Annotated in this window: 195 protein-coding genes, 2 tRNA genes, 1 other RNA gene, 2 pseudogenes and 1 riboswitch (2 of these 201 cut by a window edge); of the genes and pseudogenes, 84 read left to right on the forward strand and 116 right to left on the reverse strand. The window is 38.5% G+C overall.

Translation table 11 applies throughout. The features are described 5' to 3' along the window. The 4 genes in view from LVD16_RS24825 to LVD16_RS24840 are tightly spaced (at most 57 nt apart) and all read right to left on the reverse strand, a layout consistent with a single transcriptional unit that may run on beyond the window. Positions 1–101 carry the 5' end (the start) of an adenylosuccinate synthase gene (locus LVD16_RS24825; protein WP_233770999.1) on the reverse strand. It extends 1186 nt beyond the left edge of the window, so the window shows 101 of its 1287 coding nt (coding positions 1–101); the start codon lies at positions 99–101; its stop codon lies off the left edge, out of view. A 13-nt stretch (positions 102–114) separates the two neighbouring features. Beyond that, positions 115–459 (reverse strand): STAS domain-containing protein, encoded by a 345-nt coding sequence (locus tag LVD16_RS24830; RefSeq protein WP_233771000.1) that lies wholly within the window; start codon positions 457–459, stop codon positions 115–117. 22 nt (positions 460–481) lie between these two features. After that, a complete protein-coding gene (locus LVD16_RS24835; RefSeq protein ID WP_233771001.1) occupies positions 482–955 on the reverse strand; it encodes a Fur family transcriptional regulator in 474 nt (157 codons plus the stop codon). A 57-nt stretch (positions 956–1012) separates the two neighbouring features. After that, complete coding sequence (locus LVD16_RS24840) at positions 1013–3226, reverse strand: RelA/SpoT family protein (protein WP_233771002.1); 2214 nt, start codon at positions 3224–3226, stop codon at positions 1013–1015. A 95-nt stretch (positions 3227–3321) separates the two neighbouring features. Here LVD16_RS24840 and LVD16_RS24845 point away from each other — a divergent pair. From LVD16_RS24845 to clpX, 4 genes are all read left to right on the forward strand, one after another. Continuing rightward, positions 3322–3403 (forward strand) — tRNA-Leu (locus tag LVD16_RS24845). Positions 3404–3500: 97 nt separating this feature from the next. Then, on the forward strand, positions 3501–4832 hold the full coding sequence (locus tag LVD16_RS24850; RefSeq protein WP_233771003.1) for a trigger factor: 1332 nt from the start codon (positions 3501–3503) through the stop codon (positions 4830–4832). 133 nt (positions 4833–4965) lie between these two features. Beyond that, complete coding sequence (locus tag LVD16_RS24855; protein WP_305038992.1) at positions 4966–5637, forward strand: ClpP family protease; 672 nt, start codon at positions 4966–4968, stop codon at positions 5635–5637. 7 nt (positions 5638–5644) lie between these two features. Then, positions 5645–6880 carry an ATP-dependent Clp protease ATP-binding subunit ClpX gene (gene clpX, locus LVD16_RS24860; protein ID WP_233771004.1) on the forward strand — a complete coding sequence of 412 codons (1236 nt, stop codon included), beginning with the start codon at positions 5645–5647 and terminating at the stop codon, positions 6878–6880. Positions 6881–6948: 68 nt separating this feature from the next. Here clpX and bioB read toward each other — a convergent pair whose 3' ends face one another. Together bioB and sppA are read right to left on the reverse strand one after the other, a co-directional pair. After that, a complete protein-coding gene (gene bioB, locus LVD16_RS24865) occupies positions 6949–7944 on the reverse strand; it encodes a biotin synthase BioB (RefSeq protein WP_233771005.1) in 996 nt (331 codons plus the stop codon). A gap of 83 nt (positions 7945–8027) precedes the next feature. Beyond that, positions 8028–9779: a signal peptide peptidase SppA gene (gene sppA / locus LVD16_RS24870; RefSeq protein ID WP_233771006.1), complete on the reverse strand. Its 1752-nt coding sequence runs from the start codon at positions 9777–9779 to the stop codon at positions 8028–8030. A 159-nt stretch (positions 9780–9938) separates the two neighbouring features. Here sppA and folK point away from each other — a divergent pair, with 159 nt between their 5' ends. Next, a complete protein-coding gene (gene folK / locus LVD16_RS24875) occupies positions 9939–10430 on the forward strand; it encodes a 2-amino-4-hydroxy-6-hydroxymethyldihydropteridine diphosphokinase (protein WP_233771007.1) in 492 nt (163 codons plus the stop codon). A gap of 2 nt (positions 10431–10432) precedes the next feature. On the opposite strand, the gene fabD is transcribed toward folK, so the two are convergent. From fabD to LVD16_RS24890, 3 genes are all read right to left on the reverse strand, one after another. Next, complete coding sequence (gene fabD / locus LVD16_RS24880; RefSeq protein WP_233771008.1) at positions 10433–11311, reverse strand: ACP S-malonyltransferase; 879 nt, start codon at positions 11309–11311, stop codon at positions 10433–10435. Positions 11312–11387: 76 nt separating this feature from the next. Next, positions 11388–11825 carry a thiol-disulfide oxidoreductase DCC family protein gene (locus LVD16_RS24885; RefSeq protein WP_233771009.1) on the reverse strand — a complete coding sequence of 146 codons (438 nt, stop codon included), beginning with the start codon at positions 11823–11825 and terminating at the stop codon, positions 11388–11390. Then, positions 11804–14707, reverse strand: coding sequence for a T9SS type B sorting domain-containing protein (locus tag LVD16_RS24890; RefSeq protein WP_233771010.1), 2904 nt, complete (start codon positions 14705–14707; stop codon positions 11804–11806). The genes LVD16_RS24885 and LVD16_RS24890 overlap by 22 nt, the downstream gene beginning before the upstream one ends. A gap of 109 nt (positions 14708–14816) precedes the next feature. Here LVD16_RS24890 and LVD16_RS24895 point away from each other — a divergent pair, with 109 nt between their 5' ends. Genes LVD16_RS24895 through LVD16_RS24910 form a run of 4 tightly spaced genes read left to right on the forward strand, consistent with a single transcriptional unit; the run spans position 14817 to position 18509 of the window. After that, a complete protein-coding gene (locus tag LVD16_RS24895; protein WP_233771011.1) occupies positions 14817–15059 on the forward strand; it encodes a hypothetical protein in 243 nt (80 codons plus the stop codon). 2 nt (positions 15060–15061) lie between these two features. Then, positions 15062–15742: a hypothetical protein gene (locus tag LVD16_RS24900; RefSeq protein WP_233771012.1), complete on the forward strand. Its 681-nt coding sequence runs from the start codon at positions 15062–15064 to the stop codon at positions 15740–15742. Between the two features lie 48 nt (positions 15743–15790). Beyond that, a complete protein-coding gene (locus tag LVD16_RS24905; protein WP_233771013.1) occupies positions 15791–17476 on the forward strand; it encodes a 1-acyl-sn-glycerol-3-phosphate acyltransferase in 1686 nt (561 codons plus the stop codon). Continuing rightward, positions 17454–18509: an NAD(P)H-dependent glycerol-3-phosphate dehydrogenase gene (locus tag LVD16_RS24910; protein ID WP_233771014.1), complete on the forward strand. Its 1056-nt coding sequence runs from the start codon at positions 17454–17456 to the stop codon at positions 18507–18509. Before LVD16_RS24905 ends, LVD16_RS24910 begins: the two co-directional genes overlap by 23 nt. Here LVD16_RS24910 and LVD16_RS24915 read toward each other — a convergent pair. From LVD16_RS24915 to rsmA, 6 genes are all read right to left on the reverse strand, one after another. Then, on the reverse strand, positions 18506–18904 hold the full coding sequence (locus tag LVD16_RS24915; RefSeq protein WP_233771015.1) for an HIT family protein: 399 nt from the start codon (positions 18902–18904) through the stop codon (positions 18506–18508). The two genes, LVD16_RS24910 and LVD16_RS24915, sit on opposite strands and share 4 nt — an antisense overlap. Beyond that, complete coding sequence (gene greA / locus LVD16_RS24920; protein ID WP_233771016.1) at positions 18904–19377, reverse strand: transcription elongation factor GreA; 474 nt, start codon at positions 19375–19377, stop codon at positions 18904–18906. The genes LVD16_RS24915 and greA overlap by 1 nt, the downstream gene beginning before the upstream one ends. A gap of 138 nt (positions 19378–19515) precedes the next feature. Next, complete coding sequence (locus LVD16_RS24925) at positions 19516–20358, reverse strand: pentapeptide repeat-containing protein (RefSeq protein WP_233771017.1); 843 nt, start codon at positions 20356–20358, stop codon at positions 19516–19518. A gap of 120 nt (positions 20359–20478) precedes the next feature. After that, positions 20479–21417, reverse strand: a complete 939-nt coding sequence (locus tag LVD16_RS24930) for an NAD(P)-dependent oxidoreductase (protein WP_233771018.1) — start codon at positions 21415–21417, stop codon at positions 20479–20481. A 62-nt stretch (positions 21418–21479) separates the two neighbouring features. Further along, positions 21480–22826, reverse strand: coding sequence for a magnesium transporter (gene mgtE / locus LVD16_RS24935; protein ID WP_233774621.1), 1347 nt, complete (start codon positions 22824–22826; stop codon positions 21480–21482). Beyond that, positions 22816–23598 carry a 16S rRNA (adenine(1518)-N(6)/adenine(1519)-N(6))-dimethyltransferase RsmA gene (gene rsmA / locus LVD16_RS24940; RefSeq protein WP_233771019.1) on the reverse strand — a complete coding sequence of 261 codons (783 nt, stop codon included), beginning with the start codon at positions 23596–23598 and terminating at the stop codon, positions 22816–22818. The genes mgtE and rsmA overlap by 11 nt, the downstream gene beginning before the upstream one ends. A 98-nt stretch (positions 23599–23696) precedes the next feature. Between rsmA and pdxA the strand changes: the two genes are divergently transcribed. From pdxA to LVD16_RS24990, 10 genes are all read left to right on the forward strand, one after another. Then, a complete protein-coding gene (gene pdxA, locus LVD16_RS24945) occupies positions 23697–24743 on the forward strand; it encodes a 4-hydroxythreonine-4-phosphate dehydrogenase PdxA (RefSeq protein ID WP_233771020.1) in 1047 nt (348 codons plus the stop codon). Positions 24744–24864: 121 nt separating this feature from the next. Then, complete coding sequence (locus tag LVD16_RS24950; RefSeq protein ID WP_233771021.1) at positions 24865–25251, forward strand: tellurite resistance TerB family protein; 387 nt, start codon at positions 24865–24867, stop codon at positions 25249–25251. Positions 25252–25350: 99 nt separating this feature from the next. Continuing rightward, positions 25351–25887, forward strand: a complete 537-nt coding sequence (locus tag LVD16_RS24955; protein WP_233771022.1) for a YceD family protein — start codon at positions 25351–25353, stop codon at positions 25885–25887. 26 nt (positions 25888–25913) lie between these two features. After that, positions 25914–26105 (forward strand): 50S ribosomal protein L32, encoded by a 192-nt coding sequence (rpmF, locus tag LVD16_RS24960; RefSeq protein WP_202244210.1) that lies wholly within the window; start codon positions 25914–25916, stop codon positions 26103–26105. A gap of 11 nt (positions 26106–26116) precedes the next feature. Beyond that, positions 26117–27058, forward strand: a complete 942-nt coding sequence (gene plsX / locus LVD16_RS24965; protein WP_233771023.1) for a phosphate acyltransferase PlsX — start codon at positions 26117–26119, stop codon at positions 27056–27058. 11 nt (positions 27059–27069) lie between these two features. Then, positions 27070–28068 (forward strand): beta-ketoacyl-ACP synthase III, encoded by a 999-nt coding sequence (locus LVD16_RS24970; RefSeq protein WP_233771024.1) that lies wholly within the window; start codon positions 27070–27072, stop codon positions 28066–28068. 45 nt (positions 28069–28113) lie between these two features. Then, entirely contained in the window at positions 28114–28680 is a 567-nt protein-coding gene (efp, locus tag LVD16_RS24975) for an elongation factor P (protein WP_233771025.1), read from the forward strand. Positions 28681–28705: 25 nt separating this feature from the next. Beyond that, a complete protein-coding gene (gene accB, locus LVD16_RS24980) occupies positions 28706–29197 on the forward strand; it encodes an acetyl-CoA carboxylase biotin carboxyl carrier protein (RefSeq protein WP_233771026.1) in 492 nt (163 codons plus the stop codon). A gap of 69 nt (positions 29198–29266) precedes the next feature. Continuing rightward, on the forward strand, positions 29267–30610 hold the full coding sequence (accC, locus tag LVD16_RS24985; protein ID WP_233771027.1) for an acetyl-CoA carboxylase biotin carboxylase subunit: 1344 nt from the start codon (positions 29267–29269) through the stop codon (positions 30608–30610). Between the two features lie 108 nt (positions 30611–30718). Next, positions 30719–31366: a hypothetical protein gene (locus tag LVD16_RS24990; protein WP_233771028.1), complete on the forward strand. Its 648-nt coding sequence runs from the start codon at positions 30719–30721 to the stop codon at positions 31364–31366. Here LVD16_RS24990 and LVD16_RS24995 read toward each other — a convergent pair. Continuing rightward, complete coding sequence (locus LVD16_RS24995) at positions 31363–31929, reverse strand: DUF3109 family protein (RefSeq protein WP_233771029.1); 567 nt, start codon at positions 31927–31929, stop codon at positions 31363–31365. The two genes, LVD16_RS24990 and LVD16_RS24995, sit on opposite strands and share 4 nt — an antisense overlap. A gap of 222 nt (positions 31930–32151) precedes the next feature. Here LVD16_RS24995 and LVD16_RS25000 point away from each other — a divergent pair. From LVD16_RS25000 to LVD16_RS25015, 4 genes and pseudogenes are all read left to right on the forward strand, one after another. Beyond that, positions 32152–34403: pseudogene (locus LVD16_RS25000) on the forward strand (ATP-dependent helicase). Positions 34404–34421: 18 nt separating this feature from the next. After that, positions 34422–35072, forward strand: coding sequence for a DUF4290 domain-containing protein (locus LVD16_RS25005; RefSeq protein ID WP_233771030.1), 651 nt, complete (start codon positions 34422–34424; stop codon positions 35070–35072). After that, the gene (murA, locus tag LVD16_RS25010; RefSeq protein WP_233771031.1) at positions 35072–36382 is read left to right on the forward strand and encodes a UDP-N-acetylglucosamine 1-carboxyvinyltransferase; all 1311 of its coding nucleotides are present in this window, start codon (positions 35072–35074) and stop codon (positions 36380–36382) included. Before LVD16_RS25005 ends, murA begins: the two co-directional genes overlap by 1 nt. A gap of 56 nt (positions 36383–36438) precedes the next feature. After that, positions 36439–37257 (forward strand): mechanosensitive ion channel family protein, encoded by an 819-nt coding sequence (locus LVD16_RS25015; RefSeq protein WP_233771032.1) that lies wholly within the window; start codon positions 36439–36441, stop codon positions 37255–37257. Between the two features lie 77 nt (positions 37258–37334). On the opposite strand, the gene LVD16_RS25020 is transcribed toward LVD16_RS25015, so the two are convergent. Then, a complete protein-coding gene (locus LVD16_RS25020) occupies positions 37335–42905 on the reverse strand; it encodes an alpha-2-macroglobulin family protein (protein ID WP_233771033.1) in 5571 nt (1856 codons plus the stop codon). Positions 42906–43078: 173 nt separating this feature from the next. On the opposite strand from LVD16_RS25020, the gene LVD16_RS25025 reads away from it, so the two are divergent. Next, entirely contained in the window at positions 43079–43507 is a 429-nt protein-coding gene (locus LVD16_RS25025; RefSeq protein ID WP_233771034.1) for a hypothetical protein, read from the forward strand. A gap of 58 nt (positions 43508–43565) precedes the next feature. Here LVD16_RS25025 and LVD16_RS25030 read toward each other — a convergent pair whose 3' ends face one another. The 10 genes from LVD16_RS25030 to LVD16_RS25075 all read right to left on the reverse strand — a co-directional run bounded on the left by LVD16_RS25030 (position 43566) and on the right by LVD16_RS25075 (position 52238). Next, entirely contained in the window at positions 43566–45536 is a 1971-nt protein-coding gene (locus LVD16_RS25030; RefSeq protein ID WP_233771035.1) for a hypothetical protein, read from the reverse strand. Beyond that, positions 45533–46558, reverse strand: a complete 1026-nt coding sequence (locus LVD16_RS25035) for a S8 family peptidase (RefSeq protein ID WP_233771036.1) — start codon at positions 46556–46558, stop codon at positions 45533–45535. The genes LVD16_RS25030 and LVD16_RS25035 overlap by 4 nt, the downstream gene beginning before the upstream one ends. A gap of 4 nt (positions 46559–46562) precedes the next feature. Beyond that, positions 46563–47309 carry a hypothetical protein gene (locus tag LVD16_RS25040; RefSeq protein WP_233771037.1) on the reverse strand — a complete coding sequence of 249 codons (747 nt, stop codon included), beginning with the start codon at positions 47307–47309 and terminating at the stop codon, positions 46563–46565. Positions 47310–47349: 40 nt separating this feature from the next. Continuing rightward, on the reverse strand, positions 47350–47544 hold the full coding sequence (locus LVD16_RS25045; RefSeq protein WP_233771038.1) for a hypothetical protein: 195 nt from the start codon (positions 47542–47544) through the stop codon (positions 47350–47352). A gap of 267 nt (positions 47545–47811) precedes the next feature. Beyond that, positions 47812–48558: a DUF4097 family beta strand repeat-containing protein gene (locus LVD16_RS25050; RefSeq protein WP_233771039.1), complete on the reverse strand. Its 747-nt coding sequence runs from the start codon at positions 48556–48558 to the stop codon at positions 47812–47814. A gap of 19 nt (positions 48559–48577) precedes the next feature. Then, a complete protein-coding gene (locus LVD16_RS25055) occupies positions 48578–49348 on the reverse strand; it encodes a DUF4097 family beta strand repeat-containing protein (RefSeq protein ID WP_233771040.1) in 771 nt (256 codons plus the stop codon). A gap of 42 nt (positions 49349–49390) precedes the next feature. Then, positions 49391–50155, reverse strand: coding sequence for a HEAT repeat domain-containing protein (locus LVD16_RS25060; RefSeq protein WP_233771041.1), 765 nt, complete (start codon positions 50153–50155; stop codon positions 49391–49393). A 3-nt stretch (positions 50156–50158) separates the two neighbouring features. After that, on the reverse strand, positions 50159–50680 hold the full coding sequence (locus LVD16_RS25065) for an RNA polymerase sigma factor (protein ID WP_233771042.1): 522 nt from the start codon (positions 50678–50680) through the stop codon (positions 50159–50161). 140 nt (positions 50681–50820) lie between these two features. Then, positions 50821–51018, reverse strand: coding sequence for a DUF3820 family protein (locus LVD16_RS25070; RefSeq protein ID WP_255697742.1), 198 nt, complete (start codon positions 51016–51018; stop codon positions 50821–50823). Positions 51019–51095: 77 nt separating this feature from the next. Then, positions 51096–52238, reverse strand: coding sequence for a T9SS type A sorting domain-containing protein (locus tag LVD16_RS25075; protein WP_233771043.1), 1143 nt, complete (start codon positions 52236–52238; stop codon positions 51096–51098). 304 nt (positions 52239–52542) lie between these two features. Between LVD16_RS25075 and LVD16_RS25080 the strand changes: the two genes are divergently transcribed. Then, on the forward strand, positions 52543–53589 hold the full coding sequence (locus tag LVD16_RS25080; RefSeq protein WP_233771044.1) for a hypothetical protein: 1047 nt from the start codon (positions 52543–52545) through the stop codon (positions 53587–53589). A gap of 68 nt (positions 53590–53657) precedes the next feature. Here LVD16_RS25080 and LVD16_RS25085 read toward each other — a convergent pair whose 3' ends face one another. Continuing rightward, on the reverse strand, positions 53658–54131 hold the full coding sequence (locus LVD16_RS25085) for a DUF6232 family protein (protein WP_233771045.1): 474 nt from the start codon (positions 54129–54131) through the stop codon (positions 53658–53660). 183 nt (positions 54132–54314) lie between these two features. Between LVD16_RS25085 and LVD16_RS25090 the strand changes: the two genes are divergently transcribed. Next, on the forward strand, positions 54315–54758 hold the full coding sequence (locus LVD16_RS25090) for a hypothetical protein (RefSeq protein WP_233771046.1): 444 nt from the start codon (positions 54315–54317) through the stop codon (positions 54756–54758). Positions 54759–54762: 4 nt separating this feature from the next. On the opposite strand, the gene LVD16_RS25095 is transcribed toward LVD16_RS25090, so the two are convergent. Together LVD16_RS25095 and LVD16_RS25100 are read right to left on the reverse strand one after the other, a co-directional pair. Further along, the gene (locus tag LVD16_RS25095) at positions 54763–55401 is read right to left on the reverse strand and encodes a carboxypeptidase-like regulatory domain-containing protein (RefSeq protein WP_233771047.1); all 639 of its coding nucleotides are present in this window, start codon (positions 55399–55401) and stop codon (positions 54763–54765) included. A 7-nt stretch (positions 55402–55408) separates the two neighbouring features. Further along, a complete protein-coding gene (locus tag LVD16_RS25100) occupies positions 55409–56458 on the reverse strand; it encodes a M42 family metallopeptidase (RefSeq protein WP_233771048.1) in 1050 nt (349 codons plus the stop codon). Positions 56459–56676: 218 nt separating this feature from the next. Beyond that, a riboswitch (SAM riboswitch) is annotated at positions 56677–56799 on the forward strand. A 252-nt stretch (positions 56800–57051) separates the two neighbouring features. Here LVD16_RS25100 and LVD16_RS25105 point away from each other — a divergent pair. The 16 genes from LVD16_RS25105 (at position 57052) to LVD16_RS25180 (ending at position 76066) form a co-directional block, all read left to right on the forward strand. After that, complete coding sequence (locus tag LVD16_RS25105) at positions 57052–57399, forward strand: 4Fe-4S binding protein (RefSeq protein WP_233771049.1); 348 nt, start codon at positions 57052–57054, stop codon at positions 57397–57399. Positions 57400–57413: 14 nt separating this feature from the next. Next, a complete protein-coding gene (locus LVD16_RS25110) occupies positions 57414–58592 on the forward strand; it encodes a trans-sulfuration enzyme family protein (RefSeq protein ID WP_233771050.1) in 1179 nt (392 codons plus the stop codon). 55 nt (positions 58593–58647) lie between these two features. Next, positions 58648–60783, forward strand: coding sequence for a ferredoxin-like domain-containing protein (locus LVD16_RS25115; protein ID WP_233771051.1), 2136 nt, complete (start codon positions 58648–58650; stop codon positions 60781–60783). Continuing rightward, positions 60780–61529 (forward strand): uroporphyrinogen-III C-methyltransferase, encoded by a 750-nt coding sequence (gene cobA / locus LVD16_RS25120; protein WP_233771052.1) that lies wholly within the window; start codon positions 60780–60782, stop codon positions 61527–61529. The genes LVD16_RS25115 and cobA overlap by 4 nt, the downstream gene beginning before the upstream one ends. A gap of 1 nt (position 61530) precedes the next feature. Beyond that, positions 61531–62127: a precorrin-2 dehydrogenase/sirohydrochlorin ferrochelatase family protein gene (locus tag LVD16_RS25125; RefSeq protein ID WP_233771053.1), complete on the forward strand. Its 597-nt coding sequence runs from the start codon at positions 61531–61533 to the stop codon at positions 62125–62127. Further along, positions 62081–62776, forward strand: coding sequence for a phosphoadenylyl-sulfate reductase (locus LVD16_RS25130; RefSeq protein ID WP_233771054.1), 696 nt, complete (start codon positions 62081–62083; stop codon positions 62774–62776). The genes LVD16_RS25125 and LVD16_RS25130 overlap by 47 nt, the downstream gene beginning before the upstream one ends. A gap of 209 nt (positions 62777–62985) precedes the next feature. Then, the gene (locus tag LVD16_RS25135) at positions 62986–65571 is read left to right on the forward strand and encodes an ATP-binding protein (RefSeq protein WP_233771055.1); all 2586 of its coding nucleotides are present in this window, start codon (positions 62986–62988) and stop codon (positions 65569–65571) included. A 6-nt stretch (positions 65572–65577) separates the two neighbouring features. Continuing rightward, positions 65578–66051: a response regulator gene (locus LVD16_RS25140; protein ID WP_233771056.1), complete on the forward strand. Its 474-nt coding sequence runs from the start codon at positions 65578–65580 to the stop codon at positions 66049–66051. A gap of 58 nt (positions 66052–66109) precedes the next feature. Further along, a complete protein-coding gene (locus tag LVD16_RS25145; RefSeq protein WP_233771057.1) occupies positions 66110–67471 on the forward strand; it encodes a sigma-54-dependent transcriptional regulator in 1362 nt (453 codons plus the stop codon). A gap of 189 nt (positions 67472–67660) precedes the next feature. After that, positions 67661–68101, forward strand: a complete 441-nt coding sequence (locus tag LVD16_RS25150) for a response regulator (RefSeq protein ID WP_233771058.1) — start codon at positions 67661–67663, stop codon at positions 68099–68101. Between the two features lie 68 nt (positions 68102–68169). After that, positions 68170–69072: a Cbp1 family collagen-binding glycoprotein adhesin gene (locus LVD16_RS25155; protein ID WP_233771059.1), complete on the forward strand. Its 903-nt coding sequence runs from the start codon at positions 68170–68172 to the stop codon at positions 69070–69072. Positions 69073–69267: 195 nt separating this feature from the next. Beyond that, complete coding sequence (locus LVD16_RS25160; protein ID WP_233771060.1) at positions 69268–69819, forward strand: nucleoid-structuring protein H-NS; 552 nt, start codon at positions 69268–69270, stop codon at positions 69817–69819. Positions 69820–69848: 29 nt separating this feature from the next. Continuing rightward, a complete protein-coding gene (locus LVD16_RS25165) occupies positions 69849–70424 on the forward strand; it encodes a hypothetical protein (RefSeq protein WP_233771061.1) in 576 nt (191 codons plus the stop codon). Further along, positions 70421–71260 (forward strand): hypothetical protein, encoded by an 840-nt coding sequence (locus LVD16_RS25170; protein WP_233771062.1) that lies wholly within the window; start codon positions 70421–70423, stop codon positions 71258–71260. Before LVD16_RS25165 ends, LVD16_RS25170 begins: the two co-directional genes overlap by 4 nt. Then, positions 71247–73688 carry a leucine-rich repeat domain-containing protein gene (locus tag LVD16_RS25175; RefSeq protein WP_233771063.1) on the forward strand — a complete coding sequence of 814 codons (2442 nt, stop codon included), beginning with the start codon at positions 71247–71249 and terminating at the stop codon, positions 73686–73688. Before LVD16_RS25170 ends, LVD16_RS25175 begins: the two co-directional genes overlap by 14 nt. Positions 73689–73690: 2 nt before the next feature. After that, positions 73691–76066, forward strand: coding sequence for a penicillin-binding protein 1A (locus tag LVD16_RS25180; RefSeq protein WP_233771064.1), 2376 nt, complete (start codon positions 73691–73693; stop codon positions 76064–76066). A 6-nt stretch (positions 76067–76072) separates the two neighbouring features. On the opposite strand, the gene LVD16_RS25185 is transcribed toward LVD16_RS25180, so the two are convergent. From LVD16_RS25185 to egtB, 10 genes are all read right to left on the reverse strand, one after another. Beyond that, on the reverse strand, positions 76073–76942 hold the full coding sequence (locus LVD16_RS25185; protein ID WP_233771065.1) for a hypothetical protein: 870 nt from the start codon (positions 76940–76942) through the stop codon (positions 76073–76075). 1 nt (position 76943) lies between these two features. Beyond that, on the reverse strand, positions 76944–77459 hold the full coding sequence (locus LVD16_RS25190; protein WP_233771066.1) for a YfiR family protein: 516 nt from the start codon (positions 77457–77459) through the stop codon (positions 76944–76946). A gap of 54 nt (positions 77460–77513) precedes the next feature. After that, positions 77514–80420 (reverse strand): SpaA isopeptide-forming pilin-related protein, encoded by a 2907-nt coding sequence (locus LVD16_RS25195; protein WP_233771067.1) that lies wholly within the window; start codon positions 80418–80420, stop codon positions 77514–77516. Further along, on the reverse strand, positions 80420–81454 hold the full coding sequence (locus tag LVD16_RS25200; RefSeq protein ID WP_233771068.1) for a PorP/SprF family type IX secretion system membrane protein: 1035 nt from the start codon (positions 81452–81454) through the stop codon (positions 80420–80422). Before LVD16_RS25200 ends, LVD16_RS25195 begins: the two co-directional genes overlap by 1 nt. Further along, on the reverse strand, positions 81451–84483 hold the full coding sequence (locus LVD16_RS25205; protein ID WP_233771069.1) for a T9SS type B sorting domain-containing protein: 3033 nt from the start codon (positions 84481–84483) through the stop codon (positions 81451–81453). Before LVD16_RS25205 ends, LVD16_RS25200 begins: the two co-directional genes overlap by 4 nt. A gap of 243 nt (positions 84484–84726) precedes the next feature. Further along, positions 84727–90540, reverse strand: a complete 5814-nt coding sequence (locus LVD16_RS25210; protein ID WP_233771070.1) for a T9SS type B sorting domain-containing protein — start codon at positions 90538–90540, stop codon at positions 84727–84729. A gap of 195 nt (positions 90541–90735) precedes the next feature. Next, entirely contained in the window at positions 90736–91743 is a 1008-nt protein-coding gene (locus tag LVD16_RS25215; protein ID WP_233771071.1) for a LacI family DNA-binding transcriptional regulator, read from the reverse strand. A gap of 223 nt (positions 91744–91966) precedes the next feature. Continuing rightward, positions 91967–92051: transfer RNA gene (locus LVD16_RS25220), tRNA-Leu, on the reverse strand. 74 nt (positions 92052–92125) lie between these two features. Then, positions 92126–93061: an L-histidine N(alpha)-methyltransferase gene (egtD, locus tag LVD16_RS25225; protein WP_233771072.1), complete on the reverse strand. Its 936-nt coding sequence runs from the start codon at positions 93059–93061 to the stop codon at positions 92126–92128. Positions 93062–93071: 10 nt separating this feature from the next. Beyond that, complete coding sequence (egtB, locus tag LVD16_RS25230; protein ID WP_233771073.1) at positions 93072–94325, reverse strand: ergothioneine biosynthesis protein EgtB; 1254 nt, start codon at positions 94323–94325, stop codon at positions 93072–93074. Between the two features lie 289 nt (positions 94326–94614). On the opposite strand from egtB, the gene LVD16_RS25235 reads away from it, so the two are divergent. The 3 genes from LVD16_RS25235 (at position 94615) to LVD16_RS25245 (ending at position 97302) form a co-directional block, all read left to right on the forward strand. Beyond that, positions 94615–96264, forward strand: coding sequence for a S8 family peptidase (locus tag LVD16_RS25235; protein ID WP_233771074.1), 1650 nt, complete (start codon positions 94615–94617; stop codon positions 96262–96264). A gap of 64 nt (positions 96265–96328) precedes the next feature. Further along, positions 96329–96766 carry a cytochrome B gene (locus tag LVD16_RS25240; RefSeq protein ID WP_233771075.1) on the forward strand — a complete coding sequence of 146 codons (438 nt, stop codon included), beginning with the start codon at positions 96329–96331 and terminating at the stop codon, positions 96764–96766. Positions 96767–96873: 107 nt separating this feature from the next. Continuing rightward, entirely contained in the window at positions 96874–97302 is a 429-nt protein-coding gene (locus LVD16_RS25245) for a hypothetical protein (RefSeq protein ID WP_233771076.1), read from the forward strand. Here the strand turns inward: LVD16_RS25245 and LVD16_RS25250 are convergent. Continuing rightward, a complete protein-coding gene (locus LVD16_RS25250; protein ID WP_233771077.1) occupies positions 97297–98151 on the reverse strand; it encodes a TraB/GumN family protein in 855 nt (284 codons plus the stop codon). The two genes, LVD16_RS25245 and LVD16_RS25250, sit on opposite strands and share 6 nt — an antisense overlap. A 239-nt stretch (positions 98152–98390) precedes the next feature. Here LVD16_RS25250 and LVD16_RS25255 point away from each other — a divergent pair, with 239 nt between their 5' ends. The 3 genes from LVD16_RS25255 to LVD16_RS25265 all read left to right on the forward strand — a co-directional run bounded on the left by LVD16_RS25255 (position 98391) and on the right by LVD16_RS25265 (position 103703). Beyond that, on the forward strand, positions 98391–99350 hold the full coding sequence (locus LVD16_RS25255; protein ID WP_233771078.1) for an FKBP-type peptidyl-prolyl cis-trans isomerase: 960 nt from the start codon (positions 98391–98393) through the stop codon (positions 99348–99350). Between the two features lie 150 nt (positions 99351–99500). Further along, positions 99501–100424: a sulfotransferase family protein gene (locus tag LVD16_RS25260; protein ID WP_233771079.1), complete on the forward strand. Its 924-nt coding sequence runs from the start codon at positions 99501–99503 to the stop codon at positions 100422–100424. A gap of 369 nt (positions 100425–100793) precedes the next feature. After that, a complete protein-coding gene (locus LVD16_RS25265) occupies positions 100794–103703 on the forward strand; it encodes a T9SS type A sorting domain-containing protein (protein WP_233771080.1) in 2910 nt (969 codons plus the stop codon). A 122-nt stretch (positions 103704–103825) separates the two neighbouring features. Here LVD16_RS25265 and LVD16_RS25270 read toward each other — a convergent pair whose 3' ends face one another. Further along, positions 103826–104320, reverse strand: coding sequence for a YciE/YciF ferroxidase family protein (locus LVD16_RS25270; protein WP_233771081.1), 495 nt, complete (start codon positions 104318–104320; stop codon positions 103826–103828). Positions 104321–104690: 370 nt separating this feature from the next. Between LVD16_RS25270 and LVD16_RS25275 the strand changes: the two genes are divergently transcribed. After that, the gene (locus LVD16_RS25275; protein WP_233771082.1) at positions 104691–105089 is read left to right on the forward strand and encodes a hypothetical protein; all 399 of its coding nucleotides are present in this window, start codon (positions 104691–104693) and stop codon (positions 105087–105089) included. Between the two features lie 587 nt (positions 105090–105676). On the opposite strand, the gene LVD16_RS25280 is transcribed toward LVD16_RS25275, so the two are convergent. Together LVD16_RS25280 and LVD16_RS25285 are read right to left on the reverse strand one after the other, a co-directional pair. Further along, positions 105677–107104, reverse strand: a complete 1428-nt coding sequence (locus LVD16_RS25280; protein WP_233771083.1) for a hypothetical protein — start codon at positions 107102–107104, stop codon at positions 105677–105679. A gap of 875 nt (positions 107105–107979) precedes the next feature. Next, complete coding sequence (locus LVD16_RS25285) at positions 107980–109290, reverse strand: CDK-activating kinase assembly factor MAT1 (RefSeq protein WP_233771084.1); 1311 nt, start codon at positions 109288–109290, stop codon at positions 107980–107982. Positions 109291–109758: 468 nt separating this feature from the next. Between LVD16_RS25285 and LVD16_RS25290 the strand changes: the two genes are divergently transcribed. Next, entirely contained in the window at positions 109759–109914 is a 156-nt protein-coding gene (locus LVD16_RS25290) for an IS3 family transposase (protein WP_255697947.1), read from the forward strand. Positions 109915–109979: 65 nt separating this feature from the next. Here the strand turns inward: LVD16_RS25290 and LVD16_RS25295 are convergent, their stop codons facing one another. The 8 genes from LVD16_RS25295 to LVD16_RS25330 all read right to left on the reverse strand — a co-directional run bounded on the left by LVD16_RS25295 (position 109980) and on the right by LVD16_RS25330 (position 123301). Further along, positions 109980–110354: a hypothetical protein gene (locus tag LVD16_RS25295; protein ID WP_233771085.1), complete on the reverse strand. Its 375-nt coding sequence runs from the start codon at positions 110352–110354 to the stop codon at positions 109980–109982. Between the two features lies 1 nt (position 110355). Further along, complete coding sequence (locus tag LVD16_RS25300; protein ID WP_233771086.1) at positions 110356–110868, reverse strand: hypothetical protein; 513 nt, start codon at positions 110866–110868, stop codon at positions 110356–110358. Positions 110869–111025: 157 nt separating this feature from the next. Beyond that, on the reverse strand, positions 111026–111445 hold the full coding sequence (locus LVD16_RS25305; protein ID WP_233771087.1) for a hypothetical protein: 420 nt from the start codon (positions 111443–111445) through the stop codon (positions 111026–111028). A 7-nt stretch (positions 111446–111452) separates the two neighbouring features. Next, entirely contained in the window at positions 111453–115289 is a 3837-nt protein-coding gene (locus LVD16_RS25310; RefSeq protein ID WP_233771088.1) for an RHS repeat-associated core domain-containing protein, read from the reverse strand. Further along, positions 115282–117969, reverse strand: coding sequence for a DUF6443 domain-containing protein (locus tag LVD16_RS25315; protein WP_233771089.1), 2688 nt, complete (start codon positions 117967–117969; stop codon positions 115282–115284). Before LVD16_RS25315 ends, LVD16_RS25310 begins: the two co-directional genes overlap by 8 nt. 48 nt (positions 117970–118017) lie before the next feature. Beyond that, a complete protein-coding gene (locus LVD16_RS25320) occupies positions 118018–121674 on the reverse strand; it encodes a hypothetical protein (RefSeq protein ID WP_233771090.1) in 3657 nt (1218 codons plus the stop codon). Between the two features lie 415 nt (positions 121675–122089). Next, entirely contained in the window at positions 122090–122923 is an 834-nt protein-coding gene (locus tag LVD16_RS25325; protein ID WP_233771091.1) for a HEPN domain-containing protein, read from the reverse strand. A 15-nt stretch (positions 122924–122938) separates the two neighbouring features. Then, complete coding sequence (locus LVD16_RS25330) at positions 122939–123301, reverse strand: hypothetical protein (RefSeq protein ID WP_233771092.1); 363 nt, start codon at positions 123299–123301, stop codon at positions 122939–122941. 164 nt (positions 123302–123465) lie between these two features. Between LVD16_RS25330 and LVD16_RS25335 the strand changes: the two genes are divergently transcribed. The 8 genes from LVD16_RS25335 to LVD16_RS25370 all read left to right on the forward strand — a co-directional run bounded on the left by LVD16_RS25335 (position 123466) and on the right by LVD16_RS25370 (position 130994). Further along, positions 123466–123864 carry a helix-turn-helix domain-containing protein gene (locus tag LVD16_RS25335; RefSeq protein ID WP_233771093.1) on the forward strand — a complete coding sequence of 133 codons (399 nt, stop codon included), beginning with the start codon at positions 123466–123468 and terminating at the stop codon, positions 123862–123864. Between the two features lie 682 nt (positions 123865–124546). After that, positions 124547–124831 (forward strand): helix-turn-helix domain-containing protein, encoded by a 285-nt coding sequence (locus LVD16_RS25340; protein WP_233771094.1) that lies wholly within the window; start codon positions 124547–124549, stop codon positions 124829–124831. A 177-nt stretch (positions 124832–125008) separates the two neighbouring features. Beyond that, positions 125009–125569, forward strand: coding sequence for a helix-turn-helix domain-containing protein (locus tag LVD16_RS25345; RefSeq protein ID WP_233771095.1), 561 nt, complete (start codon positions 125009–125011; stop codon positions 125567–125569). Between the two features lie 93 nt (positions 125570–125662). Then, on the forward strand, positions 125663–126307 hold the full coding sequence (locus LVD16_RS25350; RefSeq protein ID WP_233771096.1) for a porin family protein: 645 nt from the start codon (positions 125663–125665) through the stop codon (positions 126305–126307). A 34-nt stretch (positions 126308–126341) separates the two neighbouring features. Beyond that, a complete protein-coding gene (locus LVD16_RS25355; protein ID WP_233771097.1) occupies positions 126342–127118 on the forward strand; it encodes a sensor histidine kinase in 777 nt (258 codons plus the stop codon). Between the two features lie 375 nt (positions 127119–127493). After that, positions 127494–127676: a hypothetical protein gene (locus LVD16_RS25360; RefSeq protein WP_233771098.1), complete on the forward strand. Its 183-nt coding sequence runs from the start codon at positions 127494–127496 to the stop codon at positions 127674–127676. A gap of 76 nt (positions 127677–127752) precedes the next feature. Beyond that, positions 127753–129987 carry a glycosyltransferase family 4 protein gene (locus tag LVD16_RS25365; protein WP_233771099.1) on the forward strand — a complete coding sequence of 745 codons (2235 nt, stop codon included), beginning with the start codon at positions 127753–127755 and terminating at the stop codon, positions 129985–129987. Further along, positions 129984–130994, forward strand: coding sequence for a glycosyltransferase family 4 protein (locus tag LVD16_RS25370; protein ID WP_233771100.1), 1011 nt, complete (start codon positions 129984–129986; stop codon positions 130992–130994). Before LVD16_RS25365 ends, LVD16_RS25370 begins: the two co-directional genes overlap by 4 nt. 13 nt (positions 130995–131007) lie before the next feature. Here LVD16_RS25370 and LVD16_RS25375 read toward each other — a convergent pair whose 3' ends face one another. The 4 genes from LVD16_RS25375 to LVD16_RS25390 form a co-directional block, all read right to left on the reverse strand. Continuing rightward, entirely contained in the window at positions 131008–132468 is a 1461-nt protein-coding gene (locus LVD16_RS25375; RefSeq protein ID WP_233771101.1) for a glycoside hydrolase family 130 protein, read from the reverse strand. A gap of 401 nt (positions 132469–132869) precedes the next feature. Continuing rightward, positions 132870–133664 (reverse strand): sensor histidine kinase, encoded by a 795-nt coding sequence (locus LVD16_RS25380; protein WP_233771102.1) that lies wholly within the window; start codon positions 133662–133664, stop codon positions 132870–132872. Between the two features lie 162 nt (positions 133665–133826). Next, entirely contained in the window at positions 133827–134180 is a 354-nt protein-coding gene (locus LVD16_RS25385) for a cupin domain-containing protein (protein WP_233771103.1), read from the reverse strand. 61 nt (positions 134181–134241) lie between these two features. Beyond that, complete coding sequence (locus tag LVD16_RS25390; protein ID WP_233771104.1) at positions 134242–134682, reverse strand: hypothetical protein; 441 nt, start codon at positions 134680–134682, stop codon at positions 134242–134244. A 185-nt stretch (positions 134683–134867) separates the two neighbouring features. Here LVD16_RS25390 and LVD16_RS25395 point away from each other — a divergent pair, with 185 nt between their 5' ends. Together LVD16_RS25395 and LVD16_RS25400 are read left to right on the forward strand one after the other, a co-directional pair. After that, a complete protein-coding gene (locus tag LVD16_RS25395; protein ID WP_233771105.1) occupies positions 134868–135095 on the forward strand; it encodes a hypothetical protein in 228 nt (75 codons plus the stop codon). Positions 135096–135311: 216 nt separating this feature from the next. Beyond that, complete coding sequence (locus tag LVD16_RS25400; protein WP_233771106.1) at positions 135312–136826, forward strand: OmpA family protein; 1515 nt, start codon at positions 135312–135314, stop codon at positions 136824–136826. Positions 136827–137466: 640 nt separating this feature from the next. Here LVD16_RS25400 and LVD16_RS25405 read toward each other — a convergent pair. After that, positions 137467–138372, reverse strand: a complete 906-nt coding sequence (locus tag LVD16_RS25405; protein WP_233771107.1) for a class I SAM-dependent methyltransferase — start codon at positions 138370–138372, stop codon at positions 137467–137469. 476 nt (positions 138373–138848) lie between these two features. On the opposite strand from LVD16_RS25405, the gene LVD16_RS25410 reads away from it, so the two are divergent. The 4 genes from LVD16_RS25410 to LVD16_RS25425 all read left to right on the forward strand — a co-directional run bounded on the left by LVD16_RS25410 (position 138849) and on the right by LVD16_RS25425 (position 142123). After that, the gene (locus LVD16_RS25410) at positions 138849–139805 is read left to right on the forward strand and encodes a fatty acid desaturase family protein (protein ID WP_233771108.1); all 957 of its coding nucleotides are present in this window, start codon (positions 138849–138851) and stop codon (positions 139803–139805) included. Between the two features lie 145 nt (positions 139806–139950). After that, positions 139951–140850, forward strand: a complete 900-nt coding sequence (locus tag LVD16_RS25415; protein WP_233771109.1) for a bestrophin family protein — start codon at positions 139951–139953, stop codon at positions 140848–140850. A 153-nt stretch (positions 140851–141003) separates the two neighbouring features. After that, positions 141004–141192 carry a hypothetical protein gene (locus LVD16_RS25420; protein WP_233771110.1) on the forward strand — a complete coding sequence of 63 codons (189 nt, stop codon included), beginning with the start codon at positions 141004–141006 and terminating at the stop codon, positions 141190–141192. Position 141193: 1 nt separating this feature from the next. Beyond that, entirely contained in the window at positions 141194–142123 is a 930-nt protein-coding gene (locus LVD16_RS25425) for an isoaspartyl peptidase/L-asparaginase family protein (RefSeq protein ID WP_233771111.1), read from the forward strand. Here the strand turns inward: LVD16_RS25425 and LVD16_RS25430 are convergent. Continuing rightward, a complete protein-coding gene (locus LVD16_RS25430; protein WP_233771112.1) occupies positions 142116–142958 on the reverse strand; it encodes a cyanophycinase in 843 nt (280 codons plus the stop codon). The genes LVD16_RS25425 and LVD16_RS25430 overlap by 8 nt on opposite strands. 120 nt (positions 142959–143078) lie before the next feature. Between LVD16_RS25430 and cphA the strand changes: the two genes are divergently transcribed. The 3 genes from cphA (at position 143079) to LVD16_RS27790 (ending at position 146973) form a co-directional block, all read left to right on the forward strand. Next, positions 143079–145709 carry a cyanophycin synthetase gene (cphA, locus tag LVD16_RS25435; RefSeq protein WP_233771113.1) on the forward strand — a complete coding sequence of 877 codons (2631 nt, stop codon included), beginning with the start codon at positions 143079–143081 and terminating at the stop codon, positions 145707–145709. Between the two features lie 366 nt (positions 145710–146075). Beyond that, positions 146076–146771: a porin family protein gene (locus LVD16_RS25440; RefSeq protein ID WP_233771114.1), complete on the forward strand. Its 696-nt coding sequence runs from the start codon at positions 146076–146078 to the stop codon at positions 146769–146771. 73 nt (positions 146772–146844) lie between these two features. Further along, entirely contained in the window at positions 146845–146973 is a 129-nt protein-coding gene (locus LVD16_RS27790) for a hypothetical protein (RefSeq protein WP_255697744.1), read from the forward strand. A 192-nt stretch (positions 146974–147165) separates the two neighbouring features. Here the strand turns inward: LVD16_RS27790 and LVD16_RS25445 are convergent, their stop codons facing one another. The 3 genes from LVD16_RS25445 to LVD16_RS25455 form a co-directional block, all read right to left on the reverse strand. Then, positions 147166–147816, reverse strand: a complete 651-nt coding sequence (locus LVD16_RS25445) for a hypothetical protein (protein WP_233771115.1) — start codon at positions 147814–147816, stop codon at positions 147166–147168. Between the two features lie 136 nt (positions 147817–147952). Further along, positions 147953–149719, reverse strand: a complete 1767-nt coding sequence (locus LVD16_RS25450) for an AIPR family protein (protein ID WP_233771116.1) — start codon at positions 149717–149719, stop codon at positions 147953–147955. A gap of 670 nt (positions 149720–150389) precedes the next feature. Then, on the reverse strand, positions 150390–150779 hold the full coding sequence (locus tag LVD16_RS25455) for a winged helix-turn-helix transcriptional regulator (protein ID WP_233771117.1): 390 nt from the start codon (positions 150777–150779) through the stop codon (positions 150390–150392). A gap of 85 nt (positions 150780–150864) precedes the next feature. Between LVD16_RS25455 and LVD16_RS25460 the strand changes: the two genes are divergently transcribed. Next, entirely contained in the window at positions 150865–151614 is a 750-nt protein-coding gene (locus LVD16_RS25460; protein ID WP_233771118.1) for an SDR family oxidoreductase, read from the forward strand. 213 nt (positions 151615–151827) lie between these two features. Next, on the forward strand, positions 151828–152490 hold the full coding sequence (locus LVD16_RS25465; protein ID WP_233771119.1) for a peroxiredoxin-like family protein: 663 nt from the start codon (positions 151828–151830) through the stop codon (positions 152488–152490). A gap of 223 nt (positions 152491–152713) precedes the next feature. Here LVD16_RS25465 and LVD16_RS25470 read toward each other — a convergent pair whose 3' ends face one another. Then, a complete protein-coding gene (locus tag LVD16_RS25470) occupies positions 152714–153217 on the reverse strand; it encodes an SDR family NAD(P)-dependent oxidoreductase (RefSeq protein WP_233771120.1) in 504 nt (167 codons plus the stop codon). Between the two features lie 125 nt (positions 153218–153342). Between LVD16_RS25470 and LVD16_RS25475 the strand changes: the two genes are divergently transcribed. Then, a complete protein-coding gene (locus tag LVD16_RS25475) occupies positions 153343–153570 on the forward strand; it encodes a nitroreductase family protein (RefSeq protein ID WP_233774623.1) in 228 nt (75 codons plus the stop codon). 615 nt (positions 153571–154185) lie between these two features. Here LVD16_RS25475 and LVD16_RS25480 read toward each other — a convergent pair. The 6 genes from LVD16_RS25480 to LVD16_RS25500 form a co-directional block, all read right to left on the reverse strand. Next, the gene (locus tag LVD16_RS25480) at positions 154186–154380 is read right to left on the reverse strand and encodes a hypothetical protein (RefSeq protein WP_233771121.1); all 195 of its coding nucleotides are present in this window, start codon (positions 154378–154380) and stop codon (positions 154186–154188) included. Between the two features lie 637 nt (positions 154381–155017). Further along, on the reverse strand, positions 155018–155299 hold the full coding sequence (locus LVD16_RS25485) for a hypothetical protein (protein WP_233771122.1): 282 nt from the start codon (positions 155297–155299) through the stop codon (positions 155018–155020). 239 nt (positions 155300–155538) lie between these two features. Then, positions 155539–156075, reverse strand: coding sequence for a hypothetical protein (locus tag LVD16_RS25490; protein WP_233771123.1), 537 nt, complete (start codon positions 156073–156075; stop codon positions 155539–155541). Continuing rightward, entirely contained in the window at positions 156056–156397 is a 342-nt protein-coding gene (locus LVD16_RS27910) for an FRG domain-containing protein (RefSeq protein ID WP_370687652.1), read from the reverse strand. Before LVD16_RS27910 ends, LVD16_RS25490 begins: the two co-directional genes overlap by 20 nt. A gap of 273 nt (positions 156398–156670) precedes the next feature. Continuing rightward, on the reverse strand, positions 156671–157687 hold the full coding sequence (locus LVD16_RS25495; protein WP_233771124.1) for an AbiH family protein: 1017 nt from the start codon (positions 157685–157687) through the stop codon (positions 156671–156673). 87 nt (positions 157688–157774) lie between these two features. Further along, the gene (locus LVD16_RS25500; RefSeq protein WP_233771125.1) at positions 157775–158362 is read right to left on the reverse strand and encodes a recombinase family protein; all 588 of its coding nucleotides are present in this window, start codon (positions 158360–158362) and stop codon (positions 157775–157777) included. Between the two features lie 212 nt (positions 158363–158574). Between LVD16_RS25500 and LVD16_RS25505 the strand changes: the two genes are divergently transcribed. Further along, positions 158575–159003 carry a hypothetical protein gene (locus tag LVD16_RS25505; protein WP_233771126.1) on the forward strand — a complete coding sequence of 143 codons (429 nt, stop codon included), beginning with the start codon at positions 158575–158577 and terminating at the stop codon, positions 159001–159003. Here LVD16_RS25505 and LVD16_RS27915 read toward each other — a convergent pair whose 3' ends face one another. The 5 genes and pseudogenes from LVD16_RS27915 to ssrA all read right to left on the reverse strand — a co-directional run bounded on the left by LVD16_RS27915 (position 159004) and on the right by ssrA (position 162237). Further along, positions 159004–159201, reverse strand: coding sequence for a T9SS type A sorting domain-containing protein (locus LVD16_RS27915; RefSeq protein WP_370687629.1), 198 nt, complete (start codon positions 159199–159201; stop codon positions 159004–159006). Between the two features lie 65 nt (positions 159202–159266). Then, positions 159267–159707 (reverse strand): hypothetical protein, encoded by a 441-nt coding sequence (locus LVD16_RS25510; RefSeq protein ID WP_233771127.1) that lies wholly within the window; start codon positions 159705–159707, stop codon positions 159267–159269. A 145-nt stretch (positions 159708–159852) separates the two neighbouring features. Then, positions 159853–160311 (reverse strand): annotated as a pseudogene (locus LVD16_RS25515) (beta-galactosidase small subunit-related protein); the annotation flags it as partial. 43 nt (positions 160312–160354) lie between these two features. Continuing rightward, entirely contained in the window at positions 160355–161563 is a 1209-nt protein-coding gene (locus tag LVD16_RS25520; protein WP_233771128.1) for a site-specific integrase, read from the reverse strand. A gap of 261 nt (positions 161564–161824) precedes the next feature. Next, positions 161825–162237, reverse strand: a transfer-messenger RNA (tmRNA) gene (ssrA, locus tag LVD16_RS25525). 136 nt (positions 162238–162373) lie between these two features. Between ssrA and LVD16_RS25530 the strand changes: the two genes are divergently transcribed. Then, on the forward strand, positions 162374–163168 hold the full coding sequence (locus LVD16_RS25530) for a DUF481 domain-containing protein (protein ID WP_233771129.1): 795 nt from the start codon (positions 162374–162376) through the stop codon (positions 163166–163168). On the opposite strand, the gene LVD16_RS25535 is transcribed toward LVD16_RS25530, so the two are convergent. Further along, positions 163152–166031, reverse strand: a complete 2880-nt coding sequence (locus tag LVD16_RS25535) for a CHAT domain-containing protein (RefSeq protein ID WP_233771130.1) — start codon at positions 166029–166031, stop codon at positions 163152–163154. The genes LVD16_RS25530 and LVD16_RS25535 overlap by 17 nt on opposite strands. A 65-nt stretch (positions 166032–166096) precedes the next feature. Continuing rightward, a complete protein-coding gene (locus LVD16_RS25540; RefSeq protein WP_233771131.1) occupies positions 166097–166705 on the reverse strand; it encodes a hypothetical protein in 609 nt (202 codons plus the stop codon). Positions 166706–166928: 223 nt separating this feature from the next. Between LVD16_RS25540 and dnaX the strand changes: the two genes are divergently transcribed. Then, positions 166929–168026 carry a DNA polymerase III subunit gamma/tau gene (gene dnaX, locus LVD16_RS25545; RefSeq protein ID WP_233771132.1) on the forward strand — a complete coding sequence of 366 codons (1098 nt, stop codon included), beginning with the start codon at positions 166929–166931 and terminating at the stop codon, positions 168024–168026. A 260-nt stretch (positions 168027–168286) separates the two neighbouring features. Next, positions 168287–168640 (forward strand): DUF8439 domain-containing protein, encoded by a 354-nt coding sequence (locus LVD16_RS25550; RefSeq protein WP_502795808.1) that lies wholly within the window; start codon positions 168287–168289, stop codon positions 168638–168640. A 3-nt stretch (positions 168641–168643) separates the two neighbouring features. Here the strand turns inward: LVD16_RS25550 and LVD16_RS25555 are convergent, their stop codons facing one another. The 5 genes from LVD16_RS25555 to LVD16_RS25575 all read right to left on the reverse strand — a co-directional run bounded on the left by LVD16_RS25555 (position 168644) and on the right by LVD16_RS25575 (position 174104). Continuing rightward, positions 168644–169567 (reverse strand): DUF3078 domain-containing protein, encoded by a 924-nt coding sequence (locus LVD16_RS25555; RefSeq protein ID WP_233771134.1) that lies wholly within the window; start codon positions 169565–169567, stop codon positions 168644–168646. Positions 169568–169613: 46 nt separating this feature from the next. Beyond that, positions 169614–169994 carry a response regulator gene (locus LVD16_RS25560; RefSeq protein WP_233774624.1) on the reverse strand — a complete coding sequence of 127 codons (381 nt, stop codon included), beginning with the start codon at positions 169992–169994 and terminating at the stop codon, positions 169614–169616. Between the two features lie 251 nt (positions 169995–170245). Further along, positions 170246–172174 carry a LysM peptidoglycan-binding domain-containing protein gene (locus LVD16_RS25565; protein ID WP_233771135.1) on the reverse strand — a complete coding sequence of 643 codons (1929 nt, stop codon included), beginning with the start codon at positions 172172–172174 and terminating at the stop codon, positions 170246–170248. Between the two features lie 3 nt (positions 172175–172177). Next, positions 172178–172813: an O-methyltransferase gene (locus tag LVD16_RS25570; RefSeq protein WP_233771136.1), complete on the reverse strand. Its 636-nt coding sequence runs from the start codon at positions 172811–172813 to the stop codon at positions 172178–172180. A 52-nt stretch (positions 172814–172865) separates the two neighbouring features. After that, positions 172866–174104, reverse strand: coding sequence for a M16 family metallopeptidase (locus LVD16_RS25575; protein WP_233771137.1), 1239 nt, complete (start codon positions 174102–174104; stop codon positions 172866–172868). A gap of 176 nt (positions 174105–174280) precedes the next feature. Between LVD16_RS25575 and LVD16_RS25580 the strand changes: the two genes are divergently transcribed. Further along, entirely contained in the window at positions 174281–174529 is a 249-nt protein-coding gene (locus LVD16_RS25580) for a hypothetical protein (RefSeq protein WP_233771138.1), read from the forward strand. A gap of 1 nt (position 174530) precedes the next feature. Here LVD16_RS25580 and LVD16_RS25585 read toward each other — a convergent pair whose 3' ends face one another. The 17 genes from LVD16_RS25585 to xerD all read right to left on the reverse strand — a co-directional run bounded on the left by LVD16_RS25585 (position 174531) and on the right by xerD (position 200278). Further along, positions 174531–175388, reverse strand: coding sequence for a nucleoside phosphorylase (locus LVD16_RS25585; protein WP_233771139.1), 858 nt, complete (start codon positions 175386–175388; stop codon positions 174531–174533). A gap of 94 nt (positions 175389–175482) precedes the next feature. Continuing rightward, on the reverse strand, positions 175483–176121 hold the full coding sequence (locus LVD16_RS25590; RefSeq protein WP_233771140.1) for an acetyltransferase: 639 nt from the start codon (positions 176119–176121) through the stop codon (positions 175483–175485). A 47-nt stretch (positions 176122–176168) separates the two neighbouring features. Then, positions 176169–177419 carry a hypothetical protein gene (locus tag LVD16_RS25595; RefSeq protein WP_233771141.1) on the reverse strand — a complete coding sequence of 417 codons (1251 nt, stop codon included), beginning with the start codon at positions 177417–177419 and terminating at the stop codon, positions 176169–176171. Continuing rightward, positions 177416–178693, reverse strand: coding sequence for a DUF2851 family protein (locus LVD16_RS25600; RefSeq protein ID WP_233771142.1), 1278 nt, complete (start codon positions 178691–178693; stop codon positions 177416–177418). The genes LVD16_RS25595 and LVD16_RS25600 overlap by 4 nt, the downstream gene beginning before the upstream one ends. Then, the gene (gene pyrF / locus LVD16_RS25605; RefSeq protein ID WP_233771143.1) at positions 178693–179517 is read right to left on the reverse strand and encodes an orotidine-5'-phosphate decarboxylase; all 825 of its coding nucleotides are present in this window, start codon (positions 179515–179517) and stop codon (positions 178693–178695) included. The genes LVD16_RS25600 and pyrF overlap by 1 nt, the downstream gene beginning before the upstream one ends. A 166-nt stretch (positions 179518–179683) precedes the next feature. Then, positions 179684–182497, reverse strand: coding sequence for an alpha-amylase family glycosyl hydrolase (locus tag LVD16_RS25610; protein WP_233771144.1), 2814 nt, complete (start codon positions 182495–182497; stop codon positions 179684–179686). 117 nt (positions 182498–182614) lie between these two features. Further along, positions 182615–183976 carry an alpha-amylase family glycosyl hydrolase gene (locus tag LVD16_RS25615; RefSeq protein WP_233771145.1) on the reverse strand — a complete coding sequence of 454 codons (1362 nt, stop codon included), beginning with the start codon at positions 183974–183976 and terminating at the stop codon, positions 182615–182617. Between the two features lie 85 nt (positions 183977–184061). Next, positions 184062–185162: a SusE domain-containing protein gene (locus tag LVD16_RS25620; RefSeq protein ID WP_233771146.1), complete on the reverse strand. Its 1101-nt coding sequence runs from the start codon at positions 185160–185162 to the stop codon at positions 184062–184064. Continuing rightward, positions 185149–186732: a RagB/SusD family nutrient uptake outer membrane protein gene (locus tag LVD16_RS25625; RefSeq protein ID WP_233771147.1), complete on the reverse strand. Its 1584-nt coding sequence runs from the start codon at positions 186730–186732 to the stop codon at positions 185149–185151. Before LVD16_RS25625 ends, LVD16_RS25620 begins: the two co-directional genes overlap by 14 nt. Before the next feature lie 11 nt (positions 186733–186743). Continuing rightward, entirely contained in the window at positions 186744–189713 is a 2970-nt protein-coding gene (locus LVD16_RS25630) for a SusC/RagA family TonB-linked outer membrane protein (protein ID WP_233771148.1), read from the reverse strand. A 17-nt stretch (positions 189714–189730) separates the two neighbouring features. Then, positions 189731–191746 (reverse strand): glycoside hydrolase family 97 protein, encoded by a 2016-nt coding sequence (locus LVD16_RS25635; RefSeq protein WP_233771149.1) that lies wholly within the window; start codon positions 191744–191746, stop codon positions 189731–189733. A gap of 219 nt (positions 191747–191965) precedes the next feature. After that, a complete protein-coding gene (gene susR / locus LVD16_RS25640; RefSeq protein WP_233771150.1) occupies positions 191966–193573 on the reverse strand; it encodes a SusR family glycan utilization regulator in 1608 nt (535 codons plus the stop codon). Positions 193574–193671: 98 nt separating this feature from the next. After that, entirely contained in the window at positions 193672–194313 is a 642-nt protein-coding gene (gene lolA1 / locus LVD16_RS25645; protein WP_233771151.1) for an outer membrane lipoprotein periplasmic chaperone LolA1, read from the reverse strand. 119 nt (positions 194314–194432) lie between these two features. Next, positions 194433–196919, reverse strand: a complete 2487-nt coding sequence (locus tag LVD16_RS25650; RefSeq protein WP_233771152.1) for an FtsK/SpoIIIE family DNA translocase — start codon at positions 196917–196919, stop codon at positions 194433–194435. 155 nt (positions 196920–197074) lie between these two features. Further along, the gene (locus LVD16_RS25655) at positions 197075–198109 is read right to left on the reverse strand and encodes a quinone-dependent dihydroorotate dehydrogenase (RefSeq protein ID WP_233771153.1); all 1035 of its coding nucleotides are present in this window, start codon (positions 198107–198109) and stop codon (positions 197075–197077) included. 84 nt (positions 198110–198193) lie between these two features. Next, on the reverse strand, positions 198194–199246 hold the full coding sequence (locus tag LVD16_RS25660; protein WP_233771154.1) for a DUF4407 domain-containing protein: 1053 nt from the start codon (positions 199244–199246) through the stop codon (positions 198194–198196). A 132-nt stretch (positions 199247–199378) separates the two neighbouring features. Further along, complete coding sequence (gene xerD / locus LVD16_RS25665; RefSeq protein WP_233771155.1) at positions 199379–200278, reverse strand: site-specific tyrosine recombinase XerD; 900 nt, start codon at positions 200276–200278, stop codon at positions 199379–199381. An 88-nt stretch (positions 200279–200366) separates the two neighbouring features. Here xerD and aroQ point away from each other — a divergent pair, with 88 nt between their 5' ends. Together aroQ and LVD16_RS25675 are read left to right on the forward strand one after the other, a co-directional pair. Then, entirely contained in the window at positions 200367–200798 is a 432-nt protein-coding gene (gene aroQ, locus LVD16_RS25670; RefSeq protein ID WP_233771156.1) for a type II 3-dehydroquinate dehydratase, read from the forward strand. Then, on the forward strand, positions 200795–201856 hold the full coding sequence (locus LVD16_RS25675; protein ID WP_233771157.1) for an aminotransferase class V-fold PLP-dependent enzyme: 1062 nt from the start codon (positions 200795–200797) through the stop codon (positions 201854–201856). The genes aroQ and LVD16_RS25675 overlap by 4 nt, the downstream gene beginning before the upstream one ends. Before the next feature lie 2 nt (positions 201857–201858). Here the strand turns inward: LVD16_RS25675 and LVD16_RS25680 are convergent, their stop codons facing one another. Continuing rightward, positions 201859–203100 (reverse strand): sialidase family protein, encoded by a 1242-nt coding sequence (locus LVD16_RS25680; RefSeq protein ID WP_233771158.1) that lies wholly within the window; start codon positions 203098–203100, stop codon positions 201859–201861. Positions 203101–203232: 132 nt separating this feature from the next. Between LVD16_RS25680 and LVD16_RS25685 the strand changes: the two genes are divergently transcribed. After that, positions 203233–204126 (forward strand): cation diffusion facilitator family transporter, encoded by an 894-nt coding sequence (locus tag LVD16_RS25685; protein ID WP_233771159.1) that lies wholly within the window; start codon positions 203233–203235, stop codon positions 204124–204126. Positions 204127–204180: 54 nt separating this feature from the next. Here LVD16_RS25685 and hslU read toward each other — a convergent pair whose 3' ends face one another. Genes hslU through lon form a run of 3 tightly spaced genes read right to left on the reverse strand, consistent with a single transcriptional unit; the run spans position 204181 to position 209094 of the window. Further along, positions 204181–205590 (reverse strand): ATP-dependent protease ATPase subunit HslU, encoded by a 1410-nt coding sequence (hslU, locus tag LVD16_RS25690; RefSeq protein ID WP_233771160.1) that lies wholly within the window; start codon positions 205588–205590, stop codon positions 204181–204183. A 2-nt stretch (positions 205591–205592) separates the two neighbouring features. Further along, positions 205593–206603: a type IX secretion system protein PorQ gene (gene porQ / locus LVD16_RS25695; protein WP_233771161.1), complete on the reverse strand. Its 1011-nt coding sequence runs from the start codon at positions 206601–206603 to the stop codon at positions 205593–205595. Between the two features lie 28 nt (positions 206604–206631). Then, complete coding sequence (gene lon, locus LVD16_RS25700; RefSeq protein WP_233771162.1) at positions 206632–209094, reverse strand: endopeptidase La; 2463 nt, start codon at positions 209092–209094, stop codon at positions 206632–206634. A gap of 210 nt (positions 209095–209304) precedes the next feature. On the opposite strand from lon, the gene LVD16_RS25705 reads away from it, so the two are divergent. Further along, positions 209305–211242 (forward strand): OmpA family protein, encoded by a 1938-nt coding sequence (locus tag LVD16_RS25705; RefSeq protein WP_233771163.1) that lies wholly within the window; start codon positions 209305–209307, stop codon positions 211240–211242. Between the two features lie 62 nt (positions 211243–211304). On the opposite strand, the gene tsf is transcribed toward LVD16_RS25705, so the two are convergent. The 10 genes from tsf to LVD16_RS25755 form a co-directional block, all read right to left on the reverse strand. Further along, positions 211305–212135 carry a translation elongation factor Ts gene (tsf, locus tag LVD16_RS25710; RefSeq protein WP_233771164.1) on the reverse strand — a complete coding sequence of 277 codons (831 nt, stop codon included), beginning with the start codon at positions 212133–212135 and terminating at the stop codon, positions 211305–211307. 109 nt (positions 212136–212244) lie between these two features. Next, positions 212245–213015 carry a 30S ribosomal protein S2 gene (gene rpsB / locus LVD16_RS25715; protein WP_233771165.1) on the reverse strand — a complete coding sequence of 257 codons (771 nt, stop codon included), beginning with the start codon at positions 213013–213015 and terminating at the stop codon, positions 212245–212247. Positions 213016–213063: 48 nt separating this feature from the next. Beyond that, positions 213064–213450, reverse strand: coding sequence for a 30S ribosomal protein S9 (rpsI, locus tag LVD16_RS25720; RefSeq protein ID WP_233771166.1), 387 nt, complete (start codon positions 213448–213450; stop codon positions 213064–213066). Positions 213451–213453: 3 nt separating this feature from the next. Beyond that, positions 213454–213897 (reverse strand): 50S ribosomal protein L13, encoded by a 444-nt coding sequence (gene rplM / locus LVD16_RS25725; protein ID WP_233771167.1) that lies wholly within the window; start codon positions 213895–213897, stop codon positions 213454–213456. Positions 213898–214018: 121 nt separating this feature from the next. Next, a complete protein-coding gene (locus LVD16_RS25730; RefSeq protein ID WP_233771168.1) occupies positions 214019–214732 on the reverse strand; it encodes an RluA family pseudouridine synthase in 714 nt (237 codons plus the stop codon). A gap of 48 nt (positions 214733–214780) precedes the next feature. Next, on the reverse strand, positions 214781–215833 hold the full coding sequence (locus tag LVD16_RS25735; RefSeq protein WP_233771169.1) for a sensor histidine kinase: 1053 nt from the start codon (positions 215831–215833) through the stop codon (positions 214781–214783). Between the two features lie 4 nt (positions 215834–215837). Next, a complete protein-coding gene (locus tag LVD16_RS25740) occupies positions 215838–216527 on the reverse strand; it encodes a response regulator transcription factor (RefSeq protein WP_233771170.1) in 690 nt (229 codons plus the stop codon). Positions 216528–216640: 113 nt separating this feature from the next. Beyond that, on the reverse strand, positions 216641–217435 hold the full coding sequence (locus LVD16_RS25745) for a DUF3108 domain-containing protein (protein ID WP_233771171.1): 795 nt from the start codon (positions 217433–217435) through the stop codon (positions 216641–216643). Between the two features lie 21 nt (positions 217436–217456). Continuing rightward, complete coding sequence (locus tag LVD16_RS25750; protein ID WP_233771172.1) at positions 217457–218479, reverse strand: aminopeptidase; 1023 nt, start codon at positions 218477–218479, stop codon at positions 217457–217459. 8 nt (positions 218480–218487) lie between these two features. Further along, on the reverse strand, positions 218488–219615 hold the full coding sequence (locus LVD16_RS25755) for a lipid A deacylase (protein WP_233771173.1): 1128 nt from the start codon (positions 219613–219615) through the stop codon (positions 218488–218490). A gap of 144 nt (positions 219616–219759) precedes the next feature. Here LVD16_RS25755 and recA point away from each other — a divergent pair, with 144 nt between their 5' ends. After that, the gene (gene recA / locus LVD16_RS25760) at positions 219760–220788 is read left to right on the forward strand and encodes a recombinase RecA (protein ID WP_233771174.1); all 1029 of its coding nucleotides are present in this window, start codon (positions 219760–219762) and stop codon (positions 220786–220788) included. 77 nt (positions 220789–220865) lie between these two features. Here recA and LVD16_RS25765 read toward each other — a convergent pair whose 3' ends face one another. Further along, complete coding sequence (locus LVD16_RS25765) at positions 220866–222131, reverse strand: ABC transporter permease (RefSeq protein ID WP_233771175.1); 1266 nt, start codon at positions 222129–222131, stop codon at positions 220866–220868. A gap of 120 nt (positions 222132–222251) precedes the next feature. On the opposite strand from LVD16_RS25765, the gene queA reads away from it, so the two are divergent. Both queA and LVD16_RS25775 read left to right on the forward strand, forming a co-directional pair. After that, complete coding sequence (gene queA / locus LVD16_RS25770; RefSeq protein ID WP_233771176.1) at positions 222252–223298, forward strand: tRNA preQ1(34) S-adenosylmethionine ribosyltransferase-isomerase QueA; 1047 nt, start codon at positions 222252–222254, stop codon at positions 223296–223298. Positions 223299–223398: 100 nt separating this feature from the next. Further along, positions 223399–224085 carry a 2-C-methyl-D-erythritol 4-phosphate cytidylyltransferase gene (locus LVD16_RS25775; protein WP_233771177.1) on the forward strand — a complete coding sequence of 229 codons (687 nt, stop codon included), beginning with the start codon at positions 223399–223401 and terminating at the stop codon, positions 224083–224085. A 52-nt stretch (positions 224086–224137) separates the two neighbouring features. Here LVD16_RS25775 and LVD16_RS25780 read toward each other — a convergent pair whose 3' ends face one another. Continuing rightward, positions 224138–224359 carry a DUF2795 domain-containing protein gene (locus LVD16_RS25780; protein ID WP_009578808.1) on the reverse strand — a complete coding sequence of 74 codons (222 nt, stop codon included), beginning with the start codon at positions 224357–224359 and terminating at the stop codon, positions 224138–224140. Positions 224360–224610: 251 nt separating this feature from the next. Between LVD16_RS25780 and ettA the strand changes: the two genes are divergently transcribed. Both ettA and LVD16_RS25790 read left to right on the forward strand, forming a co-directional pair. After that, positions 224611–226293, forward strand: a complete 1683-nt coding sequence (ettA, locus tag LVD16_RS25785; protein WP_233771178.1) for an energy-dependent translational throttle protein EttA — start codon at positions 224611–224613, stop codon at positions 226291–226293. Positions 226294–226436: 143 nt separating this feature from the next. Next, complete coding sequence (locus LVD16_RS25790) at positions 226437–226940, forward strand: SixA phosphatase family protein (RefSeq protein WP_233771179.1); 504 nt, start codon at positions 226437–226439, stop codon at positions 226938–226940. Here the strand turns inward: LVD16_RS25790 and LVD16_RS25795 are convergent. The 3 genes from LVD16_RS25795 to LVD16_RS25805 form a co-directional block, all read right to left on the reverse strand. Continuing rightward, entirely contained in the window at positions 226937–227863 is a 927-nt protein-coding gene (locus tag LVD16_RS25795; RefSeq protein WP_233771180.1) for a glutaminase, read from the reverse strand. The genes LVD16_RS25790 and LVD16_RS25795 overlap by 4 nt on opposite strands. A 210-nt stretch (positions 227864–228073) precedes the next feature. Further along, complete coding sequence (locus LVD16_RS25800; RefSeq protein WP_233771181.1) at positions 228074–229990, reverse strand: CocE/NonD family hydrolase; 1917 nt, start codon at positions 229988–229990, stop codon at positions 228074–228076. A gap of 101 nt (positions 229991–230091) precedes the next feature. Continuing rightward, positions 230092–230686, reverse strand: the 3' portion of a protein-coding gene (locus tag LVD16_RS25805; RefSeq protein WP_233771182.1) for a biotin--[acetyl-CoA-carboxylase] ligase. 128 nt of this gene lie beyond the right edge of the window; 595 of the gene's 723 nt are visible here — the last part of the coding sequence; its start codon lies off the right edge, out of view; its stop codon occupies positions 230092–230094.

The raw sequence follows: 230686 nt of genomic DNA on the forward strand, positions 1-230686 counted from the left end.
TGAAAACGGGCTACTAGATTATACTTGGTTGCTAAAAAATCAACGATTTTCCCTTTGCCTTCGTCCCCCCACTGGAGTCCTAATAACACATCCATTTTCATTATTATAAGTAAATTATGCGCTTTTTAAATTTTCAAATGCTTCTTCTTCCGTATCCACTACACTAAATATAGCGTTAAGCTTGGTGATGATTAACAACTTCTGAACGCTCTCAGAAGGTTTTAGCAAGCATACCTCACCACCCTTATTTCTAAATTTAGTAAGTATTGTAATTAACACACCGATACCGCTACTATTGATATATCTAAGTTCTGAGATATCTACCACACAAAGTCTAACCCCTTCTTGAACATAACCACTGATCTTATCCATTAAATCAGCGCCACTATCTTCTCCAATAAGATCCCCTTCTAAACTTAGGACAAGTACATCCTCTTTTAAATCAAAATTATAGTTCATATCGAATATTGGAATGTTTCTTTTAAGCAGATTGCTCTTGGTTCAACTTGGCGCGACAGTCACCACAAATTCCATAAAGGTTTAGTGAGTGATGCAGAATATCAAAATTCAGAAGTTCCCCAACCATTGTTTGGATATTATGTATCCTTGGATCACAGAACTCCACCACTTTGTGACACTCGGTACAGATAAGGTGGTCATGTTGCTTATAGCCATATGACTTTTCATACTGAGCCAAATTACGCCCGAATTGATGTTTACTTACGAGATCACATTCAACCAAAAGATCAAGTGTGTTATATACCGTAGCTCTACTCACCCTATAATTCTTATTCTTCATACTAATATAGAGTGACTCTACGTCGAAATGTCCATCGCGAGAGTAGATTTCTTCCAGAATTGCGTATCTCTCCGGGGTTTTTCTCAATCCCTTATTTTCAAGATAAGCCGTGAATATCTTCTTTACCTCTTCGTATACTTTCTCGTTAAGTGCCATTATGATTTGCTATCAAGATTACAAATATATGATTTCTTTTAGGAATGAAAGAAATCGCTAGTCATTATAATCAAAGCGTGAAACTTTTACTACTCCTTCCACTTTCTCCAACCTCTGGATAAGCAAATCTAAATGTACCGTATCATTTACGTAAAGCTTTATTTCCCCTTCGAAAATACCGGAGTCTGTATCTATAGACATAGACCTCATATTTACTTTTAGCTCTTCGGAAATAATAGATGACACATCATTGATAAGTCCCACCCTATCAGTGCCAATAATTTTGAGACCGGCGAGGAATGATGAGGCATATTGAGATGTCCACTTGGCTTTCACCACTCTATGCCCATGATTAGCAAGAAGCTCTGGAGCATTAGGACATGTGGTTCTGTGAATTTTAATACCTTCATTAACCGTGACAAACCCAAACACATTATCACCAGGAATAGGATTACAGCATTTGGATAGTTTATAATCCACCACATCCATATCCTCTCCTATTAGTAGGACATCGCTTTCCTTAACTTTTACAATTTCCTTTTCAAAGGTTTTAGCATCAGATATTTTATTATTAGAATGTCCTTTGATTGGATTTGCCGGCCTAAACTCTTTGAACTTTTTAAATTGTTTTAGATCAATTTCTCCTGATCCCACTTTTAAGAAGAGATCAAATTGGGTAGTAACATTAAAATAAGCCCTCAGTCTATCAAAAGTTTCTCGTGAGGCATCCACTTTGAGCTGCTTGAGTTTTCGAAGTGTTATTTCTTTCCCTTCATCGGCAATAAACTTTTTATCCTCTTTAAGCTCGTCTTTTATCTTAGCCTTCGCCTTGGATGATACCACAAATCGCAACCAGCCTTCATTCGGCTTTTGCTTGCTTGAAGTTAGTATCTCTACCTGATCCCCATTTTTCAATTCATAGTTAATAGGTACAAGCTTTTGGTTTACTTTGGCGCCGATACACCTGGCACCTATTTCTGTATGAATGTCGAAAGCAAAATCTAACGCGGTAGCACCATGCGGAAGCGTTTTCAAATCACCCTTTGGAGTGAAGATAAACACCTCTTCATTAAATAGGTTGCCTCTAAAGTTATCTACAAACTCTAGTGCACTGGAATCATTTTGTTCCAGCATGTCTCTTACCTTATTGATCCATTGGTCCAGACCTGAAGGCTGTCCGTGAGAATTATCTTTATACTTCCAATGCGCTGCGTAACCTTTCTCGGCAATCTCATCCATTCGTTTGGTTCGAATCTGAACCTCAACCCACTGGCCGTTCCTTGCCATTACCGTGGTGTGCAACGACTCGTAGCCGTTTGCTTTGGGCGTACTGATCCAATCTCTTAATCTATCAGGATTTGGCTTGTAAAAATCAGTAACAATAGAATATACTAACCAACAGGCGGCCTTCTCATTCTCAGGCGTGGTATCTATTATTATTCTTATGGCAAAGAGATCATACACCTGATCAAAAGGAATATTCTGTTTCTTCATCTTATTCCATATTGAATAAACAGATTTTGGTCTTCCTTTAATAATGTAGTTTAGGCTATGCTCATTCAGTTCTTTCTGGAGAGGCCTGATAAAGCTTTTGATAAACCTGTTCCTTACCTCTTTTGTAGAGGCAATCTTCTTTATGATCTTGGTGTAGGTCTCATTTTCAGTATAACGCAAATACAAATCTTCCATCTCAGATTTGATAGCATACAAACCCAACCTATGCGCCAGTGGTGCATAAAGAAATATGGTTTCAGAAGCTATTTTGTACTGCTTATTTACTGGCATACTACCGAGAGTACGCATATTATGTAGTCTATCAGCAAGCTTTACTAGAATTACCCTTACATCTTCAGACAACGTAAGGAGCATTTTCCTAAAGTTTTCGGCCTGCTGAGAACTACCATGTTCGAATACCCCTGAGATCTTTGTGAGGCCATCTATGATACGAGCTATCTTTTTACCAAAGTCTCGCTCTATATCATTAGTAGTCCAGTCTGTGTCTTCAACCACATCATGCAGCAACGCAGCTACTATAGAGGTAGTACCCAGGCCTATCTCGTCTACACAGATTCTGGCCACTGCTAATGGATGAAATATATAAGGCTCTCCGGATTTTCTTCTCATGCCTTCATGGGCATCCATAGAAGTTTTAAAAGCCTTTCTTATTATTTTGGAATCCCCGTCTTTTAGTATAGGTTTAGCCCTTCTGAGGAGCTGTCTATATTTGCGTATTATTTCCTTATTTTCTTCCTCAACGTCGATCGCAATCATATGGAAATTAATTTCTTAATTTTTTTTTCAAATTTATATTAAAAACATTGCAGTATAAAAAAAGTTTTTTACATTTGCACTCCCATTTATTACAAGCGGATGTGGCGAAATTGGTAGACGCACTAGACTTAGGATCTAGCGCCTCCGGGCATGGGGGTTCGAGTCCCTCCATCCGCACGATTAATCACCCTCAGTCGTGAACTCTTAAGAAAATTATGAGATCGAGATTGAGGGTTTTTATTTACTACATTTATCACTGTAAAAGAATACTGCTTTGGACATCACGTTAGACAAAAAAAGCCCCACAGAAGCGTCAATTAAAGTTACATTAAAGGAAAGTGATTACCAACCTAATGTAGAAGAAAAAGTAAAGGAATACGCGAAGAAAGCCAGCATTAAGGGTTTTAGACCTGGAAAAGTTCCAACAGGTTTAATTAAGAAAATGTACGGAAAGTCAATAGTTGTGGAAGAAATTAATAACGTTCTTTCTAAATCTCTATCTGACTATATTAAAGAGCAAAATATTCAACTTATCGGTGAGCCACTTCCAAACGAAGAGCAAGCTGCTAAGATCGACTGGGATAATCAGAAAGAATTTGAATTCGATTACCAGATTGGAATGGTAGATGATTTCAAAGTTGACATTTCTGACAAACAAAAAGTAAACTCTTACACTATTGAGCTAGACAAGAAAACTCTTGATGAAACTCTAGACAATGTAAAGAAGCAATTTGGTAACAGTGTAAACCCTGAAACCAGCGAAGAAGGTGATTCAATCTACGGCCTTTTCGAGCAGGTTGATGGCGACATTTCTAATGAAGGTTTATTAGAGTGGAGCAACATTGCTAAAAAAGAGCAAAAGAAATTCATCGGCCTAAAGCAAGATGACACTGTAGAGTTTGCAATAGAAAAGGTAATTGAAGATGCTCACGCTGTTATGCACCTATTGAATGTAGAGCATGATGCAGCTCATGACCTCAAAGGTAAGTTCAAGCTAACTGTTAAGAACATAAACAGAATGGAAGCGGCAGAACTTAACCAAGAGCTTTTCGATAAAGTATTCGGTAAGGATGCTGTAAAATCAGAAGAAGAATTTGTAAATAAAGTAAAGGAAACAGTAGAAGGTAACTACAAAAGAGAGACTGAGCTTTTCCTTGATCAAACTATAAAAGAGCACTTTGTAAGTAAAACAAAGATTGACATACCTGAAGAATTCTTAAAAGAATGGTTATTAAAGACCAATGACAAGATCACTCAAGAAGATCTTGATAGAGAATTTGGACAGTACGTTGAGTCTTTAAAGTGGGATCTTATCAAAAATAAGATTGCTGAAGACAAAGAGATTAAAGTGGAGAATGCAGAGGTAGTGGATAAAGCTAAATCTATGATCTTACAGCAATTAGGTGGTGCAGGTGCTGCTGAGCAACTAAAAGATCACATGGATGCTTTTGCTGACAACTACTTAAAAGCTGAGAACGGTCAGAACTACATGAAGGTATTTACTGAAGTAAGAGATGATAAAATCTTAGCTTATGTTAAAGAAAACATCAGCATTACTGATAAAAAAGTTGATGTAGAAGGATTTAAAAAAGCAGTAGAAAAGTAAACATTCTCTGTAAATAATACTTAATTAAAAAAGCCCTCTTTAGGGCTTTTTTTCGTAAGAGTAGATATGTTTAATAAAATCTTGTTATAATTGAGTATAACGGATTTTACAATAATTAAGGCTTATAAAAACGATGATAAACAGAGAAGAATTTAGAAAATATGCAGTGAAGCATCAGGGTATAAGTGGACAAACTTTTGATGACTACGCGAACACTGTTCAAAATATGACTCAATATGTTATTGAGGAAAGACCTGGTAACTTTAGAGCGATAGATGTATTTACCAGACTTATTTCTGACAGAATTATATTCTTAGGAATGGGTGTGGATGATCAGATAGCTAATATTATTACTGCTCAACTCTTGTTTTTAGAGTCTAGTGACCCTAAAAAGGATATTATTATGTATATTAATAGTCCTGGAGGATCAGTATATGCAGGTTTAGGCATGTATGATACTATGCAGTATGTAAGCCCAGATGTGGCTACTATTTGTACAGGTATGGCTGCTTCCATGGCTGCAGTACTTATGTCTGCTGGTCAGAAAGGGAAAAGAGCTGCTCTGCCACATTCCAGAATCATGATTCATCAACCTAGCGGCGGCATGCAAGGACAATCTAGAGATATGGAGATTACCTTGAAGCAAATGCAAGAATTAAGAAAGGATCTTTATGAAATATTATCTCATCATACAGGTCAGAAATATGATAAGATTGAGGCTGATTCAGACAGAGATTACTGGATGAGAGCTCAGGAGGCTAAAGAGTACGGCCTTATTGATGAAGTACTTGTAAGAAAGAAATAATATAATTATGGCAGAAGTAACTTGCTCATTTTGTGGGAGGAATAAGAAGGATGTTGATTTAATGATATCTGGAATACACGCGCACATATGTGATAAGTGTATCACCCAGGCCAATCAGATTCTTTCAGAAGAGAAGAAGTCCAACAATGGAAATGAAGGAGAACCGAACTTCAATCTGGTAAAACCTAAAGAAATGAAGGCTTATCTGGATGAGTTCGTGATAGGGCAAGATGAAGCTAAAAAAGTGATATCAGTAGCTGTATACAATCATTACAAGAGATTGATGCAGAAGAAGTCCGAAGACGATGTGACTATTGAAAAATCTAACATCGTAATGGTAGGAGAAACCGGTACTGGAAAGACCTATTTAGCACGAACCCTTGCGAGAATTCTTCAGGTACCATTTTGTATAGCAGATGCTACAGTATTAACTGAAGCTGGATATGTAGGTGAGGATGTAGAAAGCATCTTGACTCGTTTATTGCAAGCTGCGGATTACGATACTGAGGCTGCTGAGAGAGGGATTGTATACATAGATGAATTAGATAAGATTGCTAGAAAGTCTGACAACCCATCTATCACCCGAGATGTAAGTGGTGAAGGTGTACAGCAGGCTCTTCTTAAGCTTTTAGAAGGCACCACAGTGAACGTTCCACCTCAGGGAGGACGCAAGCATCCAGATCAGAAGATGATCTCTGTAAACACAGAAAACATTCTTTTCATCTGTGGAGGAGCTTTCGACGGAATTTCTAGAAATATTGCTAAGCGTATCAACACTCGTCCTATGGGATTTGCGTCTTCAGAAGATGCTCTGAAACCATTAGATGTGGAGAATGATAACTTATTACAATATATCACAGCTCAGGATCTGAAAAGCTTTGGGCTCATCCCAGAGCTTATAGGTAGAATGCCTGTGCTTACATTCTTAAATCCTCTAGATGCTGATGCTTTAAGACAAATCTTAACAGCTCCTAAGAATGCTCTTATCAAACAATACAAGAAATTGTTTGAGATGGAAGACATTGAGGTAGAGTTTAAGGATGGAGCTCTAGATTTTATAGTAGAGAAAGCTGTGGAGTACAAACTTGGAGCTCGTGGTCTAAGATCTATTTGTGAGGCCATTATCAACGATGCCATGTTTGAGATGCCATCTGATGATAAAGCTAAGAAATTGACTATCAACAGATCTTATGCTGAAGAGCAGTTCAGCAAGTCTAAATACAGTAAATTAAAAGTGGCGTAAGCCATTTTCATATAGACATAAAAAAAGCCCATTTTAAACGGGCTTTTTTTATGTTCTAATTTTATTTATTAGCTAGGTATCTGTTCAAATTTCACAGATGCTTCCCCCTTGTATGCCTTTCTAGACTTAAGATTCAACACCTGGAACATTTCATCATCGCTCACCACATCATTATTAGGTGTGGTTAAAAGCTTATCTCCAGCAAATATTGAGTTAGCACCTGCCATGAAGCAAAGGGCTTGTTCTTCCATATTCATTTTCACTCTACCTGCAGATAGTCTAACCATTGCCTGTGGCATGATAATTCTTGCTGTAGCTATCATTCGGATCATTTCCCAAACAGAAACTCTCGGTTGTTCTGCTAATGGAGTACCTTCTACAGGAACTAGCGCGTTTACAGGAACTGACTCAGGGTGTTCTTCTAAGGTAGACAGTGTTAAAAGCATTCCTATCCTGTCATTATCAGACTCTCCCATTCCTATGATACCACCAGAACAAACTGAAATCTTAGCTTTTCTCACATTATCAATGGTATCTAACCTATCATCATAAGTACGTGTAGAGATAATTTCATCATAGTGCTCTTCACTAGTATCCAGATTATGGTTATATGCATATAAGCCCGCATCTTTCAGTTTTACAGCCTGCTCCTCAGTAAGCATTCCCAAAGTACAGCAAACCTCCATATCCATGGCGTTCACTCCCTTCACCATGTCTAATACACGATCAAAGTCTTTGTTATCTCTTACTTCTCTCCAGGCTGCTCCCATACAAAAACGAGTACTACCTGAGTCTTTAGCCTCTTTAGCTTTCTGTAATACTTCCTCCGTAGGAAGAAGCTTATGCACCTTCACATCGGTATGATATCTTGCTGCTTGCGGACAATACGCACAATCCTCTGGGCAACCACCTGTTTTCACTGATAACAATGTACAAACCTGCACCTCTCCCGTTTCATGAAACTCTCTATGAACGGTAGCCGCTCTATATATCAGATCCATTAATGGTGAGTTATAAATATCGGTTATTTCTTCTCTAGTCCAATCGTTGCGTATCTCTGTCATGTTATTTCGTATTTATTCACTCAAAGTAAGCACATCTTCGTTAAAAGCGCTTTAGCCTTGTGCTATTATTTTACTTTCGAGCCCTAATTTAGATTCAATTCATATGGTAATCTTGCCTGAACTCCACTAAGATTCTTAGTCTTATTAAGTAGTTCGTAGAAAGGATATAACTCTCCCAGCTCAGCCTGAATAGCCTTCGCTTTAGTATCACCCTCAAGGCCTTTGAAGAACTCTTCTAATATAGACTTTTGCTTAGGGTAGTATCTCACCTTGTAATCATCATCCAAATTGGCCATTTCAGCTGCAACTTCAATGGCATCATCAAAATCGCCAAGAATATCTACTAAGCCGTTAGCCTTACCTTGCTCTCCAGTCCAAACTCTACCCGAAGCTATTTCTTTTACGGCCTCCACGCTCATTCCTCTACCTTGAGCTACTTTAGAAACAAACGTTTCGTATCCTTGATTAATATCTTCTTGAATGATAGCCGCCTCCTGCTCAGTTAATGGTCTTGTTACGGTCATCATGCCCGAATATTCACCGGTATTTACTTCTTCATTGGTAATACCTAGTTTATTTTTCATGAAATCCTGAAAATTAAACATCACACCAAAAATTCCTATTGAACCTGTAATGGTATTTGGCTGTGCTATGATTGTATCGCAAGCCACACTCATGTAATATCCACCAGATGCAGCCAGATCTGACATAGAGGCTACAACAGGTTTCACCTCACTAGTTAATTTGATCTCACGCCACATTACATCAGATGCCACGAAGCTTCCTCCTGGCGAATTGATTCTTAATACCACAGCCTTAATCTCTTCATCCTCTCTGGCCTTTCTTATCTCCTTCACAAATGACTCTGAGCCGATGGTATTCATATCTCCTTTTCCAGACACGATCTCACCTGAGGCAATGATCACTGCCACCTCGTTCTTCGAACTTTTATAGGTACTGAAGCTCTTCTTATATTTATCATAGTCTATAAAGTCGATCTCATCATCTTTTTCTATTCCCACTGTACTCTTTAGGTAAGAAATAACACCGTCATAATATGTAAGGCTATCTACTAGCCCATATTTTACGGCATCAGATGGCTGACGTACTAGCATTTGATCAGACATTTTTTTAGTTTCTTCTGGAGATAACTTTCTACCAGAAGCCACATTATTTATCAAATGGCCATTGATACTATTTAGCATAGAAGTCATTTGTGCACGATTTTCTTCACTCATATCTTCTCTGATTAAAGGCTCGATAGCACTTTTATACTTACCTACTCTAAAAATCTGAGGTTTGATATCTAACTTATCAAAAAGGCCTTTGAAAAATGTAAGATTAGCACTGAGCCCATTAAATTCCAGTGAACCCTCAGGGTGCATATATATCTTATCTGAAACTGATGCTAAGTGATAAGCCGCTTCAGAATAATACTCCGCATAGGAAACTATGAATTTTCCCGATGACTTGAAGTCCTCTAACGCCAATCTAATCTCCTCCAACGTAGCTGAACCTGCAGAAATAAAGGAAGCATCTAAATAGATACCTTCAATTTTATCATCTTCTTTTGCATTCTTGATGCATTCTTTTAACTGCACAAGACCTATGGTATTAGGAGAAGTAGCTATAACTCCAATTTCAGCAAAAGGATTTTCAAACTCCACTTCTGATATTGGGCGATTTAATTTCAAGTGTAAAATACTTTTGTCACTCACACTCACTTTTTCTTCAGCAGAAAAAGCAGATACCACCACCAAAAACAGCACGAAACCAATACCTGTAAATACGATCAACGCTAGAAAGGCGGCCAGAAAGTTTCTTAAAAATTTCATTCGTTCAAATTATTATTTTTATAAATCACGATGCTATAAACACCATTATTAACTAGTCTAAAACTTGTAAAGCTTTATAAACAGAGACTTCACAAGCAAACAAATTTAATAACTAAAAAACACATAAATAGGGGCACTTTCCTAATTTTGAAGAGATTTATGATAGAAGGAATATATTTACTCTTAGGCTCAAATTTGGGTGATAAAAGACTGCTACTTCAGGAGGCTTGTCAGAAAATTGAAGAACAGATTGGAAAAGTGAAACAGCTTACTGCCATTTACGAAACTGCGGCTTGGGGAAAGGAGGATCAGCCTTCTTTTTACAATCAAGTACTGGAGATAGAAACCGAATACGCACCTGAACTACTGCTGCAAAAGACTCAAGCAATAGAAAATGAGATGGGTCGGGTAAGAATGGAGAAGTGGGGTAGCCGCATTATTGACATCGATATTTTATACTATAACTCAGAAGTTTTAACTAAAGATGAGCTGGTAGTACCTCATCCAGGCATTCCTGACAGGCGATTTACATTGACTCCATTAACAGAAATAGCTCCTGATTTTGTGCATCCTATTCTAGGATTAACAAACCAGAAGCTACTTCAGCAATGTACTGACATGCTGCCAGTGCAGAAAATTTCCTTAGATTAAGTTTAGATAGTTACCCCAGAAACCTCAACCTCTGCGGCAATCTTCTTTACTAATCCTTGTAATACTTTTCCAGGTCCACACTCTACAAATTCAGTGGCGCCATCGCTCACCATTTGCTGTACGGACTGAGTCCACTTTACAGGCGCTGTAAGCTGGGCAATCAAGTTTTCTTTTATTACTTCAATATCTGATGCCGCCTGTCCATTAACATTCTGATATACGGGGCAAATTGGAGTAGAGAAAGTAGTATTTTTAATAGCTGCCTCTAGTTCTACTCTAGCTGGCTCCATTAAAGGCGAATGAAATGCTCCACCTACTGCTAATGGCAATGCTCTTCTCGCTCCTGCTTCCTTCAGTTTCTCACAAGCCTCTGTAATAGCTTCATTAGATCCTGAAATCACCAACTGACCAGGGCAATTATAGTTTGCAGCTACCACCGTACCTTCAATAGCAGCGCAAATCTCTTCCACTTTGGAATCTTCAAGGCCTAAAACTGCAGCCATGGTAGAAGGATTTACCTCACAAGCTTTTTGCATAGCATCTGCACGTTGAGAAACAAGCTTAAGGCCATCCTCAAAAGTAAGGCATTGGTTGGCTACTAGAGCTGAGAATTCACCTAATGAATGCCCCGCTACCATGTCAGGCTTAAAGTCACTTACCTGAGTAGCTAATATTACAGAATGCAAAAATATAGCCGGTTGTGTTACTTTGGTCTGCTTTAAATCATCTGCAGATCCTTCGAACATAATATCAGTAATTCTGAAACCAAGGATATCATTGGCCGCCTCGAACATGCTCTTAGCTTTTTCATTACCATCATAAAGATCTTTACCCATCCCAGAAAACTGAGCTCCCTGTCCGGGAAATACATATGCCTTCATATTAAATAATATTATTTTTTAAAATAAAGTATTGACTAACTGCGATCAATAACGTGGCCGCAAAATTAGAACATTTTTAGTAAGCATCTAAAAATCGTTGTTTCAACTCTGGAGTAGGGATCCGGCATTGGTCTTTTTTACCGAACCATCGATATCTGTTTCGAGCTATAATATTGTAGAAAAAATCTCGAATAAAGGCTGGCACTAATCTTAAAACTGAGAGTATAGGCCATAAACCTCCCAAATTTGAGAATATTCTTAAAGCTGCTGAACTTCGAAAAGAAATCTTGCCATTAGGCTGCAGTAAAACAACAGAACTCAGATAGGCTGGATTGAAATCATATTTACTCAAAATAGTTTGAGCCTCTGGCGATTGAAGGGAGCTAAACAGGTATTTCTTTTCCTTATCTCTATCAATAATGAAGTTCACAAAACCATTGCAAAGATTACAAACTCCATCAAAAAAGATAATAGCCTTCTCTTCTTCAAGGATTACCTCACTATCTGAACCCATCCTTTGATCTTCTTCTTAGCCTTGGAAGGATCTACCACATCGAAAGTAACTTCAGCCAGATAATAATATACTCCTGATGATAAGGCTTTCCCTGTATCATCACGACCATCCCAATCAATGTAGATTCCATTCTCTGTACCAGCTACTCCTTGATATTCGTATACTTTACCTCCCCATCGGTTAAACACCGTAAAATCAACAGCTTCAACAAAGCGAGCACATTTAGACTCATCTATTTCACCACATTTGTTCTTCAAATTTCTATTCTCATCATAGATATTGCCTCTTTTACCAAATGCACTGAATAAGTCATTACAATCATCACTATTAGGTGTCAATAGATTTGGAAGCTCGTAGTATGGGCAGTTATCCAGGCAGGATTCATCACTAAACTCACTTACGTTACCCGATCTATCTACGGCTCTTACTTTGTAACATCCCTTAAATGAATTCAAATTACGGTGAGTAAATGATTCTGTCTGACTTGTTCCAACCAATTCAAATTCTGATTCCGTGGTACTAGCGAAGAATATTTCATAATACAGTAAATCTTCTACCTTGCAATCTCCAACAAAGTCTACCTCCCAGGTAATTTCATTAGAGAAGTCACTAAGATCGCATCCTATATCTTCACAATCTCTTTCCTGAATAGTAAGAATAGGCTTACAAGGAGCCACTGTATCAGTAGGTTGCGCACAAATGATTTGAGAATAATTTTCTAATGGTGTATAGATAAGTGGATTTCCATAAGTTCCTTTAGTCATCACTCTGTAGCAATAAAGTCTATCATCTCGAAGAGGCGTATTATTAAATTGACCTGAATCTATATATACAAATCCATTTTCAATTACATCAACTTCATCTATTAGGACCAGCTCATCTTCAGTATCTCCTTCTTCACCTCTAAATATAAGATGTCTACTGTCTTCTGGCGGTGAGGCTACAGAATTTGACCACGGTACTATAGCGGCCCACTCCAATCTAATCCTATTTAACTCCGGCGTTGGTGTTAGTCTTACTGATGAAGCAGGGAAAGATTCAATTTCATCACCTCCATCTTCCAGCACCACTTTATAGTTGTACGCAAGATCCTTTGTATTTAGACCCGTATCTGTAAAAGTGGTTAGCTCAGGATCAGTAGCTTCTACTAAAATATCCGTGGTTGTAATAAGTGTATTTGGAGTATTGCTCTGACCTTCCGCACGATAGATCTTGTATTGTAGAGGATAAGTCAAGTCTCCTTTATCAAATGGAGCCATCCACTCTAACTGTATCTGCCCATTGGCCTCATCTGTAACGGCAACTGAAACTTTTGTGATAACGGGCTCAGTTGCCAAATTTGGTTCAGCACATACCTCATCCGACACAATACTTTCTCCTCCAAAAGGATCTGGGAAAACAGCCACTAATCGATAACAATACTTAGCTCCAGGAGCCAAATCGCTATCTCTATAGGTGACAGCATCAGGATTTACTTCGGTAAGTAATGAATAGCCTGAGTTTTCTCGGATTCCTGTTTCACATTCTTCAGGAACATAAGGATTGCTGTCTACTCTTCTCCAAATCTGAATGCTACTTGCATTGGCACAGGAATAACTGGTCCAATCTAAAACTATGCTTTGATTCTCTTGAGTCGCTGCCACTAACTCTGGTGCAGGACCTACTATTGTAATGTTCCAAGTAGCGAAACTTACTAATCTTGGCCCTTCTGGAGGATTATCTGTTACTTTAAAAATAACTTGATATGGTTCTTCTCTAATATCTGCACATTCTGTAGCCCATTGAAAATCAACATTCAATGGTGAACTTCTGAAAACTGAATCAGGATCAAGACTAACATCAGGATCTGAAAATATAGGAGAAGCTGCCTCCACTTTCACAGGATCTCCATCAGGGTCTGTAGCAATTATAGTCTCCTGAATAAGTTCACCCGCTTCCACGCAAATGTCTTCTGGAATTTCTAACTCAGGCCTCTCATTTTCACAGTCTTCAACTATAATCTGCATATCTCTGGTAACATAGCCTATCTGTCTCCATTGGCCTGCCACCAGTCTAAATTCTTTAACAATAAAGGCCACATTATATTCTCCTATTCTCTCGAATGAAGGGGCATCCCATTTTAATTCACCTGAAGCCGCATCTATGGAGATAGAAGGAGGACCATCTAAAGTTTCATTACCCTGACCGTAAGTAGAAGGGTAGAAAATATTATCATCAGGATCTTCGTAACCTACTACATTGATGCCTTGATCCATTTTCGGGATAACCATTTCGAAGGATAAACTATCTCCATCAGGATCGTATGCTCCTGGGTTGTGGAAGAATGCTACTCCCGGACAAGCTCTGTCTATTGGCGGAATCTGAAGAACAGGAGAATTGTTACAGCCAATAATAGCTCCTACAATTATCTCTGTCTCTACGTAGAAGGTGGTATTCACAGAGTTATCAATATTCAAGATGCCTTCATTCCTGTTAGGCTCCTGATAACCTATTTTATATCTTCCTGCAGAAGGAAAGTTATGTGTAATGGTAAAACTAGCAGTACCTACCTCATCTCCTAAATCAGATCGTGTAGTGTTTTCTATCTGGGGTAGTTGCACAGGGTCTGAGCCATCGCCAAACGTCAAGAAACCTTCGCCGAATTTAACGTCTGAACCGGTATCTGTATAAACTACTATTGTTATTTCAAATTCCAGGCTGGAACAATCCAAACGCCTGACGATAATTTCTCCAGCTCTCAAGTGAGTAGCCATAGCTTGATTGAATACTGCCAAAACAGCAATAAGAAGTGAGGAGAATAAGAGTTTGATGATATTAGTAGCGAAGTTATTCACAGAGTCTCTCAGATGATCATTGAAATATTGAACATTAAATTTAAGCAATAAGTTACATAATTTACTAATTAAATAACCATATGCCTATACCCATGCTTTTTACTTTACGTTCAAAACGTAATATTAGTTTATAATTGCATAGAAATCAGAGAATAAAATGAGAGTAGTAGGCGAAATACCCCATAAAGATTGTAAGATCACCATCTTTCAATGGAATGAAAAATACATTGTTAAAATAGAGCAGGGTAATCTAGAGCAGTCATTTAAAATTAATCAACTTGACCTCACTAGTGAAGATGAGGTTTACGAGGTGGTGAATGAGGCGTTCATCCAAAATGTGATGAATAATTTCAATGCCATGCATCAAATTTTCTCAAAAGCCCTAAGCGAGGTTCTATAATTATGCACGTAGCAGGTGAAGCTATACTGGCCTTATGCTATTTCAAAAAAGAAGGGGATCAAAAAAATGCCCTCTATCTTTCTAAAGATCACCTCTTTGTAAGAGAAAAAGGGGTGCTCAGCAATTTTGAAATTGATGCCATCCAGAATATAACCTTCGGACATAGAGTTATTTTACTCCCGATAGTGATAGGTGGAATACTAGCTCCTCTAAGCTTGCATGCTTTGCTTAATCATTATTATAACATTTGGCTATTATTTTCTTTGGTATTGATTGGAGTCATGCTTATTTATTATGGCATTCAGGGCACTGATGTATTGACTTTGCATACCGCAGTTAAGAATTATGACTATTTCATCAGCACCAAATCCCTGAACCTGCAGAGTTATGTATCCTATGTGAAAGCTTATAAAAATGACCCTTCTATTACTGAGAAGTTTTACATCAAAGTGGCGGAAGAAGATTGGCTCAGGGCACGTCAGCAGGGGGTGCTTTCTATCAATGAATCTGCACGGCTTTTTTATCTTCATGAATATCACCAGATAGCCCAATCAGAAGGATATGTGATAGTAAGTATATCTGCAGGCAAAACCAATGTTCGATTTGAGGAAAGCCCTGAACATACCTACCTCATTCCTGTTATTGATCAGGACATTCCGATAGAATATCTGACACTAGTTTAGTCTCATTATAGAGTTTCCAGTATATTTGGGACTCACAAAATCTTTCTAATGAAGCCAAAGGGCAAGTCTAAGACCAAATCTTATAAACCCATATTACCCGGCACCAAGGATTGGCCGGTTGTTTTGCTCAGCAAAAACAGAAAAGAATTCATTGAAAGGGTGGTTGAAGAGTCGCTTAACAGGATTAAGGAAGCTAACCCTGGTACCCAGGAATTAAGAGAAGAGCTAGAAACGACGTTGCACCGTGAAAAGCTTAGAATAAAGCAGAATCCATGGCGTGTAGACCCTCCTGATGAATACAAGTTTTGGAACGAGGTAAAAAACGACCTTCTTGATCTTGCCGGACTGAGCGAATCTCGAAAAAAGGAAGAAGAAATATTACGCAGGATCATAAGCAGGTATGCTCATGAGATAGCGGGTAATTTCAAGAAAAGCCGATATAAACTGACCCGTGAAATAGTAAAGTTTGGTTTCGCCAGACTTTTGAATGCTACCCGGGTAAAACGTTTCGGAGCCTTTTTCAGAAACCAATATACCCTTAGAGATAAAATCCAGATAACAGGTAAAATAAAGCAGCTAAGAAAATTAGCTAAGCAGGGCACTGTGGTTATGGTGCCAACCCATTTTAGCAACCTGGATTCAGTACTTATAGGATGGATTATTCATGTATTAGGTTTACCAGCATTTATTTATGGTGCAGGGCTTAATCTTTTCAACATAAAGATATTCGCCTACTTTATGAACAGTCTTGGTGCGTATAAAGTGGATAGAAGAAAGAAAAACTTCATTTACATAGAGACGCTTAAGGTATACTCAAACCTGGCTCTGCAAGAAGGTACACACAGCCTATTTTTCCCGGGTGGTACGCGTTCTCGTTCCGGTGAAATAGAAAGTCATCTAAAGCTAGGGCTTTTAAGTACCGCCATGGAAGCTCAAAGGAGCATTTTCATGAACCATCCTAACAATGATGGTAAAAAGATATTTGTGGTACCCGTAACTATCAATTACAACTTTGTATTGGAGGCTCCTGCACTTATCCATGAGCACCTGGAAAAGTTAGGTGGTGAAAAGTATTATGTAGAGAATGATGAATATTCATCATCTTACAAAATGCTGAAGTTCCTATTCAAGTTCTTCACAAAGGGATCTGACATATCAGTAAGTATTGGTCGTGGCATGGACCTTTTAGGTAATTACGTGGATAATTCCGGGCGAAGCATTGATAAACAAGGCCGCTTTATAGATACCCGAGACTATTTCACCTCCAATGGCCAGGTTACCGTAGACAAGCAAAGAGAAGACGAATACACAAGACGTTTAGGACAAATCGTTGTAAAGGAATTTCATCGAATAAACAGGGTTTTCTCAAGCCATCTGGTAGCGTACGTTGCTTTTGAAATGCTGAGAAGGCAATATCCAAAATTAGACTTATACGACTTCCTTAGGTTGCCTGAAGAAGATCTCTTCATTAAATATGAAGACTTTAAAGATTGCTTTGGAAAGGTCAGAAGGCAAATTTTCAAGTTGAAAAAGAATAAGTTGGTCAACACTGCCCCTCACCTCAAAGGCAATATTGATGACGTTATAAAACTAGGAGTTGAAAATGTGGGCATGTATCACAGTAAACGCCCACTTCTATACAATAAGGCCGGAGATATTGTAACTAAGGACTTAAACATATTATACTACTATCACAACCGCATGAATGGCTATGACCTCGACAACCAATTCTAAAAAACCTATAGGAGTAATAGGAGCCGGTAGTTTTGGCTCAGCCATAGCTAACATTCTCGCAGAAAAGAATGAGGTTTTGCTATACGCTCGTGATAGTGCTACAGTAAAAAAAATAGCCGAAGAAAAAGAAAACAGAGGCCATAAATTACACACAAACATTACTGCCACTGGGGATCTAAGTTACTTGGCCAGTAGCTGTGATATCATCTTTCCTATAGTACCTTCTTCTGCATTTAGAAGCATGATGCAGCAGTTATCACCATATCTACATCCTTATCATATTCTTATACATGGCACCAAGGGCTTGGACATTTCAATACCCGAAGGTGAAAGCCTTGACAGCATTACATCCTTGAACCGAGAGAATATCAAAACCATGAGTGAGGTAATCATGGATGAAAGTGTGGTATTGAGAGTAGGCTGCCTGGCAGGACCTAACCTGGCCAAAGAAATGGCAGCACAACAGCCTGCAGCCACCGTGGTGGCAAGCCATTACCGCGAGGTGATTAAAGAAGGCGAAAGACTCTTGAGAAACGACCGTTTTCAAGTGTATGGAAATAATGATCTAATAGGCATAGAACTAGCCGGTGTATTGAAAAATATTATCGCTATTGCTTCAGGGGCACTTAGTGGGTTAGGGCTGGGTGAAAATGCTAAAGGCCTATTAATTAGCCGTGGAATGGTGGAAATGATTCACCTTGGTAAAATCATGGGTGGCGATGTTCATGCATTTTTGGGTGTTGCAGGTATTGGAGACTTAGTAGCCACTTGTAACAGTACCCTGAGTAGAAACTATACAGTAGGATACAGATTAGCCAAGGGAGAAACTCTTCAGGATATCATCGAAACTATGGAAGAGGTGGCCGAAGGGGTTAACACTGTGAGAATTGCCAAGAAACTGGTAGAGGCAGAAAAAACAAGAGCCCCAATCACTGAGGCTCTGTATGAGGTTTTATTCGAGAACCTTACCGTTGATAAGGCACTACAGATGTTAATGAGATATCCATACAATGTGGATATTGATTTTATTTAAGCTTCAATAGCGCTTTTTATCTTCTCTGCTACTTCAGTTAGCTCTTCTTGTGAAGGGCTAAGCTTAGGTTTAGCAAAATTAATGTCTCCCACAGCATTTAGAGGTACCAAATGGATATGAGTATGAGGTACTTCTACTCCAATTACGGCTACACCTATGCGCAGGCAAGGAATCACCTTTTCAATACCTTTAGCTACCTTTTTAGCGAAAATATTTAGTCCGGCCAATGTATCATCATCCAGATTAAAGATATAGTCAACCTCCTTTTTAGGCACTACCAGGCAATGTCCTTTTACTAAAGGGCTGATATCTAAAAAAGCGATATACTGGTCATCTTCAGCCACTATATGACCTGGAATCTCTCTGTTTATGATTTTAGTGAAGATAGATGCCATTATACTCCGATTTCTACGATTTCAAATTCAATTTCTCCACCCGGAGTTTGGATCTTCGCGCTATCTCCTTCTTTCTTTCCTAATAATCCTTTACCAATAGGTGATTGTACTGAAATTTTACTGGCTTTAAGATCAGCCTCTTCTTCAGAAACCAAAGAGTAAGTAAAGACAGCACCATTTTTCTTATTCTTAATTTTAACCTTAGAAAGAATAGAAACTTTGGAAGTATCAATGCTACTTTCATCAATAACTCTAGCGTTACCCACAACCTCTTCCAACTGAGCAATTTTAGCTTCTAAATGACCTTGAGCATCCTTTGCTGCATCATACTCAGCATTTTCACTAAGATCACCTTTATCTCTTGCTTCGGCTATTTGCTTGGCTATATCAGACCTTCCTTTTGTCTTTAAACCATTAAGCTCGGCTTTCAACTTATCTAAGCCTTCCTTAGTATAATAAGCTACCTGTCCCATATTTTATTTAATATTTATAATCGCTATAAAAAACAAATAACGGCCTCTGATTAGAAACCGTTTAAAATTATTTCTGTGTAGTATAGTAAGAATACAAAGGTAGTTTTTTCTTACAGATGTTCAAAATGTAAGGAATAACTACTTTCCTACCAGCTCTGGCATGTTGGACTTGATTTGATTTAAAATCTCATCATCAAATTTTGCCAGGTAGAGCGTTTTGGCTTGTGTAAGCTGCTCTATAGTTAGGCCTTTAGCACCTCGCAAGTCTGCCTTATACAAACTAGCATTTTCAAAATCTGCTCCGGTAAGGTAGCAGTTAGCAAGATTAGCCTCCATGAGAAACGCATTCTTAAAATTACTCTTAATTAAGAATGCTCCCTCTAGCTGTGCTTTTATAAGATAAGCATCCTTGAAGTTAGCTCCACTGGCATAAGCTCCTTTTAATGAAGCCTGATTCAGGTTAGAGTTTTCAAGGTTAGTTTGGTTCAGACGGGTATTTTCTAAGTTGGTTTCAATAAGAAAAGCATTAGAAATATCCGCTGAGTTCAGGTTAGAACTCGCTAAGTTAACATAGTTGAGATTGGTTCTTGCCAGGTGGCAGTTTACCAGATTGATCTCATGAATGTTATGCCTGTTCAGCCTTTTAATATTACCTACCGTTCTAAAAGCGGCCTCTTCAGATTCCCACAAACGGAAATCATCTATTTCATCTCTATAAGTTCTAATTCTCTGGCGTATCTCTCCGTTCTTATTTAACCAGAATATAAGCATACCGATCACCGCGATATCGAATAGCATACCGTGAGCCTCTGCCAGTACCTGTCCAAAAAACGAATGAAAATCGGACAGATAATATTGTAAACTTAAGCCAATTACTATGATAGACAACACCACCAATACGATAGCTGACGTAAGTAGTGGTTTCTCAATAATTGAGTTTACATATTCTACAAATTTCTTATTCTGATTTTTCAGCAACATTGTGCGCTTTTACCCCAAAAAATTAAAGTTTCGTCCCCTATTCCAATCTATATTAGCAAAAACCAAACAAAAAATAAATGTCAGTTCGTTATTAATTTAATATGCAATATGTAATAAATTTCACTGAATTTCGTTCAAAAAGTCTTTTATTTTACTCACAAGGACCTTATTTATACGCTCATACGATTCAAACGACCAGCCGGCTATATGTGGCGTAAGTATGGTTTTATCTGATTTTGATAAATATTCGAATGATTTTCTTTGCAACTCCGTTAAAGTCTTAAGTTTTTCATTCTCAAGCACATCCAGTGCAGCGGCTTTAATCTTTCCTTCTTGCATGTGTTGGCACACACCATCCAAAGGCACCACCTCTCCTCTTGAAGAATTGATAAAGTATATTTTTTTAGCGAATTGATTGATATAATCATAATCTACCATGCTCCTCGTTTCTTCAGTAAGTGGGATATGCAAACTAAGCACATCAGCCTCAGAATATACTTCTTCCATGGTGGCTTGCTTCACCTGTTCATCACCATAATCAGACTTATATTTATCGTAAGCTAATATATTAACTCCCAATCCTTTAAGTTTTTTAGCGAAAGACTGTCCCATAAACCCATAGCCGATGATGGCCACCGTTTTACCTTCAAGCTCCTCTCCTCGATTTCCTTCTCTATCCCATTCGAAAGCACGCACCTCTTTGTCTGCCTTCACCACATTATTCATAAGCGATAATAGCATGCCCAAACATTGCTCGCCTACAGCATTTCGGTTTCCCTCGGGGGCATTGAAAATGGCTATATTCTTTTCTGCCAGCACTTTTTCATCCAAATTATCTATACCAGCTCCGGCCCTACCAATAAACAACAATTTATCCGCACCTGCCACCAGTTCTTCATCTACCTTCACTTTACTCCTTACAATTAAACCCTCATATTCAGAGATGACACTTAGAATCTCCTCTCGGGTAATAGTAGGTTGGTAATCTGGCTGCACTCCAATCTCTCGCAAATCTTGCTCAATACTTTCATGCATATAATCAACTATGAGACATTTCATTTCTTATTTTCTATTTGTAGTTGGTGGGTATATTGAAATTAGCAATTTTCTTTATGACAATGCTATAACAACATATGAACCGTGTAAAAATATATGGCCAAGCCCATTACATCATTAGTAGTTGTTATGAACGGACCGGATGCTAAGGCAGGATTAAAGCCAAATTTATCTAAAATTAATGGTGTGATTGTACCTATAAAAGAAGCAATCAATACCACACTAAAAAGAGCGATTGAAACTACTAATGACAGACTAGTTGTACCTCCGGTTAATACATTTCCTCCATAAACCAGACTAGCCAATACGGCGCCGTTCAAGGCCGCTACCATAAACACCTTAAATAATCTCTTTCTTAAGCTATCGCTAAAAGCAGAAGGGTTAGCTAAGCTTTGGAGTACTATGGAAGATGACTGAATACCAACGTTACCACCAGTAGCCTGAATAAGTGGAATAAAGAAAGCAATAGCCGTAATTCTGGTGAGTTCTTCTTCAAATACTCCAATCAGGCGAGCACTAATAAAACCACCTATTACACCTACAATTAGCCAGGGTAATCTTGCTCTGGTGAGCATCCATACACTATCCGCTTCTTCGACGTCTTCGGATATACCAGACATCATCTGTCTTTCCTCATCCGCTAGTTCGGTAATTACATCTACCACGTCATCAATAGTGATTCGCCCAAGCAGCTTGCCTTGCACGTTTATTACTGGCACAGCTTCCAAATCATATTTTCGCATTACCTGAGCCACCTCTTCCTCAGACATATATGTTTCCACAGCAGTTACTCCAGGATCATAGATGTCAGCTATGTGCATGTTATCCTCAGAAAGGATAATTTTCTTTAACGAAACTCTACCCAGAAGCTTATCATGATCATCCACCACGTAAACTGAATACAGCTTTTGCACATTTTCAGCCTGCCTGCGAATCTCCTCTATACACTGTACCACTGTCCAGTTTACATTCGCTTTTATAAGCTCCTTGGCCATGAGACCACCCGCCACATCTTCATCGTACCTTAACAGGTCCAGAATGTTGGCTTCCTTCTCTTCATTATCAATGCTGGCAATAACCTCTTCCCTATCCTTTATCGGTAGTTCGTTCAGGATATCTACTGCATCATCAGAATCAAGATGGTTTACTATTTGAGAAATCTCATTAGGCTCAAATACTTTTAGAAATTTACTTCTAATATCCTCATCCAGGTCATTGATAATGTCTGCTCGTATTTCAGAAGGCAGAAGATCTATAACGTATTTAGATTCTTCAGTATTAAATTCATGAAGTAAGGTAGAGATATCGGCAGGATTCACCCCTTCCAGTGTAGCAATGATAAAAGCCTCATCGCTATCTGTAACCGCTTGTTCAAACCGCTCCCTATACTCTTTAGTGAGCTCAAACTTCATTAATTCTTCCACTATCTATTTGGTTTGTCAGTTCTTGAAAATCTTCAACAGCTAGCTCTTCAGCACGTTTATCTAAAATGGGGAGTAGTTTTAATTCATCACTCAAATTTAGAGGTTTTAAAGCGTTACGCAATGTTTTCCTCCGGTTTTGGAAGCCCTGCTTTACCACTGTTTTAAACAATGCCTCATCACAGTCTAAACTCTTCCTACTATTTCTTACTAACCTTATCACACCAGACTGAACTTTAGGTGGAGGGTCAAAAACATCTCTACCTACAGTGAAAAGATATTCTACATCATAGAAAGCCTGAAGAAAGACACTGAGTATGCCGTATGTTTTATTTCCAGGAGGTGACGTTAATCTTTCAGCCACTTCTTTCTGCAGCATACCCACCACTTCGATAACGCTGTCTCTGTCATCTAGAATCTTAAAGAAAATTTGAGACGAAATGTTATATGGAAAGTTACCTATCACTATATATTTATCTCCTACATACTCACGTAAATCCATCTTAAGAAAATCACCATAAATAATTTTCTCAAGTTGCGAATAATGTTTTTTCAGGTAATCAATCGATTCTTTATCAAGATCAATTAGCACCAGATCATCTTTATAATCTTCGGCTAAAAATTGCGTAAGCACGCCCGTTCCGGGGCCTATTTCCAATATTTTTATACCTTGCTGATGACACCTTACCCCCTTCACAATATCTAGTGCTATACTCTGATCAGTAAGAAAATGCTGCCCCAGGTGTTTCTTTGGTTTTACCATGTTTTTTTCAATGAATAGAAAATGCTTTAAATTGCGTACACCTTTAAGTAAAGATTTAACCAACGCTAAAGCTGGCGGCTAAAGTTATTAAAAAAATAATGAGCAATCATTCAAAACATCCGGATAAAGCAAGAATAGGAATCACTCTAGGAGACATTAATGGCATAGGCCCGGAGGTCACCATTAAAGCCCTTAGAGATAATAGACTTTTAAATTATATCACCCCAGTTATATATGGCTCTACTAAAGTGCTTTCATATTATAGAAAGGCACTAAAAATAGAGGACTTTAATTACACTCAGGTGAAGGATGACGGCAAATTTCAAAGCAGAAAAGTAAACGTTATCAACTGCTGGAATGAGATGATAGAGATTAAAACTGGTGAAGTAACACCCGAAGGAGGAAAAGCATCTTTCAACGCTCTGGAAAAAGCCACGGCTCATCTCAAGGAAGGATATATTGATGCTCTAGTAACGGCACCTATTAATAAGGACAACATTCAAAACGACAACTTTAAGTTCGCTGGCCACACTGAATATCTTACCAGTAAATTTGGAGCCGAGGATAGTCTAATGTTCATGACTACAGAAAACCTGAAAATCGGTGTAGTTACAGGCCACTTGCCATTAAAAGATGTTAGCAAAAAGCTAAACAAAGATCTGCTTCTGAAGAAATACTCCATCATGGAGCAGTCACTGATTAATGACTTTGGCATTATGAAACCTAAAATAGCCATACTGGGCCTTAACCCTCATGCTGGTGAAAATGGTTTATTAGGTAAAGAAGAAAATGAGCTGATCATTCCGGTTATCAATAAGCTTAAGAATGAAGGCAAGCTGGTATATGGCCCTTTCCCGGCTGATGGCTTCTTTGGTAAAAATGATTATTCAAAATTCGATGCCGTGTTAGCCATGTATCATGACCAAGGCTTAATTCCTTTCAAAACATTAGCTTTTGAAAATGGAGTTAATTTCACTGCAGGGCTACCTATTATAAGGACTTCTCCAGACCATGGCACTGCTTATGATATTGCAGGTAAAAACATTGCAAGCGCCTCTTCTATGCTACACGCTATATATATGGCCAAAGATATTTGCACCATACATGAAGACAGGAAGGAGATGGCTGGGGAAAGCAAGTCTTAAATTGCTATATATTTTTCATTGAAGTATACCTGCATTTATAACTATTTATGAAGGACTTATGTTTATTTATAGAAAAAAACTAAATTTAACCCCAACCTAACACTGAACCCCTCATATACGGATGGATATCGTTACCAGGAAACAACTGAATATACTCATACAACTGGCGGAAGCAGACAAGCACTTTGACGACCAGGAAAAGGAATTAATCCTTAAAATCGCCAAATTGAGGAACTTTCCTGAAGATAGCGTTAAAGAATTAATAAAGAAGCCAGAACCTATTGGAACGTTCGGTGCCCTATCTGATAATCAAAAGTTCGAATATCTCTACAGTTGCATAGAACTTATGATGATAGATGAGAAAATATTTGATAGTGAAATTATTTTCTGCATAGACATCGCAATTAAATTAGGATTCAAGAAAGATGTGGTTCACTTCCTCAGAGATGAGATAAAAAGCAAAAGTAAGGAGGAGCTTAGACCCATAATTTTCCAGCGGTTTACCTGATCTTATCCACTATCCATTTCACTTACAGGCTAGAAAAAGTTTTTAGTTCTTTTTCTAATCAAATTTATCTACTAAATTTGCATCCTTAATTTGGTGGGAATGGCTAAACGCGAGCTCGAACAGTTCAATATTGACATTTTTAAGCTGAAAAGCGGCAACTATGATTACCAATTTGAAATTGGTGATGCATTTTTTGATGCTTTTGAGGAAAGCTTAGTTGAAAAAGGGTCAGGTATTGTAAAAGTTAGTTTAGAAAAAACAGAAACTTTTATAAAACTGAATTTTAATATTGACATAAGTGTAGAGTTAGAATGTGATCGTAGTTTAGATTTGTTCGACTACGCTATAAGCACCATAAAAGAATTGATTCTCAAGTTTGGAGATGAGGATGAGGAGATCAGTGAAGAGATTATGATCATTTCTCGTGACAAACAAAGAATCAACCTGGCGCAGTTTATATATGAATTCATTATGGTTTCAATACCGATGAAGAAGTTGCACCCCAGGTTTAATGAAGAAGATGATTCTGACGCGCTGATTTACAGCTCTGAAGATGAATCTGAAGACACACCTGATTCGTCGTCTGATGAAGATGACATTGATCCAAGGTGGCAGAAGTTAAAAAATTTGAAATAAGAACATAGTAATTAAATAAATTAGAAATGGCTCATCCTAAAAGAAAGACGTCAAAAACGAGAAGAGACAAGAGAAGGACTCATTACAAGGCCGAAGCTAAGCATCTGGCAGTATGCCCTACTACAGGTGAATTCCATTTACCTCACCGTGCCTTCTGGCACGAAGGCAAACTTTACTACAAAGGTAAAGTTGTGATGGAGAAAGAAGTATTGGCTTAATCGCATTGCTTGTGAAGATTGCATTAGATGCAATGGGTGGTGACTTTGCTCCTGACTGCACTGTAGTAGGAGCAAAGTTAGCCTCACAAGAAATCTCGGACGACACCAAGATTGTTTTAGTAGGTAAAGAGGATTTATTAAGATCCAAACTGAAAGAACACGATGTCACCAGTCCTAACATTGAAATTTTCAATGCAGACGAGGTGATTGATATGGGTGAGCATCCCACAAAGGCACTCTCTCAAAAACCTAACGCCAGCATCCCCGTAGGCTATGGGTTATTAAAATCAGGAGCGGTAAACGCATTTTGTAGCGCAGGTAATACTGGTGCCATGCATGTTGGTGCTATGTTTACTATTAAGGCCATCGAAGGAATTATCAGACCAGGAATCGCTGGTTTCGTTCCTAAAGAAGCAGGTGGTTTCGGCGTTATTATGGACGTAGGCGCCAATGCAGACTGCAAACCTGATGTACTGTACCAATTCGGTGAGATAGGGTCTCTCTATGCAAAACATGTATTAGAGATTGATAATCCTAAAGTAGGATTAATGAACCTCGGTGAAGAAGAACAAAAAGGTACTCTTCTTACCCAGGCCGCATATCAGCTTCTTAAAATTGGTAACAAGATCAACTTTATTGGAAACATTGAGGGACGAGACCTATTCAACGATAAGGCCGACGTCATTGTCTGTGATGGTTTCACAGGTAATGTGATCCTTAAAATGGCAGAAACCTTTTATGATCTCTTAGAGAAGAGAGAAATGAAGGATGAATTCTTTGATAGGTTCAACTACGAATCTATTGGCGGTAGCCCTATTTTAGGTATCAATGGCAACGTAGTAATAGGACACGGTGTATCCAGCGCAGAAGCAATTAAGAATATGACGCTATTAGCTGTAAAGATGGCTGAAAGCAATATTCATTTAAAAATTAAACAGCACTTAGGAGACTAAATCTATAAATTATGGCTAACATCAGAGCCGCCATTACGGGCGTTCATGGTTATGTACCGGATTACATTCTTACTAACCAGGAACTTGAAACAATGGTTGAGACTAGTGATGATTGGATCACTACCCGTACTGGTATCAAAGAAAGAAGAATACTTAAAGGTGAAGGCCAGGGTACTTCCGTAATGGGAGCTGCAGCCGTAAAAGGTTTGTTAGAGAAAACTGGTACTGATCCAAAAGATATAGAACTTATCATTTGTGCTACGGTAACGCCTGATATGGTATTCCCATCTACTGCAAACGTTATCTCTGCTGAGGTAGGTGCAGTAAATGCATTTAGCTATGATATATCTGCAGCTTGTTCTGGCTTTATTTACGCCCTTACTACCGCTGCTCAGTTTATAGAAACCGGACGTTATAAAAAAGTTATAGTTATTGGTGGTGATAAGATGTCATCTATCATAGACTATAAAGATCGTACTACATGTATCATCTTCGGAGACGGCGCAGGAGCAGTAATGCTTGAGCCTAGCCAGGATGATAACGGCATCATAGACTCTATCCATAAAAGTGATGGTACTGGTGCTGAATTCCTTAACCAGAAAGCTGGTGGTAGCCGTTATCCTGCTACCCACGAAACAGTAGATGCTAAGGAACACTACGCCAGACAAGATGGTGCTACTGTATTTAAATTTGCCGTTACTAACATGGCAGATTATGCAGCTAAAATTATGCAGAGAAACAACCTTACTGCTGATGATGTTGATTGGTTGGTGGCACACCAGGCAAACAAGAGAATCATAGACGCTACGGCTAACAGAATGGGCGTAACGGAAGATAAGGTAATGATGAATATTGAAAAGTACGGTAACACAACAGCCGGTACTATTCCTTTGTTATTATGGGATTATGAGTCTAAGTTAAAGAAAGGTGACAACCTGGTAATGGCTGCTTTTGGTGGTGGATTTACCTGGGGAGCCATTTATTTAAAGTGGGCTTACGACGCTAAATAACAATATTGAATTTTATTTATTAATTTGTTTTAAACAATCCTGATTATGGCAACAACGGCCGATTTTAAAAACGGTTTATGTTTGGAATACAACAATGATCTTTACACCATAGTTGAGTTTCAGCATGTAAAGCCTGGTAAAGGTCCTGCTTTTGTACGTACAAAACTTAAAAGTCTTACAACCGGAAAAGTGGTAGAAAACACTTTCTCTGCAGGACATAAAGTTACTACTGCCAGAATAGAAAGAAGACCGCACCAATTCCTTTACAAGGATGATTTAGGATACCATTTCATGGACGCCAGCACTTTTGAACAAGCAGTGGTGGAAGAACATTTGATGGACAACCCTGGTTTAATTAAAGATGGCCAGGAGATCGACGTCTTGTTTCATGCAGAAGAGGAGAAAATTATAGGCTCTGAACTTCCTGCTTTTGTGGAGCTTACTATAACTTACACAGAACCAGGAATAAAAGGAGATACAGCTACAAACGCTTCCAAACCTGCTACGCTGGAAACAGGTGCTGAAATTCAAGTTCCTTTATTTATTAATGAAGGAGACAAGATTAAAATTGACACTCGCACAAACTCATACTCTGAGCGAGTAAAAGAATAAGTTTTAAAATTAAATTATTTCTTAAATGAAAACCAAAGAGATAAGGGATCTGATAGATTTCATTTCAAAGTCAGGTCTTAACGAAGTGAATATTGAGACCGAGGAGCTAAAGTTATCCGTTATACGTGACCCTGAAGTACAAACTAAGATTGTAGAAAGCGCACCTAGTGCTGCACCAGCTCCGGCTGCTGCACCAGTAGCTGCTCCGGCTGCGGCCCCTGCAAGTGCTCCTGCTGCCGCAGAAGCATCAGCTCCGGCTAAAGACGATACATCTAATTACATAGAAGTGAAATCACCTATGATTGGTACATTCTACCGATCTCCAAACCCTGACTCTCCGTCTTTTGTAGCCGTAGGTGATAAAATAGAGGCTGGTCAGCCAGTATGTATTATCGAAGCCATGAAGCTTTTCAACGAAATAGAGTCTGAAGTATCAGGTACTATTGTGAAAGTAATGGTGGAGAATGCATCGCCAGTGGAATATGACCAAGTGTTATTCCTGGTAGACCCTTCATAAAGAGTTTAAAATCCCGATCTGATTCGGGATTCGTTTTTTATTAGATGTTTTGCACTAAAACTAACGATCGTGTTTAAGAAAATATTAATTGCTAACAGAGGAGAGATAGCGCTAAGAATTATCAGAACCTGCCGTGAGATGAACATTAAGACGGTAGCTGTTTATTCTTTGGCTGACAAGGATAGCTTGCATGTTCGCTTTGCAGATGAAGCTGTTTGCATTGGTAAAGCTCCTAGTAGTGAATCATACCTCAACATACCAAACCTTATAGCTGCGGCTGAAATAACTAATGCAGATGCTATTCACCCAGGATATGGGTTCTTAGCTGAGAATGCAGAGTTTAGCTCGGTATGTCAAGAATATAACATCAAATTCATAGGCGCATCACCTGATATGATCAATAAGATGGGTGATAAGGCTACGGCCAAAGACACTATGAAAAAAGCAGGTGTACCTACTATACCTGGTTCTGATGGCCTTCTTAAGAATATGGAAGAAGGGTTAAAAATCGCAGAAAAAATTAAATACCCTGTAATCCTTAAAGCTACTGCCGGTGGTGGTGGTAGAGGTATGCGTATTGTAAATGACCCTAGTGGCTTTAAAAAGGCATGGGATGATGCCAGACAAGAAGCTGGTGCTGCCTTTGGTAACGACGGTCTTTACCTGGAAAAATTCGTAGAGGAGCCTCGTCACATTGAGATTCAGGTAGTAGGTGATAAGCGTGGTAAAGTATGCCACCTTTCTGAAAGAGATTGCTCTATTCAGAGAAGACACCAAAAATTAGTAGAAGAAACTCCATCTCCTATCGTAAGCCAAAAGCTACGTGAGAAAATGGGTAAAGCAGCCATCAAAGGTGCTGAAGCCATTAAATATGAAGGAGCTGGTACCGTGGAATTTCTGGTAGACAAGCATGGAGATTTCTATTTCATGGAAATGAATACCAGAATCCAGGTAGAGCACCCTATTACTGAAGAAGTTACTGACTTTGACCTTATCAAAGAGCAAATCAAAGTAGCAGCAGGAGTAGAGATCTCTGGTAAAAACTACTTCCCTAACTTATATTCTATGGAATGTAGAATTAATGCGGAAGACCCAAGAAATGGTTTCAGACCATCTCCTGGTAAAATTACTAACTTACACATGCCTGGTGGTCATGGTGTGCGTGTAGATAGCCACGTATATGCTGGTTATACTATTCCACCAAACTATGACTCAATGATCGCTAAACTTATTGTTAGTGGCCAGTCAAGAGAAGAGGTAATTACCAGAATGAAGAGAGCGCTAAGTGAGTTTGTGATTGAAGGAGTAAAAACTACTATTCCTTTCCATCTTAAACTTATGGATGACGCGGAGTTCCAAGGTGGTAATTTCACTACCAAGTTCTTGGAAACCTTCGACTTCACTGATCTGTAAATAGTTTAAATTGTTATAATAAAAAGCCTCGGTAAGTAATTATCGAGGCTTTTGTTTTTCTATAAGGATATTCAATTATAACTTTATTGGATAAACTACTCCATTCATATGAAAGGTCTGTTTTTAGCCATTACTCTTTTACTATCACTCTGCTTCCATTATAGCTCTGAGGCTCAAAACCTGTGGGCTCATACCGGCATCTCCATGGCAGCCTACAAGGGTGACCTTAGCAGCTATGATCAATATCGTGGACTTTTTCAGGTAGGTGTACAGCTGAACAAAAAGAAGCGATTGAATGGCAATTTCAACCTTGGAATTGGCAGTGTAAGCGGAGAGAATAGAGATTTCAGGAGATTTGAAACCGGAGACATTGAACCGAACAGATACTTCAGAACAAATTTCTTTTTCCTAAACTATGACCTGCATTATAACATTGTGAAAACTGATTTCTTAATCGTTTATGTAAGTCAGGGTATTGGCTTTTTCAGGTTCACCCCAAAAGATGATGAAGGAAACAGCCTGATAGACCAGGGAAATACTAGAAATCCGGATGAATCTTACCGAAATTCAACTTTTATGCTTCCTACCTCTGCCGGAGCTACTTATTTTCTTCCTAATAAATATGGTATAGGTCTACAAGCAGGTTTTCTTAACCCTCTCACTGATTACTTAGATAATATTTCTGAGCTAGGGGAAACAGGAGGCGATAATATCCTAGAATTCCGATTTAGCTTATATGTACCAATAAAGAATTAACCTTCTTCGGCGATTAGTTTCTCTAGTTTTGCGTACCACTCTTCACCATATTTTCTGGTAAGGGCGTCTTTTAGAAACTTGTAAATAGGCACTTGAAGCTCTTTTCCAAAATCACAGGCCGGATCACAAATATCCCAACGGTCATAATTTAAAGCATCAAATTCATCATACTTAGTAACTCTAATAGGGTACATATGGCAGCTGATAGGCTTCTTGTAATCTATTTTCCCGTCCAGATAAGCCTGCTCTATTCCGCATTTAAGAATGCCTCTCTCATCATAGATAGCATAGGCACACTCCTTCCCTCCTATAGTTGGTGTAGAATAGTCGTCATCATCATCCAGGATGTACCTGCCCTGCTCAGATATTGCTTTCTTACCCTCTTCAGATAAATACGGCTCTACGTGCTTGTAAATTTCATCCAGCACCTTCAGTTCCTCCTCTTCCAGTGGTGCTCCTAAATCACCCTCTACACAGCAGGCTCCCTTACATTTATCAAGATTACAAACGAAAAACTTTTCCTTTATATCATCTGATAAGATTACATTATCTAGCTCTATCATAGCATTCTATTTGGCACCAATACTTCTCAACAGCCTTTCATTATAAAAAGATCATTTAGAAGAAGTTAATTTCATTTTCAAAGGGCAAAAATCCGACAATTCGGGAACTTAAAAAAAGCTATTAATAAAATCTCTTTAATTTATAATCGTTCTGAAATTCTCGTTATATTCAGTTAATTTTGATGTTGGAAAATCTAAATAGTAGAGGATTAAAGTTCGAGAATGGATTATTTAAAGAGCCTTAACGAGCCCCAATATGAAGGAGTGGTGAACACTGATGGACCTACAATGATCATTGCAGGTGCGGGTTCAGGCAAAACAAGAGTACTAACCTACCGTATAGCATACCTACTAGAGAAAAAGGAGTAGATCCATTTAATATATTATCCCTCACCTTTACCAATAAGGCGGCCAAAGAAATGCGAGACCGTATTGAAAAGGTAGTGGGCACAGAAGCCAGAAACCTATGGATGGGAACCTTCCACTCTGTTTTCGCTAGAATTCTGAGAAGTGAAGCTGACCGATTAGGATACCCTAGCAATTTCACTATTTATGATGCTGATGACTCTAAGCAGCTGATCAAATCTATAGTGAAAGAGATGGCGCTGGATGATAAAATCTACAAGCCTAATGTGGTGCTCAACCGTATATCAGGAGCCAAAAACCGCCTGATTTCATGGAGAGAATATATTAAAAACCCTATCTATAGGGCTGATGATGAGAGCAATATGAAACCTGAGCTCGGACGGATATACAAAACCTATGCGGAACGCTGCTTTAAAGCTGGCGCCATGGATTTTGATGACCTCCTTTTTAACACCAATGTGTTATTTAAAGAGCATACCGATATTCTAAACAAATATCAGCAAAGGTTTCACTATGTAATGGTGGATGAGTTTCAGGATACTAACATTTCGCAGTACCTGATCACTAAAAAGCTTTCGGCCGTAAGGCAAAATATCTGCGTGGTGGGTGATGATGCTCAAAGTATCTACGCCTTCCGTGGTGCTGATATTCAGAATATATTAAACTTCGAAAAGGATTATCCAGACCTACGCGTAATAAAGCTGGAGCAGAACTATCGTTCTTCTAAAAACATAGTAAATGCGGCTAATTCAATTATAAGTAAAAACCGCGCTCAGCTAAAGAAAAACGTATGGACTGCCAATGAAGATGGTACGCTGATAGATCTTTTACGAGCCACTTCTGACAATGAAGAAGGTAAGCTGGTGGCGTCCTCTATTTTTGAAGAGAAAATGCAAAATCATCTTCAAAACAGTGATTTTGCCATTTTATATAGAACCAATAGTCAGTCCAGGGCCATGGAAGAGGCCCTGAGGCGGATGAACATAAAATACAAGATTGTAGGTGGTCTTTCGTTCTACCAAAGAAAGGAGATCAAAGATTTGATGGCTTACTTACGCTTTTCCATCAACACCAATGATGAGCAGTCTTTAAGAAGGGTAATTAATTACCCGAAAAGAGGTATTGGTGATACCAGCGTAGACAAGATCATTGTAGCAGCCAATGAGCATGACATGAGTCTTTGGGAAGTATTGAACAACATTAGTTCTTTCCTGCCTGGCCGAGTGGCTAATGCTGTTATGGACTTTGTAAATATGATTAAACGCTTCCAAATAGACATTAATTCTAAAGATGCGTATGAAGCTGCCAATCTTATTGCTAAAGGATCTGGAATACTGAAGGAGCTTTATGAAGACAAAACTGTAGAAGGTCTTAGCCGATATGAAAACGTTCAGGAATTATTAAATGCGGTAAAGGAGTATGTAGATGACGAAGAGAAGCAAGATAAATCTCTTGGTGCTTTCTTACAGGAAATAGCTCTTATCACCGGCGTAGATAACGATAAGGACGATGACAATGATAAAGTGACTATGATGACCATTCACATGGCCAAAGGGCTTGAGTTTAAGAATGTGTACGTTGTAGGTATGGAAGAGGATCTTTTCCCATCACAAATGATGCTTGGCAGCCGTGCTGATCTGGAGGAAGAAAGAAGACTTTTCTATGTAGCCATAACAAGAGCAGAGAAAAAGCTGTTTCTTTCTTATGCACTTTCTCGTTATAGATTTGGAAGGCTCAAAAACTGTGAACCAAGCCGATTTATTGACGAAATAGACCCTAACTTTATCCGTGTGAGCAAACGTGCCGGAAGAGTAGAGTCTAAGCCATCTGATGATTATGCTAAGAACTTTGTTAGTGGCATCAGAAAGACTACCTCATCACAACCTATGGTGAGAAAGTCTAATTACAAACCACCGGTAGATTTTAAGCCGAGCGATACTTCTACATTGAAGGCTGGCATGAAGGTGGAGCACCCTAAGTTTGGGTATGGAAAAGTGATGGAAATGGATGAAAGCGGTGCAAATAGAAAGGCCAAAGTAAATTTTGACGACTTTGGAGAAAAAACATTATTACTTAGTTTTGCTAAATTACGAATTCACTCAAATTAGAGTATTAATCCCCAAATAATGGAATATAACACAAGCCAACCTGACCTTATACTCAAAGAGTACGGCAGAAATGTACAAAAGCTGGTAAAGTATATACAAACTATTGAAGATAAGGAAGAAAGGTCTCAAAAGGCTGCTACTTTAATAGAGCTGATGAGACAAGTAACACCTTCAGTAAAAGAGACTATTGAAACCAACCAAAAACTTTGGGATGATTTATACATAATGTCTGGTTTTAACCTTGATATAGATGGTCCATTTCCTCCTCCGGAAACAGATGTGATCAACAAAAAACCAAAGAGGCTAGAGTATATTTACAATGATGTAAAATACAAGCACTATGGTAAAAACATCGAGCTTTTGATCAACCAGGCAATAGAGAAAGAAGATCCTCAGGAACGTGAAGATGCCATTATTTATATTGGCAAGCTCATGAAGAGTTTCTACAGCAGCTGGAACAAAGAAGTGATAGATGATGCGATCATTCTTGAAAACATCAAAACCATTTCTAAAGGCAAGCTTGATATCGATCTTGAAAAGGTAAAAGAAGATAACCTATTCGAAAGGTTATACAAAGCCAAGAAAAAGACTAATACAAGGCCATCAGGTAAGTCTGACAACAGAAAATCAAACAATAATAACAACAACAGGAGGAGAAGAAGAAATTAATGGGTTCATTCAAAATTCAGGGTGGACACACCCTAAAAGGTGAAATTATACCTCAAGGAGCTAAGAATGAGGCTCTTCAGATTGTAGCTGCAACCTTACTCACCGCAGAGCCGGTAACTTTACATAAAATACCGAACATCAGAGACGTAAATAAGCTTATAGAGCTTGTTGGCGATCTGGGTGCTACTGTAGAAAAGTTAGATGCAGAATCTTATAGAATTACTGCCAAAGATATAGATGTAGACTTCTTAGAGTCTGACCAATATAAAACTAAAGCCGCTTCATTACGTGGTTCCATCATGATTTTAGGTCCGCTTTTAGCCCGTTATGGCAAGGCGAAAATACCTAAGCCAGGTGGTGACAAAATCGGTAGAAGAAGGCTAGATACTCACTTCATCGGCTTTGAAAAGCTTGGTGCTAAGTTTAACTACTCTTCTAAAGAGAGCTTTTACAGCATTGATGCCTCTAACCTTCAAGGAACTTATATGCACCTTGATGAGGCTTCAGTAACTGGAACAGCCAACATAGTAATGGCAGCCGTTTTGGCTAAGGGAAAAACCACTATTTATAATGCTGCTTGCGAGCCATACCTACAGCAACTTTGCAAAATGCTTAACCGCATGGGAGCAAAAATTGAAGGTATTGGGTCTAACCTATTAGTGATAGAAGGTGTAGAAAAGCTTGGAGGCACAGAGCATACTTTATTACCAGATATGATTGAGATTGGTAGTTTCATAGGTCTTGCGGCCATGACTCAGTCTGAGATCACGATCAAAAATGCTGGTGTAGAGAATCTTGGGCTTATCCCTGAAGTATTCAGAAGACTAGGTGTGCATATGATCTTCAGAGATGATGACATTATCATACCTGCACAAAAGCACTATGAAATAGATACATTCATTGATGGATCTATCATGACCGTGGCAGATGCGCCATGGCCTGGTTTTACGCCTGATCTTTTAAGCATTGTATTAGTTACAGCCATTCAGGCAAAAGGTACAGTATTGGTGCATCAGAAAATGTTTGAAAGCCGTCTATTCTTTGTAGATAAACTGATAGACATGGGTGCTCAAATCATTCTTTGTGATCCACATAGAGCTACTGTTATTGGTATGGACAGAAAACAACCTTTAAGAGGTATAAAAATGTCCTCACCAGATATCAGAGCTGGTGTATCTCTGCTTATTGCAGCATTATCTGCAGAAGGAGAAAGTATTATTTCCAATGTAGAGCAAATTGATCGTGGTTATCAAAATATTGACGAACGACTAAAAAGGTTAGGTGCTCAGATAGAAAGGATAGAACAATAGGTAGCTGGTAGCGTTTAACCTTTGATACTTATTTCTAAACAAAAAATCAGAATTACATGGAATACTTAGAGCAGGCCAAGACCTTCCTGGCCACCAGAGGTGTGGAAGTGGGTCTAATGATCATTAAAGCTGCTTTAATCCTTTTTATAGGGCTACAGGTGGTGAAGTTCCTTTCCAGGACCTTCGCTAAATTTATGGATAATAGAAATGTGGATGCTTCCTTGAAGCCATTTCTAAAAAATCTGTTTCACAACTTATTATTAGTTCTTTTAATTCTTAGCGTACTAGCCACCTTAGGCATTGAAATGACCTCTTTTGTGGCCATTATAGGTGCCGCAGGTCTTGCTATCGGCTTAGCATTACAAGGAACACTACAAAACTTTGCCGGTGGAGTAATCATCCTTACTTTGAAACCTTTTAGAGTAGGAGATTATATTGACGGCGGTGGTGTTGCTGGTACAGTGAAGGAGATTCAGATCTTCCAAACTATTTTAGCTACACCAGATAACGTAAGAATAGTTGTACCTAACGGACAGCTTTCAAACGACTCAATAAAGAACTACTCAGCCAATGATACACGTAGAGTGGATCTGGTTTTCGGTATTGGATATGATGATGACATCAAAAAGGCTAAGGAAATACTTGAAAACATGGTTAAGAATGACGCCAGAGTATTAGAAGACCCTGCGCCTTCTGTAACTGTAGCTAGTTTAGGAGATAGTTCTGTTAACTTCAATGTAAGACCTTGGGTAAACAGAGCAGACTACTGGGCTGTTTATTGGGACTTCCAGGAGAATGTGAAGCTGGAGTTTGATGCTAACGGCATTTCTATTCCATTTCCACAAAGAGACGTGCATATTTACAACGAAAAATAATTCGTTTGTACATTATAAAACAAAAGCGCCTGACTTGAATAAGTCAGGCGCTTTTGTTTTATAGACTTCGTGAACTATCAGCTACCTCCTCCGGCTTTGAGGACTCTCACCTCTTTACCTTCGGTGTTCGCACTGATATCATTGTCATACATGGCTTCGCAGCTCACTGCTGGCAGATAATATGTACCCTGATAACTCGCATTAAGCAATACTCTGAAGGTTTTGCTTTCATTTCGATTCAAATCAAAATAGGTATACACTCTATCATCTCGAATATCTTGATAATCAGGCACATCCTTACTATTAAATTGCTCCATATCATTTAACCTGGTATTATGGATCTCCCACCCTGACGGGAATATCTGAGAAAGCGCAAGGTTCTGATAGCGTCCTTTTAATCCTGGATTGGTCACTGTAACCTCAGCTACAAAATCCTGACCTTGCTCTAAAGTTGCAGGGTCGATAAATTCACCCTTTGTATTTACATATGACACTTTCACTTTTAGGTTATTAGCCGTAGCCTTCTCATTACCTCTCACTGGCGTTCCCTCTAAAATGATTCTGGCGTAGAGAACAGCGTCACTAGTATTCTGAATCTTAAAACTATTGGAATTAAGCTCGTTGGCATCTAGTTCAGACTGAGCCACTGGCATATCTGTAGACACCTTCATGGTCTTCCCATTAAGCGTATAAGTATATTTTAACTCCTTGTTCGCAATTCCATCGATACCTACATACTGGCCAATGGCTATTAGACAATATGCTGTAGTTTGGGTGCTCATATAATAGCTAGCAGCACTCATGCGCTTAGAAATACTTTGAAGTACAGAAAAGGCCTTCTTCTTCTCACCTAACAAGGTTAAAGTTTCCAGGATCATAGCCTCATCTCTCAGCCCCGAGCCATAAGTATATCCTAACTCCCGATAGTCCTTCACATCAGTAGTTAAACCTTCCACCAGCTTCTGCGCTGCTTCTTTCTGCCCAGCTCTAACATATGCTGCAGCAAGCCTCCATGAACTGTTGATATCCAGATTTCCTTCCTCTCTTAGCCTATTCATTGCTCCAGATTCAGGAACTCCGGCGATAGCTAAAGTATATAGCCTGTAGGCCTGCATCAGTGTGCTATTGTAGTAACCATTGGTAGTTCTTCTCCATTCTGCGGCTTTTCTTCTTTGGTATCTCTTCCACTGCCTGATCATATTTGTTGGCACGTTGTACCCTTTCTTTTCAGCCTCTATTAAGAAATGTCCGGCATAAGAGCTTCCCCAGCTGTTAGAATCATCCGCTCCTGGCCAATAGGAAAAACCACCATCACTTCTCTGGAATCTTTTTAGTCGTTCTATACCTGCTCTCACATTCCTTTCAACCTCTAACTTCTGTTTATCGTCAAGTTCTACCAGGTCAGATAGGTATAGCTGCGGAAATACTGACGAGGTGGTTTGCTCAACGCAACCATATGGATACCTTAATAGATAAGATAATCTCTTTTTCAGGTTCAATGGTGGTAAATTCGACACTTCTAATGTAGCCATATTGGTTCCTGGCATACCTACTACCTCAAAGTTTGTATTCCAACTCTGCCCATCTTGCACTAGTTCATCCAGAACGGCGGTGAGTGGTGGGTTAGGATTTCTAACATCCAGCTCTATGTTATCATGAGCCTTTTCACCTCCGGAAGTAGCATTTACCTCCACTTTACCGATACCTAATTTTGACTTCACTTTTATATCGAAATACACCACCTGATCCCCAATATCGGAGAAGGTTACATTTTTTGATGATGGACCTACGATTTCCAACATGTCATTGGCCTTAACCTGTACTTTTACATTTTTCACCGATTTCTCCATGGCAAACACTGTAACTGGAAGCTTTACCACCTCTTCAGGCCCTAAAACCCGAGGTAAAGTGGCAAGCACCATTAATGGCTGCCTTACTGGAGTAGCTTTCTCCGCACTACCATAAGCCCCTTGATTACCTGCTACCACCATTGTTTTCACAGATCCTACATACTGTGGCATGGTGAATTTATGAGTTTTGGAATCTCCTTTATCGATAGTAAAAGGCCCCAGATATTTCACTACAGGCTTAAACCTGTTGGCCTTAGCGGTGGCATTTTTGGTTCCTTCTTCATCACCACCAATTGCCAAAAGTCTTTCTACTTTACCTCCGTAAGCACCCATGACATCATCAAAAAGATCCCAGGTTTTAACCCCTAGAGCTTCACGTGCATAGAAAGTATTCCATGGATTCGGTGTCTTAAAATGGGTAAGATCCAAAAGGCCTTCATCCACTACAGCCACCGTGTAAGTCATCTTTTTCTGAGATTTCTCTGATATGGTAATAGATACCTCCTCACCTGGTGCAAGCACATCGGCCATTTTTATTTCAGGTTTCAGAATAGTATTCGGATCCTCCACTCCTAGGGAGACCACGCCATATAGCCTTATTGGTAAATCATTAACTGTTTGTTTATGCTCCTGCAGCAAGGTGACGAATACATAGACATTAGGAGCCATATCCTTTGTTGCCTCAAAGCTGAAAGTAGTCTCTCCATTTTGAGTCTGGATCCAATAGCTCTCCAAAACTCTGCTTCCATTTTCTATACTTATTAAAGCTCTTCCTTTATTACTGCTTGGTATTTTTATGGTTACTTCCTCGCCTACCTGGTATTTCTCCTTATCTGCCGTGAAGCTCAGCATGGTGGCACCTCCTGGCATATCATCTCTACTTCCTCCCCAGCTGGTGTAATGCACTTCACCTGTACAATGGCCACTTACAGGATCGCAAACTCTGATATAATATCTACCCCAGTTATTAAGATCGAAGCTATAGGTACCTTTGCCATTTACAGTGCTTAACTTGCCCCTCACTATCGGTGTCATACTAGATCGGCTGATATAATTTGCCAGCGACTCATCTTCTTGGTTCCACCACCAGCGCCATTCCAGCCTGTATACCTCTACCTCCAGGTCATTACGAGATACCGGTTTACCATTGGCATCCACAGTAACCACATCTAGCTGATTAGTTTTATCATAAAATAGCCTGCTCCATCTTTTGCTTTCAGGCAGTTTCATTCCTATAAAAGATTCATAAGGATAATATGGCAATGAGAAATTATCGATACTGAAGTTGCCTCCTTCTTCAAACACCTTACCCGTAAAATATGCTTTAAGAGCTCCAGGAGCCTGATTTTCAGTACTTAAATTGGCATTGACCGTAGCTTTTCCTTCATCATCTACATATCCTTCAAATATTTTCTTGCTCTCACTACTAAAATCTCTGGCAGGATCATCAAAAGTATAGGCGGGATATTTCTCAAATTTGGTGGTAGTTGGTGCCAGAAGCATTTCAAACTCAGCCTTTAAGTTTCTAGCCGGTGCTCCGTGCAGCCAGCTCACTTCCAAATCTCCAGTGAACTGATTATCACCCGCGGTAATTTTCTCTGTACCAAAATCAAGTTTAATCTTTAATCTGTTTGGCTTTACGGTTTCAATTTTCACTCTCTGCGAGAACTCAGCTCCTCCTACTTTAACCTTGGCGGTCCAGTTGCCGGTAGGTGCTTCAGGATCCGTGATCATTTTAAAGTCATAAAAGCCATTTTCACCTTGCGCTTTCACCACCTTATTTACTAACTGCCATGAAGGATCGTAAAGCTCCATGATAATTGGATGCGTTTCTGGAATTTTCTTTTGCTCATCTTCCAAAACGAAAGTTAGGTGCAAGGTATCTCCAGGCCTCCACACGCCCCTTTCTCCATAAATAAAGCCTTTTAAGCCTTCCTGAATTTTAGATCCGCTTACATTGAAATTACTTAATGATAAGGATGAGCCGTCATCTAACTTTAAATATCCTTTCTGCTTATTATCAGTGGCTACGACCACAAAAGGAGACTCTTTTAGGTCGTTGATGTACACTTTACCGTCAGCATCGGTAATGGCCGAGCTGATAACCTGTTGCTGAAAATTATAGGCATCGATCCTTACTCCTGCTTTTGGCTCCGTGGTTCTAAGATCTGTAACTGCCACTTGCAGCTCACCGCTGTTTCCCCTCTTGGCTATCATGCCCAGATCAGATGCCAGAATATTTTTAGTTACCGGACTTTGAGCCAGGTAATATGAAACATGACATGGGTTTTCTCTTTCCTCCCACCTATAATCAGAATTATACCTATAGCTTCTGTAAGAATCCCAGGCATCGAACTTGTCCTCATCTTCTGTCCAATCCTGCTCTTCCAGTGGCTTCATATCCTCTTCAGCTGCAGATTCTCCACAGAAATAGACTGACTGATACTTTCTAAAGCTGATGCGTATCTGATAAATGGCACCCGGCTCTGTTTTTATTAACTCAGAAATGTCTAGTGTGAATCTGTTCCATTTCCCCAAGTCTACCACTCCGCTGGTGTTTAAGGCCACTGTTTTTCTCAAAACTGGCTTACCCACTCTTCTGAGGTATTGATTTCCTCCAAGATCATTGGTCTGTAAGAATTGAATGATATTGCTCTCAAATATTTGAATCACTTCTACATCCACAGCCTTTAGGCTAACTGCCTCGAATGGAAAAACCAGGCCGTCTGAACTTGGCAAAATACTACCTTTGCCCTTTACCCTGACGGCAGGACTTAGCTGAGCAAATGTAACCTGGTGGGTCTCGCTTTTGCTCATGCGGTAATCCAATATATTTCTAATGCCTGACGAAACGATTACTTTCTTAGTACCTGCTTGCCTAGCTGGCGGATATACATAAACCTGATTTTCTTTGATATCAAAATCCAAAGAACTTAAACCTTCAATAGTAATTAATCCGTCCAGATTTTGCTTAGGTTTCAGCGGGTCAGAAAACTGCACCACTACATACTGAGTAGGGCTCTGCACTACTTTTATGTCTAGCACCGAAAAATCTCCCAGAGCTGGAATATCTACCATCTCCTCGTCATCTTTATCTACGCCTATGGCATCTCCATGCATAGAAATTTTCACCTGGCTTTCTACATCCTTTCTCGTGACCTCAGAGATTACAAAATGATGCTCGTTTTCTGTATGCTGCCATTTCACAGGCAGTTGAGCTCCATCCTGAACTGCCTCGATAAGCTTTTCAACCTTCTCATCATCAGCATAATCGGCAGTATATACCACCCCGATGATATTCTGCTTAGTGAGCTTAGTACCTTCAACCGTTTCAATGTTTTCAACTGTCAGGTCATAGTTCTGCTGTACTACCTGAAACTGGTACGTAAAAGTCTTAAGATCATCAGCTACCTCCATCAGTTTAGAGAGATAGAAGTTAACTGTATAGGTGATACCTGATGTCATTCTTTCAGCGGGTATAAATTCCACTGTATTGGCGTCTATCCAGGTGGCCTCACCTTTGATACTAGGCTCAAAATCAAACAAATCGGCATCCACCGGCTTGCCTACCTGACTCGAATCTGCAACACTGGCCACCAGTCTGATCCTGATTGGAGAATTAGACGTGACCACACCAGCAGTGTACGATGAAATATAAGCGCTAAAAGCAGGGTTAATTTGTTCTTCCTGAGTAACTTCCGCTTTACTATTATTGGTGAAATAAACAATGCCTGCTATGATTAATGCAAGCGTAAAAACCCCTCCTAAAATGATCCGGGTGGTATTCTTTTGAGCCATGACAAGTAAAAATTGATATTAAAAAATAAGGATCAACAATATCGGAAAATAATCCTAAAATTCAGTCATTATTACGCTCCCTTGTATGAAATTTTTGTTATCTATACCTTTGTTTACAAACAATGACAGATATCGTGAAAAAAATTCAAATACTCCTCTTAATATTTTTGGCCATGACTGCCTGTGACAGCAAAAAGTCTACTGATACTGAAAATATAGAGATTGAAAACAAAGAAGTGCCACCAGAGGAAAGAGCCGAAAAAGAGCTTTATGATGAAGTAATGGACATCCATGATGCTATTATGCCAGAAATGGATAACATTATGAAGCTAAAAGGTGAGCTACAAGAGAAATATGATATTGGCAAAGACCAGAATTCATTATCAGAAGACGAGCTTAAAACGTACGAATCAGCCATACAAGAGTTAGAAAAAGCTGATGATGTTATGATGGACTGGATGCACAAGTTTGAACCACAAGATGATAATCCGGATCATGATGCCGTAATGGATTACTACAAGAATGAGAAGGAAAAAATTTCTGATGTAAAAGAGCAAATGCAAAATGCCATGACCAATGCAAAGACTGTATTAGGTCAGTAAAATATAAAGGTTGTTTCGAAAGAGCTGACTTAAAGTATTTGGGAACAACCTTCTTTTCCTACTTTGATTTGGTATGGAAATTTATCATTGGAATATCTACTCCAATAAAAGCTGAGAACCTACCATATGTATCGCTCACCACCGAAGCGGCATCCGCATTAATATCATGCAGGCGAGGACCAATCTGGTAGCCCATTCCTAACGAAACCGGACATTTTCCAAAGCCAAAGACTCCAAAGACTCCCGGAGAAATGATATCCTTTAGCTGCACTTGCGGTACACTTTCAGTATTATCATCGTTAAACCTGAAGGAAGCCATACTACCAATGTCTATCATAGAAAGGAATAGGGATATAGACTTACCTCCTCTACCTTCTTTCTTACCACCTATTCCCCAGCTCAAAGCCACACCCACAGGAGCCGATAGCCCAGCGGCCAATTCATAATTTTCGCTATCGTTTACCTCAATATTTTCAGCTCCACCATACAGCCCTACATAAGCGTTGAGTGCTACATTAAAGGAGCTTTCTCTTTTAATCCTGGAGCTACCTACCGGAAGAGCCACAGCATCTATCGCGTCCTTCACCTGATCACTATTCTCCGCCTTAGCCACCAGCGCTGCGAAGGTGCCGTACTTCACCGTTTGAGACAGAAACTTCTGATGCTTTTCCTTGAGCGTGTCATTAGCCAAACTATTGATCACCATTTCCTGATAAAGGCTGGCAAAATCTGTGACTGCTGAAGAATACCTTTTCTCACGTATATCAGCGTAGAGATCTCCCAATTTCTTAAATGCGTCAATATACTTTTGAATTTTGCTAGCATCTTCCTCACCTGACACTGACCTGTAGATCAAGGCACTGGTTTCCACTATTTGCACTGATGCATTGATTAATTCATAATACTCCTGTGCATCAGCATCCTTGCCAGCACTGGTAGCATTTTCTAACGTAGTATACTTCTGATCAACAATGGCGCCTTCATTAATAATTGGGGAAATCAGATCCTTCACTTTCTCTCGGAACTTCATAAGCTTCTCGGCTCCTTTAGAGGCCTCCTCTAATAAAGTAAGCACAGGTCTACCTCCAATAATTAAATGATGCTGACTTTGCTGAAACAGCGCTATTTCCTGATAAAGCAGACCGAGATAAATTTTCAGAACTACGTCATTATCAAGGGCTTTCATTTGAGCAAATGATATATAATAAGTGTCTGCACCAGCCTTATTTCTAATGGACTGTGAGAGAAAATTAAGCGTTACTAATGAAGGGTATAGATTCTCATTAATAGTTTCCAATCGGGCAGAATCGGCTTCACCGGATATGATGTAGTTATTCAGAGCATCACCAATATGCTGCCCTGCTTTTAACTGCTGAGTAAGAAAAATAGCATCTGATAAAATAATCCTTATCTGAGGATGACTTTTAAATACCTCATCCATCTCCTTATCATTCACCAGAGTTTTAATATTTTCCAGCATGTCAGCTATATCTCTTTGAAAGCCTTCTCGAAGCGTTTCTAAATATCCTGAGAACATGTAAATATCCTCTCCAAGCAGCCTAAGATTGATATAAGTGATAGGGAAAAGCAATTGTAGTTTCTTTTGCTTCTCCAGCTCCTCTTCAAACTTTTGAAAGAAAGAGATAGAAAGTTCCTCTTTTGTTCGCTCTACCAGAAACTTAGCCAAGCCATCAGCAAAATTAGTTACATCTAACGATCCTGCAGCACTTAAAGCATTGGAAACCATTCCTTTGATCTTTCCTTCCTGATCAGTGTGCTGCTCACCCGTAATGGCTATCAGAGGATTTACTGTGATCACATTAAACTGATCCTCAACGCTTTGCCCTGATTGTATATACTTAGAAAATATCTCTATTTTCTTTAGAGAATCTAGTTTGGTAAGATCTATGCTAACTCGATTGCCAGAGTTGGTTGCGTACTGACTCAGAAAAACTGCGTCCCAATACGGATTTTGAGCTACTGCCAAATGACAAATGCATAGTAAGCCAACACAAATCAGATTTTTCATAGCTTGTATAGTTTTAAAGATCCGGCCTCATAGTCAGATAAGCCAAAAGCTCGTTGTTTCAAGAAATTTAAGGCATCTGCACTGCCGGCTGCCACTTCTCTAGCCAATAGACCACTTACCACCGCGGTGTAAATACTATCACCCGGCGCATTATTATAATAGGTCGGCGGCTTGAAGGCCGACCATTGTTTTGCGTTATCAAAAACAAAATCAAGAACTGGATATGCACTGGTTGACACTGACAGGTAGCTGCCTTGAGCCGCCCCTACTGATACTACACCTGGCAAATTAGACAGTATGGATTTTTTCTTAAACTGAAAAATATTCTCTTCACCAGCCGCTACCACTACTAATATTCCCTTAGCCACCACTTGGGCTATCAAGTCTGCTATAGTATCTGTGCTGGCTACAGAAAAGCTCATATTAATCACATCTGGCTGTGGTCCATTTCCACTTAAAATGTATGTTAGAGCTGCTTTTACGGCATCGATATTGGTACTGCCCGTATCATTTAAAACCTTATAATCTAAGATATTACAGTTAGGCACCAGACCTTTAATCCCTTTAGTAGCGGTGGTTCTTGCACCAATAATTCCAGCCATAGAAGTACCATGACCTGTGTTATTATCATTACCCTGGCCAGCTACAAATGACTTAGCCTCCACCACTGCACCATTTAGATCCGGATGGCTGTAAATACCAGTATCCAGAACTGCCACTACCACCTTTTTACTAGCCAGAACTGGTAGCTGACCATTAATTTTCACCAAAACCGAATAATCGATCAGGCTTTTAAAATCAATAAGGCTGGGCTCTACTATTTTGGTGAAGCCTCCGCTCCAATAATAATCACCATTCTTATCCTGATACCAAACACTATTTCCTTGAAGGGCCTCCCCTTTCACCTCCTGCACAACATCTACTTCCTGGCCTTCATAGAGCACACCTTTCTTATTCCAATTTCTCAGAAATGGCTCCTTTGATCTTATAAATACATCTTTATTTGATCTTACCTTCATCATGAGCTTAGCCTACAGGTTGCTTTTTAGTAGATGGCTGTTTATCAGGATTATCTCCTGATCCTCTGAGACTTATGAGTTTATTCAATAGATCAAACCAGAAAGGCGATCCTAATGAGATGGCTAATGCGGTGATAAACCAACCGGCAAGCTTTAAGAAAATACATGCTAAACCCGATACTGATGCTCCACAGCCTCTCAGTGTTTCATCATTCCAGCCAAGCCCAAGCATGTTTGTGCTGGGCTGTATCTGTTTATTTAAAAACTTACCCAACTCTTCGCTCACCTGTACCACTGTTTTAGTAGTATCGGTAGGGGCATCTATTGTGTCTTTCTTATGATTATTCACATAAGCCGTGGCAGACTGTAGCACAGCCTCACGAACCTCAGCATTTCTGTTGAGCACCTGATATACCTGAATGGTGTCGATATTAAAAGCTATAGCGATGGTTAAGCCTACCACGAAAGTTATTTTTTTCAACTTTCGATTATACCATCCCTTGGCTCTCTCCATGGTTTGGTTAAACCAATCTTCCAGCTTGGATTCAAACACTGCCCAGTCTCCATTGGCCTCACGAGCATATGATTTTAGGAGTTCTATACTATCCCCGGCAATGCCCATTTGTTCAATTCTATCAACAAAATCAACTACAGTATCTTTAGCTACATCTCCAATTTTATCAACCTCTCTGGCCGTGACAATAATTTCTGTTAGCACCTTAGAGAACGTTCTTGGCTGAATGTAGGAGGGCATGCTCCTATCGGTCCGACTTAAGTATTTGATCAAAGGGTGGTTATAAAAAATCCTCTGATAGTTTAGACGCATCCTGATTGCCATCCAACATACGGCGGATAGCATTTTTTAAGTTTTTAGCCCTTAGTCTAAAGGAGGCAGCAATCAGCTCATTTACTATGGTAGACAGTAAGCTGAACAAGAGGTAGATAAAAACAATACCTATAACAACTTCCAGAATGGGAGAACCAAGCATAGCGAGTTTAGGGTTTAATTTAGGTTTATTTATGAAAGTAGTTCAAACTTAGCGATGAATCAATAATTACTCTTTAAATTATTGAATACTTCTCTTGTTTTACCTTACTAAAATTACAAGAATACAATTCCTAAAGCGAGGGGAATTTCACCCTTGTTTATCAATAAACACCCTTTGATAATTATGCTGATGGTGGGAAATCTGGTCTATGATGATAAAAAAAGCCTCATAACCAACCAGAGAGTTATGAGGCTTAGTATTTAAATGTCAATCTATTTTCCTGAGATAGACATCACCAAATTTAGATTCAAGGATTACCCGGTAGCGTCCCTTACTGTGAGATACTATTTCGGTCCATTTCCCCGGACCATCACCTTCCTGACCTACCTTTTCAAAGTTATTATCCAGGTTAGAATAAATCTGACCAAATTGGGTTTTGGCCGTTAAATCAGAGGTTGTTGCGCCATCTACAGCCAGGTCTACTCCTCCAAACTTCGAAGTGACCTCTACCGGAGCGTGTATACCTTTTATTTCTACTGTCCCGAATTTAGACACCACATTTAACGACTTACCTTTCGGCACCATCACCTCTAGCTGAATTTTGGTGTTAACACCATGAGTAGCATAGCTGTGCTGACCATCTTTCATGATCTTTTGTACCTCGGGATCATTCATATTATCAGTATTAAAGTAATGAGTAACTCCATCTTTTTTAACAGTTATAGTCTTAGGCAGCTTATCATAGCCTACTATTTCTGAATGAATAAAAAGCTCACCGTTATCCATTTTACCGGTCAATTGAAAGGCATCATTATTTTGATTACCATTAATAGTTACCGTTCCTTTTATTAACACCTCATTCTTATCCCATGAAGATACTTTTATAAGCTCCGGGTAGGTGAACTTTAGATGAATAGCCGAAGCAGAACCCGCATTAAATGACTTTTCTATTTTTGATTGGGGCAATACTCTCCCAGCACTGCTTATAAGCAGCAATAATATAATCACTCGCATGTTTAGTAGGGATTTTGAGTTACTTGCTTCTTAGGTATACATTTCCGTGAGTGGAAGAAAGGGCTATTTTACTACCTCCATTGCCCAGCTTACCACTTATTTTCTTGGCACCATATACTTTCATACCATCAGGCTGATCTACTTTTAAATCAAGGTCAGAATATACTTCACCCCAGGTGGTGGCTATTTCGAAAGCGGCATTGCTACCAGCTGGCACAGCCAGATCTACATCTCCATGTACAGAGGTAATGGCGCTTGGCATACTCTGATTCATCTTATCTGCCATTACTACTTCAATATCACCATGAACAGAACTCAAAGTTACCGGCCCAGAAATGTTCTTCAGCTTAATACTGCCTCCATGAGTTGATACCTCTAATTCACCTTGAATATTCATTCCTGTAAAGTCATCTCCATGAATAGAAGAGTTAACATATTTTATTCGCACGCCGTTAGGCACCTTTACAATATAACCTACATCGGAATTTCTGGCCACCTGTGAAACTACTTTGTGCTCTTTGCCATCATCTTTTACAGAAAGGCCTACGCCAGTATTATCTGTAAGACCAAGGCCATTGATTGGTTTTAATCCTTTTGCTCGTTCTGGAATATCATACTTCCCTTTGGTGGAGATGATCACTTCATTACCAGAATATCCTTCTACCTGCACATCGTACAATTCACTTAGCTCCAGCAATCCTGAACTCATGGGTATTTTATACTGCGCCATAACCGGGCTCAGAGCAAAACAAATCATTACGAGCATTACATATTTCATCTTACTTTTCATCTGTTTTAACTTTTGTCGTTGTTGTTATTTATTTGAGTTGTGTTATATCAATTTGTATACGGCCATGTGCGCTTCGTCTTTCACGGCCTGTTGTGTACTATCACTTTGAATGATCTCTTGCAGCTTACCTACTGCGCCCTTTTCTTTTAATGAAACCATTAGGTTAATCAGGTTAATTTGCACTATTGGATCGGTTTGCTTTTCCATAGAAGAAAGTAGTGCTGCCATTACCCCTGGCTGATCGCTAAACCGTGCCAGTGCCTCCATAGCTGCCAGGCGAACATTCGTATTTTCATCATTATTTAGCGTACGAACCAATGCTTTCAAAATAGCATCATCTGCTTTATCCACTGAATAGGCTACATTTACCCCTTGCAGACGCGCACTGGCAGACTGCTGATTATCAAGTGATTGCAAAACCATTTCTCTGGTAGCACGCACTTCACTAGCCAGCGCATCAATCTGGTCGTTTTTCTGACCTTTCATCCACCAGGCACCGATGAACACACCAGATAATACCAATGCTACAGAGGCCGCCATTTTCCACATGGGAAAATAAACCTGTTTTCCTTTTGGTTTCTCAGCCGCGATTTCTTCTTCCAGGGCTTTTTCAAAATCCAGCTTTAGGCTACTATCAGGCTGGAGATCAATATCAGATTCTAGAAGCTGGTAGGTCTTTTGTATATCTTCATAATACTTCCTACACTCCTCGTTTTCCTGAATATTCTTAGCCACATACTTTTCCAGCTCACCACTTAGGTTGCCATCTATATATTCCAGTATTAGATCTTTCAATTTTTCCTCCATGTCTTAATGTTTTTCTAATAGCATGAATGTTTCTTTCAAATCCTTTAAGGCTCTATGCACCTTCACTTTTACATTAGCTACAGTACAGTCCAGAATAGTGCCCACCTCTTCATATTTAAGCTGCTGAAACTTGGTGAGGATCAGTATTTCTCTGTGTTCTGGCTTCAATTTGAACAGTGATATATACAGAAGTTTCTCCTGCTCACCGGCCATGATACTCTCATCAATGGCATTCATCTTATCACTGATATTTTCAGCCTCCATATAGTCAGAGTAGAGCATTTTGTTTTTTCTATAATGATCAGCATAGATGTTTCTGGCCATTTGATATATCCAGCTTTTAAAGCTCTTACCTTCCTGATATGACTGCCTGTACTTAAGCATTCTGAGAAAAACATTTTGAGTAAGGTCATGCCCCAGATCACGATCAAAAGTGATCTTTACAAAAAAGTTGTAAAGCTGTCGGTTGTATCTATCGAAAAGTACTGAGGCCTTTTTCAGGTCTCCGTCCTTCACAGCTGACATAAGCATTTCATCCGTCATCAGAATGTCTCTCTTCGTTTTTATTGTTTTCAGGGTTGGATACCAGGCATAGTAATAATGGTTACAATAAATATCAAAATTTATTCATAACCAGTAAAGAGAGGAAGAGGAAAGGTGGTTAATTAGCCATTTTTCATTTCTAAAGCTATCTGTAAATAGCGCCCCAGCTTTCCGGGAGGAAAACCTTTTTGACGGAACCATACGAGATAGTCTTCAGGAAGACTCATCAATTTCATGCCCTTATATTTCCCAAAAGGCATTTTATAGTTAAGTAACTCCGCCATTTCTTGTCTGGCTTTATTGATGTCGAATTCTTCCATAGGACAAATATAACAAAGAAGGCCCGCCGAGAAAATCCCCGACAGGCCTTGGAACATAAACTGCACTTTTAATATTTTTATTTCACTAGCACTCTTGTAGTCAAGTTATAGATAGAAGTTTTAAGTGTTACAATGTATAATCCTGATGGTAAGTTAGATACATTTATTTGAGCTACATTTTCGAAAGAGCTATCAAATGTATTTGTGTATACTGCCATTCCTCTGTCATCAGTTAACTCTACAGTAACTTCATCTGATCCGAAACCATCTATTCTTACATTTAACTGATCAGTAGCAGGGTTAGGGAAAGCAGTTACTTCTAAAGCTCTTACAGCCTCGTTGAAAACATTTACTACTTTAGAATACTCATACTGACCGTCAAAGTCTGTTTGCTTCACTCTGTAATAGTTAGCTCCGTTAGCAGCTGAGAAATCTTCCACTGAATACTCAATTACATCTGAGCTATTACCGGCTCCATCCACTGTAGCAATCTCCTGGAAGTTGATGCCATCTGTAGATCTTTCTAATGTGAAGAAATCATTGTTTAACTCTGAACCAGTAGCCCATGTTATCATTGCCACACCATTAGTGATTTTTGCATCTACATATAAAAACTCTACAGGTAAAGTTCCTGTCATCACGTAGTTATAAAGAGCAGGATCATCGTTATAAAGATCAGATTCAGTAAGGAAGTATCCATCTTCTGCATTTCTGCTACCGTTAAACTCAGCACCACCATTTCTTGAAACACCTCCGAAAACGTAGAAAGCATTTGAGCCAGAACCAGAGTTCTCTACACTAGAACCACCCACTGATCTTAAATTAGATTTAGCGATGATTCTACCATCATTGACTGTTACAGTACCACCTTCTGTTCTTAAATCACCTTCTATAATAAGTAAACCATTATCATCTACTGTAAGTGATGAACCTCCACCCACTATTAAATCTCCGTTTACCCAAAGGGTATCATATATCGTCACCGCTGAGCTTCCTCCTAAAGTTAAATTTCCTTCTCTTGTAATAATGCCATATACATCTACATAAGCGGCTGCTCCACCTACATTAGGACCTGGGTTGTTTCCCATCCAAGTTTGGCTTTTATTCCAGCTTGCATCATTTAACCATGTGCCCTGGTAGTTATTATTTGAGTAGTATCCGTCCTGTCCGTAAGCGAAGATTGAGATAATCATTAAGAAAAGTACTGTGTAAGTTTTCATCGTCTTTTTGCAGTTTTTGTTCGTGTTCGTATTCCTACATTTCAAATGAAATACCACTTGTGCCAAAAACCGCTAAAACGCTTTAAATTAATCGTTTAGGCTATTTATATATTTCACTATACTCATCTTTTTTTCCCAAATCACATTATCTATTCCAAAATATGGAAAATATCCCACCATAATTTGATGTTCATTTTATCCAATAAACGACCTGATTTTTAACAAAAAAGAAATAAATACTATTTTATCACACATGAGTAATATCCACTCCACTAGATTTGAATTATATGTCATAACTTAGAGTATGGCTATCATCAGTAAGAAGAAAAACACTTATAAAGTCTCTGATCCGTTTAGGGAGTATTTGAAAGAGAATGACAGAGAAATAGCGTTTCCAATTACCTACTCTGATCTATTGAGGTATGATAATTCTATCGCGCTGATTGATAAAAATGATAAGGACACGCTTTGGGAAACCATATTATATCCACAAGATGATATGCGGCATATCCACAATAGCCTAAAGAAGATATATGCCATTATAAAGGCCGATGGGGACATGTCAGTGATGGAGCACCTGTTTGTAGATAGAATTGATCTTTGTGTATACGGCAATACGCAACCTTTCAGAGCTAGAATTGTCAATCGAATCAATGATAACTTCGACTATTTCTACATTAAAAATGCTGATGCCTCAAGAATTTATGGCCTGGAGATAGAGCATCTTCTCTCACCCAACAGAATTGCTTATGCGGTAGATAGAGATACTCTCATTGAAGAGCACATTGTAGGCATTCCCGGCGATCAATTCATGAAATCTCACATGAATAATGATAATGTAAATAAGATCAGGCTGGCTAAAGAGTTTGTAAAGTTCAATGAACGCTGCTTTGTAAGGCTTCTTGGAGATATGCATTCCAGTAACTTTGTGATAGATATAACGCCCGATTTTGAAGATGTAGATTATCGCATAAGAGCTATCGACTTTGACCAGCAGTCGTACGAGGGCAGGAAATCCATTTACCTACCGCAATATTTTAAGCAGAATAATCCATTGATTCAAATGGGAATTGCCTGCATGACTCCGGAAACCGTAAAGCAATATCAAAAAGAAGAAAGGTTTTTAATTGCCACCAGATATAAAGCCAGTAAGGACAAGATCAATAAACTGATTGATGTAATGTCTAAAGATCAGATATCTACAGAAGAGAATACCCAAACCTTAAAGGAGGATTTGGCGACTCATTATAATAAAGATGCGTTTTTAAAATGTAATACCATGGGCGACATATTAAAAACTAGCCTTGAAACTGTTTTTGACCAAAAGTCTCCTTATCAGTTTCCCATATAAAAAAGAAAGCCCCGGCTTTTAGGCCAGGGCTTGTGCAATATATTCAAGGATTTATTTTAGCAATTGTATTAACTGATTATCACAGTCTCCACTTTTTCTTTCTTCACATATCTATAATAAGCTTTTTTCAAGGCACCGGTGATATGAGCTACATACTCTCTGCTTTTGCTTATGATTGGTCTCTTATCACCTTCAGCAGTTCTGATCTCTACTGCATATTTATCTTTAGCGGCAATCATCCAAATAATTCCTCCGAAGATAAGTACTACACCCATTCCTATGGATAGCATATTCGTGTCAAATACATAAAGGGCTCCATCAGTATTCATTGTCCAATCCGCAAAAAGCTCTAATGAACCTAGCAGAATGCCCAGAAAACCCAGCACAAATAGTATGATTCCAGGAGCTTTACTAGCTGGTAATCTCTGCAAGTTGATATTAGTAATACCTTCAAGGTTATACTCTTTTTTTTCTGTGTAGAACTTGTCTCTTGTAATTTTTACACCGTGACCGTCTGTATATATAATTTCTTCTCTTTTCATCTTTTTCAATGTTTAGTTGAATATGGCTGATAATACTTTTAGTTATACAAAAGGAATGCCTGAGGGAGAATTAGGCCAGATTCGGCGTATTTTAGGATGAAACATTGATTGTTCGAGTAAATTCTTCCCCAACTCAGTGTCTTTTTTTCACCTTTTTGTTTCTTTGCACCAAAACAAGAGACATTGATAGTAGCTAAACCCAAAAGAAATACTTTATTCTCTCTAGGCTTGTTCATAGCATTGGCTGTGGGTATTGCTGTTTATATCACTACCCTGATACTTAAGAGTGATCACCCTGCCTGGTACCAGTATGTGCTTACCTCATTATTATACCCGATAGGAATTGGACTGGCCATTAAAGTAATTGTGGGTTATAAATCTGTAACTATCGGAAAGAACAAGATTGAAATCAGTTATCCCGTTCAGTTCAGAAAGTTACAATACGACCTGAAAGATATTACCAGCTGGAAAGAAACTAGTGTAAAAACAGCCACCGGAACCTATAAAGAAGTGGCCATTGAATTTAATAATAAGAAAAACCTCAACCTTTCTTACCAGGAACACACTGATTACAGCAAAGTGATTCAGTATTTAAAAAAGAAGTGTTCCCGAGCTCAGGTAAAATGAGGTTCTAATCCTCATCATCTACATCACTCTTGCTGTTACTGATCTTACCAGATTTGAGGTCTCTGACAAAATTAGACCAACGCATAGGATTCAGAAAATTATTGGGAGGCATCTGACCAGTGAGTTCATATAAACGGCTATATCTCATTTGATCATATTGATACTCTGATTTTGTATTTTCTTCTACCGTCTGAGCAATATCTCTTTTCACCTCTCTTACCAGATCTGGCATTCCTCTTTTAGGCTCAGTATCTAGAAAGGCCTTTTCAAAATTTTGCTTAGAAGGCCATGGAAATACAACCAGTTCATTCAACAATACTGTTTCTTTTCTCATCAGCTGCATAAGCGTATATTGATCTGAGCTCAATTCAAATGGCATCACGAAGGATGACCTATTATATCCGATGGAAGAAAAGGTAAGTGTATCACCAGGATGTACAAAAACGGAAAAATAACCACTATTATCAGAAGAGGTTCCGTACATACTTCCCTCCACCTGAATAGTGATGTAAGGCAGCGCCTCCTTGGTGTCTGCATCTACCACCACGCCGGAAACTCGGACAGTGGGTGGTGCGCTTCTTTGCGCAAATAAGCTAACACTGATTAATAATAATCCTACAAGTAGTACTGCCTTACTTTTCATCTCTCTATTATTTGTGTGACCAATCGTATTTATCTAATGATTGCAGGCAGGCCGTAAGTAGGTCTACACTGCTATCTATATCTTTTTTATGTGTCATTTCTATTACCTGATGCAGGTGGCGCGTAGGAACTGACACTGCCCCTGAAATAGCACCTCTTTTACCCATTCGCTGAAGACCAGCTGTATCTGTTCCTCCTGCGGTAAGCACCTCAGTTTGCCACTGAATACCATTTTCATCAGCGGTCTTTTTCATATAGTCTACCATTCTATAATCACAGATGGTCATAGCATCTAAGATTTTAATGGCAGTACCTTTACCTAATGATGTGATTTTCTCATGGCTGGATGCACCTGGCAAATCATAGGCTATGGTAGTATCAAGCCCAAATCCGAAATCAGGATCAATGGTATGAGCCGCTACGTTAGCACCTCTTAAGCCTACTTCCTCTTGCACAGTGAATACACCATAAACATCATAAGGACAATCTTTCAACTTCTTTAATGTTTCTATAAGGATGTAAACAGACACTCGGTTATCTAGTGACTTACAGTTTACACAGTTGCCCATTTCAATAAGACCACGCTCACGAGTAATAGGATTACCTACAGAAACCACTTTTTGAACCTCCTCTTTTCCCATACCCAGATCTATATAAAAATCTTTGATCTTCGGCATTTTGGTTCTTTCCTCAGGCTCCATTACGTGTATAGGCTTGGTACCCATTACACCTATTACATCTTCTTTACCATGGATGATCACTCTTTGCGCGGTAAGTGTTTTCGGGTCGAACCCACCTAGAGTGGTAAACCTTACAAAGCCTTCATCATCGATGTGAGTCACAATAAAGCCAATCTCATCCATGTGAGCCGCTACCATGGCCTTCTTATCAGAAGAGGTACCTTTCTTCAGAGCAATCACATTACCCAGGTTGTCTACCTCTACTGAATCTACCAAAGGTGTTACCTGCTCTATTACCAGGTTTCTAATTCTGCTCTCATAGCCAGGAGCTCCGGGAGCTTCGCATATTTTTTTAAGTAGTTCTACATCTACAGACATTGTGTTATATTTTTAATGATCATAAAATCGTTTTCCTGGTCAATATTAACCATTTAAGAATACATTCTGTTTACGCCAATTTGATATTTAGTACATGAGCGACAAAATCATTTACGGAATGCAAAATCTCTAATTTCCAAAAAATTCATTCAGAAAAGTTGCAGTTCTGTGAAGAAGCTGTTTATCTTTACGGTATCAATTACTTCAAGATAGTAGTTGATTTATAAAGAAGAGGTGAGAGACAGGCTCAAAGACCCTCTGGCAACCATCAATCAAAAAATGATACAGGTGCCAAATCCTGATCCTAAGTTTTGCAAATGCAAAAAGGGAGAATATAAATTGACTGATCAATGAAAAGTACCAAGAACACATTCGAACTCAAAAGTATAGCCAAAGATCTGGCTTCTAACTTCATTACTATTGCCCACAGTTTCTTTAACATCAACTGCTGTTGTTGTTGCTGTTGCGGCTAAGAAGTTAATATCACTTTTATTTTCTTAGCATTACCCTCTAAGGCAACTAGCCTTCCTGAGCCTGTACGCTCTATCGGGTAAAATTCAACCTAATTTTTCTAACACTAAAAAGATTTTAACATGGCCATATATATAACAGACGAATGCATCAACTGCGGAGCTTGCGAGCCCGAATGCCCTAACACTGCTATCTATGAAGGTGGCGCTACCTGGGCGTGGTCTGATGGTACTGAACTCACTTCTGTAGAACTAGAAGATGGAACCGAAGTACCTGGCGACGAGCCGCAAGAACCCTTTTCAGAAGAGTTTTTCTACATTGTTTCAGGTAAATGCACAGAATGCGTTGGCTTTCACGAGGAGCCGCAGTGTGCTGCCGTCTGCCCGGTTGACTGCTGCGTACCTGACCCTGACTATGTAGAGGAGCAAGATGAGCTGGCACAGAAACAAGAATGGTTACACGCATCCTAATTTTTTAAACTGATATGTCTAAGTACAAACATTTCGAAACACAAGCAATAAGAAATCAGAGTGAGCAATCGCCTCATAATGAGCACTCTACTCCGATTTACATGACCTCAAGCTTCACTTTTAACAGTGCGGAGCACGCCAAAGCCCTGTTTGATGAAGAAGTAGAAGGTAATATCTATACTCGCTATTCTAACCCTAACAATAATGAGTTCATAGATAAACTCTGCATTCTGGAAGGCACTGAAGATGGTATTTCTACTGCTTCAGGTATGGCTGCTATGTTTTGCAGCATGGCTGCCCTGCTAGAAAGCGGAGATCATGTACTGGCTTCAAGATCAGTGTTTGGATCTACACATCAGATTTTCACTCAGATATTCCCTAAATGGGGTATCACGCACTCTTATGCTGACATCAATAACCCGGATGAATGGGAAGCTAAAATCAACAAAAACACTAAAATGATTTTTGCTGAAACACCTTCCAATCCGGCCTTAGATATAATAGACCTGGAGTGGTTAGGACAGCTGGCTAATAAGCATAACCTTATTTTAAATATTGATAACTGCTTTGCCACACCATACTTACAGCAACCTGCAAAGTTCGGTGCACACATTGTTACCCACTCTGCCACCAAGTTTATGGATGGACAGGGAAGAACAATAGGTGGCGCCATTTTAGGAGATGCTGAGATCATTGAGAAAATCAGATTCTTCGCTCGTCACAGCGGACCTTCTCTTTCACCATTTAACGGATGGATATTATCTAAAAGCCTGGAAACATTGGCAGTAAGAATGGACCGACATTGTGAAAATGCTCAGAAAATAGCTGAGTATTTGGAAGGACACAAAGAATTGGAATTAGTAAAATATCCTTTCTTGAAGTCTCACCCTAAATATGAATTAGCCAAAAAGCAAATGAAGCTTGGCGGTGGCATAGTCACTTTCGAAGTAAAAGGCGGAATAGACAGAGGTAGAAAGTTCTTAAACGGCCTGCAAATGCTATCGTTATCTGCAAATCTGGGAGATTCAAGAACCATTGCTACTCACCCGGCGTCTACCACACACTCTAAACTTACAGATGAGGAAAGAGCCAATGTGGGCATTACACCTGGCCTGGTACGTATAGCTGCTGGTCTTGAAAATGTGAATGACATTATTGAAGATATTGAAAATGCATTAACCGCTTCTAAATAGAAGAAAACCTAAAGAACCTAACCTAAGAAATTCAAAACACAAAAAGTAAAGTAACATGAGCGTAACATTAAACGAAAATATATCTCAACTGGCTCAAAAAGACATTCGTGAACTAGAAACTAAGATCGAAGCCTTTAAGACCGGCCAGATTGACGAGGAAAGATTCAAGGCTTTTAGATTAGCCCGAGGAGTATATGGCCAGAGACAGCTTGGAGTGCAGATGTTTCGTATCAAGCTACCTTACGGAAAACTTACTGGTGAGCAGCTAGTACGTATTGCTGATCTTTCTGAGCAGTACACTAACGGTAACCTTCACGCTACCACCAGACAAAACATACAGCTACACTATGTGCACCTGGACGATACCCCTGAGATGTGGGCTAAACTGGAAGAAACTGGCGTTACTACCAAAGAAGCTTGTGGTAACACAGTAAGAACTGTAACTGCTTCTGATATAGCAGGTATAGATCCTAATGAGCCATTTGATGTGTCTCCATATGCTGAAGCTGTTACCCAATACTTCCTTAGAAATCCTATTAATCAGGAAATGGGAAGAAAAATTAAAATGGCCTTTTCTTCTAGCGAGAAAGATTCAGCCTTCACATATATCCATGATTTTGGTTTTATTCCTAAAATAGAAAATGGGCAGAGAGGATTTAAAGTAGTGATTGGTGGTGGCTTAGGAGCACAGCCTTTCATAGCTGAAACTGCCTATGAATTCTTACCAGAAGATAAAATTATTCCTTTCATCGAAGCTGGCTTAAGAGTTTTCGATCGCTATGGCGAAAGAGAAAAGCGATTCAAAGCCAGAATGAAGTTCTTAATTGAAGAAAAGAGAGGATTAGGAGTAGCTAAGTTCATGGAATTGGTAAATGATGTACAAAAATCATTGGCCAATCATTCAGTGCCGGTAGAACTTGCAGAAGAATTACAAGCAGCACCTGCACCAAAAGATTTACCTGAATTTGCAGCGGCTGATGAAAGACTTTATCAAGAATGGTTAGACACTAACGTATTCGAGCAGAAGCAAAAAGGATTCTATGCCATAAAAATCAAGTTACCTTTAGGAAACATCTCTTCTGAAAAAGCCAGAAAACTGGTAGCACTTACAGAAGGTTATGTGGCTGACGATTACAGAATTTCTATCAGCCAAGGCATCATTCTTAAGTTTGCCAGACCAGAATCATTACCATATATCTACCACGTATTAAGCACTTTAGATCTTGCTCAGCCAGGTAGCGATACCATTATTGATATCACAGCCTGCCCTGGTACTGATACCTGTAACCTTGGTGTGACCAACAGTACAGCTATTTCAGAAATATTAGAAGACATGATCTATAAGGAGTTTAACCACCTGGTAAAAGACTCTGACATCCATATTAAAATAAGTGGTTGTATGAACTCATGCGGGCAACATATGATTGCCAACATTGGCTTCCATGGCAGCTCTATTAAAAATGGTAATCTGGTTATTCCTGCTTTACAGACTGTAATCGGTGGTGGTGTAGATGCATCTGGAAAAGGTTTTGTAGCTGATAAAGTAATCAAGCTACCTACTAAAAGAATTCCTGATGCCATGAGAACCCTACTTACCGACTATGAAGATAATGGTAAGGATACAGAGTACTACAACGACTATTACATCAGACAAGGAAAGAAATATTTCTATGATCTGTTAAAGCCTTTTGCCAACCTTGAGACCATCACTGAAGATGATTATAAGGATTGGGGTGAAACGGAAACTTTCGTTCCTGAAATAGGTACAGGAGAATGTGCCGGAGTAACTTATGACATGGTGGGCACAATCATCAATGATGCAAAAGAAAAGCTTGCCTTAGGCAAAGAGGCTTTTGAAGCAGGCTATTTTGCTGATTCAATTTACCACAGCTACAGCACACAGGTAATCGGTGCTAAAGCTCTTCTTTTAAGCAAAGACGTTAAGTGTAATACGCACATTGGCATTATAAAAGATTTTGATACTTACTTCTATGAAAATGGTGAGGTAAAGCTCAACAGCACTTTTGAAGCTCAGGTTTTAAAAATAAACAATAATGAGCCTACCAAAGAATTTGCTAAGTCATACTTAGCGGAGGCTGATGAGTTCTTTCAGCAGGTTCTGGATATCAGAAAGCAGCAAATAGAAGCCGGTAATTTAGATAAAGAAGTACTTAACCCATACAGAGCATGAGAAACCAGGGAAAACTAACATTGGTAGGTGCCGGACCGGGAGATCCTGATCTTATCACCATAAAAGGCGCTAAAGCTATAGCTTCTGCAGATGTTATTCTTTATGATGCTTTGGTAAATAAAGAATTGCTACAGTATGCGGTAAAAAGTTGTGAGAAAATTCATGTGGGCAAAAGAGCTGGTAAGCACAGCTCTACTCAGGATGAAATCAATCAATTGATCGTAGAACATGCCCTTCAAGGAAAGCATGTGGTTCGCCTTAAAGGTGGTGATCCATTTATATTCGCCAGAGGTAAAGAAGAACTGGACTTTGCAGAAAGTTTTGGTATAAAAACCGATGTAGTGATAGGTATTTCCAGCATTAACCTACCTGGTTATTATGGTATACCGCTGACTACCAGAGGCGTAAATGAGAGCTTCTGGGTAGTTACAGCTACCACCCGAAATGGGGAGCTTTCTAAAGATGCTCACCTGGCGGCACAATCTAGCGCCACAGTGGTATTCTTTATGGGATTAAGAAAACTTAAAGAAATAGTGGCTTTATATAGTGCTTTTGGCAAAGAGCACTTACCAGTAGCCATTATCTCACAGGGCTCATTACCTGAGGGCCATGTAGTGGAAGGCACCATAGAAACAATAGTGAGTAAAAGTGAGAATATCCCTGCTCCTGCGCTAATAGTAGTAGGCGAATCTGTAGGTGAATATCTCAATACTTATCAGCCGGTTCACATTCAAAACAGAGCGTAATATGAGCACCAATACACTATTCCCCATATTTCTAAAAATAGACCAAATACATACGCTTTTAGTAGGTGGTGGTGCTGTTGGCCTGGAAAAGTTAGGTGCACTATTAAAGAATAACCCAGACGCGTGGGTAAAGCTGGTAGCTACAGAGATTAATGAAGAAATAAAAGAGATAGCTAAGTCTAAACCGAATATTGAACTCATTGAAAGGCCATTTCAGCCTGAAGATTTAGATGGCGATATTCAGCTTTTAATATTAGCTACAGATATAAGAGAGATAAATGCAGAAATCTACAAAATGGCTAAGATCAAAGGCATTTTAACTAATGTGGCTGATACGCCTGATCTATGCGATTTCTATTTAGGTTCTACAGTAACCAAAGGTGATTTAAAAGTGGGCATTTCTACAAATGGAAAGTCTCCCACGTTCGCCAAAAGATTCAGAGAAGTACTTGAAGATATACTTCCTGATGAAACCAATAGTTTGATTCAAAACCTGCACGAAATCAGAAATAAGCTGAGTGTTGGGTTTTCAGAAAAAGTAAAAATATTAAATGAGCGCACAAAAGAACTGGTATCCTCAAAAGGATCTGACAAATAGTTTGACTGATTCTGATCTTACTTACGCTAAACTTTCTCCACTGGAAAGAATGGAGAAGTTCTTTAAAGACTACGATCCCGAGGAAATACTTATCACCTCATCGTTCGGTAGCTCTTCGGCTATTCTGCTTCACCTTATTCATAAGGTGAGACCAGAGCAGCCTATACATTTTATAGACACGTCCTATCATTTTAAGGAAACGGTAGACTATAAAAACCAATTGCAGGAGTTATTAAACCTCAACATCATTGAAGTATCCGCTCAGGAAAACAAAAACCAGTTCACAAAAGAGAATCAAACTTATCTTCAAAATCAAGACCTGTGCTGCTTCATTAATAAAGTAGAACCTCTTAACAGAATAAAAGCGCAACATTCTTTCTGGGTTTCTGGTCTTATGGCTCACCAAAATGCTAACCGGCAATCTTTAAATATCTTCGAGCAAAAGCAGGACATCATTAAGTTTTATCCTATGCTTGATATGACGGCAGAAGATGTAGATCTTTACAAGCTTATTTACGAACTACCTTCTCACCCTTTAGTAGAGAAAGGTTATGATTCTGTCGGCTGCAGCCACTGTACTAAAAAAGGCAAAGGCAGAGATGGCAGATGGGCTAATCTCAACAAAACAGAGTGCGGCCTGCACGTCTAAACTAAAGCAATTCCTTTCTGTTAAAAAAGTAGGTGAGTTCCACTGGCTGAAACACTATGCCCCGGACACAAATTATTCACCGACGGTAAAGATGTGCTATGAATTGGTAGAAGATTTGCTTTTATTTTTCACTGCACAACATCTACTTTTGAACTAAAACGCATCAGTACAGCTTCTTGTGCAAGAGCTACTGAAATAATACTACATTCATGAAAGGGAAGATTATCCTGGTTTTTGTTTTTGCCTTGATAGCATTAACACTGGTAGGCTTTGTGGGAAGGAACACCCTTACACAGTTAATCATTTCTATTAAAAAAGAATCGAGCCCCAATGTTAAGCTCGCCTATCTGGAAGATATTCTTTCTGACCTATCAAATGCAGAAAGTAGTGTAAGGACCTACACCATTACTCAAAACTCAGAAAACCTGATTCCTTTCTACGAATCAGCGGCCTCTTTTGATAATAATATGAAGAATCTTTACTCTGCCATTAAGAGTAAAGAACAAATGAAACTGGCCGATTCAATAGAGTCGCTTATCGGAGAAAAGTACCTGATAATGAAGCAGTTGATTGACATCAAAAAAGATCAGGATACTGATAAGGTTTTACAGCGGGTGTTGGCAAATATTGAATTACTTCGTGACAGAGATTCTGTACCGGAGATGATAAGCATAGACGATTATGACCTTAGCGATGTAGGCTACGATAGGATAAAAAAAGTAGATATACCTGAAACTCCTGAACCAGCTGAGAACAGATCATGGTTTCAAAGGCTATTTGGCAAAAACAGCCCAAATGATGAGAAAGAAGATGAAGACATTGAAACAACAATAGCGGCAAAGCCTAAAAATTCGCCTGATACAGTTTATAAAAAAGTAGAGGCACCCATAACTAAAAATACCGGAAAAGATATCAGTTCTAAAGACATCGGTAATCTGATTAGCCAGATTGGAAGAGAAGAAAATCAGAACCTGCAGGCCATCAAGGCTCAGGAACTAAAGCTCACCATTCAGGACGAACAGGTGATGCGCAAAGTACGAAAGCTGGCCGCTCAGTTTGAAGAGCGAGAAAAGAAAGCGTCTATTAATAGAGCTCAAACTGCAGAAAAAGCCACCGACCGAGCCACTAATTTCATCACAATCACCTGGTTTATCACTCTGGGAATATTTGCGTTTCTACTTTTTATCATCTTCAATGACATTGCCAGAAATCAAAAAAATAAGGATCGTCTGCGAAAGGCTAAGGATAATGCTGAAAAGCTGGCCAGAGTAAAAGAAGAGTTTTTATCTAATATGAGTCATGAGATAAGAACGCCTCTCAACTCTATTATAGGTTTTACTGAGCAGCTGGCCAGCACACCACTACAAAAGGACCAACATCAATACCTAAACAGCATTCAAAGATCTGGCAGCCACCTGCTAAGATTGATTAATGACATTTTAGATTACGCCAAGCTAGAGTCTGGCAAGCTTTCCATGGAGAGCATAGGCTTTAGAATGAGAGAAAGCATTGCGAATATCATTGCCTCATTCGAAGTACAGCTAGCCAAAAAACAGCTCCAGATCAACAGTGTGATCGATCCTGAAATACCTGAAATACTCGTGGGTGACCCTGTTCGCTTTGAGCAAATACTTATTAATCTGGTAAGTAACGCCATCAAATTTACAGAAGATGGGCAGATAGATATTGAGATAAAACATTTGAGCACCGAGGAGAATGTTTGCTTTATTGAGTTAATGGTTAAGGACTCCGGTATTGGCATTCCAGAACATAAGCTGGGCTCGATTTTCAAAGATTTCTCTCAGGTAGACAGCAGCGTTACCCGAAAGTATGGTGGCACAGGACTTGGTCTTTCTATCGTTAAGAAAATCATTAAACAAATAGGTGGAGATATAAGCGTAAGAAGCAAAGTAGGCGAAGGCACTTCTTTTATCATCCATCTTAATTATAAGGTAGGCACCAGTCAGGATCTAAGCCATACCAAGAAATCTAACTTGGATACTTCAGCAGTACGAGGCTGCAAAATCATGGTGGTAGATGATCAGGAATACAACCTGGAACTGATCAGTGTAATTTTTGACAAATGGCAAATACAAGGAACATTACTGAATTCAGGAAAAGATGCCATAGAAGCTTTCAAGCAAGATAAGTTCGACCTCATTTTCATGGATATGCAAATGCCAGAAATGAGTGGCGTAGAAGCAGTGCGTAAAATCCGGTCCATCGAAACTGGAGAACGTACTACTATCATTGCCCTTACCGCGGCCACCTCTCAGGAAGAAGCAAATGAATGTCTGCAAGCAGGTATGGATGATTGCCTTCTGAAACCATTTACCCAAAAAGAACTTTACAATACCATAGTTGCGGTTCTTGGAACAGGTGATAAAGCCACCGCAGACGATAATGAGAATTCTGCAGAAACAAAGGGCACCAATTCACTAGACCTCACAGACTTGTATGAGTTGGCCGATGGAGATCCGAACTTTGTAGTGAATATGCTGGAGATATACATCAAAAACTTTTCTGCAGACCTTGAACAGATGGAATCTGCCGTTGCTCAGCAAGACATTAAGAAAGCCGGAAGCAAAGCCCATAAGATGATTCCTCCTACCCGACATCTGGGTTTTCAGGAGCTAGTAACTATCTTAAAAAAGATAGAAACTAAATCTGAAAATGAGGAGAACTTTAATGAGATTCAAAGGTTATTAGAAGAAGTAAAGAGCCTTTATCAGGTAATCTTACCGCACATTAAGAGTGAGATCGCCAAGCAGAAGGAATCTGAACCGTTAGCCTAAAATACCATGGATAGCATTAAGAAAGAAACCAACTCAAAAACAGAAGAATCAGTTCTAACGCAAATTGACACACAAAAAGTAATTAAATTTTTTGTAGTGGATGATGATGAATATTTCAACAAACTGGTGATAAGCTACCTCAGAAAGATAGCTAAAGAGAATGGGTTTCACCCTGAAATCAGCGGCTTTACTGATGGCGCCACCTGTGTTTCTCATATGAGAGAAAATCCGGATTTTGTTATTCTGGATTTCTATTTGGATGAGAACAATGATATTATCCTTACCGGCTATGATGTACTTGAGAAAATCCAGCATCATAATGATAAGATAAACACCATAGTCATGTCTCAGAAGCATGAATGGGAAAACTTCGAAGATGAATTTGTGAAATTTGGAGCCAGCGGTTTCCTTAAAAAAGATGATAATTTCTACAAAAATTTGAAGAGTATGGTCTTGAGAGGGAATATTGGTATCGCATAATTTTTCCAGATTAATAATTCGCTTATTTTTAAAGCTGTAAAATGCCTAAAGAATAAGAATGTCTAAATTTTTGGTGTATATAGTGGAAGATGATGAGTGGTACAGAGAACTTCTCGCTCATAACCTTGCCCTCAATCCGGATTACGAAATAAAAAAGTTCGACAGCGCCAAGTCCTTATTAAAGGAGCTAGACAAAAATCCTCATGTAGTCACTTTAGACTATCGCCTGCCTGATATGGAAGGCGAAGCTGTTTTACAGAAAATCAAAGAATTCAATCCTTCCATTGAGGTAATTATAGTTTCTGAGCAGGAAAAGATAGAAACCGCTGTAAACCTGCTTAATCTAGGTGCTTATGACTATATCGTAAAGTCAAAAAACATCAGAGATAAGCTTCTGAATACTGTTAACAATATCAGGAAACAGGCCTCATTACAAGCCCGAGTTGAAAATCTTCAAGAGGAAGTTCAGAAAAAATACAGCTTTGAAAATTCAATTATCGGCAGTAGTGACAGTATCAAGAAAGTCTTCGGCCTTATTGAAAAAGCTGTAAGTAATAATATCAGCGTTACTATCACAGGTGAAACGGGAACCGGAAAAGAATTAGTAGCCAAGGCTATTCATTATAATTCAGCCAGAAAGAAAAATCCGTTTGTGCCTGTCAACGTAGCAGCTATCCCTAAGGAGCTGATTGAAAGTGAACTTTTTGGGCATGAAAAAGGCTCATTTACGGGAGCCAATTATCAAAGGATAGGAAAGTTTGAAGAAGCTGACAAGGGCACTTTATTTTTGGATGAGATCGGTGAGATGGACCTTACCCTTCAAGCCAAGCTACTAAGGGTGCTACAGGAAAAAGAAGTGACCAGAGTAGGTAGCAACAAAACCCTTAAGATCGACTGCCGTATTATTGTAGCTACACATAGAAACCTGCTTCAGGAAGTTAAAAACGGAAAATTCAGAGAAGACCTTTACTTTAGACTCTTCGGGCTTACCATCGATATACCCCCTCTGAGGCAACGAGATAAAGACATTATCATCTTAGCGAAGTATTTCATCGAGAACTTTTGCAGTGAAAATGATAAGGAGGCACCAATATTAAGCAACAAGGCTCAGAAAAAACTCTTGAACTACACCTATCCTGGAAATGTTCGCGAGCTAAAATCTGTAGTGGAGCTCGCTGTGGTTATGTCAAACAGTGGAGAAATTACTGAAGACGATATCAATTTCAGTAATAACGAAGAACTGTACGACCCACCTACGGATGGCCTAACCTTAAAAGAACATACTAATAGAATTATTAAGCTTTATCTCAAAAAGCATAAGGATAATATTAAAGATGCAGCCAAAGAGTTAGACATTGGCTATTCTACTATTTACCGGGTTTTAAAGAATGAAAAACCCGATGATGATGATGATGAATAATTCATTATTCCACCGCACATACCAGGCTTAAAACATTTTCATTTTAACAAAACTTGTCAAAGTGAAAACGTTTTTGGCTTACATCAAAAAATTAAATGCCTGAAAATCAAATAGTTAACTTTATTTTTCATTTTGGCATTTCGTTGGCATTATACATTGCATAATTGACAACGCATGATGTTAAAATGAATGGATGTAGTAAAAAAAGAAATAAAGGTAGCGATAGTTGAGGATGATATTTTCTACGCCGAAGCACTTAAAAAACATGTTGAAAACGAGTTTTCTAAAGGAGCCAACAGTTTAGATCTTAAGATTAACCATTATCTGTCAGCCCAGGAATGTCTTGAACTTACAGATAAGGACGTCGATATCATTTTACTCGACTATTACTTAGAAGATGACGCAGGTGATATTCCGTTTCCAGGCATGACTTTATTGAACGCAATAAAAGATAACTGGAGAAACACTAAAGTGATAATAGTTTCAGGACAAAACAACCAAGACGTTACTATTAAGCTTTTTCAAAGCGGAATATATGAGTACATAACCAAAGACGAAACGACATTTTTCAGACTTTCCGCTACTATGCGGAGGGCAGTAAGGGAAAAAATTTTAGACTCTTACATATAAATCAAAGGGCAATAATGCTCCCAACTGAAAGCATTAATTCAATCAACTAAAACAATTAATTATTTAATATGAAAACGATTAAAAGATATATAGCAGTACTATTAATAGCCCCAGCATTTGTGGCTTGTAATCAAAAGAAGGTAGATGAGTTAACTTCTGCCAATCAATCACTTTCTACAGAAAAGCAAGAGCTTAGTGTAGAGCTTGAAAACTACATGAAAACTTTCAACGAGATTGAAGCTAACTTAAAGGAAATCAAATCTAGAGAGGATAAGATTAACCTAAGTGCAACAGACAATGTAGAATATCAAGAAGGTGATGCTAAGCAAGCTGTAGTAAATGACATCAAAGCAATCAACACATTGATGGCTGAAAACAGAACCAAAATGGATGAATTGCAAAATAAGTTAAATACTAGCAGTGCTGAGTTTAAAAAGATGGTAGCAAATCTTAACTATAGAATTAAGCAAAAAGATGGTGAGATCTCTACTATGAAAGAAGATTTAGAGAAGCTTAATATCGAAAAAGAGCAGTTGACAGAGAATGTAACTAACTTAACTTATACTGTAGATACATTGTCAACTACAAACACCAAGCAGTCTGATTTAATAGCGAACCAAACTAAAACTATCGAGAATCAAACTGAGTCTTTAAACACTGCATACGTGGCAATAGGTACTAAAAAGGACCTTGAAGACGAAGATGTAATTACTAAAGAAGGTGGTGTATTAGGTATAGGATCTACTGAAAAGTTAAAAGCTAATGCGAACAACAAAGCATTTAGTAAAATAGACATCACTAAAACTAACAGTATACCTGTATTTGCTAAAAAATTAGAATTAGTAACTGCACACCCTAAGGATTCTTACGAATTAGCTTGGAATGAAAACGATCAGATTGAAAAACTTGTAATCTTAGACCCAGCTAAATTCTGGAATTCATCTAAATATCTTGTAGTAAAGGTTAACTAAGTCAGTACAAACCTGTTAAATACCATAGAAGGGCTCTTTTCTAAGAGCCCTTCTATTATAGTATGTGTATAATAAATTCCACAATATGCGGTTATTAACACTTAACATGCTTTAATTTTGCTATTAAGGCATTTGCTAAAACTGGCACACTTTTTACAAGTAAAACTAATAATCAAAAATCTTAAAAACTTAACTATGATACACTCTAGATCTGAGAGTAACTCTTCTCACCATTATTCACGCTACATGTTAATGGCTTTAGTAGCATTTCTTATGATGTTTGGTGCCGGCTGTAAGAGTAAAAAGCAAGCAGGAGATATCTCTGATGCTGAAGCAGAAAAGGCAAAAATGGAGCAAGAGGCCAAAGAGAGACAACTTGAAGCAGAAAGAAGAAGAGCCGAAGAAGAAAGACTAGCCAGAGAAAAAGCAAGAGCTGAAGCTGAGGCTGCTGCAGCTGCTAACGCACCTGAAAACCGTCTTAGAAACTACTTCGATGCTATAGCCAATGCTTCTTCTACATCATCAGCAAATAGTAGCATTAACGAAGCTTTATCCTTATTCGCATCTCCGGATGTACCTGTTCTGATAGTTATCAGTCAGTCTGGTTCTCAAAAAGATTATGATAAACCTACTACCATTAAGGAATATCTAAACTACCTGAAAGACCAGAAGAAAAATATGAATAAGATAAGCGATCTTCAGTATGACGCTTCTGGAAAGATTAAAGAAGTTGAATTAGTGAAATAATTGAAGATCAGAACGTTAATTAAAATACTATGAACAAATATAAAATAATCACCGCTGTACTTTTCTTTTTTGCCATAGGCAATATCTATGCTCAGAACGATGACATAAGCCCTGAAAGAAAGCAAGCCATAGACTCTTTAGCTTTAGAGAAAGTAAGAGACCTTAGTAAATATATCAGCATCATTGGTAATAAAGAAACTCCGTTTTCTGAAGCTAACCGAGTGATGGACAGAGCAGAAGAACTATTCACTGCAGACAGTGAGATCGGCGTTTCTTCATTAAGCTCAGATGATATCAATTATTTCAAAATCAGAAAGTACTTTGAAAGATTGATGGCATTGAACTATGACCGTGTAAAAATTAAGTGGTATGACATTCACTACATCAGTGACCTTGAGCGTCAGCCTGACGGAAGATATGTGGGTGTAGTTACTGTGTATCAAAGATTTGAAGGTACTTCAGATGATGGTATGGAATACAAAGACACCACTAAAAAGGATATCACTATCTACGTAGAAAGAAAGCAAACTCAAATTTCTGGTAGAACTATCGAATTCTGGGATGTACTACTAGGTGACATCAGAGTGACTGAAACTACAGCATGAGATCATTCTTAAAGAGTATCATATATTGTGCATTAATATTTTCATCTATACACTCACAAGCTCAGCTTGTGAGTGATATGGATGATGAAAGTAAGCTTTACGCTGAAACCAAACAGGTAAATCAATTCTTTAGAAGATTTAACGGTGAGGAAGATGAGAAAGGAGATAGGTATTATCCTAAAGATCGTCAATATCGTGATCCTAAACTGAGACAAAAATATATCAGTATCCTTTTCGACTCTCAAAACCGAGGTATCAAGTCTGAGCTAAAGCAGGAATTTATCAGCAGCGTAACTGAAAAAACTACAGCACAAACATTAGACTTCCATGGCGGAAACTGGTTTTCAGAGGTTCATACTACCTTTTCTTATGAAGGTAAGGATGTACCTGTGGTTTTGTTTATGAAACTAGAAAGCGAGAGCCAGGGCTACAAATGGGGCATATTTAAGGTGTATGCAGAAGTATTTAGAGATTATATCAAAAAGGATACTTCAAGACACGATAAATTTCTTCATCCACTAAGTCATGAGCTGGATTTTATGAATCTGCGCAAAGCTCTTGGTGAGAATAAATCCAATGTAAGCCAATTCACCGCTAACGACTACAAACCAGATTACCTCACTTTATTTTTGTATGAAATAAAAAAAGGCAATCTTAAGTTTAAAACAATACAAAACGTAAAATTTCACTTCTTCCAGTTAAATGGTTGGTATTTTGAGCTTTCAGAATTCAATCGTCCTGGCTATAACACAGGCTGGCTCATGTCTAACCTGGTTAAAGTAGCAAACAAGGATAAAGACCTATTGGAAAAGTATATCTATTATGAAGATAAGTAAATTGACATCCATAATCCTGGTAATACTATTATCAGGATTTACCCATATAAGTTTTTCTCAGCAAAAGGTAGAAGAAGAACAGGTAGAGCAGTATGAGGAAAAAGTAACTGAAATAGTAAACTTCCTCGAATACGTACTCAACACCCTGGGGGATCAATCTACATCCGCTCGTGATAAAGATGTAATCATTAATCAGAGCTACACCAAAATATTCAGAGATGCCAAAGTACAGGTAGAAGATGACCTGGATGAGGAAAGAGATGTAATCACTAACAAAGATGTACAGGCCTACCTGAAAGACATCGACTTCTTTTTTAAGAATGTAAAGTTTGATTTCAACATTGAAGACATCAGCCATTATATCAATGATAATGGAGAGCTATTCTTCAAAGTTACTATGACTCGTAATCTGAAAGGATCATCCCTGGAAGGAGACTCTGTAAACAATGTAAAAAAACGTTTTATCGAAGTTAATCTTGACCCTGAGGCTCAGGATCTTAAAATAGTTAGCTTATACACCAACCCATTGAACCAGAAAGAAGCACTGGCTAAATGGTGGAATGCACTAAGCTATGAATGGAAGGCTATCTTCAAGAGAAAGGCTGGAATAGTACAAACAGCCACAGATAGCGACATTAAAAATATTACCCAAATTGACGAACTGGATATATCAGGCAATAAGTATATTACCAATATAGAGCCATTATCCGCTCTGAATAATCTGAAAAGACTGGACATATCTAAAACCAATATTTCTGATCTTAAACCAATCAGAAACCTTACTAAGCTTGAAGAACTTAACGTTTCGAATACTCAAATTACTACCTTGGAAGCTTTAAAATATGCCAGCACTTTAAAATATTTACAAGCTCATCACACTCCGCTTACCGATATTAGTGTGGTAGCCAGATTACCCAAGCTTCAAAATTTCATTATTAATCACACATCAGTAACTGATTTCAGTCCATTAGCTGGTGCCAAGCAGTTACAAGTTCTTGATGTTGCCAAAACATCTATGATGGAGATGAGCAGCCTGTCAGGTCTACAAGCCCTTGCTGAATTAAATGTTACGGCCACCAATATTGATAATTTCGGCCCTATAGGTTCATTACCCAAGCTTGAAATTTTAAAGGCTGATAGCACTCCGGTGTATAACTTAACACCTCTACAAACTTTACCTCAGCTCAAGGTGCTATCTATCAATTACACTACTATTGATAACCTTTCACCTTTAAGCGCTATAAAAACTCTTGAGAGAGTATATTGCGACAGCACCAACATATCAAAAGAAGATGCTAACGAATTTATGTCTGCTAACAGCAGCATACTGGTAATATTTGAATCAGATAATCTTAAAAACTGGTGGGCTAACTTAAGCGTAGCCTGGCAGGATATCATTAAGCAGTTTGTGCCAATAGCCGAGAGAACGCCTTCTAAAGAGGAACTAGCCAAGATCACAGCCATAGACTCTATTAATTTTGATAACAATATCTACATAGATAATATTGAGCCTCTCAGTAAGCTTAGAAAACTAAAGCAGCTCATAGCTTCAAACACTGCTGTTAAGAGTTTGGCTCCGGTCTCTGGTTTAAGAAATCTGAAATACCTGGATATCTCTAACACTAAAATTGAAGACTTCTCCAGTATCAATAAATTTCAGCAATTAGAAATATTAAAAGCCAACAGAACCACTTTAGCCAGCTTAGATACCCTTAAAAATCTTAATCGCCTTCGTTTATTGGAAGTTGATTTCAGCCAAGTAAATGAAGAGCAGGTAAAGGCATTTTTACAGATTCACCCTGATCTATTGGTAATTTACAAGTCTGACTATCTCACTTCATGGTGGACTGACTTATCTGAGGACTGGAAAAACATTTTCTCTGCTCAGACATCATTGGGTAGCAATCCGGATAAATATCAATTGCATAAGCTTATAGCTTTAACCAAAATCAGCTTTAATGACATTGCTGTGAGTGACCTGAAACCACTGACCAATTTTGTAAGAATAAAAGAAATTAAGTTTAGCGGTACAGGCATTTCAGACCTGAGCGTTTTGGGTACATTTAAAGACCTTGAAATCATACAGGCTACCAAGAGTCCTATTTCTGATCTGAAGCCAATCCATAACTTGAAACAGCTAAAATATTTAGATATTTCTAACACTCCCGTTGAAGATCTGAGACCTTTGAGCGAGCTTTACAATCTGAAAGAATTGAACTGCGCAGGAACTCAGATTAAACGACTTAGAGACTTAGACAACCTTGCCACTTTGCAAGTGCTAGATTGCTCTAACACTAATATAAAGCACCTGGATGAAATAGCTCATCTGGACCTTAAAGTGCTAAAATGTTACAATACCCGAACATCAAGTGGCCGCGTAGAGGATTTCAAACAAGCAAATCCTGATTGCAACGTGATTTATTATTAACTATGGCAAAAGCGAAGAGAAGAACGCAAAAGAAGAAAAAGCAAAGCAAATTTAACTTACGATATTTCCTAAAATGGGGCCTCATAGCCGTTCTGGCTGTAGGCCTTTTCTTATTAGCTTTTTTCTATTCTGTAAAGCTAGGCTTGTTTGGTCAGATACCAGAAAAAGAAACGCTGGCCAAAATAGAAAACAATGTAGCTACGGAAATTTACAGTGCAGATTCTGTGCTTTTAGGTCGTTTCTATTTACAAGAGCGTACAGCTACTGATTTTGATAATATTTCTAAAAATGCTATTGATGCACTTATAGCCACAGAAGATGCGCGCTTCTATGAGCATGATGGAGTTGACTATCGAAGCCTTCTTAGAGTATTGTTCAAAACATTATTACTGTTTGACAGGAGCTCCGGCGGTGGAAGCACCATTACTCAGCAGCTAGCTAAAAACCTGTTTCCAAGAAAAGATCATGGCTTTCTTTCCATTCCTGTGAGTAAGGCAAAAGAGGCCATCATAGCCCAGCGACTAGAGGAGATTTATAATAAAAAACAGATCCTCACATTATATTTAAACACAGTTCCCTTCGGAGATAATGTTTTTGGTATTGAAATGGCCAGTAAGAGGTTTTTCAACAAAAAATCAAAGTACCTTAAGATTGAAGAAGCTGCCGTTCTGATTGGGATGTTAAAGGCCAATTATACATATAACCCGCGCCTTTATCCTGAAAATGCCTTGAGACGTAGAAATACTGTACTCAGCCAAATGAACAAATATGATTATATCAGTGCTGAGGATTTAGAAAACTACAAAAAGAGACCGCTTAAATTAGATTACAGAAAAATAACACACAATACCGGCATCGCCACTTACTTCCGTGAGCATGTAAGGCTTGAAATGGAAGAATGGTGTGAGAATAACACTAAGCCGGACGGCACAAGCTATAACCTATATACTGACGGATTAAAAATCTACACTACTATCAATGCGTCCATGCAAAAATATGCTGAAGCCGCTACCACCTCGCATATGAAGGAGTTGCAAAAGACTTTCACTAATCACTGGAACACTGGTAATCCATGGAACAAGCATAAAGATCTACTACAGACTGCCATTAAAAGTAGTTCAAGGTATAAGCAACTCTCCAGCAAAGGGCTTAAGGAGAAGCAAATTATGGATAGCCTTTCATTACCAGTGCCAATGAAACTCTTCAGTTGGGAAGGTGAAAAAGAAGTGAAGATGTCTCCAATAGACTCTATCAAATACAACCTCACAGTTTTACAAAGCGGCACCCTGGCAATGAATCCTAAAAACGGTGACATTCAAGCCTGGGTAGGTGGTATAAATTATGAATTCTATCAGTATGACCATGTGAAAATTGATACGAAAAGGCAAGTAGGGTCTACTTTCAAACCTTTTGTGTATGCGGCCGCTTTGGAATCAGGTACTGATCCATGTGAATATATATCGGGAGAGCGAACTACCTATACCAACCTTTCTGATTGGTCACCAGGAAATGCAAGTGCCGATGAATATGATAAAAAATATACTTTCAAAGGTGCGCTGGCACATTCAGTAAACACGGTATCTGTAAAAGTATTGGAGCAGGCAGGCATCGAAAACACCATAGACCTAGCCCATCATGCGGGAATCAGCAGTGAGCTTCCGGAGGTGCCTTCTATCGCCTTAGGAACTGCAGATGTATCATTACTGGAGATGGTGACAGCCTATTGTACTTTTGCTAATGGCGGGTATGCAGTAAAACCAAGGTTCATCACTAAGATTACTGATAGAAAAGGGAAAGTACTTCAAGAGGTAAAGAATGAGCGCAACCCAAGAAGGGTAATGACCAAAGAAACCTCCATGATGATGAATTCCTTACTACAGGCCGTAGTTAATGAGGGCACGGCTGGTCGTTATCGATGGAAATACAAGATGACGAATGAGCTTGCTGGTAAAACAGGTACTACCCAATCTAACGCTGATGGCTGGTTCATTGGCTATAATCCTGAAATTGTGATCGGTACATGGGTGGGCGCGGATAACCCTGGAGTTCATTTCAATAGCACTGCCCTGGGATCAGGTGCCAGCATGGCTCTTCCCATTGTGGCCAAGACCTTAGATAAAATTCAGGATGATAAGGCATTAAGGTCTATAGGTTATGCGAAATTCGCTCCTCTTCCTGGTAGACTAGAAAGATACTTACAATGTGATCCTGAAAAGGAAGACAAGCAATTTATGGAATGGTTGTTTGGTAAAAAGAAGGAAGATGAAGAAGAAAAGAAAACAACTTTCGGAGAGGAACCAGCTGTAGAACAGAAAGAAGAAAAGAAAAACATCTTCGATAAGATTGGAAACATATTCAAAAAGAAGAAAAAGAACTAAAGGTTCTTATTCTTCTTTTTCCAATGCTCTTAATTCAGCGATATATCGATCATATCGATCAAAGTCCCTTAAACTATTGTAAATACCGGCAAGTCCTTCTACCACATTTACGTCCTTAGGATTAAGATTATAGGCAGTTTGCATGTAAGGCAGAGCATCTTTAAATAGAGATATAGTGCGGTCCTCAAACTGATCAAATGAAGTTAATTCTTCATCGAAGCTTAATCCGTCAATTCTATTAACTGCCTCATTGTAATATAGAACACCTAAGCTATAATTGGCTAGCATGTTCAATGAATCTCTTGCTAGCACCTTCTTAAATGCCGCCTCGGCTTTCCTAAAGCTACTAGTGTCACTCTGTAGCACTTCATCATCGGCATAACCCAGACCTAATGCCAGATAAAACTGATCGCTGCTAGGTGATAGTGTAAAGCTTGGGTCTTTGAGCAGCTCAACGAGCTTAGCAAATTCATTAAAGTTAGCCTCCGCATCAGAGAAGCCTTTTAACCTGATTTCACGCATAGCATCATTGTAATACGTGGTGGCCAGGTATTTTAGGTTTTGTTGCGTCTCCTGAGTGTACTTACCATCCATATCCAGTTCAGTCACTCTCACAAAAGCAGCTATTGACTCAGATCTTAATGACACATTCGTCCCTTCAGAAGCTTTATATAAATCTTTATAGATAAATCCTTTTAAATAATAAGCTACTACCTGCTCTTGATAAGCATCTTGCATAAGCACCGAATCAATCACAGCTTTAGCCTCTTCCAGGCTTGCACCCTGATATAGCTTCAGTGCACGACTAAGCGGGTTAGTCTGTGCGAAAGAACTCACAGATAAAAAGAAAAACAATATGTAAATTACATATCTCATATTAGTTCACCACCTTAGCTAATATTGTTAATTGATCACTTACTTTCAGACCATGTCCTGATAAGTTTGTTGGACTTATTTCAAACTTTTGCTTATTATTTTCATAGAAAAAGTTAATTCCCGCACCCTTATTAATCGCTCCCCTATTATCTGATACCACCAATGTGTTTGCTTCATTTACTTCCTTGATAATATGGGGCAATTCATCACTTCTTGAATCCGTCACATAAAGCATATGACAAGCCTTCAAATCATTTAAACTATTATAAACTACGATTTCAAATTTTTGAGCACCTCTGGTCTTTTGCCTGGCCATTTGCTGAAGCTCAGCTACCAAAGCAGGGTAGTCACCATACACAGCGACTTTAAAATTACCAGAAGCCATATTAGACGGCCATTCTATATACTTGGAGAAATTATAAAGGAAGATAGCCTTTACCTTAGCATTGATATCAGGAGCTTCCGTCTTACTAAAGGCAGTAGACACCAGCAGCACCATAAGCAGTGCGACCCTCAAAAAACGGGTCTTGGATCCTAATATGTTATTACTAAAGTTCAAAAAATAGATTACTTAACTCTGCCTTCGTTTGTATAAATAAATGCCTCCACCAAGGAAGAGTACAGCGACAAAGGTAAACAACAACCAGTTATTATTATTGTTGTCATTTTCTAAATTTTTATTTTCATCTAACTCCGCCACCGATACCGAATCTGTTTCCACTACCTGAGCAACCTCATTTTGCTCTACACTAGAAACCGGTTCAAAATCATAATTTTTAAATACTATGCTTTTAGGCTGAGACTTAGAATCGAATTGGTATACAGTAGCCTGACTTTTATCAACCACCTCCACGGCTAATTCATACTGCCCCATACAATCATTGATCACCAATAACTGCTCAGGGTTGAAATTAACACCTTTGAACCTGAACTCACCGAATGTGTCAACAAGTACGGTATCTATCGCTTTACCAAAGTTGCTTACTAGTATTACCATGTATTCTCCTCCTGGAATACTATCTTTAACATTAAACGTGCCACAAATAAAAGCATCGCTCACCATCACCTCCTGATTCTCTTCTTCCATGTCTCGATAACTGAATAAGGACTTACGGCTATCGCTAGAGATATGTTTGGTCATCTGCCCCTCAAGATCTAAAACAAGAATATCCACTTTTAAATCTTCATCGCTACTGGCCAACACAAAACTGAAATTTCCCTGAGGCAATGATCTGAAAACAAAATCACCGTTTTTATCTGTAGTAGTGGTGGCTACCACGATACCGCTTTCATCAACCAAAAGCACTTCATGACCACCTTCTTTTAATTTCCCTTTGTCAGTGAATAACGATCCTTGCATACTGGCGTCCTTTTGAGCCAATCTAAATGATGAACCTGAGTATTCTGCTAAGCGTCGGTATTTAAAGGCCTCTTTCTCAGCAGTGTTTTGAATTTGATCTACCTGATTTCCATTCTCATCTATAATAGCAAAAGACACATTCATGCCTGCATCACTTTCATCTAACATGATGGAATATTTACCTCCATTGGGCAACTTTTTAAATGTAAACTTACCGTCGGCGTCAGTCGTAGCTACATCTATGATTTCCCCATCTTCGTCTACCAGCATTACCTGATGATTAGCCACAGGACTATTTCCATCCATAAGGCCACCTGAAATGGAAGCATCATCCTCTTCCAGCACGAAATAGTCAGAGTCATAATCATCCAGCTTTCTGTAGTTAAATACATTCTTTTTATCTGTAGTAGCATACTTACCTACCACTTTACCTCTGGCATCTTCTATGGTAATATTCAAATTGATAGAAGCATCTTCCTCTGCCAGAATCACGGCATAGCTACCATCTTTAGGTAGTTTTCTGAAGTCAAAATTACCATTACGATCAGTGACCGCTACATCTATCACCTCGCCGTTTTCATCAACAAGTAAAACCTTATGATTAGCCAAATCATTACCAGCCCCCAGAATACTTCCAGATATCTTACTATCCTCCTCATAAAGCAACGAAATTTCACTGCCCTTCATATCAAGCTTTGAGTAGTTAAAGGCATTATCCATCAATTTAAGATGGGTATCTGCCACTTTAAATTGATCTACCTCAGTAACATAGGTAGGAAGTCTGCTGTATTCAAATGGTATGGTAAAGTTGGTAGTATAAATATCGTCAGCACAACCAGAGCGGTTTGATGTGAGATAACCATGATCGTTTTCCTGAAGTGAGAAGTAAAAATCATCTAACCCTGAATTGATTGGTTTACCCAGATTGTAAACTGTACCAAAACCCTGACTCCACTTTATCTTCGCCATATAAACATCCAGACCACCAAGCCCTGCATGCCCCTTACTACTAAAAAATAGATATCCTGATTTGGCATCAAAGAAAGGTGTTACCTCGTCCTTGCTGGTATTTAAACCTCCTAAGTTTTTTGGCGCTTCAAAGGCTCCGTTTCCATCAGATTCTGACATCCATAAATCAAAATCCCCTTTTCCTCCCGGTCTGTTGGAACTAAAGAACATAATACTCTTATCACCCGGCATTTGAACCAAGGTGGCATTCTTTGACGAATACCCCGGGTAATTAACATTACTATTCAGCTTAATAGGACTTCCCCAGGCATCACCCTGCCTCGCGCTCATGTAAATAGCGCACTGATCTTCTCCATTAACACTCTGACAAACAGTATAATATAATCGGTTACAATCTTCAGAAAGCGCAGGACTTCCGATATTAGATTTAAGGTCAATGTTTAAGGGGATTATCTTTCTTTTACCATTTACCGAACTAAAAAGTCTACTTACTCGAATGCTGTCTATTTCAACAATCACATCCTGTGCAACTGTTTGCTTTTCTGACACTTTAATAGCATGAATGGAGGCAAAGATAGTTTCACCATTACAAGACACCGCTGACTCTCCGTGAGATGAACCGTTAAATTCCATTTTTCTCACCTGAGCACCTGAAGATTGACTAATGATTGTATTTACTTTCTTACACTGATTGATAACAAACCTTGCCTCCGCGGCCAACTTAGGATTAGCAGCAGCTCCGTTGCCGGCTAAAAATGTTTCCAAGGAAGAAATGGCTTTTCTATAGTCTTCCTCACCCTGATAGATAAGTCCCACATGATAATAAAACAGATCGTTTTTAGGTGCTGCCGTGCTTTCGATATTTTCGTAAACGTCTAACGCACTGGAATAACATTGAATATTAAAGTAAGCATCTGCCAAGTATATTTTGTATTTGGCCGCCTCTGCGCCTCCGCCATTCACTACCTCTTGCAATGGACCAATAGCAGAATAGTAATCATCGTTAGTGATGTAATAATCAGCTATCTCCATCATTTTCTGTTCATCTGGAGACGTATCCAATTCTCTGAAGGGCTTAATATTCTGAGCAATAAGAGGTGCTCCCCCTACCGCAAGCAGGAAAAAAATTTGTAATAGTCTAAATACCATTATAACCTGGGACTTGGGTTCGAAATTAATTTTGTTCTGGTTCTGAACTTCTTATTAAAATTATAAGACATGCTCACTTCAAAACCACCGTTTCTAGAGACTTTACTCAATGAGGAAAGAATAAGGTCATAGCTAAGGCCTGCATTAAATTCACCATATTCTAAGCTAAGCCCGAAAATACAAGCATCAGTATTTCTAACCCATGCTCCCATGGAAACTGACGTATCTTTCTGCTTAGTAAATCTTCTGGCTTTCACTACCTGATATTCCAGAGAAACACCTGGATTAAAAACGCTTATGTTATCCTGATAGAAAAATACCATGGTAGGCACAAAGTTCAATTTATCTGTCATTGGAAACTTACCTCCTCCATGAACCAAATATTTTCTTGATAGCGGCCCCTCCTCTCCTAACAAACTCCTGTTTGGTGCTGATAGGTGAAACGCTGACACGCCGAAAAACAAGACACTATTATTTCTAAGGAAAGTGTACCATAAAAGACCTGCCTGAAAATCCAGAGCAGTATGAGCATCTCGCTGAAAATCTTCACCATTACCCAACTGCTCATCATATCCCTGAAAAGGCACCCACTGATTCTGAGTTGAAAGACGAGAATAATCAAGACTAATACGATCTATGCCAGCTTGCATACCCATGGCGATGTAATTCTTGCCTCTTCTACCAATGGCATTATGGTATGCATAAGAAGCCATGATTTTAGTATCTGTAAGTACGCCTCCGGCATCATCCTGCACTACAACTATTCCTATGCCTGCAAAATCCGGGTTACGGTCAGCCTCTAGTAAAGACATATCAGCTGCAAAACTGTATGTCTGCATCTGATCGAAATCATTTAAGTAGCTTTTATAATTAAAGGTAGTACGTACCTTACCAAAAGAAATACCGGTTAAGGCTGGGTTTAAAACCAAAGGAGCATTATAAAACTGAGAGAAAAAGGGATCCTGTGCTGAAGATTCTAGCTGAAAAATCAACAGTAACATTAATACAAGTCCATATCTTTTTAACTTTCTCATCTTACTAACCTCACTACTCCTTTCTTAGATATTCTATTACCTGCCTGGGTTTCTCCCTGCACATAATAAATATATACATCACTGATCAACTCTTTTCCTTTGTAGGTTCCATCCCAACCTACTGTCGCATCGCTGGTGCTAAAAATCTCTTTCCCTCTTCTGTTATAAACTTTAAACTCTAAGCTTTCAAGCCCTAAGGCATTCACCAGGAGTTCATCATTCATATGATCACCATTTGGCGTAAATAGCTCAGGAACAAATACTTCAATCTGTTCATTTACAGTTATCGTAATTTGTTCTTCAGCTTCACAACCAAATTCATTAATCCCTCGCACTACATACACCGTGCTTTCCTGTGGTGATGCTACCGGATTGGGTACGTCTGATGCGTTCAGGCTTGTGCCAGGAGACCAAATAAATTGATCCGCCCCGGAAACAAATAGTTGTAAAGAGCCACCAGCCGTAATGGTAGTATCACCCGAAACAATTAATTCAGGTCTGGGCAGTACTGTAACCTCTAAAGGCAAAATACTTTCACCACAAATTCCATTTTCTACCGTTACCTGATAAGTCATGCTTTCTGAGGGCGAAATAACAGGCGCAGCTAAATTTGAGCCTTCTAAATTTTCATTGGGAGACCATGTGTAACTTTCCCCTCCCACTACAGAGACCTGAGCACTTTCCCCTTCACAAATGGTAACGCTACTATTCTCAAGATGAGGTGCTTCACGCACTGTTATGGCCAATTGTTTAGAAGACTGACACTCCCCGTTTGTAACTGTCCAGGTAATATTATTTTTACCAAGGCTGAGACCTTTAATATCTGTGGTGGAGGCACTTGCATTATCAACCGTACCCGAGCCTGATATTACTGACCAGCTACCATCTCCAAAAGCAGGATCAACTGCAACCAATTCTGTACTTCTTTCCCCATCACAGAAAAGCATTTCCTCATCTGAAATGAGTGTAGCCTCTGGCATCTTAAATCTCGAAATCTGAAGATCATCTTCACTAGAAGGGCAAATTTCTTTCTCAATCACCCACGTGGCCGTGGTTGTACCATAAGGTAAATTATTTAACATCGATTGCCCATCGGCGGCATCTTCTAAATCTGCTGTACCACTGATTTCCCATCTTCCTCCATTGCCTGATGCTGTTAACTGCACAGAACTCTGCTCACAGAGACTTATATCATCTCCCGCCACAGCCTGATCTGCAGGTTCTTCATTTCTTATCAGTAAATCATCAGTACTGGTTCCACATTCGTTAGAAACCGTCCACTCTAGGGATACATTCTGACCAGGAACCAGGTTTTCTATTTTTGAAGAATGCCTAGTTTCTTCTAGCACGCTTGCAGTGCCTGTAATAATGGTCCACTGCCCACCCCCTACTGCTGGATCTTGGGCGTTGAGATCAGTTTCCGTTAAGTTACATAACTCCAAGTCTAAACCTGCAACCGCTGGTGAAGGACTCTGATAAGCTTTTACAGTTAGTGTGGCTTCATTTGGAGTACAAACTCCATTAGAAACAGTCCATTTAAGTACAGTTTCATTATTAAAGGTCAGATTGTTAACGTTAGTGGAATATTCAGATGCATCTTCAATGCTTCCTGAACCAGAAACGATACTCCATAGTCCTGTACCTACAGTAGGCTCTTGTGCTTCTATTGAGATGAATACATCATCACACACAAATTTATCATCCTCCACTACAGCTAAAGAAGGCTTAGGTTGTATTTCAATATTTTTAACATCACTCACATCACTGGAACAACCAGAGGCATTCACTACTACTACCGTATAATCACCACTTTCCGCAGGTTGATCTTTTGAGATCATCTCACTATTGCCGGAAATATTGACACCATTTCTTCTCCATATATAATCACCTCCAGCTAAAGGAGGCGTAGATAGCTGTATTGCGTTATCCTGACAACTAACCGCCGCTGTGATATTTACCACTGGCTGGGTAGGTTTATCAAAAATATTGACAGTTATAGCCGAACTTCTATCACTAACGCAACCATTGACTCCATCAACCAGTTCTACCTGATAATCGCCACGTTCAAAAACATCTACCAATATGATCTCTTTATCTACGACATCAGCTTTTAAAAGCCCGTCTTTATACCATAAATATTCCCCACCATTAGGTGCATCTGGTGAAGTAAGTGTAACCACGGTACCTACACAAACAGAAGTAAGTGGTGAAGTGATAACTGGCAGATCAGGCTTCTCAAGTGTTCTTATTGTAACATCATCCGTTTCACCGCCCACGTTCCAGGTAAAGACATAATCATTGCCTTCCACCAGATTAGAAACTGTAGAGTTTGGGTTGGTAATATCATTAATAATAGCTGAACTAAGAGTGCTCCAGACTCCAGGGCCATCCAGACTGCTGGCATTGAGCCTAGTAGTTAATTCACCACAAAGATCCTGATCTTCACCAGCATAAGCAGACTTTATTGGCGTGATAGAACCATACCTTGTTGAACAAAAATCTTCTCCGCAGGTACTGTTATTGTTACAATTATTTCCAGAAGGGAAGGAAGGGCATGAATTTCCGCATGTCATGCAGCCTTGATCGTTTAGATTTCCCACTACCTGAACTACTCCAGTTCCACTCCACACAACTCCCGACACATTATTGATGAAGTTATTATCAATATTTAAAGCGCCTAAAACAACGAATTTCAGATCACAACTATTAGGGGATGCACAATCACCAGAGGATTGCATATTAACGTTAGTAATAATATGAACAGTAACTCCGGGTGAAATGATAATCACTCCATTACCAGCGCTATTTATATTTAAAACATTGATATTAATTACTGATGGCGCATCAAAGATTAGGGTATCACCATCATCTAGGGGCACGGTATTTCCAAGGTTTACAGTGCCACTACTTGCTCCACAAAATGAAGAGTATAGGAACGTGCCATTACCACCAAAATCAACATTACAACTTTGGGAGAACGATGACAGAGAAGAAAAAAATAAAAATGTTATTGCTAATAACCACCTCATCCAGGTAAAAAAATTAGGAGTTTGGGGTTATAGTGAATACATATTAAAACCTGTTCCATTAATTTTTAATTGAATCAATACAAGCTTAATTAAAATAAAGCCACCAAAACAAGTATAATATTAACCGACATCATAGTAGACACACCTTACATGGACGTAATTTAATTATAATTAATTAGAAATAACAACTCTTAAGGGAAGTAAAACTAAACTCTTAATTATAACTTATTGAAGATAAAACAATTAATAAACCAACCTCACAGCACCTTTCTTGGTGATTACATCTCCGTTTAAAGTAACTGCCGATAAAAAATACACATAAGTGTCAGCAGCCTGATTCTTTCCTAGGTATGTACCATCCCAACCATTTTCAACATTATTGGAACGAAAAACTTCTTTGCCAGTTTTATCATACACTCTAAATTCTATTTCAGTGATACCAATAACATTCACATAAAGTATATCATTATTAGTATCATTATTAGGGCTGAACATTTCAGGTATAAATACCTCAAAACTTTCATCCACAATTATATTAACCTGAGCCTCCGAAGAGCAGCCCAGTGTATTTGTACCTATCACTTTATATATAGTTGAGGCTGATGGACTTGCTATTGGCGAAGCCGAGGTTGGATTATCCAAACTTTCAGCAGGAGACCAGATGTAACTATCAGCTCCGTTTACCCACAACTGAGCTTCATTTCCATATAGAATGGTTGTATCGTCTGAAACCTGAAGCTCAGGTTTTGCTTTTAAATCAATACTAATTGTGAATTCTTCCACCGGACAATACTCACCAGTAACCTTAACCAAATAATTCACATCACTTTCAGGAGTAACTTTTAAACTCTCTTGTCCTGAGCCCAATAGTGTTCCGCTCTTGAACCACTGATAATCCTTTCCTCCAAAGGCCGTCATGGTCACTTCATCGCCCTCACACACGGAAAACAACCGTTCTTCCACCCCTACTTCAGAATCTACCTGAATAACTACCTCATCACTACTGTTAGAACATCCGTTAGAAACCTCCCAAGATAAAACGGTCTGACCTGTCGGTAAGGATGAAATGCTCGATTTGGCATCTAGATTATTAGCCACATTACCTGCACCTGAAACCACAGTCCATTTTCCCTGGCCGACTGAAGGAATTACAGCATTTAGATTAATACTATTAGTGCCTCCGCATAAAAGGATATCATCACCAGCATCAGCTTGAGACACTGGATTCACCATTTTCACCTGAACTTGATCCGAACTTTGTGAACAGCCATTATCAATCTTCCACTCTAAAATGTATTCTACCCCCAGATTTCCATTGAACACTGTAGTTGGACTAGAGGCATTAGAAAAACTACCACCGGATCCACTAATTATCGCCCATGATCCAAGCCCCTCACTCGGCGTATTGGCACTGAGATTAAGACTGTTTGTACAGATAGTCTGATCCTGTCCAGCTAAGGCTTGAGTAGGGTTATCTTTTATTTGAATGGAAACATCATCAGTACTTACTGAACAACTGCCATTTTCAATAGACCAACGTAGCACATATGAAGCACCTGCCTCACCTGTAAACATTGCATTCGGATTAAAAATATCTGAAATATTACCTCCAGAACCACTGATTATGCTCCAAGTACCTGTTCCTACCGCAGGAGTATTAGCTGATAAATTCACTGATGATGGACAGATATCTTCATCCGAACCAGCGTTGGCTGGGGTTGGTGCAGCCATTAGATTAATATTAACGTCATCATTTACATCTGAACAGCCATTAGATATAGTCCAGCGCAACAAGTAGCTATTTCCGGGAGTACCTGTAAAAGTAGCATTAGGATTAGACGCATTTGAAAAGTTACCCCCACTACCACTGATTACACTCCAGGTCCCTGAGCCCACACTTGGTGCATTTGCAGATAAAGAAACTGTATTAGAACATAATGATTGATCAGTACCTGCAGATGCTGTCCCTAATTCGGGCTTGACATCTATTACAACGTCATCAGTACTCACGGAACAAATGCCATTTTCAATAGACCATCTTAAGGTATAAGTATTTCCTGCAGTGCCGGTAAAGTTTGTGTTTGGATCAGTTGCATTAGCAAAACTTCCGCCAGAGCCACTAATGATACTCCAACTTCCTGTGCCAACTGTTGGCGTATTCGCTGACAAGCTTACTGAGGATGGACAAATTTCTTGATCGCCTCCTGCGTTTGATACGGTTGGTGGAGCTACGAATTCTATGGTAACATCATCAGTAGTGTTAGTACAGCCGTTGGTAATGGTCCAGCGTAGATTGTAGGTAGTACCAGCAGTACCTGTAAAGCTAGATGTAGATGATCCTGAATTAGCAAAGCTACCACCTGCTCCGCTCAGAATACTCCAACTTCCTGTGCCAGCAGTTGCTACATTTCCAGAAAGATTAGCTGAGGTAGCACACAGAACCTGATCGCCTCCGGCTGAAGCAATGGTTGGTTGTGGTTTAATAGAGATAACGACATCATCAGTACTTACGGCACAAATACCATTTTCAATAGACCATCTTAAAGTATAAGTATTTCCTGCTGTGCCGGTAAAGTTTGTATTTGGATCAGAGGCATTGGCAAAACTACCACCTGAACCACTAATGATGCTCCAACTTCCTGTGCCAACTGTTGGCGTATTCGCTGATAAGCTCACTGAAGATGGACAAATTTCTTGATCGCCTCCTGCGTTTGATACGGTTGGTGGAGCTACGAATTCTATGGTAACGTCATCAAAGGTATTTGTACAACCGTTAGTGATAGTCCAGCGGAGGTTGTAGGTAGTGCCTGGCGTTCCCGTAAATGTAGATGTGGAAAGTGTGTTATTGCTAAAGCTACCACCTGTACCGCTCAGAATACTCCAACTACCAGTACCTGCAGTTGCTACATTTCCAGAAAGATTAGCTGAGGTAGCACAGAGAACTTGATCACCTCCGGCTGAAGCGATGGTTGGCTCTGATTTAATCGCGATCACAACATCATCGGTACTTACAGTACAAATGCCGTTTTCAATAGACCATCTTAAAGTATACGTATTTCCTGCTGTGCCGGTAAAGTTTGTATTTGGATCAGAGGCATTGGCAAAACTACCACCTGAGCCACTAATGATACTCCAACTTCCTGTGCCTACCGTCGGTGTATTCGCTGATAAGCTTACTGAGGATGGACAAATCTCTTGATCTCCGCCTGCGTTGGCTATCGTTGGTGGAGCTACGAATTCTATGGTAACATCATCAGTAGTGTTTGTACAGCCGTTGGAGATAGTCCAGCGAAGGTTGTATGTAGTACCTGGCGTTCCCGTAAATGCAGAAGTGGAAAATGTGTTATTGCTAAAACTACCACCAGCTCCACTTAGAATACTCCAACTACCAGTGCCTGCAGTAGCTACATTTCCAGAAAGATTAGCTGAGGTAGCACATAGAACTTGATCGCCCCCAGCTGAAGCGATAGTTGGCTCTGGTTTAATTGAGATCACAACATCATCAGTACTTACAGCACAAATGCCATTTTCAATAGACCATCTTAAGGTATAAGTATTTCCTGCTGTGCCAGTAAAGTTTGTATTTGGATCAGAGGCATTGGCAAAACTACCACCAGATCCACTAATAATGCTCCAACTTCCTGTGCCAACTGTTGGTGTATTCGCTGATAAGCTCACTGAAGAAGGACAAATTTCTTGATCTCCCCCTGCGTTGGATACGGTTGGTGGAGCTACAAATTCTATGGTAACGTCATCAGTAGTGCTAGTACAGCCATTGGTAATGGTCCAGCGTAGATTGTAGGTAGTGCCTGCAGTTCCTGTAAATGCAGAGGTGGAAAGTGTGTTATTGCTAAAGCTACCACCTGTGCCGCTAAGTATACTCCAACTACCAGTACCTGAAGTTGCTACATTTCCAGAAAGATTAGCTGAGGTAGCGCATAGAACCTGATCGCCTCCGGCCGAAGCGATGGTTGGCTCTGATTTAATCGAGATCACAACATCATCGGTACTCACAGTACAAATGCCATTTTCAATAGACCACCTTAAAGTATACGTATTTCCTGCTGTGCCGGTAAAGTTTGTATTTGGATCAGTGGCATTAGCAAAACCACCACCTGAACCGCTGATGATGCTCCAACTTCCTGTGCCAACTGTTGGCGCATTCGCTGATAAGCTTACTGAAGATGGGCAAATTTCTTGGTCACCCCCTGCGTTTGCTATTGTTGGTGGAGCTACAAACTCTATGGTCATATCATCAGTATTGTTGCTACAGCCATTGGTTATGGTCCAACGTAATGTATAGGTGGTGCCCGGTGTTCCTGTAAAACCGGAGCCTGGATTAGACGCATTTAAAATATTGCCTCCTGCTCCATTGATTATACTCCAACTTCCTGTGCCAGAGGTTGGTGCATTGGCAGCTAGTGTAGTTGCGTTAGAACAAAGCGACTGATCGCCACCAGCATTGGCCGCTGACGGAGGTGGGATAAAGTAAATATTTACATTGTCAGTTTCAACATCACAAGAGCCATTGCTTATAGTCCATCTCAATTGATAATTGACATCATAATTTCCATTGAAAGTAGCGGTGGGGTCTGCAGGATCTGAAAATGATCCTCCAGTGCCACTAATTATACTCCAACTTCCTGTTCCAACTGAAGGAGTGTTAGCATTAAGAACTATCGAATTACTACAGACTGATTGATCGGTGCCCGCATTAGCATTGCTTGGTTCGGCATATCGGTAAATGGTTATAAGGTCAGAATCAGTACAGCCACCTTCCGTCACAGTCCATCTTAATACAGTAGGAACAGAGCTACTTAAACTAGTTACAAATAGACCAACAATATTACCGGGGCCGCTTACCTTAGACCATGAGCCTCCAAGTATTGGATATAAAAATGTATAACTAGATTCACATACATATCTATCGCCACCGCCATCTGCCATGGGAGCATCTCTAACATCAATGAACACATCATCACTCACTTCCGGGCAAAAGCCATCAGCGGGTGCAGTCATAGTTAGGGTTACATTACCACTTGAAATATCTGCCAGTCCATAAGTGTAATTGGCATTAGGGTCATTGACATTACTGAAAACTCCATCTCCGCTAGAAGACCATACTATAGTGGAAACTCCTCCTCCAAAACTACCAGATAAGTTTACCTGTGTATTCTCACAAACAGATTGATCAGAACCTGCATCTACGATAAATTGATTCCCTTGAATTTGTAGCTGATCAGACTTTGGAACGCAGCTATCACTATAAGCCGTAAGTGTGATATTAACCAGTCCGCTTGAAATATCGGCGGCACTAGGAGTGTAAATGGCATTTAAGCTAGTATCATCATTAAATGATCCTGAGCCGCTGCTTGTCCACTGAACAGAAGTGTAATCACCTGTCACGGAGCCGCTTAAAGCAAATGGAGAAGTGCTGCATGTATTAATATCAGAACCAGCATTTACAGTTGGGCAACCGATAGGTGAATCATTTCCATACTGGCCATCGCAGAATCCTCCACAGTTACCATTATCATTACAGCGGTCTCCTGCAGGGAAGGCGGGGCATGAATCACCACAAGTCATACAGCGGTCATTCACCATATTGTCATCTACCTCTACAGTACCATGCCCGGACCATATCAGGAGATTAAGTTTATTATTTAAATTATTATCAACCCGGAGCGTACCTTCTACTACAAAGTTAAAATCACAGGGATCACCATTATCACATTGCCCAAAGGCAGGATCGAGATTAAAATTATCATCTACAATAACAGTTACCCCTTCAGGGATAATAATTACGGCATCACCGTAAGCATCTAAATTAAGATTATTACCTATATATATTACAGAGGGAGAGTCAAAGATGAGGGTGTCACCGCTACCCATGGGAACAGGCTGCCCGAGGTTTAAATTATCTACATTGTTTCCACAATAGGAGCTATAGTTGAACACACCATTTCCAGTAAAGCTTATGGAACAATTCTGACCATTAGCCTTATATACACTGAAAATCAGTAAGAACAAAAGAACAGACCTGAGTCTTAAAGCCATAGAGCCTACTTAAGTTGAATTTGTTAATATATCTATAACCAAACAAATATGTTAATGGTTTTAAGATAGATATTACTATTCTAATACCGTCCTGTAAGGTATATGTAACCAAAGAATCAAAAATAAGTTTAAAACTTACATCTAATTCCTAGCTAAGTAATAAATAGGTTAGGCTTAAAATGAGAGAATTAATCCTTATCTCTGAGAAGATTCTCTTATAACTAGCTGAGAAGGAATGATATGCCTGAAGTTTTTACCCTTCTGAGAAGAGTTAATTTGATCAAACAGACACTCGGCCGCTTCATAGCCAATTCTATAAGGGTTATGCATCACAGAGCTTAGGTGTGGCATCACAATTTCACATATAGGGAAATCACCAAATCCTACCACTGCTACCTGCTCTGGCACTTTGATATTCATAGCTTGTAGTGCTAAAATAGCCTCTACACCTATTTCATCATTTACAGAGAAGATACCGTCAAGATCAATAGGACCTGATATTAGAGATCTAACTGCCTCACGTCCTTTTTCAGGATCAAAATCGCAAGGGAAGATCAATTTCTCATCTACGGGAATTTTATGATCAATCAAGGCTTGCTTGTAACCCAATAGCCTGTTATGACTGGCTCCTAAATTATCAGGGCCCGCCAAGTGAGCTATTTTCTTACAACCGATTTCTATTAGGTGACTTACCGCACGGTACGCACCTTTAAAATCTTCAGCCTCAATTTTAGGTACTTTGAATTGATCACTTGTTCTATCGAACATTACTAAAGGCATGTTACTATCTATCACATGCTTAATGTGCTTCAAGTTCTTACTACCTTTTGCTAAAGAAACCAAGATACCATCTACACTACCTGCCAGTAATGAAGATGTATATTTAATCTCCTGTTTAGTAGACTCATTAGTTTGGCAGATGTATACCTGATAGTCATTACTACCTGCAACCTTTTGAATACCACTAAGTACCGATGAGAAGAAGTGACTGGCTATTTTTGGAACAATAACCCCAATGGCGTAAGTCTTTCTGGTTCTTAAACCACTGGCCATTTTATTGACCTGATAGTTCATTTTTTTCGCCAGTTGCTTTACTGACTTACGTGTCTGCTCATTAATATCCGGATGATCATTCAATGCCCGTGATACTGTGGAGGGTGACAAGCCCAATGTAAAAGCAATATCTTTAAGTGTTACGCCCATGTAAGTTATAATTAAAAAATCAATCCAATTTATAAGTTTAGACTTTAAAGTAAAAATCAGTGCTTAGAAAATTAGATTTAAAGTAAAAAAATCATCACTGGTAGTTTAATGATAGGAATCTTTAAATACCTTCAATTATTCCATATATAAACTACAACTATCATTTATTATTATTAATAGTAGCGTTGATTTTTGTCTCACTTTATCATAGTTATGATAAAAGTGCGCACGAGAGGAATCGAACCTCCACGGCCGCAATGGCCACCAGGCCCTCAACCTGGCGCGTCTACCAATTCCGCCACGTGCGCATTCGACTTAGGTAGCTTTCAAAAGGGCCACAAAAGTAATAAGGTTTATTTTAATATCAATAATTTCCTTATTACTATTTTTTCCAAACAGAATTCACAAAGTATTTTTTACTATCGTAAAAATTGCTCTGAATGGTAAACCCAGCTTCGTAAGCCAGCCTCTCTATATCATTTAAATCATATTTCTGAGAAACCTCCATATGAATAGCCTCCCACTGATCAAACTCTACTGCCTGATCCATAATCTCTACTCGCTGATGTGTAGTACTCACCAGGTAACTACTGGTAGTGCCTGTAAGCGGGTCATAAGTAGGGCAATGTCTGAAATTACCCACTTGAAAATTACCTCCCAGCTCTTCATTTATTCTATGTAAGAGATTAAGGTTAAAATCACGAGTTACCCCCTCTTTATCATTATAGGCGCTCAATATTGCATCAGGGTCTTTTTTCAAATCAAAGCCTATCATTACTAAATCGTTCTTTTTTAGACACTTATATAGTCCTTCAAGAAATACTGAGGCCTGATCATGACTGAAGTTACCTATATTAGACCCAAGAAACAACACCACATTCCTGGCCTCACTTTTTTTCAATTTCTTAAGTACTTCAAAGTACTCTCCCTCCATAGGCTTCACACTAAGATTGGGAAGCTCTTCTTTCAGTGAATCTGAAAGTTCGTCTAATACATGTCTGGAAATATCTATTGGCACATAATTAAATTTGGCCTTTTTGTCCAAAAAGTGATTAAGCAACACTTTTGTCTTGTAACCATCGCCAGCCCCAAACTCTATCAGATTGAAAGGACCTTCACTACCACTAAAGAGCTTTAGCATCCTTTCCTTATTGCTATCAATAATTTCGTATTCGCTTCTGGTGAGATAGTACTCATCCAGATTCATTATCTTTTGAAATAACTTATCTCCTTTTTCATCGTAGAAATATTGTGAAGATAGTTTCTTAGGCATTGAATTCAGGCCTTCCAGAACATCATGCGCAAATTGTTTATTCATGTTTTTTTTCTTATAAAAAATTGGCTAATCTGAAACCGGAAAACATCCACCTAAGGTTAGGATGAAAAAAGTTTCTGTATGTAGACCTGATATGACTCACAGATGTAGCACAGGATCCACCCCTGAGCACCATTTGGTTGATCATAAATTTTCCATTGTATTCTCCCACTGCACCTTCTGGCGCCTGATAATAAGGATATGGTAAGTAAGCACTGCCCGTCCATTCCCATACATCTCCATAAAATTGAGTGTTAGTTGCGGTCTTCGCTATAGGATTATAATGATCATTCTCCATGAAATTACATTTCTCAAGATCATGATCTTGCTGCCTACATGCCACCTCCCATTCAAACTCAGTAGGCAGTCTCATTCCCTTCCATTTAGCAAAAGCATCTGCTTCGAAAAAGCTAACATGGGTTACGGGTTGCGACAGATCTAATTCCTGAAGGCCGCCTTTTAGTGAATAGTAATACCACTTACCATCTTTGTTGTGCCAGTGAAACGGCGCTTTTATTTTCTCATTATTCACCCAATCCCATCCTTCGGAAAGCCAGAACCTAAAGTTCTGATAGCCACCATCCTGAATAAACTCCAGATAATCGCCATTGGTCACCAGCCTATCCATAATACTGTAGTCATGAAGAAACACTTTATGAACGCCAGACTCATTATCAAAGCTAAAACCCTTGTCCTGATGGCCGATCTGATATATTCCTTCCTCCACATTGATCATCCCAAAGTCAGGACTACCACTATTTCTTACAGATTTAGAACCTGGCAGATATTCAGGAAATAAAGGATTGGTACCGAGAATGTATTTAATATCATAAAATAGCAACTCTTGATGCTGCTGTTCATGCTGCAAGCCTAATTCCAACAAGCTCTCTACTTCTGGCGACACACCAGCTTCCAGGAAGCTATCCATATGCTCATCTACATATTGCCTGTAAGTAAGCACTTCTTTCACTCCTGGGCGGGTAAGATTACCCCGGTTAGTTCTGATTAGCCTCTCCCCCACGCTTTCATAATAGCTGTTAAAGATGTAATTAAACTTATCATCAAAAGGAACATATCCTTTTTTGTGAGGAATGAGAATGAAGGTTTCAAAAAACCATGTGGTATGCCCCAGATGCCACTTCGGTGGGCTTACATCTACCACGGGCTGCACTACAAAGTCTTCGGCAGTGAGAGGTGAACAAATTTGTTCGGTGGTCTGCCTTACTCTCCAAAATTTCTCTTTAGGTTGCACTTCTTCCAGTACCATAGCGGGGAAAGTTTAGTTTGCGAATGGTTAATGTTATGTTAGAGCATGTATGCCTACATAGAAACTAGAACACGTCCAGAGTTAAAAGGTTATACGCACGTTCCGGCTTTCTGTTCAATATATTCACCCACCACATTTACTTCTGTCATGTGGGGCGTATCTATGAGATAAGCAGCAACATTAACCGACCATAAAGCACATTCGCCAATATTATAAAAAGAGAAGAAATATGTAGCTTTTACCGTATATTGGTGGACTTTTTATTAAAATTTAGAACTATCGCGGTATTATGACAAATTGTATCAGAAGAATTGGCGTGGGGTTGATAATTGTATTAAGCGCACTAAGTCTGGAGGTTTCTGCCCAGACATCTGTTGAAGAAAATAACGAGGAGCCGGCAAAAGATTGGTTCATTCTTGATCCTACCACGGATAACGTACAGGGAACAAGTGTAGAAAAGGCTTACTCAACAGTATTAAAAGATAAAAAATCAAAGACCGTTACTGTAGCTGTAATAGACTCAGGTGTAGACATTGACCATGAAGACCTACAAGGTAAAATCTGGATCAATGAGGATGAAATTGAAGGCAATGGCATTGACGATGATAAAAATGGCTATGTAGATGATAGATATGGCTGGAACTTCATAGGTGGCAAAGACGGCAACGTAAAAGAAGACACCCATGAGCTAACCAGAGTTTATGTAGATCTGAAAGCTAAATATGGCGATAAGGAAGAGAATAAGGTTAAGAAAAAAGACAAGAAGGAATATCAGTATTGGTTAAAAGTGAAGAAAAGCTTTGAGACTGATTACAACAAAGCTCTTGAACAATATGAGTTCTATGCCAAGCTTCACAAAAATATAAAGCGCTATAACAAGCTTCTAAAACTTTATTTGAATGTAGATAGCTTAACATTAGATGATCTTCGTAGCATCAACACCAATGACTCTACTATTTTAGAAGCTAGAAATTGGATCGGTATTATTTTTCAAAACGTAGGAGAAAATCCTGACTTTGATCAGTTAGACGAAGAATTAGGAGAAGCTGAAGAGCATTTTGGCAATCAGGTGAACTTTGCCTACAACACAGATTTTAATCCAAGAACTATTGTGGGTGATGATTATTCCGATCCTTATGAAAAAGGTTATGGAAACAATGACGTAAAGGGCCATGATCCTAGTCACGGTACACACGTAGCAGGAATCATCGCTGCTAATAGAGGTAATGACCTGGGTATTAAAGGTATAGCAGACAATGTTAAAATCATGGTTATCAGAGCTGTACCTGATGGTGATGAGCGAGATAAGGATGTGGCAAATGCGATCATTTATGCAGTGGACAATGGTGCGCAAATTGTGAACATGAGCTTTGGTAAATCATACTCGCCTCAAAAAGGAGCAGTTGATAAAGCTGTAAAATATGCTGAGAGCAAAGGAGTATTATTAATTCATGCTGCAGGGAATAGCTCAAAAGATCTTGATAAGTCAAACAACTTCCCTAATAGAAGCTATGAAGACTCTAAAGAAGAAGCTACTAACTGGCTGGAAATAGGTGCCTCTGCCTGGGGTGAAAATGCAGATCTTGTAGGTTCCTTCAGCAATTATGGAAAGCACACAGTAGACGTGTTTGCTCCGGGAGTTGATATCTATTCTACAACGCCTGACAATACTTATGAATCTTTCAATGGTACTAGTATGGCCGCTCCTAATACATCAGGAGTAGCTGCATTACTTATGTCTTACTACCCTGGCTTAACTGCTTATCAGGTTAAAGACATTATCACTAAGTCAGCCAGACATTTTGATAACTTAAAAGTGACTAAGCCTGGAAAAGATGATTTAGTAGATTTTAAAAGCTTATCTATTTATGGAGGCCTTATCAATGCCTATGAAGCTGTGAAGATGGCAGAATCCATGAGCATCGATAAAGGAAACTAAAAAATAATTGTCTTACAGATAAAACCGGACTAACTTTAGCCCGGTTTTTTTATTTATATATCTTATGGAAATACTCAGACACGCGCACTCAGGACTAAGATGGTTAGTATTAATATTTGTACTTGCGGCCATCATCAATTCTTTAGGTAAAACTAAAGGCAGCACCCCATTTACTGGCAAGGATAAATCCTTAGCACTCATAGGGTTAATCGTTACTCACCTTCAGTTAGTGATTGGCCTGATCTTATATTTCATAAGTCCGAAAGTAATGTTCAGTGGCACAGCCATGAAAGATCCCGCATTGCGCTTTTTTCTGGTAGAACATAGTGTTATGATGTTAATCGCCATCACTTTAATCACAATAGGATACAGCAGAGCTAAAAGACTGGCTGATGATGGCAAAAAATTCAAAACCATTTTAACCTTCTACGCCTTGGGCCTTTTACTAATACTTATAGCTATTCCCTGGCCGTTTAGAAACCTTGGCGGAAGCTGGTTTTAATGGCACTGAGAGTTAGTTAGCTCAAATAACGGGGCCTGAAAGATTGGCCCCAATTTAAAAGCAAGTTGACTGATGAGCGGTACTTTGCTCCATTCAAACGACTAAACATGATATTTCTACAGTTGGCACTGAACTTTAAAAAAGAAACTATGAAATACCTGTTTATAATTTTATCCCTCACTCTATCTACTTTTTCTTATGCTCAGGTAAAGCATAACTTTGAAAAGGAACCGGAGAACACTAATTGCCACACACTACCCACAACTTTTGAGTCAACACAGGAAGCTCTAAAGAACATACAGGCTACCACCTTTCGGCTTACAGAAACACTTAAAATCTCAAAACACCTCACACCTCAGGCCATGAAATATCTTTCCTGCGATGGTGAAACAGGATATTTAGTAGTAAAAGAAACAGATGACAACATAGTAGTATACGAAAAGATTCCCTATGAAGTATGGAAGGGCCTTATGGAAACAAAGGACCCTATTTCAGATTATAAAACTAAAATTAAAGCCAACTACAGCACCTTATAGTTTTACGGGCTCTACCGTATAACCTTCTTTTTTCAATAAGGCCAGCACACCCTTATCAGAAGCAAGATGTCCCGCTCCCACAGCAAAGAAAGTAGGCACCGCTTTTATCTTCTCAATAATCAACGGCACCCACGCGGCATTTCTATCATATAATAAAGACTCCATATGGCTTTCGTATTGCGGATTTTCAATGATAAGCTTGAAAAGTCCTTCCAGATCATGCTCCTGATAACGGGCCACCATCTTATCAAAATCCTCCACGCTTTTCTCTCGGTTCATCAACATATCATCAATCCATTCTATCTGATCTTCAGCCGGTATGGCATCAAAGAGTGACATCTGAAATTCAATAGACTCAAGTCCTTCCACAGCCATTTCCTTCTCTTTAGCCATTTTTAGAAACTCCTGCTCATATGAGGCCACCTGAGGGCAATCTAGTAACGATGGCATAAGCATAGACATAATAACGAAGGGTTTCATTACACCAAACTGAGCCATAGTAGCACCGTAAGATCTTTTGAGCACAGCATTTAAGCTATCTAGCTGAACTTGGGAAAACTGATCAGAAATATTCTTCATACCAGGATTAACAGAGAACTTCTGCATTTCAGGCATCATGGCGGGATCATCCATATCCAGCTCCATCACTAATGTTTTGGTATTCGAAAAAGCCTCTTTTACAGGCTCACTCATATCAAACTGATCTGGACACATCATGTGAATAGTACCATAGATGTATGATGGTTTATCCACCTCAGGTCCAGTAATTTTATAAAGTAAAGACGACTCTTGAGCCTTCATTATGAAAGGCACGAAGAAAATAATAATAAAACTTAATTTTGTTTTCATATAAATCGGGTTTATATCACAATCTAATTATTTTAAATAAAATTTCTCCTTACATATAATAATTTAATGCTCTTTACTGTTATCTACTTGAAACTTATCTCTATGAAAAACCTCATTGGCCGGAAGAGTTTCAGCATCTTTTTCGGCCTTTTGAGGAACCTCTCCAAAGAATCTTCAGACCAGCTTGCAACCTATATTCTGCTCAGGGTGTCATATATTTACAATTAATTAGGATAAATATGTACTCAAATGATGTTTATAGGTATGGAAGAAGAGCAGCAGGAATATTCATTATTATCTGCATAGGCCTCCTTCTCCATTCATGTAGTGACGATTCTGACTTAGCAGTTCAGATGGATGCTGATAACTCCAGAATTTCAAACTATTTAGCAGAAAATAACATTTCAGCAGTAAGAGATGGTAGCGGTGTTTATTATGAAGTATTAGAAACTAACCCACAAGGTGAGGCAGTAAACAATGACGATGTATTGTCTATAGCCTACTCGATCAAAACCCTGGATGGTGAATTATTAGAGGAGTCTTATGACTCGGCAAGCACACTTATTTTCCACAACTTTCAAAGTGTAGTACCCATAGGCCTGGACTACGGCTTAGGTCTTATGCGAGTGGGAGAAAAGTTTAGATTCTACATTCCTTCTACTTTGGCTTACAATTCTTATTCAAACAGCCTTTTTGAAACCAGCACTAATTTCATTGCTGAGGTAACTTTATTGAGCATTCAAAGCAAAACTGATATCTACAATCATGAGCTGGACTTGATAAGAAACTACCTCTTTCAAGAGCAAATTATTGATGATGGTGAGGCCTATCAGCAAGATCTCTTCTATAGAGAGATGGAGAAAGGAACTGGAAAAACACCGAACAGCAACAGTATGGTAAGCATCAACTTCACCAGAAAGTATTTAGATGGCACCATTATAGAGCGAACAGACTCCTCACCCGTAACTTTTCAGCTAAATACAGGACAAGCTGTAAAGGGACTTGAAATGGGAATATTGAAGATGCAAGAAGGTGGCAAAGCCATGATCGTGATGCCTTCTAAATTAGGCTTTGGCGAAAGCCTTCAGGTGCTTCCTAAAAAAATCAGGGCAGATTTATTAAAAGAAAATCTGATCTATTCCACGGTAGCGCCATTTTCTCCACTCATTTATGAGGTGGAGTTAGTGAAAGTTCAGTAAAAGCGCCTTTATAAAACCAAAAACGGAGGACAGTAAGTGATTATTAGCTATTGTCCTCCGTTTTTCGTTTAAGATAAAATCAGAATTTAAAAAAATAACAAGTATGTTAAAAATATGGTTTATATCTTTAAGTTGGCTTAAATAAACATAATGGATAAGAACCTTTTACCCGATTTTTTAATTATTGGTGCCGGAAAATGCGGTACTACCTCAGTAGATAATTATCTAAAACAGCATCCTTCAATATTTGTAACCGCTTTTAAGGAACCTAATTTCTTTGGTTTTGAGATGGTTAAACCTGAAGATTTTGATGATCCTAATGAGCTAAAATATTATCAGGATCATTCTATCACTGATTTGAAATCATACCAGGATCTATATAAAGAAGCTGAGCCCGGGCAAATAAAAGGAGAAACGTCTAACACTTATCTTTATCATGAAACGGCGCCAGAAAGGATAAAGCATTATGTACCTGATGTGAAAATGATAGCGATTTTCAGGCAACCGGCAGAGAGATTATATTCCCGCTACCTACACCTGGCCAGAGTAGACCAGCTACCCACACCTACTTTCGAAGGAGTGTTAGATAAAAGCACTATATGGTGGGAGAGAAATGACCTGGTAAAGGAAGGGTTTTATTATAAAAACCTGAGCAAATTCTACGATCACTTTGACAAAGACCAAATTAAAGTAGTCTTGTTTGAAGATCTTAAGAAAGACCCACAAGGTATTATCCAAAGTATTGCAGAATTTGTGGGGGCTGATGGGAGTTTTGAATTTGACCTTTCTGTAGAATATAATAAATCAGGCTTCATAAAAAATAAGTTTTATGACAAGATGATTGGCCAAAACAGCATTATTAAAAAAGGAATAAAAAGCATGGTGCCAACCAGTGCCTTTGAAAAGCTAAAGAGCAATCCATGGCTGAGAAAGAAATTCACAGATATTACTGACAAAAATCTGGTACGTCCCAAATTAGAACCAGAGCTTAAGCAGAAAGTAACTGATATTTATAGAGCAGATATTCAGCAACTTGCTAAGCTAATAAACAGAGACCTTAGTCACTGGCTATAAATAAGACGAACTCCAATATTCCATAAGCCTTCAGCCCAATACTGAAGGCTTTTTTATTGACCATCCTACATTGTAATCAATAAAATTTGAGGTAACGACTTCAATTCCTACCCTAAGATTTATAGAAATTATTACCGCAGTACTAGCCCTAATAAAAAGATGAGAAATTTCAGCAAAATTATATGTAATAAAATTTAAAAAATGACCCATTATAATTTTTCAAAATCGAGTTTCGCATCGTAAAAATTTTCAAAAGCTTCTTTTTACATACAATTAATCGTTTTAGCACCTATAATTTTATATTCATCCTAAACGGTTACACATGTATGTTTACGCTTATTAATTACTAGAAATTGGAAAAATAGGAAAATGAGAAAGTTGGTTTTAATGCTTTTAATTACTGTAACGTCAGTAGTTAAAGGGCAGGTTATTTGGGAGGAAAATTTTGATGATTTGGGAGATAACCAGCAGTCAGATGCTGGAGCCACCGCATGGACAACTACACAGCCAGTTGGGAACTCTCCATATAAAGTGTTTCAGACACAAACTTATCCAGGTGTAGGTCGTGTTTTCATTGCCAATGACACTGGCAATGAAGGAATTTGGACATCTGAAGTGATCGATATTAGCAGCTATTCAGAAGTAGCGTTAGAAGCTTTTCTAGGTGTATATTGGGCTAATACTACCGATTATGTTAGAGCATATTATCAATTAGATGGCGGTCCTGAGGTTATGTTTGGAGAAATGATGGGACTACCCAACTTCCAAACTCAATCTGCAGCCAGCGCCATTGTTTCTGGCAGCACCTTAAGAATTATTGTTAGAGCTTTAGACACTAACACAGGAAGCTATTATGGTTACCCTAGAATGCTTGGGTTCGATAACATTAAGGTCTCTAAAATCACTTATATATACTCTCGCCAATCTGGCAACTGGAACGACACTAACTCATGGTCTACTATAGGTTACGGTGGCACTTCTTGTGGTTGTACTCCAAATAGTGACACTCACGCGTTTGTAGGTAACGGCAATACCATAAATATGAACGTTGGCGGCCAAAGTGCTGGAGTAACCGTAGAAGGCAGCGGCCATATCCAATACACTGGAAATAATTCACTGAACATTATCAGAGGTGGTGTTTTAGAGGTAAATAGCGCAGGCGATATTTTAAAGAATGGCAATAATGGTGCGTCAGTAACCTTCGCTACTTATAGCTATAATGTAAGAGTAGACGGCACACTTAACGTGGGAAGCATCACCGTAGACGGAGCCCACTTTGCTTTATCTGGCTCTGGAAATGTTAATTTATCAGGAAGCCTCACTTTCAATAACCTTAATGGCCATTCAATATCCAATGGCATTACAGGCGGCTTAACTATTGGAAGTGAACTTCTGTTCAATTCCAATTCCGCGAATTTTTCCATGGTTAACTCTGGAAAGATGACCGTAACCAATCGCATTCGTTTTGAAAATACGCAGGTAGCCATAATTAACAGCGGTACGCTAACCACTGGATCTAATGGGATTTTGGTAAGCAACAGCGATGATGACGGTAACTCCATCACTAACAGCGGAACGCTAACGTTCGGCACTATGAATTTAAATAATGCTGATTTCACCATTAATAATTCAGGGACATTAAACCAGACCGGAAGCTTCACCAATGTAGACGCCAGCAATACTGTTTTTAATAACTTGACCAACGGTACATGGAACTATAGTGGCTCTGCTACCACAACTAAAATGAACCTGGCAGCTGCTAACAATAACTTCTATTTCAGTAGAAGTGGAAATCAAACTATTTTCACACCTTCAAACGGAAGCTATTATAACCTCTTTGTTTCAGGCACAGGTACAAAAACCGCTACATCTACTATAACCGTACGAGACAACCTGTCTATCTCAGGCGCAAACTTAGATATGACTAATAATGGCTACGGACTTAATATAGGCGGTGACTGGACGGTGAGCACTTCCAGCGACCTTTTCATACAAAGAAACGGAACGGTAACCTTTAACGGAACTGGTACTCAAACCATTAGAACGGCTAATGGCACCGAAACTTTCAACAACCTAACTATTGATAAAAGTAGTGGTGCTTTAGTATTAGATGCTCCATCTACGAACATAGCTGTAGCTGGTACATTGGCTTTAAATAACGGTCAGTTGAATCTGAATGGAAGATCTATCAGCATTACCAATGGAAGCCCAAGTGCCATTACCAGAACTAACGGATACATCAGAAGTGAAAGCACCATATATCCTTATAGCCCAATATCATGGTCTGTAGGAAATGCCACTGGTGACTTTACCTTCCCATTCGGTAAATCAGATTCAGAATATATTCCATTCAACTTCAGCATAACAGGTGCTGGCGGAGGAGCCACTACCGTTTCTGTAGCTACATATGGAACAGGAGCAGATAATAATCCATATCCAAATGGAGTAAGCTCACTGGAAGGCGAAGAAGGTGTAAACTTAAGCTCAGAAGTAGTAGATCGTTTCTGGCAAATAGATGTAACAGGTTCACCTACAGCTACTGTAACATTTACTGCTACCTCATCAGAAGTAGGAAGTTTAACCAACATGAAGGCCCAAAGATATAATGGAGCCGATGGTCATTGGGACTCTCCACTACCTGGACAGGCTAGCTCTAGCAATTCTGTAACTGTGCCTAATGTTAGTACATTTTCACCCTGGACATTGGTAGACGGCAATAGCACTTTACCTGTAGAACTGACAGCTTTTAATGCCTCTCTGGAAAACCAGGATGTAATCATTAACTGGACTACAGCATCAGAGCTGAATAATGACTATTTCACTCTTGAAAAAACGCAGGATTTTAAAACATTCTATGAGGTAAAAGTGGTGAAAGGACATGGCACTACTCAGAATGAAAACAACTATAAAGTAATTGACAACTCGCCACTTGCTGGGGTGTCTTACTATAGATTAACTCAAACTGATTTTGATGGAGCATCTGAAACTTTCAAAGCAGTAAGAATAGAAAATAACAGTGTCTTTGACTCATTCAACGTGTATCCTAATCCTAACAATGGACAGGGAATAAATCTTGAGATCACGGGTATGAGCAAAGGAGAAAGCATCCCTGTAAGCATAATCAATATGACAGGGGTGGTGGTTTATTCCACCGAAATTACCTTTAATGAAGGCGTTCAATCTACTAAAACTATTGACTTTACGGAAGCGTTGGCTCCCGGTGTTTACCTTATAAAAGCCGGAAACGACCAGCTTCAGAAGTTAGTGGTAAGAAATTAAGGGTTTCCAATTTCCAATTTCTAAAGGTCACTATTAATTTAGTGGCCTTTTTTTTATGCAAACCAGCTCAAGCTTAATACGGTCTTTTTAATTAACCTTGAGCTGATCTGATAAAAGATGCATTAGGCCATTGCTTTATCATTGATCTTCTCAATGGCTAAATCATTAAGCTTTTCGTCAGCATCCTTTTCCTGCTCTAGTGTTTCAGCTAAAAGATCGGCGACTTCCTGGGCTCCTACCTTCTTAGCATAATGTAAGGCAGTACCATATCCTGCTATTTCATAATGCTCCACTCGCTGTCCTTGAGCAATTAGTCCGGCGTCCATTACTTCAGGTTCTGCATTTTCCTTCATAAAATCTGCGGCCTCACTAATAATTCCTGCTATTGCTTTACATTTTTCTCCATCAGGATCTATATCCAGCACCTTACAAGCTTGCTCTAATCTTTGCTTCTGCCCTTTAGTCTCTTCCATGTGAGATTCAAAGGCCTTTTTCAAACTTGAATTAGAGGCCTTATCAATCATTTTAGGTAAAGCATCTAATATTTGTGTTTCGGCACTATACAGGTCTTTTAACTGGTGCTCCAGTAGATCCTGCAACGTTTTCATCTTACTCATAATTTTAGTTGGTTAGTTTATGCTGGTAACTATGATATAATAATGCCAACCTTAAAAACTGCATTATATCCTCATTAGAGCCTCGCATATTCGCGAGGTGATGAATTATCACAACAGCAGTTGGGTATAAGATTACTAATAAAAGGAATGGAATAAGATTTGAAATAGGCTCAAGAATAAGGCCTGACTATCTCTGCAAAAATACGCATTAAAATGTTCTAGCCGATCCGGCGAAATTTCTTTATATTTTATAACAAAAAGTAGTTAACTGGTGGGTTACAAAAACATTTCATATGTAATAAAATGTATAGAATAATAGAAAACCCTAAACTTCTTATTGAATAGAAACTACTATAACAAATTGAACAATATGAAGCTAGTATATGAAAACAGTAGAGGTCAGGCGCAGTACAAAACCTCAAGCAAAACATTGTATACTCAATATGTGGGCTTAGCACATGCCGACATCATTATTGATTTATTAGAAAAAGTATTGCCTTTTTCCGAGGAGCATTCTATTAACCACATGATAGCCAACCTGGCTAATATGCAAGGTACCTTTACAGGCGCAATGGAGTTTTTTGAAAAACGATTTTATCCTACCATGATAAAGAATGGCCTGAGAACCTACGCCATGGTAGTTCCCCCAGATGTATTCACCAAGTTCGCAGCCGATTCACTACAAAAGACCGTTGGCGGAAAATTAGACTGGCGCATGTTCCCCAGCTTTGAAGAAGCTCAAGAGTGGACGGATAGTCAGGTGAAGTAATATTTCTATAGATTTATTGCAAGTGCGCTTATAATAAGCGCGCTTTTCTTTTCAGTAGCTATGCGTTAGCATTGGAATGAGAGACTACCTGAATACTGTTTGACTGGATTATTTCAAAGGCTTTTGTCGTGAAGAATGGATATTGATCAGTTCGATTTGCCTTTTCCGTGGTTTAATTCGATAGGTCAAAATAGTGTACTTATTGATCGGCCCTCGTCGAACGTACTTTTGTTTTTTACTACTTTCAAACATCTCTGGATACTGACTGAGCAACTCAAAAAAATCGATAAGATTCACGAACAAACTTGCGGATTTCCTTTTCTGTAAAGTGAGTTTCAAGGTATTCAATGATCTCAGCGTAACCTGTTTCAGCTCGCTTAGTCCAGAATGCCCGGTTAGTATCCCAACTTAAAAAATAATATGCTAACTATACCTCCTCTAGCCAGCTGACCAGCCTGGGCTTTTTTAAAATAACAAAATTTCTACTTACTCCAGCCCAGCCAGAGCATGGCACGCGTTAAAAACAGCGTGACATCAACTAAGGACATACGCGCGACAATGAGTTTCAAAATCTTCCAATCAGCGTTTTACAATCCAAAATAATACAATGTCATTAAAAGATCTTTCTCACTAATCTTAACCAATGTCTCACCCTCATCAGAATGATAATATGTGAAAGATGTTTTCTCATCAGAATCTTTCGTAAGATTTACTGAAGGATAGTTGAATTCGGAATTCATCCACATCCCCCTCCTGTTTAATTGAGTACGTTCTACAACTTCTACCTTCTTGAATGTACCTTTATTATTAAGCTCAAAATCATATCTATTTGGGAAAGTGTATATGGACAAATTAACAGTGTCATCATGTAATACCCTAAAGCCTAGCTCTCTCTCATGCGGACGTAGGTGATTTCTAAATTTCGCCACCTCATTTATCTCTGAATGCTCTGTCTGTATACTTTTCCATTTTAAATTCCCTTCTAAATCAAATTTATGCACATAATAACCATTGTAGACCGGTCCTATTTCCCTGAATGGTTTTTGACCTAGCAGACCATAACTATAAATTTCTCCATTAATATCATCAAAATACCAACTTCCAAAAGCTCCATTTAACCACGGGTAGGCCATAGTTGAAGATGGTGAATAGTTCATACTATTGGCATTCATCGGCTTCTCAAAAACATTAAAATCATAATCCATGAAATTGAGCCATTTCGTCCCGATATGATTCAACTCCATAGATGGTCTCGGGTAATAATCATCAAGGCCTCCTCCTAACTTCAGTTGCGATTTTATTTCCCCGGCATCTCCTAACTTCACTAAGTTGGCTTCTACCATATGTTCCTTGGTATCTATATGCTGTGATATCAGGTATTTATCATCATCTATTTGACCTAAAAACCACCAAAATGTACTATTCTCTGGATCATCTATTACTGGTAATCTCAAAGGATAACTTTTTACAGTTCCTTTAGCACCTGAGGCTACGTTTAGAATAGCCACATCAGCAGACTTCTTCTTTTTATTGGTTTCCCACCCTTTTTCGCTGCTTAAAATGTATAGGCCTTCATCATCACAGAAAATTGAAAGAATGTTAGACCCCCAATCTTTACCTGGCTTTAAGGTATAGTTGGTACTTTCTCCGCTAATAAGGAATCTCGTAACGAAAATATCTCTCTTCAGCTGCAATTCCCTAAAATCAATATAATAGATCGTTTTACCAGACGGAGACACAACCATTCGACCATTATTTTTGGTAGTTACGCTATATTCGGCTGTAACCGACTTTTCCCAGAGCAAATTTGTTTTTAGGTCGTAACAAAGGAACCGACTATTACTTCCTCGTCCTGCTTTTTGATCAGCAAATCGAAAAACAAAGCCCTGATCACCCAATGAGAGAGTTTCTATAGGGTAATCCTTAAAGCTCATCCTTATTTCCGCCTTCTTGTCCTGCGCCTTCACATAAATAACAAGAGCCATCAACAACACAATAAATATCGACCTTTTCATAATTTCAATTAATAACTGATTCCTTACTAGATATATTTAATCTACAAATTGTAACATTTAATCTGTTGAAATTTTAAATATTAATTGAATTTAAATAATAATAGAGTCAGAATTTAAAAATTGATGAAACGGAAGGTGAACAATCATCCTCAAATCAGCTAGAGGATGGCAAGCGTTGAAAACAGCGCACCTACAGCTATTGGCATAAGCGGAACAACTGGTGGGGTAATGAGCCTGTAAGCTGATCGTTAGCACGCACTGTGTCAGCAAATACTTTATTTATCCTGGTCAAAATAAACAGAATTATGCTCCCAAAAAACCTCAGAGTTCTCTACGAGTAACTCTGAGGAGGGCTAAAACATCTACCCCAGAACTCAACGCTTTCGTTTTCTCCATAAATATATAATAACAATGAATTGAGCCGCTATAACTCCTATTAGAATGATGTAAAGCCAATCAATACCTACGAATTCGTATTTTGCCTCCATTTTTTTATTATTAACCTAAAAGATGTAATCTAGGAAAGATTTGTCTTGTCTATTACTTTTTGATGTAGTAATTACTAGCTCCATCATGAAGCGGCCAGTAACTCAACCCTAAAACCCATTGCATAAAAAAAGAGAACCACTTCTCAGTAGTTCTCTCATTTCGTGGAGCCGGAGGGATTCGAACCTACATCATATTATGTTATTAATCAACAATTTAAACATCCAATTTCAAACAACTCACCGAATCACTCACCTAAGAGGAGTAGATAAACACAGAATATATGCTTATGGGGTAAAGGAACTTATCCAAAATTAACAGTACTGTAACAAAAATAGTCATGAAAATAACATTCAAGTGTTAAACAACTTAACCTGCAAACAATAGGATCAATTAAGAATTCTAATTCCCGTTTTAAAAACTAACGGCGATTTATATGGGCTGTTTAAAGTGTCATGGATCACATTAAACATCACCAATGTCTGCATCTCCAGCCATTTGCTCACTTTGAATTTTCTACCAACACCTACTAAAAGTGTTTGCTTCCAGCTTCTATCCGGTTGCTCTGGGGTGCCGGTGGTAGTCCGGATCATTTCACCTTCCAGCTGTACGAAAAAGTTTCTGAACACCATGTGGTTGCCAAATAAGCTATAACCATAGGTTTCATCATCCTCCTGTCTTATTCCCGATTTACTGGCGCCAAATGTGGCCCTGTAAGTACCTGTAACGCCTATTTCCGATTGTTTATTGATCTTATACGCCACCACGGGAGCCAGATCCACCACTACAGGGTTGGTCTGGCTAATGTTGAAGTTGCCTCCAATAGAAAGACGCTCCCAGAAAGATTTATCTTCCAAAGAATTTCTTTTCTTGGCTGTGCTGAGATCATTACTATTTGGCACATAGCTGTACTTCTGCTTTAGCGTACTCATCTTTGATTGTGCCTGCTGAATTTTATCTGAATGTTGGGTGATAAATTCTCTCGCTTGAGAAGTCATCTTTTGCTTAAGCTCCTGCCGGGCTTCCATCTGTTGCAGCTTCTCCTGAGTTTGCTCCCATTCATCTTTATATTCCGTGAGATTTCCTAGCTCTGAGTCTTCCATGCCTCCCAATTCCTCAAACTCTTTTCTGTTCTTGAGTTCATTTTCAGCTCTTTTTTCCAGCTCCTTTTGTGCGCTTTCCATGGTCAATGAATCCACTGGCATATCAGGAATTTCCGTGCCAAGTTCGTCATCGAGCCGTTTCTTCCCTTCTGATTTCACAGTAGACTTTACACTGGCAGAATCCAGGCCATTTAAACTTACGCCCGTTTCCTCCTGCAGCTCATTGCGCCCCATTTCCTTAGCCTGGTTTACTATGGTAGAATCAGTAACTACGGGTATATCTACATAATTATTGAGGGAATCTTCAGCCGCACTTTTTACCTTATTTTCAGTCTGCTCTACCAAGGTGCTGTCCAGCGGTGACATGGTGGTGCCTAAACTATCTTCAAGCGCTTGCTTACTCTCATTTTTTAGCTTGCGCTTATATTCCTTTTCCTTCTGCTTTACCTCTTTACGAAGAAACTTTTTCTGTAACTTGCTTCTCTTGGCCGGATCTTTAATCTGCTCCAACTGCTGCTTTTGAGCCTCCGTGCGCTCCTGTGCAAAAACCACGGCACATGTCAATACCATAAAAAGAAAAACAAGTAAATAGCGCATGGATGCAAATATGATTAATCTACAAATTAATAAAATCTTGAGGGGAAACAAAAGGTAATTGAGGAGGAATGTTTGGGTAGTGATGGGGTGTTTTTTGATATAGATATAAATAATTAAAATGTGGACTTAAATGGTGAAGATTTGATCTTCAATACCATTTCAATGGCGATGGCTATCATGGTAAAATTCATGGTCATAGACTACAATCAACTTAGAAGATTAGCGGTTTTAATTTAAAACCGTCATGCCGGAATTCTGAAGCGCAGCGAAAGAATATCCGGCATCTTACCGTCGGGAAGCAATGGTCATCAGCAAGATTCCGACTCTCCGCTGCGCTACGGCTGGAGTGACGGAAAGGGGTAAAGACTGCGAAAAATCTTGTTGGAACATTCTCCTATTTTCAGGACAAGACAACAAGTAGTAGCACGCGTTACGCTATCGCTAAACGCGCGCTAGCGGAAGTCAGAACTGGTCAAGCATACCAATTTCTATAGTATTCTTCAAGCCAAGAATGACCTGTTCGAATTCATAGAAATATGGTATAATAGAAAAAGAAAACATTCACACTTAGGATATAAAACGCCTGAACAATTTAATAATCATAACTATTCAAAATGTGCTTAACTTATTGTCCAGTTTTTTGTTGCAAATCCACTACCGTGGACACCAACTACAAGCTGACATCAACACTAGTCATTGGTATCATCTTCAGACTGCTTACAAACATTCTCATCAAACCAGGTAATCCAAGCTTCAATATCCTTTAGCATTTTATCTTTACTAGAATACACAGGTATTTCATAACTATTTATATTACCTTTTATTTCAGTCAAGTTTTCTAAATACTTAACCGACTTTGTCACTTTATAAAATGAAATATCATACCCATCTTGAAATAATTGAATCATTATGATGGCATCTTGAAATTTTTCACATTGCTCAACATCACATTGCTCATCCATAGGATCACAATACACAAGTTTTAATCTATCAGGTTTACAGCCTAGCATTAAGTTTAAGGAGAAGAACAAAATCAAAAAGCTTGCCTTAGTATATTTTCTCATATTACTTATCTTTTGATTTTCCTGTTGGTCTTCTTTGACCAACAACTGATATTACGCCACTTGTATATTTATATATTACAGTAGTAGTAGTCCCATCCTTTTCTCGAAAAACTTGTCGTGCATGACCAGGCCCATGTTTTTTACTAGTGAAAGTATCCTGCCAACTGCCATCTGCCCACTTTTTACCTAATCGCTTATTACCATTTACAGCCCCTTCAGCCTCAGAAGCAGGTTTATGAGCAGAATCTAAATCTCTGCCTTTGGCTTTTTGATGTTGTTCCACCAGCTCATGGATTAGCTTACCCTGTTTAGTTGCTCCCGTAGGTTTACTATAATCAATATCACTGCCCCCTTCGTTAAACTGATCAATATCAGCAATGTCTATTTGACTCGTAACAAAATTTCCAACTATCACCTCAGATTTACCAAACACAACTTCTGTTTCTGTGTTATTCTCCTTATCATTTATACCATCACTTAAATGATTGAAGAAGGCTTTTCCTTCATCATTCAATTTACTTATATCACCGCCTCCTTTTTGTAGCTACTAATGATAAGCTTAAGGTTCCCTTTGCTGCGCCTTTAACGTTACTAAACTTGGCTTTAAATTGTCCTTGAAGCCCTTGATCTATTATTTTACGAAGTAAATTCAATTCTTTTTGCGAGAAATCTTATTTAGTAGAATTAACCATTATTTCAAAGAAATCCTCGGGCCAGGAAGATTTTTCTTCTTCAGTAAGAATTTTACTTTGACCAATCATTGTAGTTATTTCTTCACAACTTAACTTTGAGCCCTTATTAACAAACCAACTACTCCAAACTTGCAGATCTTTATAATATGCTGTGTTATTTGGATAACCAAAAAAATCACCTCTATAAACGTTGTCTTTATATTCAGTTAAAGTTTGTAAAAACCTTAAAGACAAATCAAAATATTCACTTGAAATTTTTTCATTACCAGTTCTATATTCATTAACTATAGTAATTAAATTGAAGTATCTAGAATGGAATTCTGAATTACAGCAACTACTATTTTTACTTTCACAGGATGTCAAAAACAAAACCACACAAATAATTAATTTTAGTTTCATATGAATATTACTTAATCCCATTTTTTCCTTTATAAGGTACTACAATAATAACTGGTCGAAGTATAATTTCATACTTAACTACAGAACCATTTTTTAGTCTATATTGTTGTACTACTCCTTTATCACTCCAGTCCATGAGTCTGTCATTGTTATTAACTTTATCTTCCCAATATAATGCTGATCCGGTATATGCTTTACCCAATCCATGAGATTTATTATAATACACGTTACTCCCTTCTGGATCTTTATACTTAGTCATCTTATATTGTTCCCATATCTCATGAATCATTTTTCCTGCGTCTGTAGGCCCATTTTGAGATGAAACCGAATGATTTAAAGCTGGCCATTGTTCAATATCAGCCATATCAATTCTCTTTTGAGCATAATGTCCGGTATGAACATTTGGATCTCCATAACCTACACCTATTTTAACTGACTCATCGGAATCAATTACTTTTGTTAATCCTTGATAAAATTGAGACCCTCCGGAACTTAGCTTACTTGGATCTCCACCTTCCAGTTGAACATTCATATAATCGTGTCCATTTTTATCTACTTCACCTGTAGAAGATAATTTTAACTTAAAATTTCCTCCATCTAATGATTCCAAGGTTCGTCGAGCGAAAGACAAAACAGCGGAAATATTATCAAAGGCCAAGATCAAACTATCTCCATTATGATCTTTAAACAAAATTGGATTGTTACCCACATAATTATAAGGAGAGATTGGAGCATACTTTTCACTAAATCTATCTTGTACAAAGAACCTTCCTAATTCAGACTGGTACATTCTAGCCCCGTAGTCATCCCAATTAAGACCTAAATCTGATACGCGTTCTTTCCCATTATAAAGGAACTTATTCTTCTTAGCCGTCACCCTCTGATAAGAGTTAAAAGCCAGACCGAAAGGATAGTAATTATCCGTCTGGATAATTGGCATTTCTTCTAAGGTCAGTTGCATATCATCGAAGTAAGCGTCTAGCTGGGTGTTGCTTTCGTTGCTGACATACACCATGATGGTTCCGGCTGATGGGGCTGTGAACTCGGGCAAGGTAAGTAGCTCCCATTTATTATTGGCATCTGTTACCTGCTTGTATTTTAGTTCGCTCTCGGTGATGGTGGCTACTCCGTCTTCTGGGATAAACAACATGTTTAGGAATACCATAGGTACAGTATCGTTTATTGAAAAGCTGTCTGTGCCTAGTAAACCACCGCTGTATCCATAGCCATTATTGATGCTATTGGATGCTTCGTAGCCTCCGAGTACCGTGTGAGCCGTTAGTAAGTTGTTTAATATTACTCCTATAGCTTCGGGGGTGTTTACCTGGTTACTGGTAATGTTGAGCAGTTTAACATTTACGGATACATTCACCTTGTCGCCAGCCCCTACGGTTAGTGGTACCAGTGAACCTGCCCTTGAACTTTCGTTTCCATTAAGCACATAGGTATTCTGGTAAGTAGTACCGGCATCGGTATGGTCGTAGGCATTGTCGGTATAAATATTATCCGCATCCTCCTCTGACAGCATGTCGGTATCATCCACCTTATCTTCGCCGCCTACCGTTACCATGGCACCAGTAGTATTCTCATAGAACAGGTTAAACTCATGGGTCTTGGGCTTAGAAGTAAAGGTCAGTCTGGTATTACCCAAATGGTCTTTTAAATGGTACTGGTACTCCCAACCTCCGTTGGTAGCGTCGGGCACTATTCTGCCTTCTTCGTGTTGGATCAGTTGTAGTTCTGATGATCCAGCACCTTGTGTCTCATATATGAACTCACCCATATAGTCGGTGCGCTTGATCAATGCATTATCAGCAGCGTGTACTTCCTGGGCTAGTTTCATACCGGCAGCATCGTAGATGTAAAGTATATACTGGCCATCTTCCTTTGTTACTTTCTTAGGTAAGTTCAGGTGGTTATAAGTGATCTCTATGATGTCCTTATTCAGGTCTTTGGTCATGTTACCATTTTGATCATATTCATAGTCATCACCGCTCTTGTTGCCGTCTTTAAAGCCGCCTGAACCAGCTTCATCATCTACTTTGCTGAGCTGATTTCCTTTTTGGTAGGTGTAAGTCAGCTGATCGATCACCTTCATTTCTTGCTCAATAGCCTGGCGGTTCAGGTGCTGGATGTTACCATTCAGATCATAGTCCACCTTCGGCACGCTAAAACCTCCCTGGCCAGATAGTGTAGTCCAGGTATTAGCTACTGAGGTGCCTTGCGCGTAGTTGGCTTCAGTAATCCTGTTCATAGCATCATACTGGTAGGTGTATAGCTGCTCAGTTTCATCGCCATGGGTTTTCCATTTTATGGCTGAGATGTTGCCGTTGTATTGAGGATTTTGAGATAGCTCTGTAGTTGGCTCTATATATGGCTCTGGTTCCTGGGGTGTCTCTACCAGCGTAATGACATTTATATAACCAAAACTAGAGCCTGAGGCGGGCGCAAAACTAAGAGATATTTCTCCATTAGTATCGGACTGTAAATCATTAAACTGAATGGTACTAGTACTATTATTTTGCGCATCAAGGGTCAGCGTTAATCCGTTTATGGAATAGCTACCTACTCTATCAGCAGCAACCACTCCCCGGGACCCAAAAATTTCTATAGAGTATTTATTAGATGCATTTAAACCCGTAAATTTATACTCACCCCCAGTACTGTACGCAAAATAACTATCTGAACAAGCTGAGATTGGATATCCCAAAGTTGCACCATTGTAACCATACACATTGACTCCAGTACCATCTCCATACTCGTGATCAGCGGCACTATTTATTACAAAATTAATTCCACTACTCACACCTTGGTCACTAATGAGCCCAGCGATAGCTATACCAGCTTCCTGTTCCCCACTTACGTTATTCCAGTTTCCAGCGGTGAGAGTATTTGGACTGCCAAGGTCTATTAGGTAAACAGCCTCAACTTCTCCTGGGGCTTGATTAGGATCCGCTTCTGTCTGTATAGAAACAAGTGAAGTGGTAGTGGATTCGTTATCATTATTATAAGCTTTGATTCTGTATTCATAACTTGTACTATAACTAAGACCGGCATCAGTATAACTGGTAGCCCCAGCCCCAATATCTATGACTGTAAATGAACCTGAGCCCATAACTCTTCGCTCTACAGTAAATCCGGTTTCATTATTTGAATTATCATCCCAACTCAGGATAACGGTATTAACTCCTGATAATGAGGCCAATAGATTAGTGGGCGCATTGATTGATACTGATGATTCTATAATTTCTATTACATTGATATAACCAAACGTGGAACCAGACTGAGGCGCAAAATCCATCACCAGCTCTCCATTAGAATCTGCTGCCAGATTTTCAAAAATTATTGTATTGGTAGTATTATTCTGTGCATCTAAGGTGAGGGTCTCGCCTCCCATAATATATTTACCTACTCTACCGCCGGAGCTGGCTGCCCGGGAAGCAAAAATCTTTATGGAGTATTGTTTATTCAGGGCTAAGCCGGTGAGTTTATAGCTACCGCCACTACTAAATGAAAAGTAACTATCTCTACAGGCTGATGCTGGATACCCAAGAGCTACACCATTATAACCTTCTGTGTTTACACCGGTTTGGTCTCCATAGGCATGGTCTGCTGCGGATGCCACCACAAAGTTAATTGTACTACTTTGACCGTCATCGGTAATCAGGTTACTAATGGTAATATCGTCATCCTGATCTCCTGGAACGTTATTCCAATTACCTACCGTAGGCGTGGAGGTGCTGCCAAGATCGATTAAGTAAGTATTCTCCGTCTGAGCACTGCTCAAGAAAGGAAGAAATACTAATATTGTTAAAGTCAGGTAGGTTGATGAAAATCTAGTCATTGATCTGAACGCCGTTTAGAGGATTGTTATAGATAAGGTCCATACCAAAGTAGTCTGGAGTATCATCCGTATCTGATGTTGATAAAGTACTTAAATTACTATTATTGATACTCTCCATCCAGCCCCTAATATTATATCTATAGTCAATAGATTGGCTAGCGGCGCCGTTTTCTACGTGTAAGTTCTTCTCTATCAGCTCACCTAGTTCATTATATCTATTCTCCGCCAGCAGCACTTCCTGTTGTAATGAACCGTTATCATTCAGCTGGTGGAACCCGCGCTTCAGGCGGCCAACATGGTCATATTCATATCTTCGCATAAGACCTATGGTGCCCGTGGCATCAGTGTGGCTGGTGTAGGTTTTTAACAGCCAGCCTGGGAAGTTATAAATACTACTCACCTTATCTATGTAGGTATAATTACCTCCAGGGTTGTTCATCACCGTTTGGATAACACGGTATTTATCATCATAGTAATTAACAGCTTTAAGCCAGTGGCTATCCGTATCATCAAGCACTTTAGTCATGGTGCCGGTGACCTGGCCTTTTACATGTAAAAATTCCGCATCTTCAAATGAATAATTCCCTAGAATACATCGGGCTGTATCTAGTTGGGTCGCATCGAAATAATAATTGCTACCAAACTCCTGCAGAGTTGTGAATCCATAATCATCATAATAAGTAATTGTAAGATAATCTACGTGGGATACACTTTGTGGAAATGCTTTATCTGTGTAGCCGAAAGTCTCATTACCATCCACCTCGTACCAATCATACACAGAGCCTACTTCTGTCTTTAATGCAGATTGTATAGCACCGTGACTTAGTGTATCTGTGTAAAACCCTGTGGCTATAGGCCGATTAAAAGCATCATATTTTGTAAACAACCACTGATTATGAAGTCTTTGTTTTCCATCTTGGGTGAGTACCAATCTATCGCGCTGGTCATACACCATAAATACTGAGTCTGAGCCAGGTATGTGTTTCATAACCATTCTATTACGTTCATCATAATCATAATAAAATGTCCAGTCTTGAAGAAAATTTTCATTAATAATAGCACCCTCCTTTATTCTTTCGTTAGCCACAGGCGGTAACACATAACGCAGGTTGCCCAAGTCGTCATAAATGTAGTAAGTGTCAGCCCATTTCGATGCCACTTCATCTGCTTGCACACGCTTTAAAATTGTCTGGTCTTGTTTATTGGTGAAAGCCACGACTTGATGACCTCTTTCGTCTGTAGTCACATTCTTAAGCAACTGACCTGTCAAATAGTGTCCCTCATCATCTATGAAACCCTCAACCTCTGTATTCTTATCTGGTAGACCTGAAATCAGTAACCTCCAGGCAATTACTTTGTCATCATTATTATTCAGTAAATATTCATAACCAACGTAGGAATCGTTTTCTTTCCAACTTTGACCTGCTCCATATACTTTTTTGGTTCGATTCAATGGACTGGTCTCATATATCGTTTCTGAGAATGGTCGGGGATCATTTTTCAGAGTATTGTAAAACAAAAATTGAGTGCTATTAGTATAATTAGCATCATCCTTATTTATAAACGTTTTATAACTTCCTGTACCTTCTTCTGATACAAAAGGTAAATAATCGATATTGATTCTATTGTAATTATCATATTCAATAGGACTAACCAGATCCTTATAATCTGGTGATCCTGCTTGCGCCACATTTTGAATTACACGACCGAGACCATCAAAATATGTTATCTTATTAATAACTTGATCACACAGAGTAATATTTGCGTTGTTAATTTCCAATATGTAATCTCTACTAATAATATAATTGTGATCATATGATGGAGTTAAAACGACACATTGTGATTCCAACTCAATCTCTTTTATTGATGGAGAAGGACTGGAACAACCACTATTTCGACCATTTACATTTATCTGTCCACCACTAAAATTATTTGATACTATCACTTCAATAGTATTCGTACCCTGTCCCGATAGAAAACTCATACCTTGTGGTAAATTCCATTGATAACTGGTAGCATAAGATACAGGTTCAATAGTATAAATTAAGTTTTCGTCTCCTCTCTTTACCAATGGACTGCCTTGAATGGGCCCAGTAGGCAGTGGCTCATAATTACCTCCAATTATATTTTTACGCACGGAAGATAGTACGCCACAAGGGCCGGAATTAATAAGAGCTGACACTTCGCCATTCTCATAATTATTTGGGAAAAATAACGTAACATAAGTCCTGCCACTAGACAATATTGTCGCATTAGGAGCATTCCAAATTACTTCAACAATATTACCAGTAAAATTAGGAATGCTATAAGTGGCGGTGGTTCCCTTGCAAACATTTGATGGTCCACTTATTGCGCCAACTTCTGAAGGTAACAAATAAACATTTACAGTTAAATGATAATTTACTCCATTTACTGAAGCATCTATGTACTGTCCCATACCACTATAATCAAAGTTAACAATAATAGATGTGGAACCTTGACCTGATAATATTGTACCTGATGTATTCCATATTATCGTACCTGATGTATATCCTGACAAAGTGTAGGTATAGGTACTTCCCTTACAAGTTGAGGTTGGACCTTGGACCTCAAGAGCCTCTGAGGGCGTATCTACTTTCATATTACCTAAAACATCTATAGAAATAGACAGAAGCATAAACATTGCAAGGTTTATTTTCATATCAGAAATTCTCAATAAATTCATCATTATATTTTACACGATACTTTTTTATGGGTTCACATAGTTGTAATCAAAAGATTTCAATATGTTACCATCTTTATCTAATATCAATTTCAATCTTTTAAATGAGTCAAATTTGTAGGTAGTTAAACCACCATCAGGGGTACTCTTTGATGTAATTCCAACTAGCGGCACATGAGTAAATGTGGTCATTCTAGAGCTTTTTGGAAATAATTTAATTTCATCCAAATGAACTGCTGACAGTTCTAAATTGACTGAAGTCACAAATGATGAAGTGCTTATTTCAAAATATTTCCAAATGCCAGGTGGTATATTAATATGTTTATTACCTAGCGTAATAATACCACTATCACCTGTTGATGCTTTGGCCCAAAAGGTAATAATATATCTATCAAGAGTTAAATTATTCTTATAAATACTATTTCCAATAAACGATTGATTGCCAGTCATTGCATATGAACTGGATATTTCAGATGTTTCATACTCCCATCCCCCCTTTGTGTCCATTCTTTCAAAGCTACTATATGCAATATCAGAGGGCTTCGCATTTTCAGCTATTGCTATTGGTAGTGAATTAGCATACCCCCATAAATAAGATATGGTGTCATTAAAGTTTAATTGCTCCCATTGAAGATTACCATCTTCACCAAATAAAGATATTTTCCGTGGTTTAAAAGAAGAGTGTAAGCTCAAGGATGGACTACTTGAATTAATATTAATGGGCACGTTTGTTTCCAAAGCATATATTTCATAAGGAAATGTAATTCCATTAAGTGTCTTGTATTCGATAAAGTTGCCATTAATTGCTTTTCCATTTTTGCGGTGAATAGTCTCTATAGGCATATTCACCATATTTCTCTCCTGCATATCTTGAATCCAGTCTTGAGAATTATAATCATTGGGGTACTTTAAATCTGTAGTTAAGTTTGTTCCATCACTTGTAGTTACTGCAGTATGAGTCAAATAGCCTAACGTATTGTAGCTATAGACAGACCTCTTCTCTAAGATTTCTTCATTCATAAAAAAACGTTCTTTCTGCTCACTCATTCTTTCATGAGCCAGTTTTATTGGGTAATAATAGTAATGCAATTGTTCACAACTAGCACACGAAAAATTGGTTAAATTCTCTTGGCACCTTATTAATGGAATTCTAGCTTCGGTCTTAAAACCCCAGAGTAAATATTTATTATAGCTATCATACTTACACTCCAACTCCTTTACTCTGATATAGTCTCCATTTTCTCTTTTGTAATCTATTTTTCTAAGCATTTGACCATTCCCTAAATAATTAATTTCTGGCAGCCCTGGATACATAAAATTTATAGTCGGTGCAGTTACTTGAAATCCATATTCACTCATCCCAGTTGAATCACCAAGCATCTCCACTTTCACATTCCTGTAGCCGACAGGAGAACCATCACTGCTGTAAGTATATCTCACCTGGCTATCGGAATATAGCACATCAATCTGATTGCCACCGATAGATGTACAGGTAATATCAGGACAGCAACCGTCGAATATGCCGCCACAAGCGGTATTAGCGTAAGAAAAACTTCTGGATGAAGTATGAACTGGCAAGCTAAGCATGGTTCCGCCGGTGTAAGTAAATACTTGAGTAAATGAATTATTTCTAACAGGATCAAAATGCTTTATTTTGTCGATTTTCACTCCACCACCCAGTACGGCATTCAGTTGCGTATCCGTACTGAGGTATGTAATTCGAATTTGAGCATAATCTTCGTTTGTTCCGTAAATGAAATCACCATATTCATTATCAGGGTAATGTGCATTAACTCGATAAGTACCTGATTGTAATTCTAATTCAACTTCTTGGGTAATTAAAATATCCGGTCCTGAATGATAGAATTTATGAACCTGCGACCAAGAATCCCCATTTTTCCTTTCTATCGCGACCCACATGCAATTATCATTATTTTCACCATTGAAACAATTGGGGTAATTAAAGGTATGCGTTGCAGCTAATTTGTAATAAACTTGAACTTCTTGTGTGGAAATTGTAAATGTATCAGATATTGGTACATTAAAGGTTTGAAGATATTGATATCGTAGACTATCTTGATTAGGATCAGGATTAAAACACAAAGCAGAACTAGTTTTGTGCGTTGGTAGATTTGAAGATTGATAGAATTCATTGGCACTATACTCAAATTCCACGCTACCCCCTGTAGGATAAGTTATTTCGTTAAGAATCCCTGCTTTGATACTAGATTCATTAGGTCGCCTATTAGCTCCAACAAAATAGTTAAAAGCATCAGGTACAATATAATAAGCACCCAAATCTGTACCACTAGGTAATAAGGTATTATTATTCATTTGACCATTAAAAAAACCCCAAAAATCAGAAGCAAACGAAGTCTTGTAAGGCAATGGAGTCTCATCATAACGAAAACTGTAAGATATCTTTTCTCCACTTAAATTCACTTCATCAAGAGATATCAGTTTCAATCTCAAGCGCCTGTAATCTTCAATAAAACCATTATTTTTTAATGTTATTCCTGAGTGCTGCCCTGCCTGATCTCCAAATCTAGGATCGGCTTCAAAATAGGAGTAGTTGAATTTAAACTGTTTAATCAACTCATCTGTATTGTTAAACACCTTAATTTCATCAAGCTTTTGACCATTCCAAAGATCTGAACGAGAACTTTTTAAGAATACCACGTAGCCCAGACTAAATTTGATTGTATCAATCAAACTATAGTAAGATTCATTAAAAGATTGCTCCCATAAAGAAGGTGGTGGACTGGGCTGATATTGATGTAATTCCTTCCTAAAAGAAAAATTAGTTGTAATAACACCTTCTCCTGGACTTATCAGGGTACCCTCAGCAGGGCCCGGTGGATAAATAAATTCTACAATTTTTCCCTTTGGACTATTAATTTCAGTAAGACTGTAGGCTGTTTTAGGCTGATATGTAAATTGCGCCATATTGCCACCATCTGGAATGAATCGCCTGGCGGAAGATTCTGGTTCTTGAAAATTATAAATTAAGCCATCATCTGTAATCGCTTGAATACCGCCGTCTTGCATAGAGAGTCGTATGTTATCCTGAGATAGACTATAGCCACTATTAAAGCCTGTGAATACAAATTTCCCACTATGCCTACCGAAATTATAAATAAAAAGATCAGGTTCTCCATCCATAGAAATAGCACTAGCTAAATCATATGTATAATTGGAGCCATTTATTTTACAACCCTCATCGGTAGGACTACCTTGAACATAGTAATTATGTGCGTTGTTGAAGGATAACACATTTCCGTATGGTAAAAATTCGAAAGGCAGAGGAACATCAGTGCGAGGATAACCGCCGGAGCTCAAGTCATTTTTGTTGTTAACAATATGATTAATCTTGCCTCCTACTGTAAGATCCCAACCCAGACCGACCCAACTTGCCTCCTCCGCAACCTTTATACCTCCACTGTGATATCTTAAAATTAAAGGCACACTTATATCACCTTCCTGAACCTGATATATTGGTATATTTATATCTGGAATACCATTGTAGTAGTTAACAGGAACCTCAACAAATTTCGACATGACCGCTGCCTCTGGAGACGAATTATATACTGACTGATAGGTAGTAAATAAATTATTTTCCTGAGACAAAGCCACGCTTGCTGAAAGAAAGAAAAGAAAGAAAGGTAACAATTTTAATGAACTCATTATTTGAGAATATATTTATATCACATTGATGTATGAATGCTTAACAATTTGAGTAGTCATTTTAAATTAATCTATTCTATTCAAGAACTAACTCCTTTGAGCTACAGGTTTCTACCCCCCAACTAGCCTAAAATGTGACTAATGATTTTATGATTCGATTATTAAAGCTCACTTAGGCTGAATTATTCAAATAGAAAACCTTTAATTGACGGATAGTGGCTAACAATATTTAAGAATCAAAAAGTAAGCATATTTAAATTACAATTTACAAATCATCAGGAAGAAAGCAATAAAAACCATATATTATATATTAAAAATATAATATATAGCCTTAATCATAATCATAAATAATAGAATATTGAAAAAATTATACAATTAATACGTGAGCTGAGCCTAAGATTCGAAGACCATAAACTCAAATGTTTTTTATCTTTAATAACTCATTACACATTGTTAAGAGATCAGATACCTGGAGTCTAATAATCTTCAATTCCTCTTCTCTTACGCCATACCCCCTCTTATACCTCGCATCACTATAAGCACTCTGCAAAAGCTTCAACAACCTCTTATCCTCATCTATGTGTTGAGGAAATATAGATTTAACCTTGCTAGTAACCATACCTGACAACTTGATTAGTCTACTAAGATTATGCGTACGTCTGTGGTACCCAGTTCCGGCTTTGATTATGGCAGTAAGTGCTTGCTCGGCTGACTGATGCAGCATGAACATAGCAAGAGCATTTTGATCACATAGCCTACATAGCTCTGCTGTCTTTAAAAATTCTTTAGCTTTATTAATGCCGGTGTTGTAGAATTCTTTGATCTCTTTTTGATCGGAACTTTCTCCAACGGCGATATCATCAAATGGTGACCTCGGAGTGCTATAGATAATATTAGCGGATTGGAAGACTTTTACAGCAAAACTATGACCTGCCATTAACCACTTTTCAAAGTTGCTAGTCTGTAATACAATGCAAATTATGGGAATGATAGATTTACAGCGACATTCAATAATTTCCTCCCACTCATATGTGTTCTTGTCATTCAGTTCAGAGATTAAAATTAGAAGGTAATGCTCAGAAGTATAATTCACCGTTGTGGGGTTAGAAATAAAAATACTTTCACTTTTTATTTCCTGCTGTGAACTACCTAATAGATAAATCATGTCAGGCTTCACCACCTCCCTAATAACAGCAATCAGTTGTTGATAAGAGCATTGGCCTAAGCTTTTGATTTCCGAAGTTTTCATTTGCTCTATTGATAATCAGGAGAGTTTAACAGGCTGTTTAGAATCCGAGCTTAGTTTCCTTGCCTTTAGGGCTTGGAAAATAGCTATTGACGCTTCGCTGGTAGAGTACTCATCCTTGGCTTCTTCCATTTTCTTGATTTGATCACTAAGCATATCAAAGAACCAATTATAGGTATCATCATCCGGGCGGATACCAACTAAAGCAAATATGGGAGATTCCAAGCTGATGGCCCAGCCGGAGGGATCAAAGCCAACACTCTCCAAATCACAAAGTAGCCAATGGATATTGAGCTGTTTTTGAATTAGACAGAGAATAAGATCTTCTTCCACCTGCATGCGAAAGAATGGAAATCTGGGACGCTCTAGATATAGTTTCATAATGACATGCTTTTAATTGTGTAGATAATTAATCCTTCAATCTAGATATCACAGTTTTGCTATTCCATATACCCATATAGTATTTTAGTAATGCAAGCAGGTATTTTACCCACGTAAATTATTCTTTGTTTTATTATATTTGTATAACAAACAGTTGAAATCACATGGAGAAGAAAATACACCACGGAAGAAATGTAAAGCGCTTTAGAGAAATGCTGGGCATCAAACAAGAAGGTTTAGCTCTTGAGCTTGGTGACGATTGGAACCAACGTAAAATATCTCTTCTCGAGCAAAAAGAAGAGATTGAAGCTGATTTACTAAAGCAAGTGGCCGATGTGTTAAAAGTGCCTGTGGAAGCCATAGAGAATTTTGACGAAGAGGCTGCTATTAATATAATTGCTAACACAGTAAACAATCATGATAATGCAACTGGAAATTCCGTTTTCATGTACTACCCATCATTCAACCCAGTTGAAAAAGTAATGGAATTATTTGAAAGGTTACTTGCCAGTGAAAGAGAAAAGACTCAGCTGTTAAAAGATATACTGGATAAGATGAAATAAAAGCTAAAGCACTTATAACTTTAATAGTATATCTCCTATAGATAACACCTCCTAACAATACTTCCACAAAGATTATTTAATATCTGTATTCTCAAGCGCCGAGTTCCGAGGCAAGGGCATCTTGCCCAGACAGGGCCAAGATCCAAATGTATACATTTGTACATCTTGCTAAGATGTAAAAAGCTTACCAATATATAATCTTGAGGCTCCCTCAACTATCTAAAAAAAGCATATCAAATTTCAGTGCACTTACCTCTTAAAGGCCTTAACTATTTGAGGAAAGATTCTGTCAAGGGCAGCTCGGGCAGGTGGTGCCATGATGCTGTTTATATACCCTTGACAGGTTCTTTCAGAAAATAAACTTTGCCTGGAAATGGAGGTGATCGGTCATTACATTTAATAATTGATTTAATAATGGCTTCGGTCGCTAGCTATACGGTTACTAGGGTTAGGCAGAAGGTAAGGGTAGAACTATGTCTGAAAAGAAGGGTGTGTTGGCTTCATAGTTCTTCTCTTACCGCGGGTTCCGAAAGCTGCTGAATGGAGGTACGGAAAAAAGCGGCTGGAGGATGAAGGCCTTATTCGATTTTACTATTTTAAAATCCTTACCATCTTTCCCCCTACTTGTGAAAAAAGTATAGCATATCTCAACATTTTAGTATTACAACTAAACGTAAAGATTATGGCAACAGAAATTATCACCACAGAAGATCTAAGAGAGTTTAAACTTGAACTAATTGATGAGTTTAAAAAGATTTTAAAAGAACATGCTGGAACACCTGTAAAAAAATGGCTCAGATCTCCAGAGGTAAGGACCATGTTACACATTTCGCCAGGCACATTGCAAAATCTAAGAGTAAACGGCACTCTACCATTCACTAAAATAGGCGGAGTTCTTTATTATGATTATCAGGATATTCATAAAATGCTAACAGAAAATAGAGTTCAAAATAGAGGGGCATTTTAATTCTATCCGAGAACAGTAAATCAAAGAAATGTAATAAAATTTGGAAATGAAGTAATGAACTAAACTAGCCTCCCACTGTTACATTGCTGGTTGTTAGTTATTATTTACACACTTTTTGTCCCCGCTTAGCCCTGTGTCTACTGAAAATTTAGCAACAAATTACTAAGCTCTTTAATCATGAGAATTTACATCAAATATATGGTGAGTCTACGCTGCAAAATGCTGGTGAAAGAGGAGTTGAAAAATCTCGGGCTGCATGCTGTAATAGTAGAATTGGGTATGGTAGAGATTTTGGAAAATATACCTTCAGACCAGCTACATAAACTAACTCAGGCTTTAAGAAAATCTGGGCTGGAAGTAATGGATGATAAAAAAAGTATCATTATCGAAAGGATCAAGAATGTAATAACTGAAATGATCCACTATTCGGATACTCTGCCTAAGGTCAATTATTCTGATTATATAGCTGAAAAATTAAATTATGATTATACTTATCTATCCAATATATTTTCAGAGGTAAAGGGCATTACTATTCAGCAATATATCATCATGCATAAGATTGAAAAAGTAAAAGAACTTTTGCTGTATGATGAACTTAATCTTACTGAAATTTCATATCGACTTCACTATAGCAGTGTGGCACATTTATCTAATCAATTTAAGAAAATTACGGGCCTTACCCCTACATTTTATAAAAGTTTGAAATTAAAGCGAAAAGGCAACCTGGAAGATCTGTGATATATGCAACTCCATTATAAAACATTGTAATTATTTAATATTAATTGCTGGTATCTTCATTTACTTGTTTGAATCATTTTTAAAATTTAAGTAATGAAGGAAATTATTTTATTGCCCATGTCTATCCTTTTATTAGGAGCCGCTGGCAATGCCCAGGGAAATACAGACTATTCATGGGGAAAATTTAAAGTAGGTTTTAAGGTAGGTGCAAACTATTCAAATGCATATAATGCTCAGGGTGAATCATTTACCTCAAGGCCCAATAGCGCATTGGCACTGGGTATCTTTATAGAGGCACCTTTAAGTGAAACGATTGGCTTACAGCCGGAAATATTATACTCTAGAAAGGGCTATGAAGCTGAAGGTATTTTAATGAATGCTGTCTATCACCTTTCCAGAAATACCAGCTACATTGATTTCCCCATATTTCTTTCTATAAAAGTTACTGATGCCTTAACTCTACTTATAGGTCCTCAAATTTCATATCTTTTAAAACAACAAAATAACTTCAATGATGCCGAAATAACCGATTTACAAGTCCAGGCTTTTAATAATGAGAAAGTCTCGACAAGTAATCTAGGTTTTTCCACTGGTATTGATTTTAGTTTAAAGCACATTCTTTTGGCACCCAGAGCATCCATTGATGTTTCTAATAATAATGGAAATCATACCGAAACACCCACCTACAAGAATTTTTGTTTTCAATTGACTGTCGGCTATTTCCTTTCAGTTAATTAAAGTCAAAGATGCCTAACTATAAATTTAAATAGATATGAGTATATCTGCAGTAAAAAACACAGAGCAAAAACATCTTCTAAGTAGTATTGAAAGAAAACATCAGGATGAACTCCGTGAAATAATAAATGGGAACTCAAATTTTATTTCCATTTTAGCACATGATTTGAGGGGGCCCTTTAGTACCGCCATCAGTATATTGTCCATGTTAAAAGAGAATATAGATGATTATGATACAGAAGAAATTAAAAAATTCATAACCAAAGCATCCTCTTCGGCTGATGGCGCATTAACTCTTCTAGACAATTTGTTAGTTTGGATTGTTTCCCAACAAGGCGGAAAGCTATTTAATCCTATTGACATTAATTTGCAGCAGTTAATATCAGTAGAAATTGTCAACCTTGGTTTTCTGATAGGACAAAAAAAAATAACTGTCAACCAGTCTATCCCAAAAGATATTACCCTTTTTGCAGACCTGAATATGCTCAAAGCCATAATAAGAAATTTGACTGGCAATGCTATTAAGTTTACTCCTACAGGTGGGGCTATAACTATCAATGCTTTAATATCTGGTCCATTTGTGCAGGTAGCAATAAGAGACAACGGAGTTGGCATATCATTAAAAGGACAGCAGAAACTGTTTAAAAAAGGAAGTTATTATTCCACCGATGGCACTAATAATGAGAAAGGGACTGGTTTAGGCCTTTTAATCTGTAAAGAATATGTGAAATTACACCATGGCGATATCTGGGTTAAAAGCCGCATTGGAAAGGGAACAGAATTTATATTCACCTTGAAGTTACATCAGGAATGAGCTTTTTTAATAATCTGTGAATTATGTAAAACCAAAACCTATTCATGTAACACATAAAATGATGATTATAGGCATTTTTGTTACAGAAGGCAAGGTGCTAATTCACATAAATATGAGAACTTCATGGAAAAGATTAACAATGAATTTACCGGCAATTGGATTAACCAAAGTAAACTTTTGAAAGAAAAGCATCCACAGCTAAAAATAAAGAATAGGAAGCTGAACCAGATAAAGAGGAAGTCATCCTTTTAATAATAGAAATCTAAATATGACTAACTAATTAACCTACCGTAATGAAGCAAGAGACAGAAAATCCGTCTTTTGCTTCATTTTCTAACGGACAATATTACCCATTTCTGATCCCAAAAATAGTCTATGAAAATTGAAAATAAGTTCGATGTAGGAGCAGTGGTTTATCAAAAAATTAATCCTTCTGTAAAATTGATAATCAGGCGTTATGTAGACCGGATTTACTATTGCAAATTTCAAAATGATCCAGAAAGGAAAGAACTGGCGCTTTTTGAAAGAGAATTGACCGATAATCCTACTTCCAGGTGATCAATGCTTTATGTCCAGAACCTAATCCTAAAACATTACCTCTCCTCAATTTCAATATGTACTTAAGTCAAAACACATGAAAATCGCCTATATAAGCACTTATTTACCACGCGAATGTGGCATAGGCACCTTCACCCACGATCTCATGCGTTCCATGCTACAACATGCTCATAAAACAAATCAGAATGAAGGTTTTATTGTGGCATTAAATGATCATAATCAGGAGTACACCTACCCATCTGAAGTGAAACTGGTAATTCATCAGGAACAGCAGGCAGATTATCTTGAAGCGGCCAACTTCATTAACCTCAGCGGAGCTGACATATGCATATTGGAGCATGAATTTGGAATTTTTGGAGGACAAAGTGGCGTGCATATATTGCCTCTGATCCACCGTTTAAAAATTCCGCTCATTGTTACCTTGCATACCATCCTTGAAGCACCTTCCTATAATGAAAAGGCAGTATTGAAGGAAGTCTGTAAAATGGCCAACCATATCGTAGTAATGAGTCATAAAGCCATTGATTTTCTTACTAAAATATATCAGGTACCAAAAGAGAAAATATCATTAATTGAACATGGTGTACCTGATATTCATTACGACAAGGTTCAGACCAGAAAAGAATTTAAGCTGGTAGACAAAAAGATTTTATTGACCTTTGGCTTCATCGGTCGCAATAAAGGCATTGAAACCGTTATAAGAGCTTTACCAAAAATAATAGAACACTACCCCAACACTCAATATATTATTCTGGGTAAAACCCATCCCAATATTATCAGACAATCGGGTGAAGAATATCGGAATTTTCTGCAGCTGTTAGTAAAAAATCTAAATCTTACTAATCACGTAATCTTTTTAAACGAATTTATAGATCAGAAAGAGCTCTTTAAATACCTGGAAGCCTGTGATATTTACATCACCCCCTATCTTAATGAAGCACAGATCACCAGCGGAACCCTTTCTTATGCAATGGGCGCCGGCTGTGCGGTTATCTCAACTCCTTATTGGCACGCATCGGAATTATTGGACAAAGGAAGAGGCAGACTTTTCAATTTTAATAATTCCGACATGCTTGCAGATATCCTGCAAGAATTGATGGATCATCCCGAGCAATTAAAGGAAATTCAAAAAAGATCTTCGGAATATGGCGCAAAGATAACCTGGCCCAAAATTGGCGCCAGGTATATTCAACTTGCGGAAAGGATAATATCAGAACCTCTGGAATTAACCCCTAAAAAGGAAACAATTGTAGATCCTTTACTGCTTCCGCCATTTTCTCTGTCACATATCAAACGGCTGACTGATGATACAGGAATAATACAGCACGCAAAATTCGGTATTCCTAACCTGAAAGAAGGCTACTGTCTTGACGATAATTCCAGGGCATTGCTTATGGTATTAATGGCTTACAAACAAAAGAAGGATTCTCTTGCCCTGGAGTTATCGCCTATATATCTTAGTTATATACACTATATGCAAAACAGTGATGGAACCTTCAGGAACTTCCTAAGCTTTAATCGGAATTTCATGGATGAAGTTGGGTCAGAAGATTCATTTGGAAGAACCATCTGGGCGTTGGGCTTTTTATTGGGCAATGCCCCCAATGACGCTTATTATCAAACCGGCAGGCTCATTTTTTTTGATGCCGCTCCTAATTTTGAGAAGTTAAAATCAATCAGAAGCATTGCCAATACTATGATCGGCATTTGTTATTATCTAAAAACCAACATCTCAGATGATAACATGACAGAAAGATTAAGGAAAATGTCCTTTATTTTGATAAAGCATTTTGATGATAATAGCACTTCTGAATGGAAATGGTTCGAATCTTTATTGGCTTACGATAACGGTATATTGCCACTTGCCTTGCTTCATGCTGCAGAAATTCTCAATGATGATAAAGTAACTGCTACGGCATTAGCATCAATGAGCTTCCTCACAGAGGTGACATTGAAAGATGGTTATTTATCCATTGTAGGTAATAAAAATTGGTATAAAAAGAATGGCCCAAGGTCTACTTATGCTCAACAACCTATTGATGCCCTGGCCATGATTTTAATGTATCATCAAGCCTTTCTATTGACCAGAGATAAAGACTACCTTAACAAAATGTTCACCTGCTATATGTGGTTTCTGGGGGAAAATGACCTACGGATGAGTCTTTATGATTTTGAGACAAAAGGTTGCTGTGATGGCTTTGAAAACTATGGCGTAAATAGAAACCAGGGGGCGGAGAGTTCGTTAGCTTACCTGATCTCACATCTTAACATATTGCAGGCCTATGAGGAATTTTATAAACTTGATGAATGAAGGTAGCAATTCTTTCACCCATAGCCTGGAGGACACCCCCAAGAAACTATGGCCCATGGGAACAGGTGGCCTCCAATATTGCAGAAGGCTTAAATGCCAGAGGAGTTGATGTAACTTTATTTGCCACCGCAGATGCAATTACTAAAGGGAAATTACAATTTGCCTGTGAGAGACCCTATGCCGAAGACACCCATCTAGACCCAAAGGTATTGGAATGCCTACACATCAGCCATCTGATGGAAATGGCTGAGCAATTCGATATTATTCATAACCATTTTGACTTTCTTCCACTTACCTATTCCAGCCTCATAAATACGCCGATGGTTACTACCATACATGGTTTTTCTTCGCAGAAGATCATGCCTGTTTATAAGAAATATAATTCCTCTACCTCCTATATTTCCATTTCTAATGCAGACAGACATCCTGAGCTTAGCTACTTAAGAACCATATATCATGGCCTCAACCCTAAAGATTTTATTTTTAAGCAGAAGAAAGAGAATTTTCTACTGTACTTCGGAAGAATACACCCTGATAAGGGTACACATATGGCAATAGAAATAGCCAAACAAATGGGAACACCTTTAAAAATAGCTGGTCTCATTCAGGATAATGACTATTTTAGTCAATATATAAAGCCACATATAGATGAACATCAGGTAATATTTTATGGTAATGCTGACTCTACCCTCAGAAATGAATTATTATCCAATGCCCGTGTACTCTTGCACCCTATCCACTTTGATGAACCCTTCGGGCTCAGTGTGGTCGAGGCTATGATGTCCGGTACGCCGGTTATTGCCTTCAAAAGGGGTAGTATGCAAGAGCTCATCGTTAACGGTGTAACTGGCTTTCTGGTAAACAATATCTCCGAGGCTGTTAGGGCTGTAAATCAACTGCATATCATAGCTCCAGAAGATTGTTATCAACACGCCTGCACAATGTTTGGCCTGGAACGTATGATTGATGAGTACATGGACGTCTATAATATAATTGCAAAAAAATAGGCTAAGGATTAATTTAACTTTTTAATGCTGTGAGTAATTCCTCCATGTCCACTATGCCATAAGTAGAAGAATAATCGGACACTGCATAAGGTAATATAAGGTTATTATTATGTATCAGCGAACCACAGGAATATACCACATTAGGAACATATCCCTCCCTTTCATCCTCTCTAGGTGAAAGTAAAGGTTCTTTTAACCTGCCTATTTCTTTCGAGGGGTCATCCAGATCAAAGAGTGAGGCTCCAATACAATAGCGCCGCATTGGCCCAACCCCATGAGAAATCACTAACCAGCCCTCCTTGGTATATATCGGAGACCCACAATTACCCATTTGTGTAAACTCCCATGGAAATTTGGGTCTCTGAATGATTATTGGGTTATTCCAAACTGTGCTTCTATCGGAGTACATGAGGTAATTATTAACTCCATCTATTCTAGCGAGCATAGCAAATTTCCCCTTTATTTTTCTTGGAAACATGGCCAGATTCTTATTCTGAGCACCATTCCCATGCAAAGGCATAATTCGAAACGTATAAAAATCTTCAGTGGAAAGGAGTTTGGGAAGAATAGTATGTCCATTATAAGCGGTATAGGTAGCATAGACCTTTTCAGAGTTATCGTCATCTGTGAATTTCACAAATCGTGCATCTTCTATACCTTTACTTTCAGCCATTGATAATGGAAAAATAACCCTTTCAGTTATATCTGAATCACGCGTAAACTGAACATCATAAAAAGAATCAGCTAACCACGTAACCTCTTGTAATGCCAATCTTCTATCAGTACTAATCTCATTGTCCTTCAATAATTTGCTAACCGCCTCATGAAGTGCATAATATTCAAATCTATCAGGCAAATCTTGCATAATACTTTTGGAATATTTATCGGGGATCTGCATTTCTTCCAGCTTCCTGATAAATCGCTTTTTATTGTATAGCTTTTTATGAATGATCTCAGCCTTGTCTATATGACTTCCGGTTTTCATAATTTGAAGATCATTATTCTTGTCAAGTATTCCCCTCCTGAAAACAATGGAAGAAAGGTGGCCTTCACCCGTAGCTCTAAAAGATATGATTACCCTCTTTTCCCCATCATTAAGGTACGATTGATCAAAGTCCTCTACCATAGAAGGATTAAAAAATGCTGCCGATTCAATAGAATACTCCATGGTAGTGTAAGAGCCAAGAAGCATCTTTCTCTCATCAGACAACTCATTAAAAGAAATTCCCATGTTTTCAATAAGGCCTTTTAAATTATTGCAATGTTTAAAAAAAACCTGACTGATGTTTCTGTGCCGGCTGGCAAATTCCCTTAAAGTTTGCTCAAGTATAAAATATACTTCTTTATCACTCATTAACATAATATTATTAATGAGTTTTATGGTGCGTTCATCACCATTCATAAAATAACGTGCCACTACCCTACTTGGATCTGGCATGAATTTAATGTTCTTACGAATTACCGATACTCTCATAGGTGAAAATCAATATTTGTTAGTAAATAAAACCCTGAGGGTAAACAATCAGATAAAGGCCTATTGTATAGCTGGGCAAAAGTTTTTTAAAGTTTATAGAATTATGAAGCTCGCTGATATGATAAAATATTCCACTTTGGAAATACAGTTTCCGCTGTCCATAATGTTCTCTACGTAAAAAGAGTAACTACAATGATATTTTCAAAGACCATGTAAAAAAGTATCATATGCTAAAGAATAATAGTCTGTAACAATCATTAAACCTTTTCATAATTCCTCTATCCCGTATAGTTTCCTTTTCGGTACTATTTTCTCCAAGTCCCAATATTAAATAATAGGAGCCTTCCGATATAAGTTTGATTTAGCTTGCTTTTTGACAGTTAAAATGATTTAATAATAATCTATTTGAAAATAGGTTTAATACCCGTCTGTTTGTTTGGATACAATGTCTTAGATAATTCATGAGAATCATTTAAAGAAAGAGAAAATGTAAATACACTTCCCCCACCAAGCTCGCTCTTTACCCAAATATCACCCCCATGTTGATCTATTAAATCTTTACAAACTGACAACCCAAGGCTATAACCTTGTTCAAAATTGGTTCCATAGGATATCTTGGGAATTTTATTAGTAAATAGGTTCATCATGACACATTTAGGCATTCCAATGCCGTTGTCGCGTATTTCAACCTCCACAGAATCGTTGATAACAGTCATTGTGACCATTATTTTACCGTAATGATTTGTAAATTTGATTGCATTCTCTAAGATGTTCCTTACTATTGTTCTTACCACATGATAGTCAGCAATTAAAATAAGGGTAGAAGCCTCCTTCAACTCGATAGGGATATTCTTTACAGCCGCAAATACCTCAGCTTCCATAATTTCAGCTTCTATTAATGCCTTCAGGTTAAATGCCGTGAGGGAAAGTTCTATAGCCCTATTTCTTTCAAGGTCCCATTGAATAATTTCATCCAAAAGAAGCATCGTTTTATTAGCTGCATTTTCTACCGACGTTAAGGATTGCAAATTTTCATTGTAGTTATCCTTATCGGGATTTGAAGTAATATCCGACATCAAATTTGTTATAGATGAGATTGATTCCTTCAAATCGATGGCCAATATTGAAATAAATTTCGTATTTAATACTCTTAGCTTCTGTATTTTTCTTTCAAGTTGCTTTGTTGATGTAAACATTATCTTGTTGGTTTGAGAAATGTATGTAATAAGGCTAATGTTATTCATGCGCTTCTCTAAACACATACAGATATAATGCACTTATTACAAAAATATTAGGTGTCAATAGTGGGTTGTTTCAAAAGTCTTTTCTCATTTCATGCCAAAGGAAAATATTGGACTTTAATCCAAACTCAATTTCTCATAACTACTTTTAATTATGCTTGAGATCATTTTAAATGTGACATTAGCTTTAATAACATTAGGACTATGGGTAGGGATAATGATAAATTGCAGAGTATTTAAAAGGTTTGATTCTCCATCAATCATTACTTCAGCTTCACCTTCATGGGCCTGCATGAAACAATCAAATGGAGTGGTCTTTTCACTTAACGTCTCACCAGAGTCAAACGATACTACACTCACAATACCTGTAGTTTTTTTTATGATTGTTTTAATCGGCACTGAATTGGGTATATGTTCTATTATTTCAACAGCAATAAAGACTTTAGCTTTTCCAATTCTGGGATTTTCCATGATAATTATTTCAAAGGAATGAAAATTTAACTTTGATTATTTAAAGTTTTATTTAAAATCTTTATTCTACATTCTTCTTGAATAAATCTTTTAAGCTAGTACCTAGCTCATCCATATCATGGTTAAATTCGGACTTAAAGGTTTGCCAATGAACCTTTTCCCCGTAAGGTTCATATTCATGAAGACGGTCCTTCAGCTCTTTGTTTTTGGTTTTTAGGTGATTTATCTCCACTTTGTATTCCATTTTATCAAACCTTGCTCCAGTATCCACACTATCTTTAAATGCAGATATAATCCGTTCATTTTCATCGATTTTTAATGACATCGCCGTTTTGAATTGTTCAATTTCAGCTAGAAAATCGCCCTTTGCCATACCCATATCTTTTTCAGGCTCAATGACTTTTATATCTTTTGAGGGTTCGTCTGTTGCAGGTGTACATCCTGATAGCACCGTGCACAAGAGCCCGGATAAAATAAATACAGACATTAGTGATCTTTTCATGATTAAATTATTTAAAGGGTAGAGTTATGTTTATCTAAAAATTTCTTCTAGAAAATAACTAACACAAAGTTGCCAATGATTTACAAGCAATCCCTTACAAAGAAAATCTGAAGTATTATATAGATCACAGGTTTTAGTCAATTAACTGGATGGAATTCGTATAGGTAATTGTAAACCTTACCAATATGAATAAAATGATAATCATGTCTATGGGGTTGCCGCTCCATATTCAAAACAAGAGTGGAAAGAAGGCCACCATAGAGTTTAATACAAGTGAATTCGTAGTTTGTAAATACCATCCCGATAACCCCATTTACATCAATGACGCCTCATTATTGGGGTGGTATCCCATTAACCCTTTTAGAAGAATCGTTTATTTTCTAAAACAAAAAATGAATAAATATACCTTTTAACCTTAAATGGACTCTCTGAGGAAAAGTATTCTTTCGTCAATCAAGAGTGATATATAGGCAGGTGTGTGATATATGTAATATACAAGAATGATTGTATAACATACTCATTACATAAATGAGTGAACTTTATCATAGCTTAAAAGAAATGAAATTCTTTGAGTGTATTTAAAACCAATTATTTAGAAGTTAAAGTCGATTAAAATCGATAACAATTATATGAGAAAAATAATAAAATTATTAACCATCATAACGGTCATGTTTATTTCTGGCACTAATATTTATGGCCAAGAAATGCAAACATCACTTTTTAATGATGTGAACAAAATCATGCTAGCTGCCAGGGAATCACAGGCCGATGTATTATCTCCCAAAGCATATGGAGAAGGTATGGAGGCCTATAAAAAGGCTCAGGATGCTTACAAAGAGGACGGAGAAATCTCTGAAATTAAACAAAATATATCCCAGGCGGGAGCAAAATTTACAGAGGCCATCGATAATTCCAAAGTAAGCGCGGTTATGTTTGCTAACTCATTATCTGCCAGAAAAGATGCTATTAATTCAGAAGCAGGATCCTTTAGCAAAGACCGCTGGATGGAAGCTGAAGAAACAATGAAAGATGCAACAGAAGAACTTGAAAAAGGGGATGCCGATGACGCTAAGAAGAAAGCAAGTACAGCCTCTGAATTATATAGACAAGCAGAGCTTGAATCTATCAAGGCCAATTACCTTTCCAATGCAAAAAAATTATTAGAACAGGCTGATGATAACAAAGTAGATAAACGTGCACCTAAAACTTTTAATGAAGCTAAAGGACTAATTAACCAGGCAGAGAAAGAGCTTGTAGAAAATCGCTACGATACAGATGAAGCAAGACATCTAGCCAAGCAAGCTGAATATAAAGCAACATTAGCCATGAACATTGCCCAGCAAGAGGAGATTCTGGATGACCAGGATTTCGAAACAGAAGATTATCTTCTTATGGTATATGAGCCTTTAAGAACAATAGGCGAAAACCTTAATCTCGATTTAAAATTTGACAAAGGTATAGAGGGTCCGGTATCTGAAATATTGGCAAAAACAAACAAGGATGCATTCAGAATTTCAAGCCTGGAAGCTGCCCTTTATAACAGCAAAATGGCTAATCAAAATATGACAGAAATGCTGGCTGAACAACAAAAAATACAGGAAAACATAGAAGGTCAGCTTTCTGAGGATGCGATGCAAGCCCAGAAAAGACAGCAGGCATTACAAGCCAGAATTGACCGCATTGCTGATATAGACAGTAAATTTGATAAGATCCAACAAATATTCAATGCCGAGGAAGCGCTTGTTTTCCGTCAAAAAGATAATATTATCATCAGAATGGTGGGAGTCAATTTTGACACAGGTAAAGCTGAGATAAAGCAAGAAGACTATGCCCTGTTGGCAAAGCTTGAGAAGGCCATAGGTACCTTTGACAATGCCAGCGTAGTCATTGAAGGACATACTGATTCGCAGGGAGCGGATGACAATAACCTTGAGCTCTCTGAACAAAGAGCTGCCGCTGTCCTTAGTTACTTAAGTGCTAATATAAATATTGATAAATCCAGGTTTAGCACCACTGGATATGGAGAGAGTAAACCGGTAGCTAACAATGAAACCAAGCTGGGAAGAACACAAAATCGTAGGATAGACGTCATTATTATACCCACGATTGGAGATACAACTCTAAGTTTAGGAAGCAATGAATAACATTATTATTAATGAATAATATTTAATATTTTAAGGCCAAGACGGTGAAATGTTTTGGCCTTTCTTTTTGATCTGTTGGACTTCAACAAAATGGGGCAATTCACAAGTATAGCGCTAATTAGATAAAGTTATGTCATTTTTTAAGCAGGCTTTATCTTCTCCAAGAAATATTATTAATCTTCTTACCATAAAGATTCAGATAGCCTACTGTAAGGCTAACCGAAATAGTTACAATCACTAATGGATAAATATTTTGCGCTATTAATTCGATGAGGTACACTATGGCACCGAGTATAAAACTGAGAACTCCTTTTTCTTTTAATGATGTCCCCCATTACTTAGGACAGGTTTAGCTTATATTTAAGTTTAACAATAGTTAGTTAAATTTCATGATTTAGGCTACTTGTATTTCGAATAGATAGTATCTTTTTTCTGGTATTTGATCCTCTATTCCCTTATGTCTTCTTTTAGTGTCATTATAGTTGAAATATTCTGCCCAAGGGTGGCAAATGTCTTACACTTTTAATTCAGCGATTTACATAAATCTCATATTTAACCTACCAGATGAATGAGTATATAAGGTGGGAAAAACGAGAAACTGGTAGCAGTATCTTTAGTATTAGTCCGTTGATTTTGTAAGCTATATTTTTTCGAATACTAATCTATAATGATCCATTATCTCCTGTTCAAAGCAAGCCCTGTTGGGGCTCACCCGAAATATAGCGATCTGATGTCGAAATTTTTTATTGGTTAAGTATTGGGGAAGTAGGGATAAGTATAACCAATACTTTTTCAGGTTAAACTTTCTGAACTTCTTTCTCCATTGGCCGATAGTCTCAATGTAGTCCAGTCTTCCACTACTTTTAGAAATTAATTTAAAATGAGGTTCAGCATTTCGAATGACCATTTCAGGACCGTATGGCAGCCACGACCCTGGAAATTCCTTTACCATTAAAGCACATAAATAAGCTGCAGATCCTTTTTTGGCATTAATATCTATATCCTCCAAACCGACCATATGCTTACTAAAAGTCATAGTCTGCATATAAAATCTACCACCCATAGGCAATAAATTGTATAACGTTTTGAAGAATTCTCTGTATACCTTTTCTTGATTTCCAGCCTTCCACTCCTCGATAGAGCAGAAATGCTCCAGTCCCCCTACACAGGCAATGGCATCAAACGTTCCGAAGTCTTCTGGTTGAATGTAGCGACAATCTTTCACTAGAACATTCAACCCATTTTTTTGGCATGCTTTGGCTTGGCCTACTGACAGGGTTAAGCCTATACTTGTAGCTCCTCTTTCCTGAGTAACATATTTAGATAAAGGACCCCAACCACAAGCCATATCCAGCACTTTGCTGCCGTCTTTAATATTAAGACTATCAGCAATGAATTTGTGTTTTTTTCTTTGCGCATCTTCTAGAGACATGGTAAAGTCCCCGTCATATTTCGCTCCGCTGTAGTCACCAGATTCTCCAATGCTCAAGCGAAATATTTTATCAATAATGGTATAAGTAAAATCTAAATCTTGTTGATTCGCCATATTTATTTTTCTTTATATAATTAACGGGACAAGCAGTGGAGAATTGTCTGTGTTAGCAGTTACCTTTGCAGTATTTATATGAATTATATTCCGAAAGAATTTTACATACTCGAATTACTATGAGCATCAGCTCAAATGCTGAAGACTTTTACAGTTCAGTAGTCAACAAAACCTGATGTCGTGTCTTGTAATCACTTATTACTTGTTGGTTTCTTTAATAGTATCGTTCTGACATGAAAGTGCTAAAGGTGCTCAATCCACTTGCGTCGCATAACTGTTCAGCTTAAGCATATGGGCGCATATGAACTTAATAGCTATGGGGCAGGTTATACCAGGACATGACTAAGAACCCTAAATTCACAATAGATAAAAACTCTGAATTTTCAGAAAAACTGAAGTTAAGAGTTAACGATTATTTCAAAGTAAATAATCTCAGTAAGCAAGGCAAAGGAGGCATGATTTTTAAATCTCTATGTATGCTGACCCTTTTTTTTGTACCCTTAATCCTCATTAATACTGGGATTATTACGAGTTCATTATTACTTTTTGGCTTGTATATTTTGAGTGGCTTAGGAATGGCTGGCATAGGTATGGGGGTTATGCACGATGCTATTCATGGCTCTTTCTCTAAAAAAAAGAAAGTAAATCAATGGATGGGCTATACCATGAATTTAATAGGAGCTAATGCCACCGTTTGGAAGATTCAACATAATGTGCTACATCATACCTATACTAACATTAGTGAATCAGATGACGATATTAATGCCCCTATCTTCCTGCGTTTTTCACCTCACGCTAAGAGGTACTGGATACACCGATTCCAATACATCTATATCTGGCTCTTTTACGGCTTATCAACTATCTCATGGATCACTGCCAAGGATTTCGTGAGGACAAGTCGGTATAAGAAAATGGGTTTTTTTAATGGCAAAAAAGAACTGAAACGGACCATGATAAAGATAGTTGCGTGGAAGCTATTATATTACTCTTATACTCTGATTTTACCATTAATTATGGTACCGCTCGCCTGGTGGATAATATTGCTGGCATTTTTGAGTATGCATTTTGTTACCGGCCTGCTTATAAGCATCGTTTTTCAGACCGCTCATGTTATGCCTAATAATGACTATCCGCTTCCCAATAATGAAGGACTCATTGCCAACAACTGGTCAGTGCACCAATTGGCAACTACTAGCAATTATTCGCCAAGAAGCAAATTCTTTTCATGGCTAATAGGTGGCTTAAACTATCAGATTGAACATCATTTATTTCCAAATATCTGCCATATGCATTATCGCAAATTGTCAGGTATTGTAGCCGCAACAGCTAAAGAATATGGCATCCCCTATCATTCTAAAAAAACTTTTCTATCTGCTATTATTGCTCACATCCAAATGCTCAGGAAACTGGGTAAAATAGAATTGAAAATATAGACGTTCCACCAGCATTCATTCTTAGTACATAGTAGTTCAATCAGTTATTGATGCAAAATAAAATAGCTCTGTATTTCATTAAAACTTACTTCAAAGCATACATGCCATATACAATGATTACAGGCCCTGAAATAATTTTAATATAATGATCTTAAAGAAAAAAATTCCAATATCTTACATTATCAGTGAGCTCAAAACTCCTTTGATCGCAGTTGCCCTAATTGCTATCGCTTCAGCTATTCTTCCTCTTATTTTTGGATCATTTTTTTCTGAAATACCCATCAATATTGCTACTACACTAGGCGTGGCTATATCGATACTTCTCTCCTATATGATTAATCAGTCATATGAAAGGTGGTGGGAGGCGCGGAAAATATGGGGGGAAATTGTGAATGATAGCAGAACATTAGTTTTACAACTACAGATGTATTTGCATTCTGAAAATAGAGCGATACAGACAATGAGTCTGAGACAAATAAGTTGGTGTTATTGCTTGGGAAGACACCTAAGAAAAACTGAATCTATGAATACACTAAAGCAAGCGCTATCAGAATCTGATTTTGAATATATCAAATACCATTTGAATATACCGTTAAGCATTTTATCTCTGCAAAGTGCAAGTCTTAAAAGCCTATTACAATCTGAAGAGCTTGATAAATTCTCCCAAATTAGAATTGAAGAGACATTAGCCAGACTGACAGCATCTATGGGAAAATGTGAAAGAATAAAAAACACCGTATTTCCATCTATTTATAGATATGGTCTTCATGCAACCATTTATTTGTTTGTGGTTTTTTTATCATTATCAGTGGCCTTTGAACTACAGCATTTTATACTTCAGTTTTTCATCTTGTTGATTGTTTCCGCAGTATTTTTCTTTTTAGAGAAAGCTGCATTTAGAATGCAGGATCCCTTTGAAAATATTGCTACAGATACACCTATGACCGCCATAGCAGAAACCATTGAAAGTAATATCATGGAATTACTCAATAAAGAAGTAACTTCAAAGTCGGATAAAAATAAACATGAATTTTATTTGCTATGAAATTTCGAAAAACACAAAGCTTAGAGGATTTAGCTATTTGAACTCAATTTTTTGGATGTAGTACTGTTTTCCGTAAATCTAAATGGAATTTGAAGGTCAATTTTTTTTCTTAATCTGACTATCTATTAATTAATTTGATAATAATTACGCCTTATGATAAAAATAACAAGAAGTTGGAGAGAGCAGAAGATCATGCTGAAAAGAAGATTCTCTAATTTATGTGATGAAGACTTCGAATTTGACGAGTCCCAAAAAGAGTCTATGCTAAACCATCTGGCACTTAAACTTAACAAAACCAGATTAGAGCTTCAGAAGTTGTTTGCGGAACTTCAGACTTATTAATATGACCAATATAGCACTGGCTCTTCATGGTGGAGCAGGAACTATTCTAAAAAAATCCATAACCCCAGAGCAAGAACATTCTTACTTGAAGGCGATGCAAGATGCTCTCGATATAGGTTATAAAATACTGGAAAAAGGAAAATCCTCTTTGGATGCCGTGGAAGAAGTAGTTACCTTTCTTGAAGACTGCCCCCTTTTTAATGCCGGGAAAGGTTCTGTATTTACCTCTTCAGGCACTCATGAACTGGATGCCTCGATTATGGAGGGAAAGGACCTTCAGGCTGGTGCTGTTTCCGCCATTTCCGGCATAAAAAACCCTATAAAGCTTGCCAGGCTGGTCATGGAAAAATCAGGTCATGTATTTTTGTCAGGTAAGGGTGCGGAAGAATTTGCTCGTGAAATGGCCTGCAATTTTGAAGATGCCTCTTATTTTTATGATGAATTTCGATATAAACAGTGGCAGGCATTAAAAAATACCAACCAGTTTCAGCTGGACCATTCGTCTAATGTGAATGAAAAATTCGGTACCGTAGGGGCTGTAGCCTTAGATCAATATGGCAATCTGGCCGCAGCCACCTCCACAGGAGGTATGACCAATAAGAAATTTGGACGTATTGGTGATAGCCCCATGATCGGCGCTGGCAACTACGCCAACAACCTCACCTGCGCCGTATCATGTACCGGCAGTGGTGAGTTCTTTATCCGTGGGGTTGTAGCCTATGATGTGAGCTGTCTGATGGAATATAAAAATTTAAGCCTGGCTGAAGCTTGTCATGAAGTTATTCACCGCCGCTTGCCGAAAATTGGTGGCGACGGTGGGTTAATAGCCGTTGATTCTCAAGGAAGTACATCTTTATGTTTTAATACAGAAGGTATGTATCGGGGACATAGAAATTCTCAAGGTTTGAACGAAGTGGCCATTTTTACGTAAGCGCCTTATGAATGGAAATCACAGATATTTTCTCGGTATCTATTTTAAACTGATCTCCGTTAGCTAAAATATGTGTTTTAAGATTTGACAACGAGATAGGCGTACCTGCATCCAATTGTTCATGGGCATTATGTGTTAACTCACTGGCATCTAATATCACAACCATTCCGGAACCAATCACTTTAAAGTGATTGTTTTTTATGACTAGACCTGTGTCTTCAGCAAGACCTATACCTACCAATTCAGGATGTATAGCAATAGCTTCGGCCAACCGACCAAACCTTCCTCTTCTAATAAAGTGTGTGTCAATAACTAGTTCAGGCATAAACCCTAGCCCTTTATTCATTAAAACGGCCCCTTTTATAATGGCTTCTTTAATACTCCCACCAGCAATCATTTGATGAGACATAGCCATAGCACCAGCACTGGTACCAGCTATCACAAATTTCTCTTCTCTCAGTTTCTTCGTTAGCAATGCATGTAACTCAGTACCACCAATGATATCAGCAATTCTGGACTGATCCCCTCCAGAAATCATGACACAATGTGAGTCCTGGAACTGCTTTAACGTTTCCTGATCATTACACTGATCTCGGTCGACAATATTAGAAATGGAAACATTAGTACATCCTAGTTCTTTAAAAGCATTCAGATAATTAGCTCCAACCTTTCTGGGAATGCTTGACGCCGTGGGTATGACTATAATTTTACAGTCCGGTCCGCCACATTCCTTAACTACATTAGCAAGTATTCCCTCCTCAATAAAATCGAGTCCTGTCTTCTCACTCTTTCCTTTTGCTTCACTCCCACCTACTGGTATTAATATTCCTTTCAACACTTACTTTGTGATTTTTTAATATATTATATATACTAATGACAAAAGTGGCCATTATTTCTATTAAAAAAGCTACATTTATATAAAATAATAACCCGCCTGCCTAGTAATCCCATCTAAATGATTATAAGAGAAATACATGCCCTTCGGGGTCCCAATTATTGGTCTGTAAACAGGCATAAGTTAATAGTGATGGTATTAGACATTGGTGATATGGAGCAGAGACCTACCAATACTATTGATGGTTTTTATGAAAGAATAAAAGAAAAGCTACCTACTCTGCACGAACATACCTGCTCTGAAGGGTGCCTTGGAGGATTTTTCATGAGGGTTGAAGCTGGGACATGGATCGGTCATGTGATTGAACACATAGCACTGGAAATCCAAACCTTAGCAGGAATGGATACTGGCTTCGGTAGAACTCGCGGTTATGGAGAGGAAGGAGTTTACAATGTGGTTTTCTCTTACATGGAAGAAGAAGTGGGCTTATATGCGGCCAAAGCTTCCGTTAAGCTTGCCATGGCCCTGGTAGAAGACATGCCTTACGATCTGGAAACAGATATTCAAGCAATGAGGCAAATAAGAGAAAGAGTAAGACTTGGGCCGAGTACTGGTTCTATTATAGAAGAAGCTGAAGTCAGAAATATTCCATGGATGCGCTTAAATCAGAATTCACTGTGCCAATTGGGTTATGGTGTGAACCAGAAAAGAATTCAGGCTACGGTGACCAGCCAAACCAGTAACATAGGGGTGGAAATCGCTTGCGATAAAGAGGATACCAAATTTCTATTGGAGAAGTCGGAAATCCCTGTTCCCAAGGGAGAAATTATAAGAACAGAAGAGGAATTAAAAGCGGCAGTTGAATATATTGGTTATCCACTGGTAATTAAACCAGTAAGTGGCAACCATGGCAGAGGAATTACTACAAATATTCAAACCTGGAATGATGCAGTGGACGGTTTTGCAGATGCAAAGTTAATTTCTAATGCTATTATCGTTGAAAGATATTTAGAAGGTGAAGATTATCGTTTATTGGTTATTAATTATAAGCTGGTAGCAGCATCCAGACGTACTGCAGCGCACATTATTGGTGATGGGAAATCAACTATCCAAGGGCTTATAGATTTGACAAACCAAGATCCTAAGCGTGGTTATGGACATGAAAAAGTACTTACTCTTATTGAGATAAATGATATGACCTTGAATATTTTAGAAGAAAAGGGACTTACCCCTCTTTCTGTACTAAAAGAAGGCGAGGTACTCAAGCTAAAAGATACTGCTAATCTAAGTACAGGAGGCACGGCTGAAGATGTAACTGACCTGGTACATCCTTATAATATTTTTATGGCAGAGCGTATAGCCAAAATTATTGACCTGGATATTTGCGGTATAGATATTATAACTACAGATATTGGTCAGCCTCTCCCTGAAACTGGAGGCGCTGTTTTGGAAGTGAACGCAGGTCCGGGATTTAGAATGCACCTGGCTCCCACGAAAGGATTACCAAGAAATGTAGCCGGCCATGTGTTGGACATGCTTTATCCACCTGGTTCTTCATCGCGAATTCCTATAATAGCCGTGGCTGGCACCAATGGAAAAACTACAACTACCCGCCTTATTGCACATATGGCTAGAATGAAGGGCTACAAGGTAGGTTATACCACTACTGACGGCGTGTATATCCAAAACAGGCTGATGATGGCTGGGGATTGCACCGGACCTGCCAGTGCAGAATTTGTACTTAAAGATCCTACGGTAGATTTTGCTGTGTTAGAATCAGCAAGAGGTGGCTTGTTAAGAGCGGGTTTAGGATTTAAAAATTGCGATATTGGTATCGTCACAAATGTTGCCGCTGATCATCTGGGCTTAAAAGGCATCCAAACTATAGAGCAACTGGCCAGGGTAAAGGGTGTTATACCAGATACTGTATTTCCTCATGGCCATGCCATACTAAATGCTGATGATGATTTAGTATATGAAATGAGAACCAGCGTAAAATCCAAAGTTGCACTCTTCTCTTTGAACGAGCATAATGAAAGAATAATCCAACATGCAAAAAGCGGTGGCTTGTCAGCAATATATGAAAACGGATATATAACTATATGCAAGGGAGAATGGAAAATGCGGGTTTCAAAGGCCATCAACGTTCCCTTAACTTTTGAAGGAAAAGCAATCTTTATGATTCAAAATTTACTTGCGGCAGTACTAGCGGGCTATATTAGGAATTTTTCTATCGAAGACATGAAGCTGGCCATAGAATCATTCATCCCGTCTCCTGCTCTGACTCCCGGTAGACTAAACATGTTTAGGTTTAGAGATTTCGATGTATTGGTGGATTATGCTCACAATCCTGCCGGACTCAGAGCATTAAAGCAAATGATAGATAAGATGGAAGGATATCCGAAAGTTGGCGTTATAGCTGGGATCGGCGACAGAAGAGTAGAGGATAATATGGAGATAGGAGCCGTAGCAGCCAGTATGTTTGATAAGATCATTATTAGGCAAGATAAAAACCTGAGAGGCAAATCAGGAGATGAGATTATTGAAATGGTTTATGATGGCATTAAAAGTGTAGAACCAAATATGCCGGTATCTGTAATTACTTCGGAAAATGAGGCTATTACAAGTGCTATAAAAGCGGCTCAAGAAGGCTCACTTTTGGTAATATGCAGTGATGCTGTTCAAGAATCTTTACAACTCATTATGCGATTTAAGGAAGATGAAGCCAAAAGTCTTTATGACTTCGGTTAAACTTCCCATAATCATTGCTATCACCCATGAAAACTGAATTATATCTGCAAATCTAATCGGTCAATTATAGTATTCTGCCCCTCATTGGATATAAGTTTTAGAGCATTTCCGTAGACGTCTACGTTTTATTAAACTCTTGAAAGTTCTCCATATTACCCCAATATGGTCGTATTGTTTAATATTTAGCACCAGGTTTACCAACAAGTACCTCAGCATTTCCAGACCTGTGATTTATGCAACTCTCACCTATTAACCTGTAAGTAATATGAAAGAAAATAAGCTGACCTTAGTACTTCAAAAGATATCTCTCACGGCGTATTATGATGTAGACGCTCTTAATAGCTAACCTACTAAAAAACAGAACCTATGAAACAAAAGACAATAATATTATTAGCAATTGGCATATTGGGCAGTTTTTGCTGCAATGCACAAATACGGGATAGTGATGTGCAAGTACTCGATAGTGATAACTATCCCAATTATAAAGAAAAACGCAGGAATTATGATAACCCCATTTATCTAGGTGTAAAAGCAGGAATGAACATCTCTAACACTTACAATACTGATGGTGACAATTTTGAAACAGACTCCAAGTTAGGCGTAGCCGCTGGTTTTTATGCGTTGATACCCGTTGGTGATTTTTTTGGGATTCAACCAGAAATTTTATTATCGCAAAAAGGATTCAACGCTACTGGTCAATTGCTCGACATGCCCTACGTGATCAAGCGTACCACCACTTATATTGATATTCCAATATTATTTGCATTTAGGCCAATTAGTGTCTTAAGCATAATGGCAGGATTACAATATTCTTACCTATTGATAGAAAAAAACAGTTTTGATAATGCTCAAACCAGTATGGAACAGGAACAGGAATTTGAAAATGACAAAAGCCGTAAAAGCACCATATGCGTTGTCATAGGACCAGACGTTAACTTCTATCGTATGGTGATAAGTGGTAGACTTGGATGGGATTTAAGAAAAAATAATGGATATGAATCTTTAATAACCCCAACGTATAAAAATTACTGGGGCCAGATTATGGTTGGCTACAGGTTCTAAGGGTTGAAATGAAAATAAATGTAATTCCATCTGCATACTCGTTAGATGTGAAATCAAAACTTAAATAAACAATATGTCAAAAGGAAAAGAAGGAAAAGGTAAATCAAACAAGACCCTACCTGCAAAAAATTTAAAAGAAAAGCGAGAGGCTAAGCATGCCAAACGTAAGGAAAAGCAGGAGCGTGAAGAACGTAAGAGCTAATAGCTCACCATTAATTGTAGTAATTAAAAAGGCCCGTCTTATGAGATTGGGCCTTTAATTTTGTTGACTATCATAAATGAGCGTTTGATGAGACTTTTAAAACGACTGGAACACCTGAATTATTCATAGCAAATAACCACGGGATAATTATACCACCATGGCAAGAATGGTAGCAACAGAGGCTATGTTTGCTTATGACTTGTTGTCGGCTGTCTTTATTTTTGCTTTAATTTCATCTGCATGTTTTGCAAACAATGTATGTGATCGATAATAACATTCCATAACAGATCTGGTCAAGTTATTAATAGTGGCTGAATCGATTTGTTGTGTTTTTCCTGTGGGATTTTTGAAATATAAAGTATTGTAGTCCAGATCCATATCATCATTAAAATGATAAAGATGGCCATGTATTATACTGTTTCTTGAGTCAACAAGTTTAGATATTTTTGAATTGATTGCTTTCCATTCTTCCAGAATGTCTGATGGTTCATAAGTTTTAAATACATAGGATATCTTGTCCCTTAATCTTCCAGCTGTAAGTCCAGAGGTAAATTGACTGGCTTTGGTTCTTCTAAAATCATAGACGTAATTGAGAAAATCCCGTAAACGATTTTCTAGTCGCTGAAACAATAGAATGAATTCTCCTATATTGGTACAATGTGAGAGTTTAATTTGGCCAAATCCATATGAAACATCAGATAAGGAATATGATTTAGTTTCGCCATTATCGTGCAGAGAAACAGTAATAATATTGGACTTCTTATCAATAGCTTGAATAACTCCTTCTCCATCCTTAGTGTTTATAACTCGATTTAGATTAAAGTCTTCCCAGGTAAATTCCATTTTCAATTTCTAACAACATAAGGTGAATCAACTATTTTAATGCTATAAAATCAATAGCAATCCTAACAAAGACAACTGGCAGTATACCACCATGCGGAGCCTGGCGGCAGCGGAGCTACCCTATTACTTGCTTATATTATTCAATTAAAAATTGTGAAATATCCTCTTCGGTAAGGTCTTCGTAGTGCTTTTTCGGCTTACCATACTTGAAGAAAAGTGAATGAGAGTATTTTTCATCCTTTTTCTTCAGAAATTCTCTTTCTTTTTCGATTAGGGATTCTATCAGAAGAAGCACATTTGGATAAAGATTCCAGACTTGCCCCAAGTTTGAGTATGTGAGCGAAACTCCTTTCTTATTCGCAAATTCTGCAAGGAAAAATAGAACCCAGTAGGATGCATAAGAAACGTAAGAACTTTTTTCAAAATCATCTACTCCTTTAATTAGCTTTTCTTTAGTCGCATTTTTCTCGACTTCAATTTTTTCAAAAAGTCTGTAGGCAAGCAAAACTTTATCAGCTGTAATTGAATCATTAAAAATGTCTTCATATCTCTCTGCGAAAATGATTCTTTTTTGGTTTTTAGCTTCAGATGGCTGTTTATTATACATGGCCATTAAAACCTGACCCGTCTTTTCAGCATCTAACCTCTTGCTCTTTGGTCTATCATAATATTGATTTTTTTTACGTTCATAGAATAAGTCAATAGCTGAAAACTCATGTTCCAATTTCTGTTGTATATAATCGATTGATCGAATGTCTCTACTTTGAACGGGGTTTTGGCTATTAGTGTATTCAGCAATTTTTACAGTTAACTTGGTATTTTCTGTCTGATAAATTCGACACAAAATATCTAAATCATCAAACTTGTCCGAGTTTTCAACAAATGCTTCATGCAATGCGTGAATCGTTTGACTTCCGTTAACTACCTGTAGGTTCTTTAATTCTATAATGGGAGATCTTTGAGTTTTTGGATAGCTGAAACTATCACAGGTTAATGTAATACCATTATTATAGTAGAAAAACCTGTGACTTTCATCTGATAGGGCAGTTTTCTTAATGTTTCGATTAATCTTTGATCTTTGTTTAAGGTAAACACGAACATTATCCTCAAATGAGTCTTCTTGAATTTCATGCTGTTTGAGTAATTCGTAATCCTCTATATCAGGTTTATTTCTTAGTTCTTCATTGTTGATTACGATTCTTAAAACATCCCTAATGTCAACGTTAGTCACTAGAGCACGAATATCACCATCAGATTTCTCAAAAAATTTCTTATCGATGGCTCGTATTTTTGCATCAATAATCTGCTTTCCCTTTCTGGTCAGAAGTTCTATGAAATCCGTGATTAGATGATAATGAACATGAAAATTTGAATGACGCGAAATTGATTTTTCAAATCTTGATTTTTCTTGTCCCTCCAAACCTTCATAAAGGTTTGAGCACAGATGAACATGAAAAATAGGGTTCTGTGATTCAAATATTTTCCAAATCTCCTCTACTTTGGAGTATAAAATTGGGTTTAAGGTATCTCTAATTGACTCTTCTTGTGAAAGTAAATCATTTACAAACCCAATTATTTTATCAATTTCTCCAGAGGGAAAATTAGATTTCGTCTTTTCAAAACTGCCGGAATATTTAAAATTGAAAAGATGTATTTCCGTTGTGTCAGTACTTTCATCAAATAGAACTGCATCAATTCCTCGATCTTTCCCACTAGTTTCGCCAATAGTATTTAAAAAGTGTTGATCAGTTATTGCATCTCTAATCTCGTCATCTTGTAATCCAAACAATAGATCCAAGGCAAGAAAATAAAAGGAATTTGAAGAGTCTTCAAAGTTAAAATCTTTCTTCAAACGCTCAACATGAGTGTTAATAGTGGAAAAGTCTTGCAATGATGGATTCATATGATCAGAGTCTTTTAATGAGGGGTGGAAGATCCATACCTTATTTCTTTTATGGGGTCAATCTAATTAATTTAATATTAAAATGACAGAAGCGTTTTGTGAGACTTTTAACGGTCTCTTATAACCGTCAGTTACGATTTTTAAGATACTATTTTTTGGCGTGGTTACGTTTCAAAGTAGGCGAGAATTTTCCTATATTAAATCCAGCCGTAATTGCGGTTATACATTGTTGGCAACTGGCTTTTTATTCTATGTGATACAGATGATATTCCGTTCCTAAATATTAGTCCGCCACCGTGAGTTTCAGTCACACTAATAAAAATTCCATTTCCAATTAGTTTGAAATTTAGAGACTCGTTTGGTCCAAGTAAATCTCCAGTTTCCTCGTCCACTAATTCAGGTACAAAAGTTTATCCTTTCGGAATGGTTTTGAATATTCTCAATTCTTTAAACCATATTTAAAAATAATACCTAACAAAACCCATTAGAATTCGCATTGTTATTTAATTCAACCATTACTAAACTGACTAGGGTTTTAATTTTTGTGGAGCCATAAGAAGTTGACTTCTATTTTACTATCTTATTGATTACTTTAGAAAATCATTCTATCACAGCCATTGATTTACCTTTTCAAAACAAATTCTACGACATTCCATTTTGATTTGAAAAACTAAACATTTTTGTCCAAAATTGGTCTGATGGTGTCACCCCAATCTGATAGCAGACCTAAAATTGGTGATAACTTTTCACCGGCTTCACTTAAGCGATATTCTACTCTGGGAGGTATTGTCTTATAGTCTTTTCTAATTATTAAACCATCTTCTTCAAGATCTTTTAGACGCTGGGTAAGCATTTTTTCTGAAATACCCGCAATTTCTCTTTTCATCGATCCATATCGATTCACTCCAATTTTAAGCATCCATAGAATATTAATCTTCCAACGTCCTGTTAAGAGCGTCATTGCATATGTAACTCCACAATGTTCAGCCAGAGCTTTTTCATTTAAAAAATTAGTTGAATTTGACTTTAGCATAGAACAAGATATTTTTTTTGTAAACATACGAACTAAATTGTATGTACCCTACTTTTTGTTCGCATAAAAATCTAGGGATAGTTTTGCCCTCTTTAAAACATAAAATATAAAAATGGGAAAACTAAATAACAAGGTAGCATTAATTACAGGTGGAAATAGTGGAATTGGTTTAGCAACCGCTGAACTTTTTGCAGGTGAAGGCGCAAAAGTGGCCATTACTGGTAGGGATGAAAATACTTTGAAAGATGCTGCCAATCAAATCGGAAATGAAACCTTAGCTATAAAAGCTGATGTCCTCAATCTAGCTTCTTTAGATGATGCTTTTCGGGAAGTTGAATCAAAAATTGGCAAGATAGATGTCCTAATTGTAAATGCTGGTATATTTAAAGGAGCTCCTCTTACAGACTTTTCGGAAGCGCTTTTTGATGAAATCGTAGATATCAATTTTAAAGGGACTTTCTTCACGGTCCAGAAAGCTTTGCCCTATTTGAATGACGGCGCTTCAATTGTAATTACTGGTTCTGCTGCTGCAGAAGTGGGAGTTGAGAATGCATCTGTTTATTCGGCAAGCAAAGCAGCGGTTCGCGCCTTAGCCCGTAACTTTTCTGCAGACTTATTGAGTCGTAAAATTCGGGTTAATGTATTGTCTCCTGGGCACGTAGAAACTCCAATTCACGGAAGATTAGGCTTGTCTCCAGAGCAAGTAAAAGGGCTACGCGAGGAATTAGCGAGCGGGGTACCTATAAAACGTGTTGGTACTGCAGAAGAGATGGCCAAGGGCTATTTATTTTTGGCCAGTGATGAATCTTCATTCATGTTAGGAACAGAGATAGTTGTAGATGGTGGATGGTCACAACTTTGATTGAACGCTTCCAATAAGGCGCTTAATAAAAACAAATAATTAAAAAAAAATCGGTTATAGTTTTGTAATCAGGTTGGTAAAGTGATGATTAATTGAGAATAGTAAATCCATTTAAAATTTTTGAGTTTACTATTTTAACACAACTATCACAAAATCCACGACTTTGATTGCAGACTTAACCGATTATTCAATTTCAAATTCGAATAAACTATTATGAATTCACCAAAAAACAACTATCAGGAAAATTTAAAGGGCTTGCAAGATAATTTAGCGAATATGCTTCCAGAAGAAGCACTTGAAATATTTGATGCCGATGCTAAAAGTCTTCAGAAAAACCACTCGTCCATTATCAAGCTGCAAGTTGGCGACAAAGCACCAGACTTTTCACTTAGTAATGCTACCGGTAAAACAATACGTTTAACCCAATTACTGCAAAATAGTAAGGTTGTCCTAACATTTTATAGAGGATCTTGGTGTCCCTATTGCAATCTACAGTTGGCTCATTACCAACAATCAGTAGATGAGATTCATGCACTAGGAGCGGAGTTAGTTGCGATCTCTCCACAAACTCCTGATGAGTCTTTAAATATGCAGGAGAAAAACGAACTCAAATTTGAGGTCTTGAGTGATGAAGGAAATAATGTTGCACGAAAATATACCACTGTATTTAAAAACGCTGAGGCGCCGCTAAATACGATGAAAAATCTTGGAATAGATTTTGACGCACACTATTCTGACGATTCAAAAGAGTTACCAGTTCCTGCAGTTTTTGTCATCGAAAAGGACTCAACCGTTTCGTTTGCAAAATCTCTCGGTGGCGATTACAGAAATCGGGTAGAGGTCTCAGAAATCATCAACCATTTAAAAAATAAGTAGAGTTGAATAAGCTGACGGTACGGGGTAAATTAGATAATACATCTTCAGAAATTGATTTTTAGTATGAGGATTTTCAGCTTGCTCCAGTGTTTCGTCTATGAAAATTAGCGGATGGGCAGGGACCTATCTCCAGTTCAAAAAACAGCAGAAAAGGAACAGAATCAATGACTAGCTCCTTTCTGCTGTTTTTTTTGGATGCATTGTTAGCGGATCCTTCTTTTTATTACCAATCTATTTCCTCTGTTTCAGGATTTGTTTCTTCACTAAAGAATTTTCCTGTTGGTCCATCCTGGCCAATTGTGGCATATTTTACAACTCTTCTTGCTGCAGTCTCCACTTCTCCGCCATTTCCAAATGTGAAATCGGTAGCCGTTAATCCCGGGCAAATGGCATTTACTTTAAAGTTTGTATCCCTAAGTTCGTAAGCTAAATGGATGGTGTACATATTTAAAGCGGCTTTAGAAGCTCCATACACGGCATATTTCGCATAGTGGTAAGCTGGCCAGTTTGGATCACTTTGTAAACTAAGGGACCCTACACTTGTACTTAAATTAACGATTCTGGGTTCTTCTGAATTTTTAAGTAGATCAATAAATGCTTTCGTAACTCTTGATGTCCCGATTACATTAACATCAAATGCAGCTTGAAATTCTTGTGGTTGAGCTTCTAAAGCGGTATATGGATCACTTCCTCCATTGATGCCTGCATTATTTATCAAGATATCCAAATTAGCAGTTGTTTTGCCTTATTCTCCACGAGCTGTTTTGACTGAATTGTCATCTGTTACGTCGATTTGAATACACTCAACGAAATGATAATGATAATTTCATTTGGGCGGCCAAACAAGCGTATATTGGATTAGGAACGGGGCTAATTGCTGCAGCAGCTTTAAAAATTGATGCTACTCCAATGGAAGGCTTCGATCCTAATAAATTTGATGAATTGTCGGATTTAAAGGAGAGGAATCTTAAAAGTGCTGTTATCCTGGCCATAGGATATCATGATGAGGAAAACGATTATTTAGCCAATCAGAAAAAAGTTAGATTATCAATAGAAGAGTTTTCCAGTATGATTAGTTAGTTTTAAATGAATAATAAACATAACGCTACTTGAACTAATTCAGGTAGCGTTATGTTTATTAAGCTACTTTATTGTCACAAATTTATTATGTAAGATTTATTGCGTTAAGTTATTGAATTCAGGGTTTCGTTTTCGTGCTTGTTGCCAACATCCGTATAAGGGAAACAAAACATTCCCTTATTTCTTTTATAGGGTCAATCTAACCAATTTAATATTAAAAATGAATAGAAGCGTTTTGTGAGACTTTAAAAAGGATTCAAATATACTAGGTCTATTTGCAGAATTAGCAACTATTTTTGAATACTCGTACCAGCAGAGGAAAGCAGGAACTCAGAGTTCTCTGCGAGTAACTCTGAGTAGGGAATTTAATTTGACTAACATTTGTAAGCGTATCAATATATTCAAGTATCGATGAACTGATACTAGATTATATGCTTTTATATTTTCTTTGCGGGCTCAATTTAATATTTAATAATGAAATTAATAGTGTTTACGAGCAGTGTTTTGTGAGAATTGAAAGATCCGATGTGAATAGGTTACCTAACCTGAAAAATAGCCGTGTAATCAGAACACAATGCGGACACTAGTGTCAACTGGAGATTTCCACCAGGGTCTCTATTTAGACTTTCTATTAATCACAAGGGATACTCTTAGCATTTTCTCTTTCCCAAATTTATCTTCACACATTTGCTTTGCAAGAGATATAAGTTTCTCCCTGGAATGACTAGTAATTGTTTCATAGCTCATGTTATTACCGAACTCACCGTACCATTGTCCACCATCTTCATAATATTTCAAAGTTATTGTCATAATTAAAGCTTTAAGTGAGCGTTTGGTGAGACTTTTAACGCTAAGCTAGCAGGAGTGCGCCCCGAGCTTGGCAAGTTTCGATAAAACTAATGAATCTGCCGGTGCTTCCAAAGTATCAGAATGCAATGCGTTCAGAAAGATGAAAACCCCTGCGAGATGCGGTAGGTAGAAAGCAAAGCCATTTCTCAGCGGTAGATTCATGGTGAAGTTTGCACAGAAGCCTGCAAAATGGCAGTTGGCGCATTCGTGCTAGCGATTGTTGGGCTTTCGTTATTTGAATCTCTCTTGATATTCTTTCACATGATGGGGAAATTCTGATTCATAAAACGGATATGGAATTCCGAAGAGGGAAATTTCAAATTCATCTCCGTCCATTCCAGTTAATTGATTTCCTAGGGAATCGATCGGTTGTTCACCTTCAGAGTGAACTACTAAACTATTGATATTGGTTGTTGAAATTATGTGTTCTTCAGGTTCGTCAATCGCCAGTTCGATGTTGTGAGTATTACAGTAGTCCTTAAAAAATTGACAGTTCTACAGCTCAGTCTCAAAGTTCACTATCCCAAAGACCACACCCATTGGAGCATCGGCCTTCTCGAGTTGAGTAGTGCCAATTAGTTCTCCGTCCAGAAGGATTTTATAGGTCTTCATTGTCAACCAGATCTATATCAGTCCCTCCAAGACTAAATATGTGATATCCGCAATGTTCTGTAAAGACACCAACTTCGTCCAGTTCAGGTGCATTAATTATTAAAGGATATCTAAATTCAGCATATGAGTCATCTTCAAACTTGATTTTAGCTGTTTTGTTAATTTGGAAGTCAGAGGCACTTAGTTTGTTCCTGTCTGTTACTCCTTGAGCCTTGAGATATTCATTAACTTTAGCTCTCCATCGATCTGGTAAGTCTTTGTCTTTCATAATTCTTATGCGACTGGCTTCAATGAAGCCCAACATCCGTATAAGGGAAACAAAACATTCCCTTATTTCTTTTATAGGGTCAATCTAACTAATTAAATGTTAAAAATGAACAGCAGCGTTTTGTGAGACTTTTAAAATACTAGGAACATCTGATTTAGTCTTGATAAATAACCACGGGTACTTATATCACCATGCCGAGCATGGAGGCAACAGAGGTTGCTAACCATAAATTCCGCATTCTATTTCTGTGCTATTTCAGAGAAATTACTGGCACACAATTTTTCAAAATCTGGATAAATGTATGCTTTATCTACATTTATAAGTTCGACAATTTCGGGAATAAGGGACTTATGTATTTCAAAGCTTTCAATTATGTTTTTACTCAATTCTAATTGAGTCTTTTTATTTATAATTAAGTTTTCTCTGTATTCCTCATTTATCTCCTTGATCTCTGGAATGTCCTCCATGTCATCCAACTCACTTCCGATAGGACAGGTTGCAGGTATAAGAAATTCCTTTAATGCTACCTCCAGCGGTTTAACGCCAAAATCATTATGAATAAATAAACCTTGTTGAGAAAGAATTCTAATATTATTGAAAGTTGAAAAACTTTTAAATTTGTTTTCCAAATTCACCAAAAACACCTCCATTGTATTTATATCCGTCATTGTATCAATATGTTGCAATAAAAACATGCTGTGTTTTTCCTTATCATATATAATACCATCCCATCTAAGCTGTAACTCTTCAATCCCTTCAATTACTCTCAATGTCAATTAACTTACAGTTTTCATTGTTTATATGAAAAACTGAAAAATAATCATCAATTATATTTTCACTTTTTTGAAATTCACTTCCAATTAAATTTTCAATTGCGAAAAAAATTCCTATTTCTATATTTCTAGTAAAATCAACTAAGGGTGTAGGAGCTCCATAATGTTGCATAAAACTTAAAACACTAATCTTAGAAAGGTTTATATTAATTGTATCAAAATACTTTTTAATCAAGCCTTTATTTCTGAAATTATTAACGTATTCATCAATAGGAAAATCAAAAGAAATTGATTTGGATAATTTCTCTCTTTGAAGGGTATTAATATTTTATACTTTGCATTATTTATCCCACGATAAATTCCCTTGTCCTTTGATTTATGTCCTAGAAGTAAATTTTTGAAATCTTCAATTTCATCAATTTTGGTTAATTTAAAGTTTAGTTTTTTTTCTTCGAATGATGTATAAATCGGAATCATTTCGGCTTAATAACTAAAAGTTGAATAAGAAAATATCTAATCTACAATCTAATAATTTTTAATTTAACTATAGAACTGATAATGAATTAACAGCAGCCTTTTGTTAGTCGGTTAAAACATTTTAAGCCTGCGGACAGGCGGTACAAGCACTAAAGTCTCGGATTTTATTTCTCATACTTAGTTTATCTTTAAAATGCCTGCTTATTTCCATGCATACATTCAAATAATTCGTAAAGTCTTTGTAATAGTGGATTTGTATTTTTTCACAAGAATTATGTTCAAAAATGTAGCTTAACAGGGTGCGATCTGTTATTCCACAAGACAATCCGATGATCTCAACATCGAATGGCCTGGGATTATCGATAAAACGCTCTAATTTTGAATAAGTGTCATCCTTAAAATAATGAAATGATTTTGCATGGGTTAGAAAGCTATTGTCATTAAGATTCTCTAAGTATTCATAGAATTCATCTCTTTCGTCTCCAAAACCAAATACTACATCATCCCTTTTACTTAAATTGCCATGAATATCATAGATATCATAATTAGCTTGATTGAAAGTTTTATAGATTGAAACCACATTGGTATAATTGAAATTAAGGATAGCATCCTTCTCATCTAACTTTTCAAAGTAGGATGTGAAAATTAGCGGTACCTTATTTGTGTCGTACGTAACAATCTCCTTTATATAAAGTGAAAATAATTCTTTTACCTGCGTGAAATCAGCTTGTAATTCAGCGGCCAAGTTTTTATTCCACCTACCATCACTTCCTCTACATCTTTTTAATAAATTATAATAATCCATTTCAATATCAACCCATCTTTTGTCATCGGTAAAGCTATCCCATATAGATTTTAAAAAACTATTTTCAAAAGAAAATCGCCTAGATTGCAACGATTGATTAGTCTTAGTTTTTAAAATATGATCTAAATAATCTTCTATCTCATCCGGCCAAAATTTTGCTCCTCCATCTTCAAGGGTTATCAGATGTTTATCCTTAATTAAAGAAAATGGTGGACCTTTGATCTCTTGCAATAGGTACCATCGAATGAAGTCGTCGTACCTTGTAGGCAAACCATGTGCGAGATCAAATCCATTACCTATTAATACAAGCTTTCTATTTCGAGCTATTGTCATTTAAAATTCTAATTTTTATGGAATAATATAACTTATACCATTTTTCCAGATAATCATTCTAGAGTCCAGAGGATATGTAATAAAATTTCAACTCCCACTCTTCCTCTTCTCCTCTCCCTCAGCCCACTGAAGATACCTATAATATGTAGCTTTGGAAAGCCCAAGCTCCTTTTGAATCTGAGCAATAGGTGTATCTGAATCCCTGGTGCGCTTCAATGCTGCCCAGGCCTTTATCTTCCCTTCTTTTGAAATACCTGGCCTCCTCCCTCCTTTTCGGCCGTACTTTCTGGCATGTGCTAATCCTGCCTTTGTACGCTCACTGATCATTTCTCTTTCAAACTCGGCAAAGGAGGCAAAGAGGTTAAACATCAGCCTGCCTTGGGAGGTGGTGGTGTCAATATTGTCATTGATACTCACGAAGTCTACTCCCATATCTTTGAAAGAACCTACCAGGTTCACCAGGTGCCGGAGAGATCTACCAAGGCGGTCTAGCTTCCAGACTACCACGGTATCTCCTTTCCTCAGATGGCTAATCATTTTATCAAGTTCCGGACGTTCTTTGATGGCGCTTTGCTTTTCCTTAAATATCATTTCGCAGCCATACTTCTGCAGCTCCGAAAGTTGCAACTCCAGCTTTTGGTCCTGTGTGGAAACCCGGGCATAACCTATGTTCATAAAAGTCTGATTTAACGTTAGTTGGTGAGACTTATTTATGAAACCAATTTATGAAACTATTTTGAGGTATGAAATGGAATGAATTGAAAAGTGTCAAAAAACGATCCTATTTTAATATTTAAATCATATTTTCATCCAATAATTAAACTTAATTATCTACCCTTATTTTTAACAAATTGTTTGTTAAATTGTAATATTCAAACTCTATAACTATGGGAAATTTTAAATTATTTTGCTTTGTAATATTATTGCTCAGCTGTAATAATAACGAATTTACCAATGAAGATTTCGCGATTGGATGGAAATTATCATCTTTAGAATTAGGGTTATCTGGTGAGATTGTCAAATCAGAGGATTTGTCTTTTGAAGAAACTTACTATTTTAATCAGAATAATAGTTTTACAAAAATTAGGACTGAAAAAGACCAAATCCTAAAGGCTGAAGGGACCTATCAATTTGAAAGTTCTGGTGATGTCACAAAATTAATTTTAACTTATAATCAAATAAATGAGTTAATTGAAAACTGTGATGGAAGTGATACTGAAATCCTTATCAATGAAGATAATCAACAATTAATCGGCGGCCCCAGCTCTTGTGATGGTCCTATATATACATATATACCTTTTATTAAAAGAGATTAATTAGTTCAAGATAATTTTTCTCACAACCTGCGCTTGATTTTCTATAATGATGAAGTAGCATCCTGCTGATAAAAAATCTATGTTAAGTATAGTACTTTGATCTTTTATGTATCTGCGGATTAACAACTGTCCAAGGCTATTATAAATAGTAAAATAATAGGGTTCGAAACATGATTCAGTAACCGAGATATTAATCATTCCATCGATTCTTAGAGCTTCTTATTAAGGATACCGAATTCACAAATAATTTATTTCAATAACCCTCACAAACTTATGCTGATACTATCATCACTTAATGACTGGCCGTTACAGGTTAAATAACCTGATGCCGTAATTTTTAAAGTTCCGCTAACACTATTTATGGGCTTATTCAATATTATCTCCAGCACGCACCTTGTATCAGATGGTATCCTGTCATTATAGGTGATTTTTTCATTGTTTTTATCATACATTTCTATGGAAGTAATGTATGCGTCGGTGGTGGTGTTGAGGGAAATATTTAATAAATCCCTATTGAGGTAATATTCCCCTGATACGAAGTTTTGATAGATACTTATGGCATTGGAAAATGTCGAAGCACGGAATTCTATCTTCCCACAAGGATTAGTTAAAACATAGACATTTTCCTCATTTATTTTCAAAGGCACGGAGAAATCACACCCTGCTAATAAAATGAGGATCATTAAGGGTAATATATTTTTCATATTCGTATTTATATACCACAAGGCATAGAGTCTGGAATTGATTGGTAATAATATCCATTCATAAGTACTTTAACCAATCTCCAATAAAGGAATCAATCCCCTAACCAAAAAAAAGGGCCTAAACCCCCTCTCCTTTCATTCCAAATCACTTCCCAACCTTAGGTATAAACCGCAGCGTATAACTCAGGTTGCCGCCCTTGTCATTGTTTGGGTATGGCACTTCGTAATGTGGCAGGCAGGAGTCAGAAAAGCAGCTGTTGTTTCCGATGCCGCGCTGCCAGTAGTCGAAATGGGCAAATACTTTGTCATACCTTTTTAGGTCTGACCAGTGTAGGCGCTCATACTGAATGTGTTGGTTCCAGGTCATCTCGTCATAATGGCTGAGGGAGAAGGCTACCATTCCCTCTGTTTCGAGGCGGAGATTTACATGATTTGTACCGTTCTTTAGGATCACGTGCAGGTCCTGATGGTTTCCATATGATTGTGGGTGCACGTATTCCTCTACCATATCGTCTACCGTGATTTCATAGCGTCCGAGGTATGAAACCGTCTGGCGGTCTCTGTAGTTAGACCATTGGCCTTTGGCATAGTATTCAAAACCTTCAAAACCATCCTTTGTATAATATAAATTGAGTTACAACTATTCCTTAATCAAAAAGTGACTTGAGTTTTTTCATATCATTACTAACTTTCTCCTGAACCACTTTGGCATAAATCTGAGTAGTTTTCATGTTTTTGTGTCCTAACATTGAGCTGACGGATTCAATGGATACCCCATTTGATAATGTTACCGTAGTAGCAAATGTATGCCGCGCAATATGAAAAGTAATATTTTTACTTATACCACAAACAGTCGCTATCTCCTTCAGATAAGCATTCATTTTTTGATTAGATATAACAGGCAACAACTTATCTTGATTTACGGTCGTGGGGGAATCTAAATATTTATCTATAATTTCCTGCGCCTTTGGCAAAACGGGTACATTGGATGGGCTTCCCGTTTTAGTTCTATCTATAAAAATCCACAAGTCTCCATCCAGACCCTTTGAAATATTTCTGGGAGTAAGTTTAGCTACATCAGTGTAAGCCAACCCAGTGTAACAGCAAAACACAAAGACATCCCTTACCTGATCTAACCTTTCTATCTCAAATTCCTTCTGCTCTAACTGAGCAAGCTCTTCCTTATTCAGATAATCTCTTTTTACTTCATTAAATCTAACCTTATATCTTGCAAACGGATCTTTGGGTAGCCAATCATTCAAGACTGCCATATTCACAATTTTCCGAAGATTTCGAATATACTTCTGTGCAGTGTTATGATTGCAGTTTCTTATAACTTTAAAATAATTATCTAATCTGGCTATAAAAGAATAATCCAGATCCTGTAACACCACATCCTCCTTTTTGTATTCCGTTTTCAAAAAATCGAGCACATGTTTTTTAGTAGTTTCAAATCTCGTGTAAGTACCTAAAGCATACCCTTTTCCGATTTGGGACTCTAATTGCTTATTATGATAATCAAATACTTCAATTAGGGTCTTTTTATTTTTATCTTTTCCATTAAAAGTATCCTTAATAAAACCAGCATTAACATCTTGGTTAAGCTCCAAAAGCTTACTATGAATGCGATTCAATCTAAGTTGAATGTTGTCCAGATGAGCATTTATTTCCCGAGCATCTTCTCTGTTACCCTTAACTCTTCCACTTCTGGAATCCCATCTCTGAGATGCAATAGATCTCTGTGTCGATATTTCTGCCCTTTTACCATTTACCGTGATTCTGCCGTAGATCGGTGAAGGCTTGGATTGTGAAGATTTAGACTTCCTAAGAAAAAACAAAATACTGAATGAGTCCATTTGGTTGAAATTAAATGAAACACTCACCTAATTTACCGAAAAAATCTAAAATATCATAAATACTGAAACTTATTAATTCAAAATAATAAACTGATATACAACGAGTTAACACTCTTCTGGTGAGTTATACAAAATTATTAAATGACTCACCAGATAACTCACCTATTGTTTGATTATTAATGGATAATTTGGAATAACTAATCCAACAAAAAACCCCTTTAAATAAATTTAAAGGGGTTTTGGCCGTTTTTGACCTTGTGTTAGTGGAGCCGGAGGGATTCGAACCCTCGTCCAGTGAAGGCAACTATCGTGTCTTCTACATGCTTAGTTGTCATCAGATTGTCGGGTAAAGCCAGGCCGACAACAGCCAAACATTACCTTAGTTGCGATTAATTTCACACAGACATCACAACCCTGCCGGCGCTAGTTCTGCTTATTCGACATCCCAAAATCAAAACCTGCAAAACGGAGGTTTCGTGGAACGTGGCCCGGGAACTGCGTCTGGCAATTCAACCGTTTAAGCCTGCTATCTTACCTTAAGAGGTTAAGATTAGGCAGCCATGGCGTAATTAGATTCGCCAATTGTGTTGTGGAACTATCTTTCAAGGCTCTCATCCCATGAGCCTGCATGCTTACCCACGTAATCACACATCCTGTCAAAACCGGTCGGCCCCGGTTTGCAAAAAGGACTACAAATATAGCGGTAAATAAGTTCGATAAACAAACTCAGAAGCAGAATATCCGCTATTATATTTCATAGTTGAGCCTTGTTCTCTAATTTCGCAGACTTAATCAGAAACATACTTTTTAATGAAATCAGTTTTCACAGCTCTTATTTTTACGTTGATTACAGCCAGCTCATTCGCCCAAATACTTAAAGTAGACAAAGGTAGCATAGATTCTGACTCGTCTAAATACTTCATGGGTAGTGTAAATATTGATTTCAATATGAATAACAAAAGTGCTACCGCAGAGGAAAACATCACCTTCACTGGCCTGGCTGGTGCCGCAGATTTGGTCTATGTAGCAGAAAAACACGCTTATATTCTGATTAACCAACTGAACTATTTCAAATCTACAGGTGGCCCCTTAATTAGCACGGGATATACTCACTTTAGAATTAACTTTTTACGAAGGAAAAAGCTCTCCTACGAAACTTTCACGCAGGTGCAATATGATGATGGTAGATCCATGCCCTTCAGATTTCTACAGGGAGCCGGGGTAAGAATTCGTTTGGTGAAGAATGAAAACACCAAACTGCATTTGGGAGTAGGTTTTATGTATGAAAAGGAGAACTGGAAATCATTAACTGAGGAAGGTAACATCATTAACAAAAACATATGGAAGACCACCAACTACATTGGATCCAAGTTTAAAATCAATGAAAATGTGAATTTCGACCTGATCGCCTATTACCAGGGTGGTTATGATTATGACTCTGAAGTTTTCAGACACCGAATCAGTGGAGATGCAGTCTTAAACATCAAACTAACTAACCGATTGGCATTCAATACATCATTTTCTGCACAGTATGAGGACAAGCCTATTATACCAATTAATAATTTTGTGTATTCTTTAACCAACGGTTTCAAGCTTTCTTTTTAGCATAGAGAGCCACTGACAGTATAGCCACACCTCCAAAGACCAGAAGAAGCCACCAGTAATTATCTATAGATGTTTCGGCAAATGTTAATGGTTTCACTGGTCCATTAAGCACAAAGGCTGACCAATAATAGGGATGAGCAGTGTTGTTATCAGCATTTCCCAAATACTTCAGCTTAGCAGCTCGCAGTGCTTCATCTTTACTCATGCCGGCATGCAGCTGCTCAAGAAAGTATTTCATCACTTCTGAGGTTGACTGGTCATTAGCATTCCATAAACTCATAGTTACCGAAGGGCATCCGGCATATTTAAAAGCACGACCGATGGAGGCCACCCCCTCTCCTCTTTCCAAATATCCATAACCTGTTTCACACGCACTTAGAATCACCATCTCGGCATTTATGTGCATGTTATACAAGTCCACCATTGGCACAAACCCATCTTCATTACTTATGAGCCCATTAGGTTGGAAATTTGAGAAGACTAATCCTGAGTGATCTGGGTTTTTCTCATCAAAGAAGGCATGCATACTCAGATGCAGCAGGCCATTATTTTCCGCCTGAGCTCTAAAATTCTCTTCTGAAGCCTTATTCCCTTCATAATAAATACCATCAAATAATTGAGAAGCGTACTTCACCTCATCACCATTATATTGTAATGAGCCGTAATCCCTTTCGGCCAGCCAATTAGCAGCACCATTATCCACCATTAAGTCTTTGATATCGCCATCATCATATTCTGGAGCAAAACCTATATAATTCTTATTCTGAAAAGCCCAACCTGATGTATGCTGATAAACAGTAGCTGAAAAATCATAAGAGATCGGATTAATTTTAATTAGAAATGGCCAGGAGCCGTATTCTTCGCCCTGAGCTGATTGCGAAAGCAGAACCTCAAAAGGCAGATAACCCAAATAGCTATCAGGGAAAATAATAATACTTTTATCTTCTCCTATCAGATCAACTCCCGGCTTAATGAGTTGATTATAAAGACTATAAAGATTATTTTCAATTCCATTTGAAGGGCCCGGTGTTCTGAGAAATTGATGCACTTTCTGCACCTGTTGTTCTATAGACCTGGAATTATCTATGGCTATGAATTTGGATTGATTTTGATGAATAGCCAAAAGGTAAATTGCTGAATCAGCCACGTAATAAGAAAAGCATGCCTCTGAATTGGTGATATTATTTTGAAATTCAGCTAAGCTCAACTCTTCATAATCATCCTTAAAAGTATTGAACTGAGGATATTTAACCTTAATCACATTCATTATGGAATCATAACTTTCCTCAGCCTCTTTAAGCTGCTCAAAAATAGCCTCATCATTAGATTCCCTCAGTCTTCTAGTGAGGCTGGTTAATCTTAACTCCGCCTCATCAAGAGCATTTTTAATCTCTGCTGAAAACACAGCTTTACGTAATGCTTCCTCTTGCCTGTAATTCTCAAGAAGCAGTAATCCCTTTCCTTTTTCTATTAAATCGAACACCAAAGCGTGAAGATATTCCTGCGGCAGCAGTTTCTGGGCTTGATAGCTGCATTTCAAAGCATCGTTAATCAGCTTTCTATGCCCAGCTATTAAGTCGTGTTTAGATTCACTTCTTATAATTCTTTCACGTTCTTTCAACGACAGCGCTAAAGCCTGTTCATAATGAGTTAAAGCTTCTTTATAAATCTCTTTCTTTTTACCATCCTGAGCCATTTTGGTCAACGTATTGGCTTTAGCATGGAGCACACGAATAGTTTCCATATGGTATTTCACCTTCTCAAGAGGAAGGCCCCCTTCATATCGAAGTAACTTTAAAGCAATCTTGTACTCTGACAGAGCTGATGTGTACTCCATCATCTTATCATACACCTGTGCTTTACCCAGATGGTATTCATAATCAGAATAATGCATCTCGCCTACAGCCACTTTCCTCAGCACCAGCGCACTATCATATAATTGCAATGACTTTCTAAAATTGTTCTTCTGCAGCTCCAGCTTACTCTGATAGCTCAGAAGGTCCGCATTTTTATAAGATTTACTATTCTGATATTTTTCTGACTGATTGAGATAAAAAATGGCGTGATCATAGTCACCTTCTTTCACATAGAGATTAATAAGTAGTGAATAAGTACTTAAAATCGTATTTGAAAAACTACCCTTATCCTGAATATGCTCAATAAGATCCAAAGCCTTTTTATAGCATGATATCGCCCTTTCAAAATTCTCCTTAGGATCTTCGGCTTCCACCCCTGGCCACGAGCTACCCAGATAGGTCCAACCTAAAACCTGATAAAAGTACCAGTAGTCTATACCATAATACTCCTTAACAGCTTCTGGTATTACATTTAAATAGTGATTGTAATAATATATGGCCCTTTCTTTATTACCCAGCATGAGATAGCTACTCCCTAGATAGCTATCGTAAGCATTCATATAAAGGCTGTCCTCCACAGACTGTAGTTTATTCCTCGCCACTAACCTCTTAAGCAGCACTATGGCATCAGTATAATTTCCCTGCGAATAGAGCATCTCTGCTTTTACATCCAAAAAACGAAAGTAAACCGAGCTATCAGCATCCGCTTGAAAAAAACTGTGGCTTGAGTTCTTAAAAAGCTCATCGCCTTGCTTTACGTATGTAGCCTTATCGGTAAATGGAATAATATGTATGTCATTAAGAGCACTCAGGACATACAAATAGGCATACGCATCTTTAGCAATTATAGCCGAATCCAGGTATGGATGTAAAGCAGTAGCCGCGGAATCCGGGTTTTCAATAGATTCTAGCTCTTCTACAACTTTATGAATGGGGTGTTGGCCTAAGAGATTCTTGGGCACACAAAAAATCAACAACACAAAAAACAAGAACCATTTTTTATTCATAAAGGGCTATAAATTGAAAAAACCCGGCAGGGTCGCTACCGGGTTAGAATTTACAAAATATTTTATTATTGGAAAGTATCTTCTCCCATTTCAGCGCTTATTATCGATTCATATCCTTCTGCAGCTACCTTTAGCGCTAAAGAACGAGAGGTTAATTCCGGATGAATTGTCTTCATGGTAAATAATACCATCATAGTATCCTTATTCACATCTACTTCACTCACTGCGGCCACTTGTTCGCCTTTGGCACTTAACAATACCTTCAGGTTTTGTTTATAAACTTCAGGAGTAAAGAAGGTGAACAAAGTTTGCTCTAATTCCATTCTTGGGATCATGCAATCTGTTAATGGCTTAGGCGGGCAAACCGGTCTTGGCACCTTTGGTCTTACAATAACCATAAAGATATCAGAAGCGGCTAGTTCTTTATAGTACTTCAAAATTTCAATTCTTGCCTTAACGCCTATTGCAGGCACAAATCCATTTTTGATAGCCTTAAACTCAGCTTCTATAGATTCGTTGGAAAAAATCTCAACAGTTTCATAGGCTTCCTCTTCATATTTGGTAGTAGGAATAATCTCCTTTTCGTAAGAAACCAATTTATCCCCTTCATCACCGGCTAACTCGCAAGATGACATGGCTACCACAAGACAGATAATATAAATTAGGTTTTTCATAGTTATTATTTTTTCCGCTTTATACAATGAAAAATTACATCGTAAACAAGGAATCAAAGTTTCTTTAATTTAAAATCAAAATATCTTCACAAGATAAAAACGTTTAATTTCTTAACAAAATATTACACTGAAATTACATAGATTTTTTTGTATTTTTTAAATATACCTTTATTAACTTCAATTGTTTCTTTTCACTTTCAGCGGGACTTGTTAACTTCGAGCGATGGATAAGTTCGTAGTATCGGCACGTAAATACAGACCTACCGGTTTTGATGAAGTAGTTGGCCAGGGCCACATTACTACTACATTAAAAAATGCAATAGACAATAATAAATTGGCTCAGGCCTTATTGTTTTGCGGACCGCGTGGTGTGGGTAAAACTACGTGTGCCAGGATCTTAGCCAGAATGATCAATGATTTCGATGAGAAAAGTGAAGGTAATTCACTGAATATCTTTGAATTAGATGCTGCCTCTAACAACTCTGTGGATGACATCAGAAACCTCATTGATCAGGTACGTTACCCTCCTCAGTATGGAAAATATAAGGTTTATATCATAGATGAGGTTCACATGCTTTCGAATGCTGCTTTCAATGCCTTCCTGAAGACATTAGAGGAGCCACCAGAGTATGCTATCTTCATCTTAGCCACCACTGAGAAACATAAGGTAATACCTACTATCCTTTCCAGATGTCAGATATTTGATTTTAATAGAATTCAGGTTTCTGATATTGCCGATCACCTAAAGGGCATCGCGGATAGAGAAGGGATACAGGCAGAAGAGCAAGCGTTACACCTTATAGCCCAAAAGGCTGATGGTGCACTTCGTGATGCGCTTTCCATATTTGACTTGATAGTGACTTTTTCTTCAGACAGAAACATCACTTACCAGTCAACCATTAACAATCTTCACATTTTAGATTATGAGTACTACTTTAAAGTGGTAGATTATCTTCTAAATGAGGACATTACTCAGTCACTTTTGCTTTTTGATGAAATCTTAAAGCAAGGATTTGACGGACACTTATTCATTATTGGTCTCTGTGAGCATCTTAGAAACCTGATGGTATCTAAAGATAACGCTACAGTGCATTTGATGGAAGTACCTGAGAACACTAAGGCAAAATACATTGAGCAAGCTAATAGCGCTTCTAAGTCTTTCTTACTTACAGCTTTAAACATTGCGAATCAGTGTGACTTAAACTATAAAGGCAGTAAGAATCAGAGGTTAAGCGTGGAACTTATGTTAATGAAGCTCGCTCATATCAACTCGGCCATCAGCTTAGCGTCTGAAAGTGGCCTAAAAAAAAAAGTGAGTTAACTGAGGAACCTCCAGAGAATTCAGAGGAATCTGAAAGCACAGCGACCCCAGAAAAAACCGAAGCCACACCATCCGCTCCTACTAGCAGCGACAGTAAACCTGTATCTGAAATAAAACCTAAGAAAAGGCTCAATTCGTCTATTCTTAAAAGCACTGTTAAGATACCTACCAATCTTGATGACCTGGCCAATAAAAAGGACGAGGAAGAAGATAATAAGGTACATCATGTAGAAGAATCATTTGGTACTGATAGCTTTACACTGGAGCAATTAACCTCTGTATGGGAAGCTTTTGCCGAAAGCCGCAAAAAGGATGGAAAAGATTCTGAGCATATGGTAATGAAGCAGGAGTTTTACCTGAAAGATGAAACTACCATAGTTATTAAATGCCTGAATCCAGTTAAAATTGATATCCTTGATAGGTTTAGACCAGAGCTAGCCTCTCACTTAAAGAGAACGCTTAATAACCGATTTATAGTGCTTGAAACTGAGCTGGTAGAAGCAAAAGCTCAGCGTATGATTTACACGAATCATGAGAAATTCAACTACTTAATGGAGAAGCAGCCTTTATTGAGGGATTTAAGGGATCGTCTGGGCCTTGACCCAGACTTCTAATCCTTATTTCTTTTCCTTATAGTTTTTGAAGGAATAAACTATACCAAGGTTAAGTGCCTGGCTTATTTGCACCTCATCTACCTGATCATAATCATATAGGAGAATGCCGCCCAGGGAAACATCAATAAACTTGTTTACTTTGGCCGCCAGAGCCACGTCTAAACGATGATCTATCTTCTTACCCTCTAACTCCTTATAGTTAGCATAAAGCATATACTTCCATTTAAGGTTCAGGTTTTCGGCAATATCTTTATTGAAATCTGCTACCATTTGGAATGCTAATAATTCCAATCTGGTTTTATCTCCCGGATCTACACCATAGGCACCTGCTTCTGAGAGCCCATCATTATTCACTACTGTAACTCTAGGAGAGAAAGGTCCAAAACGCACCTTAAAGTACTCCACAGGGTGATATTCAAAACCCCAAGATGAGGTAATAAATGCCGGAGCCAGAAATTGAGAGATCAGGCTATCACGAACCGATCCGTCTGGCTGCTCTACTTCATATTCATAACCTTTACCAAACTGAGAAAGGAAAGTAAGTGAAGTGAAGAAATCCCATTTCTTACTTAAAACGCGACCATACTTGGTATCTAAATACAGCCTATCAACAGATTTTCTACTTCCCTGTCCTTCGTTTTTCACTATACCATAACCAAAGTCAATGGTGTTATCCCATGAATGGATGTCTTTTGTATAGTTAGCCTTGTAGGTAAGAAAGGTATTGAGACCTATGGAGTTTACTCCACCACCTTGCCAGTTATCAGAAAAGGAAGCCTGATTAAAGCTGAGTCCTCCTCTAAAGTCTTTTTTCCAATAAGTAGTGTCTGGGGTGGTTGTTGTTTGTTGGGCTCTTACCTGAGAGAATCCTAATAATGACACTAGAGCACATAGTATAGTGCTCTTGAGTGCTGAATTTTTAAGCATGTTTTATATTATCTTTTGGTTGAGATTAAATCTACAACATGCAAAATTAAAGATTGTTCACCTTAACCTCTTCTAAAGCTGACTCTGTAAGTGGTTTAGTGATGAATTTGATTACGTGGTTGTTATTAACGATTTTATCAATATCTCTTTTGTTATCGGAGCTGGAAAGGATGATTACTTTACACTTATCCTTAATGGCATCGCTAAACTTTTCAAATTCATATAAGAAAACGAAGCCATCTACAATAGGCATATTAATATCTAAAAAAATAAGGTTAGGCAAATTCTCTATACTATCCTGATTTTCCTTCAGGTAGTCTAGCGCACTCTTACCGCTATTTTTCACCTCAACCCTGCTAGCAAACTTGGTGATTTCAATTATACGCTTACTGATGAAATTATCAGTATCATTATCATCCACAAGCATTACTAAATCGATCGCCTTAGTGTCAGTCAACTTTCTGATGGTTTAGTTAAAAATACAATTTTTCAAGTTTACAAAACAAAAGTTACAACTTTCAGATTTGTAACTGAAAAATTGCTCATTCCATTTATGAATTGCAAACATAGCAATTAAATAAGTTTTATATCTTAATTGAAGATCTAAGAATTTCAAAAAGCTGTTCTTGAAATACGAACCATAAATTAAATAATATTACTTTAATTTCAATTACTTATTTACCTTTTTATAATTTTTATTTTCTCCCCAAGGCTTAATTCAAAGCTATTTTTATTGTTCCAGCTCATGATATCTTCAATGGTTACATCGTACTTTCTGGCTATGCTATACATGGTATCGCCCTGTTTTACAGTATGATATACTTGCTCATCAGAAGCCTTTTCTTCCGGGATGATTTCTTTACTCTCTACCATGGCTTTATTGTAGATAATCAGCTTTTGGTCAATGCTTAGTTTCTGGGAAATATCCATGTCATTCCAGGCCAATAAATCCCTGATAGTAATGTTGTACATTCTGGATATTGAATATAATGTTTCTCCCGGCTTTACCACGTGAATTTGGCTTCTGCCTTCAAAAACTTTATTATCAGTTTCTTCCTCCTCAGTCTCCTTTGGTTCGGATGACTTAAACACAAAATCTCTTCTATTTTCGGTTGGAGTATTGTTCGTGGTCACCGGTGCTGGTGTAGACATTTCTTCTTCCTCTTCCTCCTCTTCTTCATACTTAGCTATAGCCATAGCATCTGATTCCTTGATGATTGGTTCTGTCTTATCTATCACAGGCTCCTCCACGCGTTTGTCTACCACTTTTGAAGAAATCACTGACGGAGGCACACTCTTATCTCTAAGCTCTTTATACTCCACCTCTACCCTGGCCGGCCTGATAAATCTGAGCCACAGCACTCGACCGGCTTTTACAGTTACTCCATCTTCCTTAATTCTGTTTTTAGACTTCAGCTTTTTCAGCTTGAGTCCAAATTTCTGAGACACGGTCCATAAATCTTCACCGGGCTGCACTACATAATAGTGCGTATGCGCTTTATTTCTTTTCTTTTTGAAATAATATACCTGCCCTGGCTGTATGGCAGTACTAATTTCAAGATCGTTATACTTTAAAAAGTCTTTAAGATCTATGCCTCCTTTAGTAGCCAATGTGGTGGCCTTATCCCCAGATAGCCCCATGGTGCCAGGTATGCCGTTTATATCTACTATATTTCCTCTGGATGCCTGCAACTGATCTTCAAACTCAGGATACTTACCCGCATCATCAAAATCATATTTCACTTGGCGCGTCACCTCTGGTGTAGAATGAGTATTGTTCTTTTTGAACGCCGCCAGATTCACATTTTGCAGCTGGATTAGAGGCACGATCACCGTGTATTCACGATCATCAGGAATCTTTCCTTTTCTCAACCACTTGTTATAATCCTGCAGCTGAGCCAAGCTTACGCCGGTTTCATCAGATATGTCCTTCAGGTTTTTATTCGCCCCGTTGGTATATTCTTTAAGCTGCACTGTTCCTGATTCACCTACGGCATTCTCAAAAGCGATCTTATGCGAAAGGTATTTCTTTACATACCAATAGGTTTTCTTATCGATCACCATAGATTTGGCACCTTTCTCACCTTTGCCTAACGCCCTCATAGCGCCACCTGCACCCATCTGGTAAGCCTGAAGCGTGTGTAGCCAGTTATCAAAAAACTGATTATTATTCTTCATATATCGCGCCGCACCTCTGGTAGCAGAAACTATGTTCATCCGTTCATCAATGTGGTTATCTACCCGCAGACCTACTTCCATGGCTGTAAAGTCTTTAAACTGCCAGAAACCCACAGCATTTGAAGTTGAAACCGCATCTGAAATTAATGCACTCTCCTGAAGCACCAGGTATTTAAAATCGTCATGAAGACCTTCCTCCCTGAAAACCCTTTCGATAATAGGAAAATAAGATCGAGCACGCTCTACTTTTATATTGAAGTATTTGGGGCTTTTAGTTAAAGCATCTACATCTGCCTGTATCTCCTTTCGGGCAGCTTCAGTAATTCTTAGCTTAATATCAGCAAACTCCATCTTGGTAGGCACCCGTGGAGACTGAGCTTGAACTAATAGAGGAAGTAAAAAAATGAGGAGTAGTATTCTCTTAGGCATTGTTTATTTTTTGCGCATGACAATTAAACCATCTCTTACAGGGAACAGAACGTTTTCAACCCTGTCGTCATTATGTATTTTGCTATTAAAATCGAGTATCAATTGAGTTTTTTTATCCACCTTGCCCTCTACGGTTTTCCCGCTCCACAGCACATTATCTACCATAATAATACCACCGGCAGGCACATGATCAATAATCATATCATAATAAACGCCGTTACTCTTTTTATCGGCATCTATAAATACCAGCTCCGGGCTTATATCTAATGATGGAATAACATCCATGGCGTTTCCGATAATGTATTTTATTTTTTCAGCATATGGAGATTCATCAAAATAACCTCTCACCATGTCCTCCAGCTCTTCATTCACATCTATGGTGGTAAGCACACCATCTTCAGCTAACCCTTCGGCCATGCATAATGCGGAATATCCAGTATAAGTTCCTACTTCCAGGATATTCTTCGGCCGTAGCATATGGCTAAAAAGTGATAGCACACGCCCCTGCAAATGACCAGATAACATTCTGGGCATCATTACATTAGCGTGAGTTTCTCTATTCAGTTTTTTCAGTAAATCCGACTCCGGAGAGGTGTGATTCTCAACATACTCCTGAATCTCGCTGCTTAAAAAATCCATATTTGATGCTACAATTTATTAGATAATAAAACCAATTGAAATAATGTTTACATTAATTATCGTTTGGCAAAAAAGTTAGTTGACTCATATAGCTTTCATCAAACATTTCATTGGCTATCTCTTGTAGATCCTGAGCGCTGGTATTCTTAATTTTATCGAAAATATCTTCTAACGATTCTATGTGATTCTTATCTAAAGTGCTTTTAGCCATCATCAGCATCATACTCACATTATTCTCTTCAGACATGGCCAGCTGCCCCATAAGTTGCTCCTTAGCTGTATGGAGTTGCATTACACCGAGGGGCTTTTCACAAAAACGCTTCAGCTCCTTTTTCACCAGTCTGATGCTCCTGTCTAGCTGCTTAGGCTCAGTACCGAAGAAAATTCCAAACAGCCCGGTATCAGTGTAAGATTGTAGCGACGCATCTATGGAATACACAAATCCATGCTTCTCTCTTAAGGCCAGGTTTAATCGTGAGTTCATGCCTGGTCCGCCAAGAATATTTACCAACATAAAGAATGGCAATCTTTTGGGGTCAGTTAAAGCATAGGTGGTTCTGCCTATGGCGCATTGTGCCTGGGTTAGGCTACGATGGTTTACCTGAATAGATGGTTCGTAACTAAGAAATGGCTTTCTTACATGCCCTGCAGAGTAGCGAGGCACGGGCTCTAAATATTTTTTAGCTAAGCGCTGCACCTTCTTGAAAGGCACATTACCCACCACGCAGAACACAATTTTATCGGTATTAATATGTTCTCTGATAAACTTCTTGAAGTCATCTCTACTGAAAGATTTTACGCTTTCTGAAGTACCAAGAATGTTCATTCCTAAAGGATGCTTACCAAAGACCAATGTATCGAAATCATCTTGAATAGCATCTTCCGGACTATCGTAATACATGGCCATTTCTTCCAGAATCACATTTCGCTCCTTCTCTATCTGCTTTTCAGGAAAAATGGAATCAAAAGTAATATCAGCCAGCAGCTCTACGGCCTTTTCAAAATAGGCATCAAGCACGGAAGCGTAGAAAGCAATTTTTTCCTTGGTAGTATAGGCATTTAGCTCCCCACCAACAGAATCAATTCTGTTCAGGATATGGAAAGCTTTCCGTTTATTGGTTCCCTTAAAAGCCATGTGCTCCCAAAAGTGAGCAATGCCTTGATTCTCTTCATTTTCATCTCTACTACCAATATCAAGCATAAAACCACTGTGGACAATCTTAGTGTTTGATACTTGTTTATGTAAAACCCTGATACCATTATCCAGGGTCATTATATTATAATCAATCATTATTTATCTCTTCTGGCTTGCAAAGCTACACCAATTTTTTCCTTTAACCAGCAGCGGACGCGCACGACCGCTCACGGGCAATTACATTATTACCAAACCTCTTTTAGCCCCTTTAAACAGCCTTTTTAACTGGCACAAGACTTGTAAAATCTATTCAAGGTTCAAATTTGTAAATCATGAATATAGTTGAAACTACTTTTAAGCTTAATTACACTCAGGAGCAATACGAGAAAGCCAAAGCTTATGTTGCTGACATGAAAAGACACCCTCAAAGAGTATTTTGGATTGGCAAAAGAGGTAAAAGTGATGAAGAGCTAATTATATCACATATTGCACATAAAATATTATCTGGCTTTTATAATAACTACGATCCTTATTTCGCTAAAAACCAGATAATAAATATGACAAGTATGAAAACGCTCTAATTTAAATACGGTCCAGAACTTTCTGGATCAGGCTATCAATTACCTCAGTGGCATTTTTAGCAAAGGTATTTTGGATTCTGTTAGCGATAATAGCGTTAGCACTGATCACCTCATGCCCTAATAAACGAGCCATGGAATAATATCCCGCCGTTTCCATTTCAAAATTGGTCAGCCACAAATCATCATGATGAAAATAGTTAAGTGTTTCCATCAAGCGTGGATATTTAAGATCGACGCGTATTCTTCTGCCTTGTGGAGCGTAAAAGCCCGGACAAGTTACTGTATTGCCGATGATCATGTCATCTCCCTTGAGCTGTTCTTTAAGACTTTGCGAGCCCCTTACGAAATAAGGCTCAAAAGGAAGCCCAATCTGGTCTTTTAACTTACGTCCCATTTCCTTTTCCACATCATCTTGAGGAAGGTTGTAGAAACACATCAATGTATCAAGACCTACCGCATAGTCTGAGAGTAAATGAGAGCCCAGAGGAATATCCTGCAGTGCACCTGAAGTGCCTATACGGATAATTTTGAGCTTTTTCTTTTTGGCTTTTTCTTCTCTTTTTCTGAAATCGATGTTGGCTAGGGCATCAAGTTCAGTAAGAAAAATTTCGATGTTATCGGTACCCATTCCGGTACTAATGACAGTGATTTTTTTGCCTTTGTATGTCCCTACGTGAGTGATAAACTCTCTTCGGTTCATTTCAAAGTCTACGTCATCAAAGTACTTACTTACCTGATACACCCTATTCGGGTCACCAACAGTAATGATGGTGTCCGAAATGTGTTTAGGCAGTAAATTTAAATGATAAACGCTTTTATCCTTATTCAGGATCAGTTCAGATTCAGGTATTTTTACCATAATAATTTACACGCTTCAGCCCGAAAATATAGGTATTTCAGGTTGATAACAAAAAAGATCAATATTAATTAACCTTTACGTCTAAGATTAGCGACTACCTCTCTACTACCTGCGCCGGATTTCCGAATACAGTTTTGCCAACAGCTACATCAGCAATAACAACCGATCCTGCACCAATTCGAGCTCCTTTTCCAACCTTTACACCGCTTACAATGGTAACGCCAGATCCTATGAAAACTTCGTCTCCTACTTTTACATCTGTATTTACCACACTGCCGGCACCTACCTGCACAAAATCCCCTAACTCTGCACTGAAATCTACCACGGCGTTAGTATTTAAGATGCAGTGATTACCCACCTTAGCGTTATCTGCCACTCTGGCCCCCATGTTAATGAAATTACCATGACCGATATGTGCAGTTTCTGCAATAGTTGAGGCCTGGTGAATAGCATTTACGGGCATCACTTTTCTGCGCTCTTTAAGCATTTTTACAATGCTCTTGCGATATTTATTATCATCTATGGCTACAAAAGCCTCACACTTCTTACCTATATACTTAAGAAAACCATCATCATCAGTAGCTCCCAACACGCTGATATCATCAAGCTCAGTACCATGAAGCTTTGTATCATCATCCAGAAAACCGTAGATCATTATTTCATTACTATCAAATATATCTCTGGCTGCCCTACCCATGTTATTGGCACCGAATATCATTACTGGATTTTTCATGTGTTCTCTTCTTTTTTACTTGCAGCTGCAAAGCTACGAGTATGCAGTTACTTAACCAATCTCTTTACTCTTTCTATCAGCGGGTTTTGAATAGCAATTAATGGCAACAGCACTATGAATACGCCTGCTCTGTAACGCGACAATGTACCTAAATTTGGAGCAGATAGTGATAGAAATATTAACAGCACTACCACGTAGCTCAGCATGGCACATAAGAGTAATACCTGCTTTCGCTTGATTCCATTTATTCGGAACAAAGCTGCCACTACTAAGAAGAGGAATAAGAAATTTTCCAGTCCGGCGATTACCTTCAATAGTTCCATACTCTCTCCAATCATAGTCCTGAATAACCCGTTAAACAAGGCTTTAGGAGAGTGAACAGCCAAACTTATAAAGGAAGGTTCCAGATCGTCATAATCCACAACATCCTCAGGATCAGATATATGGTGGTAAGTTTCATAATTATTGACAATGACCTCTGCGAAACGCTCCAGATAGAAATTAGGATGTAATCTGGTGATGATCAGGGCAAGCAACATCATAAAAGCAAAATACAATGCTACCTGCTTGGCTCCGCCTGTGATCTTTAATTTTTGAGATAGCATTCGTGTGGCTAAAAATGAAACTATCACCAGCAGCAGTACCCCTGCATAATAATATTTTACCTGCCAGAGTAGCAGAAATAACAACGCGGCAGGAATTGCAGCCTTCCAGCGATTTCGCCCCAATCCTCCATAAATGAAAAGAATGAAACCACCCATGAGAAAACCGAGGGCACCTATGGCTAATGACTCCTTCAGCAGACCCGAGCTCCAGAAAGTAAAGGAAGGCCAAAAAAGGAGTATTAAAATCCCAAATTTATGATAAGGATATAGCTGCAAGAGGACTTTTACCAGAAAGATGAGTCCTGAAAAACAAAATAATGACAGCCAGAGCGAAGACAACCAAAAGTGATCTCCGGTAATTATATTGACTACGCTAACCAACTTAGCCATAAAAACAACACCGGGCTGACCATCAAAGGCCTCAAAATGATCTACCCCGATAATCACTCTGAAATAACGCACCGGATCGAGCCACAGCTCATTATTGAGTTCGTCACCAAGCCTGAAATAATTTAGGATATCTCCTGCACTGTAATAAGATTGATAAAGCCAGCCTAGCGCTAAAGTGGCTAATGTTTTAAATGCTAAAGCTGAAAGAAACACCTTATCACCCAGTTCGACTGATCTGTTATAGAGCCACCAGCAGACACCGCCCATGAGCAAGAGGTTCAATATGATCAGGAATATGCTCACTGATTTCTCACCAAAGACAAGCCTACATTACAACTGAGGCACCTTCTTTTTAAGCAATAATGATTATACAAATGAATTTGCGCCTGGCTATCAAAAGCAGACCTGGCGTCCACGCCCATTTGCTTCCACAGATCTGTGATCTTATTTTTCTCAGGCTTCAGGTCTTCCAATAATTTGACCGCTCGATCGACATAATCATGATTGTTCATGAATTTACCATAAGCCACCATCAGTGGAGCCACTGTATTTATGGCGATATTCTCGACACTGGAAATGCCCATCTGCACCATTTGCTTAGCCGAAGTCTTGCCCCATTGGTAATGCTTTTGCCAATAGTCGCTCACAGGATATTGGACAATGGCTTTCAGTTCTTTTAAACTTTGTACCTCTAGAAACTTCTGAAAAAAATTAGGATTATGCTTTAGGATTTGGGCTAACTGAGCCATTCTGATGGTCGGGAAGTTGGCAGGTCTGAGCCTGAGAAACTTCCAGTGAACAGAATACAATACTTTAGTCAAAGAATATTTATGACTTAAAAACTCATACTCTTTGATCAAGGATGCTTGATAATCATCATGCACCTCTTGATTAAATAAATCGGAGTGCCCGAAAAGCAGTGCTTCGATTTGTCTTACATTATCAGAATGCTTTTTAATGACTTTATAAGGAAGCGATTGCCCCAACATTAGAAAAGAATCTGCATTTACTTTAAAACCAAGGTTTTTACAAAGCAGCTGGTAGGCCGTTTCTTCCCAGTTATTTTGATTTGCCTGGTGTAGGCGAACTACTTCAAAGGCCTTTTGCTCCAGTCTTTCCATCAGCACCCTATCCAACATAGTCATGAGCGTAATGGACTTCACTTGCCGGATCTGGTTTTCGCAAGGAATCTGCAGCGGGCTGTTTACCAAACGATTATAATTCAGGATGAGCTCTTCGTCAATCCGGTTTTTCAATTCTATGGTGGGAATAATCGAGTCATCTGTGCGGGTAGCAGGCTTATCATTTTGCCACACTACGTGAAGAATAACATTATCATACGCCGGATCAGATTGATGGCCATGCTGCACCCATTCTGAGGCTTTCACATGAATCTCCACCTGGCCATTCCATTCCAGGCCACCGATGATAATCTTGCCTTCTTTGAAATCAGGGCCAGCATCAGTATTATGCTGGCCAGGTTTTATAATATTCACCACCTTCTGATCTGAGGTGGTGAGTTCAGTTTTATTGAAATATTGAAATTGCCATATAAAATGAAGAAATGACTCCTGCATTAAACGGCTTTATAAACTTTCAGATATTGCTTCATCTGCTGCTGCAAGGCTTTCGCCTCTCTACCTGCTGCTTCCGCAAAATCCTCACCCTGAGAAGCATAGATAATGCCGCGTGAAGAGTTCACCAAAAGACCACAGTCTTCGTTCATTCCATATTTTGATACTTCTTCAAGGCTACCACCCTGAGCCCCAACTCCTGGTACCAGGAAGAAATTATCAGGGGCGATTTTCCTGATTTGCTCTATCTTATCCGCTCTGGTAGCACCTACTACGAACATCAGCTCATCAGCACCAGCCCATTGGCGACTTTTGTTGATCACCTCTTCGTAAAAAGCGGTATCATGCTCGCGGTTAGTCATCAACTGAAAATCATTGCTACCAGGATTAGAAGTATGTGCTAGTAGAATTACCCACTTACCTTCAAATTCCAAAAAAGGAGTAACAGAGTCTTTTCCCATGTATGGTGCCACGGTGATAGAATCAAAATTCATATTCTCAAAAAAGGCCTTTGCATATAGCTTAGAGGTGTTTCCTATGTCTCCTCTTTTAGCATCGGCAATAGTAAAAATCTCTTCAGGAATATACTCCACTGTTTTCTGAAGGCTTCCCCAACCCTTGGCGCCCAATGCTTCATAGAAGGCAATGTTTGGTTTATAGGCCACCGCATAATCCTTGGTAGCATCTATAATTCGCTTGTTAAACTCAAAAATGGGGTCTTCAAACTCTAACAAAAACTTGGGAATCTTATCGAGGTCGGTATCCAGACCAACACAGAGGTAAGATTGTTTTTGTTGGATTTGGGAAATCAGTTCAGCTTTATTCATGGGTATAAAATTGATTTTCGGTAATCACATAAAATCAGCATTAAACTTTTTTGAGGGCTAATGCTCATTTCATTTTAACAAAAATAAAAAAAGGGTGCTAATACACCCTTTTCTTATTGATAAATATGGCCTGAGATCTGACCCTTACACCAAATCAAAACAATATTTATTCTTTTATTACTCTTACACAAGTGGTTCCGGACTCATCTCTGATCAGAGCTGTGTACAACCCTGCTTTCAGTTTAGATATGTCCACTATATTTACAGAAGAGGTTAATGATCCCTGCATCAACACACTACCTTTCACATCATATAAAATGAAATCGGCTTTTTCTGTCTTCAGTTCCACATGTAAAAGTCCTGAAGAAGGGTTCGGATATACTTTCAATTCAGTTATTTGATCATCACCTTCATCGAATCCTAATCTTTGGCTTCCTGAGCCCACACTTTCGAAAGTCCAGTGATTACTATGAGAACCTGCATAAAGACTTGAACACTGCGCATAACCTGCCAACTGCTCTATGTGGATATATCGATCAGACACCCATCTGTTTCTCAGTCTTTTATAACCATCATAATCTTCTATGGCCCACTGAGCGCTCCAGTATGAGGTAGGGACCGAAGTACATTCTACATAGCCATATTGATTTTCGATGTTAATATAATCACCGGTACCTACGTTTTTGATGGCGGTATGACCATCAACGGTTTCAAAAGTCCATTGAGAATTTTGGTTGGATGCCGATGGTGTACCATAGGCTAGCTGATTACCATTATCGTATAAGTAGGTGTTTTGCCATCTGTTTTTAATTCTGAAAACGGAGCCTCCACCTCCACCATTGGCGCTAGAGATAGTAACTTTATCAATATTATAACCTCCGGTATTCATGTAAATTCTCATAATCTGAGTACCAGCCGACAAGGTAAACTGACCGCTATTTATGGTTTGCCAGCTCTGCCAGCCGCCGGTGTTGGGCACATTTAAGACACCTGTTTTATCCGACCCATTGAATTCTACTCTGAAATTACCGCCACTGGCTGATGCCACCTGAGCCGCAAGTGTATAATTTCCGGCAGCAGCTACATTTACCGTATACTCCAGCCACTCTCCTGATGAAGTCCAGCCAACGTTATAACCACCCTGGCTGCTGGCTTCAATATCCACACTTTCAGAAGCTCTGTACTGACCACCGTTGTTTGAACCATCAACGTCATGGTAGGCTACTCCGTCACCACCGTTATCATAGTTCTCCGCCTCTACGGTTCCTGGAAGGGCTATTGGTGATCCGCCAAATGGAGATTGTGTATTATTTGAAGGAGCCACTGTTACCTGAACATCATCCGTGGCAGAAAGCTGACCATCATTTACGGTTAATCTAAAGACATAAGTATTGCCATTGGTCAATCCGCTAATGCCGGTACTGGCACTGTTACTATTATTGATATTGGCCGAAGGGCCGCTGATCTGTGCCCAGCTGTAGCTCAGCGGATTATTATCAGGGTCTGATCCTGAACCATTTAGCGTAGTAGAAGAAACACCGGCAGACAGATTTTTGTCAGCCCCGGCATTGGCTGTAGGAGCCTGGTTATTATTGCCTCCACTTCCTTTGGTGTACACTCTATATTCATAAGCACCGAGATTTACCGTGCTACCTACGTTGCTCGAATTTCCGGTATAAGCATCATTCCATCCAGCGCTGGTAATACTTCCAGGCAAGGAAATGCTGGTGTTGTAATTTCGAAGATTCACCAATACAAGCACTTCTTCGCTACCAGATGTTTTGGTGAAGGCACACACATTATTATTGCTGTAATTGGTCAGACTTCCTCTTCTAATGGCATTGCTGCTAGTTCTGAAATCCAGGACTTTTTTAAACTCTGCTGTTACAGCACTGTTTCCATTCCAATTGATATCTACACCATCCCATGGCCATGGAATTCTGGTTGGGAAAGCCACTTCCTGTCCACCATAAAGAAACGGAACACCTCGCATGTAGGCAGAGACTACAAAATTGGCCATTACTCCCGAGGTGCTTTCAAACACTTCCAAAGGAGTGCCATCGCCGCTGGTATCGTGATTGCCGGTGTATCTTACCACCTGCTGGCTTCCAGAAGCATAAGTGTATTCTGTATTGGTTACTGATTGGATGAGTGACACCGAAGCACCATCATTGATATCAGTAAGTGCATCATAGTACCATTTATCACCGAAATTGAGATCAAAGCCCACATTGAAGTTTTCTAATCGGTCTCCTTCTGCAAACAAAAGCAAATCATGAGAAGCAATGCCTCTCAGATTATTGTTGGCCTGAGTCCAAAAATCTAATGGTGGATTATTGGCGAAATCCATTCTATAGCCATCAATGTTAGCGGCAAACACCCAATAGCGCAGTGCATCAATCATGGCTGATCTCATGCTGCTGCTATTAAAGTTAAGCGCAGCCACATCAGAGAAATTAGCCAACTGCTGAATTTCACCAGCGCCATTTCTCACGTACCAATCAGGATGCTGCGTGATCCAGGGATGGTCCCATGAAGTTTGGTTCACCACAAAATCCAACATTACGGCCATACCTCTGGCGTGCGCACCATCTACTAAAGCCCTTAAATCGGATAACGAACCATATTCTGATCCTACCGACTTAAAATCTTTAATGCTGTATGGGGATGTGGAACTAGCTATCTTACTTCGTGAGTCCTCACCTACAGGATAGACCGGCAGAAGATAGATAACGTTAGTTCCCACATTTTTAATTTGATCCAGGCGAGCAATCACTCCCTGTAAGTCTCCACCTGAGCTGAAAGCCCGGATATTGACCTGATACATATTTACATCCCGCGGATCTGGGACACCATTAAAGGGCGTACCATATTGCGGTGGATCCTGTGCTTTTGCCGTAAAGGAAAAACACAGTAGAACAAGAAGCTGCAAAGCCAGCTTCATAAGTTTAAGTTGGTTGAAATGACTGAAGATTTTCATGTCATGAGGGTTTTAAATTGAACATTTATTTGAAATCGATTCAGATTGAAAAGGGCGTAGTATTCCCATAATGCCTAAGGAAGCATTTCAATCTGTAGTTAAAACCTACTGTAGAGCTTAGTTTGCTTTTAGCAGCTGAATTTCAAATGGGTTTAGAGTAACAGCGTCGTTTAGTGTAGTACCATCACCAGACATCAAATTAGACCAGCTGGTATTCTGAAGCGCTTCCGGCAAAGTATATGAGGTAGTAGCATTTCTCACATTAATCATCACCAGTATTTTTTCTGCATCATTTTCTCTCACATAAACCAGGGCATTATTATCAGGGTAAGAGATCAGATCACCATCTATAAAAACTTCATGATCTTTTCTTATTGACAATAGCTCCTGATAGGATTGTATAAGACCGGGATTAGAATCCCATGGCAAATAGTTATAGTCAAAGAAGGAAATAAGATTAGGGAAATTGATCTCCTGACCTGTATAGATCAATGGTATCCCCTTCATATACAGACAAGTAGCAAACGCTGCCAATGAACCAGCATCGTTCTTATAAAACTGATTCAGGGTACCATCATGCCCATAAACATCATGATTAGTAGAGTATCTTAGCTTTAGGCCATCGCCTATAGCAGTATATTCAGAGGCATTAGTATTAAAGATCAGGTTGGCGCTGCCATTATTTCCAAAAACGTCTCTTAATGTATTATTGAAATCAAAGGCATAATTTAAATCAAAACCCGATTGGAAATTTACTGGTGCCCCACCTTCAGCTAGCAAAATCAGATCTTTATCAGAATGAGCATTCAACTGAGCAGTAGCGTCTGACCAAAAATCTTCTGGCACAAAGTCAACGGCATCAAATCTAAAACCATCAATACCGGCCTCATCTAACCAAAATTCCATTGATTTAATCATTTCTTGTCTCATTCCTGAATTAGAATAGTTGAGATCAGCCACATCTTCCCAGCCTGTATTAGCAGGAATCATGATATTGCCGGCACCATCTTGCGTGTACCAGGTAGGGTGCTCGGTGACCCAGGGATGATCCCAAGCGGTATGGTTGGCCACCCAATCAAGAATCACTGCCATATCTCTGGAATGAGCTTCATTGACTAGTTTCCTCAGATTGTTAATGGTACCAAGCTCAGCATTTACGGCTGTATAATTACTTATTGAATAGGGAGAATTAACAGATCTAACTTGACCAATAGGATAAATGGGCATGAGCCATATTGTATTTACACCCAGGTCCTGTAAATAATCAAGTCTCTCGGTAACACCATCCAGGTCAGCGCCTCGGCTAAATGCTCTAAGATTCACCTCATACATTATAATGTCCTTAATGGCAGGTACATTCGAGAATTCATTTACCTCTACGGTAGCCTGCTTAGGTACATTAAACTCATCTTCTCCACAGGAAACAAAAACGATTAACACTAAAAATGCTGATACTAACTTCTTTACTCTATCTATCATTCGTTCACTAAGTTATATAAGGGAGCGACCAGCAAAGCATGGATTAGCTTTTGCCAGTCACTCACACTTATGAAACGTTCTTCAATTAATTTTTCACTACCTTATATGTGTAGTCATAAGGGTTATCAGTGGTATTTAAATCTATAGTAATGGTATAGTTTCCATCCGAAGGGATGCTTATGGCACCATCAGTATTGATCAGCCTGCCACTCATAGCATTACTATCCGCAGGGCCGAGGTTGATATCCCAGGCATTGTTAGCTCTGAATTTTAAAGCTCCTGCCACTAAATCTTGCGTAACCGTCCATTCTTCCTTGGCAGCATCAAAAGTCATAGGGGTAGAATTATCCCAGATGCCAGGTGTAGCTGTACCGATAAGTCCCCATGAAGAGATCAGGTCCATTTGGTAAGTAAGGTCAGCTGTATTCACAATGAAACGATAATAACCAGGAGTTTCAGTACCTAAACTCGGATCCAAACCATCAGTAGAAAGCTCTCCCGGAGTACCTGAGTCACCGTAGTTAATGTGATCCCAATCCGGTGAACTGGTAAATTTGAATCCTGAAGCCATACTGATATACACATAGCCTTCGTACAAATTCTCACCTACTAACCTCAAAGTAGGGGCAGCTGCAGGATCCCACCCCTGATAATCACCCGGCACCCATAATCTTTCTGGAGGATCCACTGGCTCTGGCTCTTCTTCATCCACTGGCATATATGGTGTGATCGAAATCACTACGGCATCAGAAACTAAAGAATCAACAGTAGTTAGGTTTGAAGTTACTCGTACTTCCAGTTCTGATTTCTCATTCGCTGGCAAACCAAGTCTATTGATCAAAATATCATTTAACCTTTCAATGTTGATGTTTAGATAGTTCTTATCAGATGAACCCAGCACCACTTCATTGGCAAAGTTATTCGTAGCAGTATCTATGGTAACAGTATAGCCCACTGGAGTGCTAACTCCGTAATGAACTTCTGACCAAACAAACGTCATCACTTCACCACTGTCTGAACCATGAATAACTTTAGAGTAATCCGGTAGCGGACTTAACATTTCAGGCGCTTTTACCTCAGGATCAGTTTCCGGTAATAGTCTATCATCTTCACAAGAGATAAAACCGATGATCAAAGCAAAAACTGCTAATAATCTATATATAGAGTTCATTTTAATATCCATCATTTTGTTCAAGGTTTGTGTTAATTGATCTGTCGCTGAAAGGAATTGGGAATATGTTCAGATGGGAGTCCGTGCCTTTACCGCTCTTTACTCCACCTTTCCAATCCCAGGTGTAATTATCCGAAGTGAAAAGGCCGTACCTTACAAGGTCCGTTCTTCTGTGACCTTCCCAGTATAACTCTCTTCCTCTTTCGTCCAGAATAAAATTCAGGTTAAGCTCAGCGGCTGAAATATTTCCAGAATCATCTCCATAAGCCCTTTCTCTTAAGGCATTTACATAAGATAATGCTGTGGCCTGGTCTCCGCCAGTACCTCCTCGAAGAACCGCTTCAGCATACATCAAGTACACATCGGCTAATCTGAAGATTGGGAAATCTGTATCTACGAAAGTGAGATCAGAGCCATTATCTCCACCAGCAGTACGGTTGCTAAACTTCATGGCTCTATAGCCTTGCTGAAACTTAGCAGGATCATTAATTTCTGTGGATAATTGATCTTGAGTAGAGAACTTAGCACGCTGATCTGTAGCGCCACTAGGATCATCGAAAATATTCACGAAAGTGGTTGTAGGCCTGTTGCCTGACCACCCACCGGTAATTCCTAAGCTCTCCGCGTTGGAACCGATAGAAGCGTGAACAATGTAAGTAGTTCCACCATAGTTTCTTGTGTAATCTCCATCTTCCGCCACTGGTAAGATCATTTCATTTCTATGCACATCATTATCAGCCATAAAGAGCTCAGCATAGCTGGCATGCAGACTGTAACCAGCATCGATAACTTTCTTGCTGTAGGTGATACATTCTGTATATTTCTTGTTTCCAGCACCTAAGTACACTTCCGCATTCAGATACATTCTGGCTAATAAAGACCATGCAGCTGCCTGATCTGCTCTGGCATATTCGTTGGTCCTTGGCGCTGCCATGTCTGGAATTACTTCTAATAACTCCTGCTCTATAAAAGCGAAAAGATCAGCTCTTTTAATCTGAGGTGGAAAGTAAGCTCCTGTACCGTCCTCTTCTGTTACGAAGGGTACATTACCATACAAGTCCATTGCATAGTAGTAATAAAGAGCTCTTAAGAATCTGGCCTCAGCTAAATAATGTTCCACATCACCTTTCAAATCCCCAGAAAGTCCATCTACTCTGGAAGACACCTCTCTGATATACTCATTACAATAAGCGATGTTGATGAAGATTCTTTGATATAAAAGCTTCACGTACAGGTTATTATCAGACCATGCATGGCTATGAAACTCATCAAGACCAGCATCTCCCCAGGCATTGATAGCCTCGTCTGTAGTTACTTCCTGAGCACTCCAGTAAGTTCTTAGAAAAGAGGTGGTTCCTTCATCATTAGCTGATATTTCCGGAAGCCCTGCTTCTCCTCTTTGCCCTGTAAGTGTAAGTGCTCCATATAATTTGGCTAGAAACTGTTTGTAAGCCAATGGATCATCAAAAACAGTAGCCGAAGAGATTACTTTACTATCTATAGGCTCAGTATCCAAATCATTAATACAGGAAAAAAGGCCGGTGCTAATCACGGTGGTGAGTAGTAGTATTTTATGTATTTTCATTTCTTCTTCGTTTAAAAATCACAATTAAGACCAAGCACAAATACTCTTGGACGCGGATAGAAGTTGTTATCCAAGCCGCCACTTATCTCAGGATCTAATCCTTTGTATTTTGTGATTATGAAAGCATTTTGAACTCCGGCACTCACTCTGATATTCAGTTTAGTATTGAAAGCCTCATTGAATCGATACCCCAGATTGATGTTATCCATTCTGAAGAATGAAGCGTTTTCAATGTAATAATCCGAAAGCGTATAGTTGCCAGTTTGCGTAAACTGAGTATCATCTGCCAATTTGGAAGAGTTAGTCACAAACCTAAGCGTGGAATATAGGTTGGCATAGTTACTATTGGCTGCCACGTTATTGTAAACGTAGTTTCCTAAGCTAGCTCTACCGTTAAAGCTGAAGTCCCAGTTTTTATAATTCAGGTGAGAATTAATACCCATCAACACATCAGCATCCGGCTTTTTATAAACATAAAGGTCACTACTGTTGATGATGCCGTTGTAATCTCTATCCACATAAACGCCTTCTAACGGCTGGCCATTACTATCATAAATCTGCTGATATACATAGAAAGATCTTACCGGCTGATCCAGCTTGTTTACCTGGATGGTACCTGAAGTAGATCCTGCTATACCTCCGAAAGGAATGATGTAGTTAGGATCATTGTTCAGATTCAGCTTGGTGATGTTGTTTCTGTTATACGCTATGTTATAGCCCAACTCCCAATGTAAGTCTCCTTTATTAATCAGTACGGCGTTAAGGTTAAATTCTAAACCTTGATTCACCATGGTACTCACGTTAGTCAAAACTTGTGGCGAGAAGTTAGTACCCACTGGTACATCTACAGTATTTAGAAGATCATAGGTTTTTCTGTAATAGTAGTCCAGTGTACCTGTAATTCTATCTGAAAGAAAACCATAGTCAAAACCAGCATTGTAAGTAGTGGTAGTTTCCCACTTTACGAAAGCATCGTATCCATCTGGTCTTAGGGTCTGATAGTAGGTGTCTCCAAATCTATATTGAGCTGATTGGTTACTGATGGTGTATTTAGCAAAATACGGATAGTAGTTTCCATTCAAATCTTGCTGGCCGGTAATACCATATCCTAATCTTAGTTTCAAATCAGAAATAACCTGATTATCCTTTAGGAAATTTTCCTGATCCATGTCCCAGGCAAATGCCGCTGCAGGGAAAATACCCCAACGCTGATCTGGAGCAAATCTTGATGAGCCATCATTCCTTAAACTAAAAGTAAGAAGGTACTTATTTTTGAAAGTGTAGTTCAATCTTCCGAAGAAGGACACCAGGTAGTACTCATTAGCAAAGTTGTTATACACCGAAGCTTCCTCATATTGATTCATGGTAGAATCCTGACCATACTTTTTAGAGTGAACCCAGCTGTAACCCAGCATGGCATCGAACTTACTATCTATGGAAGCAACTTCTTTGTTGTAGCTCAGATAAAAATCCAATAACTCGTTCTCATCTGTTCTTTCATATCTGGTGATTCTACCACCTGCAGGCGTAGGTATGTAAACCCATTGCGTGCTATCGGCCACGTTGTTATGACCTTCTGATTTACCATAATCATACCCCAGATTTAAGTTTACATGTAAATCAGGTAGAAAATGTACTTTGTAATCTATTTGAGCATTACCGATGCTTCTCTTTACGTTGGAAGTATTATCCGTTAAGGCTAACTGTGCCACCGGGTTAGGAGTAGCCAGGTTAATGGCATCTCCATTTACACCACCCAGAGTCCAGGTAGTAAAACCTCTCCAGCGGGTATTTCCGTTATACACGGGCTGAGTAGGATCATAATAGATAGCATTTGCAATGGCTCCCTGTTCTGCGAAATTGTTATTGTTATTAATACCCTTTAAACTAACCTTCAATTTCAGATGATCATCAAGAAAAGTGGGATCCAGATTTATGCCCACTGATGTTCTCTCGTAGTTATAGGTTTTAAGAATACCGTCAGTATTGTTATACCCCAGAGATACTCGGTAAGGCATAGTTCCAGCTGTTCCTGATACACTTAGGTTATGATCCTGGCCAAAAGCATTTTTGTAGATCTCATCCTGCCAATCAGTATTGGCATCTCCTAATAATGAAAGTACATCATCCTGACCAGCATATAACTGATTCATTAAGACTCTATATTCGTCACCACTATACACATCTACTTTTTTAGAAGGCGTGTATAGAGAGGTAGTAACATTATAGTTAATCTTGAAACCTGATTTCCCACTTTTGGTGGTGATAAGCAACACACCATTAGAAGCTCTGGAACCATAAATGGCAGTAGAGGAAGCATCTTTTAGTACTGTAACCGACTGAATATCATTAGGATTCAGGATTGATAATAAGTTCGGAGAACCTCCACGGCCTTCATTATCCATTGGCACACCATCAATTACAATAAGCGGATCATTACTGGCTGAAATAGAAGCTCCTCCCCTTACGCGGATGGTTGAGGTATTACCCGGGGCACCACTATTTGAAGTAATGGAAACCCCGGCTGTTTTACCTGAAATCAATTCCTGAGGTGAGTTTATAGCTCCTTTATTAAAATCATCTGTATTGATCACTGCCACTGCACCAGTAGCATCTGATTTTTTCACACTACCATAACCAATCACCACCAGCTCGTCTAGCGTGGTTACATCCACAGTAAGGCCAGCGTTAACAATGCTTTGATTATTTACCAGCACTTCTTCCGTAAGATATCCGATATATGAAATCTGCAGTATGGCATCGCTTTTAGATACCTTGATGGAGTAATTTCCATTGATATCTGTAATGGTTCCATTGGTAGTACCTTTTTCAAGTACGGTAGCACCTACCAGTGGATCATCAGAATCACCATCAGTAATCCTTCCGGTGATGGTAGCCTCTTGAGCATAACCTGCTGTAATAAGCATGGTCATGAGCAGCAAGGCTATCGGCACCTTTTTTAGTAAAACGTTTATTCTCATAGGGTTTAATTTTAGTTTTAATTAGTAGTTAAGTGAAATCTTATGGCCTGTCCGCCACCTGGAGCTAGTTTTATAGGCAGCACAGTTTCAGAGTTTACTTCAATGCTTTCCATATTTATAGCTAGAGGATTAGTTTCCATATCAGCACCTTCACCATCAGCATAGATCTGCGCTTCATAAGTTTTGCCCGGAGTAAGGAAGCTTAGAGTTACTTCCATTTGCTTGGCATCGTCGCTAGTAGTGCTGCCCAAATACCAGTCATCACCGTTTCTATCTTTTCTGGCTATGGTTAGATAATCTCCGATCTTGGCATTGAGCACTTCGGTCTTTTCCCAGTCAGTAGGTACATCTCTGATGAACTGAAAAGCGGGCTGATCAGCATAATGCTCAGGTAAATCAGCGGCCATTTGTAGTGGACTATAGATAGTTACATACAAAGCAAGCTGCTTAGCCAGCGTAGTGTGCACTCTATTCTCAGGCTTGTTAGCTATAGTGATATCGAAAATACCAGGAGTATAATCCAATGGACCAGCCAGGCATCTTGTGAAAGGTAAAATAAGCGTGTGCGATGGTGGATTTCCGGCGCTCCATGCTTCATACTCGGTACCACGAGCACCTTCACGAGTCATCATGTTAGGGTAGGTTCTTCTTAGGCCAGTGGCTTTTACAGGCTCATGAACATCTAGCATGATATGATGATCTGCCGTGGCTTTCATTACCTTGTTATAATGATTCACCATAAACTGGCTTTGATGATACTCTTTGCCATTAGCCAATTTACATACGTATCCTGTTTTTAAAGCATGGATGTTATGCTTATCCATAAAGGCCAGCGCGTCATCAAGCTGTTTTTCGTAGTTCTCTATGTTGCCACCAGTTTCATGATGGGCGATAAGGCCTACACCTTTTTCCTTGGCATAGCTGCTCAACTCCTCAACATCATAATCAGGATAGGGCTTAGAGAAGTTAAAATTCCCAGAGCTCCAGTCATCATCCCAGCCAATGTTCCAGCCTTCAACCAGTACACCAGAAAGGTTATTGTTAGAAGCAAAATCAATCAGCTCCTTGGTGTTTTTGGTAGTGGCTCCGTGCATATCACCTGAATTCCAGGTTTGCGTGTTAATATGCATACCCCACCAGATGCCGTTGTATTTTCCAGGCTCTATCCAGTCAGTATTGCCAATTTTATTAGGCTCATTGAGGTTAAGGATAAGATATGAAGTAATCAGATCTCCAGCTGATGGTGCAATCTGCACTGTTCTCCAGGGAGTAACTAAAGCGCCATTGGCTCTTACCTTCTCACCGGTAGACCAAGGCACCAAATCTGCTGATAGTTTTGTACCTTCAGGCTTCAAAGTCATGCCTGCATAATCTATTAAGCTAGCTTCGTGAATGCTCACAAAAAGACTATCTCCCAACTCCATAGTTAAAGGGGTATGAATATTCTCCTTTAGATCTGCCAGCTTGTTTTTATTAAATAGCGCCTCATAGTCTGTATTATCTCCATAAGCAGGAATCCACCAGGCATCATAATTTTGAGTAAGGTTGAACTCTGAAAGCTCATTTGTAACCTTATACTCGCCCATGTTATTTTCTGTAGGGATTTCATACCTGAAAGCCACACCATCATCATAAGCTCTGAATATGATATTGAGTTTTCTACCTGCTTCAGCCTTTTCTTTCAGCACCACTTTGAGCTGCTGATAATTATTTCTGATGTCCTTTACTTCGCCCCATGGCTGGCTCCAGGTTTCATCAAAGTCACTCACTTCAGATGATTCTATTTCAAATTGATCTTTCAAATGAGGCTGATCAGCGAACTCGAAGCCCAACCTGCTGTCATCTATAAGGAGCACTCCATTTCTGGTTACTGTATAGTAAGGCTCTCCTTTTTCTGTGAGTTTAAACTGAATGGTATGCTGTCCATTTGGTGAGGACACTGCAGTGTCAGTTGCTTTATCTTTATCACTACAACTTGTAAGCACAAGAAATAATGTGAAATAAAGTAATGACCAACGGTAAATCTGTTTCATTCTAATAAGTAATAATTTTGCAAACGATTTCTAATATGAATCAATAGATAGCCAGGAGCTATTGCAATCGATTATTACAAAAGAATTCCAGATGAAAGCCTTTCACAAAAAATACATCCCGAATATAGAAAATATTAGAGCCTACAGAATATTAACGACTTGTAAATCAATTAATTACAAAGAATGAAGTGCTTGAAAAATATAAACGAAATATAGGCCTTATTCTGCCTTAAAACTCATGATCTCAGCCTCAAACTGCTCGTTAGGAATGTGGGATTTACTCTTTACTCTATTTTTGTAAGAATAAATAGTATTCACTGAGTAGCCTAAAATACCTGCTATCTTATCACTGTCAGTTATACCTAATCGGATAAGGGCAAATATTCTTAGTTCAGTATTTAACAGCTCATTAGATTCCAACTGAATTTTGCTTTCATCATCAAACAACTGGTTAAACTTCTCAACAAAGTCAGGGAATAGTTTCAAGAAAACTCTGTCAAAATTATAGTAGAGCTTTTCGCGCTCTGTCTTCAGATGAATGTTATTGATCACATACTTGATCTCATCATATTTCTTAGACATCAGCTTACGATCCACATCTTTTTTCAGCTTTTCTATTTTATTGAGGTATTCTGAATTGATGTTAAAATAATACCCAATGTATTCATCCTTAATTTTATTTGCCTCCTGCAGTTTATTCACAGTTCTCCTCAGATCTGCATTAGTCTTTTGAATGATATCATCAGCGCTTTTCAGCTTTTTATACTGCTTAGAAATTATCAATGAGAAGATTAGAACCGTAATTACCAGAATAGTGATGCCGCTAGCGTAGAAAATGAGTAGCCTTCGCTGTGACTCTACATCTGCAAGCTTAGCAGCTGTGATAACCGGGAGGACCGCCCCCACCTGCATTTTACGCTGCTTGGCTCCATAAAATTCGGCGTCAGCCACCGCCTTTTTGATTAGGTTATCCGCATCCTCCAGCTCACCCAAGCGAAAAAGAATTTCCGACAAACTAAGCATAGCTGCAGTTTCTTTCGTTGCAGCCTTTATATCAGCAATACTTGCCTGAGCCAAAAGATGAACCGCATTTAGAGTATCCTGCTTATTTAAATAAATATAACTCAGCGTTGAGCTTACAATGGCATATTCATGCAAACTGAGCTCTACAGACTTATCTGACAGCAGTTTGGTAAGATCATTTTGGGCCATATCAAACCTTCTGTTCCTCAGGTTCTTCAAGCCTTTTAAATATTGATAGGTATAGCTATTCTCCTCACTCACCATCATTGCAGAATCTACATAGGCATTACCAAACTTTCTGTACCTATCGCTGTAATAATTGTCTTTATCATAATCACTCACATCATAATAAGCGCGGGCCATGAGCGAGTAGTATTCTCTTTGCACACTGTCTTTCAGCACTTTACCTGAAACGGTGTTCAGCGTGTCGAATGTTTCTTTAAACATACCAGAAGAAAGCAGAATAAAGCCCAACTTCACTTTACCATAGCCAATTCTGGAATCATCATCTAGCAGATATCCCAAGCGAATTAGTTCTGTAGCATATCTAAAGGCAGAGTCATATTTAAAGCTTTGATATTGAGAATAAAGGGCATCGTAAATCAAAAACCTCTCTGAAGGAGAAGAGGCCGCATCCATTTGATCTCTATATTCATTGATTTGGCTATTTTTCTGATCGTCATACAAATGCTGATTGGCCAGAACGTCATAAAGCTCAGTAAGCAGCGTGTCAGGAGTAGCACTCCGCGCACTGATGGTGAGCAGCATAAGAAAGGACAATATGATTGATGTTCTAGTCAGCATTTATGAGTAGCCTAACTACAAATGTATTACTTTCAATGATTTATAAACAAAAAAGGCTGACCAAATGGCCAGCCTTGATAATTTGACTAATATTATTTTTATCTCAAATCGATAACTTCTACACCAGGATACTTAGCAGTATCGAAAGCAAAGAAAGAATCTTTTGGACTTATATTAGATTTGAAATTCTTGATTGTGTATTGGTACTGATTACCAGACTTATCAAACATAGTCCAGCTTTTCAGGTTCTTATCATTTTTAGTGATATACAGTTTAATTTTAAAGAACTGAGCATCCTTGTCATTAGGCACAAGATCTATCTCAGAAACTGCCTCTCCACCTACTGTGGTTTCACTTACAAACATATATTTGTAGCCGCTTTTATAGGCATCATAGATTTTTGAAGGTGAAATTTCGTCCTCATCGGGGCTGTAGTTATCAATATTCACCTCATTCACATCAGGAAGATAGGTCCAAACGGTAGATCCGTTATTAATCACTACCTGATCATCCATTTCAAGCTTATACATGTCACTTTTTACAGTGATCTTACCTCCAAACTCCTCATTAATACCATCCACTTTATTTACCATGGATGAAGTAATGTCTGCACTGTATGCAGGAGTCTTTTTCATTTTGGCGCTCATGGCATCAAGCACTTGCTTAGCTTTAGGATCTTGCTGTGCAAAAGCCACTATTCCAAAAAGTGAAAACATAAGGATGAAAGAAATCTTTTTCATTACAGTATGGTTATTTTTTAATTTTAAATTTCAAAACATAGCAAACAAAGGTAAAGAATTATTCACCTGGAAGCATATGAATCTTTACTTTTCCAGAGTATTAACAGTTTTACCCGTCACTAGTTCAGATCATTCAATAACTGTTCCAAACTGTATTCATCTGCTACTAAAACTTCTCTAGCCTTACTACCTTCAAACGGTCCAACTATTCCAGCGGCCTCCAATTGGTCAATTAAACGGCCTGCACGGTTATATCCAAGCTTTAATTTTCTTTGAATAAGTGAGGTACTACCCTGCTGATGCAATACAATTAATCTTGCGGCATCATCAAATAAAGCATCTCTATCCTTAAGATCAACCTCACCTACTGTAGAGGTATCGTCATCTCCTTCAAACTCTGGAAGCATGTAGGCTGACTCATATCCTCTTTGCGCACCGATGAATTCGCAGATATTTTCTACTTCAGGTGTATCTACAAATGCACACTGAAGACGAATCATATCAGAACCTTGAGAAAGCAACATATCTCCCTGTCCGATAAGCTGATCTGCACCACCAGTATCCAGAATAGTTCTTGAATCTATTTTTGAAGTTACCCTGAAAGATAAACGAGCAGGGAAGTTAGCTTTAATAATACCGGTAATTACGTTTACCGAAGGTCTCTGCGTGGCCACCACCAAGTGAATACCAATGGCACGAGCAAGCTGAGCTAATCTGGCAATTGGTGTTTCTACCTCCTTACCAGCTGTCATCATTAAATCCGCCAACTCATCTATTACTAACACAATGTATGGTAAGAATCTATGCCCCTTTTCAGGATTCAGCTTTCTACTTATAAACTTAGCATTGTATTCTTTTAAGTTCCTTGAACCTGCCTCTTTTAGCAGGTTGTAACGGTTATCCATCTCAATACACAGTGAATTCAGGGTATTTACCACCTTTTTAGTATCAGTGATAATGGCCTCCTCACTATTAGGCAGCATCGCCAGGAAGTGTCTCTCTATTTTATTAAAAAGTGTAAGCTCCACTTTCTTAGGATCCACCAGTACAAACTTGAGTTGAGATGGGTGCTTTTTGTAAAGTAACGAAGTAAGCAACACGTTCAGACCCACTGACTTACCCTGACCAGTAGCCCCTGCCATAAGTATGTGAGGCATTTTTGCCAGGTCTATAACATGCACCTCATTAGAAATGGTTTTACCAAGTGCCACAGGAAGTTCTTTGTCACTCTTCATGAACTTCTCAGTAGAAAGCACTGATTTAATGCCCACCATCTCTCGGCTCTTGTTTGGCACCTCTATACCAATAGTACCTTTACCTGGAATCGGAGCTATAATCCTGATTCCTAAAGCAGCCAATGAAAGCGCAATATCATCTTCAAGGTTTTTAATCTTAGATATTTTCACCCCGGCTTCAGGCACTATTTCATATAAGGTTACTGTAGGACCAATGGTAGCTTTAATACTGGAAATACCAATTTTAAAGTTGACAAGCGTCTCAATGATCTTATCCTTATTTTGTTCCAGCTCATCTTTAGTTACCTGAATCTGACCTGTCTCAAATTCATCTAAAAGATCTAAAGTAGGGTAGCGGTATGAACCTAAATCTAAAGTAGGGTCATAGTTTTCCTGCTGGTCAACGAAATTTTCTTTATTGTTATCCGCATCTACCACAAACTGAGGCTCTTCAGCTTCTACCTGCTTTCTTTCAGGTATGGTTACATCAAGTTCCAGCTCAGGCTTACCAGAAGGCTTAGGTCTGTTTACAGGCTTTTCCTCCAGCACCACCTCATTAACAGGAACTTCTGGCTTTTTCTCAACTTTAGCGATTACCGGCTCACTTTTCTCTTCAGCTCTGTCAGGCCAGTTATCTTGATCATCTACATAGCCATCTATGCTCTCATCGTCACCTCTGGCTGTAAGACCTTTTTCTATTTCCTCTACACCATCTTTTATCTTGCCTTTGAAGCCTAAGATAGTAGTAACATTAAAGAAGTAGATGATAAAGGCAATCAGTGAGAATATCAATAAGAGCACAGTACCCCACCCAATAAGCCCATCAAGAACTATTGAAAGTTGGTAGCCGATGCCTCCACTAAGAAAGCCCCACTCAGAAACACCTTCTGAGCTGAACACCAGATATCCTAAAAGAATGCTCAACCAAATGGTAAAAAACAAGCTAAAAACAACAGTTGAATAGATCGATACCAGTTGTTTTTTGAAAACTACTTTATAGCCGATAATGAATAATAATGGTGGAGTGAAGAAAGCGGCTAAGCCGAACCATCTAAATATAAAATAGTGTGATATATAAGCTCCAGTAGATCCCAGCCAGTTCTCAGCTTCTCTACCAGACTCTATAATACCTGTCTGGCCAATGGCTTCCACCACGCTCTGATCTGCCTTACCGGTGAATAGGTAAGAGATGAAAGCAGTAAGTAAGAATAACGAACTGATTAATAGGAAAAAGCCAAGAGTTAAGTGAAAGCGTCTATCTTTTAAAAAGCTCAACTTTAGATTAAAGTTCAGCTTTTTACCAGCACTTTTACCCTTCTCCTTCTTTTTAGACTCTTTGAATGTATTTGATTTATATGTGTTTTTGGCCATGTTATAAAAAAGACAAAGCTAATAAAAAATTAACGCCATATCCAGACAAAAAATATTTTGAATCGCTCATTAATTTCCGAGCACAGTAGGCGTAAAATCGAGGTTTAATGTATTTAAAACCTCATGAAAATGCTAAATATATTACTCAATATCAATTAATTAGCCTTTAAGATGGCCTTATTAATTCTTTTTACCAGACTAGGACCTTCGTAGATAAAACCTGTATATATCTGCACTAAAGAAGCACCTGCACTTAATTTTTCAAGCGCATCTTCCGGTGCCATAATTCCACCCACAGATATGATTGGGAAATTAGCACCAAGCTGTGCCCTTAAATATTTCAATACCTCAGTAGATCTCGCTCTTACAGGCATACCACTCAGCCCTCCTGCACCAATAGCCTGCACGGTAGCATCACTGGTTTTCAGACCTTCTCGTGAAATGGTAGTGTTAGTAGCAATAAGACCATCTAAATGTATTTCTTTTACAATACTCACTATATCATCTAGCTGACCATCAGTTAAGTCCGGCGCTATTTTTAGAAGAATAGGCTTAGGCTTATCTTTCTTTTTATTTAAATGAATAACTGATTGCAAAAGTTTAGTCAATGGTTCTTTATCCTGCAATTCCCTTAAGTTAGGTGTATTTGGAGAGCTCACATTTACAACAAAGTAATCTACAACTGGATATAATGCTTCGAAACAATATTCATAATCTTCAAAGGCTTTTTCATTAGGTGTCACCTTATTTTTACCGATGTTTCCCCCAATAACTACTGAAGATTTACGCTTCTTCAACCTTTCCACAGCGGCTATGGCGCCTTCATTGTTAAAGCCCATTCTATTGATAATGGCTTTATCTTCAGGTAGTCTGAACAAGCGAGGTTTTTCATTTCCAGCTTGTGGCTTTGGTGTTACGGTACCAATTTCAATGAAACCGAAGCCCATGCATGCCAGCTCATCTACAATTTTGGCATCTTTATCAAAACCAGCTGCTAAACCCACAGGATTTTTAAACTTAACTCCAAAAAACTCTCTTTCTAAGGCTTTATCTTCAAAATTAAACATGTTTTTCCAGGTACTCTTCATACCTGGTATGCCGCTCAGGCTTTGTAACATGCTGAAGGTAGAATGATGAATTTTCTCCGGATCTACTTTAAATAGAAGAGGTCTTATTAAAGATTTGTACACTAGATTGGATTTAAGTTAATGCGCTGCAAAGATAGCAGATTGAAAAACCTTCTCCATCATATTTATAAAAAGGAAGTCAATTTTCTAATTATTATTCAAACTGATATCTAAGCGATTATTTACATATTCGCGCTCTGTTTCAGCATGTTTAGCAGCCCTCTCTTTTACCTTACTGTTCACCTCTGCCATTACTTCTATTCGTTGCACGTTGAATCCATGCTCTTCAATTTGAAGCAAATGATCATAAGGCCCCTTATTAGAAATCAGTTTCACAAATATAGGTGCCGTTTCTATGGCTATAAATAACAATATAATGAATAGATTGGCCATATAAATAGCATTACTACGGCTGGTAAGTCTGTCTAGAGCTTCCATTCTGGCCGCAGGACCATCTAGCTTACTTTGATCCAAAGCAGTTATGTCTGTACCCATAGTAGCATCCAGCTGAGCCAGCTCGTTTGTTTTCGCCTGTATCAAAGCATTACTAGCACTCCTCAACTGCTCTAACTCTTGCTCTACTCTATCTGCATCTGCCTTTTTGATTTTATAAATAGGCCCGGGGTTTCGCTTACCAGTACCGCCTGTACCATCAGCCTCCTGCTGAGCTATTTTCCTCAGTTCATTTCTTCGGTTTTCCTTAGCCAGAATCTCCCCTTTGAGCTTCTCTATTTCCGCCGTGATCTGTTTTCTCTGCGCCGCATATCTTGACTGCACCTGACCTTCCTGGCGTGCATACAGCTCCTGCTCCATTACACTAAGCTCGCCTTTAATCTCATTTTCAAAGATTTTCATCTCCAGTGGCTTAGCGATGACCAAAGAAATAAGAAGAGCCAAAATAATCCTTGGTGTAGCCAATGCAAACTCCTTCAACGGCTTACCCTGCTTTCGCATGCTGGAGACAATGTACCTATCCAGATTGAAGATCATCATTCCCCATATAAGTCCGAATAATATAGACCACCAGACATTAGCGGTAATAGTGAAGAGCCCATAGCCTCCTGCCAGGGCAGCGAATAAGCCCGTGAAAAAGATAGTTGCTCCTATACCCACATACTTGGTGCTGTCGGTAGGGCATTTTTCGAGTAAAGTTCTATTTACTCCAGAGCAATGCCAGAAAAATATCTTAAGCTTATTCATAGCTAATCAACGAATTCGTATTGAAAATATTTCAATAGCAGCGAATAGTATGCCATGCCCCATACTGAGCCCCAAATGAAATTCGCTCATTAATTCTGTACTATACCGAACACTTTTATTGTCCGATAATAGCTAGCTTCTCGGGTGAAATTCCTGGATAACTTGTTTCAGATAATCTCGATCCAGATGTGTATAAATCTCGGTGGTAGTGATCGATTCATGCCCCAGCATTTCTTGCACCGCCCTTAGGTCTGCACCACCTTCTATTAAATGAGTGGCAAAAGAGTGCCTAAAGGTATGAGGACTGATATTTTTGGTCATCCCGATCTGCTCGGCCAAACGTTTAATGATGGTGAAGATCATCACTCTGGTAAGCTTCTTTCCTCTTCTATTTAAAAAGGCATAATTCTCATGACCATCAGCAATATTTAGATGACACCTCACCTCGCTGATATAGATATTCAAATATTTCAAGGCATCTCTACCTACCGGTACTAATCTCTCTTTATTTCCCTTACCAACAATTCTTAAAAATCCTATGTCTTCATAAATATTGGTAAGACGAAGATCTATTAGCTCTGAAACCCTTAATCCTGAACTATAAAGCACTTCCAGCATGGCCCTGTTCCTCTGACCCTCCGGAGTAGAATGATCAATGGCGCTTAACAGCTGTTCTATCTCATGGTAGCTCAGCGTATCAGGCAACTTTCGTCCTAGTTTTGGCCCCTCTATTAAAGCGGTGGGATCTTTTTCTATTATATCTTCATACATCAGGTATTTGTAGAATGCTTTTATTCCTGAAAGTATTCTGGCCTGGGAATGTGGTGTCATACCCAATCCATTGATATATTCTAAAAAGCTTTGTAAATGAGAGGTAGAAATGTCAGATGGTAACACCTTCCAATTGGACAATTCCACAAACTGTTTTAGCTTTACGATATCGTGAATATAGGCTTCTACCGAGTTAGCAGACAATGAACGCTCAAGCCTGATGTAGTTCTTAAAATGCTGTATGGCGGTATCCCAATTCATGATCAAAAAATTTCTTCTAAGGTGCATCTATTTTACTAAATGCTCCAAAAAAGAAGCATCTTTTACCTAATTGATCAAACAGTAGCACATGAAAATACTCATCATAAACGGGCCTAACCTCAATCTACTAGGCAAAAGAGAGCCCGAAGTGTATGGCAGCCAGGATTTTGAAAGTTTCTTCAGCAAACTCAAGTCTAAATTCAGTGAGTACACACTGGAGTATTATCAGTCTAATGTGGAAGGTGAGTTAGTAAATAAGCTTCATGAAGTAGGGTTTGAGTATGATGGCATTATTCTCAACGCAGGTGCTTACACTCACACCTCTATAGCCCTTTCAGATGCTATAGCTGGTATTACCACACCAGTAATAGAGGTGCACATTTCTAATATCTACGCCCGAGAAGAATTCAGACATAAAAGCATTATCAGCAAAGAGTGCATTGGTATGATTTCAGGCCTTGGTCTTGAAGGATACCTGCTTGCCTTAACTTACCTTCTCAATAAAAAGAAAACATCATGATCAGTTTCTACCCTGGGCCTTCCCGTGTAGATGAACATATACCGGCTTACGTGCAAGAGGCGTATGACAGAGGCATATTGAGCATTAACCACCGCAGTGACGCTTTCATGAAGATCTGTGCTAAAACCACGGGTTTATTAAAAGAGAGGCTGAATATTCCTGATAATTACACTATTTTCTTCACCTCATCAGCTACTGAGTGCTGGGAGATTATAGCTCAGTCAGTAATAGAAACTAACAGCTATCATTTCTACAGTGGTGCCTTTGGCGAAAAATGGTTTGAGTATACTCAGAAAATAAATCCATATGCCATTGGTTATCAGTTTGATCAGGAGCTGGAGCTAAAAACCGGGGAGCTGGACTTGAGCTCTGAAACAGGTCTTATCTGTATCACGCAAAACGAGACTTCAAATGGTACGCAGATCACTAACAATAGAATACTAAAGCTTAGAAAAAAATACCCTAACCACCTGATAGCTGTGGATGCTACCTCAAGTATGGCGGGTGTTTCTTTGCACTTTGAAAACGCAGATATTTGGTATGCCTCAGTACAGAAGTGTTTTGGTTTACCGGCAGGTCTGGGCATTATGGTATGTTCGCCAAATGCCTTGAAGAAGGCTAATGATTTGGGAGAGTCTAACCACTACAATAGCCTTACCTTCATGATAGAGAAAATGAAGGATTACCAAACTTCATACACTCCTAACGTGATGGGCATCTACCTGCTAATGAAAGTGTTAGATCAAAGAGGCCCGATTCAGAAGGTGGATAAAAAGCTGAAAAAGAGATTTGAAGCCTATTCTGAGATCATTAATAGTAGTAAAGGTCATTGTAAATGGCTCATTGAAAACGAAAATGTGAGATCCAACACGGTTTTAGTAGTTAAAGGAACTCCTGAACGCATTCAAAAAATAAAAGAGAAGGCATTACAAGAAGGCATTGTTCTTGGCAATGGGTATGGCGAAAACAAAATTGACACCTTCCGTATAGCTAACTTTCCAGCAATTAAGAAAGATGAAGTGAAGGTGCTTAAGAAATTCTTAAAGAAGCACCTTTAAGCTTATTTCTTCTTTTTCTTGCCTGAGTCTGTTTTTATCTCAGGCACTAATTCCTGCTGTGTCATTACAGAGGCCATGATTTTAGTCTTACCATCAGAAATGCCCGTCCATGTGGCTACGATTACGCCCTCATGAGCGGCTAAATCAAGACCAAAAGATTGGTCATTGCTCATATCAATGGGTTTCTCACTAACTTTTTTGTTAGTGAAGCTATTTCCACCATCTATAGAATAACCAATATATACATCAGTTGTAGTGTCATCAGAATTCCTTCTATCATAGAAAAGGACATAGATAACTCCTGTTGTAGCATCTGAAGCCACTGCCGGCATAAATTGATGCTTACCAGACTGGTCTGTATTAACAATTACAGGTACACTCCAATAATCACCTTTGTTTCTGGTAGATATGAAATAGACATCTGCATTATCCGCTCCACCTCTCATATCTGTCCATGCCATATAAAGGGAACCTCGGTATTGTGTAATACTTCTATCAACTTTCAGTACCGGAGTATTCGTCCAGTTACTCACACCATCTATTTTCAAATCGCTACCACCTACCTGATCGGTGGCTGAGATATCATTTCTTAACCAGGTCTTTCCTTTATCATAAGATCGATCCAACCATATCTTTCCTCCGTTTTTCAACCACACAGCATATACTTGATCTTCAGTACCATACGCAAGACTACTCCCTTTGATAGAGCTCTCTACTTCTGCACATTCACCCTTCACAGAAGTCACCTCCAATGGATCTGACCATTTTTTACCATTACCATCATAATATTTAACGGATGTTGTGCATTCACTATCCTTCTTCCCTTGAAGCACTGTAAGTCCTAAATCACCTTTATCCAGATGGCTTACGAAGCAGAAATCAGTTATTCCTGCAAAATTCTGGGCTCCTTCCTCCGCCCATTCCTGCCCTGGAGCTTTTGCTTTGTATGTCGTTAGCTGTTCGCCATCCTGCGATATCGCATAAAAATCACCTTTTTTATCAGCGGCTACAGTAGAGGAATTACCTGCTTTCCCCAATGAAGAACTTGACCAACTTGTGCCACCATCTTCAGTAAAATACATTTTACCACTTGATGAGGATATTATAATATTAGATGTCTCTTTCTGACTTATCGCCACACCAGAACTTACTTCGCCATCTGAGGCTGGCAATTCCACATTTTTAAACTGTGCTACTGATATGCATGGAATGGAAATGAGAATGCTAATAAAGAATCGCTTCATTGTTAGGGGTGATTGATTTTTTGGTAAATATAAAGTGAACTTAAGCAAAATGCACTTGTTAACAAATTAAAGAAAAAGCACATCACTTAAATTCATAGGTAATGTGAACGTATTTTAGGCCTACACATATTTATGGGACACGACCACGGACATCATCACCATCATCATCATGGCACTGGCAATATTAAAACCGCCTTTTTCCTGAATCTGGGATTCACCATCCTGGAATTGGTAGGTGGAATACTGACCAATAGTGTAGCCATACTATCAGACGCGTTGCATGATCTGGGAGACAGCTTGAGCTTAGGTCTATCGTGGTATTTCCAAAACTTATCTTCAAAAGGCCGGGATAAGAAATTCTCTTATGGCTACAAAAGGTTTTCACTTCTAGGTGCTATCATTAACTCCGCAGTACTACTCACAGGATCTATCATCATCATTTATGAGGCTATCCCCAGAATATTAAATCCGGAGCAGCCATCTACCAAAGGAATGATAGCATTGGCCATAGTAGGAATTTTGGTTAATGGCGCCGCAGTACTTAAGCTAAGAAAAGGAAGCTCTATCAATGAAGAAGTTGTTTCTCTTCATCTATTGGAAGATGTTTTAGGCTGGGTAGCGGTACTGATCGGAGCCATAGTGATGCATTTTGTAGATGCTCCGGTGATAGATCCAATTCTATCATTAGGAATAGCAGCATTTATCCTTTTTAACGTATTTAAAAACCTTAAAAAGAGCTTTACCATAGTTCTTCAGGGGACACCTTCAAACATAGACATCGCGCTGATTACCAAAAAAATAGAAGCTCTGGATGACGTTAAGGAAGTACACGATTGCCATCTGTGGACTATGGATGGAGAGTACAATATCTTCAGTGCACATTTAGTAGTTCCTCATAAAACCACTGTAGATGAATTGGCTGAAATGAAAAAGAGTGTTCGTACTATTTTAGAAGAAATGGGCATAGCTCATGCCACGCTGGAGTTCGAAACACAGGAAGAGCCTTGTTCATTGGCCAATTGCTAACAAAAAAGGCCATTTCAAATGAATGAAACGGCCCTCTTTTATTTTAATATTTCTTTACAGAATAAACTCACTGAGATCTTTATTAGTGATAAGGCCTGCAAGCTTATCATTCACCATATCCCTGGTAATCACAATATTGGCATTTGGCCCAATGATATCTGGCACATCAAATAAGAACTCGTTCAGCAACTGACTCATCACAGTATGCAATCTTCTTGCTCCAATATTTTCCACTTCGGTATTGATTTGGAAGGCTTTCTCTGCAATTTCCTCTAATGCATCTTCCTGGAATGTTAACTTCACTTCCTCTGAATCTAAAAGTGCTTCATATTGCTTAGTTAAAGCATTTTTAGGCTCTTTTAAGATATGATAGAAATCCTCTTTTGTAAGATTATTCAATTCTACTCTAATTGGGAATCTACCCTGAAGCTCAGGAATAAGATCTGAAGGCTTAGATACATGGAATGCTCCTGCCGCTATAAATAAGATATGATCTGTTTTTATCAAACCATACTTGGTGTTTACGGTACTACCTTCTACTATCGGCAATAAATCTCTCTGTACACCTTCACGACTCACATCGGGGCCACCGCCACCTTTTTTACCTGAACCACCAGCAGCGATCTTATCGATCTCATCTATAAATATAATTCCTGTGTTTTCAGCTTTCATAATGGCAAGGTCTTTCACCTCATCCATATCAATTAGCTTGGCTGATTCTTCCTCTATCAAGAGCTTTCTAGCTTCGGCAATTGAAACCTTACGCTTCTTGCTTTTCTTAGGCATCATGCCGCTGATCATTTCCTGCAGATTGATCATGGATGATTCATCCATCATTCCACCACCTATCATTCCTATGCCAGGGTTTGAAGGCTTATTCACACTGACATCTATCTTTCTATCTTCCAGCTCGCCATTTCTGATTTTCTCTCTGAAACGCTCTCTGGTTCTTTCGTTCAGCTCATGATCCGATTCTGGCAGTTCTCCAGTAACAGTTTCAGTAGAAGCAGGATTTTTCACGCCATTAGTTCCTTTGATAGGTGGGATAAGCGCATCCAGAATAATGTCCTCTACTATTTGCTCTGCTTTTACCTTAACCTCTTCTTTCTTCTCAGATTTCACCAGATTTACTGACTGCTCTACCAGGTCTCTCACCATAGATTCTACGTCACGACCCACATAACCTACCTCAGTAAATTTTGATGCTTCTACCTTAGTAAATGGCGCATTAGCAATCTTGGCCAAACGTCTGGCTATCTCTGTTTTTCCTACACCAGTAGCACCTATCATCAGGATGTTATTAGGCACTATTTCGCCCTGCATCTCGCTCTTCACGTTCATCCTTCTCCACCTGTTTCTTAAGGCTATAGCTACATTCCTTTTAGCATCTTTCTGGCCGATAATATATTTATCAAGTTCCTCTACAATCTGCTTAGGTGTAAAATATGTTTCTTGATTTATCATGTCTAAATTTTTCTTTTTCTCAAAAATAAGTTGGTATTGGTAGTAAGGGTAAAGCTGTGCGATCCTCCTGCAGCATGATATCCACCTCTACTATACGCAAACTCAAAAGCTTTTATTCTGAACATTAAACCATAAGAAAATCCAGCGCCATGGGCACCATCTTCCAGTTTTAGTTCTTGTCTTATTAAATGATTATAACCGAATCTTATATTTAGGTTCTTAGTAATCAGCACTTCCGTTCCTACCACTACATGTCTGAACATCTTATCAAATGCTCCCGGCTCATCTTCTGAGCCATTGGCATCATAATAGGTGCTGTTTCTATCTGCCAGATTATACCCGGTAAATGAAAACCTTAAAGGCATATGCTCCGGCTTAAAGCTCACTCCAACTTGTACATCAAATGGAAGCTTAGTATCTGACGTTTCAGAATAATCACTTAACATCACTCCAACATTCTTAAACACCAGCCCAGCGGTAAGGTTCAGCTTAGGATGTTTAAAAACACCACCCAAATCCATCGCCAAGGCATTACTGGTATAAGCTGTAATATTCGAATTGATATACTTAAGAGTAGCGCCTAATGTAAAATAAGAAATTTGATGACTTCTTCCTATAAAAAAAACAGTCTCTCCGGCATTAAATTCTCCTAGTTCGGCACCGGTGTCATCATAAGAAGTGATGTTTCCATAACTGAAGTGATTGGTGCCTACGTACCAGCTCCCCCACTTATCAAAGTCATGCTTATAAACAAAAGATGCCGAGTGAATATCGGCAAAATAAGCTAAGTAGTTAAAAGTCAGATAGCCAGAAAGTGAATCACCCACTGCAGCAGGGTTATCAGCAAGCAGATTTAAGTCTTCGTTATATATCGAAACGTTCTTTCCGCCCAGGCCTACTGTTCTGGCATTATTGGGTACACTTAGAAATTCAAAAGAATGCTTACCTCCTACCTGTCCGTAAGTTTGGACACAAATAAAAAGTAAGCATACTATTGAAATTCCTTTTTTCATCAATGCATTGGCTGAGTTGTAGTCAAACTTATGCCTTATTGTTGTCATCCGCAAAACTAAAAGTCACTGGTGATTTCACCTTTTCTTTTAGCAATGCTATGGCTAAGACATCATCAACAGTACTCACAAAGTTGATCTTCAGCCCTTTGATGTATTTTTCATCTATCTCGTTTATATCTCTTTCATTCTTTTCTGAAAGGATAATTTCTTTTATTCCAGCTCTTCTGGCAGCTAGTATTTTCTCCTTAATACCACCCACTGGTAGCACTTTACCTCTCAAAGTGATCTCACCTGTCATAGCCAGTTTATCCTTCACTTTTCTTTGGGTATAAATAGAAGCTAATGACGTAAGCATAGTGATACCTGCAGATGGCCCATCCTTAGGCACTGCACCTGCCGGCACGTGTACATGAAGATCATACTGATCAAAAGCTCTGTAATCTATGCCCAAATGCCCTGCATTAGCTTTTAAATAAGAAATAGCAGCCATGGCCGATTCTTTCATTACATCTCCCAATTGGCCAGAAAGCGTAAGCTTACCCTTCCCTTTGCTCAAGCTGGATTCAATGAATAGTATCTCCCCTCCTACCTGTGTCCAGGCTAGGCCAGTAACTACACCAGCAATATTATTGCCCTGATATAGCTCTTTATCAAATCTTTCTCCACCAAGAATTTTCACTACCTCTTCTGCGGTAACAGTAGAGTTGAATTCTTCTTCTAAAGCAATTGACTTAGCGGCATGCCTTATCACAGAACCGATAGTTCTTTCAAGGTTTCTCACACCAGACTCTCTGGTATACCCATCAATCACTTTTTCAATACCTTTTTTATGGAAAGAAACATCCTTAGTTTTTAAACCATGTTCTTTCTTTTGCTTGGGTATTAGGTGCCTCTTAGCTATTTCTACTTTCTCTTCCTGCGTATAGCCAGAAATCTCAATGATCTCCATTCTATCTCTTAAAGCAGGGTGGATAGTTTCTAATGAGTTAGCTGTAGCTATAAATAAGACTTTTGAAAGGTCATATTCCAGCTCCAGATAGTTATCTACAAATTCACCGTTTTGCTCCGGATCTAATACCTCCAACAAAGCCGATGCAGGATCTCCCCTAAAGTCTGAACTCACCTTATCTATCTCATCCAAGATAAATACCGGATTAGAAGATTTCGCTTTTTTTAAGTTTTGAATGATCTTACCAGGAAGCGCTCCTACATAAGTTTTTCTGTGCCCTCTAATCTCAGCTTCATCATGCACACCTCCCAGTGACATTCTGACATACTTACGTTTTAACGCTTTCGCTATAGATCTACCGAGTGAGGTTTTACCTACTCCGGGAGGGCCATAAAGACATAAAATAGGGCCTTTCATATCTTGCTTCAGCTTAAGCACTGCAAGATATTCTATGATCCTATCCTTCACCTTGTCCATTCCAAAGTGATCATTATCTAAGATCTTTTTAGCCCGTTTTAGATCAAAATTGTCCTTAGTAAATTCATTCCACGGCAGATCAAGAAGCAGCTCCACATAGTTCATGGCCACAGGATACTCCGCTGCTGCGGGATTCATTCTTAAAATTTTATCCAGCTCTTTCTGAAAATGTTTATTCACATCTTCAGGCCAATCTTTCTTTTCACCCTTCTTCCTTAGCACCTCAATTTCCTGATCAGGTCCATCATGCCCTAACTCATCTTGCAACACTTTAATCTGCTGCCTCAGGTAATAGTCTCTCTGCTGCTGATCTATATCGGTGTGGACTTTCTTTTGAATGTCGTACTTCAACTCTAAAAGTTGAATTTCCTTAAGCATGAATTCTAAAAGAAGCGTAGCTCTTTCATTACCATCATTCAGCTCTAATAATCTTTGCTTATCAGCAACTTCCGCATTAAGGTTAGAAGAAAGGAAATGAGTTAAGAAACCTAAGTCGTGGATATTATCCAACGCCATCTGTGCTTCTTGAGGAATTTCAGGGTTAAGCTTCAAAATCTTGGAAGCAGAATCCTTCAAAGATTGAATAATTGCCTTAATTTCCTTCTTAGTACTTTTAGGATAGGTGCTTTTAAGCAGCTCTATACTAGCTCTGATATATGGCTCTTCTTGTTTTACTTCTTCTATAGCAAAACGGCTCTTCCCCTGAATAATAATAGTAGTATTCCCATCAGGCAGCACTAGCATCTTAATGATCTTAGCTACAGTACCAATGGTATAAATATCATCTATGGAAGGATCTTCCGTTTTTACATTTTTTTGGGCTATAACGCCAATATATCTATCTCCTTCGTAAGCTTTCTTAACTAGTTTTATCGATTTCTGACGCCCCACAGTAATTGGTATCACTACCCCAGGAAACAACACTGTGTTTCTTATGGGAAGTATAGAAACCTCCTTTGGTAAGTTATCCTGCTCCTCTTCTGAACTTTCTTCCGGATTAATGAGTTGAATAAGGTCTTCTGAATCCTCCTGCACTAAATCTGAAAAAAACAATTTATTAAACATATATTGTTGTGTCTTAAATACTTTAACATGCCATTATGACACATTATTAATACAAATTTCCTAAATTTCGGATTGACCTATTAAAGGTCAATAGCTATGCCAAAAACATTTTTTTAACTGATATTGAAAAAAATACTTTTTTATAATAGGGCTAAGGTCAACACGAGCACAAGGTTGATGCTTCAAGCAACGATTAAAGGGGGCTTAGGATTGTTACTTCTAATCTTTTTAAACAGCGCTGTATTCGGGCAGGTAAAGTCCGGTGGAGTACTCAATCTTAATGACTCATTATCCAGATTTAGCCAGTCAGACCTGTTTGATTTTGCTAATGTTAACAAAGTACCTTATTACTATAACGAAAGCAAATTAAACCAAATAAAAAAACTTTATGAGGAAAAGGCCACGATAGCCTTATATCCAAAGCTCCGCGCCTACGTGAAAAATTTCGGAGTAATGAATTTTTACCGTGACACTTTCTGGCTCTGGCAACTCGCCAAATTGACAGAGCTACATGGAGATGTGGAAGAAGCCAAATTACTCTATAAACTTATACTCAAACATCATAGGGAAGATATTGATATTGAGCAAATTGCCACTTATTACGATTCTCTTACTACTAACGATAAAGATTACTACGTCTCTTTAGATTATTATTACGAGCTGGTAGATTATCGTAAGGAAGTAGATACACTGATCCCACCGCGAAGTGTGCTTCTGAACATGGGCGATATCGTAAATTCTGATCTTTCTGATTACGGCCCCACGCTAAGCTCCAATGATGATGTACTGATTTTCACCTCAAAAAGAAACTCTCATTTCAGAGGTGTAGACCCGGTGAATGATGAAGATCTTTTCATGACGCGCTATGATTATAATAGCTGGGATAAAGCTAATGAACTAAAAAAACTAAACACCCAATATAATGAGGGCTCTGCCACCTTAAGCAAGGATGGTCAAACCATATACTTTGCCCGATGCAACTCTCCAGATTCATATGGTGACTGTGATTTATTCGTCAGTCGTATGGAAGAAGACAGCACTTGGGGCAAAGCCACTAATTTGGGCGCTAATATCAATAGTATTACCTGGGACTCTCACCCTTCACTGTCTCATAATGAGGATACGCTTTATTTTGCCTCTGATAGAATAGGTGGTTTTGGTTTATCAGACATCTATTTCAGTGTGAGGGAGAATGGACAGTGGTCAAAGGCTCAGAACATTGGTCCTATCATCAATACTAGAAACTCTGAGGTAAGCCCATTCTACCATCATAAGGATGATGTTCTCTACTTCAGTTCCAATGGTCAGAACCTTAATTTCGGTGAGTTTGATATTTATAAATCCTACTATGATCGTCATAATTGGACGGAACCGATAAACATAGGCCCGCTGGTTAACGGGCCTGGCAGTGAATTCTACTTCACTATAGATTCAAAATCTGAGAACCTCTACTATGCACGTTCTGTGAAAGATAACATGACGAACCTGGATTTATATTCATTTCCAGTTCCGATGGGAGCACAACCTGATGCCACCACCAAAGTAAAAGGATCATTGACTAACGAGGAAAACGGCAAGCCATTTCAAGGCATAGTTTCCATTATAGATCTGGATAATGGCATTGAGGTAGCACCAAAGTTTTTAAGGCCTGATGGTAGCTTTGAGTTTGACCTGATCAATAACAATAACTATCTCCTTATCATTCAAGGAGAGGAATTCTTTAGAATAGAGGAAATCTTCTATCTGGATGGTGAAAAGGAGCTTCACAGGCAAACTACGCCTATATCCAGCAAGATCAAATTTGAATCAATGGAATTTGAAGAGAACAGAGCTGACCTTACCACACCTATGTATGGTGATCTGGATAAGATTGCGGACTTTTTGCTAGATAACCCGGACTACAAGCTAAAGATCAATGGACACACAGATTCTGATGGCCAGGAGAACTTCAACCTCAAGCTTTCACAGGATAGGGCAGATATTATTAAAGAATACCTCGTTCACTTCGGTGGCGTAGAAGAGAACCGTGTCACAGCTAAGGGCTATGGAAGCTCCAAGCCGATTGTGAAGGAAATCACTGAAGAAGACAAACACCTGAACAGAAGGGTTGAATTCCAGATATATCAGGAAGAAAATAACGAACAGTAAGCACAAAAAAAGCCTGTCAGAAAAACTGACAGGCTTTTTTATTATCTCTATTTCTTTGGTAATTAACCGATAGAAACTCTTTTAAACTCAGTAACAGTAAGACCACTGTTTACAGAATCTAAATATTTAGCTACAGTTACAGAGCTATCTTTTACAAACTGCTGATTTAACAAAGTGTTATCTTTGTAGAATCTTTCAAGTTTACCTTGAGCGATTTTCTCAACGATTGCCTCAGGCTTACCTTCAGCTAAAGCTTGCTCTTTACCAATTTCTAATTCTTTCTCTACAGTAGAAGCATCTACATCACCCTTATCTACAGCTACAGGGTTCATAGCAGCAATTTGCATACCTACGTCTTTACCAGCAGCTTGAACGTCAGTACCATTAGCTCCTTTAAGAGATACTAATACACCTAGTTTGTTACCAGCGTGAATGTAAGGAACTACAGCTTCGCCATCAACAATTACATACTCACTGATCTCGATTTTCTCACCGATTTTACCAACAAGCTCAGTAATTTTTTCTTCTACAGTAACGTTACCAATTTTTTCAGCCATAAGAGCTTCTACAGTAGCTGGTTCTTTTTCAAAAGCAACATCAAGGATAGCATTACCTAAACCTAAGAACTCTTCGTTTTTACCCACGAAGTCAGTCTCACAGTTAAGTGCTATAAGGATACCTTTAGAACCTGCGTCATTGGTTTTCACGAAGACAGAACCTTCAGTAACTTCTCTATCTGCACGAGAAGCAGATACTTTTTGTCCTTTTTTTCTAAGAAGGTCAATTGCCGCATCAAAATCACCTTCAGCTTCAGTAAGTGCCTTTTTACAATCCATCATACCGGCACCAGTCATCTGCCTTAGCTTATTTACGTCTTTCGCTGTAATAGCCATAGTTTGTTAATTTTATAAATTGCTTAATTTAATTATCGTTAATAAAAAAATTGAACATCAGTATAAAGCCAATGTTCAATTTTCTTCTTTTTCAATATATATCTATACTTTATTTCTCTACAGTCTCGTTTTCGTCTGCTTTCTTCTTAGCTTCTTCTTCCTTTTTCAAGTTAGCTTCTTCTTTTTCCTTCTTTCTTTCGCTAAGACCTTCTTCTACCACATCACAGATATAGTTAGTGATAAGAGAGATTGATTTGAAGGCATCATCGTTCGCAGGAACAGGGAAATCTACACCAGTAGGATCAGAGTTAGTATCTACCATAGCAAATACAGGGATATTTAACTTCTGAGCTTCTTTTACTGCAATGTGCTCTCTTTTTACATCGATCACAAAAAGTGCAGCAGGAAGTCTGTTAAGGTCAGAGATACCACCTAGAACTCTCTCTAGTTTTTCTTTCTCTCTAGAAACCATTAACCTTTCCCTTTTCGCTAAGTTCTGGTAAGACTCGTCTTTCATCATCTTATCAATTGAAGACATTTTCTTCAATGATTTTCTGATAGTAGCGAAGTTAGTAAGCATACCACCTAACCATCTGTCAGTAACGTAAGGCATGTTTAATTTCCTTGCCGCTTCACTAACTACGTCTTGTGCTTGCTTCTTAGTAGCTACAAAAAGAACTTTTCTTCCTGATCTTACTATGTTCTTAAGTGCATAAGATGCTTTGTCGAGGCACTCAAGGGTCTTATTTAAATCAATAATGTGGATCCCGTTTTTCTCCATGAAAATGTACTGAGCCATTTTAGGATCCCACTTTCTCGTTAAGTGTCCGAAGTGAACACCAGCATCAAGTAAGTCTTTATACTCTAATTTATTTGCCATTAATTGTTTATTTTTCTCGGTTGTAAGTATAACAGCCAAGCAAGCATATTAACGCTTACTGAACTGGAATCTTCTTCTCGCTTTTCTACGACCGTATTTCTTACGTTCCACCATTCTTGGGTCTCTAGTTAAGAAACCTTCTTTTTTAAGTGGAGGTCTGAATTCAGTGTCGATATCTACTAATGCTCTAGACACAGCTAATCTAATAGCTTCGGCTTGTCCAGCAGGACCACCTCCGTCTACATTCACCTTAATATCATAAGAACCCTCTACTTCAACAATGTTAAGAGGCTGCTTTACGATAGTGCGAAGAATCTCAGAAGGAAAGTAATCTTCTAAACTTCTGCTGTTAACAGTGATTTCGCCATTTCCTGCAGACACATAGATTCTGGCTACTGAAGTTTTTCTTCTTCCTATTGAACTTATTACTTCCATCAATTAAAATTTAATTTCTTTTGGTTGTTGAGCTTCATGTGGATGCTCAGCACCCTCATAAACGTATAAATTTTTGAATAAGGCTCTTCCAAGTCTGTTTTTAGGCAACATACCTCTAACTGCTCTTTCAACAAGCAATCTTGAGGACTTGGCCATCAATTCCTTAGGAGTAGCTGCACGCTGTCCTCCCGGATAACCGGTGTGTGTAACATATACCTTGTCGGTCCATTTTTTACCGGTAAGCCTGATCTTGTCAGCATTGATAACGATAACGTTATCACCGCAGTCTACATTAGGTGTAAACTCAGGCTTATTTTTTCCTCTAATTACTTTCGCAACCTCACTGGCCAACCTACCAAGAACCTTAGAATCAGCGTCTACGATGATCCATTCTTTGTTTACGGTTGCCTTGTTAGCCGAAACTGTCTTATAACTTAAAGTATCCACGCTTTAAAAGCTTTATTTTTTGTAATAGATATTTCTCCCCCTTGAAAAAGGACCACAAAGATAGAAGTATATATTTTCATATGCAACACCAGTCTGTAAATATTTACATTATGGCGTTTTTTTATGCATACTTATCCAGCTGCTTTACGAGCACCGCAAAGTCTTTTGGATAGGGTGCCTCTATATTTTTCTCTTCTCCATCTCTGGTAGTGAACCTTAAGGCTCGTGCGTGCAAAGCTAACCTTTTAATTAATGGTTGTTCCTCTGTATCGCGTTTTAAATTAAAATGTTTTTTAAACTGAGAAAGATATACCGCCTGACCTCCGTAATGAGGGTCGCTTACAATAGGAGCTCCCTGAGTGGTCAGGTGTATCCTGATTTGGTGCATCCTACCAGTTACAGGCCTGCATTCAACTAAAGTATTAGAGCGGTAAGCTTTTATTGTATTGAGCGTAGTCTGCGCTGGCTTTCCATCTCTATAGTCTATCTTCACGGTACCGTTAGAGAGCTTTGAAATAGGCTTGTCTATCACCAATTCATTAAAGTCATGAATGCCGTTACTCACTGCATGGTACACCTTACCTATTTTTCTATTCTCAAACTGCATAGAGATCTCACGATAGGCTTCCGGATTTTTAGCAATAATCAATGCTCCGGATGTTTCCTTATCTAGTCTGTGCCCTACCTGAGCATCATCACTATACTTCTTAGCTAAAGAAAGGATATTCACCTGATCGTTACGATCATCTAAAGTAGATATGTGCGGAGGTTTATTGATAACAATATAATCCTCATCCTCCCACAGGATTAAATCTTTAAACAACACTTTTGCCATGGTGCAAAGCTAAAGATTTATAATAAGTGAATAACAGAACGGGAATGATTATTCGTCGTATGGTGGCTCGTCCTGCCCAATAGGCAGCTTGAAGCTAAATACAGAGCCTTCTCCCACAATACTTTTTACCTCCACTTTAGAATTATGGCCTTCCATTATATGCTTTACGATGGCCAGCCCGAGACCTGTACCTCCTTTTTCACGAGACCGGCTCTTATCCACCCGGTAGAATCGTTCAAAAATTCGCTTTACATCTTCAGCAGGAATACCCTCTCCAGAGTCTTTCACAAAGGTAGTGACTGTGGTTTTTGATATAGTAAAGCTCACCCATACCCTACTGCCTTCATTGGAGTATTTTACAGCGTTGCTTATCAGATTAGTGAGTACCTGATTGATTCGTTGCCAGTCAGCATAGACCAAAACCTCCTCTTCATTTCCTTCCAGCTCCAGAACGATATCCTTCTTATCAGCCTTGTTTTCAAACTGATCAAAGATCTCTTCTATAAGCCTTTTGATGTCAAAGGTTTCGAAATGCATTTTTATTTCACCGGTCTCTATCTGAGAGAGGGTAAGTAAATCTTGCACCAGCATATCAAGACCATCTAAGCTTTTAGCTGCCTTTTTAAGGAATTTTATCCTTACATTCTTATCCTTTACGGCCCCGTCTAAAAGTGTATGTACAAAGCCCTGAGCTGCAAAGATCGGTGTTTTGAGTTCATGACTGACGTCAGCAATAAATTCCTTTCTGAAGGCCTCAATCTTTTTGAGCTCATCAATTTCCTTTTGCTTAAGTGCAGCATAAGAAAATATCTCTTCATTAATCTTCTTCAGTGGATTAAGCATGTTAGACCTATCATGCTCTATACTGGAAAGCTCCTTCTTCCTCAGCTTATCAAACAGGTTATATATTTTGTTTATTTCTCTGAAGATCAAAAACTCCAGAATAATAAAGCCCAATAGATATGATGAGGAAAAGCTGATAAGAAACGTTACTACCAGCGCATTTTGAGTGACCTCCTTAAATAAGGAAAGGAATGCAGTGGTTACTGCTGCAATACAAAACGCTAATAGTACGGCTATTACACGCGAACTGAATACCATATATCTAGTTTAGGCTAAACTTATAGCCTACACCTTTCACAGTTTTGATGTAGTCATCCCCAATCTTCTCTCTCACCTTTCTAATGTGCACATCTACCGTTCTGGCTAGCACATAAACATCTGAACCCCAGATATTCTGCAACAGCTCATCACGACCAAATACCTTATTAGGGTTTTGTGCCAGGAAATAAAGTAATTCAAATTCCTTTTTAGGGAGAGTTATTTCACCACCTTCTCTTTGAATGGTGTAGCTAGAGCGATCGATAACAAGATCTCCTATGGTGATTTGATTAGTGACAGTTTTCTTTTTAGAATCTCTTCTAAACAAAGCACTGATCCTGCTCATAAGTGCCCTTGGCTTTATAGGCTTGGTGATATAATCATCCGCGCCTACGTCGAAAGCGGCCACTTCTGAATACTCTTCAGAGCGAGCTGTGAGAAAGATAATGAATGAACTGGCGAGTTCAGGAATTTCACGCATCTGCCTACAGGTTTCAACACCATCTTGCTTGGGCATCATGATGTCTAACAGAATTAAATCAGGCTTGAATTTTTTGGCAATTTCAACACCTCTTATACCATCCAATGCTGTTTTAACTTCATACCCTTGCTTCTCAAGGTTGTACTTAAGCAATTCCAGGATTGCCTCTTCATCATCAACAACAAGCACTTTGTATTCCTGCTTGCTTCCCATAGTTATCGAGTTTTAATGAAAATCAACTTTGCTTTTCTAAAAGAAAGGCTAAAACTATAGAGAAAATGCTTCAATAAAAAGCATGTAATAATAACTTAACAATTCCTTAATTATTAACTTTTCTCATAGTTATTTATATCAATTTCTACCGCTCCTACGAACATTTCTGCTTTAATTTTTAGCGGCACTTTATTTAAATCATCAGAGATCCACACCTTAATAGAGTTTTCACCATCAAACAGGCTGTTTTCCGGCATAATGGGCGACAGCACCAATGACTTAATCTTTCCAAGCTTCGTTTTTACAGTTTCCTTACCGATGTAACGCACCTGGAATTTGTAAAGCTCATCATCAAAGAAAGCATCAATAGTAATTATATCGCCTTCTTTATATTTAGTAAAATCTAATACCCTAAGATAATAATATCCGCTTACTAAATCCTGAATATTTTTCTTGGTATCGAAGTACTTAGCTGCTTTCCATTTTTCCTTTTTATGGTCATAGGTTTTCACCTTAGCCTGCTGCTTTTCATGATCGAAGGTTACTACTTCGTTCTTGCGATACTTCCCTTCCTCTATTACCCTGTAGAATTTATGACTAACAATAGAGGCAGTATCTAAGTAAGTGCCCCAATTATCGCGAATTCTTAAAAACATATCGAACATGCCGATGGACTCGCCGAACACATCAATTTTATAACAAGGCCTATTATTTAGGGTATAGATATCTTTACTGATAACCATTTTGCCTTTAGCCGCATGAACAAACCCATAATGGGCTGTGTATTCGATTACCTCTCCAGGCTTAAAGCAATTATTCTCAATTACCCTGTAGGTAGATTGATTATTGCTTAACCCCATCCAGAGGGCGGCAGAAAAAAAGAAGACAGAAGTAAATAGTTTAAACATGCATCAATTTAGGTTCTTTACTCAAAGGAAAGGATGTTTTTCCTCGAAGTAGGTGATAAAGCTGGTTAAATCTTCGTTAAATTTATTCTCAAACAGATCCATTAATTTATCCTGTTTTGATCTATATCGCAAAAAAGACATAAAATAGGTGTTATTGGGATTGAATTCAGAGCGGTCTTTTTTATAGGTTTCAAAATGAAAACTGATGGTATCCAACTTAGAAACAATGTTTCTGATCATTAGCTGCTTTTCCTGACTTTTCTCGGCGTCATCTTTATTTGCCATGCCTGCATATAACTTTTCCAGGCTATCGGCACCACGCAACACATGACCTATGTAAGCATTCTCATCTTCAATCTCGTACTTATAAGTCAAATATTCTTCTGACTCTTCACCATAAGTATCTTTCAAAAATCTATAAGCTCCTCTTTCTGCGATGAACGACGCAATATTCTCATTAAACTCAACACTATCTTTAACGAAAATGGTAGCGTGTACCAACTCATGGATAATTAGATTTGCCAAGTCACCAGTATTTCGGTAAAGCATATTGCTTAGGATAGGATCCTTAAACCAACCTAGGGTAGACCAGCCTCCTACTGTTCTTATGCCTGCATCATACCCTTCCTCACTAAGCTCCTCCATGGCTTCTTTAGCATCCTCCTCCATGAAAAAGCCTTTGTAAGGCATTTGTCCTACTATAGGGAAATCCCACTCTTTAGCTTTCAATTCGTAAGGCTCACAACCAGTGACCACCCAAAGGATAGGTTTACCCTTCTGGTCATACATGGTGGTGTAATTGTCTGTATTATTAAGACCGAGCGAGTCAATGGCGTATTGCCTCACCTTGGCTATAAAATGTAGTTTTTGTTTTACGGAATCCGCCACCTCAGGATCAGCGATATATTCTGATACTGGCCTGGCATTCCAAACGATATGTAATTGCCCCTTGGCTTGTTTATAAGCATAGCCTACAAGCTCCAGGTTAAACAAAACCCATATCAGTAAAACTGCGATTAATATCAGACCAATCTTTTTTATCATAACTATAATTACCTGTTTCTTAAAAGAAAAAAGTCTCCGGTATAGTTTATATAAAAGCCATAAGCATATTCAAATGTTCCGTTCTTGAAATCAAAAAACGGCTCTACTCGGGTATTAAAAAATACACCATCAGTAATCTTAAGCTGATGCATAAACCTTAAAATCAGCAACTCCCTAATGGGCTCAACTACATCATAATTCTTGTAAGATGATGACTGTGAGGAATATAACTGACCACCTTGTATGCAGGTAAAATCACTTCCTCGCCAGTAACTAGCCATAATATTAAGGTTTAACCTGGTTTGTATACTTGCATTCAAATAAATTCCTGAACCCGCCTTAAGTGCCGTGTCTTCATCACCAGAAAAATTATTACTGTACACAAAATAATTTTGCATTTTGAACTCGCTAACAAAACCCTGCTCTGAAATTGGGAAGGTCAACTCCAAGCCAGAGCTGAAGTTTCCTTTGGTCTGCAATGGTTCTGGGTTAGCATCTATCTGTCCTCCTTGATGATAAATCACCATTTGGTAAGGAATAGTCAATTTAACATTCCCTTTATTTATCGGACTCCATTTTACGGACATACCACCAGTAATCTGCTCTTGAGATGAATCACCTTTATATATCATATTTTGCCAGTCTACCCAGGTGTCCAAAAACAACGATTCTTTATCTACTTTTATTTGAAACCCATTTTCCAAACGTCGGTTTAGTGTGTTTTCAAAGTCATAGAGCGGCTCTATCAATCGGTGAGATACACTGCCATCTAAAGTACCTAAAATGAGAGAGAAGGCATTTTTATTATATCTAAAAGAAAAAGTAGGTGCCACCTCACTGTAATCATCATTGCCAAAATCCTTTTGAAGGTATATCCCAGCCTCAATTCTTATAAACTTGCCCGCTTGATATGACAGATTTGGATTGAGCTGATAGCCAAACAAAGTATAGCCGTCAGCAATATCATTAAAATACTCATTGTTTTTAGCGAAGCCCAAACTATTGATACTTAGCGCCAGCACATTTGAATCGCTTTCCTGAAGGGAGTGATCATATTGAAAAGATTTATTATTAAGCTGGGCCTGTGCCAGTGAGGTGTTTAGGATTATCAGTATTAAAACCTGAAATATTTTCATACCAAGAAGTTTGGCGCAATATATAAAAGCAGCGGCAAAGCAATGCCTCTGTAAATACATTTTTTAGGAGGGTTATCTCACTTTTATGCCTATAACTTAGTAACTTCACCATTAATAAAATTTAATCAAGTAAGTAAACCGATAATGGCTGAAAAGGACGAAAAATTAAAGGCGCTTCAATTAACTATTGATAAACTAGAAAAAACCTTTGGTAAAGGTGCTGTGATGAAACTGAGTGACGAGCGGGTAGTAGACGTGCCTGCCATTTCAACGGGATCTCTCAGCCTTGATATAGCCTTAGGTGTTGGCGGAATACCACGTGGAAGAGTTATAGAAATATATGGACCTGAATCATCAGGTAAAACCACTTTATCTATGCACTGTATCGCTGAAGCTCAGAAAACTGGAGGTTTAGCAGCATTTATAGATGCGGAGCATGCTTTTGATAGAGTATATGCAGAGAAACTAGGCATTGACACTGAGAACTTACTTATTTCTCAACCAGATAGTGGTGAGCAGGCACTCGAAATTGCTGAGCACCTCATCAGGTCTGGAGCTATTGATATCATCGTAATTGACTCCGTAGCAGCTTTGGTTCCTAAAGGTGAACTTGAAGGTGAAATGGGTGATAGCAAAATGGGTCTACAAGCTAGATTGATGTCTCAGGCATTAAGAAAGCTAACAGGTACCATTAATAAAACAGGTTGTTCATGTATTTTCATTAACCAGCTTCGTGAGAAAATTGGGGTAATGTTCGGAAACCCTGAAACAACCACTGGTGGTAATGCTCTTAAATTCTATGCTTCTGTTAGACTTGACATCAGAAGAATAGGTCAGATTAAGGAAGGAGCCAATGACATCATTGGTAACAGAACCAGAGTGAAGGTAGTGAAAAACAAGGTAGCTCCTCCATTTAAAGTGGTAGAGTTTGACATCATGTATGGTAAAGGTGTTTCTAAAGTAGGTGAAGTACTCGATCTTGGTGTAGAGCTAGATATAGTGAAGAAAGCAGGATCATGGTTCTCTTATGATGGCAACAAACTTGGCCAGGGAAGAGATGCAGTAAAAACTCTTTTAGAAGACAATCCTGAGCTTATGGAAGAGATTGAAAACAAAATTAAAGCTCAAATAAAGGGCGAAGATCTTGAAAAGCCTATTGCTGCTCAAGAATAGTATATTCCACAATTGATTTAAAAAAAAGGGAGTTCTAAATTTTAGAACTCCCTTTTTCATTATTGAATAATATCCTATTAGCTCGACCTGATGGCTATCACTGGATCTAACCTGGCGGCTAGTGCGGCCGGCACAATTCCAGATACAGTACCAATAGCTGCTGACACACCCAGTCCGAGAACTATATTTTTTATAGACAATACTACTTCCAGACTTCCCATAGGGATGAAAGTAATCAGGTAAACCAAAAGCAAACCTGCCAACCCACCTATAACACTAAGGAAAATTGATTCGAACAGGAACTGAAAGAGTATGAAGAAGTTTTTAGCTCCTAATGACTTTTGTATACCTATAATATTGGTTCTTTCCTTTACTGAAACAAACATAATATTTGCGATTCCAAATCCACCTACTAATATAGAGAAGCCTCCGATAATCCATCCTGCAATTCCGAATACATCGAATACACTGCCGATAATATTGGCTATAGCTTCAGGTCGGTTCAGAGCAAAGTTATCATCCTGCTTAGGCTTTAAACCTCTGCGATTCCTGAGCAACCCTGTCAACTCATTTTCCAACTCTACTAAACCAATATCAGAATCCTTTCCTTTTACCCCAATTCTAGAGCCTAGCTCTTCCCAGGAACCAGTTCCGGTTTGGTATAATTTCCTAAAGGAGGTATAAGGTATAATACACAGATCATCATTACTGGATGTACCCAGGAAGCTTTCCCCTTCCCTGGGCATAGTTCCTATAATGATGTATTTTAAATTTTTAATTTTAATTTCCTTACCAATAGGGTCAGTGCCGAAAGGAAACAGCGCAGATACCAGATTACTTCCGATAATAGCTACGTTACGACCAGATTCAGTTTCTATCTGACTGAAATAACGCCCTTTATTCAGTTCTATCTCAAAGATATCACTGTATCCGTAGGTGCTTCCGCAAAGCTCTACCTCACTGATACTGTTATTACCTCTTTTTATAGTGGAGTTATTCCGAACGCCGAAAATGGCCATTGAACTACTATTCTTTAGGTTTTCCTCAAGAAAATGGAATTCATTATAGCTAACATTTGGTCTCTGCCAAAAGTCCCACCAGCGGTACTCTCCATTGGCGTCTGGCGTAAACGGCCATTTTTCAATGTAGATAACACCAGCTCCCAGGAAGCTAAAACTATCCTTAATATTCTTCTCCAGCGAATCAACCAGGGTAAACACTGTGATAATGGCAAAAATACCCACCGTAACACCAAGCAAAGACAGAACCGTTCTTAGAAGGTTCATCTTCAGTGCATTCCAGGCAAACCTGAAGCTTTCTAATATGAGTTGAATTACTAACACCTGTTTTTTATATCAAAATTGAAAAGTATTTCTTGGTAGATAATGTTAATAAATAAATTACTTTAACTTTGCAAGCTAAATTTTAAATAAACTGTTTTATTTAATACCGTAATATTAAATATGAAATTATCAGAATTCAAGTTTGATCTACCCACCGGACTGGTAGCCTTATATCCGGCTGAAAATCGGGATGAATCCCGCCTAATGGTTATACATCGTGACACTGGCGAAATAGAACACAAGTCTTTCAAAGACGTGGTTGACTATTTTGACGAAGGTGATGTTATGGTAAATAACAATACGATGGTTTTTCCTGCCAGGTTATATGGTAACAAGGAAAAAACAGGCGCTAAGATTGAAGTTTTCTTATTAAGAGAGCTAAATCAAGAAATGCACCTTTGGGATGTATTAGTAGACCCGGCCAGAAAAATCCGTGTAGGTAATAAACTTTACTTTGGTGAAGGCGACTTAGTAGCCGAAGTAATTGACAACACAACTTCCAGAGGAAGAACCATTCGATTCTTATATGATGGAACTGACGAAGAGTTTTACAAGACTATAGACAGCCTGGGCGAAACACCCCTTCCAAAATATATAAAAAGAGAAACAGAACCTGAAGACAGAGATCGTTTCCAGACCATTTATGCCAAGCACAAAGGCGCCGTTGCAGCTCCTACTGCTGGTCTTCACTTTACTCCTCAGCTTTTAAAGAGGCTAGAGATTAAAGGAATAGACATGGCTAGTATTACTCTTCACATAGGCTTAGGTACATTCAGACCTGTAGATGTAGAAGATCTTACTAAACATAAAATGGATTCTGAGAACTTCTGGGTAGATGAACCTACCGTGAGCATGGTAAACAGTGCCATTGATGGCAAGAGAAAAGTTTGCTCTATCGGTACTACTTCTATGAGAGCATTAGAATCTAGTGTATCTGCCAATAACAGACTGAAGCCAAAAGAAGGCTGGACTGACAAGTTCATCTTCCCTCCTTATGACTTCAAAATCTGTAATGCTATGATCACTAACTTCCATATGCCAGAATCAACTCTGTTAATGATGGCTTGTGCTTTCGGAGGTTACGAACTAGTAATGGAAGCATACCAAACTGCAATTAAGGAGAAATACAGATTCCTTACCTACGGTGATGCTATGCTCATTGTGTAGTCAGAAAAAAGATTAATCAAATGAAAATCGGATGGCCATTGGTCATCCGATTTTTATATACGGTTATTTATTTTAGATTTTAACACACCCAGCTTTACCCATGCCACAAAAGGAATATGCTATATTAGTAGCAGGAGGAAAAGGCACACGCATGAAAAGCCATATCCCGAAGCAATTCATCCTCCTAAATGGCAAGCCTATACTCATGCACACTCTTGAGGTTTTTGCCTCTTACTCTTCCGAGCTCTCCATTATTCTGGTTTTACCTGAATCTGATGTAGAGACCTGGAAGAACCTTTGTCTGGAGCATAACTTTAACATATCACATACACTCACAATTGGTGGAGATTCAAGGTTCCAGTCTGTACGTAATGGATTGAGTACTATTAAGGAAAGTGAAGGCCTGGTTGCCATTCATGATGGAGTGCGACCTTTAGTGGATAAAGATACGATTGCCGCCTCTTTCAGATTAGCTGCCATTCACCAGAGCGCTGTAGCGGCCGTTCGCCTCAAAGAATCTATCAGAGTCACTGATCAGGACACTACAAAAGCTGTAGACAGATCTGCATACAGACTCATCCAAACGCCACAAACCTTTGATCTGGCGATTATCAAAAATGCATATAATATAAAAGAAGTCTCTACCCTTACTGATGATGCCAGCGTGGCAGAAATGGCAGGTCATAAGATTTCCCTCTTTGAAGGAAGCTATGAGAATATTAAGGTAACTACACCAGAGGATCTGATAATAGCAGAAGCTTTACTAAAAAGAAAAAACAAAGGCTGACCATTACTCACTTGTAAAGTCAGCCCGAACATCTTCTTAAGCTATATTGCTATTAGTATTCGTCTTCGTTAAAAAAGAAATCCTCCTTAGTAGGATAATCTGGCCATATCTCTTCGATATTTTCATAAGGCTGACCGTCATCTTCCAACTCCTGCAAATTCTCAACTACTTCTAACGGTGCGCCGGTTCTGATTGAATAGTCAATCAATTCGTCCTTGGTAGCAGGCCAAGGTGCGTCTTCAAGATATGATGCTAGTTCTAGTGTCCAATACATAGATAAATCCTCCTATGATTTATACTTCAAAATTTCGTGCAAAAATAAAATTTAAATGTTCAAATCAAATATTTAAATTAATTATTTGCAGGGCTGTATTTTACAACCAAGTGTTAATTAATTTATGGCTTGAAACGTAACCATAGTACGAAAAGTTTAGGAAAGCACAACTTTATTAGTAAAAAAAGTTTAACCTTCAGCTGTTTATACAGCAAAAAACTAAATTTGTTTCAATAAACAGGAAAAAGAATATGAGTGACGAAAAAATAATATTTTCAATGGCTGGGGTGAGTAAAATCTACCCGCCTAACAAACAAGTTTTAAAAGACATTTACCTCTCATTCTTTTACGGAGCCAAAATTGGTGTCTTAGGTCTCAACGGATCTGGAAAATCTTCCTTACTGCGCATAATAGCGGGAGTAGACAAAGAATATAAAGGTGAAGTAGTTTTTGATGGCAGCTACTCCATTGGTTTACTGGAGCAGGACCCAAAGCTAGATCCTACCAAAACCGTAAAAGAAATAGTAGAAGAAGGTGTAAAAGAAACTGTTGATTTACTTCAGGAGTTTGAAGATATCAATCTAAAATTTGCTGATCCGGACATCATGGATGATCCTGATGGCATGAACAAGCTTATCGAAAGACAAGGCGAGGTTCAGGAAAAGCTAGATCAGCTCAATGCCTGGGAACTAGATAGTAGATTAGAACGTGCTATGGACGCTCTAAGAACACCTCCGGCGGATGCCAAGATTGAAAACCTATCAGGTGGTGAGAAAAGACGTGTAGCACTTTGCAGACTTTTACTTCAAGAGCCAGATGTACTTTTATTAGATGAGCCTACTAACCACTTAGATGCAGAGTCTGTGCATTGGTTAGAGCAGCATTTACAAAGATATGCAGGTACCGTAATAGCCGTAACTCACGACCGTTACTTCCTTGATAACGTAGCCGGATGGATACTTGAACTAGACCGTGGCGAAGGTATTCCATGGAAGGGTAATTATTCATCATGGTTAGAGCAAAAGCAGAAGAGACTTTCTCAAGAAGAGAAGACCGAATCTAAGAGACAGAAGACCTTATCACGAGAGTTGGAATGGGCTAAAATGTCCCCTAAAGGTAGACATGCTAAGGCCAAAGCCAGGTTAAATGCTTACGACAAGCTTTTAAGCCAGGAATCAAGAGAGAAAGAAGAGAAACTAGAGCTTTACATACCACCAGGTGAAAGACTGGGAGACAAGGTAATAGAGGCTCATGGAGTAGCTAAAGCATTTGGAGACAAGCTGTTATACGAAAATCTTGAGTTTAACTTACCAAAGGCAGGCATCGTAGGTATCATCGGACCAAATGGCGCGGGTAAAACCACCCTTTTCAAGATGATAACTGGTAAGGAAAAGCCGGACACGGGTACTTTTGAAGTAGGCTCTACTGTAGATATTGCCTATGTAGATCAGGAACATGCTAACCTGAATCCAGAATCTTCTGTTTGGGAGGTAATTACAGGAGGCAACGAACTGATCAACCTTGGTGGCAAGCAGATTAACAGCCGTGCCTATGTAAGCAAGTTTAACTTCAACGGATCAGATCAGCAGAAAAAAGTAAAAGAACTTTCTGGTGGTATGAGAAACCGTGTGCACCTGGCAATAGCCCTGAAACAAGGAGCCAACTTACTTCTGCTAGATGAGCCTACTAACGACTTAGATGTAAACACACTTAGAGCGTTAGAAGAAGCTCTTGAGAACTTTGGTGGATGTGCAGTAATCATCTCTCACGATAGATGGTTCCTGGATAGAGTTTGTACACACATACTTGCTTTTGAAGGTGACTCTCAGGTGAAGTGGTTTGATGGTAACTTCACTGAATATGAAGAAGATAGAAAAAAACGTTTGGGTGATACAGGGCCTAAGCGAATTAAATACAAGCCTTTAGTTAAATAAGCGATTTATCATTAAATGTCATATAGGGTCAGTTTTGGCTGACTCTATATGACTTTTTTCATGCCTCCCTCCCATCAATTCCTCTCATTTTTTGTTAGATTTTTATTGATATTTTAAGTATCTTAAAAAACTAACTGTACTTCATGAAAACGCTTTATATCATTCGTCACGCTAAGTCGAGCTGGAAATATCATCACCTCGATGACATAGATAGACCTCTTAATAAAAGAGGCAAGAGAGATGCCCCGGAAATGGGTGATAGGCTAAAATCACAAGGCATAGTTCCACATCTAATGATCAGCAGCCCGGCAAAAAGGGCATTTGCTACATGCAAAATCATTGCTGAGGCATTGGATTATCCTAAAAAGGATATTGAGCTAAACAACAAACTCTACCATGCTAGTGAAGACACTCTCATGGACATCATTCAGGATATCGATGATAGTTGGGATTCAGTTATGATATTCGGGCACAACCCCGGATTAACTTATTTCGCTAACTCATTAGCCAGTACTGACCTGGATAATCTACCTACTTGTGGTGTATTTGCTTGCACCTTTGATGTAGATTCATGGTCAGAAACAGACTTTGAGAAAGGATCATTGCAATTCTATGATTACCCTAAAAATGTACCTCAAATTAATTAAAAAATTGAGGTACCTGTGATGGTAGTAAACAACTCTAAGGCCTTTAACCCGGCCAAAGAGTTTCCTTTTTTATTTAAACCAGGACTCCAAACCACAATACTATATTGAGATGGCAATATGGCGGCTATTCCTCCGCCCACGCCACTCTTACCGGGCAGACCAACTCTAAAGGCAAACTCGCCAGCCTCATCATAAAAGCCGCAGGTCTGCATTATGGCAGTAATTCTTTTAAATTGGCTTTCGGAAATGTATTTTTTCTCATCAATAACTCCTTTACCATGGTTAGCAAACACTCTGAATGCTTTGGCTAACTCACTGCAAGTCATAGATACTGAGCAAAAGTCGAAATAAAGATCAAGAACCTCTTCCACATCATTTTCAATATTGCCATAAGACTTCATCAGGTTCACCATGGCCGCATTTTTATAGCCACAAGCCTTCTCTGATCTGGCTATTTGCTTGTCATAATAGATGTCATTCTGCCCTACCAGCTCACGTATGAAGTCCAAAAATTGCTGACGAGGGTCTTGAAGGTGAGAGATTAATAGGTCAGTTACAACCAGAGCACCTGAGTTAATGAAAGGATTTCTAGGTATACCATTTTCATACTCCAGCTGCACCAATGAATTGAAAGGGTCTCCAGAAGGCTCTACATTAATACGGTCATATACCTTTTTACCTATATGACTTACACAGTGCGCCAGCATGAATACCTTAGATATACTTTGAATAGAAAATTTCTCTTCAGTATCCCCCACTGAGAATGAAGAATCATCTAAGAAAAGTAAGTGAATACCAAATTTGGTTATGTCTACTTTGGCCAGTTCAGGAATATAATCAGCTACCAAACCCTTATCAAGCAGCGGCTCCACTTCCTTACGTATATCTTCCAGTACTTTTTGATAATCCATCTTGCTCACCATGGCACCTCATCTTTAGAATTTACAAATGAGCCGCAATTTACAAGATATCGCACTATTCACCATCATTAGTCTATGAAAGGAATGTTAAAATATCGATTTCAGCAAACTCATTGATTTAAAGTAAATTAGAGCACTATAATTTCAGGATGAGAACAATAAAAAAGGCCTGATTGAATTTCAACCAGGCCTTCCTCTTAAGCTTTGTGATTTTTATTTCTTGTATAGCTCCAGCTCATTAGGAACCTGCATAGAATTCTGCTGCGATCCCACCTCTACAGTAGATGATCCATACACTGTAATTTCAGCTTTTTGAAAATCTTCAGCATTGGCCTTATAAATATTATCCACGTACTTCTGCGGGTTTCTATCTATATACGGGAACCAGGTGCTATGAATCTGAATCATGATCTTATGACCTTTCTTGAAAGTATGAAGAATATCCTGTAATGGGAATGTTACGTCTTCTGCCACACCTGGAGTAAATGGCTCTGGTTTAGCAAAACTATTTCTAAATCTACCTCTAAATACTTCGTGACGCACAAGTTGCTGATACCCTGCCATAGTTACATTCTTAGGCGTAACAGGGTTGGCCTGTGCAGTATCTGGGTAAACATCGATAAGCTTTACAATAAAATCGGCATCTGAGGTAGAAAGAGCTACTTTTAACTTGGCTAAAATTTCGCCAGCCAGAGTAACATCTTCCGTTAATACATCTGTTTTAAAAGTAAGTACATCAGGTCGTTTAGACGCATGTCTCTGATCATCTGTCATAAACCTGCGTGGTGTGAACGTTACGCTCTCAACCTGAGATGTATACGGTACCGGATAGTCAGGATCACTTACATATTTAAATTCTTCTTTGGCATCTCCTTCTTCATTTACCAAAAGCTTACCATTAGCAGAAAAACCAAGCTTCACGGCTGGAATTTCTTGAGGTGGCCACTGATCAAACATCTTCCATTTTTTCACACCAGTATCATACATATATGCTTCTGGCAATTTCAAATTACCTTCATTTTTCAGGTAGTATTTAAAGAATGGCATTTCAATATTCTTCTGATAGAAAGTAGAGATACTATCACCAAAGTAAATATCATTGATGGCTTGAATACCTTTTTCTCTATACCAATCTCCATGGCTCCAAGGCCCCATAACTATGGTATTTTCCGCTTTTGGGTTATTTGCCTCAATGGTTTTATAGATATTCAACGGTCCATAAAGATCTTCAGCGTCAAACCAACCACCCACAGTAAGTACGGCGTTATCAATATCTCTTAAATGAGGCAGCAAGTTTCTTTTCTGCCAGAACTCATCATAATTTGGATGCTCTACCACCTGATCCCAGAAAAAGTCTTTCTGATAATATTTCTCAGTCACATTTTTCAACGGACCTAAAGCCATATTAAACTCATATCCGTCCGCTACATTTCCTGCCTTTTTAATTTCTTCCCAAGCATCGTTATACCAGCTCTCTGTAGTTGGCTCTGTTTGATAGCCGAACACAGGAAAAGCCATTAAATAACTTTGCAAGAATGCTCCCATATGGTGGAAGTCATCAAAAAAGAAATCTGAAATAGGCGCCTGAGGAGAAGAAGCTACCAATGCAGGATGCGCCTCTGGTAAAGCTGCTGCCGTGTAATGCCCAGGATAAGAAATACCCCACTGCCCCACTTTGCCATTGTTATTTTTAATATTCTTTAAGAGCCAGTCGATGGTATCAAAAGTATCAGAGCTCTCGTCGATCTTATCCTTTTCCTTCTTTTTATTGCCATCAATCTGAGGTCTCATGTTATCATAATCACCTTCTGACATCCATCTTCCTCTCACATCCTGATACACGAAAATGTATAAATCTCTCATCAAGTATTTAGATGGCCCCAGCATTGTCTTGTACTTATCCTCTCCATATGGTGCCACACTGTACGGTGTTCTCTGCATCATCATAGGATATTTTTTAGACTGATCTTTTGGGGTATAAACACATGTAAAGAGCTTCACTCCATCACGCATCGGGATCTGATATTCATGCTTTTTATAGTTCTCCCTAATAAAAAGAGAATCAGCATCCTGAGCCATCAGTTGTAAAACTGATACACAGCTCATGATGAGTAATAATACTTTTTTCATTTCAATGGTAATTTGTTGATTAATTACTGTGAATATCCAAATAGTTTAGCACCTTGGCAAACCACTCATAAATAAGAAATCAATTATTCCATGAATGGTATTCAGTGCAGAAACTCCACCTCTTTGAAGTCAAAGTATCTCATACCTTGCAGCGTTTCTATCTCCAGCTGACCTACGGGAGTTACACTTGTGATTTTCCCCGTAAATACCTGATCATTAGATTTATACAAGCACTCTTCACCAAACCTATATAGTGTCGATTCATAATCTGTCTTAAGCTGTTCCTTTCTGCCATTTTTAAGCATCAGATATCTACTTTCAATGTGCTGCATGAGATTATCTAAAACCTGCTGCAAGTCATAAGATTCGTCCGTAATTTGACCAAGTGATATGGCTCTTTCATTGGAGAATTTTCGCTGATTTATATTCAGACCAATCCCCACAATAGAGTTCTCAATATGATTTTTCTTCACCGAATTTTGAATGAGAATTCCACAGATTTTCTTGTCTAAATTGTAGATGTCATTGGGCCATTTCACCTGAAAGCCCGGAGCCATGTCAGACAAGTAGTCATGTATCCCGAGTGAAACCACTCTATTTAACTCAAATTGACTTTGAACACCTAAAAATGAAGGCTTTAGAATGAATGAAAAAGTGAGGTTTTTGCCTGGCTCAGCTTCCCAGCTATTTCCCCGC

Source organism: Fulvivirga ligni (genome assembly GCF_021389935.1).
GTDB lineage: Bacteria > Bacteroidota > Bacteroidia > Cytophagales > Cyclobacteriaceae > Fulvivirga > Fulvivirga ligni.

Bases quoted from the DNA above. Each gene is read 5' to 3' on its own strand.
- LVD16_RS25480 (WP_233771121.1), bottom strand. From the start codon at position 154,380: ATGACAATAACTTTGAAATATTATGAAGATGGTGGACAATGGTACGGT.
- LVD16_RS25015 (WP_233771032.1), top strand. From the start codon at position 36,439: ATGGAATACTTAGAGCAGGCCAAGACCTTCCTGGCCACCAGAGGTGTG.
- LVD16_RS24885 (WP_233771009.1), bottom strand. From the start codon at position 11,825: ATGGGTTCAGATAGTGAGGTAATCCTTGAAGAAGAGAAGGCTATTATC.
- LVD16_RS25775 (WP_233771177.1), top strand. From the start codon at position 223,399: ATGCCACAAAAGGAATATGCTATATTAGTAGCAGGAGGAAAAGGCACA.
- LVD16_RS25380 (WP_233771102.1), bottom strand. From the start codon at position 133,664: ATGTTTACATCAACAAAGCAACTTGAAAGAAAAATACAGAAGCTAAGA.
- rpsB (WP_233771165.1), bottom strand. From the start codon at position 213,015: ATGGCAAATAAATTAGAGTATAAAGACTTACTTGATGCTGGTGTTCAC.
- LVD16_RS25145 (WP_233771057.1), top strand. From the start codon at position 66,110: ATGTCTAAATTTTTGGTGTATATAGTGGAAGATGATGAGTGGTACAGA.
- LVD16_RS25020 (WP_233771033.1), bottom strand. From the start codon at position 42,905: ATGGCTCAAAAGAATACCACCCGGATCATTTTAGGAGGGGTTTTTACG.
- LVD16_RS25295 (WP_233771085.1), bottom strand. From the start codon at position 110,354: ATGAGAAAATATACTAAGGCAAGCTTTTTGATTTTGTTCTTCTCCTTA.
- LVD16_RS24840 (WP_233771002.1), bottom strand. From the start codon at position 3,226: ATGATTGCGATCGACGTTGAGGAAGAAAATAAGGAAATAATACGCAAA.
- LVD16_RS25205 (WP_233771069.1), bottom strand. From the start codon at position 84,483: ATGAGGTGGTTATTAGCAATAACATTTTTATTTTTTTCTTCTCTGTCA.
- clpX (WP_233771004.1), top strand. From the start codon at position 5,645: ATGGCAGAAGTAACTTGCTCATTTTGTGGGAGGAATAAGAAGGATGTT.
- LVD16_RS25105 (WP_233771049.1), top strand. From the start codon at position 57,052: ATGGCCATATATATAACAGACGAATGCATCAACTGCGGAGCTTGCGAG.
- LVD16_RS25615 (WP_233771145.1), bottom strand. From the start codon at position 183,976: ATGATAGATAGAGTAAAGAAGTTAGTATCAGCATTTTTAGTGTTAATC.
- LVD16_RS25565 (WP_233771135.1), bottom strand. From the start codon at position 172,174: ATGCCTAAGAGAATACTACTCCTCATTTTTTTACTTCCTCTATTAGTT.
- LVD16_RS25465 (WP_233771119.1), top strand. From the start codon at position 151,828: ATGAATTCACCAAAAAACAACTATCAGGAAAATTTAAAGGGCTTGCAA.
- LVD16_RS25215 (WP_233771071.1), bottom strand. From the start codon at position 91,743: ATGGGCGTAACACTTAAAGATATTGCTTTTACATTGGGCTTGTCACCC.
- LVD16_RS25370 (WP_233771100.1), top strand. From the start codon at position 129,984: ATGAAGGTAGCAATTCTTTCACCCATAGCCTGGAGGACACCCCCAAGA.
- LVD16_RS25390 (WP_233771104.1), bottom strand. From the start codon at position 134,682: ATGAAAAGATCACTAATGTCTGTATTTATTTTATCCGGGCTCTTGTGC.
- LVD16_RS25635 (WP_233771149.1), bottom strand. From the start codon at position 191,746: ATGAAACAGATTTACCGTTGGTCATTACTTTATTTCACATTATTTCTT.
- LVD16_RS25330 (WP_233771092.1), bottom strand. From the start codon at position 123,301: ATGAAACTATATCTAGAGCGTCCCAGATTTCCATTCTTTCGCATGCAG.
- LVD16_RS25425 (WP_233771111.1), top strand. From the start codon at position 141,194: ATGACCAATATAGCACTGGCTCTTCATGGTGGAGCAGGAACTATTCTA.
- LVD16_RS25445 (WP_233771115.1), bottom strand. From the start codon at position 147,816: ATGGAATTTACCTGGGAAGACTTTAATCTAAATCGAGTTATAAACACT.
- LVD16_RS24900 (WP_233771012.1), top strand. From the start codon at position 15,062: ATGCACGTAGCAGGTGAAGCTATACTGGCCTTATGCTATTTCAAAAAA.
- LVD16_RS25360 (WP_233771098.1), top strand. From the start codon at position 127,494: ATGAAAATTGAAAATAAGTTCGATGTAGGAGCAGTGGTTTATCAAAAA.
- LVD16_RS25675 (WP_233771157.1), top strand. From the start codon at position 200,795: ATGATCAGTTTCTACCCTGGGCCTTCCCGTGTAGATGAACATATACCG.
- LVD16_RS25085 (WP_233771045.1), bottom strand. From the start codon at position 54,131: ATGAAAAGAGAAGAAATTATATATACAGACGGTCACGGTGTAAAAATT.
- LVD16_RS25590 (WP_233771140.1), bottom strand. From the start codon at position 176,121: ATGAAAAATCCAGTAATGATATTCGGTGCCAATAACATGGGTAGGGCA.
- LVD16_RS25040 (WP_233771037.1), bottom strand. From the start codon at position 47,309: ATGCCCTCCTACATTCAGCCAAGAACGTTCTCTAAGGTGCTAACAGAA.
- LVD16_RS25420 (WP_233771110.1), top strand. From the start codon at position 141,004: ATGATAAAAATAACAAGAAGTTGGAGAGAGCAGAAGATCATGCTGAAA.
- LVD16_RS25165 (WP_233771061.1), top strand. From the start codon at position 69,849: ATGAACAAATATAAAATAATCACCGCTGTACTTTTCTTTTTTGCCATA.
- LVD16_RS25345 (WP_233771095.1), top strand. From the start codon at position 125,009: ATGAGAATTTACATCAAATATATGGTGAGTCTACGCTGCAAAATGCTG.
- LVD16_RS25355 (WP_233771097.1), top strand. From the start codon at position 126,342: ATGAGTATATCTGCAGTAAAAAACACAGAGCAAAAACATCTTCTAAGT.
- LVD16_RS25755 (WP_233771173.1), bottom strand. From the start codon at position 219,615: ATGAAAATATTTCAGGTTTTAATACTGATAATCCTAAACACCTCACTG.
- LVD16_RS24895 (WP_233771011.1), top strand. From the start codon at position 14,817: ATGAGAGTAGTAGGCGAAATACCCCATAAAGATTGTAAGATCACCATC.
- dnaX (WP_233771132.1), top strand. From the start codon at position 166,929: ATGGATAAGTTCGTAGTATCGGCACGTAAATACAGACCTACCGGTTTT.
- LVD16_RS25440 (WP_233771114.1), top strand. From the start codon at position 146,076: ATGAAACAAAAGACAATAATATTATTAGCAATTGGCATATTGGGCAGT.
- LVD16_RS27915 (WP_370687629.1), bottom strand. From the start codon at position 159,201: ATGATTAATATCTCGGTTACTGAATCATGTTTCGAACCCTATTATTTT.
- LVD16_RS25200 (WP_233771068.1), bottom strand. From the start codon at position 81,454: ATGAGAAAGTTAAAAAGATATGGACTTGTATTAATGTTACTGTTGATT.
- greA (WP_233771016.1), bottom strand. From the start codon at position 19,377: ATGGGACAGGTAGCTTATTATACTAAGGAAGGCTTAGATAAGTTGAAA.
- LVD16_RS25255 (WP_233771078.1), top strand. From the start codon at position 98,391: ATGTACTCAAATGATGTTTATAGGTATGGAAGAAGAGCAGCAGGAATA.
- LVD16_RS25250 (WP_233771077.1), bottom strand. From the start codon at position 98,151: ATGAAAACAAAATTAAGTTTTATTATTATTTTCTTCGTGCCTTTCATA.
- murA (WP_233771031.1), top strand. From the start codon at position 35,072: ATGGGTTCATTCAAAATTCAGGGTGGACACACCCTAAAAGGTGAAATT.
- LVD16_RS25340 (WP_233771094.1), top strand. From the start codon at position 124,547: ATGGCAACAGAAATTATCACCACAGAAGATCTAAGAGAGTTTAAACTT.
- LVD16_RS24855 (WP_305038992.1), top strand. From the start codon at position 4,966: ATGATAAACAGAGAAGAATTTAGAAAATATGCAGTGAAGCATCAGGGT.
- LVD16_RS25450 (WP_233771116.1), bottom strand. From the start codon at position 149,719: ATGAATCCATCATTGCAAGACTTTTCCACTATTAACACTCATGTTGAG.
- LVD16_RS25535 (WP_233771130.1), bottom strand. From the start codon at position 166,031: ATGAATAAAAAATGGTTCTTGTTTTTTGTGTTGTTGATTTTTTGTGTG.
- LVD16_RS25620 (WP_233771146.1), bottom strand. From the start codon at position 185,162: ATGATGGATATTAAAATGAACTCTATATATAGATTATTAGCAGTTTTT.
- LVD16_RS25170 (WP_233771062.1), top strand. From the start codon at position 70,421: ATGAGATCATTCTTAAAGAGTATCATATATTGTGCATTAATATTTTCA.
- LVD16_RS25630 (WP_233771148.1), bottom strand. From the start codon at position 189,713: ATGAGAATAAACGTTTTACTAAAAAAGGTGCCGATAGCCTTGCTGCTC.
- LVD16_RS24925 (WP_233771017.1), bottom strand. From the start codon at position 20,358: ATGTTGCTGAAAAATCAGAATAAGAAATTTGTAGAATATGTAAACTCA.
- LVD16_RS25185 (WP_233771065.1), bottom strand. From the start codon at position 76,942: ATGAGATATGTAATTTACATATTGTTTTTCTTTTTATCTGTGAGTTCT.
- LVD16_RS25025 (WP_233771034.1), top strand. From the start codon at position 43,079: ATGACTGCCTGTGACAGCAAAAAGTCTACTGATACTGAAAATATAGAG.
- LVD16_RS25365 (WP_233771099.1), top strand. From the start codon at position 127,753: ATGAAAATCGCCTATATAAGCACTTATTTACCACGCGAATGTGGCATA.
- LVD16_RS25095 (WP_233771047.1), bottom strand. From the start codon at position 55,401: ATGAAAAGTAAGGCAGTACTACTTGTAGGATTATTATTAATCAGTGTT.
- LVD16_RS25460 (WP_233771118.1), top strand. From the start codon at position 150,865: ATGGGAAAACTAAATAACAAGGTAGCATTAATTACAGGTGGAAATAGT.
- LVD16_RS25540 (WP_233771131.1), bottom strand. From the start codon at position 166,705: ATGAAAAACCTAATTTATATTATCTGTCTTGTGGTAGCCATGTCATCT.
- LVD16_RS24955 (WP_233771022.1), top strand. From the start codon at position 25,351: ATGGCTAAACGCGAGCTCGAACAGTTCAATATTGACATTTTTAAGCTG.
- LVD16_RS25660 (WP_233771154.1), bottom strand. From the start codon at position 199,246: ATGAATAAGCTTAAGATATTTTTCTGGCATTGCTCTGGAGTAAATAGA.
- LVD16_RS25030 (WP_233771035.1), bottom strand. From the start codon at position 45,536: ATGAAAAATCTGATTTGTGTTGGCTTACTATGCATTTGTCATTTGGCA.
- LVD16_RS25280 (WP_233771083.1), bottom strand. From the start codon at position 107,104: ATGAAAAGGTCGATATTTATTGTGTTGTTGATGGCTCTTGTTATTTAT.
- LVD16_RS25680 (WP_233771158.1), bottom strand. From the start codon at position 203,100: ATGAAGCGATTCTTTATTAGCATTCTCATTTCCATTCCATGCATATCA.
- LVD16_RS25405 (WP_233771107.1), bottom strand. From the start codon at position 138,372: ATGGCGAATCAACAAGATTTAGATTTTACTTATACCATTATTGATAAA.
- LVD16_RS25125 (WP_233771053.1), top strand. From the start codon at position 61,531: ATGAGCACCAATACACTATTCCCCATATTTCTAAAAATAGACCAAATA.
- LVD16_RS25315 (WP_233771089.1), bottom strand. From the start codon at position 117,969: ATGAAAATAAACCTTGCAATGTTTATGCTTCTGTCTATTTCTATAGAT.
- hslU (WP_233771160.1), bottom strand. From the start codon at position 205,590: ATGATAAATCAAGAAACATATTTTACACCTAAGCAGATTGTAGAGGAA.
- LVD16_RS24995 (WP_233771029.1), bottom strand. From the start codon at position 31,929: ATGATAGAGCTAGATAATGTAATCTTATCAGATGATATAAAGGAAAAG.
- LVD16_RS25235 (WP_233771074.1), top strand. From the start codon at position 94,615: ATGACAAATTGTATCAGAAGAATTGGCGTGGGGTTGATAATTGTATTA.
- LVD16_RS25155 (WP_233771059.1), top strand. From the start codon at position 68,170: ATGAAAACGATTAAAAGATATATAGCAGTACTATTAATAGCCCCAGCA.
- bioB (WP_233771005.1), bottom strand. From the start codon at position 7,944: ATGACAGAGATACGCAACGATTGGACTAGAGAAGAAATAACCGATATT.
- tsf (WP_233771164.1), bottom strand. From the start codon at position 212,135: ATGGCTATTACAGCGAAAGACGTAAATAAGCTAAGGCAGATGACTGGT.
- LVD16_RS25580 (WP_233771138.1), top strand. From the start codon at position 174,281: ATGAATATAGTTGAAACTACTTTTAAGCTTAATTACACTCAGGAGCAA.
- LVD16_RS25600 (WP_233771142.1), bottom strand. From the start codon at position 178,693: ATGCAGGAGTCATTTCTTCATTTTATATGGCAATTTCAATATTTCAAT.
- LVD16_RS25745 (WP_233771171.1), bottom strand. From the start codon at position 217,435: ATGTTTAAACTATTTACTTCTGTCTTCTTTTTTTCTGCCGCCCTCTGG.
- porQ (WP_233771161.1), bottom strand. From the start codon at position 206,603: ATGAAAAAAGGAATTTCAATAGTATGCTTACTTTTTATTTGTGTCCAA.
- LVD16_RS25100 (WP_233771048.1), bottom strand. From the start codon at position 56,458: ATGTCTGTAGATGTAGAACTACTTAAAAAAATATGCGAAGCTCCCGGA.
- LVD16_RS25510 (WP_233771127.1), bottom strand. From the start codon at position 159,707: ATGAAAAATATATTACCCTTAATGATCCTCATTTTATTAGCAGGGTGT.
- LVD16_RS25240 (WP_233771075.1), top strand. From the start codon at position 96,329: ATGGAAATACTCAGACACGCGCACTCAGGACTAAGATGGTTAGTATTA.
- LVD16_RS25750 (WP_233771172.1), bottom strand. From the start codon at position 218,479: ATGATAAAAAAGATTGGTCTGATATTAATCGCAGTTTTACTGATATGG.
- LVD16_RS25310 (WP_233771088.1), bottom strand. From the start codon at position 115,289: ATGACTAGATTTTCATCAACCTACCTGACTTTAACAATATTAGTATTT.
- LVD16_RS24970 (WP_233771024.1), top strand. From the start codon at position 27,070: ATGGCTAACATCAGAGCCGCCATTACGGGCGTTCATGGTTATGTACCG.
- lon (WP_233771162.1), bottom strand. From the start codon at position 209,094: ATGTTTAATAAATTGTTTTTTTCAGATTTAGTGCAGGAGGATTCAGAA.
- LVD16_RS25320 (WP_233771090.1), bottom strand. From the start codon at position 121,674: ATGAGTTCATTAAAATTGTTACCTTTCTTTCTTTTCTTTCTTTCAGCA.
- LVD16_RS25055 (WP_233771040.1), bottom strand. From the start codon at position 49,348: ATGAAAAGTAAGATGAAATATGTAATGCTCGTAATGATTTGTTTTGCT.
- LVD16_RS25325 (WP_233771091.1), bottom strand. From the start codon at position 122,923: ATGAAAACTTCGGAAATCAAAAGCTTAGGCCAATGCTCTTATCAACAA.
- pyrF (WP_233771143.1), bottom strand. From the start codon at position 179,517: ATGAATAAAGCTGAACTGATTTCCCAAATCCAACAAAAACAATCTTAC.
- LVD16_RS25045 (WP_233771038.1), bottom strand. From the start codon at position 47,544: ATGCTTGGTTCTCCCATTCTGGAAGTTGTTATAGGTATTGTTTTTATC.
- LVD16_RS25080 (WP_233771044.1), top strand. From the start codon at position 52,543: ATGGCTATCATCAGTAAGAAGAAAAACACTTATAAAGTCTCTGATCCG.
- susR (WP_233771150.1), bottom strand. From the start codon at position 193,573: ATGCTGACTAGAACATCAATCATATTGTCCTTTCTTATGCTGCTCACC.
- LVD16_RS25160 (WP_233771060.1), top strand. From the start codon at position 69,268: ATGATACACTCTAGATCTGAGAGTAACTCTTCTCACCATTATTCACGC.
- LVD16_RS25740 (WP_233771170.1), bottom strand. From the start codon at position 216,527: ATGGGAAGCAAGCAGGAATACAAAGTGCTTGTTGTTGATGATGAAGAG.
- LVD16_RS25245 (WP_233771076.1), top strand. From the start codon at position 96,874: ATGATATTTCTACAGTTGGCACTGAACTTTAAAAAAGAAACTATGAAA.
- LVD16_RS25270 (WP_233771081.1), bottom strand. From the start codon at position 104,320: ATGAGTAAGATGAAAACGTTGCAGGATCTACTGGAGCACCAGTTAAAA.
- LVD16_RS25060 (WP_233771041.1), bottom strand. From the start codon at position 50,155: ATGGAGGAAAAATTGAAAGATCTAATACTGGAATATATAGATGGCAAC.
- LVD16_RS25260 (WP_233771079.1), top strand. From the start codon at position 99,501: ATGGATAAGAACCTTTTACCCGATTTTTTAATTATTGGTGCCGGAAAA.
- LVD16_RS25455 (WP_233771117.1), bottom strand. From the start codon at position 150,779: ATGTTTACAAAAAAAATATCTTGTTCTATGCTAAAGTCAAATTCAACT.
- LVD16_RS25730 (WP_233771168.1), bottom strand. From the start codon at position 214,732: ATGGCAAAAGTGTTGTTTAAAGATTTAATCCTGTGGGAGGATGAGGAT.
- LVD16_RS25575 (WP_233771137.1), bottom strand. From the start codon at position 174,104: ATGATTGATTATAATATAATGACCCTGGATAATGGTATCAGGGTTTTA.
- LVD16_RS25410 (WP_233771108.1), top strand. From the start codon at position 138,849: ATGCTGACCCTTTTTTTTGTACCCTTAATCCTCATTAATACTGGGATT.
- LVD16_RS24905 (WP_233771013.1), top strand. From the start codon at position 15,791: ATGAAGCCAAAGGGCAAGTCTAAGACCAAATCTTATAAACCCATATTA.
- aroQ (WP_233771156.1), top strand. From the start codon at position 200,367: ATGAAAATACTCATCATAAACGGGCCTAACCTCAATCTACTAGGCAAA.
- LVD16_RS25005 (WP_233771030.1), top strand. From the start codon at position 34,422: ATGGAATATAACACAAGCCAACCTGACCTTATACTCAAAGAGTACGGC.
- egtB (WP_233771073.1), bottom strand. From the start codon at position 94,325: ATGGTACTGGAAGAAGTGCAACCTAAAGAGAAATTTTGGAGAGTAAGG.
- LVD16_RS25305 (WP_233771087.1), bottom strand. From the start codon at position 111,445: ATGAAACTAAAATTAATTATTTGTGTGGTTTTGTTTTTGACATCCTGT.
- ettA (WP_233771178.1), top strand. From the start codon at position 224,611: ATGAGTGACGAAAAAATAATATTTTCAATGGCTGGGGTGAGTAAAATC.
- LVD16_RS25140 (WP_233771056.1), top strand. From the start codon at position 65,578: ATGGATAGCATTAAGAAAGAAACCAACTCAAAAACAGAAGAATCAGTT.
- LVD16_RS25585 (WP_233771139.1), bottom strand. From the start codon at position 175,388: ATGGTAAAAATACCTGAATCTGAACTGATCCTGAATAAGGATAAAAGC.
- LVD16_RS24930 (WP_233771018.1), bottom strand. From the start codon at position 21,417: ATGAAATGTCTCATAGTTGATTATATGCATGAAAGTATTGAGCAAGAT.
- LVD16_RS25555 (WP_233771134.1), bottom strand. From the start codon at position 169,567: ATGCTTAAAAATTCAGCACTCAAGAGCACTATACTATGTGCTCTAGTG.
- LVD16_RS25035 (WP_233771036.1), bottom strand. From the start codon at position 46,558: ATGATGAAGGTAAGATCAAATAAAGATGTATTTATAAGATCAAAGGAG.
- rsmA (WP_233771019.1), bottom strand. From the start codon at position 23,598: ATGGTAAAACCAAAGAAACACCTGGGGCAGCATTTTCTTACTGATCAG.
- rpsI (WP_233771166.1), bottom strand. From the start codon at position 213,450: ATGGAAGTAATAAGTTCAATAGGAAGAAGAAAAACTTCAGTAGCCAGA.
- LVD16_RS25195 (WP_233771067.1), bottom strand. From the start codon at position 80,420: ATGGTATTTAGACTATTACAAATTTTTTTCCTGCTTGCGGTAGGGGGA.
- efp (WP_233771025.1), top strand. From the start codon at position 28,114: ATGGCAACAACGGCCGATTTTAAAAACGGTTTATGTTTGGAATACAAC.
- LVD16_RS24910 (WP_233771014.1), top strand. From the start codon at position 17,454: ATGACCTCGACAACCAATTCTAAAAAACCTATAGGAGTAATAGGAGCC.
- LVD16_RS24990 (WP_233771028.1), top strand. From the start codon at position 30,719: ATGAAAGGTCTGTTTTTAGCCATTACTCTTTTACTATCACTCTGCTTC.
- LVD16_RS27790 (WP_255697744.1), top strand. From the start codon at position 146,845: ATGTCAAAAGGAAAAGAAGGAAAAGGTAAATCAAACAAGACCCTACCT.
- LVD16_RS24915 (WP_233771015.1), bottom strand. From the start codon at position 18,904: ATGGCATCTATCTTCACTAAAATCATAAACAGAGAGATTCCAGGTCAT.
- lolA1 (WP_233771151.1), bottom strand. From the start codon at position 194,313: ATGAAAAAGATTTCTTTCATCCTTATGTTTTCACTTTTTGGAATAGTG.
- LVD16_RS25560 (WP_233774624.1), bottom strand. From the start codon at position 169,994: ATGCTTGTGGATGATAATGATACTGATAATTTCATCAGTAAGCGTATA.
- LVD16_RS25735 (WP_233771169.1), bottom strand. From the start codon at position 215,833: ATGGTATTCAGTTCGCGTGTAATAGCCGTACTATTAGCGTTTTGTATT.
- LVD16_RS25530 (WP_233771129.1), top strand. From the start codon at position 162,374: ATGAAATCAGTTTTCACAGCTCTTATTTTTACGTTGATTACAGCCAGC.
- LVD16_RS25075 (WP_233771043.1), bottom strand. From the start codon at position 52,238: ATGAAAACTTACACAGTACTTTTCTTAATGATTATCTCAATCTTCGCT.
- LVD16_RS25800 (WP_233771181.1), bottom strand. From the start codon at position 229,990: ATGAAAAAAGTATTATTACTCATCATGAGCTGTGTATCAGTTTTACAA.
- LVD16_RS25385 (WP_233771103.1), bottom strand. From the start codon at position 134,180: ATGGAAAATCCCAGAATTGGAAAAGCTAAAGTCTTTATTGCTGTTGAA.
- LVD16_RS25180 (WP_233771064.1), top strand. From the start codon at position 73,691: ATGGCAAAAGCGAAGAGAAGAACGCAAAAGAAGAAAAAGCAAAGCAAA.
- LVD16_RS25275 (WP_233771082.1), top strand. From the start codon at position 104,691: ATGAAGCTAGTATATGAAAACAGTAGAGGTCAGGCGCAGTACAAAACC.
- LVD16_RS24950 (WP_233771021.1), top strand. From the start codon at position 24,865: ATGGATATCGTTACCAGGAAACAACTGAATATACTCATACAACTGGCG.
- LVD16_RS24835 (WP_233771001.1), bottom strand. From the start codon at position 955: ATGGCACTTAACGAGAAAGTATACGAAGAGGTAAAGAAGATATTCACG.
- folK (WP_233771007.1), top strand. From the start codon at position 9,939: ATGATAGAAGGAATATATTTACTCTTAGGCTCAAATTTGGGTGATAAA.
- LVD16_RS25570 (WP_233771136.1), bottom strand. From the start codon at position 172,813: ATGGATTTTTTAAGCAGCGAGATTCAGGAGTATGTTGAGAATCACACC.
- LVD16_RS25210 (WP_233771070.1), bottom strand. From the start codon at position 90,540: ATGGCTTTAAGACTCAGGTCTGTTCTTTTGTTCTTACTGATTTTCAGT.
- LVD16_RS25650 (WP_233771152.1), bottom strand. From the start codon at position 196,919: ATGGCCAAAAACACATATAAATCAAATACATTCAAAGAGTCTAAAAAG.
- cobA (WP_233771052.1), top strand. From the start codon at position 60,780: ATGAGAAACCAGGGAAAACTAACATTGGTAGGTGCCGGACCGGGAGAT.
- LVD16_RS25520 (WP_233771128.1), bottom strand. From the start codon at position 161,563: ATGGACTCATTCAGTATTTTGTTTTTTCTTAGGAAGTCTAAATCTTCA.
- LVD16_RS25265 (WP_233771080.1), top strand. From the start codon at position 100,794: ATGAGAAAGTTGGTTTTAATGCTTTTAATTACTGTAACGTCAGTAGTT.
- LVD16_RS25780 (WP_009578808.1), bottom strand. From the start codon at position 224,359: ATGTATTGGACACTAGAACTAGCATCATATCTTGAAGACGCACCTTGG.
- xerD (WP_233771155.1), bottom strand. From the start codon at position 200,278: ATGAATTGGGATACCGCCATACAGCATTTTAAGAACTACATCAGGCTT.
- accB (WP_233771026.1), top strand. From the start codon at position 28,706: ATGAAAACCAAAGAGATAAGGGATCTGATAGATTTCATTTCAAAGTCA.
- LVD16_RS25135 (WP_233771055.1), top strand. From the start codon at position 62,986: ATGAAAGGGAAGATTATCCTGGTTTTTGTTTTTGCCTTGATAGCATTA.
- LVD16_RS25070 (WP_255697742.1), bottom strand. From the start codon at position 51,018: ATGGAAGAATTCGACATCAATAAAGCCAGACAAGAAATGGCGGAGTTA.
- cphA (WP_233771113.1), top strand. From the start codon at position 143,079: ATGATTATAAGAGAAATACATGCCCTTCGGGGTCCCAATTATTGGTCT.
- LVD16_RS25110 (WP_233771050.1), top strand. From the start codon at position 57,414: ATGTCTAAGTACAAACATTTCGAAACACAAGCAATAAGAAATCAGAGT.
- LVD16_RS25610 (WP_233771144.1), bottom strand. From the start codon at position 182,497: ATGAAAATCTTCAGTCATTTCAACCAACTTAAACTTATGAAGCTGGCT.
- LVD16_RS25400 (WP_233771106.1), top strand. From the start codon at position 135,312: ATGAGAAAAATAATAAAATTATTAACCATCATAACGGTCATGTTTATT.
- sppA (WP_233771006.1), bottom strand. From the start codon at position 9,779: ATGAAATTTTTAAGAAACTTTCTGGCCGCCTTTCTAGCGTTGATCGTA.
- fabD (WP_233771008.1), bottom strand. From the start codon at position 11,311: ATGAAGGCATATGTATTTCCCGGACAGGGAGCTCAGTTTTCTGGGATG.
- LVD16_RS25500 (WP_233771125.1), bottom strand. From the start codon at position 158,362: ATGAACATAGGTTATGCCCGGGTTTCCACACAGGACCAAAAGCTGGAG.
- LVD16_RS25150 (WP_233771058.1), top strand. From the start codon at position 67,661: ATGGATGTAGTAAAAAAAGAAATAAAGGTAGCGATAGTTGAGGATGAT.
- LVD16_RS25050 (WP_233771039.1), bottom strand. From the start codon at position 48,558: ATGCGAGTGATTATATTATTGCTGCTTATAAGCAGTGCTGGGAGAGTA.
- LVD16_RS25505 (WP_233771126.1), top strand. From the start codon at position 158,575: ATGGGAAATTTTAAATTATTTTGCTTTGTAATATTATTGCTCAGCTGT.
- egtD (WP_233771072.1), bottom strand. From the start codon at position 93,061: ATGAATAAACAATTTGCGCATGATGTTCTGGAAGGCCTGAATTCAATG.
- pdxA (WP_233771020.1), top strand. From the start codon at position 23,697: ATGAGCAATCATTCAAAACATCCGGATAAAGCAAGAATAGGAATCACT.
- LVD16_RS25375 (WP_233771101.1), bottom strand. From the start codon at position 132,468: ATGAGAGTATCGGTAATTCGTAAGAACATTAAATTCATGCCAGATCCA.
- queA (WP_233771176.1), top strand. From the start codon at position 222,252: ATGAAATTATCAGAATTCAAGTTTGATCTACCCACCGGACTGGTAGCC.
- mgtE (WP_233774621.1), bottom strand. From the start codon at position 22,826: ATGAAGTTTGAGCTCACTAAAGAGTATAGGGAGCGGTTTGAACAAGCG.
- LVD16_RS25175 (WP_233771063.1), top strand. From the start codon at position 71,247: ATGAAGATAAGTAAATTGACATCCATAATCCTGGTAATACTATTATCA.
- recA (WP_233771174.1), top strand. From the start codon at position 219,760: ATGGCTGAAAAGGACGAAAAATTAAAGGCGCTTCAATTAACTATTGAT.
- LVD16_RS25495 (WP_233771124.1), bottom strand. From the start codon at position 157,687: ATGACAATAGCTCGAAATAGAAAGCTTGTATTAATAGGTAATGGATTT.
- LVD16_RS25115 (WP_233771051.1), top strand. From the start codon at position 58,648: ATGAGCGTAACATTAAACGAAAATATATCTCAACTGGCTCAAAAAGAC.
- LVD16_RS25625 (WP_233771147.1), bottom strand. From the start codon at position 186,732: ATGAAAATACATAAAATACTACTACTCACCACCGTGATTAGCACCGGC.
- LVD16_RS25285 (WP_233771084.1), bottom strand. From the start codon at position 109,290: ATGCGCTATTTACTTGTTTTTCTTTTTATGGTATTGACATGTGCCGTG.
- LVD16_RS25350 (WP_233771096.1), top strand. From the start codon at position 125,663: ATGAAGGAAATTATTTTATTGCCCATGTCTATCCTTTTATTAGGAGCC.
- LVD16_RS25795 (WP_233771180.1), bottom strand. From the start codon at position 227,863: ATGGTGAGCAAGATGGATTATCAAAAAGTACTGGAAGATATACGTAAG.
- LVD16_RS25395 (WP_233771105.1), top strand. From the start codon at position 134,868: ATGAATAAAATGATAATCATGTCTATGGGGTTGCCGCTCCATATTCAA.
- LVD16_RS24830 (WP_233771000.1), bottom strand. From the start codon at position 459: ATGAACTATAATTTTGATTTAAAAGAGGATGTACTTGTCCTAAGTTTA.
- LVD16_RS25065 (WP_233771042.1), bottom strand. From the start codon at position 50,680: ATGTCAGCTGTGAAGGACGGAGACCTGAAAAAGGCCTCAGTACTTTTC.
- LVD16_RS25335 (WP_233771093.1), top strand. From the start codon at position 123,466: ATGGAGAAGAAAATACACCACGGAAGAAATGTAAAGCGCTTTAGAGAA.
- LVD16_RS25685 (WP_233771159.1), top strand. From the start codon at position 203,233: ATGGGACACGACCACGGACATCATCACCATCATCATCATGGCACTGGC.
- LVD16_RS25415 (WP_233771109.1), top strand. From the start codon at position 139,951: ATGATCTTAAAGAAAAAAATTCCAATATCTTACATTATCAGTGAGCTC.
- LVD16_RS25130 (WP_233771054.1), top strand. From the start codon at position 62,081: ATGAGCGCACAAAAGAACTGGTATCCTCAAAAGGATCTGACAAATAGT.
- LVD16_RS25790 (WP_233771179.1), top strand. From the start codon at position 226,437: ATGAAAACGCTTTATATCATTCGTCACGCTAAGTCGAGCTGGAAATAT.
- LVD16_RS25485 (WP_233771122.1), bottom strand. From the start codon at position 155,299: ATGAAAGACAAAGACTTACCAGATCGATGGAGAGCTAAAGTTAATGAA.
- rpmF (WP_202244210.1), top strand. From the start codon at position 25,914: ATGGCTCATCCTAAAAGAAAGACGTCAAAAACGAGAAGAGACAAGAGA.